This window comes from candidate division TA06 bacterium (assembly GCA_016235665.1).
GTDB lineage: Bacteria > Edwardsbacteria > AC1 > AC1 > EtOH8 > UBA5202.
On record JACRJI010000013.1, the window covers coordinates 1 to 208,797 of the forward strand.

At 53.9% G+C, this 208,797-nt stretch carries 175 protein-coding genes and 3 tRNA genes; 164 read left to right on the forward strand and 14 right to left on the reverse strand.

Annotation, left to right across the window (positions count from 1 at the left end):
• The 27 genes from HZA73_08035 to HZA73_08165 form a co-directional block, all read left to right on the forward strand.
• On the forward strand, window positions 1-2,816 hold a 2,816-nt coding region (locus tag HZA73_08035; protein MBI5805980.1), incomplete at its 5' end, for a T9SS type A sorting domain-containing protein.
• Window positions 2,817-3,126: 310 nt separating this feature from the next.
• On the forward strand, window positions 3,127-5,700 hold the full coding sequence (locus HZA73_08040) for a T9SS type A sorting domain-containing protein (protein MBI5805981.1): 2,574 nt from the start codon (window positions 3,127-3,129) through the stop codon (window positions 5,698-5,700).
• Window positions 5,701-5,874: 174 nt separating this feature from the next.
• Window positions 5,875-8,595, forward strand: a complete 2,721-nt coding sequence (locus HZA73_08045) for a T9SS type A sorting domain-containing protein (GenBank protein MBI5805982.1) — start codon at window positions 5,875-5,877, stop codon at window positions 8,593-8,595.
• A gap of 16 nt (window positions 8,596-8,611) precedes the next feature.
• Window positions 8,612-11,005, forward strand: a complete 2,394-nt coding sequence (locus HZA73_08050; GenBank protein MBI5805983.1) for a T9SS type A sorting domain-containing protein — start codon at window positions 8,612-8,614, stop codon at window positions 11,003-11,005.
• 350 nt (window positions 11,006-11,355) lie between these two features.
• Window positions 11,356-16,464 (forward strand): S8 family serine peptidase, encoded by a 5,109-nt coding sequence (locus tag HZA73_08055; protein ID MBI5805984.1) that lies wholly within the window; start codon window positions 11,356-11,358, stop codon window positions 16,462-16,464.
• Window positions 16,465-16,668: 204 nt separating this feature from the next.
• Window positions 16,669-21,108, forward strand: coding sequence for a carboxypeptidase regulatory-like domain-containing protein (locus HZA73_08060; protein MBI5805985.1), 4,440 nt, complete (start codon window positions 16,669-16,671; stop codon window positions 21,106-21,108).
• A gap of 294 nt (window positions 21,109-21,402) precedes the next feature.
• Window positions 21,403-22,923, forward strand: coding sequence for a hypothetical protein (locus tag HZA73_08065; protein MBI5805986.1), 1,521 nt, complete (start codon window positions 21,403-21,405; stop codon window positions 22,921-22,923).
• Between the two features lie 2 nt (window positions 22,924-22,925).
• A complete protein-coding gene (locus HZA73_08070; protein ID MBI5805987.1) occupies window positions 22,926-27,797 on the forward strand; it encodes a hypothetical protein in 4,872 nt (1,623 codons plus the stop codon).
• An 11-nt stretch (window positions 27,798-27,808) separates the two neighbouring features.
• Window positions 27,809-28,798 (forward strand): hypothetical protein, encoded by a 990-nt coding sequence (locus HZA73_08075; GenBank protein MBI5805988.1) that lies wholly within the window; start codon window positions 27,809-27,811, stop codon window positions 28,796-28,798.
• Between the two features lie 162 nt (window positions 28,799-28,960).
• Window positions 28,961-30,160, forward strand: a complete 1,200-nt coding sequence (locus HZA73_08080; GenBank protein MBI5805989.1) for a tyrosine--tRNA ligase — start codon at window positions 28,961-28,963, stop codon at window positions 30,158-30,160.
• Window positions 30,157-30,759, forward strand: coding sequence for an HAD family hydrolase (locus HZA73_08085; protein MBI5805990.1), 603 nt, complete (start codon window positions 30,157-30,159; stop codon window positions 30,757-30,759). The genes HZA73_08080 and HZA73_08085 overlap by 4 nt, the downstream gene beginning before the upstream one ends.
• Window positions 30,760-30,936: 177 nt before the next feature.
• Window positions 30,937-31,731 (forward strand): glycosyltransferase family 2 protein, encoded by a 795-nt coding sequence (locus HZA73_08090; protein ID MBI5805991.1) that lies wholly within the window; start codon window positions 30,937-30,939, stop codon window positions 31,729-31,731.
• Window positions 31,715-32,749 carry a glycosyltransferase family 9 protein gene (locus tag HZA73_08095; GenBank protein ID MBI5805992.1) on the forward strand — a complete coding sequence of 345 codons (1,035 nt, stop codon included), beginning with the start codon at window positions 31,715-31,717 and terminating at the stop codon, window positions 32,747-32,749. The genes HZA73_08090 and HZA73_08095 overlap by 17 nt, the downstream gene beginning before the upstream one ends.
• Complete coding sequence (locus tag HZA73_08100; GenBank protein ID MBI5805993.1) at window positions 32,736-33,434, forward strand: endonuclease III; 699 nt, start codon at window positions 32,736-32,738, stop codon at window positions 33,432-33,434. The genes HZA73_08095 and HZA73_08100 overlap by 14 nt, the downstream gene beginning before the upstream one ends.
• Window positions 33,431-34,213 carry a hypothetical protein gene (locus HZA73_08105; protein MBI5805994.1) on the forward strand — a complete coding sequence of 261 codons (783 nt, stop codon included), beginning with the start codon at window positions 33,431-33,433 and terminating at the stop codon, window positions 34,211-34,213. Before HZA73_08100 ends, HZA73_08105 begins: the two co-directional genes overlap by 4 nt.
• A 16-nt stretch (window positions 34,214-34,229) precedes the next feature.
• Window positions 34,230-35,408 carry a DNA polymerase IV gene (dinB, locus tag HZA73_08110; protein ID MBI5805995.1) on the forward strand — a complete coding sequence of 393 codons (1,179 nt, stop codon included), beginning with the start codon at window positions 34,230-34,232 and terminating at the stop codon, window positions 35,406-35,408.
• A 120-nt stretch (window positions 35,409-35,528) separates the two neighbouring features.
• On the forward strand, window positions 35,529-36,707 hold the full coding sequence (locus tag HZA73_08115; protein MBI5805996.1) for a glycosyltransferase family 4 protein: 1,179 nt from the start codon (window positions 35,529-35,531) through the stop codon (window positions 36,705-36,707).
• Window positions 36,708-36,731: 24 nt separating this feature from the next.
• The gene (locus HZA73_08120; protein MBI5805997.1) at window positions 36,732-37,283 is read left to right on the forward strand and encodes a hypothetical protein; all 552 of its coding nucleotides are present in this window, start codon (window positions 36,732-36,734) and stop codon (window positions 37,281-37,283) included.
• Window positions 37,284-37,327: 44 nt separating this feature from the next.
• Window positions 37,328-37,825: a hypothetical protein gene (locus HZA73_08125; protein MBI5805998.1), complete on the forward strand. Its 498-nt coding sequence runs from the start codon at window positions 37,328-37,330 to the stop codon at window positions 37,823-37,825.
• Window positions 37,826-37,876: 51 nt separating this feature from the next.
• The gene (locus HZA73_08130; GenBank protein ID MBI5805999.1) at window positions 37,877-38,638 is read left to right on the forward strand and encodes a hypothetical protein; all 762 of its coding nucleotides are present in this window, start codon (window positions 37,877-37,879) and stop codon (window positions 38,636-38,638) included.
• Window positions 38,639-38,933: 295 nt separating this feature from the next.
• Window positions 38,934-39,398 carry a transcriptional repressor NrdR gene (gene nrdR, locus HZA73_08135; protein ID MBI5806000.1) on the forward strand — a complete coding sequence of 155 codons (465 nt, stop codon included), beginning with the start codon at window positions 38,934-38,936 and terminating at the stop codon, window positions 39,396-39,398.
• A 144-nt stretch (window positions 39,399-39,542) separates the two neighbouring features.
• Window positions 39,543-41,981, forward strand: coding sequence for an anaerobic ribonucleoside-triphosphate reductase (nrdD, locus tag HZA73_08140; GenBank protein ID MBI5806001.1), 2,439 nt, complete (start codon window positions 39,543-39,545; stop codon window positions 41,979-41,981).
• 191 nt (window positions 41,982-42,172) lie between these two features.
• A complete protein-coding gene (locus tag HZA73_08145; protein MBI5806002.1) occupies window positions 42,173-42,388 on the forward strand; it encodes a hypothetical protein in 216 nt (71 codons plus the stop codon).
• A 216-nt stretch (window positions 42,389-42,604) separates the two neighbouring features.
• Window positions 42,605-43,663: a hypothetical protein gene (locus HZA73_08150; GenBank protein MBI5806003.1), complete on the forward strand. Its 1,059-nt coding sequence runs from the start codon at window positions 42,605-42,607 to the stop codon at window positions 43,661-43,663.
• A gap of 10 nt (window positions 43,664-43,673) precedes the next feature.
• Window positions 43,674-43,961: a hypothetical protein gene (locus HZA73_08155; GenBank protein ID MBI5806004.1), complete on the forward strand. Its 288-nt coding sequence runs from the start codon at window positions 43,674-43,676 to the stop codon at window positions 43,959-43,961.
• 43 nt (window positions 43,962-44,004) lie between these two features.
• Complete coding sequence (locus tag HZA73_08160) at window positions 44,005-44,337, forward strand: glutaredoxin family protein (protein MBI5806005.1); 333 nt, start codon at window positions 44,005-44,007, stop codon at window positions 44,335-44,337.
• Between the two features lie 138 nt (window positions 44,338-44,475).
• A complete protein-coding gene (locus HZA73_08165) occupies window positions 44,476-45,198 on the forward strand; it encodes an anaerobic ribonucleoside-triphosphate reductase activating protein (protein ID MBI5806006.1) in 723 nt (240 codons plus the stop codon).
• A gap of 254 nt (window positions 45,199-45,452) precedes the next feature.
• Here HZA73_08165 and HZA73_08170 read toward each other — a convergent pair whose 3' ends face one another.
• From HZA73_08170 to HZA73_08180, 3 genes are read right to left on the reverse strand one after another with little or no spacing between them, the layout of a single operon-like run.
• Window positions 45,453-48,812, reverse strand: a complete 3,360-nt coding sequence (locus HZA73_08170; protein MBI5806007.1) for a homocysteine S-methyltransferase family protein — start codon at window positions 48,810-48,812, stop codon at window positions 45,453-45,455.
• Window positions 48,812-49,774: a methylenetetrahydrofolate reductase gene (locus HZA73_08175; protein ID MBI5806008.1), complete on the reverse strand. Its 963-nt coding sequence runs from the start codon at window positions 49,772-49,774 to the stop codon at window positions 48,812-48,814. Before HZA73_08175 ends, HZA73_08170 begins: the two co-directional genes overlap by 1 nt.
• 54 nt (window positions 49,775-49,828) lie before the next feature.
• Window positions 49,829-50,257: a hypothetical protein gene (locus HZA73_08180; GenBank protein MBI5806009.1), complete on the reverse strand. Its 429-nt coding sequence runs from the start codon at window positions 50,255-50,257 to the stop codon at window positions 49,829-49,831.
• Window positions 50,258-50,672: 415 nt separating this feature from the next.
• On the opposite strand from HZA73_08180, the gene tnpA reads away from it, so the two are divergent.
• The 40 genes from tnpA to HZA73_08380 all read left to right on the forward strand — a co-directional run bounded on the left by tnpA (window position 50,673) and on the right by HZA73_08380 (window position 86,103).
• Window positions 50,673-51,119 (forward strand): IS200/IS605 family transposase, encoded by a 447-nt coding sequence (gene tnpA, locus HZA73_08185; protein ID MBI5806010.1) that lies wholly within the window; start codon window positions 50,673-50,675, stop codon window positions 51,117-51,119.
• A gap of 457 nt (window positions 51,120-51,576) precedes the next feature.
• Window positions 51,577-52,905 (forward strand): GTPase, encoded by a 1,329-nt coding sequence (locus tag HZA73_08190; protein MBI5806011.1) that lies wholly within the window; start codon window positions 51,577-51,579, stop codon window positions 52,903-52,905.
• 64 nt (window positions 52,906-52,969) lie between these two features.
• Window positions 52,970-53,911, forward strand: coding sequence for a carbamate kinase (gene arcC, locus HZA73_08195; GenBank protein MBI5806012.1), 942 nt, complete (start codon window positions 52,970-52,972; stop codon window positions 53,909-53,911).
• A 218-nt stretch (window positions 53,912-54,129) separates the two neighbouring features.
• Window positions 54,130-54,402, forward strand: a complete 273-nt coding sequence (locus HZA73_08200) for an RNA-binding protein (GenBank protein ID MBI5806013.1) — start codon at window positions 54,130-54,132, stop codon at window positions 54,400-54,402.
• A 155-nt stretch (window positions 54,403-54,557) separates the two neighbouring features.
• On the forward strand, window positions 54,558-54,821 hold the full coding sequence (locus tag HZA73_08205; protein ID MBI5806014.1) for a 4Fe-4S dicluster domain-containing protein: 264 nt from the start codon (window positions 54,558-54,560) through the stop codon (window positions 54,819-54,821).
• A complete protein-coding gene (locus HZA73_08210; GenBank protein MBI5806015.1) occupies window positions 54,818-55,954 on the forward strand; it encodes a 2-oxoacid:acceptor oxidoreductase subunit alpha in 1,137 nt (378 codons plus the stop codon). The genes HZA73_08205 and HZA73_08210 overlap by 4 nt, the downstream gene beginning before the upstream one ends.
• Window positions 55,954-56,775, forward strand: coding sequence for a 2-oxoacid:ferredoxin oxidoreductase subunit beta (locus HZA73_08215; protein ID MBI5806016.1), 822 nt, complete (start codon window positions 55,954-55,956; stop codon window positions 56,773-56,775). Before HZA73_08210 ends, HZA73_08215 begins: the two co-directional genes overlap by 1 nt.
• Window positions 56,776-56,873: 98 nt before the next feature.
• Window positions 56,874-57,416, forward strand: coding sequence for a 2-oxoacid:acceptor oxidoreductase family protein (locus HZA73_08220; protein MBI5806017.1), 543 nt, complete (start codon window positions 56,874-56,876; stop codon window positions 57,414-57,416).
• Window positions 57,413-57,904, forward strand: a complete 492-nt coding sequence (gene ndk, locus HZA73_08225; GenBank protein ID MBI5806018.1) for a nucleoside-diphosphate kinase — start codon at window positions 57,413-57,415, stop codon at window positions 57,902-57,904. The genes HZA73_08220 and ndk overlap by 4 nt, the downstream gene beginning before the upstream one ends.
• 128 nt (window positions 57,905-58,032) lie before the next feature.
• Window positions 58,033-59,343 carry an acetate kinase gene (locus HZA73_08230; GenBank protein ID MBI5806019.1) on the forward strand — a complete coding sequence of 437 codons (1,311 nt, stop codon included), beginning with the start codon at window positions 58,033-58,035 and terminating at the stop codon, window positions 59,341-59,343.
• A gap of 167 nt (window positions 59,344-59,510) precedes the next feature.
• Entirely contained in the window at window positions 59,511-60,023 is a 513-nt protein-coding gene (locus HZA73_08235; protein MBI5806020.1) for a DUF177 domain-containing protein, read from the forward strand.
• Between the two features lies 1 nt (window position 60,024).
• Window positions 60,025-61,014, forward strand: coding sequence for an AmmeMemoRadiSam system radical SAM enzyme (gene amrS, locus HZA73_08240; GenBank protein ID MBI5806021.1), 990 nt, complete (start codon window positions 60,025-60,027; stop codon window positions 61,012-61,014).
• Between the two features lie 190 nt (window positions 61,015-61,204).
• Complete coding sequence (locus tag HZA73_08245) at window positions 61,205-61,474, forward strand: DUF4321 domain-containing protein (GenBank protein ID MBI5806022.1); 270 nt, start codon at window positions 61,205-61,207, stop codon at window positions 61,472-61,474.
• Window positions 61,475-61,589: 115 nt separating this feature from the next.
• Window positions 61,590-62,234, forward strand: a complete 645-nt coding sequence (fsa, locus tag HZA73_08250; GenBank protein ID MBI5806023.1) for a fructose-6-phosphate aldolase — start codon at window positions 61,590-61,592, stop codon at window positions 62,232-62,234.
• A 19-nt stretch (window positions 62,235-62,253) separates the two neighbouring features.
• Window positions 62,254-62,616 (forward strand): hypothetical protein, encoded by a 363-nt coding sequence (locus HZA73_08255; GenBank protein ID MBI5806024.1) that lies wholly within the window; start codon window positions 62,254-62,256, stop codon window positions 62,614-62,616.
• A 13-nt stretch (window positions 62,617-62,629) separates the two neighbouring features.
• Window positions 62,630-63,445 carry a transketolase gene (locus HZA73_08260; protein ID MBI5806025.1) on the forward strand — a complete coding sequence of 272 codons (816 nt, stop codon included), beginning with the start codon at window positions 62,630-62,632 and terminating at the stop codon, window positions 63,443-63,445.
• A 114-nt stretch (window positions 63,446-63,559) separates the two neighbouring features.
• A complete protein-coding gene (locus HZA73_08265) occupies window positions 63,560-64,693 on the forward strand; it encodes an aldo/keto reductase (protein ID MBI5806026.1) in 1,134 nt (377 codons plus the stop codon).
• On the forward strand, window positions 64,690-65,283 hold the full coding sequence (locus HZA73_08270) for a hypothetical protein (protein ID MBI5806027.1): 594 nt from the start codon (window positions 64,690-64,692) through the stop codon (window positions 65,281-65,283). Before HZA73_08265 ends, HZA73_08270 begins: the two co-directional genes overlap by 4 nt.
• A gap of 64 nt (window positions 65,284-65,347) precedes the next feature.
• The gene (locus HZA73_08275) at window positions 65,348-66,340 is read left to right on the forward strand and encodes a transketolase family protein (protein ID MBI5806028.1); all 993 of its coding nucleotides are present in this window, start codon (window positions 65,348-65,350) and stop codon (window positions 66,338-66,340) included.
• Window positions 66,341-66,363: 23 nt separating this feature from the next.
• Window positions 66,364-66,651 carry a hypothetical protein gene (locus HZA73_08280; GenBank protein ID MBI5806029.1) on the forward strand — a complete coding sequence of 96 codons (288 nt, stop codon included), beginning with the start codon at window positions 66,364-66,366 and terminating at the stop codon, window positions 66,649-66,651.
• 25 nt (window positions 66,652-66,676) lie between these two features.
• Window positions 66,677-66,949 (forward strand): TMEM165/GDT1 family protein, encoded by a 273-nt coding sequence (locus HZA73_08285; GenBank protein ID MBI5806030.1) that lies wholly within the window; start codon window positions 66,677-66,679, stop codon window positions 66,947-66,949.
• A gap of 59 nt (window positions 66,950-67,008) precedes the next feature.
• Window positions 67,009-67,611: a hypothetical protein gene (locus HZA73_08290; protein ID MBI5806031.1), complete on the forward strand. Its 603-nt coding sequence runs from the start codon at window positions 67,009-67,011 to the stop codon at window positions 67,609-67,611.
• Window positions 67,612-67,677: 66 nt separating this feature from the next.
• On the forward strand, window positions 67,678-68,844 hold the full coding sequence (locus HZA73_08295; GenBank protein ID MBI5806032.1) for a pyridoxal phosphate-dependent aminotransferase: 1,167 nt from the start codon (window positions 67,678-67,680) through the stop codon (window positions 68,842-68,844).
• A gap of 76 nt (window positions 68,845-68,920) precedes the next feature.
• Window positions 68,921-70,039, forward strand: a complete 1,119-nt coding sequence (locus tag HZA73_08300) for a pyridoxal phosphate-dependent aminotransferase (GenBank protein MBI5806033.1) — start codon at window positions 68,921-68,923, stop codon at window positions 70,037-70,039.
• 218 nt (window positions 70,040-70,257) lie between these two features.
• Window positions 70,258-70,333: transfer RNA gene (locus HZA73_08305), tRNA-Ala, on the forward strand.
• Window positions 70,334-70,420: 87 nt separating this feature from the next.
• Window positions 70,421-71,509 (forward strand): 3-phosphoserine/phosphohydroxythreonine transaminase, encoded by a 1,089-nt coding sequence (serC, locus tag HZA73_08310; protein MBI5806034.1) that lies wholly within the window; start codon window positions 70,421-70,423, stop codon window positions 71,507-71,509.
• 151 nt (window positions 71,510-71,660) lie between these two features.
• Entirely contained in the window at window positions 71,661-72,929 is a 1,269-nt protein-coding gene (locus HZA73_08315) for a hypothetical protein (protein MBI5806035.1), read from the forward strand.
• Between the two features lie 41 nt (window positions 72,930-72,970).
• Entirely contained in the window at window positions 72,971-73,897 is a 927-nt protein-coding gene (locus HZA73_08320) for a 3-phosphoglycerate dehydrogenase (protein MBI5806036.1), read from the forward strand.
• Between the two features lie 230 nt (window positions 73,898-74,127).
• Window positions 74,128-75,363: a DUF1015 domain-containing protein gene (locus HZA73_08325; GenBank protein ID MBI5806037.1), complete on the forward strand. Its 1,236-nt coding sequence runs from the start codon at window positions 74,128-74,130 to the stop codon at window positions 75,361-75,363.
• A 162-nt stretch (window positions 75,364-75,525) separates the two neighbouring features.
• The gene (locus tag HZA73_08330) at window positions 75,526-76,401 is read left to right on the forward strand and encodes a YicC family protein (GenBank protein ID MBI5806038.1); all 876 of its coding nucleotides are present in this window, start codon (window positions 75,526-75,528) and stop codon (window positions 76,399-76,401) included.
• A 145-nt stretch (window positions 76,402-76,546) separates the two neighbouring features.
• The gene (locus HZA73_08335; protein MBI5806039.1) at window positions 76,547-78,583 is read left to right on the forward strand and encodes a hypothetical protein; all 2,037 of its coding nucleotides are present in this window, start codon (window positions 76,547-76,549) and stop codon (window positions 78,581-78,583) included.
• 147 nt (window positions 78,584-78,730) lie between these two features.
• Window positions 78,731-79,348, forward strand: a complete 618-nt coding sequence (gmk, locus tag HZA73_08340) for a guanylate kinase (protein MBI5806040.1) — start codon at window positions 78,731-78,733, stop codon at window positions 79,346-79,348.
• Window positions 79,349-79,420: 72 nt separating this feature from the next.
• A complete protein-coding gene (gene rpoZ / locus HZA73_08345) occupies window positions 79,421-79,612 on the forward strand; it encodes a DNA-directed RNA polymerase subunit omega (protein MBI5806041.1) in 192 nt (63 codons plus the stop codon).
• A complete protein-coding gene (gene coaBC, locus HZA73_08350; protein MBI5806042.1) occupies window positions 79,609-80,820 on the forward strand; it encodes a bifunctional phosphopantothenoylcysteine decarboxylase/phosphopantothenate--cysteine ligase CoaBC in 1,212 nt (403 codons plus the stop codon). Before rpoZ ends, coaBC begins: the two co-directional genes overlap by 4 nt.
• Window positions 80,810-81,511 (forward strand): uracil-DNA glycosylase, encoded by a 702-nt coding sequence (locus HZA73_08355; protein MBI5806043.1) that lies wholly within the window; start codon window positions 80,810-80,812, stop codon window positions 81,509-81,511. The genes coaBC and HZA73_08355 overlap by 11 nt, the downstream gene beginning before the upstream one ends.
• Window positions 81,512-81,563: 52 nt before the next feature.
• Window positions 81,564-82,934, forward strand: coding sequence for a replicative DNA helicase (gene dnaB / locus HZA73_08360; protein MBI5806044.1), 1,371 nt, complete (start codon window positions 81,564-81,566; stop codon window positions 82,932-82,934).
• 100 nt (window positions 82,935-83,034) lie between these two features.
• Complete coding sequence (locus tag HZA73_08365) at window positions 83,035-83,835, forward strand: ABC transporter permease (protein ID MBI5806045.1); 801 nt, start codon at window positions 83,035-83,037, stop codon at window positions 83,833-83,835.
• The gene (locus HZA73_08370) at window positions 83,835-84,611 is read left to right on the forward strand and encodes a GNAT family N-acetyltransferase (GenBank protein MBI5806046.1); all 777 of its coding nucleotides are present in this window, start codon (window positions 83,835-83,837) and stop codon (window positions 84,609-84,611) included. Before HZA73_08365 ends, HZA73_08370 begins: the two co-directional genes overlap by 1 nt.
• A gap of 79 nt (window positions 84,612-84,690) precedes the next feature.
• A complete protein-coding gene (locus tag HZA73_08375) occupies window positions 84,691-85,305 on the forward strand; it encodes a hypothetical protein (GenBank protein MBI5806047.1) in 615 nt (204 codons plus the stop codon).
• Window positions 85,306-85,374: 69 nt separating this feature from the next.
• A complete protein-coding gene (locus HZA73_08380) occupies window positions 85,375-86,103 on the forward strand; it encodes an ABC transporter ATP-binding protein (protein ID MBI5806048.1) in 729 nt (242 codons plus the stop codon).
• 36 nt (window positions 86,104-86,139) lie between these two features.
• Here HZA73_08380 and HZA73_08385 read toward each other — a convergent pair.
• Window positions 86,140-86,215 (reverse strand) — tRNA-Phe (locus HZA73_08385).
• Between the two features lie 49 nt (window positions 86,216-86,264).
• Window positions 86,265-86,343: transfer RNA gene (locus tag HZA73_08390), tRNA-Asp, on the reverse strand.
• Between the two features lie 195 nt (window positions 86,344-86,538).
• Here HZA73_08390 and HZA73_08395 point away from each other — a divergent pair.
• From HZA73_08395 to HZA73_08825, 87 genes are all read left to right on the forward strand, one after another.
• On the forward strand, window positions 86,539-87,849 hold the full coding sequence (locus tag HZA73_08395; protein ID MBI5806049.1) for a hypothetical protein: 1,311 nt from the start codon (window positions 86,539-86,541) through the stop codon (window positions 87,847-87,849).
• A 175-nt stretch (window positions 87,850-88,024) separates the two neighbouring features.
• Window positions 88,025-88,762, forward strand: a complete 738-nt coding sequence (locus tag HZA73_08400) for a ComF family protein (protein ID MBI5806050.1) — start codon at window positions 88,025-88,027, stop codon at window positions 88,760-88,762.
• Window positions 88,763-88,989: 227 nt separating this feature from the next.
• On the forward strand, window positions 88,990-91,071 hold the full coding sequence (locus HZA73_08405) for a diphosphate--fructose-6-phosphate 1-phosphotransferase (protein MBI5806051.1): 2,082 nt from the start codon (window positions 88,990-88,992) through the stop codon (window positions 91,069-91,071).
• A gap of 82 nt (window positions 91,072-91,153) precedes the next feature.
• Window positions 91,154-92,539 (forward strand): hypothetical protein, encoded by a 1,386-nt coding sequence (locus HZA73_08410; protein ID MBI5806052.1) that lies wholly within the window; start codon window positions 91,154-91,156, stop codon window positions 92,537-92,539.
• Window positions 92,540-92,549: 10 nt separating this feature from the next.
• Complete coding sequence (locus HZA73_08415; protein ID MBI5806053.1) at window positions 92,550-93,866, forward strand: T9SS type A sorting domain-containing protein; 1,317 nt, start codon at window positions 92,550-92,552, stop codon at window positions 93,864-93,866.
• Between the two features lie 41 nt (window positions 93,867-93,907).
• Window positions 93,908-94,831: a class II fructose-1,6-bisphosphate aldolase gene (gene fba, locus HZA73_08420; protein ID MBI5806054.1), complete on the forward strand. Its 924-nt coding sequence runs from the start codon at window positions 93,908-93,910 to the stop codon at window positions 94,829-94,831.
• 83 nt (window positions 94,832-94,914) lie between these two features.
• Window positions 94,915-95,571, forward strand: coding sequence for a cytidylate kinase-like family protein (locus HZA73_08425; protein MBI5806055.1), 657 nt, complete (start codon window positions 94,915-94,917; stop codon window positions 95,569-95,571).
• Window positions 95,572-95,775: 204 nt separating this feature from the next.
• Complete coding sequence (gene gap, locus HZA73_08430) at window positions 95,776-96,840, forward strand: type I glyceraldehyde-3-phosphate dehydrogenase (protein MBI5806056.1); 1,065 nt, start codon at window positions 95,776-95,778, stop codon at window positions 96,838-96,840.
• An 82-nt stretch (window positions 96,841-96,922) separates the two neighbouring features.
• Window positions 96,923-99,286: a hypothetical protein gene (locus tag HZA73_08435; GenBank protein ID MBI5806057.1), complete on the forward strand. Its 2,364-nt coding sequence runs from the start codon at window positions 96,923-96,925 to the stop codon at window positions 99,284-99,286.
• Window positions 99,287-99,425: 139 nt separating this feature from the next.
• Window positions 99,426-99,806, forward strand: a complete 381-nt coding sequence (locus HZA73_08440) for a hypothetical protein (protein MBI5806058.1) — start codon at window positions 99,426-99,428, stop codon at window positions 99,804-99,806.
• Between the two features lie 40 nt (window positions 99,807-99,846).
• Window positions 99,847-100,227 (forward strand): DUF559 domain-containing protein, encoded by a 381-nt coding sequence (locus HZA73_08445; GenBank protein MBI5806059.1) that lies wholly within the window; start codon window positions 99,847-99,849, stop codon window positions 100,225-100,227.
• Between the two features lie 175 nt (window positions 100,228-100,402).
• On the forward strand, window positions 100,403-101,236 hold the full coding sequence (kdsA, locus tag HZA73_08450; protein MBI5806060.1) for a 3-deoxy-8-phosphooctulonate synthase: 834 nt from the start codon (window positions 100,403-100,405) through the stop codon (window positions 101,234-101,236).
• 74 nt (window positions 101,237-101,310) lie between these two features.
• Entirely contained in the window at window positions 101,311-102,999 is a 1,689-nt protein-coding gene (locus HZA73_08455; protein ID MBI5806061.1) for a mucoidy inhibitor MuiA family protein, read from the forward strand.
• 139 nt (window positions 103,000-103,138) lie between these two features.
• Window positions 103,139-104,107 carry a KpsF/GutQ family sugar-phosphate isomerase gene (locus HZA73_08460; GenBank protein ID MBI5806062.1) on the forward strand — a complete coding sequence of 323 codons (969 nt, stop codon included), beginning with the start codon at window positions 103,139-103,141 and terminating at the stop codon, window positions 104,105-104,107.
• A gap of 66 nt (window positions 104,108-104,173) precedes the next feature.
• The gene (locus HZA73_08465) at window positions 104,174-104,512 is read left to right on the forward strand and encodes a hypothetical protein (protein MBI5806063.1); all 339 of its coding nucleotides are present in this window, start codon (window positions 104,174-104,176) and stop codon (window positions 104,510-104,512) included.
• On the forward strand, window positions 104,512-104,844 hold the full coding sequence (locus tag HZA73_08470) for a hypothetical protein (protein ID MBI5806064.1): 333 nt from the start codon (window positions 104,512-104,514) through the stop codon (window positions 104,842-104,844). Before HZA73_08465 ends, HZA73_08470 begins: the two co-directional genes overlap by 1 nt.
• A gap of 15 nt (window positions 104,845-104,859) precedes the next feature.
• A complete protein-coding gene (locus tag HZA73_08475; GenBank protein ID MBI5806065.1) occupies window positions 104,860-105,546 on the forward strand; it encodes a hypothetical protein in 687 nt (228 codons plus the stop codon).
• Window positions 105,547-105,741: 195 nt separating this feature from the next.
• The gene (locus HZA73_08480; GenBank protein ID MBI5806066.1) at window positions 105,742-106,626 is read left to right on the forward strand and encodes a hypothetical protein; all 885 of its coding nucleotides are present in this window, start codon (window positions 105,742-105,744) and stop codon (window positions 106,624-106,626) included.
• Window positions 106,627-106,738: 112 nt separating this feature from the next.
• Complete coding sequence (lptC, locus tag HZA73_08485; protein ID MBI5806067.1) at window positions 106,739-107,290, forward strand: LPS export ABC transporter periplasmic protein LptC; 552 nt, start codon at window positions 106,739-106,741, stop codon at window positions 107,288-107,290.
• Complete coding sequence (locus HZA73_08490) at window positions 107,287-108,354, forward strand: hypothetical protein (GenBank protein ID MBI5806068.1); 1,068 nt, start codon at window positions 107,287-107,289, stop codon at window positions 108,352-108,354. Before lptC ends, HZA73_08490 begins: the two co-directional genes overlap by 4 nt.
• Entirely contained in the window at window positions 108,351-109,781 is a 1,431-nt protein-coding gene (gene rpoN, locus HZA73_08495) for an RNA polymerase factor sigma-54 (protein MBI5806069.1), read from the forward strand. Before HZA73_08490 ends, rpoN begins: the two co-directional genes overlap by 4 nt.
• Window positions 109,782-109,930: 149 nt before the next feature.
• The gene (lipA, locus tag HZA73_08500) at window positions 109,931-110,824 is read left to right on the forward strand and encodes a lipoyl synthase (protein MBI5806070.1); all 894 of its coding nucleotides are present in this window, start codon (window positions 109,931-109,933) and stop codon (window positions 110,822-110,824) included.
• Window positions 110,821-111,135, forward strand: coding sequence for a ribosome-associated translation inhibitor RaiA (gene raiA / locus HZA73_08505; protein MBI5806071.1), 315 nt, complete (start codon window positions 110,821-110,823; stop codon window positions 111,133-111,135). Before lipA ends, raiA begins: the two co-directional genes overlap by 4 nt.
• A 57-nt stretch (window positions 111,136-111,192) precedes the next feature.
• On the forward strand, window positions 111,193-112,161 hold the full coding sequence (locus HZA73_08510; GenBank protein ID MBI5806072.1) for an HPr kinase/phosphorylase: 969 nt from the start codon (window positions 111,193-111,195) through the stop codon (window positions 112,159-112,161).
• A gap of 105 nt (window positions 112,162-112,266) precedes the next feature.
• On the forward strand, window positions 112,267-112,908 hold the full coding sequence (locus tag HZA73_08515; protein MBI5806073.1) for a hypothetical protein: 642 nt from the start codon (window positions 112,267-112,269) through the stop codon (window positions 112,906-112,908).
• 203 nt (window positions 112,909-113,111) lie between these two features.
• On the forward strand, window positions 113,112-113,315 hold the full coding sequence (locus HZA73_08520; protein MBI5806074.1) for a nucleotidyltransferase domain-containing protein: 204 nt from the start codon (window positions 113,112-113,114) through the stop codon (window positions 113,313-113,315).
• 273 nt (window positions 113,316-113,588) lie between these two features.
• Window positions 113,589-115,670 carry a DUF1926 domain-containing protein gene (locus tag HZA73_08525; protein ID MBI5806075.1) on the forward strand — a complete coding sequence of 694 codons (2,082 nt, stop codon included), beginning with the start codon at window positions 113,589-113,591 and terminating at the stop codon, window positions 115,668-115,670.
• Window positions 115,670-115,936 (forward strand): HPr family phosphocarrier protein, encoded by a 267-nt coding sequence (locus tag HZA73_08530; GenBank protein MBI5806076.1) that lies wholly within the window; start codon window positions 115,670-115,672, stop codon window positions 115,934-115,936. The genes HZA73_08525 and HZA73_08530 overlap by 1 nt, the downstream gene beginning before the upstream one ends.
• Window positions 115,937-115,940: 4 nt before the next feature.
• A complete protein-coding gene (gene ptsP / locus HZA73_08535) occupies window positions 115,941-117,716 on the forward strand; it encodes a phosphoenolpyruvate--protein phosphotransferase (protein MBI5806077.1) in 1,776 nt (591 codons plus the stop codon).
• 157 nt (window positions 117,717-117,873) lie between these two features.
• On the forward strand, window positions 117,874-118,878 hold the full coding sequence (locus tag HZA73_08540) for a PD-(D/E)XK nuclease family protein (protein ID MBI5806078.1): 1,005 nt from the start codon (window positions 117,874-117,876) through the stop codon (window positions 118,876-118,878).
• A gap of 31 nt (window positions 118,879-118,909) precedes the next feature.
• A complete protein-coding gene (locus tag HZA73_08545; GenBank protein MBI5806079.1) occupies window positions 118,910-120,010 on the forward strand; it encodes a DegT/DnrJ/EryC1/StrS family aminotransferase in 1,101 nt (366 codons plus the stop codon).
• Window positions 120,011-120,200: 190 nt separating this feature from the next.
• Window positions 120,201-121,517: a replication-associated recombination protein A gene (locus HZA73_08550; protein ID MBI5806080.1), complete on the forward strand. Its 1,317-nt coding sequence runs from the start codon at window positions 120,201-120,203 to the stop codon at window positions 121,515-121,517.
• A gap of 106 nt (window positions 121,518-121,623) precedes the next feature.
• Complete coding sequence (locus HZA73_08555) at window positions 121,624-123,447, forward strand: M6 family metalloprotease domain-containing protein (GenBank protein MBI5806081.1); 1,824 nt, start codon at window positions 121,624-121,626, stop codon at window positions 123,445-123,447.
• A 361-nt stretch (window positions 123,448-123,808) separates the two neighbouring features.
• Window positions 123,809-124,237, forward strand: coding sequence for a 50S ribosomal protein L13 (rplM, locus tag HZA73_08560; GenBank protein MBI5806082.1), 429 nt, complete (start codon window positions 123,809-123,811; stop codon window positions 124,235-124,237).
• Between the two features lie 48 nt (window positions 124,238-124,285).
• The gene (rpsI, locus tag HZA73_08565) at window positions 124,286-124,678 is read left to right on the forward strand and encodes a 30S ribosomal protein S9 (GenBank protein ID MBI5806083.1); all 393 of its coding nucleotides are present in this window, start codon (window positions 124,286-124,288) and stop codon (window positions 124,676-124,678) included.
• Window positions 124,679-124,838: 160 nt separating this feature from the next.
• Window positions 124,839-125,795, forward strand: a complete 957-nt coding sequence (gene rpsB / locus HZA73_08570) for a 30S ribosomal protein S2 (GenBank protein ID MBI5806084.1) — start codon at window positions 124,839-124,841, stop codon at window positions 125,793-125,795.
• Window positions 125,796-125,993: 198 nt separating this feature from the next.
• Window positions 125,994-126,833 carry an elongation factor Ts gene (locus HZA73_08575; GenBank protein MBI5806085.1) on the forward strand — a complete coding sequence of 280 codons (840 nt, stop codon included), beginning with the start codon at window positions 125,994-125,996 and terminating at the stop codon, window positions 126,831-126,833.
• 147 nt (window positions 126,834-126,980) lie between these two features.
• Window positions 126,981-127,700 carry a UMP kinase gene (locus HZA73_08580; protein ID MBI5806086.1) on the forward strand — a complete coding sequence of 240 codons (720 nt, stop codon included), beginning with the start codon at window positions 126,981-126,983 and terminating at the stop codon, window positions 127,698-127,700.
• A gap of 4 nt (window positions 127,701-127,704) precedes the next feature.
• The gene (gene frr / locus HZA73_08585) at window positions 127,705-128,262 is read left to right on the forward strand and encodes a ribosome recycling factor (GenBank protein MBI5806087.1); all 558 of its coding nucleotides are present in this window, start codon (window positions 127,705-127,707) and stop codon (window positions 128,260-128,262) included.
• A gap of 28 nt (window positions 128,263-128,290) precedes the next feature.
• Entirely contained in the window at window positions 128,291-128,458 is a 168-nt protein-coding gene (locus tag HZA73_08590) for a 4Fe-4S binding protein (GenBank protein MBI5806088.1), read from the forward strand.
• Window positions 128,459-128,733: 275 nt separating this feature from the next.
• The gene (locus HZA73_08595) at window positions 128,734-129,468 is read left to right on the forward strand and encodes an isoprenyl transferase (GenBank protein MBI5806089.1); all 735 of its coding nucleotides are present in this window, start codon (window positions 128,734-128,736) and stop codon (window positions 129,466-129,468) included.
• A gap of 165 nt (window positions 129,469-129,633) precedes the next feature.
• Window positions 129,634-131,205 carry a hypothetical protein gene (locus HZA73_08600; GenBank protein ID MBI5806090.1) on the forward strand — a complete coding sequence of 524 codons (1,572 nt, stop codon included), beginning with the start codon at window positions 129,634-129,636 and terminating at the stop codon, window positions 131,203-131,205.
• A 105-nt stretch (window positions 131,206-131,310) separates the two neighbouring features.
• Window positions 131,311-132,147, forward strand: coding sequence for a geranylgeranylglycerol-phosphate geranylgeranyltransferase (locus HZA73_08605; protein MBI5806091.1), 837 nt, complete (start codon window positions 131,311-131,313; stop codon window positions 132,145-132,147).
• A 62-nt stretch (window positions 132,148-132,209) separates the two neighbouring features.
• On the forward strand, window positions 132,210-133,025 hold the full coding sequence (locus HZA73_08610) for an undecaprenyl-diphosphate phosphatase (GenBank protein MBI5806092.1): 816 nt from the start codon (window positions 132,210-132,212) through the stop codon (window positions 133,023-133,025).
• Between the two features lie 396 nt (window positions 133,026-133,421).
• Window positions 133,422-135,458 (forward strand): diguanylate cyclase, encoded by a 2,037-nt coding sequence (locus tag HZA73_08615; GenBank protein MBI5806093.1) that lies wholly within the window; start codon window positions 133,422-133,424, stop codon window positions 135,456-135,458.
• Between the two features lie 60 nt (window positions 135,459-135,518).
• Window positions 135,519-137,573, forward strand: coding sequence for a hypothetical protein (locus HZA73_08620; GenBank protein MBI5806094.1), 2,055 nt, complete (start codon window positions 135,519-135,521; stop codon window positions 137,571-137,573).
• A complete protein-coding gene (locus tag HZA73_08625) occupies window positions 137,574-137,954 on the forward strand; it encodes a RidA family protein (GenBank protein MBI5806095.1) in 381 nt (126 codons plus the stop codon). It begins immediately after the preceding gene.
• A 102-nt stretch (window positions 137,955-138,056) separates the two neighbouring features.
• Complete coding sequence (locus tag HZA73_08630; protein MBI5806096.1) at window positions 138,057-138,419, forward strand: four helix bundle protein; 363 nt, start codon at window positions 138,057-138,059, stop codon at window positions 138,417-138,419.
• Window positions 138,420-138,486: 67 nt separating this feature from the next.
• Entirely contained in the window at window positions 138,487-139,425 is a 939-nt protein-coding gene (locus HZA73_08635; GenBank protein MBI5806097.1) for a diacylglycerol kinase family lipid kinase, read from the forward strand.
• Between the two features lie 288 nt (window positions 139,426-139,713).
• Window positions 139,714-141,819, forward strand: coding sequence for a S9 family peptidase (locus HZA73_08640; GenBank protein ID MBI5806098.1), 2,106 nt, complete (start codon window positions 139,714-139,716; stop codon window positions 141,817-141,819).
• A 36-nt stretch (window positions 141,820-141,855) separates the two neighbouring features.
• Entirely contained in the window at window positions 141,856-142,830 is a 975-nt protein-coding gene (locus tag HZA73_08645; protein MBI5806099.1) for a tRNA 4-thiouridine(8) synthase ThiI, read from the forward strand.
• A complete protein-coding gene (locus HZA73_08650; protein MBI5806100.1) occupies window positions 142,827-143,258 on the forward strand; it encodes a hypothetical protein in 432 nt (143 codons plus the stop codon). The genes HZA73_08645 and HZA73_08650 overlap by 4 nt, the downstream gene beginning before the upstream one ends.
• A 101-nt stretch (window positions 143,259-143,359) precedes the next feature.
• The gene (locus tag HZA73_08655; protein ID MBI5806101.1) at window positions 143,360-144,868 is read left to right on the forward strand and encodes a mechanosensitive ion channel; all 1,509 of its coding nucleotides are present in this window, start codon (window positions 143,360-143,362) and stop codon (window positions 144,866-144,868) included.
• Between the two features lie 174 nt (window positions 144,869-145,042).
• Entirely contained in the window at window positions 145,043-146,167 is a 1,125-nt protein-coding gene (gene tgt / locus HZA73_08660; protein ID MBI5806102.1) for a tRNA guanosine(34) transglycosylase Tgt, read from the forward strand.
• A 23-nt stretch (window positions 146,168-146,190) separates the two neighbouring features.
• Window positions 146,191-146,871 (forward strand): hypothetical protein, encoded by a 681-nt coding sequence (locus HZA73_08665; GenBank protein MBI5806103.1) that lies wholly within the window; start codon window positions 146,191-146,193, stop codon window positions 146,869-146,871.
• A gap of 65 nt (window positions 146,872-146,936) precedes the next feature.
• Window positions 146,937-147,869: a hypothetical protein gene (locus HZA73_08670; GenBank protein ID MBI5806104.1), complete on the forward strand. Its 933-nt coding sequence runs from the start codon at window positions 146,937-146,939 to the stop codon at window positions 147,867-147,869.
• Window positions 147,859-148,551: a dTMP kinase gene (gene tmk, locus HZA73_08675; protein ID MBI5806105.1), complete on the forward strand. Its 693-nt coding sequence runs from the start codon at window positions 147,859-147,861 to the stop codon at window positions 148,549-148,551. Before HZA73_08670 ends, tmk begins: the two co-directional genes overlap by 11 nt.
• Complete coding sequence (locus tag HZA73_08680; protein ID MBI5806106.1) at window positions 148,533-149,261, forward strand: thymidylate kinase; 729 nt, start codon at window positions 148,533-148,535, stop codon at window positions 149,259-149,261. The genes tmk and HZA73_08680 overlap by 19 nt, the downstream gene beginning before the upstream one ends.
• A 200-nt stretch (window positions 149,262-149,461) precedes the next feature.
• On the forward strand, window positions 149,462-149,971 hold the full coding sequence (gene sixA, locus HZA73_08685; protein ID MBI5806107.1) for a phosphohistidine phosphatase SixA: 510 nt from the start codon (window positions 149,462-149,464) through the stop codon (window positions 149,969-149,971).
• A gap of 255 nt (window positions 149,972-150,226) precedes the next feature.
• A complete protein-coding gene (locus HZA73_08690; protein MBI5806108.1) occupies window positions 150,227-153,733 on the forward strand; it encodes a T9SS type A sorting domain-containing protein in 3,507 nt (1,168 codons plus the stop codon).
• A gap of 72 nt (window positions 153,734-153,805) precedes the next feature.
• Window positions 153,806-156,436, forward strand: a complete 2,631-nt coding sequence (locus HZA73_08695) for a T9SS type A sorting domain-containing protein (protein MBI5806109.1) — start codon at window positions 153,806-153,808, stop codon at window positions 156,434-156,436.
• Between the two features lie 28 nt (window positions 156,437-156,464).
• Window positions 156,465-158,108 carry a DUF2817 domain-containing protein gene (locus tag HZA73_08700; protein MBI5806110.1) on the forward strand — a complete coding sequence of 548 codons (1,644 nt, stop codon included), beginning with the start codon at window positions 156,465-156,467 and terminating at the stop codon, window positions 158,106-158,108.
• 56 nt (window positions 158,109-158,164) lie between these two features.
• On the forward strand, window positions 158,165-161,089 hold the full coding sequence (locus tag HZA73_08705; protein MBI5806111.1) for a M28 family peptidase: 2,925 nt from the start codon (window positions 158,165-158,167) through the stop codon (window positions 161,087-161,089).
• A gap of 119 nt (window positions 161,090-161,208) precedes the next feature.
• The gene (locus tag HZA73_08710) at window positions 161,209-162,288 is read left to right on the forward strand and encodes a LamG domain-containing protein (GenBank protein MBI5806112.1); all 1,080 of its coding nucleotides are present in this window, start codon (window positions 161,209-161,211) and stop codon (window positions 162,286-162,288) included.
• A gap of 207 nt (window positions 162,289-162,495) precedes the next feature.
• A complete protein-coding gene (locus HZA73_08715) occupies window positions 162,496-163,674 on the forward strand; it encodes an NAD(P)/FAD-dependent oxidoreductase (GenBank protein MBI5806113.1) in 1,179 nt (392 codons plus the stop codon).
• Between the two features lie 17 nt (window positions 163,675-163,691).
• Window positions 163,692-165,323, forward strand: a complete 1,632-nt coding sequence (locus HZA73_08720) for a sensor domain-containing diguanylate cyclase (protein MBI5806114.1) — start codon at window positions 163,692-163,694, stop codon at window positions 165,321-165,323.
• A gap of 28 nt (window positions 165,324-165,351) precedes the next feature.
• Entirely contained in the window at window positions 165,352-166,635 is a 1,284-nt protein-coding gene (locus HZA73_08725; GenBank protein ID MBI5806115.1) for a UDP-glucose/GDP-mannose dehydrogenase family protein, read from the forward strand.
• A complete protein-coding gene (locus HZA73_08730) occupies window positions 166,632-167,588 on the forward strand; it encodes an SDR family oxidoreductase (protein ID MBI5806116.1) in 957 nt (318 codons plus the stop codon). Before HZA73_08725 ends, HZA73_08730 begins: the two co-directional genes overlap by 4 nt.
• A complete protein-coding gene (locus HZA73_08735; protein ID MBI5806117.1) occupies window positions 167,575-169,155 on the forward strand; it encodes a glycosyltransferase family 39 protein in 1,581 nt (526 codons plus the stop codon). The genes HZA73_08730 and HZA73_08735 overlap by 14 nt, the downstream gene beginning before the upstream one ends.
• Window positions 169,155-169,835 carry a glycosyltransferase family 2 protein gene (locus HZA73_08740; protein ID MBI5806118.1) on the forward strand — a complete coding sequence of 227 codons (681 nt, stop codon included), beginning with the start codon at window positions 169,155-169,157 and terminating at the stop codon, window positions 169,833-169,835. The genes HZA73_08735 and HZA73_08740 overlap by 1 nt, the downstream gene beginning before the upstream one ends.
• Window positions 169,836-169,852: 17 nt before the next feature.
• Window positions 169,853-170,773: a class I SAM-dependent methyltransferase gene (locus HZA73_08745; protein MBI5806119.1), complete on the forward strand. Its 921-nt coding sequence runs from the start codon at window positions 169,853-169,855 to the stop codon at window positions 170,771-170,773.
• Window positions 170,774-170,776: 3 nt separating this feature from the next.
• Complete coding sequence (locus HZA73_08750; GenBank protein MBI5806120.1) at window positions 170,777-172,432, forward strand: hypothetical protein; 1,656 nt, start codon at window positions 170,777-170,779, stop codon at window positions 172,430-172,432.
• A complete protein-coding gene (locus tag HZA73_08755) occupies window positions 172,422-173,381 on the forward strand; it encodes a glycosyltransferase family 2 protein (GenBank protein ID MBI5806121.1) in 960 nt (319 codons plus the stop codon). Before HZA73_08750 ends, HZA73_08755 begins: the two co-directional genes overlap by 11 nt.
• Window positions 173,382-173,432: 51 nt before the next feature.
• On the forward strand, window positions 173,433-174,740 hold the full coding sequence (locus HZA73_08760; protein ID MBI5806122.1) for a hypothetical protein: 1,308 nt from the start codon (window positions 173,433-173,435) through the stop codon (window positions 174,738-174,740).
• Window positions 174,741-174,747: 7 nt separating this feature from the next.
• Window positions 174,748-175,920 carry a 1-deoxy-D-xylulose-5-phosphate reductoisomerase gene (locus HZA73_08765; GenBank protein MBI5806123.1) on the forward strand — a complete coding sequence of 391 codons (1,173 nt, stop codon included), beginning with the start codon at window positions 174,748-174,750 and terminating at the stop codon, window positions 175,918-175,920.
• A gap of 105 nt (window positions 175,921-176,025) precedes the next feature.
• Complete coding sequence (locus HZA73_08770; GenBank protein MBI5806124.1) at window positions 176,026-176,709, forward strand: site-2 protease family protein; 684 nt, start codon at window positions 176,026-176,028, stop codon at window positions 176,707-176,709.
• 29 nt (window positions 176,710-176,738) lie between these two features.
• Window positions 176,739-178,454, forward strand: a complete 1,716-nt coding sequence (locus HZA73_08775) for an AMP-binding protein (GenBank protein ID MBI5806125.1) — start codon at window positions 176,739-176,741, stop codon at window positions 178,452-178,454.
• Window positions 178,455-178,563: 109 nt separating this feature from the next.
• Complete coding sequence (locus HZA73_08780; GenBank protein MBI5806126.1) at window positions 178,564-181,383, forward strand: hypothetical protein; 2,820 nt, start codon at window positions 178,564-178,566, stop codon at window positions 181,381-181,383.
• A 9-nt stretch (window positions 181,384-181,392) separates the two neighbouring features.
• Window positions 181,393-182,280, forward strand: a complete 888-nt coding sequence (xerD, locus tag HZA73_08785; GenBank protein ID MBI5806127.1) for a site-specific tyrosine recombinase XerD — start codon at window positions 181,393-181,395, stop codon at window positions 182,278-182,280.
• A gap of 187 nt (window positions 182,281-182,467) precedes the next feature.
• Window positions 182,468-183,088, forward strand: coding sequence for a hypothetical protein (locus HZA73_08790; protein ID MBI5806128.1), 621 nt, complete (start codon window positions 182,468-182,470; stop codon window positions 183,086-183,088).
• Window positions 183,089-183,218: 130 nt separating this feature from the next.
• A complete protein-coding gene (locus tag HZA73_08795; protein ID MBI5806129.1) occupies window positions 183,219-183,791 on the forward strand; it encodes a hypothetical protein in 573 nt (190 codons plus the stop codon).
• Between the two features lie 64 nt (window positions 183,792-183,855).
• Window positions 183,856-184,131 (forward strand): glutaredoxin family protein, encoded by a 276-nt coding sequence (locus tag HZA73_08800; GenBank protein MBI5806130.1) that lies wholly within the window; start codon window positions 183,856-183,858, stop codon window positions 184,129-184,131.
• Window positions 184,128-184,628 (forward strand): ferredoxin:glutaredoxin reductase, encoded by a 501-nt coding sequence (locus HZA73_08805; protein ID MBI5806131.1) that lies wholly within the window; start codon window positions 184,128-184,130, stop codon window positions 184,626-184,628. The genes HZA73_08800 and HZA73_08805 overlap by 4 nt, the downstream gene beginning before the upstream one ends.
• A 386-nt stretch (window positions 184,629-185,014) precedes the next feature.
• Window positions 185,015-185,344 carry a hypothetical protein gene (locus HZA73_08810; protein MBI5806132.1) on the forward strand — a complete coding sequence of 110 codons (330 nt, stop codon included), beginning with the start codon at window positions 185,015-185,017 and terminating at the stop codon, window positions 185,342-185,344.
• A 182-nt stretch (window positions 185,345-185,526) separates the two neighbouring features.
• Window positions 185,527-185,874 carry a hypothetical protein gene (locus tag HZA73_08815; GenBank protein MBI5806133.1) on the forward strand — a complete coding sequence of 116 codons (348 nt, stop codon included), beginning with the start codon at window positions 185,527-185,529 and terminating at the stop codon, window positions 185,872-185,874.
• Between the two features lie 202 nt (window positions 185,875-186,076).
• A complete protein-coding gene (locus HZA73_08820; GenBank protein MBI5806134.1) occupies window positions 186,077-186,415 on the forward strand; it encodes a DUF4148 domain-containing protein in 339 nt (112 codons plus the stop codon).
• A 159-nt stretch (window positions 186,416-186,574) separates the two neighbouring features.
• Window positions 186,575-186,907 carry a hypothetical protein gene (locus HZA73_08825; GenBank protein MBI5806135.1) on the forward strand — a complete coding sequence of 111 codons (333 nt, stop codon included), beginning with the start codon at window positions 186,575-186,577 and terminating at the stop codon, window positions 186,905-186,907.
• Between the two features lie 87 nt (window positions 186,908-186,994).
• Here HZA73_08825 and HZA73_08830 read toward each other — a convergent pair whose 3' ends face one another.
• The 6 genes from HZA73_08830 to HZA73_08855 all read right to left on the reverse strand — a co-directional run bounded on the left by HZA73_08830 (window position 186,995) and on the right by HZA73_08855 (window position 192,704).
• A complete protein-coding gene (locus tag HZA73_08830; protein ID MBI5806136.1) occupies window positions 186,995-187,498 on the reverse strand; it encodes a ferritin family protein in 504 nt (167 codons plus the stop codon).
• 35 nt (window positions 187,499-187,533) lie between these two features.
• Window positions 187,534-188,088, reverse strand: a complete 555-nt coding sequence (locus HZA73_08835; protein ID MBI5806137.1) for a ferritin family protein — start codon at window positions 188,086-188,088, stop codon at window positions 187,534-187,536.
• A 128-nt stretch (window positions 188,089-188,216) separates the two neighbouring features.
• Window positions 188,217-189,899, reverse strand: coding sequence for a glutamine--tRNA ligase/YqeY domain fusion protein (locus HZA73_08840; GenBank protein MBI5806138.1), 1,683 nt, complete (start codon window positions 189,897-189,899; stop codon window positions 188,217-188,219).
• A 112-nt stretch (window positions 189,900-190,011) separates the two neighbouring features.
• A complete protein-coding gene (locus tag HZA73_08845) occupies window positions 190,012-190,515 on the reverse strand; it encodes a hypothetical protein (protein ID MBI5806139.1) in 504 nt (167 codons plus the stop codon).
• Window positions 190,502-191,218 carry a DUF3800 domain-containing protein gene (locus HZA73_08850; GenBank protein ID MBI5806140.1) on the reverse strand — a complete coding sequence of 239 codons (717 nt, stop codon included), beginning with the start codon at window positions 191,216-191,218 and terminating at the stop codon, window positions 190,502-190,504. The genes HZA73_08845 and HZA73_08850 overlap by 14 nt, the downstream gene beginning before the upstream one ends.
• A gap of 25 nt (window positions 191,219-191,243) precedes the next feature.
• Window positions 191,244-192,704 carry a glutamate--tRNA ligase gene (locus HZA73_08855; protein MBI5806141.1) on the reverse strand — a complete coding sequence of 487 codons (1,461 nt, stop codon included), beginning with the start codon at window positions 192,702-192,704 and terminating at the stop codon, window positions 191,244-191,246.
• Window positions 192,705-193,037: 333 nt separating this feature from the next.
• Here HZA73_08855 and HZA73_08860 point away from each other — a divergent pair, with 333 nt between their 5' ends.
• From HZA73_08860 to HZA73_08900, 9 genes are all read left to right on the forward strand, one after another.
• Complete coding sequence (locus HZA73_08860; protein ID MBI5806142.1) at window positions 193,038-194,129, forward strand: histidinol-phosphate transaminase; 1,092 nt, start codon at window positions 193,038-193,040, stop codon at window positions 194,127-194,129.
• A 155-nt stretch (window positions 194,130-194,284) separates the two neighbouring features.
• The gene (locus tag HZA73_08865) at window positions 194,285-194,968 is read left to right on the forward strand and encodes a (d)CMP kinase (GenBank protein MBI5806143.1); all 684 of its coding nucleotides are present in this window, start codon (window positions 194,285-194,287) and stop codon (window positions 194,966-194,968) included.
• Window positions 194,965-195,603, forward strand: coding sequence for a 1-acyl-sn-glycerol-3-phosphate acyltransferase (locus tag HZA73_08870; GenBank protein MBI5806144.1), 639 nt, complete (start codon window positions 194,965-194,967; stop codon window positions 195,601-195,603). The genes HZA73_08865 and HZA73_08870 overlap by 4 nt, the downstream gene beginning before the upstream one ends.
• Window positions 195,600-196,430: a 4-hydroxy-3-methylbut-2-enyl diphosphate reductase gene (ispH, locus tag HZA73_08875; GenBank protein ID MBI5806145.1), complete on the forward strand. Its 831-nt coding sequence runs from the start codon at window positions 195,600-195,602 to the stop codon at window positions 196,428-196,430. Before HZA73_08870 ends, ispH begins: the two co-directional genes overlap by 4 nt.
• Before the next feature lie 102 nt (window positions 196,431-196,532).
• The gene (gene rpsA / locus HZA73_08880) at window positions 196,533-198,245 is read left to right on the forward strand and encodes a 30S ribosomal protein S1 (GenBank protein MBI5806146.1); all 1,713 of its coding nucleotides are present in this window, start codon (window positions 196,533-196,535) and stop codon (window positions 198,243-198,245) included.
• A 253-nt stretch (window positions 198,246-198,498) separates the two neighbouring features.
• Window positions 198,499-199,128, forward strand: coding sequence for an outer membrane beta-barrel protein (locus HZA73_08885; GenBank protein ID MBI5806147.1), 630 nt, complete (start codon window positions 198,499-198,501; stop codon window positions 199,126-199,128).
• 277 nt (window positions 199,129-199,405) lie between these two features.
• Window positions 199,406-200,269, forward strand: a complete 864-nt coding sequence (locus HZA73_08890; GenBank protein ID MBI5806148.1) for a phosphatidate cytidylyltransferase — start codon at window positions 199,406-199,408, stop codon at window positions 200,267-200,269.
• 113 nt (window positions 200,270-200,382) lie between these two features.
• Window positions 200,383-201,963, forward strand: a complete 1,581-nt coding sequence (nadB, locus tag HZA73_08895) for an L-aspartate oxidase (protein MBI5806149.1) — start codon at window positions 200,383-200,385, stop codon at window positions 201,961-201,963.
• Window positions 201,964-202,063: 100 nt separating this feature from the next.
• The gene (locus HZA73_08900) at window positions 202,064-202,942 is read left to right on the forward strand and encodes an EamA family transporter (protein MBI5806150.1); all 879 of its coding nucleotides are present in this window, start codon (window positions 202,064-202,066) and stop codon (window positions 202,940-202,942) included.
• Between the two features lie 69 nt (window positions 202,943-203,011).
• Here the strand turns inward: HZA73_08900 and HZA73_08905 are convergent, their stop codons facing one another.
• The 3 genes from HZA73_08905 to HZA73_08915 form a co-directional block, all read right to left on the reverse strand.
• Complete coding sequence (locus tag HZA73_08905; GenBank protein ID MBI5806151.1) at window positions 203,012-203,767, reverse strand: YjbH domain-containing protein; 756 nt, start codon at window positions 203,765-203,767, stop codon at window positions 203,012-203,014.
• Between the two features lie 314 nt (window positions 203,768-204,081).
• On the reverse strand, window positions 204,082-207,588 hold the full coding sequence (locus tag HZA73_08910) for a DNA polymerase III subunit alpha (GenBank protein MBI5806152.1): 3,507 nt from the start codon (window positions 207,586-207,588) through the stop codon (window positions 204,082-204,084).
• Between the two features lie 122 nt (window positions 207,589-207,710).
• Window positions 207,711-208,019, reverse strand: a complete 309-nt coding sequence (locus HZA73_08915) for a hypothetical protein (protein ID MBI5806153.1) — start codon at window positions 208,017-208,019, stop codon at window positions 207,711-207,713.
• A 196-nt stretch (window positions 208,020-208,215) separates the two neighbouring features.
• On the opposite strand from HZA73_08915, the gene HZA73_08920 reads away from it, so the two are divergent.
• Window positions 208,216-208,746 (forward strand): YncE family protein, encoded by a 531-nt coding sequence (locus HZA73_08920; protein ID MBI5806154.1) that lies wholly within the window; start codon window positions 208,216-208,218, stop codon window positions 208,744-208,746.
• Window positions 208,747-208,797 lie beyond the last annotated feature (51 nt).

Sequence of the window (208,797 nt, forward strand, 5' to 3'; positions counted from 1 at the left end):
TGGCGGCCTACGGAACGGCAGGGGAGGGCTACATAGCCAATACGGTTCCGGCCGGCATGGTCTGGAACACCGGCACGGCGGCCGGGGTGGTGACGGCCGTCAACAACGGCACCTTCATGATCATGCACCGCGACCACGGCATGTACACCGGATGGGGCGAGCCGGCCTTTACCAGCACCAACATTCCCAGCCTGACCAATAATCTGTATCCCTTTGTATTCTCCATGAACTGCCAGACCGGGGCATACCAATACAGCGGCGAGGCGTTTTCCGAAGCGTTTTACCGCAGCAAGTACGGGGCTTTGGGCGTGATGTGCGCCACCGAAGTATCGTATTCCTTCGTCAACGACGCCCTGATCATGGGGATCAGCGACGGGATGTGGCCCAATTTCAATTCCACCAACAACTGGGACGTGCCCAATGCCGGCACCGGCCAGACCTACGAGCGTTACACCGAGGACCTGAGGCCGGCCTTTGCCATGGCCTCCGGCAAGTGGCATTTAATGACCCAGACCTACACCGATCCCGCCATCCCGGCCGACTACAAGGAATTCACCTGCCAGCTGTTCCACGTTTTCGGCGATCCCTTTATGACGTTCTGTTCCCAGATCCCGGACACCTTTACTCTGACCTTCAATTCAACCATCCCCACCGGCACCCAGACCTTTAATGTCAACGTCAAGAACAAGGCCGGAGCCAACGTGCTGGGAGCTTTGGTGGGCGTGTACATGCCCAGCAACTCGCCGGAGATCGTGACCTCGGCCCTGACAGACGCCAACGGCAACGTTTCCATCACCATCAATCCGCTGCTGGACGGGACGCTCTACGTCACCGCCACCAAGTCCAACTTCGTGCGCAAGGAGACCTTCACCACGGTCAATGCCGGCACCCCCACCAAACCGGCGATCACCAAGCTGCTGGACGGGGCCAAGCTGCCGGATCTGCGGCCCTACCTGACCTTTGTCTCCACCGATCCCCAGGGCAATACCATAGACTACCGGGTGATCTGGGACACCACCTCGGCCTTCACTTCGGCGGTACGCGACAGCTCCACCACCACCACTTATGCCAGCGGCGCCACGGTGAACTTCCAGTTCCCGTCCAACCTTACCGCCGGGAGGACCTACTGGTGGAAGGTGAAGGGCCGCGACCCGGCCGGCACCAATCTGTTCGGCCAGTCCAGTGATCCCCGGTCCTTTACCATCAGCACTGACATCCCGGCCGGCACGGTCTGCTGGATGCACACCAAGGGCGGCCAGTTCACCTGCGACACCTACACCGGGGCCACCACGGCCCAGGGCGACAGCCTGATCCTGGCGGCGCCAAGCTCGGGTGCGGCCACCTTAATGACGGAAAATTTCGAAGGCGGCTCCCTCCCGGCAGGCTGGGATACCTCCGGTTCCTATCCGGCAAACTACGGTTGGTTGATCCGCACCAGCGGCGGCACACAGCCGCCCAGCTATGGCACTACTTACGAAGGGTGCCAGTTCCCGTCAACCATGGTAACGCCTGCGGCCTCGGAGGAGATCATCACCACGCCCCAGTACCTCATGAATTCAGGGGCCCAAACTTGTTCTTTAAGCTACGGCTACGGAATGGATCCCGGCGTAGCTGCGGATAGTCTGGTATTAGAGGCTAGTTTCCTTTCCGGCGGTTCATGGGGGACCTGGATTCAAGTTGACGGTCTGAACAACGGTACCACTACTATTTCCGGAACCAGAAGCATTGGGCTGAATACCTTTATGCCCAAGGATGGGATACAACTGCGCTGGCGGTTCAGCCAGGGCGGGGGGCGAAACGGCCAGGACGCGGCCATAGACAACATAACCCTTAAGTACACATATTTGATCACTAATACCAACGGCACTATGACCTCGGGCCCGATATACTACAAGGACATCACCAAGGCCGAGACCATTTCCCGCTCCTCTTACAGATGGGGCAAGGTCCTCTGGCGCAAGAAGGCCGCCACGGATTCCATCGGGGTTCAGGTGGAATACTGCAACAACAATGTCTGGGCGCTGGTGCCGGACGCGGCCCTGGCCAACAACTCCAAGGGCTTCTTCAACCAGGCCTCGGCCAACGACAGCGTCACCCTGGTCACTTTGGATACCCTGACCTACGATAGCTTAAGGGTGATAGCCAAGCTTTACCGTCCGGCCTCCAAGGCCACCGCCAACCCGGTGCTTTACGACATCGAGTTCGCCCGGCCGGGCTACATGGCCCCGGATGCGGTCATGCTTTCCTTCTTTGCCGCCTTCGTCCAGAACAACAGGGCCGTGGTCCAGTGGCGCACCGAAAGCGAACAGGATTGCTACCAGTGGGTGGTGGAGAGGTCCGCTTCGCCCGACGGCCAGTTCACAGAACTGGGCCGGCTTGACGGAAACGGCACCAGCAGCCAGCCCAACGAATACAGCTACAGCGACGCTGCGGTGCTGACCCCCGGAGTCTATTATTACCGTATTACCGAGATCGGCAAAAGCGGAGAGAAGACGGTATTCGGACCGGTCAGCGCCAGCATCGGCCTGGGCGCTCCGGCGGAATACGCCCTGCAGCCGGCCTACCCCAACCCCAGCCAGGGAGGGGCCACCATAAAGTATTCGCTTAAACAGCCGGGCCAGACCCTGCTTAAGGTTTACAACGTGCTGGGCGAAGAGATCAAGACCCTGGTCAATAGCCGGCAAAGCGCCGACTATTACCAGGTGAACTGGGACGGCCGGGACAAAAAGGGGAGGCTGGTTTCCAACGGTGTGTATTTCTACAAACTGGTCTCCGGAGACTATTCGTCAACCAAGAAGCTGACAGTCCTCCGTTAAGATCATTAGAGGTTTTAACAAAAGCGGCGTTTCATCGGTTTGAAGCGCCGCTTTTGGCTGGTTCTTTAACGCCGTAAAACTTTCCCGGGGCCGGGAGAGGTTCTCAATTTTTGTCTTGACCTGACCGCGGCCAACGTGCAGGAAAAATCTGTTTTCCAAAGCCTGCCGGGTTGTTTTAAGTCCTATAATGTAATATAATATCAGCTCACTCCGGACCCAAGCTTAACCCTGATCAAAATATTTTAAAAATAAATAACAGGTGGTCATTTTGACAAGCAGACATTTTTTTCGCTTAGTACTGATCGCATCAATGCTATTGGGCTCCTCTTTTGCCCGGGGGCAGGAGGACATGGAACCAAGGATGCTGATCCGGGTGGACATCTCCAACCCCGCGGTCCTGCTGGCGGTCTCAAAACTGCCCCAGGGAATTGACGTGGCGGCCTGCCGTCCGGGCGAGTACATGGACATAGTGACCAAGCCGTCACAGCTAAGCCTTTTTACCGGGGCCGGGATATCTTACCGGGAGCTGAAAGGTTTTGCCGGTGACATGTCCAAAGCATCATCTTCCAAGGCGGCCTACCATTCCTACGACGGCATCAGGGCCGAGCTGAAGCAGATAGCGCTGGATCATCCCACCATTACCAAGCTTGACACAGTGGCCGTGGCGGCCCAGGGGGGCAAGGTCTGGTGCCTTAAGGTTTCCAGCAACCCCACGGTGGACGACAATTCCCGCCAGGGCATCCTGGTCATGGGCAACCATCACGCCCGGGAGTGGATGACTCCGGAGATCTGCCTGTATATCGCCAATTACCTGACCAACAATTATAACCCGGCGGGCACGGATTCAATATCCACCATGGTCAAGACCAAGGAGATATACATCGTAACATCCGTCAATCCCGATGGTTTCATCTATGACCACGGCGGCACAAATGTGGTGCCGGCCTCCCCGACCCTTTTGTGGCGCAAGAACCGCCGGGTGAACAGCCCCACCGTGTTCGGGGTGGACCTTAACCGGGGCTACGACGGCTCGGTGGACGGAGACATCCTGGGGGAATGGGGAGGATCCATCAACAGCTACACCAGCCCCGATTCCAGCAACGATGTTTTCTACGGCTTTTCACCCAGCGGCGAGCCGGAGCAGCAGGCCATGATGAAGATCGTTAAGGACCACAACATCGTATTGTCCATTTCATACCATACATACAGCGAACTGGTGCTGTGGCCGCTGGGCTACGTGGACTCCACCGTCAAGCGGGCGCCGGACAGCCTGCAGCTGAGGTACTTTGGCCAGCAGTCGGCCATCCGTACCAAAAGATACCGCAGCACGTTGGGCTACACCCCCCAGCAGTCCTCGGCCCTGTATCCCACCACCGGTGATTCCGACGGCTGGATCTACGGCTACGGCCTGACCCAGCTGGGGCGGGTGATATTCTCATACTGCGTGGAGGCGGACACCGCCTTTTACACCCCCGTTGCCCACATCGACTCGGTCTGCCCCCAGACCCTAAAAGGCTTTATGTACCTGGCCATGCGCACCGACAGCATCGTCACCACTACTTCGCCGCCGCCTGTGCTGCCGCCTCCGGTCACCGGTGTAACTTTTCCCACAGCCAGCACCGATTACCGGTTAAGCTGGAGCCTGCCCAACCCGGCCTCCAATCCCACTGCCTACGAACTGCAGGAACTATCTGGATTCCAGTCCACCACCGACACGGTGGGGGCGGCCGCCAACCCCAACATCGCCCTGGACAGGTTCGTTTCCAACACGGTCCGGATGTACTCCGGCAGCCGCAGTTACCGCAGCGGAGTGGGCAACCAGTACAATATCGCCAGCATCACCACCACCAAGCCGTATCCGGTAACTTCGGCTAAGGATTCCTTCAGTTTTTACAGCTATCAGGGCATGACCACCTTTGACCGGATGTGGGTGGAGATCTCTCTCGACGGCCGGCAGTGGAATCTGCTGGGCAAGCTTTACCAGAACGCCTTGTCCTGGACCAAGCGGGCCTTTGCCATCGATTCCTCCGCCTATTTCGGCAAGTCGGTGTTCTTCCGCATCCGGCTGGTGGGCGACGGGGTGGCCGCCTCGGACAGCGTGTACATAGACGACATCAAACCGGTGGCGGCATTCACTTCAACCACCACGGTATCCAATACCATCACAGCCAGCAACTACCTGATCACCGGCAAGACAGCCGGTTCCACCTATTATTATAGGGTGCGGGGGTTTAACGCCAAGCGGGGCTGGGGAGATTGGGACCAGCTTTACAAGGTCAATGTCATTATGGGGCCAATGGCGGTGGAACTCTCGGCCTTTACCGCCCAGGCCGCCCCCGGCGGGATAAACCTTACCTGGCTGACCCAAAGCGAGAACGACTGCTACCAGTGGGTCATAGAACGATCTGACCAGCCGGAGGCCGGATACATTGAGATAGCCCGGCAAAGCGGACAGGGGACCACCGCCAGTTCCTGCCAATATAAATATTTTGACGCCAACCCGCCGGCCTTGGGCCAGCTTTATTACCGGCTGTTGGAACTGGATACCAAAGGCAACCAGACGGTCTACGGCCCGGTCAGCGTGTTATCGGCAGGGGATCGATCATTCAGCTTTGGACTCGGCTCCGCCAGCCCCAATCCGTTCAAACAAACAACCACGATCAATTATCAATTGTCAAAACCGGGAATGGCCGGCCTTAAGATTTACAACATCACCGGGCAGTTGATAAGGACATTGGATGAGGGTTACCGGATTTCGGGAGAGCATAGCATCAGTTGGGACGGCCGGGATGACAATGACCGCATGGTCAGAAACGGTGTCTATCTTTACCGTCTAAGTTCAGGGGACTTTTCCTCCTGCAAAAGATTGATCTTGCTGAGGTAGTCCGGGAACCAAAAGACCCTGAAAGTAATCTAACATAGCTTGCTTCCGCCGGGGCGGGAAATAAATGATAAAAATGGCAAAAAAAACTTGACAAATTGGGGCTAATCCGTTACAATAAAAGTTCATATCCCTTAAAAAAAACAAACAATTTAATAATCTATGGAGGTTTAGGTCATGAACCGAAAATTGTTCACAATTTTGGGTCTGGCGCTGTTACTGTTCTGCTCGGTTGCAGTTCAGGCCAAGCCCAGGGAAAAGGGCAGGGCAAAGGAAAAGGCAATGCCCATAAAGATGCCGGCCACGGCCAAACTTGTGGTCGATACAGTTTTCATGGATAATTTTGAATCTGATACCATTGTATGGACCACCGAAGATTTCTTTGTTCAGGATTATTCATACTGGCACATTTCCTCCCGCAACCCGTATGGCGGTTCGGGAAATTCCTGGTGGTGCGGCACAGATTCTGCAACCGGCAACTGGGTAAACCCCGCAGGAGGTTATGCTTCCAGCTGGGTGCAATTCCTGTATTCTCCCGTGTTTGATCTTACTGCCATAACAGCGGACACAGTTCTGCTGAATTTCATGCACTATTACAGCGTGGAAGGTCCAAGCGGCGGAATTGACTGGGATTGCGTAAATTTATGGGGTTCCACCGACGGCGGCAGCAACTGGTTCGTGATGTTTCCGGATACGGCCCGTTGCGGAGCGGATAAAGCTTATAATTTAACAGCAGCCTCGGCTTATTCTTATTTGGGTGTGACCCCGTTTTCTACCAAGGTCCCGGGCTGGGGAGGAGCCGATAAGACCTGGAAACCGGTCAGCTATGACCTGACCCCGTATAAGGGTGACAGCTTGAAATTGCGTTTTTCCATGCTCAGCGACGGTGCAGAGGATGATTCATCGGCTGGTGGCAGCTACAGCGGGGCTTGGTTTATTGATAATATCAGCGTGGATACATTAAGTGCGGGAGGTTCGTCTGCTGCCATATTTTACGATGATTGCGAGGGCGGCAATCTTGGCTGGACCACCGGGGTGAAAGAGCCCAGGATCAACTGGTGCTTAAACGGGAACCGCACCAACAGCGGTGCCCGGGCCTGGTACAACGGCGACACCACTACATATATTCAGGCTGACGGCAATTCCGACGCTCTGACATCACCATTCATCAACCTGACCGAAGTGAAGAACACCCAACCGTGCATAGCCACCTTTAAGGCTTGGGTGGATATGCCCAAGGTAAGCGGTGGGTACACCCGCGACTATGATTATTTTGAAGTTTTTATTTCGGACGACAGCGGAGCCACCTGGGATTATGTGAACGTTTATGCCGGGCCGACCTCCCCTCAGATGTCATGGAATCCGATTGTAAGCAATTTGTTTTATGGGGAAATCTTACTAACCGCCTATGTCGGTAAGATCATTCAGATCAGGCTTGAGATGAACACCAGTGCAGACGCCTTGCCCCACGGAGAAGGACTTTACCTGGATGATTTCATGGTCACCGGAAAAGGCCGCGATGCTTTGCCCGCCCCCAGCACAGTGTGCCTGGTGGACAACGATGGAAACGCCGCGGATATTTCGGATAACTCCTGGACCAAATATATGGAAGCATCACTGGCTAGTCTGGGCTATAAATATTCAGTGGTTACCATAGGTTCAAATAAAACGATGATTCCCGGTTATCTGGAGCAATATCCCCTGGTGATCTGGAACCTGGGATCAAATTTCAATTACCGGGCCGGAGTCAACTACCTGGCTCTGACCTCGACGGATCAGGAATGCATCCTTTCTTACTTGAACAACGGCGGTAACCTGTGGATGTCCGGGCAATATTTCTTCTTCGCCAACGGCACCCAGCTGGACACTACCGTTCACCCAAATATCTGGATGGACTACCTGCACCTGGCCCCGGAGAACGGCTGGGCTCCCACAACAACCTACCAGGGATATGGAGTGGGGGGCGATCCGATCGGCGACGGATTGTCCGATTCGCTTTTGTATGACAGGCTTAACGGCGGCTACCCCTGGACCGGACCGACCAAGGCCTATTCTCTTAACCCTGACAGCGCCAACTATCCGGTGGTTGGTTTTATAAAGAACGACGATAGCACCTTCAACGGTCTGAGATATCAGGATGCCGGTCTGGGCTATAAACTAATTTATACTTCATTCCCCTACGAGGCTGTTTCGGCCCCGGAAAAAAGGGACACTTTAATGGCCCGGGTTATCAATTGGCTTAGGCCCGGGTTGAACGCGGATTACATGCCTCCGGCGATTCCCCAGGGCCTGACCTTGACCCAGAGTTACGACACGGTCAAGTGCGTCTGGCTGGCCAATTCCGAGGTGGACATTAAAGGTTACAATGTCTACCGCTCTCTGCAAAGCGGGATCCCGACCTGGAGCAAATTAGGCACAGTGCTGGCCCCGGACACGACTTTTGCCGATACCACAGTTCAGGCCGGCTTGACCTATAATTACGCTTTAACGGCCTATGACACTTTGGTTCCGGCCAACGAAAGCCTGAAATCCCTGTGGTCCCGGATTACGGTAACGGCCTGGAAACTGGGAATTGAAGGACAGCCGGTAAGCGTGATTCCGGCCCGGTTCAGCCTGGAACAGAACAAGCCCAATCCCTTCAAGGGCAATACCGAGATCAAATTTGCCCTGCCCAACGCCTCTCAGGTGGAGCTTGGTGTTTACAACGTGGCCGGACAAAAGGTGTCCGCGCTGGCCTCCGGTCATTATTCCGCCGGATACCACAGCATCCGCTGGAACGGCAAGGACGGACAGGGCCGGATGCTATCCAATGGCGTCTATTTCTACCGGCTGGAGGCCCGGGGACAGAGCGGCCAGGAGCGCTTGAGCCAGACCAAACGACTGATAATTGTGAAGTAGGAAGGAGATATATACAATGAAAAAAATCGCATTTATAATCGCATTGATATTATGCGCCTCGGTAAGTTTTGCCGCTGCACCGACATTTTCCCTGACCACCGTCCTGCCGGACACCACCTTCATCGGACCCTACGTCGTACGAAGCGTCATCCAGTGCGCCGACGGCCTGACCAACATTTACCTGGGGTACCAGTTGAACAACGCTTATGGCACAGACCCATGGTCCTGGGCGGACTGGCCGACGCCAGATTCCACTCATGCCGACACATTTTATTTTACTATTCCGTCCATCCCGGTCGGAGTGGCGACACCGCCCCAGATAGACTACATAATCTATGCCGAGAACAGCTCTACTGGGGAGTACGCCTCTGATCCGGAATACCCGGGCTTTTACTCCTTTTTGAATCTGCTGTATAGTCCTCAGTATTCCAACGTCAGCACCTTAAGGGATACCTTTTTCACCGGACCGTATGTGGTCAAAACCAATATCAGCACCGCCTTTGGAAATGTTCCCAACAGCGATGACATCTACAGCGATATTGCCGGGGGAGCTTCATATCCCCGGGATAGCATAGGCGCAGACGGATTCTATTACTACACCATTCCCCGGTATGCCAATAATGCCATGACCCCTGTCAATATCAATTGGTTCCTGACCGCTTATGACGAAATGGGCAATTGGGCGAATTACCCCACCAAGATTGACAGTTTCAATCACTTCAACTTAATCGATCCTATGCCATCCAACACCAGAGCCTTGTCCAACACAGAACAGACAGGGCCATTCGTGGTCTGGACAACCTATAAGGCAGAAGGAAATGTGATCAATGATTCCCTGTGGGTCTACAATAGTAGTGCTGCAGCCTGGGAACCGTTCGGGCGGGACAGCCTGATCGGAGACGTTTATTACTACACCATTCCCCAGCAGCAGGCGGCTGTGATCAGCCCGGTGTTGGTGCAGTGGTATTTAAAAGCCAGCGACGACCTGACCGGTAACTACACCTATGTACCGGCCAGCGCCAACCCGGGCTTTGGGGTTCCCTATTCCTTTAGGATACTGGACCTGACCGCCCCGTTGATTACCAATGTTACCCAGGTAGACAACACCTCCTTTACCGGGCCGTTCGAGGTCAAGGCAAATTGCCGCGATACCTCGGGCATAGCCCAGGTGCGGGTGTATTTCCGGACCAAACCCGCATTGGGTGACACCTCCTGGAACTACCTGCCCATGGCCGCCACAGGCAACCCAGATGAGTACAAGGCCAGCCTGCCGGTTCAGACCCCGGGAATGCTGGTACAATACTATGTTAGTGCATATGACGGAGCATTGACCGCCGGCGGTACCGCTCAAAAAAATACCGCCGATTTTCCGGCCGGCGGGCAGATAACTCCCAATCATTTCTACACAGGCAGTCCCCAATACAAACTATTGCTGGTAAATGATGGGTTGGCCGCCACAAACTACGATTCTTATTACACCTCCTGCCTGGACAGCAACGGTGTCACCTATGGCTACTGGGACAATCGCCGGGCAAATGTGCTGTCCCAGCTTCATAACGTCAATACCCTGATCTGGTTCACCGGGGACGACAGCGTCAACACCCTGAACCAAGCCGACCGGGACAGCCTGACCGCTTTCCTGGAGAGGGGCGGAAACCTGCTGCTCTCTTCAAAGAACCTGGGGCAGAACTGGGGCGGGAAGATCAACAGCGACACGGTGGACTTCTACCATAATTATTTAAAGGCCCGTTTTGATTCCACTCTTGTTCTATCCACGTCTTTATCCTTCCAGGGAAGGGTGGCTTTGCCGATCAGCAAGGGTGCAGTTGATAGTTTGTTTGTCGGCACGGTAGGGACCGCCGGCAACTACAAATCCATAGACAGGGTCGCGCCTCTGCCGGGAGCAGACTCGGTATTCAATGTCAAGAATCTACCGGGGTGCGCGGTCATCCGCTGTTCCACCGGAGTTTATAAAACAGTGTATGCCAGCCTGCCCATAGAGGCATTGGCAAAGAATACGGCCGGAAAATTATCCCGGACCCAGTTCATCGGCCGGTGCCTTAACTGGTTCGGCATCCAGACCTTCTACAAGGTGGCGGGCGAGGCGGTAGCCGAGGCCGGGCTGGTCAACGATGAAGCCCTGCTCTATCAGGCCTTCCCCAATCCTTTTAACGGCAACACCACCATCAGCTTCAGCCTGCCGTCGGCAGGAAGCGTTTCCCTGAAAGTGTACAATATTGCGGGACAGGTGGTGAAAACGATCTGCGACGAACACCGTAAGGCTGGGGTGTATAAGATCACTTGGAATGGCAATGACGAATCAGGCAACAAGGTTTCCAATGGCATTTACCTTTACCGGTTGGTGACCAAGGATCAAAGCCAGGCCAAGAAGGTAATCGTACTTCGATAGAGAGATTGGCACAACTCCGGCTGAAATTTTGATAAAACGGATGCAAAAAGGGTGGGGACGAAGTTTCCACCCTTTTTGCATTGCAAGAGAAAAAAATGCACAACCCTAATATATTGGTAAATTAACTGTTTACAAGATAAATCAATTATATAAATGCAAATAAGTGATAGTGGTATGGAATATCATAAAAATATTAAAATTGTAAGGATTTTTAATAATATGATTATCAACGACTTACAATTGATATTTTTGTTAATGAAGATACAAACATGGCACAGATATTGCATTTTAAATCCTTATCGTATATAATAATAAACAGTTAATTCATAACAAACTTTAGGAGGTTTTTTATGGCACGGAAAACCAGTCTGCTGACCACGGCAATAATTGCTTTGGCCGGCTTGGCTCTATTGGTGGCTTTTGGCCTGAACGAAGTGACCGCTTACAAGGCGGACATCAAAGGACAGCCCCAGCAGGCAACTGTCATCAGCGCGGTTACTAATGCACCGGCGGTAAAAAAGGCAGCTAATATTCCAGACCAGGCCGTCTGGGCCGGGCAAGCCAAGATCAGCGTGCCGGTGGAAGCGAAGGTTTCCCCCAAGATATCATTTTCCAACGGTTACCAAATTGACGCCATAGCCGGCGAGCCCAAACTGCCGGAAGATCTGAAATACGGCCAGCCCAAGGCCGATGAAACCACCTATTATATAGTACAGTTCAACGGACCCATCCAGGAATCCTGGCGCAAGGATCTGGAAGCCGAAGGCGCCGAGATCATGTTCTATCTGCCGGATTACGCCTTTGTGGTGCGGATGAAAGAATCCACCAGGGCCAAGCTGGTCAACACCAAGGGCAATATCAGCTATACCGGGCTATTCCAGCCGGCCTACAAGATCTCCGACCGGGCCCAGGCCCGCGCTTCTAACGCCAAGGGCGGGACCTTCAGGGCCACCATACTGGTGTTCAGCCCCGAAGATATTGACGTCACGGTAAGCCAGGTGGAAGCCATTGTGGGCCACAAGATATTCATGAAATCTTCTGTGGAATGGGCTCCCGGCAAATGGAACAAGAAGATCTTCGTTGACGTTACCAAAGACCAGATGACCTCTTTGGCCAACGCCAAGGGCATATATTGGATAGAGCCCATGAACAAGTTCAAGACCCAGAATTACAACAGCCAACCGTGCATGCAATCGGGCGTAATCCCCGGAGCATACCGTGGCATTTGGGCCAGGGGAATACTGGGCCAGGGCCAGATAGTACAGGACCTGGACACCGGCATCCGCGAGAGCCAGAACTTTTTTGACGATAACGCCAGGCATTACACCACTTGGTATTGGGACACCAACCACCGCAAAGTGGTGGGCAACCGGCCCGGAGCCTGGGCATATGAAACCGGAGGGGACTGGTACCACGGTTCCATGTCCAAGTTCGGCGACGAAGCGCTCAATAGCTATCACGGCAGCCATACCGCCGGCAGTATTGCCGGAGACGACTCCTCCGAGGGCGGCACTTACGGTATGGACGGTATCGCCCGGATGGCCAGACTGCTGTTCATTGACGGCGGCGGCGACTCCGGATCGGTCTACGGCACCGCCGATTGCAACATAGTCGGCTCCTGGGGCTGGGACAGCACCGTGGCCAACGGCGTTCCCCGGGCCTACATCTCCTCCAACTCCTGGGGCGATTCCTCGGTCAACGGGGCATACGACGGCAGCGCCATGGAGTGCGACATGTTCACCTGGAGCCACCAGGACTTCCTGTTCATCATCTCCGATGGCAATGACGGCGGTGTGGCCGCCCCCGGATACAAGTGCGGATCGCCGGCCACCAACAAGAACGGCATGGCCATAGCCGCTTTGGCAGCCGCCGGTGCCAATGGAGTAGGCGGTGCCAACACCAAGGCCTCGTTCTCGTCCTGGGGCAGCCATACGGACGGACGGATCAACCCGTTCGTCTCGGCTCCCGGTACGGCCATTCTCTCAGCTGACGGCGCAGTGGACAACGGGACTCTTTCCATGCAGGGGACATCAATGGCCTGCCCCATCACGGCCGGAACCACTGCTTTGGTGCGACAGTACTTTACCGAGGGCTGGTATCCAACTGGTACCAAGGTGGCGGCCGATGCCTTCATCCCCTCAGGAGCATTAATGAAAGCCGTAGTAGCCATCAGCGCTGACTCCACCACGGCTTCGCACGGAAGCTTTACCCTGGACTCGCTGTTCGGCTGGGGCCGTCCCAACTTAGATACCGCTTTGTTCTTCTCCGGTGACCAGGTCAAGATGCTGCTTCAGGATAACCGGGTAGGCGTCAGCACCGGAGAGGCCATGGAATACCAGGTGGCCATTCCGGCCGGCGCCACCAATTTGAAGATCTCTTTGGCCTGGTCCGATTATCCCGGTTCCACTACGGCCACTTATGCCATAGTGAATAATCTTGACCTGGATGCCTACGAACCAACTGGGGCTACTACCCCACGACGATTTAGGGGCAACCGTTTCCAGACCTATGCTACGGCGGCCAAGCAGTCCGATTCCCTGGCCACAACAAACGACTTCGTGAACGTGATGGAAGGCATCAAGGTCAAGGCCCCCAAGACCGGCACCTGGAAGATCAGGGTCACCGGGACCAACGTAGTGATGGGACCGCAGCCTTTTGCTATAGTGGTCACATACCGCACCCCGTTGGCGGCAGCCACAGGCAAAGTGTATCTGAACAAGCCGGTCTATGTCATTCCGTCAGCGGCCGGTTCCATAGATACCCTGAAGATAGAGGTGGACGATTTTGACAAAACCGGAAACTGTACGGTATTCGTCTGGTCAAAACGTTCCGAGCCCAAACAGGGGACGTCATATCCAGAAACCCTGATCTGCGCCCTGGTGGGAACAGGTCTTTACCGGACCACTGTCCCTCTGGTCAACGGCAATATGACTCTGAACAATGATCAGCTCACCTGTGACCAGAACGATACCATCTATGTGGTGTATAACGATGTCACCCCCACTCCCGATTATCCCGACACGGCCAAGGCGGTGACGGATGCCGACATGATGACCATCACCAATGTCAGCGCTACGGACATGGTCCCGCCGGTGGGCACCCAGAAGAAAATTCTTTGGACCACTTCGCGCAACGCCACTAATAAGGTTTATTACGGCCTGACCACGGCCTTGGGCTCGGTAGCCAGCGCCGACACTCCTTTGGTGGTCGACCACCAGTTCCCGATCACCGGGCTGGTACAGAACCAGGTATACTATTACGACGTGGAATCCAAGGATGCCCGGGGGGTCACCGTCCGCGACGACAACGGCGGCCGCCACTATGCCTTCAGCACCGGCTCGGGCAGCGGCCAGAGCGATGTGCTGGTGATAGTCTGGGACGACGATGGTTATGCCAACTCCTTTGTCCACGGCCCGTACCTGACCGACGCATTGAACAAGGGCGGATGGACTTACGACTGGTGGTCCACTCAATTGCAGGGCATAGTCACCACCACCCAGCTTAAAAAATACAAGGCTGTTTACATCCAGGTGGCCCAGGACGGACCGACCGGCGGAAATTACCCCGCTTTCAGGTCCCCGCAGCGCGACACCCTGATCCTCTATCATAACGCCGGAGCCAGGTTCGCCGTGGTCGGCAACGACCTGGGTTGGGATACCTACGCCAACGCCACCACTGTAAAATTAGCCGCTGAACGGCAGGCCGATACCATTTTCTGCCGCAACTATCTGCACTTTACTTACAAGGGCGATATAGCCTCGGCCAATACCCTTCTTACCGATCAGGTTTTCGGCATGACAGGCGATCCGATTTCCGGCAGTTACACCGCCGGCGTCAGCCACAGCAGCTGGCGCACCGGAGCAGCCGGCGACAGCATTGTGACCTCGGTTGGGCTTCCTGGTTATACCGGGGCCGCCGGAACCGGGAGCGCAGTCTGGCATTTTGAGAGCGCCTACGATTCGGCCGCCACCAAGTGGGAATCAGCCGCCACCATGGGCACCCTGGGCAACGGGGTCTGGGGCGGGCGCACCACTAGGACCATCATGAACGCATTCGAGATCACCCAGCTGGATACTGTCAATCCCGCCAGCGCCACCCGGGTTGACATCCTGAATAAGATGTTCATCTGGCTGATCGGACACGACCACCCATACGACACTATTCAGACACCGGTGGCTGGAACCACCTATACAACCAGCCCCATCAGCATCGCCTGGCGTTCCTACGCCAAGGGCGGCGCCACAATCGACACCACCTGGGTGGAATATTCCAGCAATGGCGGGGCCAGTTGGAATACACTGGTCAAAGGCACCAGCGTAACTTCGCCCTATAGCTGGGACATCACAACCCGCGAGAACGGAGTCCAGTACCAGGTTCGGGTCCGGGTTCAGGATACCGGGATTTACCCGGCCATGTCCGGTTCCGATACCGTGGGCAACTTTACCCTCAGCCGGGTGGGCGGAGACTTCACCGGGCCCATCATCAAACCGGGTACCATCCGCTTTAGTCGCAATCCGGTGGGCAACACCTCAGGTTGGGTGCTTAACGTAGCGGCCATGGCCAGCGATTCCACTACCGGCCTTTCCAACATTCAAGCGGTGCGGTGTTCGGTGGTTGCAAGCGGTGTTACCTATGCCAATGTTCTGATGAGCGCCACAGACGGTTCGTTCAACGCCATCCAGGAAGCCGTCAATACCAATATTTCCACTTTGGGATGGCCGGCTGGAACCTACACGGTTTATGTCCGGGCCCAGGATGCATCTCCTTCCAAATCCAAGTCGGCCAACAACTGGGGAGTATTGTCTTCAGCTACTGTCCTTCAGGTTGTTGATCTGCTTCCGCCTGACGGGGGGGCTGTCACCCTTTCCATGTTCACTGCTTCAACCGGCAAGCCCGGTGTGGTGTTGTACTGGCAGACTGCTTCCGAGGATAATTCATACAAATGGATTATCGAACGCTGCCCGACCCCGGACGGAAATTATGAGGTGGTAGCGGACAATATTGAAGCGGCCGGAAACTCAAATCAAGCCAAGGAATACACCTATACTGACCTGAGCGCTCAGCCCAATCAGGGTTATTACTATATGCTGGTTCAGGTTGATAACGATGGTTCCACCACAAAATATGGACCAATGTCTGCCAAAGCCGGAGGATTACCTGCACCCGAGTTCTTTGCGCTGCAGGAAGCCAGGCCCAATCCATTCGGCGGCAAGGTGGCCTTAAGTTACCAGGTTCCGGAGAGATCCCAGGTTTCTCTCAAGATATACAACATCGCCGGACAGGTGGTCCGCACCTTAACCGAAGGCGTAAAGGAGGCTGGTTATTATCAGATATCCTGGAACGGCACCGGAGATAACAGCAAAGCCCTTTCAAATGGCATTTACATCTACCGGCTGACAGCCACCACGGCTTCCGGCCAGCAGCATCAGATGGCCAGGAAGGTCACCCTGCTGAAATAGGTTCATCGGGTCATCAAGATTTAGGGGTCATTCCTTGGGGAATGGCCCCTAAACTTTGGTACTTGAGGTTTCATTTATCAATGAACAAAATATAGTGGCAACATCCCCATGTTCCTTAAACTTGTTATTGACAAAAAGCGGCATAAATACTATAATATTTGAAAGTATTGGGGCAAGAGAACAAAATTTAAAGGAGTTTTTGTCATGCGGAAAATCCTGTTAGCCATCTCTATTCTGGTCGTAATTTCTACAGCGTTCATTCCGGCTCATGCCGGGGAACGGGCGGCCATCAATGCCGGTGCCATAAAAACAGAGCTTTGGCATAACGGTCTGATGGGGGACACCACCGCCAGCCTTCTATTCCCGGCCGGGCTTTACCAGGGGGCATCCCTGCTACGGCTTGGTAGTTTGTGGTTCGGGGGATCGGTGGATGGAAAACAGAATTTTGGTGTCAGTTGCGGGGATATTACAACCTCGGGGCAGGCCGTTAGCGAATGGACTCCGGACAGCCTGGGGGTTCAGGTTTTCGTGCCAGGTTCCAGGGCTCCATTGGAGCTTAAGCTGAACCTGACCGATGACGATCCGGCGGCAAATAAGGGCATCAACCTAGGGATAACCGCCTCGGTAAAGGCCCATCAGTGGAGCTATCTGCCGGTTGATAAGCTCTACCTGCTGGAATACTCATTCAGGAATGATGGTGCTGCTCAGATAGACAGCGCCTATGCCGGATTGTGGCATCTGGGCAATGTTTTTAAAACCCAGGCTATCAATACTGAGAACATTGACTATACCGGTTATGATGTTAACGTGGACCCGCTTAATGGAACCGTCCGCAATATGCTTTATGTGGCAGCCGATTCGGTGCAGTGTCAGAATACATTTGGAGTAAGCTCTCCTTATATTGGTTTCCGGTTATTGCATGCAGTTAATCCGAACGGCAGTCCTGCGGTTTTAAGCGGTGCCTGCTCCTGGCGAGGCGCTTCGAACTCTCCCCAGAGCGATGCCTCATTGCTGGATTACCGTAGCCGCTATTTCTACCTTTCCCGGGGAAAATTTGATGCCGAGTTGATTCCCCGGTTCAATGTCCCCAAACTTACAATAGATAACACTCACCTTAGAATTGACGGCAAGGTGTTGACTGAAGTGGACGGAGTTTGGGATGTAAATGACACATCGCACATAGGTCAAAATTACTATATTGGAGGAATCTTTAACGCTTCCAGTGGCATCATTACCCTGGGCACTCCCAAAGCCGACAAACTGAAATTAGTGGCTAAGGAACAGGACTCGGAACTTGATACTTTGACTGTTCAAACTCAGAACCTGCCACTGGCTCAGGTAACCGGGGTTTACGACAATGCCACGGGTACAGGTACCAATTACTACAGCGGGGGAAGTTTTGTTTCGGCTACCGGAGTCATCACCTTGGGGACGCCGTATGTAAAACTGAATACGGTAAGCCACGAGGAGGATTGGGCCTCCGATGATTACACACTCTATGCCCAGATAACACCGTTGTACCAAGTGATCAGCGTTTACGACAACCCTGCCGACACCGGAACGGAATATTATGCCGGGGGGACTTTTAACGAATCCTCAGGGCAGATCACCCTGGGCACGGCTTACGCCAATTATGGCAGCGCCCCGCTATATGTAAACTACAAATGGCGGGAAGCCTCGCCATTCCTTTATGTTGACTACAGCTATAAACTGAATAATGTGGTCACTAGCTACAAATACTACCATACCAAGACCGGGGTGGTGCCCACCGATTATACCAATCTGACCATTTCCGATCCCACCGGCCTAGAGGAAGTGGCCGGGGTTTACCGCCAGAGCGATACATTAATGTCAGGTACCGATTACTACATAGGCGGCAGTTTTGACAAGGGAACCGGCCAGATAATGCTGGCAACGCCGCTCCCGGATGACACCGCCGATTATTACCTGCGGGAAAATTATATGCTGGATATGGTCGGCACTCCCAACGACAGTTTCATCTGGCTGGGGATAGGGATCTGGCCGGACTACGACAAGGTGGTGGAGATAGTTGGGATCTATGATAACAGCTCCGGAACCGGCACCGATTACTTCGCTGGGGGCAGCTATGATCCGGTAACCGACCTGATCACACTAGGCACACCCTTTGACGGTGGAGACATGATGTCACCGGTCTTCATAACTTACCGTTACCTGAAACTGACCAACGCCCTGGTTAAGTATCATAGCAATGACCTGGGTTCCCAGAACGTGATGCTATCGGTGGGGCCGTGGAACATGAGTCCAGGAGATTCCGCTAAAGCGGTATTTGCGGTGGTGGCTGGTAACAGCCTGGCCGAGCTCCAGGCAACCTCTGACTCGGCCCTGTATATATGGAACAACCCGGGTGCGGCGGTAACCACTACCAAAGGCTCGGTTTCCGGGCAGGTGGCCCGCACTTTGGGCCGGGGTATGGTGGAAAATGCTGTGGTCACAGCCTATCAGGGTCCGACCCCGATTGATTCCGGTATCACCGATGGTACCGGGCGCTATTTTGTAGCCAACCTGGAGGCTGGTGCATATGATTCCCTAGTAGCAACTTCAACGGGATATTTACAGAGTGCAATTTTATTCAATGCCGACATCACTGCCGGGCAGGATACTACCGGCTTGGATTTTGTACTGACTTCAGTCAATGCTGGTCTCAGCGGCTACGTTTTCAGGTCCGACAGTTCTACTGCTGTGGCCGGAGCGTTGGTATTCCTGCAGGGAGTGAACTATGATAGCACTTTTACCGATATTGGCGGATATTATTCGTTCAAGTCCGTACTGACATCAACCACCGACAGTCTGCTGTTCTCTGCTCCCGGATGCGTGGCAGAGGTCATCGCCAACCTGAACCTTCAGGCAGACTCCGCCATGGCAGTAAACAAGGTACTGCATTCTGCCGGAGGCTGGCTAGACGGGCGGATCACCAAGTCCGACAGCTTGACCCCGGTGGCCAATGCCATAGTGAGCGTAACCGGACCGGTATCGGCCTCCGATACCACCGATGCTTCAGGTAATTATAGTTTTACCGGACTGGCGGCCGGAACCTATGATATCAGTATTACCGCCTCAGGATATGCCATGCAGAATATCTCGGGAATGGCCGTCCGGTCAGATTCCACTACTTGGGCGGATGCCAGCCTGTATCAGGAGTTCTCTTCCTCAGGCTTGGTCTGGGCGGTTAAAACCAAAATGCCGAACTGGCTTTTTGGATCTGCCTCCTGTCAGTTGGGGGGCAAAGTATATGTGTTCGGAGGCCGCGATTACGGTCTGGTCAAAAGGGCCGCATACCGATATGATCCTTCCGCCGATACTCTGGGGGGGACTCCCTGGGCGGCCTTGGCGGATATGCCCACCGCCCGTTACGGGCTGGGGTGCGCCGCCGTTGGGGACAGCATCATCTATGTCATCGGAGGGTATACTCAGGACAGTATAGCTTTGTCAACAATAGAGGCATACATACCTAACGACAATAGTTGGGTGACAGGACTGACAGGGATGCCCACACCCCGAGCGTTTATGGGTGTGACCAGTATCAAAGATTCGGTTTATGCAGTGGGAGGAGAAAACAATCTCATCGCCGGGCTGGATACCGTGGAGATTTATCTGTCTTCCAGCAATGTCTGGGTTACCAAAAAAGCCCTATTTGGCGGACCAGCCTTTGGGCGAAGCGGGGCTGTGGTTACAGCTTTGGACAGCCTGGGAGTAAAGCGGATTTACGCAACGGGTGGGAAAAAATTGGACGGTACCTTTTTAGCTGTTAATCAAAAATACAATCCTGTCACCAATACCTGGGGCACAAGGACTGCTTTAAGCTCTTCCGTAAGTTATGGAGCAGGAGCAGCGGTAAACGATTCCCTTTACCTAGTAGGAGGCAAAAACGGGTCCGGTTACCTTTCAGGAGCATACAGCTATAGCCCGTTCAGCAATACTTGGCTGGTTAATAATGCTTATCACACCGGCATCGCTCAGGCCTCGATCAGTTCACAGGATTCAATGGGATTCTGGGTTCTGGGCGGAATGACCAACGACGGTTTCATCAGCGACTCCATATATTTTGGCTACAAGCCGGGAGCCATAGAAGGCAATGTTACAATCTTTGGCACGCCGGTTACCGGAGTTACTGTCACTGCTTTAAAAGGATCTCAAGCAAAGAACAGTGAGCAAACTAAGGCTGATGGCAGCTACACCTTAGCAGGCTTGGAGCCGGGGAATTACGATGTCCACTTTTTCAAGACAGGTTCGGTGGATAGCACCATCAAGAACATTCAGGTAAAATGGGGACGGATAACCGGAGGAGTTAATGGTGTTGAAGGCAAACCTATCGTATTGGAACAGTACGGATTTAAACTGGGCCTGGCCTATCCCAATCCAGTCAATAACCAGACAACCATTAGTTATCAGTTGCCGGCCAAGTCAAACGTAGAGTTGTCGGTTTACAACGTACTGGGACAGAAGATCAAGGTGCTGGCTCAAGGTACCCAGAATCCAGGATGGCATTCGGTGATCTGGAACGGCAGGGACAATGGCGGACGGAAAGTGTCTAGCGGCATCTATCTTTACCGCTTGTCCTCAGGTTCAGGAAGCGCGGTTAAAAAACTGGTGGTGATAAGATAGCCCCCAAAGGACAAATGACGGCACGGCTAGAATCTTTTATTTTAGCCGTGCCAGATATTTATTTATTTCTCTTGACAAAACGTTGTTTGTATATTATCATTCATTAATTAAAAAGGAGAGTTAATTTAACGTCCGGTAAATGTAAGTAAAACAGTGCAGGTTGCTTGTACCTTTCAATATGAAAGGGGCTGTTTTATTTAACAATGATGCCGGCCGTATGTTGATAGAATCACGGTCAATTGGGCTGGTATCATTTATCAAATGATGCCAGTTTTTTATTTAAGGAGTTTTGTCATGGGAAGAGTTATTTTATTAGCCATGGTTTTAACCGTGCAAAGCTGGGCCCAGCAATGGTCGCCCGCCGTCAATCTAATGCTATCTGATCCCGGATCATCCTGGACCGCCTCTAACCAGGCCCGCAGCCTGGCGGTCCAGGGGGACACCGTGCATTTGGTGTGGTTCAACTCTACGGAAGTGTTGGCCAATATGGGACACCAGATTTATTACAAAAAATATAACGGAGCTTTATGGGACACCAGCAATACTCTGATAGGTTATATGGGAAATTACCGGAGGCACAGTTGGTATCCGTCCTGCGCCATGGGGCCCGGGGGTGACCTGCATGTGGTTTGGGAGACCAATGACTTTGTCCAGACCAGCGACGGGGCTTCCATATACGACATTGCCTATCGCCAACTCAGCCACGGCATATGGACTCCAAGTCTAAGTGAAAACCCGATCAAGGTTACAGGGAATGTTTCTCAAGGCTATTCATGGCGGCCGGTGATCGCTTGTGGCTTGGATAACATTGCCCACATAGCCTGGCAAGATAACCGGCAGGGTACATTTAAAATATTCTACAGATCATTGACGAACGGTAGCGCTTGGAGCGATTATTTATGCCTTAGTCCTCAGGGAGTTTATGCTGGGTTTCCCAGCATAGCATTGTCTGGCACCCAACCTGCAGTGGTCTGGCAGGATTTTAGAAATGGAAGTAACCAGATATACTTTGCCCAAAAAACGATGTCAGGCTGGGGCCAGGACAGCTCTATCAGCCAGAGCAATTTCGGGGCCTTTGCCCCGTGCCTGGCCGGGGATCAAGCCGGGAACTTGCATGTTGCATGGGAGGATTTGCGCGACGGCAACTTCGAGATATATTATCGCCGTTTCAATGCCCAGACCCAGCTATGGGGGAATGTTCTTAGGCTGACAAAAGATCCCTTTTATTCCCGCCAGCCGTTCTTGCTTTGTCAGGACGACAGCACGGTAAGTCTGTTCTGGTCCGACGATCGTAACGGAAGTTATGAGATCTATCACCGACAGTCGGTTAATAACATTTGGCAGCCCGAAACCACCATTACCACCTTTAATGGTTCAGCATCTCTCAATCCCTCGGCCGCCATGGATCATCTGGGCAATCTGCACCTGGTCTGGTCTGATTTCGGCGTACCCTATTTGGCCCCGGATATTTTTTATATGACGGGAGTTTATGCTAAAATAGCAACATCTGAAAATCAGCCTCCTGTCCCAGGATCAGCCGTCCTGGCAATGCTTCCGGCCCGCCCAAATCCCTTGCGTGACAGGACCAAAATATCTATGACAACGGCACAGAGCGGGTGGGCCCGGGTAAGTGTTTACAATATCGCCGGACAGCTGGTGAAGGAGATTTACCGCGGTCAATTGGCCGGGGGACAACATGAGTTTGAATGGGATGCCAGGGACGGCAAAGGGGACAGGGTCAGTAACGGCCTTTATCTTACCCGGGCGGAATCGTCCGGGGCCGCAGTTACCGGTAAAATAATGGTGGTGAGGTGAATATGAGATTTAGAACACTTATACCGCTTTTAGGACTGCTGGTTATGGTCCTGAATTCTGCCTGGGCCGGCGTCAATGTATCGGAATCCACCGATCAGGGAATTGTAGTGGAACTCTCCTGTCCCCAGCCGCAATTTGAGCAGGTTCTGATAAATGGGATGGAATATTTCAGGGTCTCAGCCGTAGGCTGCCCCGGTCTGACCGACCCCGGCCGTCCGTTTCTGCCGGTAGTAGGAACGATGATATTTGTGCCACCCAACACTATTCCTGTGATAGCATCCACCGAGCTGGCAGAGGCAATAAAATATAAAAAGATCCCGGCACCGGCTTACGAAATCCAAATGAACAAGGAAACAATCCCCGATCCGGCTGTGTACCAGGGTGAACAGGTTTATCCGGCCGATATAGTAACCATCTCCCCGCCGGTCAGGGCGGGCCTTCACAAGATGGCTTTTATTTCCTTCAATCCGGTGCGGTTTAACCCGGCCAGCGGCAGCCTGCTCTATGTTAAAAGCATCAAGATCCGGATCAAATTCCGTACGTCCGGTCTAGGCGACCAAGCATTGGCAGCGGGGAAGGCGGGCCAGCTGGGCGCCGGTATCGGCCGGATCGCCGCAAAAAGTTCTGCAAATCCAAATATGATGGCAGGATGGGCCTCCCGTCCCGCTACCTCTAATAAAGTTAAATCAGACACATGGGCCGATACTCTTCCCTATAAAATATTGATAGAGGAAGAAGGCATTTATAAGATCGGTTATTTTGATCTGTTGCAGGCCGGACTCAATCCCGGCTGGTTCGATCCCCGCAGCTATAAATTGTTCAATCAGGGGAGGGAAGTTCCCATCTATTTCAAGGGTCAGGCAGACGGCGTGTTTGATCAGGAAGATTATTTTGAGTTCTACGGACAGCGGTTAGAAGGTGACAGCAGTTACTACCACCCCTATTCCCGCGATAATGTTTACTGGCTGGGAGCCGGAGGCAGTTTCGGTTCCAGGATGATAGAGGAGGATGGAAGCCCGGTAAACCAAAATTATATCCTAGCGGATTTCTATCGGGATGAGATCCATTTGGAAAAGGACAGCCTTTTTTGCCGGCTGAACAGCGAATACAGCGACCAGACCGACCGCTGGTTCTGGCGGAGGATAGACGAAGGCGACAGTATGGTTTACAACTTCTTCCTTCCCGGTCTTGAATTCAGTGCGATTGACAGCGTTAACCTGACTTTGAGTCTGCATGGTTACACCTCCCTGCTGCCGGATACTTTTAACGACCATTGGGCTATTGCCATAGTTAACGGAACATCACTAAATAATTACATCAGATGGGATGGCCAGTCCCCGAATGTATTTAGGACGAAGATGGACCCTGCCTATCTGGTCAACGGGCAAAACAAGTTAGTGTTAAAGCACGGTCCGTTGAATAATATTGACAGTTATTTTTTTAACTGGATGGAAGTGGAATATACCCGGAGCTATGGGGCCGAAGAGGGACACGTGAAGTTCAAAGCCCCGCCCTATCGTTCAGACAGTCTGTTACGTTATAAAATTAACGGATTTGAGAGCCAGAGCATAGATCTATATAAGTTGGGTGTTAGTAAGATTATCGGGACCGTGGTGGAACGTGATATTGACGGAGTGAGCTACAATTTGACCTTTGATGATAAGGCCTCCGCCCAGACCGTCTATTTTGCTGTGCAAAACGATGATCAGCACAAGCTGAAACCAAAGGCCATCGTAGCTAATCATGTCCCGGCCCAGGCCTTGACGGATCCATCCCAAACCGCTCAATGCCTGATAATAACCACCGAAGAATTTATGGCCTCGGCGGAAAGACTGGCCGCCATCCGGAGGACCCAATATGAAGGAGCCAAGGTTGTGCTGGCATCCGATATCTACGATGTATTTAATTATGGGATCCCAACAGACCGTTCGATCAAAGATTATTTGCGTCAGGCTTTTATGACCTGGCAGGTTCCGCCGGACTATGTATTGCTGTTGGGCGGAGGGAGTTGGGACCCCCGCAACCTGCTGGGTCAATCTTCTGCCGATAAAATTCCGGTACATTTGACCAGGACCTCTGATTTTGGTCCGACTGCAGACGACAACTATTATGCCGATATCCTTGAAGATGATCAATTCTCCTCTTTGCCGGACATCGCGGTGGGCCGGATCCCTGTTTACACTGCCAACGATTGCCAGATCTGGGAAACCAAACAAATGTCCTACGAACAGCAACCTTTGCTGGACCAATGGCAGCGTAAATTTATGCTGATAGCCGGGAGGAACATGAATATCGGCGACCAGTTCAACCTGGAAAGCGACCAGCTGGCGGCTACACTGGATACCAGATATACGGTTTCAAAGGTCTACCACAACAATCCTGCTACTACTCAGGATCTGATAGATCAGTTCAACCAGGGAGCTGTGCTGGCCGGGTTCAACGGGCATGGGGGCGGCCAGGTATGGTCCCATGACAGTTTTTTCCGGATAGACGAGGTGGCCAGGCTTAACAACTGGGGACGCTGGCCGTTAGTGGGTTCATTTACCTGTTACAGCGGAGCCTTTGATATTCCCGATACTGTTTCCCTGTCCCAGGCCATGCTGTTAAAGACATACAGCGGCGCGGTAGGTGTTTTTGCCAGTTCCGGGCCATCATGGGAGAATGTCATAGAACAGGTATTCTTTGGGGCGGTTGATGACTACGGTCTCACTAGGTTCGGTGATATTATCCTGAGTTCCAAGATTGAAATGGCTGCCAGATACGGCACGGTTTCCGGCCCGCCGGGGGAGATGATAACCAGTTATAATCTGCTAGGGGATCCCGGCATGCGCCTGGCAGTTTCCCACCGGGGCATTGAAATGGCGTTGCTTCCGGCTTCGCTTTTACCCGGAGATTCACTTACAGTCACCATCAACGGCGGGTTCAAAACCGGTAGTATTGCCTTGCTTTCCATATGTGACTCCATCGGTAGTCCCGCTGCTAGCTATTCGCTGTTTTCCAATACTCCCGGCATCGTTAATGCCAGGGTGCAGGTCCCGGTTGGCATGGGTACCGGAAAGGCTTTAGTGAAGGCATTTGTAAAAGACGCAGACAGCAGCTGGGCCATTTGCGGGGAAATGGGGATCAACCAGCCTGCATTTTATGGCATGGTTGCCACTCCCTCCCGACCGGTCAATCTTGTAGATAGCGTTGATATAGTCAGCGGAGCTTCCAGCCTGGGGGGAATAGACAGTGTATGGTGCGAATGGCGTACAGCAGAAGATAGAGCTGACACTTTCCCGCTCCAGATCACTATGATGGACAGTTCATATCCTGGTTTTTTCAAGCTAAGAGCCAAGATCATCAACGCCGGGCATGCTGACACGTTTCTCAACTACCGGATCTGCCTTTCCGGTCCTGGGGTAGCTAAAGCAGTAAGCAAATGGAGTTCTCACCATCTTTTGAACCGTTCCGATCTGGCTCTGAAAAAAAATACCAACGATGTTGATAATGCCTATTTTGGTGGGAAAAGGAGGCTGACTCTCTATATTGATGTTTATAATAAAGGGGATATCAGAGCTGACAGCATTCCCCTTCATTTTTACCGCTATAACAACGAGCTTCCCCCGGTCGATTCCGTTACAGTGATACTGGATTCGATCCTGCCAGGCACCAAGACCGTAGTAGCTGTTCCCTGGAGCCTTGCTCCAGGGAGGGAGAGAGACTCGATTAAACTATCCATAGACCCCTCCGCTAAAATCATGCCGCCGGAACAGGATACCAGCAACAATCATTTTGCTTCGAACTATTATGACTTGCCCAGATACCCGGACACGAAAGTTTACCGCCAATTGGGCCTGTTGGGAAGCGGAGATACGGTGACATTGCTGCAAGCGGACCCTCAGATCAGATATTACCTGCCCGATTCCAGTCTGAACGACAGCGCCGTTTCGATAGTGGGAGCCTTCCCCTTTGATCAATATTCCCCGTTGAACCCGGCCCGCCAGCCTGGATTGAAAATGATCGGGGACGAGTTCCGGGATGCTTATTTTGTGAATCTTACCGACTCAACCCGGGGACTGTCCAATGGAAAGAAATTATGGGTCAGCCTGGGCTGGCCCCAGCTGGGTGAGGTCGAAGATCTGAGCCTGGTAAACATATACCGCTTTAATCCCCGTCAAAGTTTATGGCAAAAGGTCCCTGGCGGGGCTGACACGCTCAGCGTCTGGGGCCTTTCCGATTCTTTCGGCACCTTCATGCCCTTGATCGGAACCGACACTACTGCTCCCTTGATCACCGCCAGGCTGGATCAACAGTCCACCGGCTGGGGGAACGAAGTAAGGGTTTCCCGGCCCCAGTATTCGGTGTTGATAGAGGATCCCAACGGCATCAATCTGGATTCGGTTTGGGTAAAAAAGGACGGGGCGCTTGTTTCCCGAAATGAGTATAATTTACCAACCCAGCCCCAGGATCACAGCAGTGTACCCCTGGCTTATGCCCCGTATCTGGCCGATGGACAGCACAATTTGGAATTCGGAGCCTGCGACAACCTGGGCAATAGATCGTCGGTCTCGGTGCAGCTTACGGTGGCGGCAACCTTTGGGCTTTACGAGATGGCCTGCTATCCTACTCCAGTCGACGGGAACTACGCCACTTTTTACTTTTTTGTGGGCGATCATACCGATAAGTACGAGCTGAAAATATTTACCGTGGCCGGAAGGCTGATCAAGACGTTCAATGGTGGATATGCCTCAGGTGTCAAGACGTTGCGCTGGGATGTTGATGATAACTCGGGGCAAAGGGTGGCTAATGGAGTATATTTTTATACTTTGGAAATTTGGTCGGGATCAGGGGCAAAACAGAAAAAAACCGAAAAACTGGCGGTATTACGATGAGGAGAAGGAATATGAAAAATATATTTATCACATTTGTACTGTTGATAATGGCCACCGTGGTCAGTGCAGAGAATTACGGAGGGGAGTTTTTGAATCTGGGTGTCGGCGCTAGAGCCCAGGGTCTGGGTGGAGCTTACGGCCCGCTGGCCGAAGATGCCAGTGCCATTTACTGGAATCCGGCCGGGCTTTCCGGCATGATCCGTCCGGAAGTAATGTTCTGCCATACCCAGCTCTTTGGCGGGCTGGCCAACCATGATTTCCTGGGCCTGGCCTGGCCCTTAAGCAAGCGGCTGAGCTTGGGGCTGGGCTGGATCCGGCTGGGGGTGGATCATATACCACGTTTTTCGTACGATGTGGGGACCGTTTCAAACGGCAGTTTTGGCGACAATGAGAATGCCGTCTACCTATCGGCTTCGTTTCAAAGGGAAACCGCTTCTTTGGGCAAACCGTTAAAACTATCGGCCGGCGGCAGCGTCAAGATAATATCCAACAAGCTGGATGATCGCCAGGCTAGCGGGCTGGGGCTGGATTTCGGTCTACAGGCCAAGATTTGGCTGGCGGAGTGGCTGGCCGTCAGATCGGCTAACCAAGTGATTGTGGGGATGGAGCCAGCCATGATGGGGCGTTCCAACTGGGGAACCATAGGTTTGAGCCTGTCAGCCCAGGATATAGGTGGAACCAGCATCTCGTGGAACACTGCCAGCCAGCAAAGCGATGTCCGGCCGGCCGGATACAAGGCCGGAATAGCATATACTCAGCCGATTTTTCCCTGGCACAGCCAGGTTATAGTTTCAGCCGAAGCTTCCAGCCAAAGCTATCAAAAAGGCCGGTTAGGGATTGAAATTGACTATCGTAATTTATTGTCGGCCAGGCTGGGCCGGGCTCAAAAGGAGCTTGTTTGGGGAGGAGGGATGAAGGTATGGCGGCTGAGATTTGATTATGCCTATACGCCCCACCAGCTGGGCAGTACCCACCGGGTGGGCTGTAGTTTCAAACTTTAAAAAAGGCATACTTTCTTAATGTTTCTACTGAGGCGTTGTCTGCAGGGCAGCGCCTTTTTATGTTTTGTGCTTGCATGCAAAAAATTAGTATGATAAAATATTAGTTATGGTCAAATCAGGAAAAATACCGGAACATCATTAAACACATTGAGCAAAAAAGCCATGAATGCCAAAGAACAATTGCAGATTATAAAACGGGGAACCCTCCACCTGATGCCGGAAGAGACCCTGTTATCAAAGCTTGAAAAGGCTATAAAGGAATCCAAACCTCTTAACATAAAATACGGGGCCGATCCTTCGGCACCGGACCTGCACCTGGGGCATGCGGTCTGTTTCAAGAAACTGAAGGAATTCCAGGATCTGGGGCACCGGGTCATTTTCGTGATCGGCGATTTTACCGCTATGATCGGCGATCCTACCGGGCGTTCTGAGACCCGCAAACCGCTGACCCGGGAACAAGTCCGGGATAACGCGGCCACTTACATGGAGCAAGTGTACCTGCTGCTGGATCGGGAAAAGACAGTAGTGGCCTATAATAATGAATGGCTGTCAAAACTCAACCTAAGCGACGTCATCAATCTCAGCTCCAAGTTCACCGTGGCCCGGATGCTGGAGCGAGACGACTTCAGCAAGCGTCACAAAAACCAGGCTTCGATCGGGGTCCACGAATTCCTATATCCGGTGATGGTCTCCTATGACTCGGTTCATCTCAAGGCCGACGTGGAAGCCGGGGGCAACGACCAGCTGTTCAACTTTTTGGCCGGCCGGGAGCTGATGCAGGAACTGGGGATGGAGCCCCAGGCGGTCCTGACGGTGCCGATTCTGGTGGGGACCGACGGCATCAACAAGATGAGCAAATCGCTGGGCAATTATATCGCCATCAAGGACAGCCCCAAGGAGATGTTCGGCAAGACCATGTCCATACCGGATTCCGCCATTTTGACCTATGCCCAGCTGGCGGCCTTTTACGGCGGCGAGCAGCTGAAAAAAACAAAAAACCGACTGGAAGCCGGGGAAAATCCCCGGAACATCAAGGCCCAGGTCGCCCGGGACATCGCGGCCATCTATCACGGCGCCGCCAGGGCGGAGGCGGCCTCGGCCGAGTTCGATCAGATGTTCCGGAACGGCGGGCTGCCGGAGAACCTTACCGAACACAACCCCGGAGCCGACAAAGTGTGGATCATAAAATTGATCACCGGGGCGGGCTGCGCCAAGAACAGTTCCGAGGCCCGGCGGCTGATAGTGCAGGGCGGGGTTCATCTGGACGGAGAAAAGATCACCAGCATTGACGCGGAGGTGGACATAAAGAACGGGGCCATCCTTAAGGTCGGCAAGAGGAATTTTGTAAAGTTGAAAAGATGAAAGACGCAAAATCAAGTAAATCAAAAGGGAAGAGCCTCAGGGCTGCGGTGTTCATTGACCGGGACGGGACCATCAACTATGATACCCACTATGTCAACCATCCGGACCAGTTGAAACTATTGCCCGGGGCGGCCGAGGGGATTCAGCTGCTTAACCAGAATGATATTTTGACGGTGGTGGCCAGCAATCAGTCCGGAGTGGCCCGGGGGTATTTGACCCTCAAAACATTGGATATGATCCACCGCCGTCTGATAGCCCTCTTAAAACGCCAAGGGGCCAGCCTGGATGCCATTTATTATTGCCCCTATCATCCGGAAGAAAGGCATCCCTGCCGCAAGCCAGATATCGGCATGGCCCTGGCGGCCGGTAAAGAATTCGGAATAGATCTTTCCCGTTCCTACATGATCGGAGACAGCCAGAGCGACATGGAATTCGCCCGCAACCTGGGAGCCAAGAAAATACTGGTGCTTGGCGGCAAATCAAACGGCCGGGAGGCCTGGGTAAGAAAGATCAAAGTCGACTGCCTGGCACAAGATCTTCTAGGCGCGGCCCTGTGGATAATCAATGATCTGATATCCAAAAATCCGGCCAGGGGATAAGACTTGATGCTGGCGGAAGTAAAAAGACGCTTAAAAGGTCAAAAGCTGAAAGATCATAGCCGGCCCAAGCCAGAAACGCAGAAGTTTCTGGCTGTTGTATTAGCGCTTTAAGCCAATCCGCAAAGAACCAAGAATTTTCTGAAAATCCAAAAACAATCAATACAAGGCAGAGTATAAATGATATCAGCATTGATAATTGCCAAGGATGAAAAAAATAATATCGGGCCCTGCCTGGATAGTCTGCAGGGGTTTGCCGGCGAGATTATAGTTGTTGTTGATTCATCAAGCACCGATGAAACCGAGCAGATAAGCAGGAACAAAGGGGCCAGGGTGCTGGTTAAGGAATGGCAAGGCTTCGGTGCCACAAAAAACTGGGGATTACAGCAGGCCTCGGGAGATCTCATCCTTTGGATAGACGCCGATGAAAGGATGACCCCTGAGCTTGCCAAGGAAATAACAACAACGATTCAATCAAACCGTAATTTTTCAGCCTTAGCCTTTCCCCGGAAAGCATATTTTCTCGGGAGATGGATAAAACATTGCGGCTGGTACCCAGGTTACGTCACCCGGCTGTTTAAAAAAGAAAAAGCAAGGTTTAACGACAAGCAAGTGCATGAGATGTTAGTGGTTGACGGTAAAGTGATCAAACTTAAGGAAGCTTTGCTCCATTATACAGACCCCGACCTGGCCCATTATCTGTTGAAATTCAATAAATACACCAGGTTAGCTGCCGAACAGATGAATAAGTCGGGATCCCGTTTCAAACTCTCAGGTGTTATCCTGAAGCCTCTGATAGTATTTGTCAAAATGTATATCATCAAACTGGGATTTCTGGACGGTATGGAGGGCTTCATCTTGTCTGTGCTTTCGGCCCATTATTCCTTCGTTAAGAACATCAGGCTCTGGGAAATCAAAAGGCACCAAGGAAATATGCCAAGAGCAAATGAGACGATTGATGGAAACAAACAATAGACCCGCTCACATATTAGTCATCAAAATGCTGGGGGTGGGAGATGTAATCTGGACCACGCCCCTGCTCAGCAACCTACGGCAGGGCTTTCCCCAGGCTAAAATATCCTTCCTCTGCCGGAGCTTTTGCGCTCCGGTGCTGGCCAACAATCCCGACCTGGACGAGGTCATCGCCTTTGATCCCGGCAGCCTCGGGTATCAACTGAGTTTCATCCGGGACCTGAGAAGCCGGAAGTTTGACCTGGTGATAGATCTTTTCGGATCGCCCCGCACCGCTTTCCTGTCGCTGGCCAGCGGATCAGGAAACAGGATAGGCTTTGATTTCGGCTACCGCCGGTTGTTTTACACCATAGTGCTTTCGTCCAAAGAAGCCAACCGGGGCCACGAGGTGGAGTTCCATCTTTTTCCACTCAAAACCCTGGGGATCCCGGTCAGGTCAAAGGAACTGGTCTTTAACTTGAGGCCGGAGGAAACCGCCTTCAAGGACCGGACCTGGGGCGGGTGGGGCATCAAAGAAGAAGAGACTGTGGTGGGCCTGGTCGCCACCAGCGGCTGTTCCTGCCGGCGCTGGCCGGAGCAAAACTTTTCACAGTTGGCCCGGGAACTGTCGGCCATGAAAAACCTCCGGATTGTGATATTCTGGGGCCTGAGCGCAGAACTGGAAAGCGCCCAAAGGATAGCCAAGGGGGCGGAAGACAAGGTCCTCATTATCCCCAAGACCAGCCTTCGCCAGATGGCGGCCCTGCTGTCTGGTTGTGACCTGGTGATAGGCAATAACTGCGGGCCGGTGCAGATAGCTACCGCCTTCAAAGTTCCGGTGATAAACTTTCACGGCCCCACCCGCCCGCTGGGACAGGGACCTTGGGGAGTGCCCAACGTGATACTAAGGAATGAAAGCCTGTCCTGCCTGGAGTGCAACAAGACCAGCTGTCCGGATCCCAAGTGCATGACCGGGATCACCGTGGAACAGGTAATGGCAGCGTTCAAGACTATGATGGCCGGGGAACTTGGGAAAAGGTAGCATCACCTTAAATATCAACCGGGTCCATCAGGCATTGTTGAAATGCCATGGAATACCCGCCCCAAAAAAATATCCCCGGGTGCTGGACGCCCTGGTGGAGACCATCCTTTCCCAAAATACCAGCGATACTAACAGCCACCGGGCTTATCTTTCGCTGAAAAAACGATTTCCCAGCTGGAAAGCGGCGGCGGCAGCCAGGCCCCGGGACCTTGAGTCAGCCATCAGGACCGGCGGCCTGGCCAGGATAAAATCATTGAGGATCTCAAAACTGCTGAACCTGATAGCCCTGGAGCAGGGGCTGATCTCGCTGGAATATCTTAAGAAGCTGTCCCCGGAGCAGGCCTATCACCAATTGGTCTCTTATGACGGGGTGGGGCCCAAGACAGCCGCCTGCACTTTGCTATTCGGGGCCGGGATGCCGGTTTTTCCGGTGGACACCCACGTCTACCGGGTCTGCCAACGGCTGGGGTGGGCGGCTCCAAAAGAAAGCGTTGAAAGGTTTCAGGAACGGATCGGGCTATTCATTCCCCCCAAACAGGTATTCAACCTGCATGTGAATCTGATCACCCACGGGAGGCAGACCTGCCATCCCCGCCGTCCGGATTGCGAACGGTGCTGCCTAAAGACCCATTGCCAGAATCCCCATGACAGCAAACCAAAGAACCTAAAGGAGGAACGGTCATGAGCCGGAAACGCAAAATCCCTGTATTCCTGTTTTGTGCGGTCCTGTCCTTATGGGGTTGCCGGGCGCAGCCCCGCGAAGAATTCAAGAACAAGGCCCCAAAAACCATCAGCCTTAACGCCGACAGCGCTGAGGTCAAAGCCGACAGCGCCAGAGTGCTCCCCGTTCCGGCCGGCGTCCAGTTCGGCTTTTCGCTGGAGTTGCTGGGGGACGCCCGGCTTGATTTTTATGATGAGACCGACCGCCACACCGGGCCGGCCACCAAGGAAGAGTACCTTCCCGTCCTGGAAATGATCCTGGCCCAGCCGGAACTGCACGAAGAGGAAAAGGCCAACCTGGAGGCCCAGAAACAGCGGATATTGCAGACCGGCAGCGCCGCCGAGTTCTTCATCAACCGGGGCATACCCAACCTGCAGTTCAAATCCTCGGCCGAAAAGAAGTCGGCTTCTTTCAAGGGCGGGGATGAAATAATGATGAAGATCAGCCAGACCGCCGGCGGCAAGCTGGCCCTGACCCTCAAGGTCTGGAACCACCTCCAGGTCAAGGAAGCGCAATACGCCATTGAAGCGGGAGAGGGCCAGAACGGCGAGATCAGCATTTTCTCCACCATGGACGACTTTACCCTGGATTGGGGCGGGAACGATGAAGGCCAGCCGGAGCGGACCATCCAGCCCTTCAAACTGGACAGCATGGCAGTGGCCCCGCCGCCGGCCGCAGCGGCCAAGAACGTTTCTCAGTCAGCTCCGGCCCCGGCGACCCCGCCCGTCAAAACCGGGAAATAGCAATGGCAGTTTTCAGATGGAACGCCTGATAGCCCACGTGGACATGGACTGCTTTTACGCGGCGGTGGAGGTTTTGGACAACCCGGAGCTTAAGGGCCGGCCGGTGATCGTGGGCTCCGACCCCAAGGGAGGCAAGGGCCGGGGCGTGGTCTCGGCCTCATCCTACGAAGCCCGGAAATTCGGGGTGCATTCTGCCATGCCCATCTCCCAGGCCTTCAGACTATGCCCTAACGGAGTGTTTTTGCCGGGGCGGATGAGGCGTTATGCCGAGGTTTCGGATGTTATTATGGAGATACTCTTGAGTTTTACGCCCCAGATGCAGCAGATCTCTGTGGACGAGGCCTTCCTTGATCTGACCGGCTGCCGGAGGATCTTTGGTTCTGCCGAACAGATGGGGAAGAAGATAAAGCTGGCCATCAGGCAGAAGTGCAACCTAACCGCCTCGGTGGGGATGGGCTCCAACAAGCTGATAGCCAAGATAGCCTCCGACTTGAAGAAACCCGATGGTTTGGTTATAGTGCCTCCCGGCAGGGAGGCGGAATTTTTAAGTCCCCTGCCTTTGCGCAAATTGTGGGGCATAGGGCCCAAGACGGAGCAGAGGATCAAATCGAGCTTCAAGGCCGAGACCATCGGACAGTTGGCGGCCATTCCGGAGAGTGCCCTGGCAAAAGAACTCGGCGTAATGGGGGGGTACCTGCACCAGCGGGCCAACGGGGTGGACGACGATCCGGTCTGCGACGGGCATGAAGCAAAATCCATCGGCCGGGAGAACACCTTTGACGAGGACACTGCCGACAGGGAGGTGCTGCTTTCCACTTTGCTCTATCTCTGCGACGATGTGGCCGGCAGTTTGAGGGACAGCCAGTTTCAGGGAAGGACCATCACTCTTAAACTGCGCTACACCGGTTTCGAGACCCACACCTACGGGAAAACATATTCCAAACTGCCGGCGGCGGCGGGCGAGATCTTCCAGGCGGCCAAGAGACTTTTCCTGGACAACTGGCGGCCAAAGGATGCCATCAGGCTGATCGGAATATCGGTCTCCAACTTTGACGAAAGACCGGAGCAGATGGGGCTGTTCAGCGGGGACGGAGCCCAAGCCGCCAAAACCGAGAGCCTGGAAAAGGCGGTGGACCAGGTAAGGAAGAAGCTGGGCAAGAGGGCCATAGTCCGGGGCGGTGCGATGGAACGATGATGAAATATTTTTCCGGAACGCAGACCAACGCAGATCGAAACCGATCACGCAGATAATAATCTACAGCTGAGTGTCCGGTTAAAAGCATTGAATTATAATACACCAATAAATTTGATAAGCATGCGAGTATTGCACATAGTAACGGCCTTTCCACGGCACGAGCAGGATGTGATCACGCCCTGGCTGGTGGAGATGCTTAAAAAGCTCAAAGAGCAAGGAACTGAGGTAGAAGTATTCACTTCGTCCTACAAGGGTCTTGGGGGCCAGGTGCTGTGGGGCATTCCGGTGCACCGTTTCCGTTATTTCTTTTCCCGCTGGGAAAACCTGACCCACGAGGAAATGGCGGTGGACCGCATGACCCGCTCCCCGCTGTACAAACTGCTTCCGGGCTTCTATCTGATAGGCGGGATCCTGTGGGTGCTAAGGCTGTGCCGCAAGAACAAGTACGACGTGATCCACGTCCACTGGCCGATGCCGCACGCCGTGTTCGGCTGGGCGGCCAGGCAGGCCTGCAAGGCAAAGCTGGTGACCACCTTTTACGGCGCCGAGCTGCGCTGGGTGAAGAACTCCCTGCCGTTCATGAAATGGTTTTTGCGCTGGGCCATCAGGATCTCCGACCGGGTGGTCGCCATCTCCACTTTTACCGCTAACGAGGTCAGGAGCATCTCTGATATCCAAGTCCAGGTGATACCTTATACCATAGGATTCTCTGAAAAGTTAAACATAAAAGATAAAAAATCAAAAACGGACAGACCCGAGATACTGACTGTCGGAAGGATGGTGGAACGCAAGGGGGTCAGATACCTGATCGAGGCCATGCAGCAGCTGCCGCAGGCCAGGCTGGAGGTGGTGGGCGGCGGGCCCCTGTTGCCGGAACTTCAGGAACTGTCCAAGAAGCTTGGAGTAGCGGACCGGGTGCATTTTGCCGGGAAGGTATCCGAAGCCGAACTGATCGAACACTACAGCCGGGCCGCGGTCTATGTTCAGCCGGGGATCATAGATTCCCGGGGCGACACCGAGATGCTGGGGGTGGTCCTGCTGGAGGCCATGCACTACGGGGTGCCGGTGGTGGGCAGCGATATAGGCGGGATCACAGATATCATATTAAACGAAAAGACCGGACTGCTGGTGCCGCAGAAGGATCCGCAGGCCCTGGCAGGGGCCGTAAATAGAATATTGGAGGACGAAAAGTTAAGACAACGGTTGGTTGATGGCGCGGATGAACATTTGAAAACCAATTTCAGCTGGGATAGTATTGTTTCCAAGTGGATGGCGGTTTACCAACATAAAAAAGCATAAGAAATATTGAACTGGAGAAACAACATGTTCAAGCATCTTTTATTGGCTATCCTACTTTTTGCAAATGTTGCATATGCTTCTGAAGGCGAGATGTCAGTCGACAATAAACTTAAAGCCATAAATATGCTTTCTGTTAATGGAGTTTGGGCTGTATGCCATGATGCTCCTCGGTCTAATTTATATGGTGCGACAGGCGCCGAATATTCGTGGAATTATTTTATTTTTAAGAAATTATCAGCCGGTCTCACATATAATTTACTTGCTTTTTACTTAGGTGACCGAGTCTCCCTTACTGATAATAGTGATGGTCAAGCAAGTTTATCAATACTAGGTTTAAGAACTGGTTATTATTTTGGAAGTAGAAGGAGTTATTTTGTGCCACACCTATCAATTGAAGGAAGAATGCCGATAGGAAGCAATACATACGAAACAGGAGGGTTGTTGTGGAATTATAGCGCTGGCGCTTTGATCAAATTAAGAAAAAACATTTATTTTGATTTTGCTGGAAGCACAATGAAAAGTAAAAATTATACTTACTACTTTGTTAAACTTGGAATAAGTAGCATGATTTATTGAGTTTCTGGTTTTGTTTGATGCTCAGTAGAATAGCTAATAAATTCATGAACAAAACTATTATGGAGGGAAAAATGGAAAACCAGAACAACCCGGCGCCTTCCGTAACTCCCGCACCGCCAGGGGACTCAGGACAGATCGAGCAAAAACTGAAACTGGAGAACCAGCTCAAATCCGGGGCTGGGTGGTTCTACTGGATCGCCGGGCTGTCGCTGGTCAACACCGCCATCTTCATCTTCGGCGGCCAATGGAACTTCATCATGGGGCTGGGTATCACCCAGGTGGTGGACGCTGTGGCGGTGCCCATGGGCCAGGGCGGCAAGATAGCGGCGGTGATAATTGACTTGCTGATAGCCGGGATGTTCGCCGGGTTCGGGGTGATGGCTGCCAAGCGGAACACCTGGGCTTTCATCGCGGGCATGATCATATACGCGCTGGACAGCATAATATTCATCATGGGCGGTGATTTTCTGGGGATAGCTTTTCATGCTTTGGCGCTGTGGTTCATCTTTGGGGGTCTGAGGGCGCACCGTCAGCTGAAGTAGGATTGTTTTCAGGTGGATGGCGGTTTATAAATATTTTGTAGGAAGTCTGATATGAATAATAGTCAGCAGAACCCAAACAAAACATTGTTTAAAATATTGGCATTGGCTTTTATCTTTTTGCCGTCCACTTGTTTTGCTTACGAGCCAATTATGTCCGTAGCGGTGCTTTATTCAGGTTCTGCGATATTGGGTACATTTATTTTAAATTCGGCTATCGGTCTTATTATAGCTGTTGTGATTAAAGGCATCGTATTCTATTGGAAAAGTGACTTTAAAAGCATTAGAACAATATTATTTATAATTATTGCCTTTATATATTCAACTTTTATAGGGTGGCTATTATCAATGACATTAATAACATTTAAATTCATTGTTTTAGTATTTCCTTTATTATTAATACCCGCTAATAATATGCAAAATTATAAAATATTTAAGCGTTTTGGAATTATTCCAAATGTTGTAGTTTTGTTTTTTCTTACAGTAGGATCAGCATTTATTTTTAATGCTGCTGACAAAGTACATGAAAGTTCGCTATTAGGTTATTGGTTGCTAAAGATAATATGCAGTACTATAGCCGTATCATTAAGTTATTTTATTTCGGTTGTGTGTGAGGACGGGTTAATTTCGTATTTATATGAAAAGAAATATAAAACAAAAAAGTCATTTCTCAAGCCAGTAATATGGGCAAATGCTGCGGTATTTATTGTTGTTATGGGTATTGGCGCGGCACTAGCCCTGCCTAAAAGGTTTGCGTCACCTAATTCTCTGATTGGTGCAATAAAGTTATTAGTTAGTTACTTCAGCCTGGGGTAATAAATCGAAGCAACAGTATTTAAAACCAGTAAAATCCCCGCACAAGCGGGGATTTTTGCTTTATGGAATTAAAAATGCAACAATCATTGGCAACTATAAGCAATGCAATAAAATAGAAAAAATTTACACAAAAGTTATAAAATTATATCATATAATGCAACTAGCATACCTTGATGCCCTATAACGGCTTAAAAATCGCAATAAAAATGTTTTATCTTGTATGATTTTTCCCTTGACAAAGCCCATATATAGTGGCATAATTAGGCCCCTTCTACAAAATAGAGGATATTGCTTCATGAAATGTCCAGCATGCGGTTTTCCCAAAGACAAGGTAATAGACTCAAGGCTCTCCAAGGACGGGCAGGCCATCCGGCGCCGCCGTGAATGCCTGCAGTGCCGCCGCCGCTACACCACCTACGAGTACATCGAGTCCTCGCTGATGATCGTGAAGAAGGACGGGCGGCGCGAGCCCTTTGACCGCCAGAAGATCATGTCCGGGCTGCGCAAGGCCTGCGAGAAGCGTCCCATCGGCATCGACATATTGGAGCGCCTGGTGGACAACATCGAGAACGAGATCCAGGCCCAGGGGCACAGCGAGGTCCAGGCCCCGCTGATCGGCGAGATGGTGATGAACGCCCTGCAGAAGCTGGACGGGGTGGCCTATGTCCGGTTCGCCTCGGTCTACCGTTCGTTCCGGGAGGCTGCGGATTTTGCCGAGGCGGCCAAGAGCTTTGCCCAGAAGAACGAACCCAAGAAGTAGTTAATCCGGGGTTTTTGACAGGATTTACATGATGCTTACAACCTCGGATTTTTTATTATTATTACATGAAACCAGGTCAGTCTTTTCCATTCGGTTCCGAAATAATCAAAGAAAAAAGAAAATATATTCATTTTAAGGAGCACCATGAACCCGCCCGATGCCGAAATGATCGCCAAAGGCCAATCGTCCCAGGACTCCTCCGAAGTCCCCAGGTTCCTGATGGTGGAGAATGCCAAGGACAAGCAGATCAACGCCGACCCGTTAATGCCCTTCAACGTGGTGCAGAAGCGCAGCGGGGAGATCGTCAACTTTGACCGGCGCAAGATCGCCGAGGCCATCTTCAAGGCGGCCCAGGCGGTGGGCGGGGCCGACCATCTGCTGGCCGACGCCCTGGCCGAGCAGGTGGAACTGCTGCTTCACTCTGCCAAGGGAGGCCAGCACCTGCCCAACGTGGAGGAGATCCAGGACGCGGTGGAGAAGATCCTGATCGAGCGGGGCCACGCCAAGACCGCCAAGGCCTTCATCCTGTACCGCGACCAGCGCTCCAAGGTCCGCCGCCAGAACTTCAACATCCGCCAGGTGCAGATGGGCGAGGTGGTGCGGGACAACGACGCCACCGATCTGGCCCTGTTCATCCAGACCTCCGAGGACAACGTGGCCCAGTGGGACCGGGAGAAGATCGTCAAGGCCCTCAAAAAGGAGGCCGGGGTGGCCGAGGACATCGCCCAGAAGATAGCGGCCGAGGTGGAACAGCAGATCCTGGACGCCAAGGTCAAGCGCCTGACCTCGTCCCTGGTGCGCGAGCTGGTGGACGCCAAGCTGATAGAATACGGCCTGGAGGAGGCCCGCAAAAGGCACTCCCGGCTGGGCATGCCTCTGTACGACGTGGAGAAGGTGCTGACCGACCGCAACCGGGAGAACGCCAACATCCCCCACAACCCGGAAGCCACCAACATGACCCTGGCCGAGACCATCAACAAGCAGTTTGCGCTGGCCCGGGTCTTCTCCACCGACGTGGCCGACGCCCACAGCCGGGGCGACATCCACCTCCACGACCTGGGGTTCATCAACCGGCCCTACTGCTCGGGACAGAGCCTGGAATACGTCAAGAAATTCGGCCTGAGCCTGCCCAACGCCCTGTCTATCGCCAAGCCGGCCAAGCACCCGGACACCCTGCTGGCCCACATGGTAAAAATGTCGGCCGCCCTGCAGGGGCACTTTGCCGGGGCCATCGGCTGGGACGCGGTCAACGTCTTCTTTGCCCCCTTCCTGGTGGGCATGTCCGACCGGGAGATCTCCCAGCTGGCCCAGATGATGATCTTTGAATACAGCCAGCAGTCGGTGGCCCGGGGCGGCCAGGCAATCTTCTCCGACCTCAACATCTATTGGGAGACCCCCAAGCATTTTGAGAACGTTCCGGCCATCGGGCCGGGCGGCGAGTATACCGGCAAGAAGTACGGAGATTACCTTAAGGAGTCCCAGCGCTTTGCCTGGGCCCTGTTCGAGGTCTACAAGGGCGGCGACGGCACCGGACGGCCGTTCTTCTTCCCCAAGCCCCAGGCCCACATCACCGAAAAGTTTTTCCTCACCCCGGGGCACCAGGAATACCTGGAGCTGATCTGCTCGGTGGCCGCCGACAAGGGCAACACCTATTTCGTGTTCGACCGGGGAGAGACCGCCAAGATCTCCGAGTGCTGCCGGCTGGCCTTCAAATTAGACGACCGGGACCTGATGGACGCCAACACCCCCTGGAAGATGCGCTATTCGGCCCTGCAGAACATCACCGTCAACCTGCCCCGGATAGCCTACCTGGCCAAGGGCGACACCAACCAGCTCTACAAGAAGATCGACGAGTTCCTGCACCTGACCGTCAAAGGCCACCAGCAGAAGCGCAAGTTCATAGAAAAACTGATGAACCTGAAGGACCAGGGGCCTTTAGCCCTTTTGGCCATGGAGAAGGACGGCGAGCCGTATCTTAGAATGGGCCGGGTCACCTTCCTGATCGGGATGCTGGGGCTGAACGAAATGGTGCAGCACCACATGGGGCAGGAAATGCACGAGAGCGAGGAGGCCTACAAGTTCGGCCTGAAGATGATAGCCTACATGCACCTCAAGATCAAGGAACTGGCCAAGGAATACGGGATGAAGTTCGTGCTGGAGCAGACCCCGGCCGAGAGCACTGCCTTCCGATTTGCCAAGCTGGACATGCAGCAGTTCACCAAGGACGCCGAGAAGGTGGTCAAGGGCAGCGTCAAGGACGGCACGGTTTACTACACCAACTCCACCTATCTCAATGTCGCCTACCAGATGAATCCGATAGACCGGGTGAAACAGGAGGGCAAGTTCCACGACATGATAGAGGCCGGGGCCCTGACCCACATCTGGCTGGCGGATTCCCACCCCACCCCCAGCTCCATCGCCAATTTCGTGGTCAAGTCGTTCCGCCAGACCCGCAACGCCCAGATCGCCTTCTCACCGGAGTTCACTACCTGCAACAGTTGCGGTAAGGTGTATAGGGGATTGAAGGATGAGTGTCCCAACTGCAGCCGGAAGGCGGTAGAGGGGATAAAGAAGATCAAATAGACTTCTGACTGTAGACAGTAGTCACTATCCAGTAGCCGGTAGACTGGTAACCAGTCATTGCAAGGGCGGTTCAAGATCTGGCAGTCGAAGCAAGCGGTACTAAATAGCTGGCTATTGGTGTATGATTGATGAGTGAAAAAATTAGGCGGAAGTATAATTAATTTTCAAATATTTTGAAAAGGAAGAATGTAATGAGTCATCAAGTAAAATTTTCATTGCCAGAACGGGAACTTGGTAAAGCGGATATTGAGTTTAGTGTGAAGAAAAATGGACAACAATTAGGGACGTTAAAAGTGTCAAAAGGTTCATTAGTTTGGGTTACGAAAAACTCTCAGTATGGGCATAAGATGCGTTGGGATGACTTTGAAGAAATGATGATGAAAAATGGGGAGAAAGAGAAGGCTTAATATCCTTTCTTGTCATTGGTAATGAGAAAACAAACACCGGTGGTGGGTAAGGACACGATTCATCGTGCCCCAACGGTGGTTGCAAACAGGAAGCTGTGACATGAAAACTCTAAACCGGCAACGGTAACCCCCAATCCGGCAACGGCTAAAACCCTTTTCCCTTCCCCCGCATCTAAATTAATTGTAGTTAGATTGTAACAATATTATTGGTGAAAGATGAATAGTAAAGAAATTCAACCATGGGTGCCGTTTAGTTTCTACGATTTTTTTGGTTATTTATTCCCCGGTATTTTATTTGCCACTTCTGCGTTGATACTTTTCAAATGGTCTTTTATAAATAGTAGCGTTATAGATACAATATGGAATGTATGTGAAAATAAATCATTTGTCATTGGTTTGGTTTTAATAACTATGTCGTTGGTGTTAATATATATAGTTGGTCATATCATAGCTATTATTAGTTCGATATTCTATGGCAGTATTTTAATATCCTCAATACTTGGTTATCCATACAAACATGTTTTAAACATTAAAGAAACCGATGGTAAACAATATTCAAGATCAACCCATTTGTGTTCAATTTTCTTTTTCAATTTATGGTTAATTTCACCAATATTATTTTCCGCTTCGGTATTCAAAATAATTACATACGCGTTTCTTTTAGTAATTACCATTTTGTTTTTTATAAGATTTATTGTAACTGTATTTGATGAAATCAATAAACGTGAAGAATTTGTTAAATTTACAAATAAAAAAATTATAAAATCAATCATTAACTTTAGCCTTTATTATCCAATATATTACTTGGCATATGTATTAAGAATAGGAATATCAATGATAAGAAAATTAATAGCGATAGATGTACCTTTCCCTAAAGAATTTATTGACAATTACGAAACCTATTTTGAAGAAAAGTTTAATATAGATTATAGAAAAGCCGGTTCAGAAAATTACTGGCTCACTAATTTTCAGGTATCGAATAAATGCCCAGAAAATTCACTTTCAATACGTACTTGGTTGCACATTTATGGGTTTCTTAGGAATATTTCTTCTGCATCTTATTTTGTATGTTTTTTATTGGCAGTTTTATTTTATTTTATTGGGAATAACGATGTTGTTAAGATTGATATTTTCAAGTGGCAGCTAGGTTTAACTTATGTGATTGCTATAGTATTAGGCTTAGGTTACTGGAAAATATTTCACACGTATTATACTAAAGGTATTATCCGTTCATTCTATGTGTCAGTATCGGAAGAAAAAACAAAGAAAATATAAAGGAGAATCCATGGAACTGCAGGAACTGAAAGACAAACTGACCTCGGAAAAACAGTCCTTTGAATTCAACGAAGAGGACGGAGGGGTCTACATCCGCAACAAGCGCTACGACACCAAGATCCACGCCAGTTACGAGGCTATCGAAAAGCACGATTGGAGCACCATCAAGGCCCAGACCGTGGCCGGGCGCGACGTCAACCACATCACCCGGGTCACCGGATACTTCACCATCGTGGAAGGCTGGAACAAAGGCAAGATCGGGGAACTGCGGGACAGGTACAAGTCGCAGGTTAAGTAGACCTAACCCCCGACCCCCTTCCCCGCAAGGGAAGGGGGCAATTATGATAAAAGAAAAGAGAAACGGAGCTATGGAAATAAAAGTATTCGGGCGGCCCAGCTGCCAGGTCTGCAAGCAGGCCATTGAAAAGATAGACTATTTTCTGGACAAGTGGAAATACACCGAACAGGTGCCGGTCAACTATTTTGACATGGACACCATGGACGGCCTGGCCGAGGGGGCCTTTTACGAGGTCTCCGACATACCCACCGTGGTGCTGGAGGAGAAAAAGGAGGAGCTGGACCGCTGGGTCAAGCGGCCGCCGCTTTCCAAGGAACTAAAACCGCATCTGGACAAGTCCTTCAAAGGCGCAGCCGGCCCGGATGAGGAGGACTGAATACAGTTGTGATTCTATTTACAATTGTGATACATTGGTGAATTCATTTGGTATGCAATTGTTGGCCAAGGGTATCACCACCGTATAACCATTGTATTCACCGCTGCCGGGACATGCATTAATTCTCCGTAAGGTAAAATGGAAATAAAAGGGTTTATAGAGACATCGCTAATTGACTGGGACGGCAAGCTGGTCTCAGTCTTTTTTTTGCCCGGCTGCAATTTCCGCTGCCCCTTCTGCCACAACCACCAGCTATGGAAGGAGCCGCAGAAGGTGGAGACCGTTCCCTGGCAGAAGGTCAGCGATTTCCTTAAAGGCAAGCAGGGCTGGATAGACGGGGTGGTGATCACCGGCGGCGAGCCCACCGTGCATGATGACCTGCCCCAGTTCACCCGAACCATACGGGAGATGGGCCTGCTGGTAAAGCTGGACACCAACGGCGCCAATCCCGAGATGCTGAAGATGCTGCTGGACAAAAAACTGGTGGACTACGTGGCCATGGACCTGAAGGCCACCCTGGATCCCATTTACAGCCAGGCGGCCGGGACCAAGGTGAACCTGGACGACATCAAGCGCTCGATCGAAATACTGATGACCGGCAAGACGGACTACGAGTTCCGGACCACTTTGGTGCCGTTGTTCCACAGTTTGGAGAACGTCAAACAGATGGGCAAAAGCATCAAGGGGGCCAAAAAGTGGGTACTGCAGCAGTTCGTGCCCCAGAACTCGGAAACGGCCATGCTCAAGAACGTCTGGCCCTACGCCGAGGAGTACCTGATGAAGATGCAGCAGGAGGGAAGCAAGTGGGTGGAGATCTGCATCCTGCGGGGAATAAGCGAGATCGCCGCCGACCAGGTCTGAAGAATAGCTAATAATGGACACTAATTGACACTGAAGACAATGATGGATTATACTTTTGGCAGCATGGCTGGTGACCAATCTCAGTACAGGTTTTATAAGGAATCCATGAATACAGGAAAAATTTTCTGTCCTTTCTTGGGACTTCATCCAGCCCTCTCCTAATGCTTTAGGAGAGGGGACGGGAGAGGTCAGTACCAGATAAATGAAAAGCCGCCCCATGGCTGGGGCGGCTTTTATGTTTCCTTTTTACAGGCCTAATCCTTGCAAAAGATGATGGCGCTGGTGCTGAACTCCGGGTCCATCTGGTGCGATTCGCTCAACTTCACTTTTATCCTGACCGGCTTCAGCACGGAAAAGATCTTCTCCTGCTGGGCCAGCTTGGGCCAGACCGGATAGCCGGGGCTGAGTCTGATGCTGTTCTCCCAGCCGGCCAGTTTGTTGATCCGGGCGTTGTTCCACTTGGCCAGGGCCTCGGTCAGCTCGGCGGCCAGGCCGTGCAGCAAAAATTCCTTCTGCACTTTTCCCTCCTGGTTCAATTTGCGGCAGCGCTTGCTTACCTTTCTGCCCAGGGTCACCAGCTGCAGGGCCACCGTCAGTTCCTCCCGGGAGCCGGCGGGGATGCTGCCGCGGATCTTTTCCGAAAAGGTAAGGGTCAGCCATTCTTTCTGGGACTTGGGTTTTAAGACCACCAGCTGGTAACCCTTCCACCTGGCCCGGTAGAAACCGTAAACGGCCTTGGGCTTAAAGACATCCTTCTTGATGGCCATCTCCCACATCTCGTTGAAGGCGGTCTCGGCCGCGGCGGCCTGCTGTCCGGCCTTGGCCTGGTCGGCCTTGGCGGAGACCATCTGCCAGCGGGACTGGTACAAGGACCGGCGGTTCAAATGCTCCAGCAGGAGATAGAGGGGGATCTTTTTCTCCACCTGGCTTCCCTCGAAGGGAAGTCTTTGTTTTTTCTGTGAGGCCCGGACCTTTAAACCCTCCGGTTTGGTTTCAGGTTTAACCTTGGCCGGTGCCAAGCGGACCTTCTTTTCTTCGGAGACTTCGGAACCCCGGTCCGTGATAGCGGATATCTTGGTCACTGGTTTCTCAGGGGCGGTCAGCTGCTGCATCACTTTAAGCCCGTCCATGGCGTCCTTGGCAAAATGGACCCCCGGATAAAGCGGAAGCATGGTCTTCTCATAGTAGTCCTGGCTCAGTGCCGCGCCGCCGCAGATCACCGGCAGACTCAAGCCCTGGGCTTTGAACACCTCCAGGTATTCGGTCATGGCTTTCACCGATTCCACCAGCAGGCCGGAGAGGCCCACCGCGGTCGGCTGGTGTTCCTTGACGGCTGAAATGATCTGCTCGGCGCTCTGCTTGACCCCCAGGTTGATCACCTTGAATCCGTTGGCCTCCAGGATCATGGCCACCAGGTTCTTGCCAATGTCGTGGATGTCGCCTCGGACCGTGGCCAGCACTATGGATCCGCGGGCCTCGGCCTTCTTCTTTCCCAGCATCGGTTTTAAAATATCCGAGGCGCTGCGCATCACCTCGGCCGAGCGCAGCACGAAGGGCAGTTGCAGCTTGCCCTGGCCGAAAAGTTTTCCCACCTTGTCCATGGCCGGCAGCAGGTCCTCCCGGATGATGAACAGGGGGGTCTCCTCCTTTAACAGGGCCTTCAGGGTCTGCTCCAGGCCCTGGCTGTCGCCGGACAGCACGTGCTGTTCCAGCCGCTGGGCAGGGGCCACGAAGTTCTGGTGGGCCACGCTTTCCTCCCCGATCTTGTGATGGGAGAAGAAGGCCAGCAGGGCCTCCAGCGGCGGCTTGGAGCCGGTCTGTCTGTTGAGTATCAGGTCGTCGCACAGTTTCACCAATTGGGGCGGTACCAGGTGCAGGGGCATGATCCGCCCGGCGTGCATTATGGCCGCGTCCAAGCCCCTTTCCACCGCCCGGCGCAGGAACACCGAGTTCAACGCCTTGCGGGCCTGGGGCGCCAGGCCGTAGGAGATGTTGCTGATGCCCAAGACTGTGTGGGAATTTGGGAACAGGGATTTGATTTTTGTGATGGCGTCCAGGGTCTCCTTGCCGGCGCTCTTCAGCGACTCGTCGCCAGAACCCAGGCTGAAGGTCAGGAAGTCGAACAAAAGGTCCTGTTCGGACAAACCGCATTCCAGGGCCAAAGCCTGCAGTCTTTGGGCCACGGCGATCTTCCTGTCAGCGGTATCGGCCATGCCCAGCTCGTCAATGGTCAGACAGACCACGGCCGCGCCGTACTGCCGGCAAAGCTCGAAGGTTTCCCTGGCCCTTTTTTCACCGTCCTCCAGATTGACCGAGTTGACGATGCAGCGCCCGGCCAGGCGCTTTAACGCTTCTTCCACCACCTGGGGGCTGGTGGAGTCTATCATCACCGGCAGCTGGAGCCGGGTGTTGAGCATGGAGCAGAAGACCTGGTAATCCAGAACCTCCTGCCGCCCGGCCGCGGCCAGGGAGAGGTCGATGGCGTGGGACTGCTCGGCCTGCTGGTTCAGGGCCACCTTCATCATGCCTTCGTAGTCGTCCTTCTGCAGGCATTCCCTGAAAAGCTTGCTGCCGGTGACATTGGTCCGCTCCCCGATGATCAGCGGTTTTGGTTCGGTGCTGATGTCCTGGGACTGGTAGAGCGAGGAGATCCGGGCCGTCCTTGTTTCCAGGGGCTGGCGAGCCGGAATGTCCTTTAAGGCCGAAGCCAGCTCCCGGATGTGCTCCGGCGTCGTTCCGCAGCAGCCGCCGGCGATGTTCAAGCCCACCGCGGAGGCGAAACTTTTCATTTGCCCGGCAAAATCCTTGGGCTCCAGGTCGTAGACCGTCCGGCCGTCCGCTAATTTGGGCAGGCCGGCGTTGGGCATCAGGAACAACGGCTTTGATGAATGCCGGGCCAGGTAGTAGACAGCCTCGGTCAACCCTTTAGGTCCCAGGCTGCAGTTGAGGCCGATGGCGGCCAGCGGCAGGGGCTCCAGCGCGGCCAGCACCGCGGCGATGTCGCTGCCCAGCAGGGTGCGGCCGCTCTGGTCGATGGTAACCGAGCCGATGATGGGCCGGTATTGATCCTGTTCCTTCATGGCCCGGTCAATGGCGATGACCGCGGCCTTCAGCTGCAGCAGGTCCTGGCAGGTCTCCACTATAAAGCAGTCAACCCCGCCGGCCAGCAGGCCCTGGGCCTGGGGCAGATAGCTCTGCACCAGTTCGTCAAAAGATATCTGTCCCAGGCCGGGCAGTTTTGAGCCCGGGCCCATGGAACCGGCTGCGTATCTTGGTTCATCGGGCTGGGAGAATTGTCCGGCCGCCTGTTTGGCCAGCCGGGCCGCCTGCTGGTTGATCTCAAAACACCTGTCTGCCAGGCCGTGTTCGGCCAGGATGTGTCTGGCCCCGCCAAAGCTGTCGGTCTCTATGATCTGGGCCCCGGCCGAAAGATAATCAGTATGTATCTTCTGGATGACATCGGGCCGGGAGAGGCACAGGAACTCATGGCAGCCGGGATGGCCGCCGTAATCCCCGTCGTTCAATCCGGCCGCAAAAAGCTGGCTGCCCATGCCGCCGTCCATGATCAAGATCCTCTGGCGGGAGATGTTCAAGAAACCTTCCCGGTCGTTCATCATATTATCCCTTTTTGTTTCAGGTTTTCCAGCACCTCGGCCACGGCCTGGCCCCGGCCCATGGTGTAGAAGTGCAGGCAGGGGACCTTTTGTTCATACAGCCCGGCGCAGAGTCCGGTGGCGAAATCCACTCCGGCCTTGCGGGCCGCGGCCGGGTCCTTGGCTGAAAGTATTTGCTCCACCAAGCCCTGGGGCAGGTTGACGTGGAAGTCTCTTGGTATGGCCGTCAATTGCCGGGGGCTGGTGATGACCTTGATGCCGGGGATGATTGGAACATCGATACCCTCGGCCCGCACCCGGTCCACATAGTTCTTGAATATTTCGGCCGAGAAGACCATCTGGGTGATGATGTAGCTGGCCCCGGCGGCGATCTTTTCCTTTAAGTGCTTGATGTCCTCGTCCAGGTTGGGGGCCTCGTAGTGCTTTTCGGGATAACCGGCCACGCCCACGCAGAAATTGGTGGGATCGGCCACGTCCAGCTCCTCCAGGTATTTCCCCTTGTTCAGATTGGAAGCCTGGGCCACCAGTTCCGAGGCATAGCGGTGGCCGTCCTTCTCCGGCTCGAACTCGCCGAAGCCAGGCGGGGGATCGCCCCTCAGCGCGAACAGGTTGGTAAAGCCCAGATAGTGGAAGTCTATTAAAGCGTCCTCGGTCTCGTACTTGTTAAACCCGCCACAGATCAGGTGGGGCACGGTCTCTATCTGGTACTTGTTGGCCAGGGCCGCGCAAATGCCCACGGTGCCGGGCTTCTTGCGGCGGGGGATCTTCTTTATGACCTCGTCCACCTCCTCGTAGACGATGCTCTGCTGGTGGTAGGTGACATTGATGAACGAGGGATCGTAGGGCTTAAGCAGGTCCACCGCCTGGTAGATGCTCTGGATGCTGTGGCCTTTTTCGGGCGGGGTGATCTCCAGGGAGATCAGGGTCTTTTTGCGGTTCTGGAGGTATTCGGTGATGTGCATGGTTTTTTGATAAGCTCCCCAAAATGATTATTTAAGGTCTCAGAAATAAGATTTCTATTTCTTAGGCTCCAGTAAGTCAAACTGATCATTGAACATAATCTTTGCTAAAAACCATTCGTCGTGGGGTTTATAAAAATAAAACTCCCAAGTAGTTGCCATCATCTCAAATTTTAAAATATAAACCAACCGTACAATCGAAGTGCCAAAAGTTTCTTCACGAATAAAGTCAAAACCATTAATTTCACCATATAGTTGTGCAACCATTTCTGTTTGGCGTTTTACCACATCAATATCCTGTGGTTTTAGTTTAACTACAGGTGAGGCAATAAATAAGTAGTCATATGCTTTGCTTACGTTTTTATTTGTTACCTCTTTAAAAAAGTGTGCACAAATGTTCTTTGGAAGTCTCGCTTCAATTTGTTCGCAATATGATACTGAGCACATTGCAAAATACAAGGTTAACGATAAAAGCATTTTTTTCATGATTGGTGATCCTTTGATTTGATTTGTTTGTTTTCAGGGGTTCTAAAACAATGATATGATGATAAGGCATAATGATCTATTGTGGGGATAAGTAGATCAGTATGTAATTGTTAATGATATAATATAGCTTTCGGCTATGTCAAGCATAAAATGGGCTTTGGGGCGGGTTATATTTGAGAAAACATAAACGGTTCCGGGTTTTGGTTTCATAGCCCATACATTCCGCCTACGTTAAGTGCCTACACTAAAGCTTTGGCACTCGAGGAAGGCATATATTAAAGCGTAAGCGTAAACTACGGCGGACAAGTAATGTACGGGCTATGAATTTGTTTATTCCTGGGCGAAGCTGTTTTTGTCGTGCCAAAACTATATACTATCGTCCAACGGCAGCTAAGGATAACTCACGAGAATAAAAATGCCCCATTCGTATTCCAAAATATGGATCCACCTGGTCTGGAGCACCAAAGACCGCCTGCCCTATCTTACCAAAGAGGTAAAGAGCAAGGTGATCTTTCATATCAGGGAAAAAGCAAAAACCGAAGGGATTTATGTTGATACCATTAACGGAGCAGAAGACCATGTCCATTGCCTGATCGAGCTGGGTTTGAAGCGCAGCATAGCCGAGGCGGTAAGCCGGTTGAAAGGCGAATCGTCACATTGGGTCAATGAACAAGCGTTGATGAAATTTCATTTCAATTGGCAGATCGGGTATGGCGCGTTTTCATTAGCTGAATCGCAATTGAATACGGTCCGCCGGTATATCCTGAACCAAGAAGAACATCATAAGGCAAAAACGTTTGAGCAAGAATACAACGAATTATTAATGGTCTATAACGTTGTCAATGCGGACAAAAGGCCGTGAACGGCCTGATAGGTTTGGTTTGTGGTTATATTTAATAGCCCATACATTAATGTATGGGCTATTGATTTTTGCCCCTTTGGGGGCATATAGCACAGGGTTCCCCAAGCAGGTTTTAGCCTTGACTTTAACCCCCATAAGTGTTAAAATTATAATCTTACTTTTAAAACCAACGTAAGGCCTATGTCAATGCAATACAATTACATAGTAATCTGGTTGATAGAAGACCCCTTTGACTGAATGACACGCTTAAGGGGCCGGTCTTGCTTTATTGGGTTTAAAATTGAATTTAAGAGAAACTGAACTCATCCCCCGGCCCCTTCTCTTATTTATTTTCCAAGAGAAGGGGAGCAAGGGGTTGAGTTCCAAAGCACCCAACATTTCCCAAGAAATTGAAAAATAACGAACAAAACAGTATGGGCAATTCGTGAATTGCCCCAACGATAATAAGGAGAACAAAATGGCCAAGAAACGAGTTCTGATCATGGGAGCCGCCGGACGCGATTTCCATAATTTCAACACCTACTTCCGCAACAACAAGGATTATCAGGTCGTGGCTTTCACCGCCACCCAGATCCCGGACATAGCCGGGCGCAAGTACCCCGCGGCCCTGGCCGGCAAGATGTATCCCAAGGGCATCCCGATCTACGACGAGAAGGAACTGGTCAAGCTGATCGCCAAGTTCAAGGTGGAGACCGTGGTCTTCTCCTATTCCGACGTGCCCTATTCCTACGTGATGAGCAAGGGCGCCACGGTCAACGCCGCCGGGGCCGACTTCATGATGCTGGGCCCGGACGCCACCATGATCAAGTCCAAGAAGCCGGTGATCTCCATCTGCGCCGCCCGCACCGGCTGCGGCAAGAGCCAGACCACCCGCCGGGTGATAGAGGCCCTGATGGCCATGGGCAAGAAGGTGGTGGCGGTGCGTCATCCCATGCCCTATGGCGACCTGGTGAAGCAGAAGGTCCAGCGCTTCGCCACCATCGCCGATCTGGCCAAGCACAAATGCACCATCGAGGAGATGGAGGAGTACGAGCCGCACGTGGCCCGGGGCAACGTGATCTACGCCGGCGTGGACTACGAGGCCATTCTGCGCCAGGCCGAGAAGGAAGCCGACGTGGTGGTCTGGGACGGCGGCAACAACGATTTCCCGTTCTACAAATCCGACCTGGAGATAGTGGTGGTTGACCCCCACCGTCCGGGACACGAGATGGCCTATTACCCGGGAGAGGTCAATCTGCGCCGGGCCGACGTGATCGTCATCAACAAGGAGGACAGCGCCACCAAGGAGAACATCGCCCTGGTCAAGCGGAACATCACCGCCGCCAACCCGGAGGCTATCGTGATCGACGCCAATTCGCCGGTGACGGTGGAGCGTCCCGAGCTGATCCGCGGCAAGAAGGTCCTGGTGATCGAGGACGGCCCGACCCTGACCCACGGCGAGATGAAGTACGGGGCCGGAGTGGTGGCCGCCAAGAAGTACGGAGTGGGCCAGATGGTTGATCCCCGGCCCTACGCCGTGGGGACCATCGCCGGCACCTTCAAGAAATACCCGGGGATCGGGGTGCTGCTGCCGGCCATGGGCTACTCGGCCCAGCAGATCAAGGACCTGCAGACCACCATCGACCAGACCCCCTGCGACCTGTACATCATCGGCACGCCCATCGACCTGCGCCGGTTCATCAAGTTCAACAAGCCGGCCTTAAGGGTCAACTACGAGCTGGCCGAGATCGGCAAACCGGACCTGGCCGAGGTGATCCAGAAGAAATTCAAATTCAAAAAGAAGTAAAGACCTCTCCCCCAACCCCTCTCCAAAAGCATTTGGAGAGGGGCAGGGGTGAGGTCCAGAGTTTATGCCTCACAAAACAGCAGTCATAGCCCTGGGCGGAAACGCCATCGGGGCCACCGGCAAGGAAGACATCCACCAGCAGTTCGCCAACACCCGCCAGGCCGTGGCCGGGTTTTTGGAACTGATCAAGGAGGGATACAACCTGGCCATCACCCACGGCAACGGACCCCAGGTGGGCAACGCCCTGCTGCGGGTAGAGCGGACCTTTCCCGACGGGATACCGGCCCTGCCGCTGGGGGTGATCGTGGCCGACACCGAGGGCGGGATGGGCTACATGATAGAGCAGAGCCTGCAGAACATGCTGACCGCCCATCGGATCGACCGCCAGGTGGTGACCCTGGTCACCCAGGTGGTGGTGGACAAGGACGACCCGTCCATCCTCAATCCCTCCAAGCCCATCGGACCCTATTACAAGGCGGAGGAGGTGGAAGCCCTCAAAGCACGGGGCTGGGTGGTCAAGGACGACTCCGGGCGGGGATTCCGCCGCTTCGTGCCCTCGCCCATTCCCAGGTCCATTGTCAACAAGAAGGCCGTCAAGCAGCTGGTGAAGCAGGGGACCATCGTCATCGCCGGGGGCGGGGGCGGGGTGCCGGTCTACGTCCAGGCCGACGGCAGCTACGAGGGGGTGGACGCGGTGATAGACAAGGACCGGGCCTCGGCGGTGCTGGCCCGGGACATCGAGGCCGAGACCCTGATGATCCTGACCGCGGTGGAAAAAGTGTCATTGAACTACAAGAAGCCCGACCAAAAAGACCTGGATACTCTCACTCTGGCCGAGGCCAAGAAACACCTGGCCCAGGGGCAGTTCGCGGCGGGTTCCATGGGACCCAAGGTGGAGGCCGCCATCCAGTTCCTGGAATTCGGCGGGAAACAGGTGATCATCACCTCTCTGGAAAAGGCGGCCCAGGCCTTGAAGGGGCAGGCCGGGACCAGGATCACGGCGTAGCACCGACCTAACCCATTCGACCATGCTCAGGGCAGGCCCCCATCCCCACTTTCATCTGTTGCAATAACCTGTCTGCCTCAGTGCGGGCTTTCCCGGTGAGGGAAGGGGCGAAGGGACATGATTCATCATGTCCTGAAATTATTTGAAAAAACACACCCAAACGTAGCCAGATAAAGCATAGCTACCAACATATCAATCATTAATATATCAGGAGTAAAGTGAATTTATTTATAGGTAGCCTGGCTAAGGAAGTCACCAAGGAAGACCTGCTCCAGACCTTTGAGCCTTTCGGCAAGGTGGAGTCGGCCTCGGTGGTCTTTGACCGCACCACCAACCAGTCCCGGGGGTTCGGTTTCGTGGAGATGCCCTGCAAGGCCGAAGCCCGCAAGGCCATTGACGCCTTGAGCGGCATCTTCAACCTTAAGGGCAAGGTGATCATGATCAACGAAGCCCGGCCCAAGGAAGGCGGCGGCGCCCGGCGCAGATTCTAACATTTTTGCCACAAAGACTCAGAGACACAGAGGGGTTTTACATTTTTTAACCTAATTTCATCATCCCGGGAAGATAACCGAATCTCTGTGACTCCGTGTCTCTGTGGCAGATCTTTTCTGTAAACAATAATCCTTAATATATATTCGGAGGCTTTATGGCCAAAACAACCACGGTGGAGGAGGCCAGGCAGACCATAGAGCAGGATTTCAAAAAGGGCTACGACCTTCCGGTCTACGTTTACAAGCCCTGGTGCAAGTCCTGTGAGATCTGCGTGGCCTTTTGCCCCAAACAGGTGCTGGAGATGGGCGAGGACCGCAAACCCACGGTGGCCCGGCCCCAGGACTGCATCCTGTGCGGGCAATGCCAGCTGCGCTGCCCGGACCTGGCTATCTTTGTGTGCAAGGAGAGAAAAAAATGAGCAAGCAGATAAAACTCTGGCAGGGCAACGAAGCCTGCGCCGAGGGCGCCATCTACGCCGGCTGCGACTTTTTCGGGGGCTACCCCATCACCCCCTCCACCGAGGTGGCCGAGATCCTGGCCGCGCTGCTGCCCAAGCACGGCGGCAAGTTCATCCAGATGGAGGACGAGATCGCCGGCATTGGGGCCATCCTGGGGGCGGCCGCGGCCGGGGCCAAATCCATGACCTCCACCTCCGGGCCGGGCTTTTCGCTGATGATGGAGCTGTTGGGCTACGGCTGCATGGCCGAGATCCCCTGCGTCATTGTCAACGTCCAGCGGGCCGGGCCCTCCACCGGGCTGCCCACCAAGGGCGCCCAGGCCGACGTGATGCAGACCCGCTGGGGAACCCACGGCGATCATCCCACCATCGCGCTCTGCCCCTCGTCGATAGAGGAATCATTCAAGCTGACCGTCAAGGCCTTTAACCTGGCCGAGAAATTCCGGATGCCGGTGATCCTGCTTTTGGACGAGTTCATCGGTCACATGCGGGAGAAGATGGAAGTGCCCAAGCCCGGCGAGCTGGAAATATACAACCATCCCCGGCCCAAGGTGGATCCCAAAGAATACCAGCATTACGGCGACGGCTCCAGCGTGGGCGGCCCCTACGCCGCCATGGGCAGCGGCTACCGCTTCAACATCACCGGGTTGACCCACGACAAGCACGGTTTCCCCACCTCCCGGCTGGACGAGATCCAGTGGAAAATGGACCGGCTGCGGGACAAGATAGACCGGCACCTGGCGGAGCTGACCGAGGTGGAGGAGGAATTTTTAGACGACGCCGAGATCGTGATATTCTCCTACGGGGCGGCGGCCCGCAGTTCCCAGCAGGCGGTGCGCCAGGCCCGGGCCAAGGGGATCAAAGTTGGTCTGCTGCGGCCCACCACCATCTGGCCCTTCCCCGACCGGATAGTGACCGACGTCCTTAAAAAATGCAGGACCATGCTGGTGGCCGAGATCAGCCAGGGTCAGCTGGTATACGAAGTGGAGCGCTGCAACAAATCCAACACTAAGGTGGTGCCGGTGCTGCGCTACGACGGCGAGATGATAACCCCGGCCCAGATATTGAAGGCGGTAGAGGAGGCGCAAAAATAATGAAGATACATCCTGCTTATGAAATGCTCCGGCCCGGCAAGAAGTTCCCCAACGTCTGGTGCCCGGGCTGCGGCCACGGCATAGTCCAGGGGGCCATCATCCGGGCGGTGGAGCGGCTGGGGATCAACCGGGACGAGGTGGCCATGGTCTCCGGCATCGGCTGTTCCTCGCGGATGCCGGTCTACGTGGACTTCAACAGCCTGCATACCGCCCACGGCCGGGCCCTGCCCTTTGCCACCGGGGTCAAGCTGCACAACCCCAAGCTGCACGTGATAGTGATCACCGGCGACGGCGACGCCCTGGCCATCGGCGGCAACCACTTCATCCACGCCGCCCGCCGCAACATGGAGCTGACGGTGATCCTGATGAACAACAACATCTACGGCATGACCGGGGGCCAGTACTCGCCCACCACCCCCATCGGCAAGAAGGCCTCCACCGCCCCCTACGGCTGCGCCGAGCGCGACTTCGACGCCTGCGCCCTGGCCGTGGCGGCCGGAGCGGTGTTCGCCGCCCGGGGCACAGTGTACAACGCGGTGGAGCTGGACAAGATGATAGAGAAGGCCCTGACCAAGAAGGGCTTTGCCCTGGTGGAGGCTCTCAGCCCCTGTCCCACCCTCTACGGCCGGCTCAACAAGGAGGGCAGCGCGGTCAAGATGCTGCAGACCCAGAAGGCCAACACCATCAACCTCAAGGCCGCCGAAAAACTGACCCCCCAGGAATTGGAGGGCAAGGTGGTCACCGGCGTCTTTCACGACGGCGAGGCCCAGCCCTACACCGAGGTCTACCAGCAGATCATCAACAAGGCCCAGGGACGGTAAGGGCGCGGTAGTCGCGCCCCAAAGATAATCAGTAAGGGCGAGGTAACCTCGCCCCAACGTAAGGGCCGATATACCGGCCCCAACCGAGGATATATAAGATGAAAGAAAGATACGAGATCAGGCTTTCCGGCTCCGGCGGCCAGGGGATGATCACTGCCGGGATAATACTGGCCGAGGCGGCCGGGGTCTACGACGGCAAGAAGGTCATCCAGTCCCAAAGCTACGGCCCCGAGGCCCGGGGCGGGGCCAGCAAGGCCGAGGTCATCATCTCCAGCCAGGACATCTATTTCCCCAAGGCCACCGCCATCGACATCCTGCTGGCCATGACCCAGGAGGCCTGGGAATCATACAGCAAGGACCTGAACTCCGACGCCATCGCCATCATCGATTCCTTCTACGTCAAGGAATGTGATTTCAAGCAGGCCTACTGCCTGCCCCTGACCCAGAAGGCCCGGGAAGAGGTGGGGATCGAGATGGTGGCCAACGTCATCGCCCTGGGGGCCATCGCCGAACTGACCGGGGTGGTGACCAAGGAGTCCCTGGAGAAGTCCCTTTTATCAAGGGTCCCCAAGGGCACGGAAGAGAAGAACAAGAAAGCGCTGGAGATCGGCTACCGTCTGGCCCGGGAAGCCAAAAAATGACGGGACACAATCACCAGCACAACCTGCAGCGGACCCTGCTGATAATCAAGCCGGACGCGGTGCGCCGGGGGCTGATCGGAGAGATCCTGCACCGGGTGGAACTGGACGGCTTCGACATCATAGCCATGAAGATGACCCGCCTGACGGAACGCCAGGCCCGGGGCTTCTACGTAATGCACAAGAAAAAGCCATTCTACCAGCCGCTTTGCAAGTTCATGACCAGCGGGCGCCTGGTGCTGTGCGTGGTGGAAAGGGAGGAGGCCATCGAGTCCCTGCGCCAGCTGGTGGGCAAGACCAACCCCAAGCTGGCGGCCTTTGGCTCCATCCGCCACGATTACGCCACCGACATCCGGCAGAACTGCGTCCACGCCTCCGACACCCCGGAGAACGCGGCCCGGGAGGTGAAATATTTCTTCAAGCCCTCGGCCGTTTCCCAGATAAAGCACGGACTGAAGAAGATCTACCGCCTGCCCTTCGTTAAAAGATAGCAGTGTATTTGCTCTTTAACCCAGCCCTTAAGGGCTGGGTTAAAGTTGCCCATCCCCTGACGGGACCATCCTTTGATAACCTTAATTTTTTCATATAAACTTTTAGGAGTACCGTGGCTAAGGACACCATCATTCTTTCTTTGAACTGCGGAAGTTCCTCGGTAAAATACCAGCTCTACAACTGGACCAGCCAGGAGATAATGGCCAAGGGCCTGGTGGAACGCGTCACCTTTGAGGGTTCGGTGATTGTTCACGAAGTTCCCGGCCGCGAGCCTTTGAAGCTGCAAAAGGAATGCCCCGATCATCAGGTGGCCATACAGATGATCCTGGAAACATTGCTGCATGAAAATCACCCGGTGATCTCGGACGTCAGCCAGATAAGCGGGGTGGGCCACCGGGTGGTCCACGGCGGCGAGCATTTCGCCAAATCAACTTTGATCAACGATGATGTGATAGCCGCCTTTGAGGAGTTGTCCTCGCTGGCCCCGCTCCACAACCCGCCCAACGTGCTGGGGATCAAGGCAGCTCAGGCTATCATGCCCGACGCGCCCCATGTGGCGGTGCTGGACACGGCCTTCCACCAGACCATGCCCAGGACATCCTACATCTATCCCGTGCCCTACGAGTGGTACGAGAAATATGGGGTGCGGCGCTACGGATTCCACGGCACCTCCCACCTTTACGTGGCCCGGCGGGCCGCGGTGATGCTGAAAAAGGACCCCTTTAAGGTCAATCTGATCACCTGTCATCTGGGCAACGGGGTCAGCCTCAGCGCCATCAAGAACGGCTGTTCCTTTGATACCAGTTTAGGGCTGACCACCATGGAGGGGCTGGTGATGGGCACCCGTTCGGGCGATGTGGATCCGGGCCTGATGCCCTTCATGTGCGCCAAGGAGAACAAGACCGCCCGGGAGATAGAATCCATCTACCTGAAAAAGAGCGGAGTGCTGGGCATCTCAGGGAAATATACCGACCGCCGGGACATAGAAGACGCCATGAAAGCGGGCGACGAGCGAGCCAAGCTGGCCTTCGACATTGAGGCCTATCGCCTAAAAAAATACATCGGTTCCTACTACGCCGCCCTGGGGCACCTGGATGCCGTGGTCTTCACCGGCGGGGCCGGCGAGATGGGCCCTCTGCTTCGGGAGGCGGCCATGACCGGGATGGAGGAACTGGGAATGGTGCTGGATCCGGATCTCAACAAGAAGGCCAAGAGCCGCAACCATGAATTCGAGATCTCGGCCAAGGAATCCCGGATCAAGCTTTTCGTCATCCCCACCGACGAGGAACTGGTATTCACCGAGGACGTGGTGGCCACCATCGAAGGCCGTTACGACGTGCATACCAAATTCAAATATGGCTTTGAGGATCAAAGCTACGTCAACAAAATGAGGGACGAGTCCTACCAGCGGGAACTTGATAAAAAGAAAAAGGGCTGAGCAACAAGATAGTATCCGATCGGGACGCCGATCTACGCTGATCAGGTTGATTTAAATTTGATGACGGCCTTTGGGTTGCATTTTGGTTCGTTCCGATGAACAGCCAAGTATTCTATATTCAATATTCTGTATTCTGAATTCTTATCTTCATCGATGTGACCAGTTTTATGAAGCTTAAACTTCGCCAGCTGCAGGACGGGCGTCATCAGTACAACATCAGCTTAAGCGAGCCGGCCTCCGATCTGCTGGATTTTTCCCCGGTCCAGGGCAGCCTGACCGTGCTCAAAAGCGGCGTTACCCTCCATGTCACCGGATGCCTGGATTACACAGCCCGCCAGCACTGCAGCCTTTGCCTGAAGAGCTTTGAGGCCCGGGGCCAGGCGGAGATTGACCTGTTCTACCGTCCCCAGACCCGGGAGGACCTGGCCGGGGGCAAGGAACTGGAACTGAAGCCCGACGAGCTGGACATGGTGCTTTACCAGGGACAAGAGATAGATCTTTGGCCCGAGCTGCGGGAGGCCCTGTTGCTTTCCCTGCCGGCCAAGCCGGTCTGCCGGGAGGACTGCCGGGGACTCTGCCCCCAATGCGGAAAAAAGCTGGGCGACAAACCCTGCGGCTGCACTAAAAAAGAGGTGGACCCCCGGTGGGAAAAACTGCTGAAACTGAAAAAGGAAAAATAAGATGGAGGCCAGGCATTACCAAAAGCTGGAGAACGGCTCGGTGCAATGCCTGTTGTGCCCCCACTTCTGCCGGATAGCTCCGGGCCAGACAGGGCTGTGCCGGATCAGAAGCAACAACGGCGGTAGGCTGGAGGCGCAAAGCTACGGCCGGGCGGTGTCCCTGGTCATGGACCCGATAGAGAAGAAGCCGCTGTACCACTTTTATCCCGGCAGCCGGATACTTTCCACCGGACCCAACGGCTGCAACCTGGCCTGCAGTTTCTGCCAGAACTGGGAGATATCCCAGCAAAAGGTGCCGACCGAAGCGGTGGAGCCGCGGCAATTGGTGGAACTGGCACTCAAAGAAGGGGCCGTGGGAATAGCCTTCACCTACACCGAGCCTTTGGTCTGGTTCGAGTATCTGATGGACGCCTGCCCCCTGGCCAGGCAGGCCGGGCTTAAGACGGTACTGGTCACCAACGGCACCATCAGCCCGGAGCCGATTAAGGAACTTCTGCCCCACATCGATGCCATGAACATAGACCTGAAGTCGATGGACGAAGGCTTTTACAAAAAAGTGTGCCGGGGAGATCTGGGCACGGTGCTTAAGACCATAGAGCTTTCCCGGCCTTCCTGCCACATCGAACTTACCAACTTGGTGATCCCGGGCTTGAACGATTCTCCCCAAGACATGGAGGCCTTGGTCGGCTGGGTCTGCCGGCTGGATCCCTTGATACCACTGCATATCTCCCGGTACTTTCCCCGGTATAAAATGGATACCCGGTCCACTCCGGAAAGCACCCTGAAAAAGTATTACAACCTGGCCCAAGCAAAACTGAAATATGTATATGTTGGCAACGTTCAGATAGAGGGGACGGAGGACACCTATTGTCCCGGCTGCGGACAGGTGCTGATAAAAAGGTCGGGCTACCGGATAAGCCTGGAGGGGCTGAAGGACCAGGACTGCAAAAAATGCGGCCGCCGGGCTGACATCATAGGCCTGAACGGCTGAGAACAGATAATATTAACCATGCCACTTAATTTGAAGCATAGCACTCTAAGGGGAACGAATATTTTTATAAGGAAGCCAGGAAAGCAGGAATAAATCAGGGTTCCCATAGTTTAATATTCATGGCTTCATGGATACCTAATAAAAAATGGTACTTATTTATTGACCCCATTAATAACGAAGGAAATATAACATGGCGCTTAAAAAACGGGGAGCGGGGTTTTACCTGCTGATCATCCTGGGCGGAGCACTGCTGGGCAGCGGCCTGGGCGACCTGGTGGGATACATCCTGCCTTCGGGCGTGGTGCGTGATTTTTTCACCAATGCCATCACCCCTGGAGTCAACCCGCCGCTGACCATAAATCTGCTGGTGATGACCCTGACCCTGGGCTTCACCCTTAAGCTGAACATCATTGCCCTGCTGGGCATAGTGCTGATGGCCTATCTTCTGAAATGGTTTTAACCCCAAGGAACCGAGATGCCCACTGATTGCTGCTGATTCCTCCGGAAAAATATTGGACCGAAATATGCATGATCTGCGTAAATCCGCGTCCTAAAAAGAAAAGGAGTTTTTTCCAATGAAGCTTTTCATCGATACCGCCAACATCGCCGAGATCAAGGAAGCCGCCAGCTGGGGCATCATTGACGGCGTGACCACCAACCCCAGCCTGATCGCCAAGGAGGGACGCGACTTTGCCACGGTGGTCAAGGAGATCTGCGCCATCGTGGACGGCCCGGTCTCGGCTGAGGTGATCAGCGAAAAGTCAGAGGAGATGCTTAAGGAGGCCGAGCCGCTGATCAAGATCCACCCCAACGTGGTGATCAAGATCCCCATGACCCTGGAGGGCCTGAAGGCGGTCAAGGTCCTGTCGCAAAAGGGGGTCAAGACACACGTCACTCTTATCTTCTCGGCCAACCAGGCCCTGCTGGCCGCCAAGGCCGGGGCCACCTTCATCAGCCCCTTCGTGGGCAGGCTGGACGACGTCTCGGAATACGGGATGGACCTGATAGGGGAGATCGTCCAGATCTACGACAATTACGATTTTGCCACCCAGATCCTGGCGGCCAGCCTAAGGACCCCGCTACACGTGCTGGACTGCGCCAAGCTGGGGGCCCATATCGCCACCGTGCCCTTCAACGTGCTGAAGATGCTGGCCCAGCACCCGCTGACCGACGCCGGGATCAAGAAATTCCTGGACGACTGGGCCAAGGTCAAGAAGTAAAACCCAAGAAGGAGCTGACATGGACAGAGTGCGCTGGATAGACCATCGTGGGAAAAGGATCTTGTTCGAAGACCTGTCCAATCTGTCGCATCCCCAGGAAGCCATGGTAGTGTCCCGCATCACCACAAATATGATTACCAAGGAACAGCCGGCATCGGTGCTGCTCATATCCGACATCAGCAACTCGCACTTTAACGCCAAATTGCTCAGTGAACTGAAGGAAAATACCAAAGCCACCACACCGTATATGAAGGCTTACGCCGTAGTAGGCGTAACTGGACTGACCAAGGTGGTGTTGAAGAGCTTTATACGTTTTACAGGACAGGACATGAAGGTATGCCAAAGCATAGGCGAGGCCAAAGACTGGTTAGCATCGCAATAATTAAAGTTCGCCAATGAACATGAAGGCGGAAACAATAAATCAAATAGCCAGGCAGATCCGGCGCGACATCATCGAGATGACATACAGCGCCGGATCGGGCCATCCCGGAGGGTCGTTATCCTCAGCCGAGATAATGGCCGTTCTTTATTTTCACACCCTGCAGCACCGGCCCAAAGATCCTGGCTGGCAAGACCGGGACCGGTTCTACCTTTCCAAGGGGCACGCCTGTCCGGTGCTGTATGCCGCCCTGGCCGAAGCCGGGTATTTTGACAGATCGCTTTTAAAGACCTTCCGCCATCTGGGATCACCGCTGCAGGGCCACCCCCACCGCCTTAAAACGCCGGGGGTCGAGGCTTCCAGCGGTTCGCTGGGGCAGGGGCTTTCGCTGGCGGCTGGCACCGCCCTGGGATTAAGGATGGACGGGAAATCAAACAGGGTATACTGCCTGCTGGGCGACGGCGAGCTGCAGGAGGGGCAGGTCTGGGAGGCGGCCATGGCCGCCGGACACTTCAAGCTCAACAACCTCTGTGCCATAGTGGACCACAACAACCTGCAGATAGACGGGTCGGTGGAGCAGGTGATGGGGATCGAGCCCCTGGCCGACAAGTGGCGGGCTTTCCGCTGGCAGGTGATAGAGGTGGACGGTCACAACATCCAGCACCTGGTCCGGGCCTTTGATTTTGCCCGGGGCATAAAGGACAAGCCGGCGGTGATCCTGGCAAAAACGGTCAAGGGCAAGGGGGTCTTCTTCATGGAGAACCGGGCGGAGTGGCACGGCCGGGCCCCGAACAAGGAGGAATATGAGAAGGCGATGGCTGAGCTAAAGTGACCGGTGTAAAAATCAGACCAAGGTAAATTACAGATATTGGCAACATACTGAACTCAACCCTTTCTCCCTTCTCTTATAAAGAGAAGGGACGGGGATGAGTTCAAAAGGAACACCATGCAATACCGCCAATTTGGAAAAGACAAGTTCAACGTTTCGGTCCTGGGCTTTGGGGCCATGCGCCTGCCCATTCTGAACAACGACATGAAGCAGATCGACCAGCCCCTGGCCGCGGCCATGATCCGCAGGGGGATCGACGGCGGGATCAATTATGTGGACACCGCCTATCCCTACCACGGCGGTACCAGCGAAGCGCTGGTGGGGCAGGCTTTGAAGGGCGGTTACCGGGAAAAAGTGCGGCTGGCCGACAAGATGCCGACCTGGCTGGTCAACTCCAGGGAGGACATGGACAGTTTGCTGGCCGAACAGCTGGCCCGGCTGGACGACAAGAGGATAGATTATTACCTGCTGCATTCGCTGAACCGCGCGGTCTGGAACAAGATGAAAGAGCGGGGAGTGCTGCGCTGGGCCAAAAAGCAAATGTCTAAAGGGACCATCGGCAGCCTGGGATTCTCCTTCCACGGCCCGGCCTCTGATTTCATCAAGATCTGCGATGACCACGACTGGGATTTCTGCCAGATCCAGTACAATTACATGGACACCACCACCCAGGCCGGCCTGAAAGGCCTTAAGCACGCGGCCTCCCGGGGCATCTCCGTGATCGTGATGGAGCCCCTGAAGGGCGGGCGCCTGGCCCAGCCGCCGGAACAGGTGAAGGCCATATTGGAAAACAGAAAGGGCGGCAGCCCGATCTCCTGGGCCCTGCGCTGGGTCTGGAATGACGAGCGCGTCCCGCTGCTGCTTTCCGGGATGAGCACCATGGAGCAGGTGGAGGAGAACCTGAAACTCGCCGATCAGGCCCGGGCCGGGTCGTTCTCGCCCGAAGACCTGAAGGTCATTGACCGGGTGCGCTCCCTGTACAACCGTATGGTGGACATCGACTGCACCAACTGCAAATACTGCCTGCCCTGCCCGTCCGGGGTCAACATCCCCCGCAACTTTGAGCTTTACAATGATGGCTACCGCTACGGGAATTTCGGCAACCCGGCCTTCTTCTACTGGACATGGTTCAAACCGTCGGAACGGGCCGAGAACTGCATCAATTGCGGGATCTGCGAAAAGAAATGCCCCCAGGGGATTCAGATCCGGGCAGAGCTGAAAAAGGTGAGGGAGGCCCTGGCCAAAAAATGAGGCGCCTGGTCCCAATATCTCTTTTACTGCTGATGTCCGCCGGTCTAGGGTGCACCTATCACCCGGACCTTAAAAAAGATTTTCAGATGAGCCTGGACGGCTCCAAGTTCGTCTGGGAATCGGCCCCGGCGGTGGCCTACATCTACGGCGGACCGGAAAGCGTGCTGGAAAGACCGGCTACCATCAGGATCATTCTGCCCAACCTCGGTCCGAGCCGGCACCCCCTGCCCGGCATGGAGATCATGTTCGATGAAGATGTCTTCGCTGACAGTAACCAGGTAACGGCGTCAGGCAAATCTCATGAAATCTCGGTGGACCTCCGCCCTTCGTTCCGTCCCATGGGAAAGGGGGGGATGCTGGTGGGATATACCTCTCATGATCCCCGGGCAACAGTGACAGTTAGGATCAGCAAGCTTGACGCCAGGTCCTACGGAAGCGTGGAAGGAAAGATAATCTATGCCAAGCTTTGGGGGTACTACTATGATTTCGAGAGCGGTGAGATCACCCAACCGCCCCAGCCGATGATGCTGGAGATCTGGAACTGGCCGTTCGGGGCCAAGCTGGAGCAGAAGTATCCGGGCGACGAGTAGAACCCAACCCCCGTCCCCTTCCCCACAAGGGAAGGGGAGCAAGGGTTATGTCAAATGAGAGAATATGATTCCAACCAACAAACACCATCTGGTCACGGACCTGAATTTCAAGACCATAGAGCAGAAGCCCACCCGCTTCGGCTATGCCGAGGCTTTGCTGGAGCTGGGGCGGGTCAATCAAGATGTGGTGGTGCTGGACGCAGACCTGGCCAAGTCAACCCTCAGCGGAAAATTTCAGGAGAAATATCCCCAGCGCTTTTTTAACATCGGCATAGCCGAGCAGAACATGCTGGGCATGGCCGGGGGGCTGTCATTAGCCGGGAAGATACCCTTCGTCAATACTTATGGCGTTTTTCTGGCCGGGCGGGCCTGGGATCAGATCCGGACCTCCGTCTGCTACGGGGACCTGAACGTCAAGATAATCGGGGCGCACGGCGGCCTGTCGGTGGGCCCGGACGGCGCCACCCACCAGGCCCTGGAAGAGATAGCGCTTATGCGGGTCCTGCCCAACATGCGGGTCATCGTGCCTTGCGATTCCAATCAGGCCTACCAGGCCACGCTGGAAGCGGCCAAAATAAAAGGTCCGGTGTATATCAGATTAGGGCGCGAACCGGTGCCGGTGATCACTACTGACAAAACGCCGTTTCATTTTGGCAAAGCCCAGACCTGCCGTCAGGGCAATGACGTGACGATCTTCGCCTGCGGGCTGATGGTCTACCTTTCGCTGGTAGCAGCCGAAAAGCTTGAAAAGAAAGGCATCTCGGCCCGGGTCATTAATCTTCACCCTGTAAAACCGATTGATAAGAAGGCCATCATCAAGGCGGCCAAAGAGACCAGGTGCATAGTCACCGCCGAGGAGCACCAGCAGATGGCCGGCTTCGGTTCGGCCATAGCGGAAGTGGTGGTGCAGAACTGCCCGGTGCCGATGGAAATGGTGGGGGTGCGGGACACCTTTGGAGAGTCGGGCCAGCCCTGGGAGTTGCTGAAGAAGTATAATCTACTTGATGGAGACATTATAAAAGCCGCTACACAAGCTGTTAAAAGGAAAAGCAAATAGTTTTATAAAGGTAATATAGAAACATGAGCAGACTTAATAAACCTTCTGTTATTAACCATATTGCAGAAGCTCGGGAAGAATTACAAGCAATTGAGGGCTACTTATCCTCTAATAAGGATTATTCGGAAATTGAACTTCAAATCGGTCTTGAACATGCATACCATCACCTAAATTTTGCCTGGAATACACGACGAGCAACGGATAAAAAAATAAAAAATATGTCGGACGCAGAATGGAATCAGTATGGTAAATTCCCCAAGGACATAGAACTGCTTAAACTGCCATTGGTAAGGAAAAAGGAAAATAAATAAAACCTACGGATAAGAAGGAAAAACAATGAACTGGAAAATCTTTGGAGCCGCATTCGTCACCCTGTTCCTGGCCGAGCTGGGCGACAAGACCCAACTGGCCGTGATCACCATGACCTCGGAATCCAAGAGCTGGCTCTCGGTCTTTTTGGGCGGCAGTCTGGCCCTGGTCTGCGTAACCCTGATCGGGGCGCTGTTCGGGCAGGCCATCATCAAGGTCATCCCGCAGAACATCCTGCATTACGTCGCCGGGGGGCTGTTCATCGTGATGGGCGTGCTGGCGATATTAGGGAAGCTTTAATTTAGCCACAGAGACACAAAGGCGCAGAGGGTGATAAAAAAAGGGATAGGATAAATATCATGAAGAAAACCTTGATGGTGCTTTTCTGTCTGTCGATAGGATCAACGGTATTTGCTTTGCCGATCAGCTCCAGGACCGGGTTAAGTATCGGTAAATTCTATGATTCCCCAAGTTACAACGGCAATGCCTTTCAATTTGAATCGGGAGTGCGGGCCGGCAAATATTTATTGTTTAGTACGGGCATTTTGCTGGAATATTTCAAGTATATCAAATTACCTGCCGGTACATGGATCCCCGAAGATCGCATAGTAAGTCAGGACAAGCATCAGTATGCTTATGGCGGTTCAATAACCCTGGGGATTGGCCATAGAATGGGACCGCATCTGATATATAGATTTAAAAGAGTTCACACATATCACGAAACAGTGATCGAGGAATTTATCAACGATTCCGGCAATTATCGGACCATTACCGAAACCAGGGTAGAACCGGCATACGATGTCATTTTCGGCTTACACGGGAAGATCCCCAGAACAGATCTATATCTGGTGTGTGAGATAACCCCCTGGTCAAGGATATGGAATGTGGCAAGGAACACGATAACTTTAGGGATTGGTTACGAGATCGGTTTGGGTAATATTCACAAAGGACTGAGGAGGTAAGACGGGAAATCCTCTGTGTCTCTGTGCCTCTGTGGCAAATGAAATAAACTATTGAAAGGATATACCATGAAGTTTGCAGCCAAGATGGAGAAACTGAAGGTCGAGACAGCCTTCGAGATGATGGCCAAGGCCAAAAAACTGGAGGCCGAGGGCAAGAAGATCATCCACCTGGAGATCGGAGAGCCGGACTTCGAAACCCCCAAGAACATCAAGGAAGCCGCCAAGAAGGCCCTGGACGCCGGCAAGACCCATTACGGGCCGTCGGCCGGACTGCCCGAGCACCGCAAGGCCATCGCCGAGTACTACTCCAAGGAGATCGGCGTCCAGTACGGGCCGGAGAACGTGGTGGTGACCCCAGGCGCCAAGCCCATCATGTCTTTCGCCATCACCGCCCTGCTGGAAGAGGGCGACGAGTGCCTGGTGCCGGACCCCGGCTTTCCCATCTACCAGTCCATGGTCAAGTTCAACGGCGGGGTGCCGGTGCCGCTGCCGCTGCGGGAGGCCAACGACTTCCGTCTGGATGTCAATGAGCTTAAATCCAAGATCACCAAGAAGACCAAACTGATCATCCTGAACTCGCCCCACAACCCCACCGGCGGGATCTTGACCAGGGACGACCTGAAGGCGGTGGCCGACATAGCGGTCAACAATAACATCCCGGTGCTGTCGGACGAGATCTACGACCGGATGATCTACGAAGGCAAGTTCGAGAGCATCGCCCAGTTTGAAGGGATGAAGGACCTGACCATCATCCTCAACGGCTACTCCAAGACCTACGCCATGACCGGCTGGCGGGTGGGTTACGGCCTGATGCCCACGGCGCTAGTGGACCACATGGCCCAGTTGATGACCAACATCAACTCCTGCACCGCCACCTTCAGCCAGATCGCCTGCATCGAGGCCTTAAAAGGCCCGCAGGACGAGGTCACCGCCATGATGACCGAGTTCAAGAAGCGCCGAGACTTCATCGTGGAAAGGATCAACAGGATACCAAAACTGTCCTGCCGTAAGCCGGCCGGGGCCTTCTACGTTTTCGTCAATATCAAGCAGACCGGGATGGACTCCCGCAAGTTCACCGACTTTTTGCTTAACGACTGCGGGATCTGCGCTCTGGCTGGGGCCAACTTCGGGGCCGAGGGCGAGGGCTACGTCCGTTTCAGCTACGCCAACACCATAGAGAACCTGGCCGAGTCGGCCGATAGGATAGAGAAGGCTTTGTCAAAACTTTCCTGAACCGCTAAGCGATGTGCTGAGTTTAATCGAAGCAAAGCGAAGATCGCATAGAGTTTCAAAGAAATACTTTATCAGTATGAATACCAATTACCTTTCCTGGTTCAAGGCCATCGACATAGCCCTGCAGAACCGCGGGGACTGCCATCTGCTGCTTTCCAGCAACGTCTACGAGCCGCTGGATCTGCTGGAAAAACACGCCAAGCAGAACTGGGGAGAGCTGCGCCGGCTGCAGTCCTACAACAATGACTGGGGGCACCCGGTGCTCAAACGGCTGATAGCCTCCCGCTACGGGGTCAAGCCTTCGGAGATACTGCTGACCAACGGCTGCACCAACGCCACCTATCTTTCCATCATCTCCCATGTCAAGCCGGGCGATACCGTCATCTGCGAGACCCCGGCCTACCAGCCGATGTGGCAGATAGCCGGGCTTTCCGGCGCAAACATCAAATGGCTGGAGCGGCGGCCGCCGCACTACCGGGTCGATCCCGGCGAGCTGGCCGCCCTGGTTGACAAGAAAACAAGTCTGGTGATCCTGACCAACCTGCACAACCCCAGCGGGGCGCATCTATGCAAAAAGGAACTGGCGGAGATAGCCCGGGCGGTGCGGCGGAAGAACAAAAAGACCCGAATACTGATGGACGAGGTGTTCCGCGACTTTGAACCGGGCAAACCGGCTCCGGCCTGCACCATAGACCGGGCCTACATCTCCACCGGCAGCCTGTCCAAGGTCTACGGCCTGAGCCATCTGGAATGCGGTTGGATCCTGGCCGATAAAAAGACCATCGATCATATCGCTCCGTATTTCGTGCTTTCCGACGGCAACGGTTCGCGCTACCTGGAGGCCATATCGGTGGTGGTGTTTGAACAGCTCGACACCTACCTGTCCCGGTCGCTGGATATCGTTGCCCGCAACCGCAAGGAGCTGGTCAAGGCGGCAGGGCCGCTGATTAAAGAAGGTTTGGTCTCGGGGGACATTCCGGAACAGAGCTGCCTCTGGTTCCCCAAAGTTGCCGGTTTCAGGGATGCCGGCAAACTAGCGGACCTGCTGGCAAAAAGATATAAGGTCTATGTGGTGCCGGGAAGGTTCTTCGGGGACGCAGGCAGGATAAGGATCGGCTTCGGCAGCCAGCCGGAGGCGTTCAGGAAAAGCATTGCTGCCTTCACCGGGGCCGTCAGGGAAATAACTAAACGCTGAATGGGGTTGAAATCTAAGCGGATTTTTGTTAACATTAGGTTTGACTTATAGCTATAGGCTGTCAGCTATAAGCCATTAGAAAGAAAAAATAGAATATGGGGCTGTAGCTCCCTTCGACAGGACTCCGGCAAGCTAAGTCGAGCCGCTCAGGGCGGGTCGCAGGGAAGCACGGCACTACATGGTAGAACACTTCGGCGTTGCTCAGTGTAAATATAAATGGGGCTGTAGCTCAGTTGGTAGAGCGGTACGTTCGCATCGTACAGGCAGTGGGTTCGAATCCCATCAGCTCCACCAGACTACGTCCGCCTGCGGCGGACGTAGTCTGGCAAGCCGGACTTCAGCACAGATTTGAATCAACAATATTAATATAAGGAGTTTGAAATGGCAAAACGGGTTTTCAATTTTTCGGCCGGTCCGGGAATGCTGCCCGAGGCGGTTTTGAAAAAGGCCGCGGACGAGATGCTGGACTACCAGGGCTCCGGGATGTCCGTGATGGAAATGAGCCATCGCTCCAAGGTCTACCAGTCGATCATCGACGGGGCCGAGAAGGCCATCCGGGACCTGATGAAAATCCCGGCCAATTACAAGGTGCTTTTCCTGCAGGGCGGGGCCTCCATGCAGTTCGCCATGGTGCCGCTGAACCTGATGAAGAAATCCAACAAGGCCGACTATGTCAACACCGGGGAATGGGCCAGCAAGGCCATCGCCGAGGCCAAGCGCTACGGCGACATCAAAGTGATAGCCACCTCCGAGCCGGAAGTGTTCAACCACCTGCCAGCCCTTGATCCCAAGGAGTTCCGCCCCGACGCCGATTATTTCCACATGACCACCAACAACACCATCTTCGGAACCTCCTGGAAGAGCTTCCCCGACACCAAGGGCGTGCCGCTGGTGGTGGACATGTCCTCGGATATCCTGTCAAAAGTGGTGGACATCAACCAGTTCGCCCTGGTCTACGCCGGGGCCCAGAAGAACATGGGTCCGGCCGGCGTCACCGTGGTCATCATCCGGGACGACATGATAGACTTCTCCAAGCCCGAGACCCCCACCATGCTCAAGTACAAGACCCACGTGGAAGGCGGCTCGATGTATAACACGCCGCCCTGCTACGGCATCTACATCATCAAGCTGGTGTGCGAGCACGTGCTGGCCCTGGGCGGGGTTCCGGCCATGCAGAAGATCAATGAGCAGAAGGCCGCCCTGCTGTACGACGCCATCGACAACTCCAAGCTGTTCAAGTGCCATGTTCAGAAGAAGGAGGACCGCTCCCTGATGAACATTCCCTTCCGGACCCCGTCCGAGGACCTGGACAAGAAGTTCCTGAAAGAAGCTGCCGAAGAGGGCCTGACCACTTTAAGCGGCCACCGCAAGACCGGCGGGATGCGGGCCAGCATCTACAACGCCATGCCGCTGGAGGGGGTGCAGAAGCTGGTGGAGTTCATAAAGAAGTTCGATAAGGCCAACCAGTAGCTCATTTTTTGGCATAGTATGCCAGTCTAAACCGTCCCGCCAAAAGCGGGACGGTTTTCTGTTGACTTTTAAGGCCGGTTTTGATACCATTTTAATACTGCTTGGGTAAATGTTGTTCAATTATCGGGAATTATAAATACAGCAGGTTATTATGCCTAAAAAATGTATTTTTTACTTGCTGCTGCCTTTGCTTATAACTATTATCGGATGCAGCAAAAAGACACCATCAGAGATTGATGTCATACAACAGCTGGAACTGCAAACGCCGAATGGCGGCGAGATCATATCCATTGGTTCCCAGTATACCATCACGTGGGCGACCCAAAATATTGATAAAGTGAAGATAGAATATTCTGTGATCGCAGGCATTTGGGTGCTTATTGACACAGTGAACGCAGAGACCGCATCGTATCAATGGGCAGTACCAGTTTTGCCCTCTTCGGGCTGCAGGATAAGGGTAAGCGATAATTCCGACGGCATGCCAGCCGACAGCAGCGACCAGTCGTTCTCCATCAGCGGCCAATGGATGGACTTATCCGGGGATGGTTACTGGGCGTCCCGCATGGAACAGGCCGCCATAGTTTTTAATGATAAAGTATGGGTCATGGGCGGGAACCAAACCAATTATTTTTCAGGACCGGCCTACAATGATGTTTGGTATTCCTCCAATGGAAGCGACTGGACACAGGCTACACTTAACGCACAATGGTCCCCTCGCTTTGGGCACTCGGTGGCCGCTTTCAACGGAAAGTTGTGGTTACTTGGCGGCAACACCAACAGTCGCGACACCAATGATGTTTGGAATTCAACCGACGGCATCACCTGGCAGTTGGTGACATCTGCGGCTCAATGGTCCGGCCGGTCCAATTTTGCAGCACTTTCGTTTGATGGCAAGCTTTGGGTCTTGGGCGGACGGCAACTGCCAAGCATAGTATACAACGACGTATGGTATTCAAGTGACGGGGTGCTGTGGCAAAAGGTCCCTGATGCCATACCTTGGCCAGCCCGCTGTTACCATTCCTCCGTGGTCTATGATAACAAAATGTGGATAATGGGGGGCGGGGCAAATTCGAAGGCCACGTCCATCATGAATGACGTATGGTCCTCTGCCGATGGCGTAAATTGGCAGCAACCGTCTGAGCATGCGGCCTGGGAGGAACGATGGGGGCATAGAACAGTTGTGTACGATAACAAGATGTGGCTGGTGGGCGGCGATGACAGCACCCATTATGGCATTGACAGCACCACCAGAAAAAACGATATGTGGTATTCGACCGACGGCATTAATTGGGATCAGGCCTGTGCCACTTCACCGTGGGCGGGGCGCTGGGGGCATAGCGTCACAGTTCTCGGTCAGAAAATATATATCATGGGCGGTTTCACTGGAGTGGTAAATAAAGAAATCTGGCGCTGGCCGTAATATCAAAAATAACAAATAAATGATAGAGAGGAGTACAAATCATGGCAAAAAAAGTGCTGTTGGCCACCGAAAAACCCTTCGCCAAGGTGGCGGTTGATGGTATCTCCAAGATCTTCGCCGAGGCCGGCTATGAGCTGGTCAAGCTGGAAAAATACACCGAAAAGGCCGACCTGCTGAAGGCCGCGGCCGATGTTGACGCCATGATCATCCGCTCCGACAAGGCCGACGCCGCCGTGATCGAGGCCGGCAAGAACCTGAAGGTCATCGTCCGTGCCGGGGCCGGCTACGACAACATAGACCTGGCGGCCGCCAGCGCCAAGGGCATCTGCGCCATGAACACCCCGGGACAGAACTCCAATGCCGTGGCCGAGCTGGCCGTGGGGATGATGGTCTTTCTGGCTCGCAACAAGTTCACCGAGGGCAACGGCTCGGAGCTGAGGGGCAAAAAACTGGGCATCCACGCCTACGGCAACGTGGGGCGGCTGGTGGCCGGCATCGCCAAGGGCTTCGGGATGACTGTGTATGCCTTCGATCCCTTCGTGGACAAGACCAAGATGGAGGCCGAGGGGGTCAAGGTCTTGGAAAAGATAGAGGAACTGTATTCCCAGTGCGACTACGTCTCCCTGCACATCCCGGCCAACGACAAGACCAAGAAGTCCATCAACTACGACCTGCTCTCCAAGATGAAAAAGGGCGCGGCCCTGATCAACACCGCCCGCAAGGAAGTGATAGACGAGGAAGGCCTGAAGAAGGCCATGGCCGAGCGAGAGGACCTGAAGTACGCCACCGACATCGCTCCGGACTGCCACGCCGAGATCGTTGAGATCTTCGGCAACCGCTATCACGCCACCAAGAAGAAGATGGGGGCCGAGACCTCGGAGGCCAACATCAACGCCGGGCTGGCGGCGGCCAACCAGATCGTCAAGTTTTTGGAGAACGGCGACAGGACCTTCCAGGTGAACAAATAGCTTTTGACCGCTCCACTTCATATGTCAATCAGGTAAGCTTACTCAGTGCATCGCCTTTATCCCCCTCCCGCAAGGAGGGGGATTTTTAATCCCTTCCCCTATGGGGAAGGGGTAGGGGTTAGGTCCGTTCCCGGGCTTTTTATTTGGTTGAAATTTAAGGGGAAATGTAATAAAATTAACGTTCCGTTTGGTCAAACAATAGTTTAAAATATAATACATCAGGAGCATCCATGGCAGTCGTTCTACCATTCAAGGCAGTCCGCCCCAAAAAAGAGTTTGCCAAGGACATCGCCGCGCCGCCCTACGACGTGGTCAACAGCGAGGAGGCCCGGGAGCTGGCCAAAGGCAACGACAAGAGCTACCTGCACATCAGCCGTCCGGAGATTGACCTTGATCCCAAGACCGACGAGCACGCCGACCAGGTCTACGGCCAGGGGAAGATCAATTTCGAAAGATTCAAAACCAACGGCTGGATGTTTCAGGAGCAAAAACCCTGCTTCTACATCTACAAGCAGATCATGGGCGGCCACCAGCAGATCGGCCTGGTGGCGGTGGCCTCGGCCGAGGACTATGACCAGGATGTGATCAAAAAGCACGAACACACCAGACCCGACAAGGAGGACGACCGCACCCGGCACATCAGCACCATTGACGCCAACACCGAGCCGGTGTTCTTCACCTACCCGGCGGTCCCGGCCATAGATTCCCTGATCAACGACTGGATCAAGAAGACCCCGGAATACGATTTCACCAGCGACGACGGCGTCAAGCACACTTTGTGGGTCTGCGATGATGATAAGATCGTGGAAGCTCTGAAGAAAGAATTCTCCAAACTCAAATACATGTATGTGGCCGACGGCCACCACCGCAGTGCAGCCGCCTGGCGGTTGTGGAAGGAGCGCAAGGCCAAAAACCCCCAGCACAACGGCAGCGAGGAATACAATTTCTTCTTGACCGTGATCTTCCCCGACAATCAGATGAACATCATGGCCTACAACCGGGTGGTGAAGGACCTGAACGGCAATTCCCGGGACGAGTTCCTGAAGAAGGTGGGCCAGAAGTTCACAGTGACCGAGCAGGCTCCGGATGTGCCCGGAGCCAACCTCAAATTCTCCATGTACCTGGAGGGGAAGTGGTATCTTTTGACCGCCAAGGACGGAAGCTATGACCAGAAGGACCCGGTCAAAAGGCTGGACGCCTCGATCCTCCAGGACAACCTGCTGCAGCCGGTCTTAGGAATTGAGAATCCCAGGACCGACAAGCGGATCGGCTTCGTGGGCGGGATCCGGGGAACCAAGGAGCTGGTAAAATTAGTGGATTCCGGCAAGTATGCGGTGGCCTTCTCCCTGCATCCGGTAAACATCAAGCAGCTGATCAGCGTGGCCGATTCCGGGCAGGTGATGCCGCCCAAGAGCACCTGGTTCGAGCCGAAATTGAGAAGCGGATTGTTCGTGCACCAGTACTAAACCCAGGCCGTGGAAACGGACCAAAGTATTCATCGTTCAATTACAGATAATGGGCAAAAAAGCCGGAGCTTGGGCTCCGGCCCTTTATTTTTTTACCACTTTAAAATTGACATAACCCTTATTTGTGGTATAATCATAAGTCTAATCATAAAATAGGTTTAAATGATAAAAAGCATGACCGGTTTCGGCCGGGCCGAGGCCAGGACCAAGGACCATCAGATAGGGGTGGAGGTCCGTTCGGTCAACAACCGCTATTCCGAGATATCCTTAAGACTTCCCAGGGCCTTTAACGGTCTGGAGTCCAAAATAAAGACCCTGATCCAGCAGAACATATCGCGGGGCTCGGTCTCACTGGTGCTGAATTACAGCGGCCGCGAAGAGGCTTCCCTGCCCCAATTGGACATCAAAGCCGCCCGACATTACCACAAGATACTGTTGACCCTTAAAAAAGACCTGGGGCTGAAGGGCGAGATAGACCTCCGGTCCATCACCTCCTTTCCCGACGTGCTGGCCGTAACCCCCACCGCCTTCTCCGAACAAAAAGCCTGGCAGCTGGCGGAAGGCCCATTGTCCAAAGGGCTGGCCGAGCTGAACCGGATGCGCCAACAGGAGGGGAAACGGCTGGAGGCCGAGTTCAAAAAACGGCTGAACAACATCGGGCGGATAGCCAACCAGATAGAAAAACTGGCCGAAGACCGGGTGCCGGAATACAAAAAACAACTGCAGGCCCGGATGTCAAAGCTGCTGGCCGGGACCGGGGTGGATGAGGGCCGGCTGGCCCAGGAGGCCGCAGTCTATGCCGATCGCTGCGACATCACCGAGGAGTGCGTCCGGCTGAAGATCCACGTGAAGGCCTTTGACCAGTTCCTGAAAACCCCGGAGCCGGTGGGCCGGCGGATGGACTTTTTATTGCAGGAAATGAACCGGGAATCCAATACCATGGGGGCCAAGGCCAACCAGGCCGCCATCTCCCAGCTGACGGTTCAGCTTAAGGAAGAGATAGAAAAAATGCGGGAACAGGTCCAAAACATAGAATAATAAAGTAACTATTCATAGCCACGAAGACACTAAGTCTCAAAGGACGAACTTTATACCGTGTGTATTCTACATGAGAATTACCCAGTATCCTAGTACCTTTTTGACTTTGTGGCGGAGTAGTAACATAATAAAGGAGAAATATTTTATGAAGAAGATCTTATTTTCCGGGTTGCTGCTGGCCGTGCTAGCCGGCGGCCTGGGTGCTCAAACCATAGACAGCACCGCCACATTGAAGTTTTCCATCAAGATGAGCACTCCGGACCTGAACCTGTACTTCCTGGACCACGGATTCCTGGATATCGTCCAGGCCCACGGGGCGGTGGGGATGATGGTCAACCCGGCCGGGTTGGAGCGCACCCAGGGGCTGGATGTCTTCGTGGCCGGCAGCCTTTCCAAGGATGTCAGCAATGATTTCAAGATAAAGATCATAGACAGTTCCGAGGCTTCGCCATCCATCAAGGTGCCAACCACCCTGACCCTGACCGACATGGGCGGCCTGGATTATGTAGGTCTGGCCGGCAAGGCCGGGCCGTTCGGGCTGGGAATAGCGGTACAGCGAGGATCCGGCATGGAAATGGGCCTGGATACCAGCATAGTTGAGATATCCCAGAAAATGACCTATGATTATCCCTACCAACTTGACAGCTCCATGGTCTCCGGCCTTCCCTTCCCGGTGGTGGTCAACCTCAGGGTCTCCGGTACCGGGGTCATCACCATGGGCGGCCAGGGCAATGTCAGCATCATGAACACGCCGGTTTTCCTGGGCAGCGGCACCAAGTTCGGCCCCTTTAAGCTGGGAATGGGGATCAAGATGACCAAGCTCTCGGCCACCGGTAACTTTGCCATCAATTCCTCGGCCCGGATCCAGGACCTGAGCGGGATTGTGGGCGACACCATTAACGGAATCAAGATAGAGAACATCATAGTCCACAGCAGTTTTGACAGCTCCATCTTCAGCGATAATTTTGACTGCAAGCTGTCGGGCACCCAGACCAGCCTGGTAGTTAGCGCCAACTTTGAGATCCCGATCCTGAAGGCCGGCATGTCAATTGAAAAGGGCATGCCATACACCCTTAAAGGTGATTACTTCAACAATGCTTACATACCCTACGGCGAACCCCGGTTGGATTCGGTCAACGTGGATTCATTGAGCTACAATCCTGCGGATAGCTCCATTCACGGCCAGGCCCAGCTTTATCTGGGAGGGATCGAATTCAAACACAAATCCGGGGCCCAGGAAGGCGGCATTGACTTCCCGGGAATACTGTCGGTCAAGGCTTCGCTGGGCTTGAAGTTCTGGGGTTTCCGGCTGGGAATAAACGGCGGCACCGACATCATGAACGGCCAATGGCCGATGCTGGGCAACGCCTACACCTCGGCCGGTACCTCGCTGTCCATCAAGAAGGCCACCCTAAGCATCGGGCTGGCCGGCCGCTGGCAGTACGTGGCCCTGGATGAGAAGAAGATCTACAGCACCCCGCCCATGGTGCTGGCCGGGGTGGGCCTGCGGATGCCGGTCTATGTGGGCGAGGTGATGCTGGCCACCAGAATGAACCTGGCCAACGGCATCCTCAAGGTGCAGAACATGAGCAGCGTTTCGGAGTTCAAACCCTGGGAGACCCTGGCCCTAAGCGCAGCTATACGAGTGGATCTGGGCTTCCTTTCCAAGTCCGGCAAAAAAGCAAAACAAACCGAGACCGCCAAACCGGTTGAACAGCCAAAGCCCGGAGCCAGGCTGGGACAGGTGACCACCGAGGGCGCGCCGCTGGCTGCCGTCGGCGACACTTCTCAGATAAAATGCGCGGTCAACATCTACCAGGGGCCCAACGCTTCCTGGCAGGATGCCCTGGTCTACGCCGACTTCCTGAGGGCCGAGATGACCAAGACCGGCCGCTTCAGCATCACCCCCAAGGACCGGATGCAGGAACTGCTGGCCCGGAAGAACCTGGCCCAGACCTATTGCCTGGAGCCGGTCTGCGCCGCCCAGCTGGGGCAGGCTTTGAACGTCAGACAAATGCTGGTGGGCCAGATAGACAAAACCGAGGCCGGATATTATGTCAAGGTCATTCTGGTGGACCCGGCCACCGGCCAGCAGCTGCGGGTGGACCAGGACCAGGCGGCAGACCTTACGGCCATCTGCGCCTCGGCCGGGGCACTGGCCCAGCGCCTGCTTATGCAGTAGACCCGGGATAACTATTCTATCCGCAGATTAACGCAGATTATAATTTCTATTTTCATTCTTTGATAATCCAAATCATATATAAATCTGCGGAAATCTGTGAAATCTGCGGATAAAAAATTCACATTAACAATAAGAACACACCTTGACATGATCTATCCCGACCGAAAAGGCTTTCCCATAATCCTCTCGGCCCCATCCGGGGCCGGCAAGACCACGCTCTGCCGTGGTGTCGAGGCCCTGCATCCCGAGATATACTATTCCATCTCGGTCACCTCCCGGCCGCCCCGGGCGGGCGAGCGCGACGGCCAGGATTACCATTTCGTGCCGGTCAAGGAATTCGAGCAGATGCTGGAGGCGGGACAGCTGCTGGAATGGGCCATGGTCCACGAGAATTACTACGGCACTCCACGCAAGCAGATCGATGACAAGCTGAACGCCGGCCAGGATGTGATCATGGACATTGACACGGTGGGGGCCCGGGCCATCAAAAAGCTCTATCCCCAGGCGGTCACCATCTTCGTACTGCCTCCGACCTTCGAGGAACTGAAGACCCGATTGAAGGGCCGGGCCACCGATTCCGAGGAAGTGATCAACAAACGGCTGAACCGGGCCAAGCTGGAGATGCAGGAGATCGGGGATTTTGAATACTGGCTGATCAACGACAAGTTCGAGCAGACGGTGAAAACCGTGACCGCCATCATCGAAGCCGAGCGCTGCAAACTGATCCGCTACAACCGGGACGAAGTGGTCAATGTCATAAAGTGACGGGCACGGCTGCCTAAAATAAAAAATCAAAGATAAAATATAAAAAGTAAATTTATAAACGGAGGAGCTATCATGGGTTTCATACCGATCGACGAGATCTCCAAGGGGCTGGAGAACAAATACATCGCGGTGCTGGTGGCAGCCCGCGAAGCCAGGCGCTTGCACGAGATCCGCCGGATGTCATCCCAGGAGATGGAGATCAAGCCGATCACCATGGCCCTGGAGCGGATGCGCGACGGACAGGTGATCTTCCAGCATACATGAGCTCCGGCAAGAAAATACTTTTGGGGGTGACCGGCAGCATAGCGGCCTACAAGGCCTTGGACCTGGCCAGCCGTCTGCGTAAAAAAGGGCACCAGGTGACGGCGGTGATGACCAGGTCGGCCTGCCAGCTGGTGGGGCCGGCCTCGTTCGAGTCGCTGACCGGGAACCCGGTGGCCCTGGAACTTTTCCCCAAGCAAAAGCCCCAGCAGATAGAGCACATCTCGCTGGCCCAGTGGGCAGACCTGGTGTTGATAGCCCCGGCCACCGCCAATTTTCTGGGGAAGGCGGCCCACGGCATCGCCGACGACCTTTTGACCACCGTGGCCATGGCGGCCACTTCTCCCATCCTGATAGCTCCGGCCATGAACGTCAACATGTGGCAGGCCCAGGCTGTGCAGGAGAACCTTAAAAAACTTAAAGCTTTCGGCTGGAAGGTCATCGAGCCCGAGAGCGGCCGTTTGGCCTGCGGCGACACCGGCAAGGGCCGGCTGGCATCATTGGATACAATAGAAAAGGCCATAGAGGATGCCCTGTATCCCAACCAACAGCTGGCCGGGGTTTCGATCCTGATCACCGCCGGCCGGACCGAGGAGGACATAGACCCGGTGCGGACCATCACCAACCGTTCCTCCGGCCGGATGGGCTACGCCCTGGCCGAAGAAGCTGCCGCCCGCGGTGCCAGGGTCACCCTGATCACCGGCCCGGCGGATCTGACGCTGCCCGATGTTGAAAAGGTGGTGAAAGTGAGAACGGCGGAACAAATGTCCCAGGCGGTCAAGAAGCATCTGCCGCTTAACCAGGCGCTGATAATGACGGCGGCGGTGGCCGATTTCAGACCGTCTAAGACCAGCGCCCAGAAGATAAAACGGGGCTCCGGTTCCCTGAACCTGAAACTGGAGCCGGTATCCGACATTTTGGCCCAGGCGTCCAGGAACAACAAAAAGCACGCCCTGCTGGTGGGCTTTGCCCTGGAATCGAAAGACCTTTTGGCCAACGCCCGGAAGAAGCTGGTCTCCAAGAACCTGGACCTGATAGTGGCCAACGACCCCCAGACCATTGCCAGCGGCAATATCCGGGCCATTTTGTTGGAGCCCAACGGCCGGGCGATTAAACTGCCCCTGATGGGAAAACCGGAACTGGCCGGGGTGCTCCTGGACAAACTTGACGAGCTGTTCAAAAAGCGGAAAGCAAATCCGAATGCCCGATAAAATATCAGTGCAAAAAGCAAAGCGCTATCTTAAACAGCAGCAGGAACTGGGCGAGACCGAGCTGGTCTTAAAGCGCGCCAAGGCCAAGCCCCCGGTTCAAGAAACCACAAGATCTGCCGCGCTCAACACCTCCTTGGAAGATTTCCGCCGCCAGATCGAAGAATGCCAGAAGTGCTCCCTGGGCAAGACCCGGATCAAATTTGTCTTCGGGGACGGCGACCCCAATTCCAAGCTGGTGTTCGTGGGAGAGGCCCCAGGCAGCGATGAGGACGAACAGGGCCTGCCCTTCGTGGGCCGGGCCGGGCAGCTGCTGACCAAGATCATCGAGGCCATAAATTTCCAGCGCTCCCAGGTCTACATCTGCAACATCCTCAAGTGCCGTCCCCCCAACAACCGCAACCCCCTGCCGGTCGAGATCGAGCTCTGCGAACCCTACCTGATCAAACAATTGGAGATCATCAAGCCGGCGGTGATCTGCACCCTGGGCACCTTTGCATCGCAAACCCTTTTGAAGACGGATGTTCCCATCTCAAAACTCCGGGGAAAGATCCATTATTACCAGAACATCAAACTCGTTCCCACCTTTCACCCGGCGGCGCTGCTACGCAACCCGGCCTGGAAGCGGGATACCTGGGAGGACGTGAAACTAGTGCGTCAGATCTACGATCAGGAGGTTAAGAATGGCCGATAGCCAGCAGCCCGCCGACCGCAAGCCATTGGACCGGCAGTTGCCGGACCGGCAAATGCCGGATCGTGTGCCGCCCCAGTCCCAGGAGGCCGAGATGGCCGTGCTGGGCTCGATGCTTTTGGACAGCGAGGCGGTCAGCCGGGCGGTGGAAGTTATCGCCGACGAAAACAACTTTTACTTCGGGGCCCACCGCAAGATCTACCGGGCGGCGGTCACCCTGTACGAGCGCAGCCAGCCGGTGGACCTGGTCACTTTGGCCGAGGAGCTGCGCCGCCAGAAATGCCTGGACGAGGTGGGCGGCCCGGTCTACCTGACCAAACTGACCGACAGCGTGGCCACCTCGGCCAACATCGACTATTACGCCAGGATAGTGGTGGAGAAGGCGGTGCTGCGCCGCCTGATAAACACCGCCTCCGAGATCATCTCCTTCAGCTACCAGGCCACCGAGAATCCCGAGGAGCTTTTGGACCGCTCAGAGCAGATGATCTTTTCCATCAAGGAACAGCGCCTGCGCAAGAGCCTGATCCCCCTAAAGACTTTCATTCACGACAGCTTTGAGACGGTGGAGAAGCTGTTCCGGGAGAAGCGGCACATCACCGGGCTGGAGACCGGCTTCACCGACCTGGACCTGATGACCTCCGGCCTGCAGAAGGGCGACCTGATAATAGTGGGCGCCCGGCCCTCGGTGGGAAAGACCGCCTTTGCCCTGAACATCGCCCAGCACGTGGCGGTGCAGAACCAGATACCGGTGGCGGTGTTCAGCCTGGAGATGTCCAAGGAGCAGCTGGTGCTGCGCCTGCTGTGCGCCGAGGCCCGGGTCTCGGGCCACAAGGTCCGCAGCGGCTATCTTTCCCAGGAGGAATGGCCGGCCCTGGTCAGCGCGGCCTCGGTATTGCACCAGGCCCCAATGTACATCGACGACAGTTCAGCCATGAGCCCGCTGGAGATCCGGGCCAAGGCCCGGCGCTTAAAGGCCGAGGTGGACCTGGGACTGGTGGTGGTGGATTACCTCCAGCTGATGCGGGGCTCGTCCTCCCGCGTCGAGAACCGCCAGCAGGAGATCTCCGAGATTTCCCGTTCACTCAAGGCCCTGGCCAAGGAACTGAACGTTCCGGTGATCGCCCTGTCCCAGCTTTCCCGTTTAAGCGAACAGCGGGGCCAGGATTCCCGGCCCATCCTGTCCGACCTGCGCGAATCGGGGGCCATCGAGCAGGACGCCGACGTGGTGATGTTCCTGCACCGGGACAAGACGCCCTACAAGAGCAAGGAAGAATGGACCCCGGAATCAAGCATGGAATCCGAGGTGGCCGACCTGATAGTGGCCAAGCAGCGCAACGGCCCGGTGGGCACAAAGAAACTGACCTTTCTGCGGAGCTACACCCGGTTCGAGAATTACAGCCAGCGCCAGGACGAGGAAATGAATTGAAGAAGTTTAAAACGGTTTGAATTGGTTAAAAATCAGACTAATCAAATAGTTCGAAAAATACCGGCCACTGTGAACTTGAATTATTAGCACACAAATCACCATGCCATTTCAAGAACGAAGGCATTATCCGGCCCGGTTCTTCGCTGGAATAGGCCAGGCCACACTGGATTCTTTCCAGGAATGGGGCTCGGCCTTTTATTTATTCGGCCGGATCATCCTGGCCTTAAGGCACACATTCAGGAACTCCAGCCTGATCCTTCAGCAGATGATGGTGATGGGGGTCAATTCCCTGCCGCTGGTGCTGTTCTCGGCCGTCTTCACCGGGATGGTGGCGGCGGTCCAGGCCGCCTACCAGATGCAGGGGCTGGTGCCGCCCATCTGGCTGGGCACCGGGATCGCCCGGGCGGTGATGATAGAGCTTGGCCCTGTCCTGACCGCGCTGGTGGTGGCCGGGCGGGTGGGGGCGGGCATCGCCGCCGAGCTGGGCACCATGCGGGTGACCGAGCAGATCGACGCCCTGGAGACCATGGCCATAGACCCGGTGTCCTTCCTGGTAATGCCCCGGTTCGTGGCCGGGGCGGTGATGTCGCCGGTGCTGACCATCTTCGCCAACTTCGTGGCCCTGATCGGAGGCTGGCTGGTGGCGGTGGCCTCGGTGGGCATCTCCTCCCAGGTCTACCTGGACGGTTTGCGGTTCCACTTCCACACCAAGGACCTGATGGGTGGCATAGTGAAATCGATATTCTTCGGGATCATCATCGCCACTTCCGGGTGCTTTCACGGGTTCGCCACCGAGGGCGGGGCCGAGGGGGTGGGCCGGGCCACCACTAAGGCGGTGGTCACGGCGGCGGTGCTGATACTGATCTTCGATTACATCGTATCGGCCTGGATATTCGGGTGATGGACAATAAGCAAAATATCTCAGATCCGGATTGGGGGCAGTTGTCGGTTGATTCGGAGATAAATCTCTCAAAAGCTTACGGCGGCAACCCTGAGAAACACAACCATTACATTCACATTACTAATCCTTTTGTTCCCTGGAACGGCGATTTCAATAGAGCGATTAACGTATCCCCGGATTCTGTTAACGATTTGGATGAGATCATTAGGGAGGTCAGGGATATACACCGCAACAATAAACTGGACCCACCGAACCGTTATGATATTGGACCTGAAATCAAAATAGACAAAGCTTGGGAATCCAATTTTATTGCAAAAAACATGAAATTCAGTGAAGCTGTTTTCATGCAGGCCCAAAGTCAAGATACTTCTGACGGTGTATTATACGGGCCTTCGGCAGATGAGTATTTTAACTGGTACAGGACAAAGATGGGGGGAAGGGACTATTTCACCGATGAATATTATTCACTTCTAAAACCCCTCCAATCGGCCTTTATCAAAGTGTTTAAACCTTATTGGTTTTATGTTGCTGATGAAATAGTGGGCTCCGTATATATCGCTGACCTTGGGGGATATGCCAGGTTGTTTGAAGTTGAAATCGAAGAGAACCATCAAGGCAGGGGTTTGGGTTTAAAGATGATGGAGGCTGTCAGACATAAAGTTAAGTTACTGGGCTTAAAATATGTCCTGCTGGAAACATCGGGAAGTTTACCCAGGTTTTACGAGAAATGTGGTTTTAAAGAGTGTATCAGAAGTAAAATATTATGGCAAAAATAACCGCTGGTTATACGGATAAGCATCTGCCACAGATACACTGAAAACAGAGGGGATAGCAATCTCCAAAGGGAGGACGACAATGGATAAATTCGCCCAAAACACCGCACTGTTGGGCCTGGGGTTCGGCCTCCTGGCCCTGATCATTCTGATGTCTTCTATCGCCCTGAAGGTCAAAAAGAAGATCGGCCTGGGCTCTCTTTGGAGCGCCTTTCTGTTCTTCCTGATACTGCTCCTGGCCGGGGCCTCAATGTTCTCCTTATCCTTATTCGCCCGGACCTACAGCCTGCTGAACAACGATAAACTCATCTGCACGGTCACTGCGCTAAAGACCGAAAGCGGCCTGCAGATGAGCTATACCGACGAATCCACCGGGGCCAAGCATGTCTTTCCCCTGGCCGGCGACCAGTGGATGATCCAGGGCTACATCCTGCGCTGGAAGCCGTTCTTACGATTCCTTGGCGCCAGGCCCTATTACCGGGTCACCCGTTTTTCCGGGCGCTGGGAATCAGCCGATTCCACCACTGTCTGCAATTACCAGCTGGTCAAGGAACCGGGCTACTGGGGAACTCTGCTGCGCTATGGGCAAAAATATCCCCTGATCGATGCGGTCCAGGGCATAGCCGCATTCCAATATCCCGATCCCAATGCTTACATGGTGTACATCACCGATGCCGGGTTTGTTTTGAAGAAATAAGACCCCTCCCAACCCTCCCCGCATCGGGGAGGGAAAGGGAGAGGTCCGAAGCAAGAAGCTAACAAGCAAATGATAACTATCCGCGATCTGCATAAATCCTACGGGCACAAAAAGGTCCTGGACGGGGTGGAACTGGAGATCCAGACCGGCGAGACCATGGTGATCATGGGGCGCTCCGGCTGCGGCAAGAGCGTGCTGCTGCGCCATATCATCGGCCTGGCCCGGCCCGACCAGGGCTCGGTCACCATCGACGGCACCGGCATCACCGCCATAAAAAAGCATGAGCTGTATGCCTTGCGTCGGAGGTTCGGGATGCTGTTCCAGGGGGCGGCCCTGTTCGACTCCATGACCGTGGCCCAGAACGTGGGACTGGGGCTTAAAGAGCACAGCCCGCTGTCTGACGGCGAGATCGCCGGGAAGGTGGCCGAAAAGCTGGCCCTGGTGGGCATGTCTGGCACCGAGCAACTGATGCCATCGGAACTTTCCGGGGGAATGAAGAAAAGGGTGGGGCTGGCCCGGGCTTTGGCCATGGACCCGGCCTACATCCTGTACGACGAGCCCACCACCGGCCTGGACCCCATCACCGCCGACAAGATCAACGACCTGATGATGTCGCTGTCCCAAAAACTTTCCCTGACCTCCATCGCGGTCACCCATGACATGGTCAGCGCCAACAAGATAGCCGACCGGATCGCCATGCTGCACCAGGGCCGGATCATCTTCTGCGGCACCCCGGAACAGATAAAAAAATCGCCCGATCAAAACATCCAGCAGTTCATCCGGGGCGAAGCGGACTGATAATGAAAAAACCAGGCTTTCGCCTGGTTTTTAAAATGGTGGCACGGGACAGAGTTGAACTGCCGACGCAGGGATTTTCAGTCCCTCGCTCTACCACCTGAGCTACCGTGCCCCAGATCCAGATATAAATACAAAAGCCCTGTATTACAGAGCTTTGTTTATGGCGGGATCGACGGGGTTCGAACCCGCGACCTCCTACGTGACAGGCAGGCGTTCTAAACCAAGCTGAACTACGACCCCACCATAAACAACGAATTATAGCATAATCTAAAAAGCCTGTCAACTATCTAAAAGGGTCGGTAAATAAATTCTAAATCCCGGGCCGGAATATCCCGGATAAAACGTCTGTTTGGAGTTGACAGACAAAAGCTATAATAGTATAATAAACGCAAGTATTTGCTAAATAACAACCACCAATATTATCAGGAGCCCGACATGAAAAAGATACTGATCTTAGCTCTCTTCCTGGCCGCCTTTTTTAGCGCCGGTTTTGCCCAGACCATGCCCGGAGCGCCAGCCGACAGCGGTTCCAGCTTCACCGGGGGCATGGGATTGACCATGATAGACGGAAAGGCATATTTCCTGCTGCAGCTGACCCCGGAGCTGCGGTTCTCCAAGCTGGGCCTGGGCCTGGACGTCTCCCTGCTGGTGAACAACGACGGCATCCGCAAGGAAGAATGGAAGCCGGCCAGCAAGATGATGCGGCTGGTCCGCTATGTAAGCTGGGGCGACCGGACCGACAAGTTCTACACCCGGGTGGGAGCCCTGGACGCCACCACTTTGGGCAACGGGTTTTTGATGAGCAACTACAGCAACCGGGCCGACGACCTGAACCGCAAGATAGGTATGGAGCTTAACCTGAAATTCCCCTGGGGCGAGGCTCCGACCATGTTCGGCATCCAGTCCATGGTCTCCAACTTCGACCGGGCCGAGATCTACGGCCTGCGGGGCTTTGTCTGCCCCCTGTCCGGTACCGGCATCCCGATCATCAAGGGATTTGAAGTGGGCGGTACGGTGGTCACCGATGTCGATCCCGACCAGAACAGCGCCACCAAGGACGCTGTGACCGCCTTCGGCGCCGACCTGGGCTTGCCCATAATCAACACCAGCATCCTGGGAAGCAGGATATATTATGATTTCGGCCAGATCAAGGATTACGGCAAAGGCAATGCGGTGGGGATCTCGGCCCTGATATCCTTCCCCGGCAATCTCGTCACACTGGGAGCCAAACTGGAACAGCGCTTTTTGGGCAAGAACTTCATTCCCCAGTATTTTGACAGGTTCTATGAGATCGACCGTTACCAATTGTACTCCATGACCTCGGGCAGCGTCACCACCACTTTCGGGGTGCCCAAAAAACTGGTGCTGACCGACGTGACCGAGGCCAGGAACGGCACCTACGGCGAGATCTCCGGCAATGTGCTGGGCAAGGTCAGGGTGATGGGCAGCGGCTACAAGACTCGGGGAGCCGACAGCACCGGGATATTTCATGCCGAGGCCAGTGCGCCGGATCTGATCCCCAAGGGGGACGTCCGGGCCTACTTCGACCAGAAGAGGATCCAGAGCTTGTCCGACCTGTTCACCAAAAAAGAGAACATGCTGCTGACCGCCGATGTCGGCTACCAGGCTTACTGGAAGATCTGGATGTATCTGACCTACCAGATCACTTATGAGAAGCAGGAGGATCTTAGCTTCCTGACCAGGAAGAAGTTCTCCACCAGGCTGGCTTTGAAGTTCAACTTTTAATTCAGGCTGAAAACAGAGAAAAGGGAAGGCGAGAATTATTCTTGCTTTCCCTTTGTTTTTAACCTGAATTCACTTTTAAAAATGAAACTAACTCAACCCCTTTTATTCCCCTTCTCTTGAAAGAGAAGGGGCTAGGGGATGAGTTCAAACAGTCCAGCGCAGTTTTGATTGCCATATGCTTAAAACACTCCTACACAGCCTGCTGAATTTTATCTTTCCGCCGTTCTGCGCCTCCTGCCATAAAAAGATTCTGGAGCCGAAGGGCGGCCTGATCTGCGAGGCCTGCTGGGGTACCCTGGAAAGATGGGAAGCCCAAAGCTGCCAGCGCTGCGGGTCTATATTGCCAGAGCAGTCCTGGCCAGCCATGCCGCTGCTTTGTCCCAAATGCCGGATTCCGGACTGGGCCTGCGCCGATGTCAGGGCCATCGGGCCGTTCAAACAGCCGCTCTCTGATGCCATCCACCTGCTGAAATACTCGGACAGGCGCTCGGTGGTCAAAAGGCTGTCTCTTTACCTGGAGCAGTCCCTGGCCGGAGTCGGGCAGTACCAGGCCGCCGATCTGATCCTGGCGGTGCCGCTGCACCCGGCCCGGAAACGGGAGCGGGGCTACAACCAGGCACAGCTTCTGGCCCAGGTTCTGGGAAAACTTTTAAACAAGCCCTGTCCCGAAAACATCGTCTCCCGGGCCAGACACACCCAGACCCAGACCAAACTGAACAAGCAGCAGCGGCTGGAGAACGTGAAGGACATTTTCACCGTAAAAAAACCGGAACTGGTCAAAGGCAAGAGCGTGATCCTGATAGACGATGTGCTGACCACCGGGGCCACCATCGGCTCCTGCGCCGGAAAACTGCTGGAGGCCGGGGCCTCCAAAGTACTGGCCCTGACCGCGGCGGCCGCTCCGTTAGATTAAGAGCCTTTTATCCACAGATTAACGCAGATTATAACAATTACTTTCCGCCTAATTGTTTGTTTCAACATGAGAAAATCTGTGATAATCTGTGAAAATCTGCGGATTATAATTTCCCGGGGAGTCATATAAATTCACTGCCGATTTTTATTGACATAAGCCCTTGGTAGTGTTAAACTAAAAGGCTGTTAAAATCGTCATTAATTCCATGAAAACACTTAGGAGAATACATGTCTGATATCTCCGTTCTGCAGAAACACCGGGCCGGTTACCGGCCCAAACTGCCATCAATCTTCATCAAGAACGGCCCCCGGTTAAGGGCTGTTGAAACAGGCGAGCCGGGGCCCAAACACGAGATCATTGACGGCGCTTTTCCCAAAACATCAGCCTTCAAGGCTGTGGTGTTCGAGCCGGACCAAAAGCGCCAATACAAGCCCCTGAACGTGGGGGTGATCTTCTCCGGGGGCCAGGCCCCGGGCGGGCATAATGTGCTGGCCGGGCTGTTCGATTGTTTGACCGCCATCAACCCCCAAAGCCGGCTTTACGGATTCCTGGGCGGCAGCAGCGGCCTGGTGGACAACAAATACCAGCTGCTGACCTCCGATCTGATCGACGAATACCGCAACACCGGGGGCTTTGATCTGATCCTCACCGGGCGCACCAAGCTGGACAAGGAGGAGCAGTTCGTAAAGGTGGCCCAAAACTGCAGGGAACTGGGGATCACCGGGCTGGTGATAGTGGGCGGCGACGACTCCAACACCAACGCTTGCATGCTGGCCGAATATTTTCTGCAGAACGAGGCCGAGATCAGCGTGGCCGGCTGTCCCAAGACCATAGACGGCGACCTGAAGAACGAACAGATAGAGATATCCTTCGGCTTCGACACCGCCACCAAGGTCTACACCGAACTGCTGGGGAACATCCTGCGGGACTGCAACTCGGCCCAAAAGTACTGGCACTTCGTGCGGGTGATGGGCCGCTCGGCCTCGCACATCGCGCTGGAATGCGCCCTGCAGTGCCATCCCAACCTGACCATCATCTCCGAGGAAGTGGCGGCCAAAGCCTACAGCCTGAAGCAGATAGTGGAGCAGATCGCCAGCCTGATCAAGGCCCGGTCCGAAGAGAAGATGAATTTCGGGGTGGTGGTGGTGCCGGAAGGGCTGATCGAATTCATCCCCGAGATCAAAATTCTGATCACCGAGCTTAACGAGATACTTTCGGGGCATCAAGACTACTTCAATTCCCTGCCCAGCACCAAGGACAAACAGCAGTTCCTGAACAGCAAGCTGTCGCCGGCTTCGGCCCAGGCCTACGGCCAGCTGCCGGATGAACTGCAGTGGGAGCTGTTGGTGGACCGGGATCCCCACGGCAACGTCCAGGTCTCCAAGATCGAGACCGAGAAACTGCTGATAGACATGGTGGGCGACCTGTTAAGGGAATGGAAGGCCGAAGAGAAGTACAACGGCAGATACGCGGCCCAGAACCATTTCTTCGGCTACGAGGGCCGCTGCGCCGCGCCGTCCAACTTTGACGCCGACTATGCCTACAGCCTGGGCTACACCGCCGGGGCGCTGCTGGCCGCGGAGAAGACCGGATACATCGCCACGGTCAGGAACCTGATGAAACCTTCCTCCGAATGGGTTCCGGGCGGCCAACCCCTGGCCGGAATGATGACGGTGGAGCGGCGCCAGGGCAGGGATGTGCCGGTGATCAAAAAGGCTCTGGTGGAGCTGGAGGGCAAGCCGTTCAAGGTCTTCGCCCAGCAGCGCGACAAATGGATGATGTCAACCGACTATCTGTACCCCGGACCGATCCAGTATTTCGGCCCGGAGGAGGTCTGCGACCGGACCACTTTGACCCTGGTGCTGGAGCAGGGACAGGACATCCTGGACGCCCTGTCCACGGTGGGCGCCTTAAAGACCAGCGATTTCTTCAGCCGGCTGTCCCCGGATTCGCTGACCCGGCTGCTGGGAATGGTCCAGCATCTGGAGGTGAGGCCCGGGCAGGTGGTGATCCGCCGGGGCGAGATCGGGCAGTGTTTTTACGTGGTGATGGAGGGCGAGCTGGAAGTGCTGGGCGGAGATGATTCGTCAATTGTGGCCACGCTTAAGAAAGGCGACCCCTTCGGGGAGATCGCCCTGCTGGCCGACGTGCCCCGCACCGCCACGGTGGCGGCCAAGACCGAGGGGGATCTGATATTCATCAACAATTATGATTTCAAGGAATTTCTGGCCGAGCACAAGGAGCTGGAGCAGCAGCTGTCAGCGCTGAGCCAGGCCAGGCTGGCGGAGCTGAAGGAGAAGGGGAACTAGGTTAAACCCAACTCAACCCCTACACCCCTTCTCTTGTTAAGAGAAGGGGACGGGGGATGAGTTCGGTCCAAAGGAGAAGGTTATGGCCAAATTACCAAAATGGCGGGGCCGGACCCTTAAAGTGATCGGGTGGATGTGCCTGATCCCTATCTGCCTGGTGGTGCTGGCTTTCCTGATAGGATGGGTCGGGGATCTGACAGCTACAGCAAAATGGGAGGCCGGGCGCCAGCGAGCTTTGGAAAGGGTCCAAAAAGCCAAGACTGCCGAGTTCCAGAGTGGTTATGATTTTGCGGTCATCAAGGCCAACGCCTGGGATTATTATCTTAATGCATCCGGATCGCTGGACAGCCTGGACAACCGGAAATTGGACAGCCTGGTCTTCAAAACCTTGGACATCAAGGAAGCAAACCGGCTTTTATCAAAATACAAAAGGGAAATTACCCTCTGGGATTCCGGGGCCTGCAGCCGCTATTGCCGCACCAACGTGGAATACGAAAAGGGCTACAACGCTCCCATTCCAAATTACATAGCCCTTCAGAAAATGCTTAAATTGGCACTGCTCAAGGGCAGACTTGAAGTGGCTTCGGGCCAGACTCGGCAGGGGGCGCTCACTTATTCCAAAGCCCTTAAGACGGCCATGGACTTTTCGGGGGGCAGTATGCTGACAATAAGCAGAATGGTGGGAATAGTAGCAGGCAGGCATGCCAATAGGATGATCGCCGGAGACATTGGTCGGTTTGATTCAAAATCATTGCTACTTATGCAAGAAACGCTGGAGAATACGGAAAAGTCATGGCCGCCTATCCATCCGACCATTGACATGGAAGCTATTAGCATTTATTTTGCAGCAGACGGACAGGATGCAGTGGCCTTCATAGAAGGCGGTGCCGATGGTAAAGTGAACGCAAATCCTATAGTAAGGATCGTGCGCCGGGCAGGTTACGCAATGCTTTGCTGGAAGCAATATTTTTCAGTCAAACGCAACCTGATGAACTTTTCCGGCATACTGCAGCAGGTGGCTGATGAAACGAGCAGGTCCCGGAGTGGACTATGGTCAACCCTGGAGCCGCTCCTTAAGCGGAATCAGGAGGGCATCAGTAAAAAAGCCAAGGGTGATGTATTTTTATCCATAGCCATGCCTAACCATACTATTTTCTTTTCACGTGAATTTGAACTGAGGATGGGTCTCAGGGTGTTAAAGGATGCTTTGATATTAAGGGAATACAGTCTGAAAAATGGCAAATATCCAGCCGATCTGTACCAAGCGGTCAAAGACAGCCCAGAGTACAACGACATTGCCAACGGCCTTCCACTAAGGTATGTTATCAATCAAGACAAGTCAGTTTTGCTTTACAGCGTAGGCCTTAATTTGAAGAATGACGAAGGGAAAAACTTTGTACTTTCGGAGGGCATAACCAGGAGCACGGATAATGAAGATAGGGATGATATCGGAATAAAGTTAGAGTAAGGAGGATTCCATGGTCAAAAAGGTCATAATCCCGGCGCTTTTACTGCTGGCGCTGGCCGGCGCCGCCGCCGCCCAGCAGATCATAGCCGACCATAACGCCGTCGCCGCCTATGCCGGCATTCCCCAGCAGTACATCGACAGCGTCAAGACCTGGTGGGTGACCGTGCCCGGCGAGTCGCACTCGTCCGGCTACCGCATCGGGCTGGCCCTGCTGGAGGCCGCCGAGCCGCGCTACGCGGTCAACATCCGGGAGAGCGGCACCCCGGACAGCCTGCCCGCCGGGGAACTGCGGTTCAGCCGGGCCAGCTGGGGGGACCTGGGATCATCCAGCGGATGGCGCTACGGCTACGGCGAGGAGGACTGGTACACCAGCCAGACCGCGGTCGCCCGCACTGCGGCCGGTATCCGCTACTGCAACACCAACGGCAGGCCCTTGCACGCCACGGGATTCGGCTGGTGCTGGGACATGACATGGATAAACGCGCCGGGCGGCACGGAGGATCCAGTTTATCAGGTGCGCTGGGCGGGTTCATCCGAGGGCGGGCCGCAAGGCAGCCTGCGTTGGGGGCTTGATGCCGGCGATTCAGCTCTCACCGGAAACAGCATCTGCATGGACACATACCTGGCGGCGACACAGCTTTACATCGATTCCTGTCATGTCAACGGCTGGCCCACCACGGTATTCTACACCACCGGGCCGGTAGACGGCAACGACAACAATGAGAACGGTTACCAGCGCGAGATAAAGCATCAATATCTGAGGGACTACGTGCAACAGGACTCCACCCGGGTGCTGTTCGACTATGCCGACATTCTGTGCTGGGGGAACGACAGCAGCCAGCACATCGCCACCTGGAACGATAGCGGTACGCCCAGGAACTACCCCCAGATCCACGCCGACAACATGCTGGACACCAACGGCTCCTACACCGAGGACGGGGACCACATCGGGCAGAGGGGTTCCATCCGGCTGGCCAAGGCCATGTGGTGGATGCTGGCACGGCTGGCTGGCTGGGACGGAACGCCGTCGGGCGTCACGGCAAATATCAATGTTCTTAATGACGACCCCGGACTGCGGTTGTCGGTTCAGCCCAACCCGTTCCGGGGACAGACCGTCATCAGTTACATCCTTCCCCGGGCTGGCGAGGTCGAGCTGGCAATCTACAACAGCCTGGGGCAGAGGGTCCGTACTCTGGTGAGTTCACGGCAGGAACAGGGGACGCATACCGTAACACTCGGATACAACGACAATCCCGCCGGCGTTTATTTCTGCCGGCTGCGCGGCGGCGGAGCCGTCAAGACCAGCAGAATGGTGCTAATGAAATAACCAATACCGGTCTGTTCAATAAATACTAAGAGGAGATCACAATGCCGCTAGTCGGAACCCGCGAGATGTTCAACAAGGCCTATGAAGGGGGCTATGCCATCGGGGCCTTCAACGTCAACAACATGGAACTGCTCCAGGCCATCGCCGACGCCGGGCACGAGGAAAGATCCCCGCTGATACTGCAGGTGTCCTCCGGGGCACGCAAGTACGCCCGGCGGGAGTATCTGACCCACCTGGTGAAAGCCGCGGTGGAGACCTACCCCGACTTGCCCATTGCTTTGCACCTGGACCACGGCGACAGCTTTGAGCTGTGCAAGGCCTGCGTGGACGACGGCTTTTCCTCGGTGATGATCGACGCCTCGCATTTCGGCTTCGAGGAGAATGTCCACATCACCAAGCAGGTGGTGGAATACGCCCACGCCCGCAACGTGCCGGTGGAGGCCGAGCTGGGCAAGCTGACCTCGACCTCGGACGAGCCCGGCGCCAAGGAATCCGTTTACACCGACCCCGACGAGGCCAAGCGGTTCGTGGAACTGACCGGATGCGATTCCCTGGCCATCTCCATCGGAACCTCGCACGGAGCCTACAAGTTCAAGGGCGAGCCGACCCTGGATTTCGAACGTTTGGAAAAGATCCAGAAACTGCTGCCGGGATTTCCCATCGTGCTGCACGGGGCCTCCTCGGTCCCCAAGGACTTGGTGGAGACCTGCAACAAGTACGGCGGACAGCTGCCGGGAACCCGGGGCGTGCCGGAGGAGTTTTTGGCCCGGGCAGCCAAGATGGCGGTCTGCAAGATCAACGTGGACACCGACCTCCGCATAACACTGACCGGAGCCATCAGAAAAGTCTTCGCCGAGAGCCCGGGTGAGTTCGATCCCCGCAAGTACCTGGGCCCGGCCCGGGACGCGGTAAAAGAAGTGGTCAAGGGCAAGGTGAAGCTTTTCGGCTGCGCGGGCAAGGCCTAACCTACTGGCATCAATCCTTAGCCCAGCCCTTAAGGACTGGGCTAAAGATGAGTCATACGGTAAATTGAACAAGGAGGTGTATCATGGCTGTGATCACGATCTCCAAACAGCATGGGGCCGGGGGCAAGGAGATCGCCCTGGCCCTGGCCCGGAGCTTAAGCTGCGAAGTGGTGGACAAGTCGCTGATCATCAAAGTGGCCCAGCAGGCCCGGGTGGGAACCGACCGGGTGGAGAACTTTGACCAGGAGCATTACAGTTCCATCGACAAATATTTGAGCGGGATATTCCTGGCCAACCCGGCCTTGTTCGGTCCTGGCAGTTTTGATTTCCCCGTCACCAGTTCCGCCGGGCTGATGGCCGACCAGGAATTCTTCAACGCCCAAAAATACCTGACACTGACCCAGGCTTTGATCAAAGAGCTTTACCAGAAGGGCAACGTGGTCTTGGTGGGGCGGGGCGGGCAGGTGCTGCTGGCCGATAAGCCGGACTGCCTTCACCTCAGGCTGTGTGCCCCGCTGGAATACCGGATCAAGCGGGTGATGGAGAAGGCCGGGGTCAGTGAGAAGGAGGCCGGGGAGAAGATCCACTCCCGCGACAGATCCCGGGCCTCTTACATCAGGGATTATTACCAGAAGGACTGGAACGACCCGGGGCTGTATCATCTGACTATCAACACCCAGTTGGTCCCGGTCGAGACCATCATCACGCTGGTTAGGCAAATGATAAACAACAAACTTTAATAGTTATCTTACTTAGGAGCTTTTATCCGCAGATTAACGCAGATCATAGCGAATCATTTTGTGCTTATAATAATATCCCTATTTAGAAATATCTGTGTAAATCTGTGAAATCTTTGGATAGAAAAGGTTTTGGTGTGTATTCCTGAAATAGTTAGATTGACAACAAATCTAAATAATAAAATATAACTAAAGGAGCGACCTGTCATGAGTGTAAAAATCGGAATCAACGGGTTCGGCCGGATCGGCCGCCTGGTCATCAGCGCCATGGCGGAGCAGAAGATACTGGGCAATCCCCTGGACATTGTGGCGGTGGTTGACGTTTCCACCGACGCCAGGTATTTTGCCTACCAGCTGAAATACGACTCGGTCCACGGAAAATTCCCCGGGCAGGTGAGCACCGAGAAGAGCGAGCCATCCTTGGCCGAGGACGATGTGCTGGTGGTCAACGGCCACAAGATCAAATGCATCATGGCCACCAAGGACCCCGCCCAGCTGCCCTGGAAGGCTTTGGGGGTGGAGCTGGTGATAGAGGCCACCGGTCTGTTCACCCATTCCGACAAGGCGGCAGGCCACCTGACGGCCGGCGCGAAGAAAGTGCTGATCACCGCCCCCGGCAAGGGCGAGGTCAAGACCATAGTGCTGGGCGTCAACCAGCAGGAGTACGACCCGGCCAAGCACCACATCGTCTCCAACGCCTCCTGCACCACCAACTGCCTGGCTCCGGTGGTCCATGTGCTGCTCAAAGAGGGGATCGGCATCGAGACCGGCCTGATGACCACCATCCATTCCTACACCGCCACCCAGAAGACGGTGGTCGGGCCGTCCAAGAAGGACTGGCGGGGCGGCCGGGCCGCGGCCATCAACATCATACCCAGCACCACCGGGGCGGCCAAGGCGGTGGGCGAAGTATTGCTGGCCACCAAGGGCAAGCTGACCGGGATGTCCTTCCGTGTGCCGACTGCCGATGTCTCGGTGGTGGACCTGACCTTCCGTTCCGAGAAGGAGACCTCCATTGAAACCATTGACGCCCTGCTGAAGAAGGCCTCCGAGACCTATCTTAAGGGTTACCTGGGATACGCCAACGAGGAGATGGTCTCCACCGATTTCATCCACGACCAGAGGTCATCCATCTACGATTCCCTGGCCACTTTGGAGAACAACCTGAAGGGCGAAAAGCGGTTCTTCAAGATAGTCAGCTGGTACGACAATGAATGGGGCTATTCGCACCGGATAGCCGAGCTGACCAAACTGATGGCGGAGAAGATGTAGTCCGTCACGTTCATAGCCCAGCCCTTAAGGGCTGGGCTATGAATAACATTTCCTACTGGTGATTTTCAATGTCAGAAAATTGATGAAAAAACTCCTCACAATAGTTCTATTTTTTGCGATAGCCTTTAACCTGGCACATGCCCAGAAACTGCTGGTGGTCCAGACCAACGCCACCAACGGCTATCTCTATCCCTGCCACTGCCCCAAGGAACCCAAGGGCGGGCTGGCCAGGCGTTTCACCCTGATCAAAAAGCTGGCCCAGGGCCAGCCCCAATTCCTGCTGCTGGACTCCGGCGACCTGCTGGGGATAGATTCCGATTACAAGGGCGATTCCCTGATGTTCGCGGCCTACCGGGCCATGAAATACGACGCCCTGGCGCCTGGGGACCAGGAATTTGCCCGGGGTATCAACAATTTCCTTAAACTGCAAAAGGAATTCGACCTGCCGTTCGTGGCGGCCAATCTTTTTTACCAGGGAAGTCTTTTAACTGCGCCCTATAGTACCGTTGAACTGAGATCGCTGAAAATGAAGGCGGCCCTGATCGGACTGATATCGCCCGATGCCTTCAGATACTATCCCCAGGACAGCCTGCAGGGGCTGGAGATCAAGGCCCCGGATGCCATCCTGCAATCAATATTGGACAGCCTGAAGGGCCGGGCCGATATATTCATCCTGGTCTCGCACCTGGGGTATGAACAGGAGATCGAGATCGCCAGAAAATTCCCCCAATTGACCCTGATCGTGGGCGGCCACACCCAGACCGAGCTGAAGACGGCCGACCTTTCGGCCGGGGTGCCGATCATAGAGGCCGGTGCCTCGGCCAAGAGCCTCAGCTATGCCTGGCTCCAAAAGCAGGGCGGCCAATGGAAGCACCAAAGTTCCCGGATGGAGGGCATCGTCTCGGATCTGGCAGACGACCCAAAGATCGTTTCCGTGGTGGGCGCCGGGCCGCAATCAAAGCCGGTCAATGCCAACCCCATTCCCGGCGACACCAGATTGCAGGTGCAGCTCTTTGTGGCCCGGGACTGCCCGGACTGCGCCCAGCTTAAGAAAGGCCTGTTCTTAAAACTATCACAGGATCATCAGGGCCAAATGGCCATGGTCTATCACGAGGTGGACAACCCGGCCGAATACCAGGCCCTGCTGAATTACGAGAAACAGCTGAACGACCGGAACAACCAGATCCCGGCGGCAGTGATAGGGAACAGGATACTGGGCGGGGTGGAGGAGATAGAGAAGGATCTGGAACGGCTGATCAAGGAAGCGCTGGCTAACAAGGCGATAGAGAAGCCGAAATCCAATAACCCGGCAACGCTTGATAAGCAAGGCAAGCGGGCCGAAAAGACGATTGAAACGGAGGCTGTTGATAGTATATATCTGGCCTTCGTGTCCAATGCCCGGTGCCAGAAGTGCAGCCGGGCCGAGTACATGCTGAAGGCGCTGAAAGAGCAGTACCCGAATCTGAAGGTGGAAAAGATAGACGTGGCCTCTGATTCGTCCAAACTTCTGGTCGAAGCTCTGGGGATAATGTACGGCCTGCCGGACAATAAGCGGATGATAGCCCCCTCGGCCTTTGTGGGCCGGGATTTTTTAATAGGTGACGAGATCAACGACCAAAGTCTTTTCGAGTTGCTGGTCAAATACAAGTCCGGCAGCGGCCGGGTTCCCTGGATAGAGGCTAAGGAATATCTGCCCCAGGCCAAGCAATCGGTGGTCAGCCGCTTTGCTTCCTTTGGCCTTTGGGGCGTGGCCGGGGCCGGCCTGCTGGATGGCATCAACCCCTGTTCCCTGGCGGTGCTGGTGTTCTTCATCTCCTACCTGGCCTTTGTGGGCCGAAAACGCTGGGAGATCCTGGCGGTGGGCCTGGCCTATACTTTTGCCGATTTCCTGGTCTACTTCCTGATCGGTGTGGGCAGTCTGTCGTTTCTGATGACATTGAAAGCCCTGCCGCTTTTCAGCAGGATATTTTACTGGCTGGCTGTCATCGCCGGGCTGGTGCTGGCCTTCTACAATCTGAAGGATTATTTCAAGGCCAGGAAGGGCGACCTTTCCGGGATGGACCTGCAGCTTTCCACCGCCGCCAAACAACGGATCCACAAGGTCATCCGGGAAAAGATGGGTGCCGGGAGCCTGATCGGCGGGGCCTTTATGGTGGGGCTGGTCACATCCGTCCTGGAATTCGCCTGCACCGGCCAGGTTTACCTGCCCACCATAGCCTTTGTTTCCCAGATTGCCACACACAGATACCAGGCCTACGGGTATCTTCTGCTATACAACCTGATGTTCGAAGTGCCGATGATCATCACCTTCGTCATCGCCTTCTGGGGTGTGTCATCCAAGCGGATCGCCGGATGGGCCCAGTCCTCGGTGGCCGGGGTGAAGCTGTTGACGGCGCTGTTGTTTCTGGGGATGAGCGCGGCGCTGTTGTACATACTGGTAAAGTAGACCTCTCCCTTAATCCCTCTCCTGGCAGGAGAGGGTCAATAAATGGTAACTATTAACCGATAATGTCATTCTGAGCAGAGCTGCCCGCCGTACAAATCGAAGAATCCTTCAATTTGTTGGGCAAGGTGGCATTCTCAGGATGACAGAAAAAAGCATCATGAACATCAAAGCACATTTTCAAAAAGATTGGATCTACTACCTGGCCCTGGGAATGGCAATTATCTCCGTGGCCATAGACCTGTACCGCCCGAACATGGCGCCGATGCTGGCTGCGGTGCTGGTGTTCTCGGCAATACTGGGCTGGCTGAATGTCATCGCCCCCAACAAGGCGGCGGCGGCCCTGGGATTCTGGATCCTGGCGGTCTATGTGGCCCTGGCCCTGCTGGAGATGATCCCGGCGACGAAGCAGAACATCTTTTCCTCGGCGCTTTCGTTTGTTCCGGCGTATCTGGGGGCGTACGGAGGGTGGTGGATAGGGACCAAGTTCAAACGAACTCAACCCCCGGCCCCTTCTCTTTAAAAGAGAAGGGGAGCAAGGGGATGAGTTCTGGAAGTAATGTATGAGCCTTAACATCAAAACAAAACTGGTGCCGCTGGCCAAAGCCCGTTGCCGTGAATTGCGCAAAAGGCAAACCAAGGCCGAAGAAATATTTTGGAATAAAGTAAGAAACAAACAATTTAAGGGGCTAAAGTTTTACCGGCAATATCCTTTGTTCTCGGATCTTCTTGGCAAGGAGACATTTTATATAGCGGATTATTACTGCCATACTAATCGTCTGGTGGTTGAATTAGATGGCAGAATTCACGAAAGGCAGAGGGAAAAGGATAGACTGCGGGATGAAGTAATTAACGACCTGGGATTAAAGGTTGTGAGAATAAAGAACAAAGATGTATTGGAAAACATCGAAGAAGTCATGAAATGCATTAGCTCTGTTTTGTGAAGCCGGTCCGAACTCAACCCCCAACCCCTTCTCTTGGAAAATAAATAAGAGAAGGGGGGCAGGCGGATAGATTGAGATGCTATTGTGCAAAGAACTAACCCAACCCCCGGCCCCTTCTCTTTAAAAGAGAAGGGGTGCAAGGGGATGAGTTCAAAATACGTAAATAGGAATTCTAATGACCAAACAGCTCAACATCGGTAAAGTAAGGATCGGCGGGGGCGCGCCGCTGGCACTGATCGCCGGGCCCTGCGTGATGGAGGACGAATCCGTGGTGTTGTCCACGGCCGAGGCAATAAAAAAGATCGCAGACAAGCTGAAGATAGGCCTGATCTTCAAGTCCTCCTACAAAAAAGACAACCGTTCCTCGGCCAAAAGCTACCAGGGCCCTGGGCTGGAGGCCGGATTGAAACTGCTGGAAAAGGTCAAGAAACAGTTCGACGTTCCGGTGCTCTCCGACGTTCACTATCCCGAGGAGGTGGGCCCGTCCGCCCAGGTGCTGGACGTGATCCAGATCCCGGCCTATCTCTGCATGCAGACCGAGCTGACATTAAAGGTCGCAAAAACTGGAAAGGTGGTAAATGTCAAGAAAGGCCAGTTCCTGGCCCCGGAGGACGTGGGGCACATTGTCAAGAAAATAGAGGAGACAGGGAACACCAACATTCTGCTGACCGAGCGCGGCAGCAGTTTTGGTTACCACAACCTGGTGGTGGATTACAAGGCCCTGCCCATTATGCGCTCTTTGGGCTATCCGGTGGTGTTCGACGTGACCCACACCATCCGCAAATACGGCAAGCCCTCCAGCGATCCCAAGGGCGGCAGTCCGGAGTTCATAGAACCCCTGGCCCGGGCCGGGGTGGCCTGCGGCTGCGACGCCATATTCATCGAGACCCATCCCAGGCCCTGCGAGGCCAAGTGCGACGCGGCCAGCATGCTGGAGCTGTCCAAGCTGGAGCAGCTGGTGGAGAGCTTGATGGAACTGGATGCAGTTACCAGAAAATATTCCGATTAGATCAATTCCTTAGCCCAGCCCTTAAGGACTGGGCTAAGGAAACGGAGCCAGAAAACCAGATAAAGGAGACCGCCATGAGAAAAGCTCTTATAACTCTCTGCGTATTGGTTACGGTATCATCTGCCTTTGCCCTGCAGGTCATCGAGCACAAGGCTTCCATCACCCAGGCCGTGGTCTACAACGACCGGGTGGAGGTCATCCGCAGTTACAAGAACACCTACCAACCCGGCGAATACCAGGTGAAACTGCTGGACCTGCCTTCGGCGCTGGACGACAACTCGGTGCGGGCCTCGGGGCAGGGCACGGCCGGGGTCAAGATCAACGCGGTAAAAATTGAATCCGTTTTTCTGGACACCACCACCAATCTGAAATACAAAGTGCTGGAGGATTCGGTGGACCAGCTTAAGGAACAGCTTAAGGTCTATGACGACAGGTTTTCCTTGTTGCAGAAAGAAGCCGATTACCTGGAAAAGATCAAGAACGCCAGCACTGCGGTCAGCGCCGGGCGCGAGGCCGAGAAACCCAAGACCCCCAGCGTGGCCGAGTGGATGAACCTTTATACTTTCTACGATGCCCGCTACGAGGCCATCAACAAGGAGATGCGGGGGATAGAAAAGAGCAAAAAATCCCTGCAGGCAAAACTGGACGCCCTGCAGAAAAGGCTGAACAAGATCGCCGGTACGGCCAATCTGACCAAGAAGAATGTCACCATCAATTTTCGGGTGCTGGAGCCAGGAACTCTTAACTTGAATCTGAGTTATATGATGATGGGCGCTTCCTGGCATCCCCAGTACGACATTAGGGTTTCGCCGGAAGACAAGAAGGTGGAGTTCACTTATTACGGAGTGATCTACCAGAACACCGGAGAAGATTGGAAGGACGTCAGGGTCACATTGTCCACCGCCCAGCCATCGGTCTCGGGCTCCATGCCGGCGCTTTTGCCCTGGTATGTGGATGTTTACCAGCGGTATTACCAGAAGGGAGCCGCCGCCAAGAAGGCGCAGATGAACGTCAGTTACGGAGCGCAGATGAACCAAGCTCCCGCTCCGGCAATGGAGCAGGAGGCGTTCAAAGATGACTACGGAGCAGCGATGTCGGGGGTGATCAATGCTTCGGTGACGACATCTGAAGTCGAGTTCTCCGGCACCTCCTACGTCTTCGTGACCCCCGGCGAGAACAACATCCCCTCGGACGGCGAGCCCCACAAGATCCCCATTGCCTTCGAGACCCTGGACGCCGAGTTCGAGTACTCGGCCGCCCCGCGGCTCAAGCAGTACGCCTATCTCAAGGGCAAGGTCAAGAACACCACCGAGTATCCCTTCATTGCCGGGGACATCAACGTTTTCTTCGGCAACAATTTCGTGGGCACCTCGTCCATCAACTCCATCATCCCCTCGGAGAAATTCGACGTCTCGCTGGGCATAGACGAAGGTCTAAAAGTAACCCGGCAGAAGGTGAAGGACCTGACCGAGGGAACCAAGAAGATCAAGCGGACCTACGGTTACAAGATAACGGTGAAGAATCTGAAGAAGGACAAGAACATCATCACCGTCAACGAGCAGTACCCGGTCTCCAAGAACGACAAGATCAAGGTGAAATTAGTGTCGCCCAAGTTCGATTCCCCCGAGTCCGAGTTCGGGGTCAAGGAAAAGGCCAACGGGATGATCGAGTGGAAGTTCCAGATAGAGCCCCAGGGCAAGCAGGAGCTGGAACTGGAGTACATCATAGAATATTCCTCGGACACCGGCATACAGGGGCTTTAAACTATTGACCATCAAGACGGCAAGCCATATTTATAAAATAGGAAATGGGAAATAGGAAATCGCAGGTTGGGTCTTTGTGTCACTTCGACAAGCTCAGTGCCACGCTTTGTGATAAAAAATTCAACATGACGTGAGAGAAATGAACGCTAAAAAGTTAATTGCACTGGGCCGGAAGGCCGTCAAAGCCGAGGCCCTGGCCCTAAGCGAGATGGCGGGCCGGATGGGCCCCGAGTTCCCGCAGGCGGTGGAACTGCTGCTGGCGGCCAAGGGCAAGGTCATCATCACCGGGGTTGGCAAGTCGGGGCTGATCGGCCAGAAGATAGCGGCCACTCTGACCTCCACCGGCACGCCGTCCTTCTTCCTGCATCCCACCGACGCCCTGCACGGCGACCTGGGACTGGTCTCCAAGGGGGACGTGGCAGTGATCATCAGCAAGAGCGGCGGCACTGATGAGCTGTGCGAACTGCTGACCGTGCTGAAAAGGGTGGGGATCAAGATCATCGCGCTTTTGGGCAAGACCGACACGGCCCTGGCCGCTCAGTCCGACGTGGTGCTGGACGTCTCGGTAAAAGAAGAGGCCTGCCCCCACGACCTGGTGCCCACCAGCAGCACCACCGCCGCCCTGGCCATGGGCGACGCTTTGGCCGTGGCCTTATTGGATCAGCGAAACTTCACCCCCGAGGACTTTGCCTGCTTTCATCCCGGCGGGGGGCTGGGCAAGAAACTTCTGCTGCGAGTCTCCGACCTGATGCAGTCCGGCAAGGACGTTCCCATAGTCGTGCAAAGCGCCACCATGAAGGATGTGATCCTGGAGATGACCGCCAAACGGGGCGTGACTTCGGTGGTGGACGAGAAGGGAAGCATCATCGGCATCCTGACCGACGGCGACCTGAAAAGACTGCTGACCAAGTCCCAGGATATCTTCTCGCTTAAGGTGGACGAGGTGATGAACAGGAACCCCAAGACCGTGGACCAGGGCCAGCTGGCGGTAAAGGCCGCCAAGATGATGGAGGATTTTAGGGTGACCTCGCTGTTGGTGGCCGACAAGGAGAAAAAGCCGGTGGGGATAATACATCTGCATGACATCATGCAGGCGGGAGTGCTGTAACAGGGAACAGATTATTGGGACTTGATAACTGGGAATAGATAATTGGGGGGAATTCGGGGAAAGATGATAAAAATAGTTGAAAATGCAATTACCAAAGCTGAACTAACGGAGATGGGTAAAATAATGTTCGGCAACATGGTCAAAGCAGTGGTCGATGTGGAACTAGGAATCATGGCCGTTGGCGGCGAGCTTCATTCCGACGAAGAGGGAGTGTTGTTGCAAAACGGCTCTGTTCAAAGGAATCTTTGGGGCATAAACATATTCCCCGAAGTGGATGGTCCTGATTGGATAGAGTTCGATTCTATGATCAACTTAAGGCCAACCCATAACAATCTCAGCCGCGGGGTTGATGACAAGGAAACTCAGGGGAAAATAATAAAAATCGTTTCAGGCTTGGTGCAATAATGGAATACCAGCACAAAGAACTGGCGGCCGGAAGGTGGTTCACCCTAAGCTTCATGGAACAGATGGCTAATATAGGCAGCGAGGTGGAACGGGCCATAAAGTGGAAGAATAAGAATAATCCAGAATACAGCAAGGCCGCCATCAATCGCGGTTTGGAACTATTGGAGTTGACCAAGACCGATACCCGTAATGTGAACCGGTTGAAGGAACTGGCCCGGCTTTACGAGGTGCTGGTGGATTATTTTTATTTCAGCAATCAGTATTCTTCTTCTGACGAATTGTGGCACAAGTATTTTTATGCCTTTAACTATGCGGCCCGGGTGAATAAGTAATAAGGATTAATAAATATGAACTACTTACCATTAATATTCACAATCATAGTCCTTGTTAGTTACGAAAGTAACCCTATCAAGGGCAGAGGAAAGATAATAATAAGCGAAACCAAATGTGCTAAGATTAATAAAACGAAAAAAATTGAAACAACAAGTCAATATAAAGTAGAGACAATATATGGGGGACCAAATGAAACAGAAATGCAAGCGCACTTGTTTTTACTAATAGATTCAGCAGGTGCCCTTGTAGACAGTATTGAGTTGACGCATTGTTATATTCATGATGGTAAAAAACCAATCTATATGTTTTATTGTACAGAATATTTAATATTTGAAGATTGTCAAAAATACCCAAGTAAAATAAAAATTCTTAACCTGAAAAGCTTGAAAATCATTTATGAGCAAAGTGGTTTTCTGCAAAACATAAAAAAAGGAAAAAGTACTTTAAACCCAATTGATAAAAGTGATGACTTATTATTGTTCTTTTCAACAAAAGCGAAAACATATGATACTTTTTATGTGAATAAGCTTGAATTAAAAACGTTTAATTGTTCTATTATAGATACTATTATAACATCTGGGGACCCATTATCTGGAGTACCATATATTACAGAGATGGATACAGTGGAGAATATGATAAGAATTGAATATCGATCAAAAAATCGAGAAGGCAGTAAACTATTAATTTTAAAATATAATTAACCCAAATTTATGCATATAAAGTAAATATTTTGGTATATTTTTTGCATAGTATGCTTGACAACAAAAACAAATGCTCATAAGCCAAGTAAAATCAACATAATACCAACAAGGCGCAATTCGCAAAAATGCCCCCCGCCAAAGGCGGGGGGCATTTTTAGTCTTGCAAAGAACGGTTTATTGTGGTAAATTATTAAAGTGAATAAAACAATCCGCCGGCAGTTCAAATACCTGCTGGTCAGACTTTTATTAAAGACCTTTTTGGTCCTGCCCCGGTCCTTTTGCCTGTGGCTGGCCAGATCTTTGGCGCCTGCGGCCTGGTATTTTTTGCCCAAGGAACGAGGCAAGGTGCTGTTCAACCTAAGGCTGATCTTTCCGGAACACAAAGACCACAAAGCCCTGGGCCTGGAGATCTACCGGAACCTGGCGCTGAATGCGGTGGACACCGTTAAAGTATCCGGGCTTCCGCTGGAGGAACTGGACCGGCTGGTAAAGGTCCACGGTCTGGAGCATTTCGACGCCGCCTACAAGACCGGCCGGGGGCTGGTGGCCATCACCGGGCATATCGGCTGCTGGGAACTGATGCCGGTCTGGTTCTCCCGGCATGGTTACAAGATCAGCGTCATCGGCAAGCGGATGTACGACCCCCGGATGGACGACATAGTGCTGAAAATGAGGAGCGGGCAGGGGATCAAGGTGATAGACCGGGACACCGGGGCCAAGGAGGCGCTTAGGGCCCTGCATTCCGGCCATGCCCTGGGGATATTGATAGACCAGGACACCCGGGTCTCCAGCGTCAACGCGGAGTTCTTCGGCCATCTGGCCAAGACGCCCACCGGGGCGGCGGCCCTGGCGGCCCGGGCCGCCGCGGCTGTGATCCCGATGGCCATCCAACGCGACAAAGAGGGGATACATCATCTGTACGTCAGGCCGCCGCTGCCTCAATCACAATTAACCGACAAGGAAGCCCGGCTGAAAGAGGACGTGCAGCGGCAGACCTCGGCCTTGGAAGATCTGATCAAGCAGGACATAACCCAGTGGGTGTGGATGCACCTGCGCTGGCTGGAGAAGCCAAAAGCTTGAAGAAAAATTAACCACAGAAAGCACAAAAACACAAATCAACCACGTTTAACGTTATTACGTAGTAACGTTATAACGATTTATGTGCCTTTTTGTGGCAAAGGTTAAAAAAGAAATGAAAAAAAAATACATATATACTGCCCTTGTCCTTGTACTTTTAACCGGGTGCAAGAAGGAACAGGCTTCCCAGCCGGCGGTGGAGCCTGCTTTTTCCCCGTCCCAGACCATCCAGGGTTTCAAACTGACCGAGACCCAGGCTGGCCTGAGGGTTTGGGTGCTGGTGGCCGACCAGGCCAACACCTTCAACGAACAGCATCTGGTGGAGATGTTCAAACTGAAGATCGATTTTTACCGCAAGGCCGGGGATTCCATCAGCGCCAACCTGACCGCCGATTCCGGCAAGATCAACACGGACAGCCGCAACATGGAGACCCGCCGGAACGTGGTGCTGACCACCAAGGACGGGATGAAACTTTTGACCGATTATCTGGACTGGAGCAACCAGGACCGGCGCTTTACCACCGAGTCCAAGGTCCGGCTGGAGAAGGACGGAGACTGGCTGGAAGGCGAGGGCATGAGCGCCAGCCCCGACCTTAAGGAGATCGAGCTCAAGCGCAATGTCCGGGGCAAGAAGGAACTGCTGACCGGGCTGGAGGGGATCCAGTGATCTTCCCAGTCCTGCTGCTTTTGGCCGGACTGGGAGCGGCTCCCCAGCCGCTGGCCGACACCACCCAGCCCTACGTGCTTTCGGCCGGCAACATGAAGATCCAGCAACTGGGCCAGGACAAGATCACCTGGCTTTACGGCCAGGTGGAGATCATCCACGGCTCCACGATACTGAAGGGCGACACCGCCCGCATCTCCACCCTTACCGAAAAAGCCTCGGTCTGGGGCAGGGTCACCATCTACGACAAGACGGTGAAGATCACCGGACGCCGGGCCGACTACCTGAAACCCACCGGCCGGGCCAGCGTCTTTGGGCGGCCCCGCCTCAACGACGCCGGCTGGGACCTGACGGCCGACTCCCTGGCATATTCCCGGCCCCAGGCCAAAAGTTATGCCTACGGGCAGGTGGAGATGATTGACTCCTCACAGCACAACAAGCTTTACGGCGATTACGGCGAATACTGGCATGACCAGGGCTATGGGTTCGTCAGCGGCCGGGCCAGGATGGAATCCTACGACAAAAAGAACCGTGATAAGAAAAGCATGATCACATCCGGCAAAATGGAGGTCTTCCAGGCCAGCGGCCTGGCGGTGGCCGCCGACAGCGTCAGGTTCGCACAGGACAGCCTGTGGGCCGCCTGCGGCAAGATGACCTATTTCAAGACCGCCGGGCGGATGATGCTGGAGCAGGAGCCCTCGGTCTGGCGCCGGGACGCCCTGATCAGCGGCCGGCTGATGGAGCTGGACCTGAAGGGCGACACCCTGCGCCATGCCTGGGTGCGTGACTCGGCCGTGGTCCGCCAGTTCAACGAAGCCAGCCCCGACACCGACATCATCACCTGCGACAGCCTTAAGGCCGACTTTGACCAGGGCCAGATGTCCTACGTCCATGCCTGGGGCCGGGTGTGGTGCCAGTACCACCGGAGGCAGAAGGAAAACAGCAGCGGCCGGAACCTGGCCCAGGGACAGGAGATGGAATTCTTCATGAGCCAGGGGAAGACCCAGAGGATACTGATGAACAAAAAAGCCAAAGGCGCATATCACTCCAAGGAGGATGTAAAATGAGCGCCATGGGTCCGGGACTGAGGCAGGAACTGCGCCAGATGCTGGCGCCGGAGATGCTGCAGCTGTTGAAACTGCTGCAGCTGCCGACGCTGGAGCTTCAGCAATTGGTGCGCCAGGAGCTGGAGATCAACCCCCTGCTGGACGAGGTGATTGAGGAGACCCAGGAGGAGATCCAGGAAACTGAAGGCCTGAACTCGCTGGATTCCTTCCAGAAGACATCCAATGAGGAAGAACCGGAAACGCCGGACCGTCCCGACCAGTTGGATTGGGAAAACTATCTGCAGGAGGGCCTGGACAGCGGATACTATCCCGCCAACAAGGACAAATCCGAGGAGGACTCCCAGCCCTACGTGGTCACCCAGCAGAGCTTTCAGGATTATATCCTGTCCCAGCTTCGGATCTCCTTTGACAATCCCCGGGACCTGGAGATCGGAAATTACCTGATCGGGAACCTCAACGACGACGGTTACCTGACCATGGAGACGGCCGAGGTGGCCGCCGCTCTCCACTATTCTCTTGACGAGGTGGAAAGGGTGCTGGGACTGGTCCAGAACTTCGACCCGCCCGGCGTGGCCGCCCGGAACCTGAAGGAATGTTTGCTTATCCAGCTGAATCACCTGGGATACAAGGACAGTTTGGCCTGGAAGATGGTGGACCAGCACCTGGACGACATGGAGCGCCGCCGTTATCCGGCCATAGCCAAGACCCTGAAAGTGACAGAGGAGGAGGTGGCGGAGGCCCGGGATATCATCTCGGCCCTTTCTCCCAAACCCGGGGCCGGGCTGGGAAGCGATGAGACCCGTTACATCTTCCCCGACATCCTGATAGAAAAGCACGAAGGCGAATATGTGATCATCATCAATGACCGGGTGGTGCCCCGGGTGCGGGTGACCCCGGATTACAAAAAGATCCTGCAGCGTTCCAAGACAGCCAGGCCCGAGGAGCGGGACTACGTGGTCAAGCGGCTGGAGGCCGCCCGGTTCATAGTCCGGATGATAGAACAGCGCCGCCGCACCGTCCAAAAGATAATGCTGGCTATAGTGGACCGCCAGCGGGACTTTTTGGACCACGGCCTCCGGCACTTCAAGCCCTTGACCATGAAACAAGTGGCCGATGACATCGGAATGCACGAATCCACGGTCAGCCGGGCGGTCCACAACAAGTACGCCCTGACCCCCCACGGCATGTTCGCGGTAAGATACTTTTTCGGTGGAGGGATGAGCACCACCCAGGGCCAGGATTCGGTCAAGGCCATCAAGGACAAGGTGCTGGAGATGATCAAGAACGAAGACCCCAGATCGCCGTTGACCGACCAGGACATCACCGACGCATTGGCCAAGCAGGGCCTGAAGATCGCCCGGAGGACCATTGCCAAATACCGCCAGGAGGGGAACATCCAGCCGGCCAGCATCCGGAAGAACCCTTAGCCTCAGAAGTCAAGTTTCCTTTTACCAGCCGCAGATTACGCAGATGTTCGCAGATTTATTTTTAACGAATTAAAATTATGTTGTATGAAAAATTGTTAAATCTGTGTTAATTTGCGGAAATAAATGCTCCAAGAAGATTAAACAACATCATGCCGGATAACCAAAACTTAAAAAGACTGCCCCGGGCCTTCAAGCAAAGCCTGGTGCGGAACCCCGCCCAGGCCCTGGTCAACCAGGTGCTGTCTGAATGCAGGCTGGAGACGGTCTGCCGCGAGGCCCGCTGCCCCAACCGCAACCAGTGCTTTGCTTCTGGCACCGCCACCTTTCTGATCATGGGCGGGAGCTGCACCCGGGGCTGCCGCTTTTGCGCGGTGGGCAAGGGAGGCGCTATGCCACTGGACCAGGGGGAGCCCCAAAGGCTGGCCGAGGCGGTGAAAAAACTGGGGCTGAAATATGCGGTGATCACCTCGGTCACCCGGGACGATCTGGAGGACGGCGGGGCCGGGCATTTTGCCGAAACCGTCAAAGCCCTGCGCCGGGAGAACCCCGGGGTTCTGACCGAGATCCTGACCTCCGATTTCAACGGCCGGGAAGATTCCTGGAGGCAGGCGGCGGCCATCCGGCCCGAGGTCTTTAACCACAACCTGGAGACAGTACCCCGGCTCTACCCCATAGCCCGCCCCCAGGCCGATTACCGGCGGTCGCTGGACCTGATCAGCTACGCTGCCCGGGCCGGGCTGGTGGCAAAGTCCGGCCTGATGGTGGGGCTGGGCGAGGAAATGGCAGAGATCAAACAGGTGATGGCCGATCTTAAGCAAGCCGGCTGCCGGATTCTGACCGTGGGCCAGTACCTGGCCCCATCCCAGGAACATCTTCCGGTGGCAAGATTCTGGGAGGAATCCGAGTATCAGATGCTCAAATCATACGGCGAACAAATACTGGGGCTGGATGCGGTCGTGGCCGGGCCCGCCGTGCGCAGTTCCTATCTGGCATATCAAACTTATCAGACCATAACCAACATTAAACAGGAGGCACCGGCATGAAGATCAACATCACCGCCCGTCATTTTGAAGGCCTGACCGAAGGCCTGAAAAAAGAGGTCCAGTCCCGTCTTGAGCATCTGGAGCATTTCTTCCCCAGGATACTGGAGGCCCGGGCCATTCTGACCGAAGAAAAAAAGAGGATGACCGCCGAGGTCACCATCCATCTGCCGGCCGGCAAGCGTCTGATTGCCAAGGAGCAGGGTATGGACATGCGCCAGGCTTTGGATTTGGCGGTGAAGAAGATAGAGACCCAGGTCAAGAAAGTTAAGGAGCGCAAGGAGCACAAGGGCCGGGGGCTTAAAGGGCAGTAGGGCCCTTCCGGGCAGCCAGTATTCAGTAATCAGTATTCAGTAATTGCGAGGGTGACCATGAAGGAGATATCGGTACAGGAGGTGCTGAACGACCGGCAGGAATTCCTGCATCTTGAACTTTTGACCGGCCCGGCCGGGCTGGATCGCAAGATCATAATTGCCGACACCAATCGTCCGGGGCTGGCCCTTTCCGGCTACATGGGGTATTTCCTGTGGGAGCGGGTCCAGATAATCGGGATCACCGAGACCGGGTACCTGGAGACCCTGAAGCCGGACAAGCGCATCGAGGCTATCAAGCGGATTACCTCCTTTGAGCTGCCCTGTATCATCATCACCAAGGGGCTGGCCGCCCATCCCGAACTGCTGGCCACCTGCCTGGAACGCAAGATTCCCCTGCTACGCACCGGGCTGGACACCACAGACTTCATCCATAAGCTTTCCTCCTACATCGACAACAAGCTGGCCCCCACCACCACGGTCCACGGTACTTTGGTGGATGTCTACGGCCTGGGCCTGCTGTACACCGGCGACTCAGGCATCGGCAAGAGCGAATGCGCCCTGGACCTGGTGGAGCGGGGGCACCGGCTGGTGGCCGACGACGTGGTGGAGATCAAAAAGCGCGGCCAAAGCGTGCTGGTGGGCTACGGCAACAAGCTGCTGAGGCACAACATGGAGATCCGGGGCATCGGGATAATAGACCTGGCCACTATCTTCGGCATCCGGGCGGTGCGGATGCGCAAGCGGATAGAAGTGGAGATACGGCTGAAGCGCTGGAGCGACGACGAGGATTATGAGCGGGTGGGCCTGGACGAACAGCCCACCACCATCCTGGGGGTGGAGATCCCGCTGGTGACGGTGCCGGTGGTGCCGGGCAAGAACATCAGCGTCATCTCCGAAGTGATAGCCATGAACCAGCTTTTAAAGGCCTGCGGCTACCGGACACCGGAGGAGTTCAACAACCGTCTGCTGGAGTCCATGCAGAAGAAGTTCGAGGCCGCCAAGTTCGAGGAGGACGACCTGGAGTGAGACCTCACCCTCATTCCCTCTCCTAATGCTTTAGGAGAGGGAGGTAAGGGATAGGTCAATAACCATGCTGATACCGTGATCCCATAACCTGTAAACGGAGATATGATGAAGAGAAGTTCACTTGCCGCTGTCATCGGCCTATTCTTGACGTTGATTCTGACCGGCTGCGCAGTAAAGTCGGCAGGCCCAACCACCGGCTCGCTGTTAAGCGGGTCGAAGGCCACCCCGGCCACCCAGACCCAACCCGTCTATTCTTCGGTCCCGGCGCCCCAGGGCCCAAAACTTACCATCTCGGTGATGGACCTGAACGTCACCTCTGGCCTGTCGCCGCAGGAGGTGTCGATGCTGACCGACAAGCTGCTGAACGAGTTCGTGAACACCAAGTACTACAAGGTGGTGGAGCGCTCCAAGCGCGACGAGATCCTGAAGGAACAAGGGTTCCAGCAGAGCGGGGCCTGCGACCAGGGGGCCTGCCTGGTGGAGGCCGGACAGCTTTTAGGCGTGCAGAAAATGGTGGGCGGCACCATTGGCAAGCTGGGCGTGATGTACGTGGTGGAACTGCGGATCATGGACGTCAAGACCGGGGAGATAGACCAGGCCTTTTCCCGCAAGTACTCAGGGGACGTGTCCAATCTTTTGGACGCCATGCGCGAGGCGGCCGTGGTGTTCTCGGGCGGCACGGCGGTCCCGGCTTCTCAGACCGTTACCCCCAGCCAGACCGGCCAACCGCAGAAGAGAAGAAAATAGCTTAAGGAATGAACTCAACCCCCAACTCCTTCTCTTTGCTTCGATAAACACTTAGGCATAACTCAGTGCATCGCTCAGCACAAGTTCCAGAGAAGGGGAGTAAGGGGATGAGTTCCCAAATATATCAATCATCTATGTCCAAACTAAAATTCATATTAGGGGTTCACAACCACCAGTAGTTGAAAACACGAAGCAGGATAAACATGGAGAAAAACAATAAAAACGGCGCGGATTTTAAGAACACCATTGATCTCATTGTAAAAAAGATCCGGCCCCAAAAAATAATCCTTTTCGGCTCCAGGGCTGACCGCAAGAACAAGGAATGGAGCGATTATGACATTTGCCTGCTTAAAGCCGGAGTTGTCAATAAGCGGAAAATGGCCCAAGATATATACAAAATGCTATGAGGCTGTAATATCGCCATGGATATAATTGTGGAAACTCCCGAGAATTATTTGAAGCTCAAAAACAACCGTTTTATGATCTACAGCGAGATCGCGAAAAACGGGAAAGTGGTTTATGAAAAATAGCGACCTGGCCAAAGAATGGCTTAAAAGAGCTCAAAGCAATCTGGCGAAAGCCGGTGTGTTAGAAATGACAGATTAACTCAACCCCCAACCCCTTCTCTTTAAAAGAGAAGGGGAGTAAGGGGATGAGTTCCCAAATAAAATCAATAATCTATGCCCAAACTAAAATTCATATTCGGGGTTCACAACCACCAGCCGGTGGGCAATTTCGACTTTGTGTTTGAGGATGCCTACCAGAAGGCCTACAAGCCTTTCCTGGATGTCGTGGCCGGCTATCCCTGGTTCAGGTTCACCCTGCACAACAGCGGCTGCCTGTGGGAGTGGCTGGAACAGCATCACCCGGAATACCTGGAACAGGTCAACACCATGGTCCGGACCGGGCAGGTCGAGCTTTTGGGTGGGGGATTTTACGAGCCCATCATGCCGGCCATCCCCGACCGCGACAAGCAGGGCCAGCTGAAGATGATGTCGGAGTTCCTGAATAACAAATTCGGCAAAACCCCGTCCGGGGTCTGGCTGGCCGAGCGGGTGTGGGAGCCGGGGCTGGCCTCGGTCCTGGCCGGCGCCGGGATAAAGTACACGGTGCTGGACGACTATCATTTCAAATGCTCCGGCAAGAACGACCAGGATCTTGACGGCCACTATATCACCGAGGACCAGGGCCAGCCGCTGGCCGTCTTTCCCATCAGCCAGCAGCTCCGCTATCTGATCCCCTTCCACAATGTGGACGAGGTCATCGCCCATCTTAAAACCCTGTACCAGCCGGATCGGGAGACTTTGGCCGTACTGGCCGACGACGGGGAAAAGTTCGGGGTCTGGCCTGGCACCCACGAACTGGCCTATGAAAAGGGCTGGCTGAAAAATTTCCTGGACGCGCTGGAAGCGAACAAGGAGTGGCTGGAACTCTCTACTTTCAGCCAGGCGCTGGAAGCGCTTCCGGCCAGGGGCCGGATCTACCTGCCCACCGCCTCCTACGCCGAGATGGGGGAATGGGCGCTGGATCCGAAAGCCGAGGCGGTCTATTCGGAGCTGACCCAAAGGCTGAAGGGCGAGGGCAGCTATCCCCGTTACAGCCCGTTCGTCAAGGGCGGCACCTGGCGGGATTTTTTGACTAAATACCCCGAATCCAACAACATCTACCGCAAGATGCTCTCGGTCTCGGCCAAGGTTTCTGGCCAGGGTCCCGAGGTCCTGCGGGAACTGTACCGGGGGCAGTGTAACTGCGGATACTGGCACGGAGTGTTCGGCGGCCTGTATCTGCCGCACCTGCGCGAGGCGCTGTACCGGCATCTGATCCGGGCCGAGAATCTGATGGGATCAAACCCTGAAACCTCTGCGCCCTCTCTGGAGGCCAGGGAATTCGATTTTGACGGCGACGGCCAAAACGAAGTGGAACTGTCCAACCGTCATAGCAGGCTTTACCTGTCCCCGGCCGCCGGCGGCAGTCTGGTGGAGTGGGATGCCCGGGAAAAGGAGATAAACCTGTTCGATACCCTGGCCCGCCGACCCGAAAGCTACCACCGGAATATTCCGAAGCCGGGCGATCAAAGCGCATCCCAGGGCAAGAGCATCCACGAGATGGTGGTCTCCAAGGAAGAGGGCCTGCAGAACATCCTGTTCTACGACTCCTTCCGCCGGGTAGGCCTGGTGGACCACCTGCTGGGGCCGGAGACGGACCTGGAATCATTTTACCGCAACTGCCACCGGGAGCAGGAGCCGGGCTTAAACGGTGCATGGGTTCATGAGACAAACAGGGAAGCGGAACGGGCCACGGTGGAACTCACAAAAATAATAAACGATCTGACCGTCGTCAAGAAGATCGTCTTCGGGACCGGGCCGTCATTCAGGATAGAATACAGCTGGATGAACTGCGGTCTTAAGGAAATGGAGATCTGGCCGGGGATAGAGTTCAACTTCGGCCTGCTGTCTTCGGGTTTCGGGCGGCACTGCCGGAGCGCCAGCCAGATACTGTCCACCGAAGCCCTCAATGTCCGGGCCCAGGATCAGGATATTTCCCAGCTCTCGGTGATTGACGGATACCGCAACCTTTCCGTCGACTTTGACCTGGACCAGGCCTGGGATCTCTGGCGTTTTCCGGTGGAGACCGTCTCCCAGTCGGAATCTGGGCTGGAGCGGAACTACCAGTGCTCGTGTTTTTTATGGAATAAAAGGATAAAACTTTTGCCGGACCGGCCGCAAACATTAATTTTCACACTGGAACATAAGGCAATTTGATGCAGGAAAGATCTTTCACCATCGTCAACCGTTTGGGAATGCACGCCCGGCCCTCGGCCCTGTTCGTCAAGACAGCCGGGAAATTCAAATCCAAGGTCTGGGCCCGCAAGGACGAGACCGAGGTCAACGGCAAGAGCATCATGGGGGTGATGATGCTGGCGGCCGAGCCCGGTTCCACCCTTACCGTCCGGGCCGAGGGCGAGGACGAAGCCCTGGTGCTGGAGGCTCTGGGCAAGCTGATAGCCGATAAATTCAACGAGGATTAAAAAAGTGAACGCCGAATTCAGGATCAGCGGCCTGCCGGCCTCTCCGGGCATAGCCATCGGCCGGGCCTTCGTCTACCGCAAGGCGGCCGTCACGGCCGTCAAATACCGGGTCAGCGACACCGGGCGGGAGCTGGAGAAATTCAAGGCCGGACTGATCCGGGCCAAGGCCGAATTCTCCGAACTGAAACAGCAGATCGTGCTGCGGATGGGGGAGGAGGCGGCCGCCATCTGGGACGCCCAGCTTTTAATGCTGGACGATCCCGAGACCTTCGAAGGCACGGCCCGCCGGATCAAGGAACAGCGGCAGGACGCCGCCTCGTCGTTCAAGGAAGTGATGGAGGAGGTGGCCCAGGGCATGCAGAACTCCAGCAACGCTTACCTCAAGGAAAGGTCGGCCGACATCCGGGACATGATCTGGCGGGTGATCAAACACATCGAGGCCCAAAGCACCCTGCCGATGCAGGAGCTGCCGAAGGACGCCATAGTGCTGGCCCACGAGCTTTCTCCGGCCGACACCGCTTTGATGACCCATAAAAAAATACTGGGCTTCATCACCGAGTCCGGGGGAAAGACCTCCCATACCGCCATCGTGGCCCGCAGCCTGGAGATCCCGGCGGTGGTGGGCGCTCCGGACCTGATGCTGAAGGCCGCATCCGGCCTGCCGGTGATACTGGACGGAGCACGGGGGTTGGCCATATTCAATCCCGGCCCCCAAACCCTGGAACTTTACCGCGAGGAACAGAAGGTTTTCTTAAAGCACCTGGCCAACCTCAAGCGCCTGCGCCGCCAGAAGGCGGTGACCAAGGACGGCCACCAGGTGGAGCTTTCGGCCAACATCGAGATGCCGGAGGAGACCGCCTCGGTGCTTTCCCACGGAGCCAAGGGAGTGGGCCTTTACCGCACCGAATTCCTGTTCCTGACCTCGGACCATCTGCCCACCGAGGAGGAGCAGTACCAGGTCTACCGCCGGGTGGCGGAAAAACTCAGTCCCGATCCCGTGATCTTCCGGACCTTTGACCTGGGCGGCGACAAGCTGGACAACAAGACCGGACCATTAAGCGAGGCCAATCCCTTCATGGGATGGCGGGCCATCAGGTTCTGCCTGGACCGGCCCGAGATATTCAAGCCCCAGCTTAGGGCCATCCTCCGGGCCTCGGCCCACGGCCAGGTCAAGATCATGCTGCCCATGATCTGCTGCCTGTCCGAGGTCATCAGCGCCAAGCAGATGATCGCCGAGGTCAAGGACGAGCTGAAGGCTCAGGGGCACAAGTTCGATCCCGGCTGCCAGCTGGGGATAATGGTGGAGACACCCTCGGCCGCGTTGACCTCGCGCCAGCTGGCCAGGGAGGTGGATTTCTTCAGCATCGGTTCCAACGATCTGACCCAGTACACCCTGGCGGTGGACCGCAGCAACCAGAAAGTGGCCGGGCTGTACGATCCCTTCAACCCGGCGGTGCTGCGCCTGATCCGGGAGGTCTCGGAACAGGGCCACCGGGCCGGGATCTGGGTGGGGATGTGCGGAGAGATGTGCGCCGATCCGCTGGCCATGCCGCTGCTTTTGGGCCTGGGACTGGACGAGTTCAGCATGAACCCGGCCTCGGTGCCGGAGATAAAAAGGATGATCATGAATTTGAGCGTGGACGAATGCCGCAAGGTGGCGGCCAGGGTGATGGAGGAGCCGGATCCCATGGTCATCCGCCGGCTGTTGTTTGATTTTGTGGTCAATATCCTGCCGGACCTGAAACTGGCCGGGCAGATATGCTCGCTGGAGAGAAACTGAGCGACTAAGAACCAACCGGAACGCTGATAAACGCTGATTATCGTCGATGTACGCTGATATACCAACAACTTTTTATCTGATAACAATGCCAAAACAATATGCAATAGCCACGCAAACCAGTAGTTAGTGGTAAATCTATAATCAGAAACAAAAGATAATGGCAGAACTTTACATATTTAACGACAAGGTTGACAGTGTTTTTCAACTTCTTGGGCAAAAGGAAAACGACATTTCATATAGTGTTGGCTTTACCTTTGCTAATTGCAACCAGTTTTTGCAAAAGTTTCTTCAACGCATAAACATCAAGGCACCCTTCCAGCCTAACAAAATAAAAATACGACTTCAGGCCCACGAAAAAGAAAAAGGCTTTACTGATTTTGAAATAATCCAAGAAAAAGAATTTCATATAATTATAGAAGCAAAGCGTGGTTGGACTTTTCCGACAGAAGGACAACTCGATAAATATGCTTCAAGACCTTCATTTAAATACTCATCTGCGGAAGACAAGCGTATTATTGTTATTAATGAAAGCATCCCTGCATTTACAAAGACGCATTTCATAACAACAAATATTCAATCAATTTCAGTTGAAGTAGTTTCTTGGAAAGACATTCAGCAATTAGCATCTGCGTCAAAATCAATCGGGCGTGATGCTGAAAATAGAATTTTAAAAGAACTAAATACTTACCTTAACAAAATAAGCAGTATGCAAAAAATAGATAGTAATTGGGTTTATGTTGTTTCCCTTGGTAGTGGTATGCCAGAGAGGGGGAACATTTTATGGCAGGATATAGTTAATAAGGATTTAAAATACTTTCATCCTGTTGGCGGAGGAAGAGGCGGTTGGCCAGCGGAACCCCCCAACTACATTGCCTTTCGATACGGCGGCATACTTCAATCAATTCATCACATTGACAAATATGAAGTATTTACGGACCCTTCATTGCATTTTAAAACAATTGCAAAACAAACTTGGGATAAACCTCATTATTTATACCATTTAGGACCTGCAATCAAACCCACACACGAAGTAAAAGCAGGAAAGAAAATGGTTAGGAGTATAAGAGTTTGGGCAATGTTAGATCTACTGCTGACAAGTCAAACAATACAAGAAGCAAGGGACAAGTCGAAAGATAGAGCCCCAGCTACTATACTTCCTTGAATAACAAAACACTCAACATACACAACACAAAATGACAAAAGTTGAATTCCTGGACCTGCCCGCCCAGTACCAAAGCATCAAGCCCGAGATAGACGCCGCCATGGCCGCCGTGGTCTCTACCGGCGGCTTTGTGCTGGGCAAGACCGTGGCCGACCTCGAGCAGTCGGTGGCTAAATTTGCGGGCGCCAAATACGGCATCGGGGTGAACTCCGGCACCGACGCCCTGTACCTTTTGCTAAAAGCCGCCGGGGTCAAGGCCGGGGATGAGGTCATCACCACGCCCTTCACCTTCATCGCCACCGCCGAGGTGGTCTGCTGGCTTGACGCCAAACCGGTGTTCGCCGACATCCGCCCGGACACGTTGAACATCGACCCCAAAAAGATAGAGGCCGCCATCACCCCGCGCACCAAGGCCGTCATCCCGGTCCACCTGTACGGCCAGGCGGCGGAGATGGACCAGATCAAGGCCCTGGCCCAAAAGCACAACCTGAAGATCATCGAGGACTGCGCTCAGAGCCTGGGGGCATCTTACCGCGGCAGGCAGACCGGATCCCTGGGCCACCTGGCCGCCTTCAGTTTTTACCCCACCAAGAACCTGGGCGCCTACGGCGACGGCGGCCTGGTGCTGACCGATGACGAGGCGCTGTATAATGAAGTGAAAATGCTGCGCCAGCACGGCCAGGACAAGAAGTATCACCACGCCAAGCTGGGGATGAACTCCCGGCTGGATGCATTGCAGGCCGCGGTTCTTTTGGTCAAACTGAAACACCTGGACAAATGGAACCAGAGGCGCCGGGAGCTGGCCGCCCGTTATACGTCCGCTTTCACCGGTATCGCCGGCATCACGCCGCCGGTTTCCCTGGACCACAACGTTCACATCTATCACCAGTACACCATCAGGGCCAAGGACCGGGGAGCATTGGAGGAGCGCCTTACCAAGCAGGGCATCCCTTACGCCATTCACTATCCCATCGCGCTGCACCTGCAGCCGGCCTTTGAGTTCCTGGGCCTTAAGGAAGGTTCTCTGCCGGAGGCCGAGTTGGCGGCTAAAGAAGTGCTGTCCCTGCCCATCTATCCCGAGATGAAGGAAGAACAGCAGGATGCGGTGATCGCAGCAGTGAAGGGGCATTAAGTATAAAGGGGAACTAATCAACCACAAAAGGCACAAAGGACACAAAAATGGAAATAAACATTTTGGTCCTGCTGTACGATAGCCTATTTTAATCTTTATATTATTTTTATGGACAGGAAACTTGGAATAAATGTGCATAATTATAGAAATATATTTTGTGTTTTATGTGCTTTCTGTGGCTAATTAAAAAATGAACAAAAAACAAACCGACATATTCCCCCAGGCTGACGTTCCCCAGGCCAACGTCCCCCTGGCCGACCGGATGCGGCCCCGCACCTTGGACGAGGTGGTGGGCCAGGAGCACCTGATCGGGCCGGGCAAGGTGCTTAGGAATCTTATAGAGTCCGGGCAGATCCCCTCGCTTATCTTCTGGGGGCCGCCAGGCTCGGGCAAGACCACTTTGGCCCGGGTGCTGGCCAACACCGTCCAGGCCAACTTCGTGGAGTTCTCGGCGGTGACCTCGGGCATCAAGGAGATCAAGGAGGTCATCAAGGAGGCCGAGCAGAAGCGGGCGGTGCGGGGCGCGCGCACCATCCTCTTCGTGGACGAGATCCACCGCTTCAATAAGGCCCAGCAGGACGCCTTTCTGCCCCACGTGGAAAAGGGCACGGTGGTGCTTATCGGGGCCACCACCGAGAACCCCTCGTTCGAGGTGATCTCGGCCTTGCTGTCCCGTTCCAAAGTGCTGATACTGAAGGGGCTGGAGGCTGCCCACATACTTTCGATATTGCAGAGAGCGATCAACAGCGAACTCGGCCTCAAACCCCTTCAAGTGACCGCTGAGTCCGATGCTCTGGAGTTCATCTCCCAGGCCTGCCAGGGCGACGCCCGCACCGCGCTCAATGCATTGGAGATCGCTGTCTCCATGGCCAAGCCCGATGCTTCCGGGAGGCTGACAGTGACACTGCACCTGGCCGAGGAGGCCATGCAAAAGAAATCCCTGCTCTACGACAAGGCCGGGGAGGAGCACTACAACCTGATCTCGGCCCTGCACAAGTCCCTGCGCGACTCCGACCCCGACGGATCGCTGTACTGGCTGGCCCGGATGCTGGCCTCGGGCGAAGATCCGCTTTACGTGGCCCGGCGGATGATCCGCTTTGCCGCCGAGGACATCGGCCTGGCCGACCCCAATGCCCTGCTGATAGCCAACCAGGCCAAGGACACTTATCACTTCCTGGGCTCCCCCGAGGGCGAGCTGGCTTTGGCCCAGGCCTGCCTTTATTTAGCCCTGGCTCCCAAGAGCAACTCGGTCTACAAGGCCTACGGCGCGGTGCAGCGGGAGATCGAACAAAGCGGGGCCATGCCGGTGCCGCTGGTGATCCGCAACGCGGTCACCAAGCTGATGAAGGAGGTGGGTTACGGGGCCGGTTACCGTTACGCCCACGACGAACCGGACGCCAAGGTGGACCAGCAGCACCTGCCGGACGAGATCAAAAATAAGAAATTCTATTCCCCCTCCGACCGGGGCTGGGAGGGCCGGAAGAAAAAAGAGCGGGAAGGGAATTGAACGATCCCCGATTTTTCCCAAAAACACTTGACTTTGGTGTTTTCTGTTATTATAATGAAGTGTTGAAATTTATCCGAAATCATAAACTTTTGGAGGACTTGATAGAATGAAACTGAAGAATATTCTTATGGCGCTGTGTCTGCTGGCTGTGGCCGCGGTCTCCTTCGCCATGCCGCCGTTTCAGGGCATTCAGGAACCCGAAGCCTTGAAGGTTATGCGTCTGCAGGGAATGGACAGCCCCCTGCGCGGACATGAAAGGGAACTGAGCCTCAAATCCAAATCGGCCAAGATCTCCGGCAGCCGCAGCTACCCAGTGGTGATGGGCTACTTCACCGACCTGGCGGCTACCAACACCCAGGCCGACTTTCAGAACCTGCTGTTCAACACCGGGACTCAGGTCAAATCCGTCAACAACTACTACCGCGACATGTCTTACAACGCCATGAGCTGTTCGGGTGCTGTTGATATCTGGCGCACCAGCAACAATACGGTTTCTTATTATGGCGGCGGGAATTACGGGATGAACGGTGGAACTACCGCCAACACATACGAGTTCATTAAAAAAGTGCTGGCCCATGCCGACTCTTTCGTGGATTTTTCCACCGGTTATGACCAGAACGACGACGGTTATGTGGATGTCCTGTGGGTGGTCCATGCCGGCAAGGGTGCGGAGGAGACAGGCAGCGTCAACAATATTTGGTCACATAGTTTTTACTTGTCAGGTTATGGCAGTGGTGCCACCTATTATACCACCAACGATCCATGGCCGGGTCACGCCGGGCAGTATATGAAGATTGACGATTACATCATCATGCCGGAGCGCACCAATTATGCCGACGGGAATGCAGGTAATACCGAGCAAATAGGCTGCGGAGTATTCTGCCATGAGTTCGGCCATGCCATTGGACTGCCGGATCTCTATGATACCGATGCCTATGGTTATGGTTCCGGCTCCGGCCTGGGCAACTGGTCTTTGATGGCCGGCGGTTCCTGGGGCGGAAACGGCATCACCAACGCTCGGCCGGCGGCGTTGGATGTCTGGGCCCGGCGCTTTCTGGGCTGGGCTAGTCCCGCTCTGGTGACCAACGACAACCTTTACACTGTAAACGGAATCATGGCCACGGCCACGGGCAGCAGCTACAAGCTGGCCAGGCTAGGGTCCGACACTACTAAACAATTCTGGCTGATTGAGAACCGCTACGAACTGGGGATGGGTCCGGTCAGCAGCGTCCGCTGGGATTCCCTGCTTCTGTCCACTTCTCCGGGCGGCCTGGCCATCTACCACATAGACAGCACCTATACCACCACCACCTACCTTTCCAACAACACCGTCAACAATAAGTATACCAGCGGCGGCGTGGCCCGGCCCTATGGCGTGGCCATGGAGGAGACCGACATGACCACTGCCGGGTATTCTTCGGAACTGTGGAACGGCAGCAGCAGCGACGCTGCAGATATTTGGATGTCATCCACCCAGGCCAGCTTCGACAGCAACGGCACTGCCTATCCGGTCACCTACCTCAACGGTACTTCATCGACCACCGGAGGGTCCCACACCATGACCGCTATCCGGGCCATCCCGGCCGGCTCGGCCGCCATGGCTTGCAGCATGTTCGTAGCCGTTCCCACCGGGGTGGAGGGCCAGCCCCAGGCCGGACCGATGCCGGAGGCCTTCGTTCTCGGCAACTCATATCCCAACCCGGCCAAAGGCCAGATTACTTTCAGTTATCAATTACCCAAAGCCGGACGGGCCAGTTTGGAAATATACAATATGCTGGGACAAACTGTACAGAAGTTCGACCTGGGATTTAAGCCCGCCGGAACACACAGCCTGAATTGGAATACATCGCAACAGGTCCAGGGTGTATATTTCTACCGCCTTCAGTCTGGTGATTACAGCAGTACCAAGAAATTGGTGGTGGTGAAATAATTCCCGGGGAGCAATTACCGGACGCAGGCTTCGACAAAGGCTCAATCGAACGATTCCAGCAGATTTTACTGATCGTAAAAAACATTTGAAATTCATTCTTCAACAGATCGTCATCAATAGGCAATATACCAGAAAATAATTTTTTTAAGGGACGCCGGGACAAAATCCCGGCGTCTTTTTATTCTTAAGCCCTAACCTGATGTCATTAAAGCAATAGGGGCGACGGGCAAAGTTGATTTTAACACTTGACAAATATATATTTTTTAGATATACTTACTATCTTTACTGGAAAACCAGCCCTTGAATATATAACAGCTTTGGGGGCTTATAATTAGCTAATTCAGGAGGACCAAAGATATCTATGAAGACCTATGTAGCCAAAAAGGGCGAACTGGATCAAAAATGGTTTCTGGTCGATGCCAGCGGGATCCCGCTGGGGCGGCTGGCATCCAAGGTGGCCCATGTGCTGCGGGGCAAGGGCAAGCCGCAATATACCCCCAATCTGGACTGCGGCGATCACGTGGTGATCGTCAACGCGGCCAAGGTGCGGCTGACCGGCAGCAAACTGCAGAACAAGACGCTTAAGCGCCACAGCGGTTTTCAGGGCGGCCTGCGGACCGACAAGTACCAGGACCTGATGGTTCAGCGGCCGGAGAAGGTGATAGAACTGGCGGTCAAGGGTATGCTGCCCAAGACCACCCTGGCCCGCTCCAATTTCAGCAAACTGCATGTCTACGCCGGGGACGAGCATCCCCACGCCGCCCAGGGCCCCAAGGCAGTGACCCTGTAATCTTTTTACAGTAAAATTCCTCTACCCCATAAAATATTAGGAGGTTCAATGGACCAGGCTGTTTTCAAAGCAACCGGAAGACGCAAACGTTCGGTGGCCCAGGTTAAAATGGTTCCCGGCCAGGGGAAGATCATCATCAACGAGAGGACCTGCGAGGATTACCTTTGCCGGCCCACCTTGGTGATGCAGGTCAAGCGGCCCTTTGAGCTGACCGCTACCGTAGGCAAGTACGACATCACTGCCAAGGTGGACGGCGGAGGCATAGCCGGCCAGGCCGGAGCCCTTACTTTGGGCATCTCCCGGGCCCTGCTGTTGGCCTCCCAGGAAATGCGGCCACCGCTTAAATCCAACGGCCTGCTGACCCGCGATCCCCGGGAAAAAGAGCGCAAGAAATACGGACAGAAAAAGGCCCGCAAGCGCTTCCAGTTCTCCAAGCGTTAATATCAACGAGCTTACAGCTTTAAGCCTAAGGCTGTAAGCTTTATCACACACGTCCGATCAAATCCCCGGGCGGGGGTGTCACCGGCGGCCAAAGGCCTCAGGTGATCCTGTCCGGTTTCGGGCGGAGGAACAACCAACAAAAAATCAGGAGGATCTTTACTTGGCCAATTACACCATCAAAGACCTGCTGGAGGCCGGAGTCCATTTCGGCCACCAGGCTCCCCGCTGGAACCCCAAGATGAAGAAGTTCATCTTTGATGAGCGCGACGGCATCCACATCATCGACCTGCAGAAGACCATGAAATGCCTGGAGACCTCGCTCAATACCATCAGCAAGCTGGCCGAGCAGGGCGAAGAGTTCATGTTCGTGGGCACCAAGAAACAGGCGGCCGACGTCATCAGGGAAGAGGCTATGCGCTGCCAGATGCACTATGTGGCGGAACGCTGGCTGGGCGGACTGCTGACCAACTTCGCCACCATCCAGAAAAGCATCCGCCGGTTAAAAGATTTGGACAAACTGTCGGAAGCCAATTTTGCCGGATATACCAAAAAGGAGATCCTGGGCCTGGAACGGGAGCAGAAGAAACTGGAGACCGTGCTCTGCGGCGTCAAGGAAATGCACCGGCTGCCGGGTGTGGTTTTCGTGGTGGACTGCAAAAAGGAGAAGCTGGCCATAGCCGAGGCCACCAGGCTGGAAGTGCCAGTGGTGGCCATGGTGGACACCAACGTTGATCCCGACGGTATCACCTATCCCATTCCGGCCAACGACGACGCCCTGCGCTCCATCAAGCTGATCACCGCCCTGGTGGCCGACGCCATCATCGACGGGCGGGCCAGGTTCCAGAAGGAGCAGGAAGCCCATCACCAGTCGGCAGCCGAGGGCAAGGAAGCTCCGGGCGGAGCCGCCGCCCCCAAACGGCATCTTTCGGACCGCCGTCCCCCCAGGCCCCAGACCGGCCGGAGCAATGACGGCCGGGGCGGAGATAACCGGGGCTCGGGCCCCCGCCGTGACGGACAATCCTCCCCCGGCCGCGGGGGAAGCGGACCCAGGACCGGAGGGGCTCATTCACCCAAGCCGGTGGCCCATGCCTCCCACAAGGCCGAAGAGAAGAAATAAGCCCATTTGATCATCAAATCATTCGGGGATGCCCAGCAGGCAATAAAACTAAGATACCGTTGACAGGATTTACAGGATTTTAATTTTAGTTTGTGATCAATCCCGTGAAATCATGTTCATCCTGTCTATCCCCGGGAATACCTAATAGTAATATAATTTCAACAACTCCAATTCAATAATTTCAAATCTGGATATAAAATGTCCTTTACTGCCGAAGACGTAAAAAAGCTCCGGGAAAAGACCGGGGTCGGGATGATGGTCTGCAAGGAGGCCCTCACTTCTTCAAACGGGAACGTAGAAGAGGCCGTGGAATACCTGCGTAAAAAGGGCCTGGCCATGGCCGAAAAGAAAGCCGGCCGGGCCACCGCCGACGGTTTGATCGGGATCGAGATCGCCTCCGACGGTAAGACCGCCGTGATGATAGAAGTCAATTGCGAGACAGATTTCGTGGCCAAGACCGAACAGTTCAAGGGTCTGGTCAAAAGCCTTGCTCAGTGGGCCCTGGGACAGAACAAGGAAACCCTGACCGCCGCCGATCTAGCCCCGGAGCAGCTGGAACAGGTGAAACTGACGGTCGCCAAGGTGGGCGAGAACTGCCAGTTCAAGCGGGGCGAGAAGATCCACAGCCAAACGGGTCTGGTGGAAGGCTACCTGCATCTGGGCAGCAAGCTGGGGGTGCTGGTGGAACTGGACGGAGGCAACTCGCCGGAGGTCAAGGCCCTGGCCCGGGATCTGGCCATGCAGGTGGCGGCCTCTTCTCCCCAGTGGCTTTCCCGCAAGCAGGTTCCGGCCGAGGTGCTGGAAAAGGAAAAGGCCATCTACCAGGAGCAGGTGCGGGGCGCCGGCAAGCCGGAGAACGTGGTTGAAAAGATCGTGAACGGCAAGATAGAAAAATTCTACTCCGAGGTCTGCCTGGTGGAACAGGCTTACGTCAAGGATCCCCAGAAGAGCGTGGAGGCCACGGTCAAGGAAACAGCCGCCAAGGCCGGGGCGGCCCTGGAAGTCAAGCGCTTCATCCGTTTCCGCCTGGGGGAATAACTGCCAAAGACCAGACAGGATTTACATGATTAACCGGATTTTTTACGAAAAAAACACTAATCCGGTCGAAGCCTGAAACAAATTACTCCCCTGGCGTGTTTCCTGCCCCATTTGATGTTCTACCACCCATAACAAGGGGGACCAAAGTTGGAAAAGGCTCTTAAATATCAAAGGATTTTACTGAAGCTTTCCGGAGAGACCCTGGGCGGCGCGGCCGGCCAGGGTCTGGACATTCCCTCGGTGGAACGGATAGCCGGGGAGGTCCTTTCGGTAAAGGAGCTGGGGATATCGGTGGGCGTGGTTATAGGGGGCGGCAACCTGATGCGGGGCGGATGTCTGAAGAACGACAGCATCCCCCGGGTGACCGCCGATAACATCGGGATGCTGGGAACCGTCATCAATTCGCTGGCCCTGCAGAGCATGCTGGAGCATCTGGGATGCCAGACCAGGGTGATGACCGCCGTGGACATGCCCAAATTCGCCGAGCCCTTCATACGGCGGCGGGCCTTGCGCCATCTGGACAAGGGCCGGGTGGTGATAATGGCGGCCGGCACCGGTAACCCATACTTTTCCACCGACACCGCCGCCGCCCTTAGGGCGGTGGAGATCGGAGCCCAGGCAATATTCAAGGGCACCAAGGTGGACGGGGTCTACGACTGCGATCCCTTGAAGAACAATAAGGCCGTGCGATACGATTCACTGAGCTACGAAAAGGTGCTGGCTGACCAGTTGAAGGTGATGGACGCCACCGCGGTTTCGTTATGCCGGGAAAATTCCATGCCCATCATAGTATTCAATCTTAACCACCCCGGGACCCTAAAAAAGATTTTACTGGGGGAAAACCTGGGAACAACAGTTAAGGAGTGACGACATGCTGCAGAAAGTTTATCAGGACCTGGGACACAAAATGGACAAGGCGGCCGAAGTACTAAAGAACGAATTCGCCGGGATCCGCACCGGGCGGGCCAATCCGGCCCTGCTGGACGGGATCAAAGTGCTCTGCTACGGCGCCCTGACCCCCTTGAATCAGGTGGCCGGCATCTCAGTGCCCGAGTCCAGGCTGCTTCTGATCCAGCCCTGGGACAAGAGTGTGCTGGGCGAGATAGAAAAGGCCATCCTCAAGTCGGATCTGGGACTGACACCGGCCAACGACGGCAAGGTGATCCGGCTGCCCATCCCCACCCTGACCGAGGAACGGCGCCACGATCTGGTGAAGGTGGTCAAAAAGATGGCCGAGGAGAGCCGGGTGGCGGTTCGTAACATCCGCCGGGAGTCAAATGAAGAGGTCAAGAAGCTGGAGAAGGACAAGAAGATCTCCGAGGACGAAAGCAAGACCGCCCATGACAAGATCCAGGAGATGACCGACAAGCACATAGCCCAGCTGGAGGAGCTGCTCAAGAAAAAAGAAAAAGAGATAATGGAAGTATAAGACAGCCCAAACAAGGAGAACAAGCAAAATGCCATTTGTCATCAGCGATGATTGCGTAGCCTGCGGCAGCTGCGTAGATTCCTGTCCCAACGGAGCCATAGTGGAAGGTGAGGATAAGTTCGAGATAACCGAGGACTGCGTGGACTGCGGAGCCTGCGTGGATTCCTGCCCGGTCAACGCCATCAAGGAAGCTTGATTCATTTAAGCTCTCCGGCCTTTGTTTTTTAAGGCGCTTCCCCTGGGGATACAGGCTTTACCCTGTCAGTTGAAAAGCCCGCTCCCTTTTAAAGCGGAGGCGCCTTGATGCATCAACTCGAGAGGAATTACCTGACACTGAATCCACTGACGGTATACTGATTTTGTCCGGCACCGGTCTCACATTCTGTAAAAACCCTATGATTTATGGAGTCCAGCAGTGTCCTGCAGTGTCTAAAAATACTGCAGAGCATCCAATTTACCATTTGATTTGTCATGAAGATTTCCATCGCAGGGGAAACCCACCAACTAAAGCGCCTGCCGGTCCATGTGGCGGTGATCATGGACGGCAACGGGCGCTGGGCCAAAAAGCGCGGCCTGCCCCGGCTGGCCGGGCACCGGGCCGGTATGAGGTCGGTGAAGACCATCGTCAACGCCAGCGGCCAGATCGGCGTCAAATACCTGACGCTCTACGCCTTCTCGGTGGAGAACTGGCTGCGCCCCAGGGCCGAGGTTTCCGGCCTGATGAAGATCCTGCGGGAATACCTGGTCAAAGAAGTGGACGAGCTGGACACCAAGAGGGTGAAGATAATCACCACCGGCCGCACCGCCGACCTGGAGGACAATGCCCGCAGGATACTGGAGGACTCCATCGCCCGCACCAGGCACAACAAGGGGCTGGTGCTGAACCTGGCGCTTTCCTACGGCGGCCGGGCCGAATTGGTGGACGCCTTCAAAAAGATGTCGCATGACCTCTTTGCCCATAAGGTGCAGGCCGGGAAGATAGATGAGCAGTTGATCCAAAGATACCTGTACCACCCGGAGGTGCCGGACCCGGACCTGATCATCAGGACCTCGGGCGAGAGCCGGCTTTCCAACTTTCTGATCTGGCAGGCGGCCTATGCCGAGTATTATTTCACCGAAGTTCTGTGGCCGGATTTCGGGGAAGAGGACTTGTACCGGGCACTGGTGGAGTACCAGCAGAGGGAGAGAAGGTTCGGAAAGGTGTAGCTGAATTAATTTCTTAACGTCTAAAGGCTAAAAATTGGATATTTACCGTTAATAAATCGGGCTGATTTAGATGCAGTCCGATTTTTTCTTTTTTCTCAATAAATCTCTTGCAAACAAGGGGTTATATGTGGTATTTTTAAATGTTAAACTACTTAAAGGGATATAATGAAAAAAGCCATTTTTGCTCTATTCTTGCTATTGTCATTTGGTTCGCTTTGGGCCGAAGATTCCAAAGACTTGGACCTTAAACACTGGGCTTATCCGGTACTGCAGAGGTTCGAAGCCAGGGGCTGGCTGGTGCTTCCGGCCACACGGCCCTATAACTACGGCCAGGTCGCCGCTGTATTGGGTAAAATGAAGGAGGTCGTTTCCTCTAACCAGGTGACCCTTTCAACGGCCGACCAATACAACTGGGACAGGCTTTCCCAGGAGTTCCTGGCCGAACCCGCGAAACCCCGGCTGGTGGAAAAGGACCTGTTGTCCGTGGGCGACGAGAACCTGACATTCAATGCCGACGGGGCGCTTTGGCCCAGGGACGAGATCAGTAATTTAGGCGCTCCCCGCTATTCGCTGACCGGACAGGTGGATTTCGGCGGCAGTATCAAGGGGACAATGATCTTTGACCAGAGGCTGTCGTTCCTGGTGGAAAAGGAGAACGCCAAGGTGGAGAAGACCTCGGCCACCCAGACCGCCTGGCGGGGAGGAAAGTTAGTGATAGACTGGTCGTATTTCCGGGTCAAGCTGCCCTGGCTCTATGTCACATTGGGCCGGCAGCAGCACTGGTGGGGGCCGGGCCGGGTGGGCACCCTGCTGGTCTCGGACAACGCACCAGCTTTTGACGCCTTGAACCTCAAAGTTGATTACAAACGTGTCGGCCTGGAATCCTTCGCCGGGATACTGGGCACCGAGCAGCAGCGCTTCTTTTCCGGGCATCGGGCCACCTTCAGACTGTTCAAGAGCCTGGATCTGGGGGTTTCCGAAGTGGTGATCTACAAGGCCAAGAACATAGACCCGGTATACATCAATCCCCTGCTCCCGTTCTACGGTACCCAGTGGAACGAGCGGGAGGACGACAACGTGGTGTGGGCGGCCGATGCCGCCTGGAACGCCTTTAACGGCTGCAAGGTCTACGGCGAACTGCTGATGGATGATGTCCAGTACGAGCAGGACCCTCCGGCCCCTCAGAAACTGGGTTTTCTGGCCGGGTTCCACCTGGCCGACCCGCTGGGCCTGCCCGACACCGATGTCAAGATGGAATACGCCGGGAACCAGAAATGGGTCTACGGCCACCGCAGGTTCGCCAACCGCTATGCCGGCGGCGACAGCCTGAGCATCATCGGCCACTTTATCGGCACCGATGCCGACCTGTTTGACCTGAAGCTGGAACACAGATTACATCCCCGGTTCAACCTGGGTCTGGAGTACACGCTGGAACGGCACGGCCAGGGAAGCATCTCTGACAGCCTGATCTACGGGAACCAGATCATTTACGTTGACGGCGACCCGTATACCACCGGCGGGGTATTGGGAACAGACACGGTGGCCCTGAGCACTGGCTTTTTGACCGGAACCATCCAGCGGCGGGACCTTGGGGCTCTGTACTTCAGCTGGCAGCCCTGGCACTGGGTGGTCTTTGACGCCAAATTCTGGCTGGCTTATACCAAAGATCCCGGCAACCTGGCGGGACTGGGGTTCAATGACCGGGGAGCGGAGATAAGTTTAAAGCTGGATTACTGACCCCTCCCTTTGTCCCTCCCCGCTTCGGAGAGGGAAGGATTGAGTTTAGTGTTATTTTGTCGCCGGTGTAAATAAAAAATCATGTAAATCCTGTCAAAAAGAAACGTGCTAAATAAGATAACCGCTGCCATAAAACTATCCCGTCCCGGGAACGTGGCCATCACCGGACTTTCGGTGCTGGTGGGAACTTCAGGCTATGGGCTCAAAGCGCATGCCTCGGGTATCGTCATGGCGGTGGTCTCGGCCATGCTGATAGCCTCCGGGGGCAACAGCCTCAACGATTATTACGATCTTGAGATCGACAAGATCAACCGGCCCCAAAGACCATTGCCATCTGGTTTGCTCCAATATAGAACAGCAGTTTATCTGGGATCAGCTGAAATCATTTTGGGACTGGCCCTGGCTTATTTCATCGGCATCAAACCGTTGCTGCTGGCGCTGACAGTCTCAGTCCTGTTGTGGCTCTACGCCGCCCGGGGCAAAAGGATGGGGCTGTCCGGAAATCTGGCTGTGGCGCTGGTCTGCGGGCTGGCCTTTGTCTACGGCGGGCTGACAGTGGAGAATGTGGGGATCTCACTTTTCCCGGCCGGGTTCGCCTTTCTGATGCACCTGTCACGGGAGATCATCAAGGACGTTCAGGACCGGAGCGGGGACCTGTCGCAGGGCGCCAGGACCCTGCCCATAACCTGGGGGGCGGAGAGGTCACTTAAGCTGGCGGCGGCGGTGCTGATGGTCCTGATAACCCTGACCCCGGTCCCTTATCTGCTGGGCATTTACAACATCCGTTACCTGCTGGCCGTGATCCTGGGAGTGGACCTGATGCTGGCCATGATGATCATGAAACTTTTGACCGTCCCCCGGGACGAGGACCTGGCCCGGATAAGCTTTTTCATGAAGATAGTGATGCTGGTGGGGATCATGGCCATCAGCCTGGGACTTTAACCGAATGCAAATAGCAAATATAAAAAATCAAAAATTAAATACTTTAAGATTGAACTGATATTATGTCTATATTCCAAGCGCTGATACTGGGGCTGATCCAGGGGCTGACCGAATTCCTGCCGGTGTCCAGTTCCGGGCATCTGGCCCTGGCCGAAAGACTGTTCGGATTGTCCGGCGATAATTTGAGGTTCGAGGTCTTCGTGCACCTGGGGACGCTGCTGGCGGTGGTGATCTTCTTTCGCCTCAAGATATGGAAACTGATCAAGTCGGTCTTCACGGGGCGGATGTATTACCAGGAAGGCTGGCACTTCACCGACGACAACCTGCGGCTTTCCCTGCTGCTGATCCTGGCCACCATCCCGGCGGCCTTCATCGGCTACAAGTTTGACGACGTCATCGAGCAGGCCTTTGCCAGCCCCATAGCGGTCTCGGCCTTTCTGCTGGTCACCGGGACCATCCTGTTTTTGACCCGCTTTGTAAAAAGCCAAGAAGGGAAGATCAACTGGTGGCGGGCCCTGGTCATCGGCCTGGCCCAGGCGGTGGCCATACTGCCGGGAGTGTCGCGCTCGGGCAGCACCATTGCCGCCGGGATCTTCACCAGGATGAAACAGGAGAAGGCGGCCGAGTTCTCGTTCCTTTTGTCCATTCCCATCATCCTGGGGGCCGGGGTGGTCAAACTGAAGGACATGCTGGAGACCGGCCTGCCGTCCTCTGAGCTGTTAATGATCACAGTGGGGGCCATTGCCGCAGCATTGTCAGGTTACTGGGCCATCAAGGTAATGCTGCATCTTGTCAAAAAAGGCCGGCTGGAATATTTTGCCTATTACTGCTGGGCGGTGGGCTTGGCCGGCTTGGTTTGGTTTGCGTTAGTCAAGTAGTAGCGATCACTTATGTTCTTTTCTTTTTGTACCGCCAAAAAGCAAAGAACCAAAAGAAAAAGCTCGTCGCTTAAAACTCTCCGGGCCACGCTTACGCCCTGTCTACGCATAGCTTCTGCTGGCAAGCAGGGCTTCAGCGGGCCAGCGTTGCGCTTCTCGTTGCCGGCGGGCTTGTCTGAACTCGGGCTTTGGCCAAGCCCTCAAACAGACCAGACAAGCTTTTTCCGTCATCAACTGCGGTGCTCACTGATCGTTTTAATGCGACATACCAGGTGTGATGCCTGTTTATTAGCCGATATCCGTAACTAAAATTAATGCAATCTGCGTGTGTCATTCGGTTGACGCTCATGACGACGTCTGCGAAATCTGCGGATTGAAAAATGAAATAAATAATAAATGAAAAAACAAAAAACAAATCCGCTGAAGATAGGGCTTCTGATAATAGCCGGCGCCCTGATCGCCGTGGCCATCACCGGGGCTTTTTACCGGACCAACGACCCCGAACCGGCGGCATGGCCGACCACTCCCGGGATCCTTTGGGCACTGATCCTATCAGCGGTTTACGCGACCCTGATCTGGCGGACCGTCAGCCGGGAGAGCCGCCAGCGCTGGCAGCTGTGGACCCTGCTGCTGCTGACCGCCGTCACCGTCATGGCCGTGCAGCAGACAGGGGGCTTGAACTCACCCTGGCTGTTCACCTATCTCCTTCTGACCCTGCTGGCGCTTTACCGGGCTGAGGAGAAATGGCAGCTCCTGGCCCCGGCCATCCTGCTGCTGACCGAGGGCGGATCCGCCTGGTTCCATCAGATGATCCCGGGACCGGCCCTGTACCGGCTGGGCGGGCTGCTGCTGTTCCTGGTCTCGGCTTTTACAGTGGGCAGGCTTTTGCTGAAGCGCAGTTTCTCGCCGGCCCAAAACCAGGAGGATGAACCGGAGCGGGAGGCCCTTGTCCCGTCATCAGAACTGAAGAACGACCTGCAGTCCCTGGCCTCGCTGATGCACGCCAGCCTGGGCGCCAAGACGGCCGCCTTTTTCCGGCTGGACCCTTCGGCCAATTACCTTAAACTAGCGGCCTGCCGCAGCTACAGCGCCGAGATCATCAAGGAAGCGGCTCTGGACGCCCAGAAGGGGATTTTGGGCTGGGTGGTCAAGGAAAAACAGGCCCTGCTCTATCCGGTCTTTTCCAAGGATTCCAAGGACCTGGGATATTACGCCAGGTCCGAGCCGCTCAGATCCCTTCTGGCCGTGCCCATCATCATGGAGAACCGGGTGGAGGGGATCGCAGTGGCCGACAGCGAGGATGAGAACCATTTCAACGAAGGTTCCAAGGCCCTGCTGGCCGGCTTCGCCGAGGAGGCGGCCCGGCTGATGATCCTCCACCAGAGCCATTCGGCCCTGGGGCTGGAGGGGGAGCGGCTTAAGGAATGGAACCGCTACCTGGAGCAGATGGCCAACCGGCTGAGGGTGGACGAGGTGATAGAGATCATGGGAAAGCTGATCCCCGAGCTGGTTCCCTGCGACCACCTGGTACTGCTGCAGGTGCCGGAGTCCGGCGATATCTGCCGGGTGCTGCTGGCCGAGCCGGCCGCCGCCGGGTTCCCGGCCCCGGGGACGGAACTGGACATCTCCGGCACCTTATGCGAACAGACTGTGCGCATCCTGGAATGGCGCAAGGTGGACGATTTTTACCGCCGCTCGCTGGGCCTGTTCCGGTTCAGCCGGGAGGAGAGGCAGGACCACGGGTTCCGCTCGGTGCTGGCCGCGCCGTTGACATACGAAGGTGTCTGCCATTACATCCTGGTGCTGGAAAGCCGCAAACCATACGCCTTTGAGGCCGAGGCCGAGACCCTGCATATTCTTTTAAGCCAGTTCTCGCTGGCCCTGCGCAGCGCGGCCCTCTACCAGGAGAAGGAGCAGATGGCCATCCGCGACGGCCTGACGGGGCTGGCCAACCACCGCCGTTTCCAGGATTACCTGGCCGAGACCCTGGCCAAGTCAGACGGCAAGCCGGTGGGGGTGGCGCTTTTCGATATCGACTTCTTTAAAAAGCTTAACGACAATTACGGGCACCCCATCGGCGACGCGGTGCTTAAGGAAGTGGCGGCCCGGCTGAAGGCCAACATTTCCAAGTATGACTTCGTGGCCCGCTACGGCGGGGAGGAGTTCATAGCGGTGTGGCCGGGCAGGACCGACAAGGAGGCCGAGGTCCTGGCCGAAGGGTTGAGGCAGGCCATCGGGAACGAAAAATTCTCCACCACCGCCGGGGAACTGCCGGTGACGGTAAGCCTGGGAGTGGCCTCGTATCCCCAGGATTCCAACAACAAGCCGGATCTGATCAAGGCCGCCGACGAGGCGCTGTATGCAGCCAAGAAGGCGGGGAGGAACCGGGTGGTGAGATACGTGAACATTACAAAAGAAACCAGTAAACAATAGCAAATAATTGTTGTGTCATTATGATAAAGCATATGCTGATAGTTTATTTTAGAGGATAGAATGAAGAAAATAAAATATTTCATATTTAAACATATGCATGCAATTGCATTACTTATATGTAGCTTCACCCTTTTATGGTTAATACAACAGAAACCTTTAAAGTATTATGGTTTATGGATTTTGTGGCTGATTCAAGTTATTGTTTTGTTTCGCAATATAAATACATTTGGTAAAAAACGTAAGGGTGTGTTTGCTGATTATGACGATAAAACAAACAGGCCAATAAAAGTAAGGGCTTACGATGAGTACAATGTTGCTAATCTAATAGATTTAATAAAGGCAAGAATAAAGCTTATTAACCATTGTAAAACCTCCTATATCTTAGGTATCAATGGGGCTTGGGGCATTGGTAAAACAAGCATTATAAATATTGTTGAAACTGAATTAAGTAAAATATCGAAAGATTATATATTCATACACTTCAACCCATGGCATTGGAGCGGAGCTACACCAGAAACTTTAGTTAAAGCCTTAAAAGAGGCATTCGCCGAAGGGAATTATGCCAATGCAGATATAAGTGAATATTTTGATAAAATAATTGAAATATATGAGAAGGAAACAATATATACAAAGTTATTAAGTTTACTTAAAAAACGCGATACATTTGAAAATATCAAGGAAAATATAAAAACAAATATTAAAAATAAATATATTATTATTGTTGACGATCTTGACCGTTGCACTGATGAAGAATTAAGCTGTGTATTTAATTTATTAAGAGAATTTCTAAATTGGCCAAATATAATAGTTGTGCTTTGCTACGATAAAACCAGGATACAAGCAAGCAATATCGAGCTGGAAAAATTAATTGACAATGAAGTTACAATACATATTGAAAAAAGCGAAATAAGGGAGACTTTTATAAAAAAATTATCGGAAATTAATCCATTAACAGAGGTTGAACAAAGTGAACTATTAAAATGTACAACATGGGTTGATACGCCAAGAAAGATAAAGTCAGTATTAATCGATGTTCAAGCATTATGGGATGGTTTAAAAGATAAATTATATTTCCCTCATTTTGTGTCAATAACTGTATTAAATAAGGAAAATAAATACATTTACGAAATATTTGCAAATAATTTGGAAATATTTAATGATATACCCTTTAGCAAAAAAGAACAATTTAATAATATATTAGTTCGGACGGACGATGACATAAACACAGTTATTAAATATTTTAAATATTTAACAGCAAATACTTTAATATATAAAGATGGTACATGGGAAATATCAACAAGCAATAGAGAAAATAATTTCATATCACGCTTTTTACAAGAGCCTGATGTAAAGGGTATTTGGAATAACCATGTTACGGAAAGCTATTTTATTTATCGGTATGCCAAAAATATATTTAATGATTATGAGTTGGAAGATTTAAAAAATATAATTACATCAAAGGTTGGTAACAGTGAAAGTAAAATCCATAGAATAATTGATAATGTATATACTGAGGGAAAAATAAATTCGTTTATTGATCAGATTAGATACGGTATTCCTAAAGGGGGTAATGATATAAATACATTAATAATTGCAATTTGCTCATACGGCAATAATATTAGTACAATAGATTTATATCGGCACTTATTTTATATTATTAATGAAAATATAGATAATATTGATTTAGGCATTGAATGCATCAAGAGGACAAATCATATTTATCTTACAAAGGACATCTATAATTTATTAATACTTAAAAATAAACGTGTTTTCCTTGGTGGTGATTTAAATAAAGAAAAAGAAATAAAAGAAGCATTTCAAAAAAGACTGACAAATTTGTTAATTGAAGGTGATAAAACGTTTTATTCTTACGGCATAAAATTAAATGAGAGTATAGAATACTTCACTTATTTAGAATCCAGTGAGAAAATTATTGAATATATGAATAAATTGTTAACAGTTGGTAGTGATTATGAGATAGAGCATCAATATGATATACTAATTAAACGTACTGATACTGATTTTATTAAAGATGCAATACCGTTGTTAATAGTTGAAAATTATGTCGATAAAATAAATGACCAAAGGAAGCAAACAAAACTGAAGGAGATATAAATGCGTCAGATCATCAAAACAGAAAAAGCCCCGGGCGCCATCGGGCCCTATTCCCAGGGAATCGAATTTGACAACAAGCTGGTCTTCACCTCCGGCCAGATCCCGCTGGACCCCAAGACCGGCCAGTTGGTCGAGGGCGACATCAAGGCCCAGACCAAACAGGTGATGGAGAACCTGAAGGCGGTGCTGGAGGCCGGCGGCTCAAATATGAAGAAGGTCATCAAGTGCACGGTCTTTATGGCCGACATGAACGACTTTGCCGCCATGAATGAGGTCTACGGCGAATACTTCCAGCAAGCGCCCCCGGCCCGCTCGGCCTTCCAGGTGGCCCGGCTGCCCAAGGATGCGAAGATCGAGATCGAAGCGATAGCGGAAATCTGACCACAGAATACTGTCAGCCAAAGCGGGTATACTCCTTTCCTAATCACTACTCACTATTCAATAGTCAGTAGACACTAAATGGTCAAAGTGAAAGGATGGAGTATGGGAGCAAAATGTTTTAACCAGGTATTGGTCTGGCAAAAAGCGCATCAATTGACGCTAAATGTTTACCGCTATACGGAGGGGTTCCCTCGAAGGGAAATATACTGTTTGATTTCCCAAATGAGACGGGCAATGATCTCTGTTCCGGCCAATATTGCCGAGGGTTTTAAGAAAAAGGGCAAGGCCGACAAACTGCGATACATGAACATCACCCAGGGGTCATTGGAAGAATCAAGATATTACCTGATCCTGGCCGGTGATCTGGGGTACGGCAATTCAGAAAACCTGCTGTTTTCTCTGGAAGAGGTCAGCAGGCTGCTGGAAGGCTATATTCAAGGCATCATCAAGAACATGGGGACATAGTTGTTAACAGAATAATTATCATTACTGGATAGTGTCTACTGTATAGTGGATACTCCTGGGAGTTGTAGTGCAAAGACACAAGATCATCCTGAACCCCAAGGCCCACGGCGGAGAGGCGGCCGGGCATGCCGAGCAGGTCAAGTCGCTGTTCACGGCCTACGGGTTGAACTTTGAGCTGGCCCTGACCGACCACGAGGGCGACGGGGCCAGGCTGGCCAAGGAGGCCATTGAACGCGGTTTTCAGATCATCGTTGCCGCCGGCGGCGACGGGCTGGCCGGCGAAGTGGCCGGGGCTTTGGTGGGCAGCCAGGCGGTGTTCGGCATGATACCCCTGGGCTCGGGCGACGATTTTGCCAAGTCGCTTAAGATCGGCCGTTCCATACCACAGGCGGTGGAGGCCATCAGGGACCGGCAGACCATGATGGTGGATGCCGGAACGGTCAGCTCGCCGCTGCCCGGAGGGCAGAAGCTGGAACGCTACTTTTTCAACTGCGTGGGCATAGGCCTGGACGGCGAGGTGATAATAGAGAAGCTGAAGATCAAGGGCCTGCGGGACCTGAAGCTGTATCTTTGGGCCACCGTCAAGGCCCTGCTGCGTTACAAGGGCCAGAAGATGTCCTTTGACTTCGGACAGGGCAAGGTCTGGCACCAGACGCTGGTGGCCGAGATCACCAACGGCAAGAGCGTGGGCGGCGGGTATTACCTGAACCCCGGGGCCAAGGTGGACGACGGCCTGCTGGACCTCTGCCTGATCCATAAACTTACCTGGCCGGAGTTCTTTATGCATGTTCCAAAGACATTCAAGGGAAGGCATACCGACATCCGCCAGGTGACCATGGGCAAATTGACCAGGGTCACGGTGGAGTCGGAAACCCCGATGTCGGCCCAGGTGGACGGAGAGCTGTGGCCTTATGTCAACCGGTTCGATATCTCCATCGTCCCCAGGGCCCTCCAGTGCATAGCGGGTAAGGATGATGTGGGGGATAAGTTAAAAAGTTTTTCCTGAGATCCTTGAGACTTGACGGATGGTGTTTTAGCTAAAGGTAGCGATAGCCTAAAGGCTATCGCTGGTTTCCATCAAGGCTTGTGCTGAGCGGTGCCGAAGTACCTCGGTGGAGGCCTACAGTATTAGTCTCAACGAGACTTGATGATATCCAGCGATGTCATTCATGGCATCGCGATGTTGATAAAAGATCAAAGACTATCAATAAACATTCCTGTTTAAATTGACGAATCCGGAAAAGGCCGGGGTGGTCGCAAAATGCGACCACCTAAAATATCGTGTAGAATAATAATGAATAAACGTTTATACATAATCAGCATTCTCCTTTTTCAGGTTCTCCTGGCCGGCTTAGTCCTGGCCCAGCCCAAGCCGCCCATGGCGCCGGTGGTGGCCTGGAGCGACAGCATCAACGGTTTCGTCCGTTCCGACGATTATCACTGGCTTAAAGAGCGGTCCGATCCCCGGGTCAAAAGATATCTGGAAGCCGAGAACGCCTACACCGATTCGGTGATGGCCCCCACCAGGGGCTTGCAGAAAAAACTGTACCGGGAGTTTCTGAACCGGATCAAGCAGACCGATCTATCGGTCCCGGTGAAGCGCGACAGTTTCTATTACTACTCCCGCACCGTCAAGGGCCAGGACTATTATATCTACTGCCGGAAGAAAGGGTCTCTCAAAGCCTCTGAAGAAATATTACTGGACGAGAACAAACTGGCTCGTGGACACTCCTACTATTCTATCGACATTACCGAGGTCAGCCCCGATCACTCCATCCTGGCCTATGCGGTGGACACCAGTGGAGCCTTTGTCTACGATGTGCATTTCAAGGATATGAAGGCCCGGAAGAACATTCCCGGCACCATTTCCGGCGTCAGGAACATCGTCTGGGCCAACGACAGCCGGACCGTTTACTACGAAGCCGTGGACAGCACCCAGCGCTCCGACCGGGTGTTCCGCCGCCGGCTGGGGGAGGGCCGGGACAGCCTGATCTACCATGAGACAGACCCCCGGTTCTGGGTAAGCATCAGCAAGACGTTTTCCCAGCAATACCTGTTCATCACCTCCGCCAGCAAGGAAGAGTCCGAGCTGCGCTATCTTAACGCCGGCCGGACGGAGGACAGCTTCAAGCTTTTCCGGCCCCGGCGCCAGAAGGTCGAATACTGGCTGGAACACCACGGCCCGGACTTCTACATCTTCACCAATGACAGCGCCCAGAACTACCGGCTGCTGAGGGCCCCAATCTCCGATCCCGCCGCCAAGAACTGGGTGGAAGTGATCCCGCACCGGCCCGATGTCCTGCTGGAAAACGTGCTGATGTTCCGGGATTTCATGGCTATTCAGGAACGGACGAACGGCTTAAGCGGGCTGAAGGTCATTAAATGGGGCGATACCACGGCGGCTGCGGTCCTGAAATTCCCGGAGCCGGCCTATTCCATCTACCCCTGGCAAAAATACGATTATAATTCCTCCAAGCTCCGCTATACCTACAATTCGCTGGTGACGCCGCCTTCGGTCTACGAATACGAGATGGACAACGGCACCTATCACCTGCTGAAAAGACAGGCAGTGCTGGGCGGATACGACCCCCGGCGCTATGTTTCGGAGAGGATATACGCCGCCGCTCCGGACGGGTCCCGCATCCCAATTTCGCTGGTCCGCCGCCGGGGATTGAAACTGGACGGCAGCAATCCCTGCTACCTTACCGGCTATGGCGCTTACGGAGATAATAATGATCCCTACTTCAGCTCCAGCCGGTTGAGCCTGCTGGACCGGGGCTTCGTCTATGCCGTGGCCCAGGTGCGGGGCGGCCAGGAGATGGGACGGGGCTGGTATCTGGACGGAAAACTCCTTAACAAAAAGAACTCATTCACCGATTTCATCGCCTGCGCGGAGCATCTGGTAAAACAGGGATTCACCTCTTCCAATAAATTGGTGATCAGCGGAGGCAGCGCCGGAGGACTGCTGATGGGGGCGGTGGTCAACAGCCGGCCCGATCTGTTCCGGGCCGCGGTGCTGGACGTGCCGTTCCTGGACGTCATCAACACAATGCTGGACCCCACCATTCCCCTGACCACCGCCGAATACCAGGAATGGGGCGATCCCCGGGATCCCCAGTATTACCGGTACATGCTTTCCTATTCGCCTTACGACAACATCCGGGCCCAGGACTATCCGGCCATGCTGGTAAGCACCGGCTGGAACGACGCCAACGTGGCCTATTGGGAGCCGGCCAAGTGGGTGGCCAAACTTCGGACCGCCAAAACAGACAGCAACCGCCTGGTGCTGAAGACCGATATGAAAAGCGGACACCACGGGCCTTCCGGCAGATACGGATATCTTAAGGACCTGGCCTTTGAATATGCATTCATATTGGATGTGCTGGGGATCAGGAAATAAACGAGAAATGATGCATAAGACAAAAGAACATAAAGGATGAAAGCACTATCGCTTCTCTCCGGAGGCCTGGACAGCATCCTGGCCGCCAGGACCGTTATGGAACAGGGCATTGAGGTCATCGGCCTCTGCTTTGTCACCCCGTTCTTCGGGCCGGAGCCGGCCCGCAAAGCCGCCGGCCAGCTGGGCATCAAATTGATCGAACACGATTTCACCGATGAATACTTCGAGATGATGAAGAACCCCCGCTACGGATTCGGCGGGAACATGAACCCCTGCATAGACTGTCACGGGATGATGTTAAGGACCGCCCACGGCCTGCTGGAGGAGCATGGGGCCTCGTTCCTGATAACCGGAGAGGTGATGGGGGAACGGCCCATGTCCCAGACCAAGGGAGGCTTGAATGCAGTGCTGAAACTTTCCGCCGACCGGGACCTGATCCTGCGCCCCCTGTCGGCCAAACTTCTGGCGCCCTCCAAACCGGAGCGGGAAGGCTGGGTGGACCGGGAAAGACTCCACGACTTTTCAGGACGGGGCCGCAAGCGGCAGGAGGAACTGGCCAAAAGTTTCGGGATAAAGGATTATCCCCAGCCGGCCGGCGGCTGCCTGCTGACCGAGCCCAACTATTCCACCCGGCTTAAAGAACTGCTTAAGCACGAAGGCCTGGTGAGGAGGGATGTGGAACTGCTGGCCGCCGGGCGGCATTTCAGGATCGCCCCCAACGTAAAGCTGGCGGTGGGGCGCAACAAGGCGGAGAACGAAGTTCTGCTGAAAATGGCCGGGGAGGATGTCATGATCATTCGCCCCGATCACACCATCAAAGGCCCGGTGAGTCTGCTGCGGGGAAGACCGGATGAGGCCGGGCTGGCCCTGGCCCTGCAGATAGTGGCCCGGTACTGCGATGTTAAGATCGATGAAAAGCTAAGCCTTAACATTTATTCAGGCAAGGATCAGATGAAAACCATGGAAACGGTAAAACCTGCCGAGCAGGAAGTGAACGGTTACATGATATGAAAAAAATAATTCTGATAATTTCCCTATGGTTGCTGCTCCTCACACCTGCCCTGGCCCAGCAGGACACTACATTCAAGAAACCTCACCGCTCGGCCTTTCTGGCGGTTTCATTTTCTGCCGTGATCCCGGGAGGCGGGCAGTTGTATACCCAGAATTACCTGAAAGCGGCCGGGTTTGCCGGGGCACTTGGCTATGTGGGATATAATTGGTATAAATATGACCAAGATTACATGAATTCCAGCTGGGCCGAAGAGGACTATTATTACCAGAAACGCCGCAAGTACATGTTGTGGACCATTGGTGTCTGGCTGGGTTCGCTGGCTGACGCCTATGTCAGCGCCCACCTGTACAAATTCAACCAGAACTCCGAACCGCGGATAACTTTTGTGATCGACCGGAATAAGCTGGCTCTGGCGGGACGGTTTTGACCCAACCCTTTCACCCCTTCCCGCATCGGGAAGGGGCCGGGGGTTAGGTCGGAAAAACCATACTTACAAATGCATCCCATCTTGAATACAAGGAGAACCTAATGCCGATAACAACCAACTTAATTCTTCTGGGCTTCGGGCTGTTCCTGGCCTTCGCAGTCTTATGGCTGTTCCTGAGGGGCTTAAGCCGCTGGAAGTTCTTCCAAAGCCTGGGCCTGGTGCTGAACATCAGCGGGCTGTACGTGGCTTTCCGGCTCTTTTTGCATTGGGGTCATATTCCCTTGAAAACGCAGACCCATACCCTGGTTCTTTCCATCGGGGTGTTTTTGGGATTCTATCTGGCCATCAAGATCTTCGAATACCTGGGATTTGACCTGTTGCTTTCCCACAGCAGAAAGGCCCAGGTACCGCTGCTGTTGCGGGACATCATGCGCTGGATGCTGGCTATACTGGTGTTCTTCATCATCCTCAAGGTGAACCTGGGGGTCAACCTGGGGCCGCTGTTTGCCACCTCGGCCGCTTTGACCTTCATCCTGGGCATCGCCATGCAGGACGTGCTGGGCAATCTGTTCGCCGGGATCGCCCTGAACCTGGAACGGCCCTTTGCCATCGGCGACTGGGTGATGATCAACAACCAGGAGGGGCAGGTGGAGAACATGACCTGGCGGGCCACCCGGCTTAAGACCTTCACCGACGACTACGTGATCATTCCCAACGCCTCCATCGCCAAGAACGAGATCATCAACTACAGCCATCCCACCCCCATCCACGCCCGGGAACTGGTGATCGGCGTTCCCTACACCGCCGCGCCCAGCCTGATCAAGCAGGTGATCTCCGGGGCCATGACCGAAGCCCACGGGGTGATCAAGGATCCCCAGCCCCGGGTCTGGCTGAAGGAGTACGACGACTATACCATCAACTACCGGGTCAAATTCTGGATCGACGATTTCGGAGACCTGTATGAGATCGAGGACGACGTGATGAGCCGGATCTGGTACCATTTCAAGCGCCACGGCATTGAATTCCCCTATCCCATCAGCGACGTCCGGGTGACCCCGGCCAAGGTCCGGGAACCGGAGGAACTGCGCCGGGCGGAAGAACAGCAGGCCGGCCTGTATCTCAAACAGGTGCCGCTCTTCGCCGCCATTCCCGAAAAGGACCTGAAAAGGCTGGCCGCCAGCCTGCAGGCCAAGACCTTTGCGGCCGGCGAGCATCTGGTGCGGCAGGGCGATGAGGGCGGGTCGTTTTACATCATCAAGCAGGGAAAGGTGGAGGTGCTGGTGGCCGATCCCGAAGGCCGCCAGACCAGGGTGGCCGAACTGGAAACGGGCAAGTTCTTCGGCGAGATGTCCCTGCTGACCGGGGAGAAGCGCAGCGCCTCGATCCGGGCCGTCGGGGACGTGGAGGTGCTGGCGGTGGAGAAGAAGGACATCAGCCCGATACTGACGGCCAACCCCAAGATAGCCGAATCGCTTTCCAAGATGATCGAGCAAAGGCAGAAGGAGAACCTGGAGCGGATCGCCAAGTCCCGGGCCATCTCCGAGGAGGAGCGGCGGGCCGCCAGCTCGGCCAGCATTCTGAAGAAGATCCGAAATTTCTTCGCGATGTAAAACGAGAGGATTGCTTTTACCACGATTGCGCCCCGCCACACTTCGACTGCGGCTTAAGCATGCTCTGTCCGGCGGCTCAGTGTCCGGCGGGGCTATAGCGCGCAGTAACTGAAACACGGAATTCAGAAAAGTTTTTTCCTGCATTCATGGATTCCTAATAAAAGGTCCAAGGATATCGAATTCAAATTACAAAATAAGTCAGGCGAGGCCCGGCGGGGCACAGTTACCACCGCCCACGGCCAGATTCAGACCCCGGCCTTCATGCCGGTGGGCACCCAGGGCACAGTCAAGTCCCTGACCCCCCGGCATCTGAAGGACATCGGATCCCAGATCATTCTGGGCAACGCCTACCACTTATATCTGCGGCCGGGCCAGGAACTGGTGAAGAAGGCCGGCGGACTTCATAAGTTCATGGGCTGGGACCGTCCCATCCTCACCGACTCCGGAGGCTTTCAGGTGTTCAGCCTGGCCGAGCTCCGCAACATCAGGGAGGAGGGGGTCAGCTTCCAGTCGCACATAGACGGCTCTTCCCACCTGTTCACCCCGGAAAGCGTGATGCGGCTGGAGGCCGATCTGGGGGCGGACATCATCATGTGCTTTGACGAATGCATTCCCTATCCCGCCACTTTGGAATATGCCGAGCGCTCCACCGGCCGCACCATCCGCTGGGCCCGGCGCTGCCGTGACGAGTTCCTGGCGCTCAATTCCGGCCAGGCTTTGTTCGGCATCGTCCAGGGCGGGACCTACCCGGAGCTGCGCCAGCGGAGCGCGGAAGAACTGGTGGAGATCGGCTTTGAGGGATACGCCATCGGCGGGCTGGCCATCGGCGAACCCAAGGAGCAGACCTGGGAGGCCATTACCACCGCGAACTCCGTGCTGCCGGAGGAAAAACCCCGTTACATGATGGGGGTGGGCTTTCCCGAGGACATCATCCAGGGGGTCTCTTTGGGAGTGGACATGTTCGACTGCGTGATGCCCACCCGCAACGCCCGCAACGGCTCGCTGTTCACTTCTTCCGGCCGGCTGGCCATGCGCAACGCCAAACATTTTGACGACTTTGCCCCGGTGGACCCGGAATGCGACTGCTATCTCTGCCAGAACTTTTCCCGGGCCTATCTCCGGCACCTGTACATGTCAGACGAGATCCTGGCCTCAACCTTAGGGACGATGCATAACCTCAGGTTTTATCTAAGAATGATGGAGGATATGCGCCTGGCCATTGAAGAACAAAGATTTGATGAGTGGCGTAAAGAATTCATGGGCAAATATTATAACAATGATGGGGCCACCAGTCTTTAAAAAATCAATAGGGAGGAAAAATCATGAACCGGATAACATTTACCGGCATCATTTTCTGCCTGCTGGCTTTGACTTCCAACCTGTTTCCCAAGAGTCTGGTCCATGCCTCGCCCGGAAGCGGCAACATAACCATCGAGACCAGGAACATAGATAACGCCCAGAAGGAACTGCAAAAAGCGGCCACTGAGCTGAAGGTCGTTTTCAAAAGCTACAGCGACTACAAGAACAGCTCCAATAACAAGCGGGCCATCAGCGCCAACTGCCTGGTGGATAAAACCCAGGCGGTGGCGTTCATCAATCTGGTGGCTGGCTGGGGCTCGGTTCAGTCCCAGTCGTATTACGAGAACCAGGACGAGCTGGATCTGCCGGCCAAGGAGAAAAAACTTAAGGCCTTTCAAAGATACCTGGCCAAAATACTCACTTCGGCCAGCCCCGACCCCGACGTGGTGGCGTTGATCAGCCAGCAGGTGCAGAGCCTGGAATACGAGGTTAACCGGATCAAGGGGGAGGGCCAGGGCAAGTCGGCCAATATCTCCATCCAGATCCAGGAAAAAGGCTACAACCAGCAGCCTTTTGAATTCCTGGGGCCAAAGTCCTTCATCAAGACCGTGGCCATGGCCCTGGCGCTTCTTTGTCTGATGATGGGGGTGGTGCTGGGCTGGCTGATGGCCAAGTACAAATTCAAAAACAAAAAGACGGCCTGATCCAACGTGGGTTGACAGGATTTACATGATTAACTGACCATTTAAAACAACTCGCCGATAGTGACATGCCCAAGATCGCGGCCATAGACATAGGCTCCAACGCCATCAGGATGGCGGTGGCGGAGGTCTCCGCCGCCGGACTTCCGCAAAACCTTAAGCACTACCGGGAACCAGTGCGGCTGGGAACGGATGTCTTCACTGCGGGCCGGGTCGGCCGGGAAACCATCGAAGCAGCGCTGGCGGCCCTTAAAAAATACCAAGTGATCATAAACTCCATGGCAGCCCAGCCCGTCAGGGCCGTGGCCACCGAAGCCCTGCGCCGGGCCGGCAATTGCTCCGAGGTCCTTCAAACCATCGAACTTGAGACCGGCCTGAAAGTGGAGATAATATCTCCGCAGACCGAGGCTGAATTGGTGCTGAACGCTCTCTCCCAAAAAATAGATCTGACGGGAAGGAACGTTCTTCACCTGGAGTTGGGCGGGGGCAGCCTGGAACTGAGCACGGTACTAAACGGCACCCTGGCCGCTTCCCAAAGCTTTGAACTCGGAGCTATAAGGCTTTTGCAAAACATCAGAGCAACGAACAAGGACCAGGCGCTGTCCGACATCAAAAAACTGGCCGGACCTGCACTTGTTTGGCTGGATGAAGCCCAGAAACAGCATCAAATGGATGTTCTGGTCGGCACCGGGGGAAGCCTGGAGCTTTTGGCTGATCTGGCGGTCCAGGTGACGGGCTCTGGCAAAAAGAACCACCTGCATCGTGGCAGCCTGGAAAGGATCGTGGACTCTCTGATTCCATTGGACCTGAAACAGAGAATGGACCGGTTCAACCTGAAACCAGACCGGGCGGACGTGGCCCTGCCGGCGGCGCTGCTGATCTTGGTCCTGCTGGGAAACACCAGACTGGACGAGATCCAAGTCCCCCGGGTGGGATTGAAAGACGGTTTGCTCATGGCAATAGCACAATCTCTAAATACAGGAAACAGCAATGACGGCTAAATTCGTCGAAGGGCAGGAACTGCCGGGCAAGCTGATAGCGGTGGAAGGGCTGGACGGCTCGGGCAAGTCCACCCAGATCCACCTGGTCAAGCGCTGGCTGGAACTGGAGGGCTACAAGGTCTTCTTCACCGAGTGGAACTCCTCGCCCCTGGTCCGGCAGTCGGTGAAGAACGGGAAGCGGGAGCAGCTCTTGACCCCCACCACCTTTGCCCTGATCCACTGCACCGATTTCGCGGACCGCTACGAGCGCCAGATCCTGCCGCTGCTCCACGCCGGGTACATCGTGCTGGCCGACCGCTACATCTACACCGCCTTCGCCCGGGACGCGGTGCGGGGCTGCGACCGGGACTGGGTGAAAAGCCTGTACAGCTATGCGGTCCACCCCCACGTCACCTTCTTCTTCGACGTGCCGCTGGAGATGGCGCTGTCCCGGATCATGTCGGGGCGGGCCAAGCTGAAGCACTACGAGGCCGGCATGGACATGGGTTATTCTCCCGACATCCTCCAGAGCTTCAAGACCTTTCAGGGGAAGATGCGGGAGGAATACCTGCGGATGACCGAGGAGTTCGGGTTCATCAAGATAGACGTGGGCCGCCCGCCCGACCAGCTGCAGAAAGAGGTGCGGGGCCACATTCAGGAACGGATAGAGCTGGAGAGGTACAAATGGAAAACATCGCGCTGACCCCCAAGAAATTCTACGGCCAGGGGCTTCCCAACGTCGACCCGGGAACACTCAACGGCAAGCTGATCGTGATAGAAGGGGCCGACGGCTCCGGGCGCACCACCCAGATCAACCTCCTCAGCGACTGGCTGGAGCGGCTGGGCTACGCCACCACCCGGGTGGGCCTTAAAAGATCGAAGCTGGTGGGGGCCGAGCTGGAGGAGGCCATGCAGGGCAACACTCTCAGCCCCATCACCCTGTCGCTGTTCTACGCCACCGACTTTGCCGACCAGCTGGAGAAGACCATCATCCCGGCCCTGAAGTCGGATTTCATCGTGCTGGCCGACCGCTACATCTACACCCTGATGGCCCGGGACATCGCCCGGGGGGTGGACCCGGCCTGGGTGCGCGAGGTCTACGGCATAGCCCTGGTCCCGGACGCGGTCTTTTACCTGAAGGCCGGCCCGGAGCTTCTGGCCGAGCGGAATTTCAAGAACAAGGGCGGACTGGACTACTGGGAATCCGGCATGGACATTCAGCGCAGCGGCGACCGCTACGAGTGCTTTATAAAATACCACCGCAAGATCCAAAACATCTTCGGGGAAATGCAGGAGCATTACGGGTTCGAGTCCGTCAATGCCGGAAGGGCGCCCAACACCATTTCCCAGGACCTGATCTCCAAGGTCAGGTTCATATTAAGCCCGCTGGAGTTGAACAGCCGGGAAGAATAGGGATTTTTACTTTACCGGGGCAGACAGGATTAACATGATTCCACGGATTTGATTTTATTCAAATAAATATCCATGGAGAACCTTGTATAGTCAATAATATTCGTGCCGTTTTGCCGCTGCAGCGGCACCCCGCCCACAGGCGGTGGCGTTTGTTTCGTGGGTTGGAATAAAAAATCATGTAAATCCTGTCAAAAATATTCATGGAACTATACATACTAAGACACGGGCTGGCCGGGGAGTTCGGGGATCCCCGCTACTCCGACGACAGCCAGAGACCGCTGACCGCCGAGGGCAAGCGCAAGATGCTCCAGGCGGCGCTGGGCATGAAGGCCATGGGTCTGTCCTTTGACTTGGCCTTTGCCAGCCCGTACCTGCGGGCCCGGCAGACCGCCGAGATCGTATGCCGGCTGCTGGACTGCCTTGATATCCTGCAGATCACCGAAAACCTGGAGCCCGGCCGGGATCCCAGAAAACTGATAGCCGAGATAAACGAGAATGCTCCGAAGAACAAAAGCGTGCTGATAGCAGGGCACGAGCCATTTTTAAGCGGGCTGATAGCATATTTGATCTCCGGCAGCCACAGTCCCCAGGTAGAATTCAAGAAAGGGGCCTTGTGCAAGCTGGAGGCAGGAGAGTTGAAATACGGGCGCTGCGCCGCGCTTCACTGGCTGTTGACCAGCAAACAAATGGGGATGATGGTTGGCAAATAAAGATATATCGTTCGGCTCTTGACAAAGCCCCTAAATTGAGTTACACTAATTAATTAGAGATAAATAATTGCATATTGTGTAAAATATGCATCATTTCCCGGAAACCGAAATAGTTATAGAGTTATCTAACTTATAATCCCCTTTACAGTCCATTGAATTTAAAGACCTTGCAGCTTTTGGTAAAACAGTCAAAGCGAAGAGATCCGGCACTATTCTTGCAGTAATATTCTTCAATATATAAAACATGGAGAAAACATGAAACACCATGGCATAAAAATGGCTGTCATCGGCCTGATGATATTAGCCGTATCAGGGTCAGCCCAGGCCCAGTGGCTGTCCCTTACCCAGGCCGGACCGGCCCAAAAGCCGGTCAGCCTGTTGCAAAGCGGCAACAGCCAGATCGTTTTTGAGATCAATGTTCCCGGTTTCGAAAAAAGCACAGCCAGCACCAAGGGCGGGGACTTTGGCCTGCTGACCATTCCCGGGCAGGGCTACAATACCGCCGTCGGCCAGCCTAAGCTTCCGGTGATATCCGAATGGCTGGAGATACCCCAGGGCGCAACGGCCACGGCTGAATTTCAGATACTGGAAAGCCGGGAAGTAAGCCTGAAGGAACTGGGAATAGAGCAAAAGATCGTCCCGGTGCAGTACCCGGTGCCCAAGATCGAAGGCGCCGCCGAAAAGATACCGTTTGCCATGGACGATAACATTTATTCCAAGGACAAATTCTTCGGGCAGGCCAAAGTAACCCTTTCCCGTCCGGTAAGCATGCGTGCCAAGCGGGCGGTGCTGGCCAGTTTTAATCCCATATCCTATAACCCGGTAAGCGGAAGGCTGAAAATAGCCACCAGGGTCAAAGTGACTGTAAATCTTTCCGGATCGGACCAGGCCCGCACCAACAGCATTTACCAGAAATATTCCTCCAAACTATACGACAAACATGTGACGGGCATCACCATCAATGAGTTGGCCGTAAGCAAGGCAGGGAAAGCCGTTCTTCCGGCCCCGGTCAATCAGTTGATCATAGTGGTGGATTCATTCTACACCGGCATCCAACCGCTGGTGGACTGGGACACCCGCAAGGGATATCATGTGACCGTGACCAGAACTTCGGAGATCCCCGGCGGGGCAGATACCACTCACATCCGGCAGTACATTCAGTCGGTCTATGACGGAGCCAACCCGCCGGATCTGGTCCTACTGGTGGGCGATGTTAACGGCATACCGGCCCATCGCAGCACCGAGGAGGATCTGCCCTATACCGACCTGTACTATTCCACCATGGCCGGAAGCGACATCGTCCCCGATCTTTATCTCAGCCGGATCTCGGTGGCCAACACCCCCCAGCTGGGGTATTATCTTACCAAGTATCTAAACTACCAGCAGGGCAGTTGGGGGGCAAGCCAGGACTGGATGTCCAAGGCCTATTTTACCTCCACCAATGATCCTATGCATGTGCTGACCGACCTGACCGATAACTATTGCATGGCCCTGTCCCGGAGCCACGGCATCACCTGTGATTCGCTTTACGCTTATTACGGCACCGGCACCCCTATAGCCACGGCCTTCAACGACGGCAGGACGGTGATGGCCTATACCGGACATGGTTCCACAACCAGCTGGTCCGGCCCCAGTTTCACCCAGGCTGACATCAACGCCTTGACCAATGCCTATATGTCAACCTTCGTCACCAGCTTTGCCTGCCAGACAGGCGATTTCAGCTTGGGCGAGTGCTTTGGGGAGACCTGGATCAGGACTGCCAACAAAGGCGCCATCGCATTTTGGGGCTCCTCGGTCTATTCCTACTGGGACGAGGACGATATTCTTCAGCGCCGGATGTTCGACGCCTTTCTGGACAGCGGTTATACTCTGATCGGCGGGATGACGGTCAAGGCCAAGCTGGACCTGGGCCGCTTTTACGGCTGGGATCAGGCGGTCAGCGTTACCGTGAACCGTTATTTTGAGCAATATAACATTTTTGGCAACGCCGGGGTGGACCTGTACACCCAACAGCCGGCCGCCCTGACGGTAACCCACCCCGACAGCATTTCAGCCTGGCCCAGCCAGCTAACTGTCAATGTCGATGCCGGAGGTCCGGTACAGGACGCATTGGTGGCCGTTTACCGTCCCAGTACCAAAACCCTGCTGATCTCGGGTTATACTGATGCTGCCGGCAACATAACTTTCAACATAAACCCCGGGGGAGCGGTTGACAGTCTGGCGGTGACGGTCACCGCCCACAATTGCGCCCCGTATCAGGGCAAGATACAGACCTATTCCGGCGGGGCCTATGTGGCTCACCTGAAAAACACCGTTGACGATGCCACAGGGAACGGCGACGGTGTTTTGAACCCCAATGAGACTGCTGGGATACTTCTCTGGCTTAAGAATTTCGGGACCGACACCGCCAAGGCGGTCGGTGCCAAAATCAGAACCGGAGATGCCTACGTTTCCTTCATCGATTCTGTTGAAATTTACGGGGATATAGCTCCGGGAGATTCCATCGGCATTTTAGGATTTTCGCTGAATGTAGCAACTTCCGCCCCCGACAGCCACACCACCCTGTTCACTGTGGAATGCCGTGACAGCCGGGACACGGTCTGGCAGTCTGGCTTCATCCTGGTGATTAGGGCTCCTGAACTGGCTTATAAGTCCCACCTGGTGCTCGATCCGGCTGCCGGCGGTAACAACAACAGCATTCTGGAACCGGGAGAGAGCGACAGCATCCAGGTGACTATCAGCAACAGCGGAGGACAGACCGCCACCGGGACCACAGCACTGCTCAGCACTTCGGACCCGTACCTGACCATAACCGGGAACAGCGCTTCCTACGGGGACATTTCGTCCACCGGAGGCGCGGTCTCCGCCCCGGCCTATGCTGTGACGGTGGGCGCACCTCCGGCCTCTCCTTATTTCGCCTGGGTAAGGCTCAACATCAGCGCCTTAAGCGGAGGCTATGCCAGGACCGACAGTTTCCGGTTGGTGATAGGCGGAGCCGGGTTCTTTGATAATGTTGAGGATGCCGGCCTCACCGCAAAATATTCTGTACAATCGCAGTGGCACATAACCGGGCAAAGTTCTTACAGCCCGGGGCAAAGCTGGTGGTGCGGCGACAGCGCTTCCGGCCAATACAGCAGCCTGCTCGACGCCTCGCTGACAACGCCCGAGATCATACTGGGTCCCAAAAGCGAACTCAGTTTCTGGCATAAGTATGATACTGAGGCCACCTATGATTTCTGCAATGTGGAATACAGCACCAACAGCGGCAGCAGTTGGAACAATCTGGGTGCTTTTGACGGTTACCAGCCGGCTTGGGTTAAGCAAACATACGATCTATCGTCGATAACATCGGGGACGGTCATCAAAGTGAGATTCCATTTCACCTCCGACGGGTCGGTCACCGGCACCGGCTGGTATGTGGATGACATAAGGATACAGGAGACCACCGGCGTTGCCGGCACCCAGACCGACCCCGGCCTGCCATCAGTAATAGTGCTGGGACTGGCCTATCCCAATCCCAGCTCAGGTGGGGCGCTGATCAAGTATCAGCTCCCGCAAAAAATAAACACCGAACTAAGGGTCTACAATATTGCCGGCCAGATGGTCAGGACCATCCAAATGGGGATCCAGAACCCAGGCAATCAAAGCGTTTTTTGGAACGGCAGGGATCAAAATGATAAAAAAGTGGCAGCCGGAATTTATTTTTACCAGCTTAATGCCGGCGGTTTTTCGGCCACCAAAAAATTAGTGGTGATAAAATAAATCAACCTGCATGGAATACGGGCGTTTTCTGATCAAGAGAAAACGCCCGTTGACTTTAAGCGAAAGGCAGATATGAATAAAATTGTATTTTGGGGATTGCTGGCGCTGGTAATCACCGGTCCGGCCGGTGCGGTCAAACAGCTGGCGGTGGTAAGGTACTCCAAGAAAGAAGAACTGAAAGACATCTTATCCTATGGCCGGCTGGACGTGTTGAAAATAAAACCCGGCTACGGTGTGGAATGCCTGGCGGATGATTCCGAACTGGCCGTCTTAAAGGACAGGGGATGTGCCGTTGATGTGATCATTGACGACGTCATTGCCTACTACCGGAAGATCAAGTCCGGTTACAAGTCCGACTCCTTCGGCCCCTATTACAGCTACGCCGAGGCGGTGGCCGAGATGAACAGCCTGCATGCCCAGTACCCGTCACTGGTGTCCGCGCCGGAATCGCTGGGGGCCGGGTGGGAAGGCAGGCCGGTGTGGGCTTTTAAAGTATCCAACAGCCCCGCCTCGGACAACGGAAAACCGGGAGTGCTTTATACCGGCGTGCACCATGCCCGGGAGCCGATCACGGTGACCATAACCCTGGGATTTGCCAGATACCTCTGCCAGAATTACAGCACCGATCCCGGCATAAAAACGCTGGTGGATAACCGGCAGATATGGTTCATACCGGTGGTCAATCCCGACGGCTATGTGTTCAACCAGACATATTCAGATTCCCTATGGCGCAAGAACCGCCGCAACAACGGGGACGGCAGCTACGGGGTGGACGTGAACCGGAATTATCCCTATATGTGGGGATATGACAATAGCGGCTCCAGCCCCACGCCGTCTTACGAGACTTACCGTGGCCCCTCGGCCGGTTCCGAGCCGGAAGTTCAGGCGGTGATGGGACTGATGATCAGGGAGGGATATTTTAAAACAGCGCTTAATTACCACAGTTACAGCAACCTGTGGATATATCCCTGGGGCTATGCCAGCATCCAAGCCCCTGATTCATCGATCTTCCGCGATATCTCTATGGAGATTGCTGCCTACAACGGTTATGCCTACGGTACTTCTTGGGAACTTTTATATAACACCAACGGGGATTCAGATGACTGGATGTATGGGGAGGAACTGGATAAACCAAGGTGCTTCGCCTTTACCCCGGAGGTGGGGGAGGATTTCTGGCAGGCTGATACCGCCGGCATCGTCGAGCAGTTCAACGAAAACCTGATACCCAACATAATGACGGCCCAGGCCGCCGGTGCCTATCCTGTCCCCACCGGAAAGACATCAATAGCCGGCGGAGACGGCGACACCCTGGCCGAGTCCGGGGAACTTTTGGACCTTTCGCTGGAGGTAAAGAACCGGGCCCTGGATGCAGAAGCCAACGGCATCACCGGAACCCTGGGAAGCAACGACCCCTACATGGAGATCAAGCAGGCTGCCGGGGCTTTTGGGGATATTTCGGCGCTTGCCACAAAGTATAACACAGTTCCTTTCACCATCAGCATAGATACTGTTTGCCCGGCCGGACACGCGGCTGATTTCGAGGTCAAACTTAAGGACACCGAAGGCTCCATTTATCCAGGGCAGGTCCGCCTTTCCATGACCGGCGGCATTGATACCATATTTCATAACGAGGTAGAGGCAGGGATCGGGGATTGGACCCACAGCGGATCAGGTGATCTGTGGCATATCACCACCCATTCCAGCCACACCCCAAGCCACAGCTGGTACTGCGGCAATGAAGGCAGCTGGGTCTACAGTGACGACATGAACTGCCGGCTGGTGTCCGGGCCCATCACCGCCAAGAGGTATTACACTTTGAGTTTCTGGCACCGCTACGGGTTGGAACTGGACTGGGATTATGGTTACGTGGAAGTATCCACAGACAACGGCGCCACCTGGATCCTGGCCGGACCTAGGTTCAACGGGACCTCCGGCTGGACCAAGCACACCATCGATCTCAGCGCTTACTCGGAAACGATCAGGCTGGGCTTCAGGCTTAATTCCGACAGCTACGTGACCGACGAAGGCTGGTACCTCGACGACATCGTGGTCACCGGAGACACCTCCAGCAACCGGCCTCCGGGAAAACCCCTGGCTGTTTCTCCCTCCGGAGGCGCCATAGTGCCCGACTCCCTGCCGTATTTGACCGTAAGCAATGCCAGCGATACCAATGGAGATCTTTTGTCCTATGGTTTCAACATTTACTCCGATTCTCTGCTGACCAGCATCTACGCCCAGGGAAAAAATGTGGCCTCAGGTTCCGGCAGCACGTCCTGGCAGTTGACCAAAGCTCTGGTCCCGGGTCATTACTGGTGGCGGGCTTATGCCGAAGACGGCAAGGAGAGAGGCTTGTTCTGCGACAAGGCCCATTTCTCCTATGATCCCGACGGAATTCAGGGGGATCCGGATTCCCGGTTGATCCCGAAAACATTTTTCCTGGAACAAGGTTATCCCAATCCCAGCCGCGGCAGAGTGGAAATAACATACCAGTTGCCCCGGTCAGGAGCGGTTCAAACTAAAATCTACAATGTTTCCGGCCAGTTGGTAAGGGTTTTGGAAGCAGGCCCCAAGCCGGCCGGCTATCATGCGGTCCGCTGGGACGGGCGGGATGATCAGGGGCAGAACCTCGGTTCGGGGATATATTTCTGCAAACTGCAGACCGAAGGATTAAGCGCCACCCAAAGACTAACAGTCATCAGGTAAAATAAATATACTTCAAAGTAAGGGAGCCATGAAAATAAAATTATTATTGATCCCGGTTATGCTGTTGCTGCTGGTCCCGGCTGGTCTACAGGCCCAGTCCGGCAGTTTGATCCCGGTGAAGATCTACATCTCCTCCCACGATGATGTCTACAAGTTTCAGAAGCTGGGGGTGGGAATAGAGGAACTTAGGGACGGTTATATAGAAGCCCGTATTGCTAAATCCAAGTATGATGAGTTGATCTCTTTGGGCTGGAAAGTGGAGGGAAGATTGGTGAAAAAAATTGATCCCAAAATCGCTCTCCAATATCACAATTATATCCAAATGACCAATTTCCTCGATTCGATCCACGCCCTTTATCCGGCTATCACGAAGAAGGTGTCAATCGGACAATCGGTCCAGGGCCGGGAACTGTGGGCGTTTCTGGTCACCGACAACCCGGACAGCGCGGAAAACGAAGCCGAGGTGCGGCTGGCCGCCAATATCCATGGCGATGAAACCGTTGGGCGGGAACTGTGCCTGGCGATGATAGATTCTCTAACGAAAGTGTATGGAGGCGTTTCCCCAATTACAGATATGGTGAACACCCGGGAAATTTGGTTCATGCCATCGTTAAATCCCGATGGTTATGAATTAGACCAGCGATATAACGCCAACGGCGTTGATCTTAACCGTAATTACCCTGTGCCAGATGGTTCGATCGGTGAGGATGGCACATATGTCAATGAAGTTGAAACACAATTGTTCATGGATTTTTGGTCAAGCAAACGGGCGGTGTTGTCCTTAAATTATCACGGTGGGGCTTTGGTCGCCAACTATCCCTGGGATTATACCGTCATCCGTTGCCCGGATGACCTGCTGGCGAAAGAAGTCTCTTTGGGTTATTCACGGCTGAATCCGCCGATGTACGCCAGTGCCGTTTTTGACAGCGGCGTGACCAACGGTTGGGATTGGTACTATGTTTATGGGTCACTGCAGGACTGGTCGTATCATGGTACGTCTTGTTTGGATGTCACGATGGAAATAGGGACCAAATGGCCGGAGGCAAGTACTCTCCCGGCTTATTGGAGTGACAACCGCGGCGGCATGCTTTTCTTCATCCGCCAGGCTGGATTGGGACTTCAGGGCCTGGTCACAGATTCCGCCACCGGCCTGCCCCTGGACTTTGCCCAGGTTGAGGTGGCGGGGATTGACAAGCCGGTCTACTGCGATTCCATAGGGGACTATCACCGGATGCTGCTTTCGGGCGCTTACGATCTCACTTTTTCCAAGGACGGATATTTCCCAAAGACCATCAGCGGTGTCCGGGTGAATTATGACAGCCTGACCAGCCTGGACGTGGCCCTGGTCAAGGATCCGGGGGGAGTAGAGGGCAATCCCTGCGAGATCGTGGCCCAGCGGATAAAACTGCTTAAGACCTATCCCAACCCCCTGCATAATTCAGTTACCGTTGCCTTCCAGTTATTTCAACGGTCAAGCTGCGATCTTAGAATATACAATGTTGCCGGCCAGCAGGTACGGAAAATACTTGACCGCACCATGGATCCCGGTATTTATGATATTAACTGGAATGGAATTGATGACGCCGGGCGGAAAACTGCCGACGGTGTTTATTGTTTTTGCTTGGATGCCGGGGGACAAAAAATTATGGGGAAAATGGTTAAGATCGATTGAGTAAATTCGCCGTTTTTTAAAGAGCGTTTTTCATTCTTGATTGGAAGGACCGAACCATGAAATTAAAAGCACTATCGTTTTTACTGATGGCGTTAGTTTCGGCAGTTGCCGGGACTGCCAACGAGCAGTTGATATCCGTTTCCCTTAAGGATCGGAATGATATTATCCGGTGGAGAGAAGAGAGAATACCCACGCGGCTGTTTTTGTCGGGACAAGCCCTGTCGGTTGCCGATATCCAAACAGTAATCTATTTGAAAACCAGGGGCTATCAGGTTGAGGTTATCGGCCCATGGAACAATCAAGGCGCATACTGGGTCGCCAGGAACGGTATTCCGATAGGGAAAGGGGAGCCCGAAAAGGTGCTTTGGCAAAAGGGGAAATCAGTGATAGGATACAACTCTTCCGGTAAGGAACTATCGTTGCCAGATCCTCACAGGTATCAGCCCTTTCCGGTAAAAGCGTTGCCAGCCAGATACTGGGATCAGATATTATTAGTCCGGTCGGCCCCGGCCAGGCTGAAGTCCGATCCGGAAATACAGGTCCTGGTGGACCAGGTAAATTCCGATACTCTGACCGCGACCATCCAGAGACTTCAGGATTTTAAGACCAGACTGGCCCTTTCCGACAGCTGTTATGCCGCGGAGGAATGGTTGCTTCAAAAATTCAATTCCTACGGATACAGCGCCGAATATGACAGTTTCTACCACGCCCGAAGCCTTTATTTTGCCGAGCCCTGGCCCGGGGCAGGATACGACCGTAATGTATTGGCCAAGGCCCCCGGTTCTTCCAGGCCATTACAGGAGTTTGTTATCTGCGGCCACCTGGATGCCACCACCCTGGGCGGTTATTCCCACCCCATCGATACCAGTCTCTGCCGCACCGACGCTCCCGGGGCCGATGACAATGCCACGGGCAGCGCCGCCACTTTGGAAATTGCCCGGATCTGCCGGGGAACGTCATTCAACCCATCCCTAACTTATGCGTTATGGGCGGCGGAGGAAAGCTATCTGCTGGGAAGTGACCACTATGCCGCCAGTACCCAAAACCTGGGCACCGATCTCCGGGGAGTGGTGAACATGGATATGGTGGGGTGGATGAATAGTACAGCTATTGATATAGATGTTGGAAGCAGCGACCCATTTTCTCAGTGGCTCAATGATTTGTATTCGGAGGCGGCGCTGATCTACGCCCCGGAGCTGACCGTTTATCAAGGCATGGGGAACGGTTCCGATGATATGTCATTCGCCGACCGGGGTTACCCCGCGCTGATGCTGATCGCCGATTATTATGCCGGCTTCAATCCCTATTATCATACCACAGAAGAGACGATAGACAAGATCAACCCCTTGCTATACACCGCAGTGACCAAAGCCTCGCTAGCGGTGACCGCCATATTGGGGCTTTATCCCGGTCCGGTGGATTCTGTCAAATGCCGCGACCTGGGGGATGGCAGCAGACTGGTGGTCAGCTGGCAGCCCAGCCCGGAAGGTGATGTTACCGGATATAGGATATACCGGGGAAGAAGCAGCGGGAATTATGGCGATACAACTTGGGTGCCGGGACAGACGTCAAATATTGACACTATTGACGGATTGTATTCGGATTCAGCTTATTATTTCGCGGTGACGGCCATGGGATATAATAGCCGCGAAAGTTATGATGCCATGGAAGTCAGCGGAACCCCCAAGCTTCAACCCCAGGCTCCAGCCGGCCTGGCCGTAGTTCCGGTAGACTCCGGAAGCGCTTTGTTATGGGAGAACAATTTTGAACTCGATCTGGAGGGATACAATGTCTACCGCAGGATAGATAATGGAACTTTTGACAGCCTGGCTTATACCACAGATACTTTTTTACTTGACAAGCCACTGTCCGGGGCCAGCCGTTATTACTACAAGATAAAAGCCAGGGACACGGACGGCAACTGCAGCCAGTTTTCCGACTCGGTCTACTGCCGCCCAATTACGCTGGACCAGGGGATTCTTCTGGTTGACGAGACCAATAACTGGTCGACTGGGAGCTTTCCGAGGGACGTCCAGCAGGACAGCTTTTATAATTACATTATGTCAGGATATAAATACGAACAGTACGAGTATGGAACCTCCCTGCAGAAGCCAATATTAGCGGACTTCGGAACGTACTCCACAGTGGCTTGGCTGGCCGATGATTACGCCGGGATGCTAGCTACTGGGGCGGTCAATGATCTGAGGAGCTACCTTGATAACGGTGGCAAACTGTGGTTGGCTGGTTGGAAACCTTCGGGGAATCTGCATAACAGCATAACCTATCCGGCGAACTATGTTGCCGGTGACTTGTCCTACGACTGTTTCAAGATTACGCATGCAGAGTTGTCGGGAACGGCGGACTCCTTTAAAACGGCCTTAGGCTTATATGGTTACCCTGATATAACAATAGATACCCTGAAATATCCCTCCACCATCTGGGGAAAGACCTTGCGGAGCATAGAGGCCCTGACCCCGCTGGCCGGAGCGGACACCATATATGTGATGGACATGAAGAACAATGGCAGTACTTTTGAGGGCCGGGCCTGCGCGGTGCGGGACTCGGGCAAGACGGTGTTCTTTGGCTTCCCGCTGTACTTCATGGACCGGGAACAGGTAAAAGCAGCGGCCCAGAAGGTGATGGCGGAGTTCGGGGAGGAGCCGCTTGGGGCGGCGGGCAAGCCGGAGAACTTGGAGCGGATAACTGATTTCAGATTGTTCCAGAACTCACCCAACCCGTTCAAGAACCAGACGGCAATAAGTTATCAGCTTCCCCAAACGGGCCGGGTCAAACTGAACATCTATAACATCGCGGGCCAATTGGTGAAAACCCTGGTGAATGCAGAGCAAACAGCAGGCTGTTATTCAATTGCCTGGAATGGCAGCAATGACAACGGAATGAATGTATCCAATGGTGTATATATATACCGGTTTCAGGCAGGAGATATGAGCCAAACCAGAAAAATGATAGTTTTAAAATAATAAACAAATAACTTTACACTTAAAAAAGGTAGTTATTTAACCTTTCAATATTGTTATTGACAAAGTAACACTTTAGTGCTAACATTAAATAAAATTCTACATAAAAAGGAGGAATTAGCATGAAACGTATTATTTCAATATTGATTTTTTTAACAGCCGTATCGTTTACAGGGTGTACCATAAATAATTATACCATTTTACCGACTCAACCTGATAACAATACTACTGGCACTGAATCATTTTCGATGGCCATGTCTTTAAAGCCTGCAATCGACAGTGGGTACACTATAACCAGGATAGGGGTTAAGATTGCCAATGGTACTTTTACCGACTCTATGGATTTAACGATCTCGGGAGATTCGGCAAAGGGGACATTTACCGAGCTTGTTCCTGGCACATATACCATTACGGTCAAGGCTTACCAAAACACAATGCTTGTGGCTCAGGGAACCGGTTCCGGCGTAGTAGTGGCGGGTGAGATGAATCAGGCCTATATTCATCTTCAGTTCGTAACCACTACTGGTGATCTTGAGATCCTAGTGGATTGGGGTACCGTGGACGAACCATTATCGGGGTTGGTAGCCTCTTATCCGTTTACCGGGAATGCCAATGATGTCAGTGGCAACGGCCATAACGGGGTGGTGGTCGGAGCTACACTAACCTCGGACCGCTTTGGCAACACAAATTCCGCTTATTTGTTCAACGGCACCAGCAATATCATTACTCTTTGCCCAGCAAACCAGTTGAGCCTTTATGACCAGGATTTTACAGTATCTGCTTGGTTCAACGGAAGTTCATTCGTAAACCGTGATGCGACAATATTGGGCAACGATTATGGGACAACGAGTTCTCAATTGGCATTGATGGTCCGTTATAATAAACCGTTGATGGCATTCATTTGGAATGATACTTACGGCAAAAGCGCTATTCAGATTAATACTTGGTACCACATTGTCTTCCGCTATAAGAAAAGCATCGGGGAACAGGGAATATTTGTAAATGGAATTCAAGATACCCTGAGTTTAGGGCACAGCGCATTCATTGGCACCGATACAGTCAGGGTCGGACGCTGGAACAGAGGAAGTTCTGCTGTCGGCTCAACTTATTTTATGGGCATCCTTGATGATATCCAAATTTACAACCGGGCAATAAGTGATATTGAGATACAAACCCTATACCATGTGAACGGTTGGCAATAAAGATGCAAATCAAAAGAGACCCCGTCAATATTTGACGGGGTCTCTTTTTTTTATGTGATAATATTTTTAACAAACATATTGCAAGGACAGGTTAAATTTGGTATCATATAATGTTTAAAACTATTTGCCGCAATTGCAGTTAGGTAAACCAAAATTCCTAAAGCACTGACTAAAAATATTGTTGTGATCGGAGGAGGTCCGGCCGGAATGATGGCCGCAGCCTCTGCCGCTAAAAATGGCGCAAATGTTGTGTTGCTGGAAAAAATGCCGGCTTTGGGCCGCAAATTGCTGCTTACCGGGCAGGGGCGCTGTAATGTCACAAATAACCTTGAACCCAAACAGTTCATTTACGACTGCGGTTCCGGCGCCCGCTTTTTGCATGGAGCCTTGAACCGTTTTTCCGGCCAGGATGCGTTGGATTTCTTTGAACAGCTGGGAGTGAAACTGGTGCTGGAGCGGGGAGGAAGGTATTTCCCGGAATCACAAAGGTCCATGGAAATACTGCTGGCCCTGCAAAAAGCCCTGAAGCAGGCCAGGGTGGATGTTGTTTGCTGTGCCAGGGTTTTGAATATTTCCAAACAGCCTGGCGGTTTTAAAATATCCACACCCGATAAGAAATATACTGCGGATTCTTTGATAATAGCCACCGGTGGGAAGTCATATCCGGCCACCGGCTCCACCGGTGACGGTTATGGTTTTGCCCAAGAACTAGGGCACACTATCGTTCCCACCCGGCCCAGCGATGTGCCTCTGACGGTGAAGGAGGATTTTATCAAACAGCTTCAGGGGTTAAGCCTGAAGAATGTTGAACTGAAATTATGGCAGGGCCAGAAAAGGATTTCGTTATTCGGGGAGATGCTGTTCACCCATTACGGCATTTCCGGTCCGATGGCGCTGGATGCCAGCCGGGTGGCCGGCGGGTGGCTTAAAGACGGGCCGGTGCAATGTTCGCTGGACCTTAAGCCCGCCCTGTCAAACGAAGTGTTGGACCAGCGGCTGCTGCGCGACATGGATTCCCAGGGCAGGAAGACCTACAAAAATCTTTTAAAAGGGCTGCTGCCGTCAAGCCTGATCCCGGTATTCTGCTTACTTTCCCGGATAAACCAGAACATCCTGGTCAACCAATTGAACAAAGAACAGCGGGGCGTGGTCAGAAAACTGATGAAGGGGATTCATTTCACCATCACCGGTTTAAGGGGCTATGACGAAGCAGTGGTCACCGCTGGCGGAGTGGATCTCTCGGAGGTCAATCCCAAAACAATGGAATCCAAGAAAACGCCCGGCCTGTATTTTTGCGGGGAAGTATTGGACCTGGACGGTCCTTGCGGGGGATACAACCTGCAGATAGCCTGGTCCACCGGGTTTGCGGCCGGGAACAGTGTCTAAAACCCAACTTGTTTTTGATGTCCCAACAAAGGCATGACATAAACAAGGATCAGCGGCACCTGGAGGTGATGTCGGCTTGGGTGCGCTGGGCGGTGCTGTTCCTGGCGGCGCTGCTGACGGCGGTGCATCCCGAACAATTGGATTACAGAGGGCTGGGACTGATAATCGTTCTTGCTCTGGCGGCGGTTTACAACCTGCTGATAATCCTGGCCGGGGCCAAGGTCTTTGATATCTTAAGGCGCCAGCCCATCACCCTGATATTTGATCTGGTATTTGCCACACTGCTGATAGCATTTACCGGGGGCAGTCTAAGCCGGTTCTTCTATCTTTATTACCTGGCAGTGATCTGGGCGGCCCTGCTGGGGAACCGCCAGGGGGCCCTAAAAACTGCCGGCGCTTCTATCATATTATATATTTCAGTGGTGGCCTGGCGCCGGGAATTGTCTTGGGACCAATTGTTTTTGTACGACCTGTTCTTTAAGATAGGGTTGCTGTCCCTGACCGCCTTTTGGGCTGGGTTTCTTTCCGATCAGCAAAAACTCTGGCGCCGCCGTCATCAGGAGCTAAGTCAGGCGGCAGATGAGCTGACCCGCACCGCCTCCAACATCCAGTCGGTGGCCATGTTCGGCATTGGGGCGCTGATCTCTTCATCCAAGAACATTGAGGAAACCCTGGGTCTGACCCTGGATGCCATAGAGGACATTGTAAAATCTGACCGCTGTTCCATCCTGTTGCTGGAATTCGGCACCAGGGAACTGGTACTGCGGGCAGCCCGGGGGATGAGGGCCGGGATGGTGGGCAAACTAAGACTGAAAGCCGATCAAGGTATAGCCGGAGAAGTTTTGAAGACGGGAATTCCCAAGAACGTTCCCGACACCGATCTGGAGCCGATGTTCGTGCCATCGCCCAAGGGATACGACAAGATCCGCTCCATGCTGGTGGTCCCTCTGATGGTCCGGGAAAAAAGGCTGGGAGTGATCAATATATCCGAGGTCAAGGGCAAAAGGGAGTTCACCTCCGGCGAGCTGGAGGCCATAAAGCTGATAGCCGATTACGCGGCCCTGGCCCTGGAGAACGCGGGCATCATGGAAGAGAAGGAGCGTGAGGCCACCACCGACGGTTTGACGGGGCTTTATAACTACCGCTATTTTTGGGAAGAACTTTTGGATTTAATGAAAGATGAACAGCAGCATCCCCTGTCCCTGATCTGGATGGACCTGGATCATTTCAAGGAATACAACGACGTCTTTGGCCACCTTAAAGGCAGCGAGATACTGAAGAGGATGGGCGATATGATCGGGACGGCCCTGGCCGGACAGTCTTCAGTGGTCTGCCGCTATGGCGGCGATGAATTTGCGGTTATTCTTAAAAACTCAGACCGGGGCCAGGCCTGCAGGGCAGCTGAGGCCATAAGGCTTTCCATCTACAGGACAGAATTCTCCCAAACCCGGCCAGGCGGGAAAAAACTTTCAGCCAGCTTGGGGGTGGCCGTTTTCCCGGGCGACGCCAAGGAAGGAAGAGAACTGATAGAAAAGGCCGATCAGGCCATGTATTTTGCCAAAGAACAGGGCAAGAACAGAGTGGCTTACTGGGATCGGGAAAAAATAAGTCTGACAAATGGATCAAAACATAAAAAGCAAATAAAATAATCATTCAATATAAAATTCGGAGAAGATCATGAAATTAGCAGTAGTGGGGACCGGATATGTGGGCCTGGTCTCCGGAGTTTGTTTCGCGGAATGGGGGCATCAGGTGATCTGCGTAGACAACGACGCGTCAAAGATCGAAATGCTTAAAAATGGACAGATACCGATATACGAACCGGGGCTGAAGGAACTGATGGATAAGAACCTGGCCCGCCTGTCCTTTACCACTTCCATTGAAGAAGCCACCGACCAATCCGATATCATCTTCATTGCCGTGGGTACGCCGCCCCGGCCCAACGGGGAGGCCGATCTTTCCGCAGTGGAGTCAGTGGCCGCAACCGTGGCCCGCCGGATGAAAAGCTACAAGCTGGTGGTGGAAAAATCAACCGTGCCGGTGCAGACCGGCGACCAGGTCAAAAGAACCATGGCCCAGAACAATGTGAACAAAGTGGAATTTGACGTGGCCTCCAACCCGGAATTCCTGAGGGAGGGCACGGCCATAGAGGATTCCTTAAAGCCAGACCGGGTGGTGTTCGGCACCGACTCCGAGAGGGCCCAAAAAATGCTGATGGAACTGTACAGCCCCTTGGGCTGCCCCATTGTGGCCACCGACATCCAGAGCTCGGAGCTGATCAAACACGCCTCCAATTCATTCCTGGCCATGAAGATCTCGTTCATTAATGCGGTCTCGGTGGTTTGCGAAAAATCGGGAGCCAACGTAGAGGAGGTAGCCTATGGCATGGGCTTGGACAAAAGGATCGGCAGAAGCTTTCTGAACGCCGGCATCGGCTTCGGAGGTTTCTGCTTCCCCAAGGACCTTCAGGCTTTCATCCGGATCTCGGAAAAGCTGGGCTACGATTTCAAACTGCTGAAGGAGGTCGAGGGGATCAACGACCAGCAGAAGATGAATTTCGTCAAAAAAATTGAAGAGACGGTATGGAATATTTCGGGCAAGACCATCGGCATCCTGGGGCTGGCCTTTAAGCCCAATACCGACGACATGCGGTTCGCCCCGTCCATCGAGATTATCGAAGCCCTGCAAAGGGACGGAGCCAAGATCAAGGCCTACGATCCGGTGTCCATGGACCGGGCCAAGCAGGTGTTGAAGGACGTTCAATACTGCGACAATCCCTACGATGTCGCCAGTGATGCCGACTGCCTGGCCATAGTCACCGAATGGGATGAATTTAAAAAACTTGATTTGGCCAAGATCAGAACAATGCTGAAGGTTCCGGCCATAGTGGACGGGCGTAATATCTTCGATCCTTTCAAAATGAAGGAAATGGGCTTCACTTACAAGGGGATCGGCAGATGAGGATCATTGTGGCCGGAGGGGCCGGCTTTTTGGGCTCCCACCTTTGCGACCGGCTGCTGGCTGATGGGCACCAAGTGATAGCGCTGGACAACCTGGTCACCGGGAGTCTGGAGAACATCAGCCACCTGCAGGGCCGGAGCGATTTCAGTTTCATCAAACAGGATGTGACCAAGCTATTCCGGATCGAAGAGCCGGTGGATTTCGTCTTTGATCTGGCTTCGCCCGCCAGCCCCATTGATTTTGTGAAAATTCCAATTGAGATTCTGCTGGTGGGATCATACGGCGTGCATAATCTGCTGGAGCTGGCCCGGGAGAAGAGGGCCGGGTTCCTTTTAACATCTACCTCCGAGGTTTATGGCGATCCCATGGTGCATCCCCAGGGTGAGGATTACTGGGGCAACGTCAATCCTATCGGTCCGCGCAGCGTCTATGACGAGTCCAAACGCTATGCCGAGGCCATGACTATGGCTTATCAACGGTTCCATCAGGTCGACACCAGGATCGTCAGAATATTCAACACCTACGGGCCGCGGATGCGGTTGGACGACGGGAGAGTGGTGCCTGCGCTGATAGACCAGGCCCGGCATAACCGCCCGCTGACGGTATTCGGCGATGGCAGCCAAACCCGCAGTTTTTGTTATGTCTCGGACCTGATCGAGGGTATCTATTTGACAATGAAATCGGCGGAGCACCAGCCGATAAACCTGGGCAACCCCCACGAGATGTCCATACTGGAATTCGCCCGGGACATTCAAAAATACACCGGCACCAAAGCCCCGATCGAGCATAAGCCCCTGCCGGCCGATGATCCCAAGGTTCGAAGACCGGATATCGGCAGGGCCAGGAAGATCCTGAACTGGGAGCCGGCGGTCGGCTTTGAAGAAGGGATAAAAAAGACAATAGAGTGGTTCGCCAATAAAAACAACAATAACAAAACAGATGTTTCCGGTTAAAAAAGCCACCGGGTATCTGATCTTGGGTCTGATACTGTTGATCGGTCTGGTGTTGAGGATGGATGGCTTAAAATGGGGGATCCCGAAGGCGCCGTACTGGAGGTCTTACCATCCTGATGAAAGGGTAGCCTTTTATACTCTGCTGGAGATGACTACTTCCAACGGATCCCTCAATCCCCATTATTTTATCAACCCCACCTTTCATTATTACCTGATAGGATCGGTCTGGTGGGCGGCAAAAATCATTAAATTAGTGCCTTCAGCTAAGGATATTGTAAACGAATCTCCTTCGGTAACCCTGGATGATGTAACCAATATCTGGCTGTTGGCCCGTTCCATCAGCGTAGTGCTGGGAGTTCTGACGATTTGGCTGACCTTTCTTTTGGGCCGGGAGTTCTTTGAAAATGATACTTATGCTCTGGCCGGAGCCTGGATGACAGCTGTTATGCCTACCATGGTGGTGCAGTCACATTATTTGACGGTCGACGGGCCAGTGGGATTCTGGTTTGTGGCGGCATTGTTGTTGATGATCAGGGCTTTCAGAAACGGGAGAATGTGGGGGTGGGCTGCCGCCGGTCTGGTAGCAGGAATCTCGATGGCCACCAAGTACAACGCCCTGGCTGGCATCATACCGGTATTTACAGCTCTTTTGATCCGGCAGATAATGAACCGTGATGAGAAGGTCGAGAAGATGCCTATCAGGGCTCTGATTTTTGCATCCTGCCTGATAACAGGTTTTTTACTAGGGTGTCCATATGCGGTGCTTTCCTTCAGCGAGTGGAAAGAGGGGATCAATGGTTTGATGTATTACAACGTTTTGCCCACCCAATGGCTTTATCCCTGGTTTGTCACCAGCCGCCTTTCCCTGGGCTGGCCGTGTTGGGTAATGTTACTGGTCTCCCTGACAGCAATTTTCATAAAACCTGATAAAACGGGGATTGTTCTTGCAGCCGGTGTATTTCCATTATTTCTGATCTACGGCTACAAGGCTTCGCCTTTTATGCGGCACATGGTACTGTTAGTACCCCTGATGATATTACTGATAATATATGCTTTCAAGAAAGGCGGCGAATATTTCAGAAATCGTAGTTTTAAAATAATGGCTGGAGGGTTAATCTTTTTGACATCACTTTATGCCTTGGCTAACAGCCTGGCCTGGGTAAAGGTGATGTCCGGACAGGATACCAGGGAGGAAGCGGCAGAATACCTCATTCAAAGCGTACCTATAGGTTCGAATATTGGTTTGGCCGGGAGGTCCTGGTTCTATACTCCGCCCTTGGAGGAGGACCAATATAATCTTGTCCGTTTGGAATACAATCCGGACAAGCTTGGCTATTTATCTCCACAGCTGGTTGTGATAAGTGAATACGAATCAAAACAATACGCCTTTTGCCGGGTGGCTCCCGAGGTACGGGAGAGCTTTTTCAAAATGTTCAATGAACGTTACCATGTAAAAAAGACATTTAGAAGAATTCCTCAGTACTGTGGAATAAAATTCGATGACTATCCTCTGGCCGACTGGAATTATTTTTATCCCGAGATAACAATTTACGAAAGGACCTATTAATGAGGCTTTCAGTGATCATGCCGGTTTATAATGAAAAGGCCACCATCGAAAAAATAATATCCCGGGTCCAGGACGTTCCAGTTGAGAAGGAACTGGTGATTGTGGACGACTATTCCAACGACGGCACACGGGAGATTCTTAAAAATTATGAAGGGAAGCCGGGCATCAAGATATGCTGGCATCCCCACAACCTGGGCAAAGGGGCCGGCGTTCGCACCGGTATTCGGGAATGCACCGGAGATTACATCATCATTCAGGATGCCGATCTGGAATATGACCCAAATGATGTTTTACACATGGTTCAGATTGCCCAGTTAAAAAATGCCGATGTTGTTTTTGGCAACAGATTTATGGGCCTTCACACAGGACTTTATTTTTGGAATGCCCTGGCCAACAAGTTTTTAACTTTCATGACCAATCTGGTCTATAATGCCTGGATTGAGGATATGGAAACCTGTTATAAGCTGGTGCGCCGGGAAAAATTGCAACGATTGACGTTGAAAAGCAAAGGGTTTGACATAGAACCCGAGATAACCGGCAAACTGCTCAAACAGAAATTGAAGATATATGAAGTCCCCATCTCATACGATGGGCGGACCTATGAGGAAGGAAAGAAGATACGTGCCCGTGACGGAATCATCGCCCTGTATACTTTACTAAAATATCGTTTCATAGATTAACATTATAAAAAGGTCGTATGCTTAATAAAGTCACTACCATCAGGCAGGAAAAGGAAAAAGAATTTGTTGTCTGCAACAACTGTGGATCAAATCAACCGGTAAAATGCTTCGTCATTCAGGGGTTTCAAATAGTGGACTGCACCAAATGCGGTTTGCGTTATGTGAACCCCCGATTGACCTCTGAAGCCATTAAGGTTCTCTACACTATTGATTATTTTAAAAGTGACGACTCAGTAGTGTATGGGTATGATGATTACATCGCTGAACATGATACCATAATAAAAACATTCCAAAAACGCTGGAATAAATTGTCCGGTTATCTCCCCAAAACCGGTTCAATGCTTGATATTGGTGCCGCCTGTGGTTTTCTGATGGAAGTGGCCAAATATAACGGCTGGCAGTCCCGGGGGCTTGAAGTATCAGCCGATATGGCGAAGTTGGGCCATGATCAATACGGGCATGATATTATGGTAGGGGCTCTCACGCACCCCGAACTTCAGCCCTCCAGTTATGATCTGATCACTATGTGGGATACCATAGAACACTCCCCGGATCCGGTTGGCGACTTGAAAAGAATTGGGAGATTGCTGAAACCCGGCGGTGTTTTGTCACTGATCACTCCAGATAGCGGAAGCCTGCATGCTAGAATATTCGGATCAAAATGGGTTGAATATCAGCGGCCACAGGAACATATCTATTTTTTCTCTCATCAATTGCTTGAAAAAATATTAAAACAGAATGGATTTGAAATCGCATGGTCCGGTACTGCCGGTAAATATGTAAGTTGGAAGTTTGCCCTGAACAGATTGCGCTGTTATTGGCCGGGTCTTATAAAAGTAGCAGAGTGGATCATGAAAAAAACAGGTATATATGAAACATTTACGTATATTGATCCCAAAGATAAGATGTCCATAGTGGCCAGAAAGAAAAAGGGGTAGCAGATGGGCCGGAAATCAAAACAGAATAAAACAGCTGCACCCCTTGCAGCACCCAAAGGCAAATTGCACCGATTAACGGGCTTTATTGAAAACCATCGTCTATTAGTGTTGTTCGCATGTTTAGTCATCGTGCTGTTGGCGGCTCTGATATCTTTTGATCCTAAACAATCCACTGGTGGTGATAACGGCACCTATATTTCCCTGACCCGGTCTTTGCTGGATGGAAAGGGTTATCGTGATCTGTATATGCCGGGCGAACCGTACCATCACCAATACCCTTTTGGATATCCCTTATTGTTGGCAGCGATCGGCGCTTTTTTTAACCAATCATTTTTGATGTATAATATATTTTCGGTAATCTGCCTGATCGCAGGTTGTTGGGTAGTGTATGGATTAATGCACCGTTTATCCGGGAGCGAGGGTGATTGGCGGTCAGTATTACCGGTGACGATTGTGTTGCTGACAGGGCTAAATCCTTCTCTGCTTGAATTCTCACACTTGGCCCTGACAGAGATCCCGTATTGTTTTTTTAGTTTGACTGGTTTGTTGCTGATCCTGCGGTCTGAACGCGAGCAGGGACTGTCCTATGTGTTATTGATCTTGGGACTAATTGTTTCGGCCTACAGCTATTATATTCGCCCCAACGGCATAACCTTACTTGGAGCGATAGTGATATATTTTATGTTTCGACGCAATTGGAAGGCGGTGATAATTACCGCAATCGGAGCGTTGATTTTGTTGCTGCCTTGGACCGTTTACAACCACCAAACCGGTAGCGGTATGGGACAATCGGTAAGCATATTTTTCACCAAGGATGTTTATAATCTTGACGCTGGAAGATTGGGATTTTTTGATATGTTGGGGCGGATGGTGGAAAATTGGCAAATATATTTCGGGTCTGTTTTACCGGCCATGTTTTTGCCGGTGGCTGGGACAGCGATCTCCGGTTTAGCCGGAGGCGGTAGAATTGCCGTTGCTGTGATCTGCTTCGGAATACTTATGACCGGCATAGTGACACAATGGCGCCGGCAAGGGGTGCTTATTGGTTTGTATCTGACTGGGTATATACTTTTGACTTTAGTTTGGCATCCCACGGTCAGCAGCGACCGCTATCTTGTCCCGGTATATCCGTTGTTGTTATATTTTAGTTTATTTGGAGTAATTTGGCTGACGAACCAAATTGATGTTGTTTTAACCAAAGCAGTCATACCAGTACTGACGATGATACTGCTGATAGCCGCAGCGGCCATTATTCTTCCCGAGGTAGCCAGCAATATGGAGATGCAGTCCGCCTACCGTAAGGGAGACCATCTGGCCGGATACGATCCGGCCTGGCGCAGTTTCTTCACCGCCGCGGAGTGGGTCAAAGCCAGCACCACGGAAAACAGCATCGTGGTTTCCCGCAAACCATCATTGTTCTTCCTTTCAGCTCAGAGGAAAACATTCTGCTATCCTTTCACCGCCAACCGGGATTCGGTTTTGAAAGTGATAGACCGGGCCGATTACGTGATGGTGGAACCGGTCAGCGGCACCGGGCAAAAATACCTGATCCCGGCCATCCAGCCGCTGCTGGACAAGAAATATAAAATCATATATGCCCAGGGCGAACCGCCCACCTATGTACTGCAGATAATAAAGGAGAATCCCAATGCCAGATAAGATCAATCTCTCGGTGGTGATTCCGGTCTACAACGAGGAAGAGAACATAGCCGAACTTTCATCGCGGCTAACCAAGGTTTGTCAGTCCCTGGGAAAAAGCTACGAAATACTGTATGTGGACGATGGAAGCAGGGACGGGACGCTTGAAGCCATTAAAAAAGCAAAGTTGAAGGATAATAATATTTATGCAATCAGCCTGGCTAAAAACTTTGGCAAGTCGGGTGCCTATGCCGCCGGCTTCCATGAAGCCAAAGGGGACGTGATAATCACCATGGACGGTGACCTTCAGGACCGGCCAGAACAGATCCCGGATTTTCTTAAAAAGATCGAAGAGGGATACGACCTGGTCACCGGCTGGAAGTATACCGGGAAGGGGAAAAGGGCTTTGTCTTCAATCCTTTTCAACGGTCTGGTGCAAAGGCTCACTAAACTCAGAAGTATTCATGATACAAATTGTCCCTTTAAGGCCTACAAAGCCGAGATCGTAAGCAGCCGGGAAGAGAACAAGAACGCGGGATTGTGGATCTATGGCAATCTATACCGCTTCATTCCAGCCATGGCCTTTTGGAAGGGTTACCGGGTGACCGAGATCAAAGTTGAGAATGATCCCCGCCGATACGGGCATACAAAATACGGGCCAACTAGATTTGTCGGAGGATTTTTAGATCTCTTAACTATTGTATTTATCACCCAATACATAAAAAGACCTTTATATTTTTTTGCAATGATTGGTTTGTCCCTTCTATGCACCGGATTTTTATTTGACTTAGGCATAGTCCTATATGGCATTGTTTATGAAGGCAGGGTTGGCCATTTTGCAATGTTGATTTTGGGTCTTATTTGCATAGTGATTGGCATCCAGTTCATTTTTACGGGACTGCTGGCGGAAATGATAGTCCGCCTGCATCAGGAACAGCGAAGAGATATTCCTGTTTACAGGAAACAATAATCTTTCGCAATATATTTGTTATTGGTGAAGAAAATATTTAAAAATCATTTTTTGCTGTTAGTTTTAACTGCGGCAAGCTTTTTTGCTTACAATGGACAGGACCTTCCTGATTACGACGATGCGGCCATAACTTACCGCTATGCCGAAAACCTCGCGTCAGGCAATGGGTTTGTATATAACGTTGGGGAAAGGGTGCTGGGAACGACCACGCCGCTGTTCACTTTGTTGTTGGCGCTGGGAATAAAGCTGGGGACAAAGGTTCACTTGGTGTCTGCAATATTTTCTTTTCTATCCCTGGCTGCATCGGTATTGCTGTTATACCGCAAAAGCAATCTTCCCGGGAAGTTCTTTGTATTGTTTCTGCTTAATGTCCAGATAATGATAGGCGCGACCTGCGGAATGGAATGCGGGTTGTATTTTTTAATAGCATTGGCTGTTTTTTTGCTTTGGCAGGGCAAACACTATCTTTGGTCCGGTTTGGCAGGGGGGCTGGCTATGCTGACAAGGCCTGACGGTATATTGGTGATTATTGCGCTCTTGGCTGCCTCTTTTTGGTCAGTTAAAAAGGGGATATCAGGGAAGCCTCTTTTACTGCTGTTGCTGGGTTTTTCGATTGTGGCCGCTCCATGGCTGGTGTTCAGCTGGAGGTATTTTGGCGATATCCTGCCGATGAGTTTTTATGCCAAGGTCCACGGAGGGGTGAATGTTGATATCCTATGGAGTCTTATTTACAAAAGCTTTTATCTGGTGCCATTTTTCATCATGGGGTTTTATTCCATGATGAAAAAGGCAAAGCAGGGGTGCTATGAGATCAGATTTTACCTGGCTGTCTGGTTCGTTCTTTATGCCCTGGCCTTCATCTTGATGAATCTGACCGAGAGAATGGTGTGGTATGTTTACCCGTTGGAAATGATATATGTGTTGTTCTCATTGGACGGCTTGCAAATGGCTGGGCGTGCGATTGGTCACAGAAAAATACGCCCGGTCTGGCTGTTCGTTCCCTTTATCGCTGTTGCATTGTCATTTTACGGGTACGGACTCTACACCTATCACCGCTGGTTGAACGGGAAGGAAACAGCCAAGATTGAAGCCGGAGTCTGGTTATCTCAGAATACCCCCCAAAACGCCGTGGTGGCATGCCATACATCTCTGGGACAGGTGGGGTATTATTCCCGGAGAAAGATGGTGGACAATGCCGGATTGATAAATCCAAAATACGATTTTGAAACATTGATAAAAACATACCAGCCGGATTATATAAAAAGCCAGAAAGTGCTCAGCTTTTCCGGTTACATATTGGTTTATTGCCAGCCCATCAAAGGATTTGATGATTATATGATGATATATCAACGTATTTGAAGGATTCATGAGAAAAAAGAATATAATAATCCTGGGCTCCACAGGGTCAATCGGAACTCAGACCATGGAGGTCATCACTAAATATCCGCAGCTTTTCAAAGTGGTGGGCCTGGCGGCCAATTCACGTTTTGATCTTTTGGCCCTGCAGATAAAACAATTCAAACCCCGGATGGTCTGCATCGGCGATACGGCTACCGGCCTGGCGGAGATAGACGGCCCGGGCTCAAAGTTCAAATTGGTCAAAGGTCCGCAGGGCTTAAAACAACTGGCTGCTCTCTCCGGAGCCGATATGGTAGTGAACGCCCTGGTGGGCTCGGCCGGACTGGAGCCGACTCTGGCCGCAATCCGGGCCGGGCACGACGTGGCCCTGGCCAATAAGGAAACCCTGGTGGCCGGGGGGTCATTGGTGATGCGGGCGGTTAAAAAGCACCAGATCCGGCTGTTGCCCATAGACAGTGAGCACGTGGCCCTGCACCAGTGCCTGGACGGCCGGGATGCCAAGATGGTCAAGAACCTGATACTGACGGCCTCGGGCGGGCCCTTCCGCAGCCACAGCCCCAGGCAGTTGAGCCGGGTTAAATCCCGGCATGCCCTGAACCACCCCACCTGGTCCATGGGACGGAAAGTGACCGTTGACTCCGCCACCCTGATGAACAAGGGGTTGGAGATGATAGAGGCCCATTACCTTTTCGGCATCCCGCCGGAACGGATCAAAATAGTCATCCACCCCGAATCCATAATCCACTCCATGGTGGAGTTCAAAGACGGCTCCATCATGGCCCAGTTGTCCACTCCCGACATGCGGCTGCCGATCCAATATGCCCTGACCCATCCCCAAAGGCTGCCCTCGCTGGTGAAGGACTGCCGGCTGGATGAACTTGGCAAGCTCACTTTTCATAAACCGGACCGGATGACCTTCAAATGCCTGGACCTGGCCTATCTGGCTTTGAAACGGGGGGGAGTGATCCCGGCGGTGATGAATGCCGCCAACGAAATAGCAGTACAGGCCTTTTTGGAAGGCAGGATAAGTTTTCTGCAGATCCCGGAATTGATCTCCGGAGTGATGGAAAAACACCAGGCCGCCGTGGTCAGGTCAGTTTCGGATGTCGTTTCCGCCGACCATTCAGCCCGGCTGATGGCGCAGGAGGATCTAACCAGTTTCAGACCAAATAAACATTGACAATCCGGCACCGGGTCTGTTATTCTTAAATGTTACAGGTGGCCTGAACCCTGCCTGGCAGAAGAGACCGATGCTCAACTAATCAACCAATAACTACCGACCGACATGGATTCAAAAATATTAGAATATATCCTGATAATCCCCCCGGTGCTGTTCGCCATCACCATTCACGAAGTGGCCCATGGGTTCATCGCTTTTAAAAGAGGCGATTCCACCGCTTTCCTGATGGGCAGGCTGAACCTGAATCCCCTGAAGCACCTGGACCTTTTCGGCAGTTTCATTTTCCCGGCCATGCTGATATTTTTCAAGGCTCCTTTTGTGTTCGGCTGGGCCAAGCCGGTGCCGGTGAACTTTTTCGCCCTGAAAAACCCCAAGCGGGACATGATCTGGGTCTCGGCGGCCGGGCCGGGCAGCAACCTGCTGGTGGCAGCAGCGGCCGGGCTTTTCTTCCGCCTGCTTTATCCCTTTTACGGGGGGCCGGAGACGATGCTGCACCCGGTGCTGGTGATCCTGTTCTATTTTGTACTAATAGACACCGCCCTGGCTGTGTTCAACCTGATCCCCATCCCGCCGCTGGACGGTTCCAAGATCCTGGCCGGGCTGCTGCCCGGGCCGCTTTCGGTCAAGTATTTGAGCTTGGAAAAATACGGGATGTTCATCTTTATGGCGCTGATAATCATCATCCAGTTGACGAAGATCAATTTCCTTTCCTACGTGCTGGCCCTGCCGGTGGTCCTGATCTCGCAGTTCTTCGGGGGGCCGGAACTGTTTCAGTTCATGCCCCGGTAGAAAAACAGAAACCATATATCAACGGTAATATGCACAATTACAGCAACAAGCATTATCCGGTCCGTGAGGGCCTGGGACTGATCACTATCAAAGGGATGCTGGCCCGCTCGGCAGGATTGTATCCCTACAAAACAGCCCTCCAGATCAAACGGGGGAACGATTTTTACAAGGTTACCTACCGGGATCTTAAGGAGAGAGCGGAACAACTGGCCGCCGGTCTGGCCAGCAAGGGGATAAAATTCGGCGATCGGGTGGCTTTGATCGGCGAGAATTGTCCGGAATGGGTGGAGGGCTACATGGCCCTGGCCAGCCTGGGGGCGGTGATAGTCCCATTAGACACCCAGCTCAAGGCCCAGGAGATCAGGCACATTCTGACCGATTCCGAGGCGGCGGCCATAATCGCCACCAATAGTTTCAAGGAAGCGGTGGACGAGGCAACCAGCAAACTTTCCAGCCTGAAGCATCTGTTCTCATTGAACAATCTTCCGGCGCTGTACGAAACGCCGGAACCAAAGGGGCTCAAGCGCCAGGTCCAGCTGGACGACCTGGCGGCCATCATCTACACCTCCGGCACCACCGGGCAGTCCAAAGGGGTGATGCTCAGCCACAAGAACATCATGTCCGACGTGGACGGAAGCTACCAGATCTTCCACTACGACCATCATGACAACTTCATCTCGGTGCTGCCGCTGCACCATACCTTTGAGGCCACGGCCGGGATGCTGGTGCCCCTTTACGTGGGGGCCACCATTACCTACGCCCAATCGCTGAAATCGCGGGACATCATCAACGACATCCGGGACAGCCAGGCCACCATGATGGTGGGGGTTCCGCTGCTGTTCGAGAAGATGTACCAGGGCATCACCCGGGCGGTCAAGGAAAAGCCGCTGTTGACCAGGATGGCCTTCTCCACCTCCAACGGACTGGTCCGGTCCATCAAGTCTGTCACCGGCAAAAGGGCCGGGGGAAAGGTCTTCCAGTCTTTGCGGGAAAAGGCCGGGCTGTCCAGCCTAAGACTTTTCGTTTCGGGCGGAGCGGCACTGAATGTGGAGGTGGGAAAAGGATTTGAGACCCTGGGTTTTGAGATCGTCCAGGGTTACGGCCTGACCGAATCCTCACCGGTGCTGACCATCAACACCGTCAAGAATCCGGATCACGCCTCGGTGGGGGCTCCCATCTCCTGCGTGGAACTGAAGATCATAGATCCCGACGGCAACGGGATCGGCGAGATCGCGGCAAAGGGGCCCAACGTGATGCTGGGCTATTATAAGAACCCCAAGGCCACCGAGGCGGTGATGAAGGACGGATGGCTGCTGACCGGGGACCTGGGGTACATCGACAAGCGGGGCTGTTTGTACATCACCGGCCGGGCCAAGAACCTGATCGTCTCCGCCGCAGGCAAGAACATCTACCCCGAAGAGGTGGAGGCCCAGCTGCTGAACAGCCCGTTCGTGGCCGAAGTTCTGGTGATCGGCGAAAAGAACCCCCAGACCGAGCGGGAAGAGGTCCACGCCATCATCTATCCCAATTACGAGGCCCTGGACGAATATGCGGCCAAGCACAAAGTTACCCTGGATACGGCCCAGATAGAAAAGATATTAAAGGAAGAGGTCAGGCACCAGTGCAGCCACCTGGCCGATTACAAGCGGGTCAAGCATTTCTCCCTTAGAGAGGAGGAGTTCCCCAAGACCACCACCAGAAAGATCAAGAGGTATCTGTTCGTCGGGAAAAAAGTACAGGTGTAGGACTACGAAACTGTCCGCAACCATTCTCCGGCACTGTGTAAACGTTTTATAGACCGGGAATCCATAAAGCAGGCAATCTCCCAATCAAAAACAACGGAGACCTTCAGCCATGTTGTTTTCCAAGAAAAAAGAAGAAAAGGCGCCCCTCAGTCCCATGGAAAATCTCAAGAAGGAGGAGGAAGCCCTGATCACCCAGGTGGAGCAGGGCCGCCGCAGCTACACCTCGCTGGACCAGCTTTTGGCCGACCGCAAGGCCATGCTGGAAGATGTCAATCACCGGCTGGCAGAGTCTTTGGGCGAAGAGATGTCCATGACCCAGAGGATGGAGGAAGCGCAGGGCAAGCTGGACGACATCAACCGCAAGCTGGACGACCGCACCAAGGAGGATTCCAACCTGGCCACCAAGATATGGGAGAAACGGGCCGAGCTTCTGAAGATAAACCAGCAGATGGGGGAGGACAATAAAAAACTGGCGGCCATAGAGGAAAAGAGCCAGGGCCTGCAGGCCGATCTGATGCTGCTGGAGCAGTCCCATTCCGAACAGCAGAGCCAGGCCGACAGCTGGAAGGCCGAACTGGCCAAGCTGCAGCAGGCCATTAAAGAGCGCCAGGCCGAGCAGGTTGAGGTCGATTCCAAGTTCAAGGAGCATGAAGCCAGGCTGGCCGAAGTGGACGGGACCCTGAAGTCCTGGCAGGACCAGGCGGCCGAGGCCGAAGGCCGGGTCGGCAAATTCAAGGCGGAGGAGGAAGCCTTAAAACAAAAGATCGAGGAGATCAGCAACCAGCAGGCGGCCATCCTGTCCGACCTGACCATGGCCGAGCAGGAAAAGAACGACATGCTGGCCGAAGCCCAAAAGAGCCGGGAGGAAGCCGAAGCCGTGAGGGCGGAGATCAAAATTTTGGTTTTGCAGAAGGACGAACTGGTCAAAGGCATCGAAGAGGTCAAGCACTCTGAATCACAGGTACTGGAGCGGCATCAGACCCTTAAGCAGGAAGAGGACCAGATCCGGCAGAGGATCGCCGGACTTCAGGCCCAGGAATCGTCGGTCACTACCAAGGTGGAAGCCTTGAACGGGGCCCTGGCCGACTCGGAATCCAAGCTTCAGGCCCTGGCACAGGACCATCACAATCACCGCCAGCAAATAGAGAGCATGACGGCAGGGCTGTCTTCCAAGGAAAAGGAATTGTCCGAAAAACAGCAGCAGCATGAAGGCCTGATTAAGGCGATGGAACAGATGGAAACGGAGAAGACCCAGGCCGCCGCCATGCTGGAGGAGATACAGACCAATGTCTTTAAGGCGGAAACCAGGCAGGCCGAGCTGGAACAGCGCAATGCCGAACTGGTTCAGATAGTAGAGGCCGATACGGCCAAGGCCGCCGGACTGGAAAAGGAGATCGCCCAGCGCCAGCACGAGGTGGCGGCGGTGCGGGAACTGGAAAGCTACCTGGCCGACATTCGCGGCCAGATAGAAGAAGCAAAACAGCACCTGCAGAAGATCGGAGAGGACCGGGTCCAGGGCGAGCAGCAGATGGAACAACTGTCTTTGCAAAAACAGGAATTGGAGTCACAGGTAAAACAGCAGATGGAAGAACTGGACTCCAAAAAACAGGAAGCTGAGTCCCAAGCCGGCCAGTGGGAATCCAGACTGAACGAGCACAATCAAAAAATGGCGGAGCTTGAACCGCAGCGAATCCAGATGGAAGAGGCGGTCACAGCCTTGTTCCGGCAAAAAGAGGAACTGGAGCAGGGCATAGCCGGGCTGAAGAACGAGACCCAGTTGCTGGAAGAGGCCAATCAGGAGCTCAACCAACTGAAAGCCGAGCGCAAGGAGCTTCAGGCCGAGGTCAAGAAGATAAAACAGCAGAAACAGGAATTTGCCCAGTCGGCCGAGGAAAGCCAGGCCAAACTGGATAAGTCGGAAGCCCGGCTGGAAAAGGTGAAAACCGAGGAAGCCCAGTTGAAGGAAAGTCTGGCCGCCGCCAAAAAGGAAGTGGCTGATATCGGTAAGGAACGGGCCGAGCTGGAGAAATACCTGCACCAGAAGCAGGACCTGCTGGCCGAACAAAAAGGATTGAAATCCAGCGTGGACGCCCTGAAGGCCGAGCTGGCTGCTTCCCAGGAGCAGCTGGATGTGCTTAAGGAAGAGGAGAAGGGCTGGAGCCTGAGGCTGGAGGATAACAAGAAACAGGCCCAACAGATGGAAAATCTGCTGGAAACATTAAGGACTGACGAGGAAAAGGTTAAGCACCGTCTGGAAGAGGCCGGACAGGCTGCCGAAAAGATCGCGGTCATTGAGCAGGAGATTTCAGGCAAAAAGAACGAGATAGATGAATTGAATGCCCAGGCCGATGAGGCCCGCAGCCGGATGGAGGCCTTGAAGAAGGAACAGGCCGAAATGGAGCAGGAGAAGGCCCGCCGCCGCGAAGAGGAGATGTCGGCTTTGACCAAGCTGAAATCCAAGGTAAGGCCCCAGGGGCTTGGGGCCGGGACGACCCCATCCCCGGCACCCGCCACCCCAGCCATTGCTCCGATCCCGGAACAGCCATTGGCGGCGGAGCGCCCGGCCCTGGCCGCCCGGCCATTGTCGCCGTTTGCCGGAAAGCCGCCGGAACCGGCCAAGCCGCTGGGCCTGCCCAAGGCTGCCCCGGCCCTGTTGAAACCGGCCTCGCCGCTGTCCGCTCCCCATCAGGCGGTACTGCCGATCAAAGAGCACACGTCCCCGCTAAAGCCAGTTTCCCCCTTCTCCAACCCGCAGGCCCGGCCGGGACTTGCGCCCAAAGTGGCGGTCAATCCCCTGGGCAGGATGCCATTGCCGGTAAAACCCCAGACCGGTCTACGGCCGCCCGTGCCCCCGGTGGCCCACCGGCCCGCGCCGCTGAGCCCGCCCAGACCTTTGGAAAAACCCAAGGGGGATGTCTCCTTCAGCTGATAGGATCATATGGACGAAGCGTTGCAGCAATATCTGACCCACCTGGCGGTGGAAAGGGGGCTGTCTGGGAATAGTCTTGGTTCTTATGCCAGCGACCTAAAACGTTATCTGTCTTTTTTGAAAACCAAGAATATTGGTGATCTCCAAACGGTGGAGAGGAAAATGGTCTCCGAATTCCTGTCAATGCTGATGGGCTACGGGCTTTCCCCGGTCTCTCTTTCCCGGAATATCTCCGCCCTGAGGGGGTTCCATCGTTTCCTGGCCTCGGAGGGGATCGCCAGAACCGATCCCACCGAGAACATAGAGACCCCGCGGCTGGACAAAAAACTTCCCGAAGTTTTGGATCTGAGCGAAGTTGAAATACTGCTGGCCCAGCCGGACCCTGCGTCCCTGCTGGGCCTGCGCGATAAGGCCATGCTGGAGCTTTTGTACGCCTGCGGCCTTAGGGTCACGGAGCTGTTGACCCTTAAAACCTCGGACCTGTTCTTCGACCAGGATTTCATCCGCTGTATCGGCAAGGGATCCAAGGAAAGGATAGTGCCGGTGGGCCGGTCGGCCCGCAGCTGGACGGAGAAGTACCGCCAGAATACCCGTCCAGCTTTATTAAGGAAATTCAGCACCGAAGTTCTGTTCCTTAACAACCGGGGCCGCCTCATGTCCCGGATGGGTTTTTGGAAACTGCTGAAAAACTATGCCCAAAAGGCCGGGATCAAGAAGCGGGTGCATCCCCACATCTTGCGCCATTCCTTTGCCACGCATTTGCTGGAGGGCGGGGCCGACCTGCGCTCGGTGCAGGAGATGCTGGGCCACGCCGACATCTCTACCACCCAGATATACACCCATGTGGACCGGGAGTATTTGAAAGAAGTGCACCGGCAGTTCCATCCCAGGGGTTGAAACAAATATATTTACCGGGACGCTGGCTTCGGCACAAGCTCAGCCGAGCGATTTTTGCAGACATTGTAGTAAACCCTTCGGCACTGGCTTCGGCAATTGCTCAGCCCGGCGGCTCATGGCAGGTTCTGCCGAACTATATTATGGATCTTTTTGTCTCAAAACCAACAATATATACAAGGAGTCAACCATGAAGAAAATATTACTGGCATCAGTGCTGGTTCTTCTTGCCGTTTCCGCTTTTGCCCAGAAGCCCCACGGCATCGTCAACCTTAAAACCGTTGACGTGATAATTGACGGCAAGGTAACCGAGGGCGAGTATCCCACCCACTATACGGATTCCTACACCGGCATCGGTGTCAGCTGGGTTTCGGACGGAAAATTGCTTTATGTGGCATTGGAAAGCCCGCATAAGGGCTGGGCGGCCATCTCATTTGGCGAGCATAAGATCCGGGGAAGCGCCATGATCATCGCCTATCATGACCCTTCGGGCCGCCGGGTGGACGAGCACATGGGCAGCTGGGTCTCCACCCACAAGGCCATAGAAAAGCCGAAATTAGTGGACTTCAAGACCGCCAAGACCAATTCCGGGATGATAGTTGAATTCTCCATGCCCCTGGCCCTTTCCAACGGGCAGGCCATAGTTCCGGGACAGCCGATGCCATTCGTTCTGGCCTATCACAAGAGCAAGACCTCGTTCAAAGGCCGGCCCAGCCGCAAGTCTTCCGGGATGCTGGTCCTGGGCAGGGCTGAGCAGGAAGGACAGGGAGAACCTGAGACGGCGGCCCCGGCTGATACCACGAAAAAGTAAATGATATATACGGGCTTTCGGACAAATGTCTGAAGGCCCGATTTTCTTGCCAGGGATAGACAGGATTTACAAGATTTCAACGGAGCATTAAATAAAAACAGCTACTCCAAAATACTTTTAGGAGAAGATGATGAAGAACATCAAAGCATTATTGCTGTTGCTGCTGTTGCCGGGACTGCTGTTTGCCGTCAAAAAGGACATCCAGAAGATCCCGGTGATAGTCCGCTCAGAGGCGAAGGTTGACGGAGTGATCGCCAAGGGAGAATATCAGTCCTCTTTCACCGATACCAAGACCGGCATCACCGTGCACTGGCAGGCCGACAGCGCCAACCTGTACTGCGCCATGCAAAGCCCGGGACAGGGCTGGCTGTCGATCGGCTTCGGCTCTGGCGGGATGAAAGGCGCTGTTATGATCATAGCCTATCAGACAGCAGAAGGGAAATGGGCGGCTGAAGAACATCTGGGCAAAGCCTTTTTCCGGCATGCCCGGGCCGAAAACACGAGACTTATCGCGGCCAGGGCCGGGATCATTGACGGACATACCGTAATGGAATTCTGCCTGCCGCTGTCCCTTTCCAACGGAAAGACCATCAACAGCGCCGGGGAGCTGCCGTACATCCTGGCCTATCACCAGGACAAGCCACAGCTTTCCAAACACAGCAAAAAATCATCGGGCCTGCTGGTCTTGACTTCGGGTAAATAGCGGCTATAATTGGAAAGAGACCGAATTCCCAACCGCAATCCAAAGAAGAGGCGTTATGGCTAAAATGACCGAGGTTCCGGGGAACAACAGGAAGCACCAGGTGGTGCTTTATGCCCTGTCCACCTGCATCTGGTGCAAGAAGACCAAGAAGCTGCTGGACGACCTGGACATTCATTACCGCTATGTATTTGTGGACCTGCTGACCGGCAGGGAAGAACAGGAGATCATGGACCAGGTCAGGGAATTCAATCCAGGCTGCACTTTTCCCACCATGGTGATAGACAACGAAAAAGTGATAGTGGGCCTGAAAGAGCCGGAGATAAAGAAGGTTTTGGAATGAGGACGGCAGGGGAGATCGAGGCGGAGATCCTGGAGCTGGCCCAAAAAGAGGGCTACACCCTGAACCCGGACCGGGAGATCAGGGAAGGGATCATAGAGGGCATCGCAGTCAATGAAGAGCGGCTGGGATACTGGAACTGCCCCTGCCGCAGGGCTTCGGGCGACCGCAACACCGATCTGGACATAGTGTGCCCCTGCCAGTACCGGGACGCCGATCTGAAAGAACACGGCCGGTGTTACTGCGCGCTGTATGTCAACCAAGAGTATCTTGGCCGGGGATCGCCGCCGGAGCCGATACCGGAGAGAAGGCCTATTTCCAAGGTTCAAAAGGTTGTAAAGGCGGAAAATGTTCAAGAGGTTCCGCCGGGGAAGGAAGAAGACATAAAGGTTTGGAGATGCACGGTCTGCGGGTATCTCTGCGCCAGAAGCGAGGCCCCGCCCATCTGTCCCATCTGCCGGGCCAAGAAGGAGAGGTTCGAGGAATTTAGCCTTGTATAAATGTTATTTTAAGTATTTTATGAAAAATCCCCCAAAAAATATTTTTGGGGGATTTTTCATTAGTTGTTTTATCTTAAATATTTGACAAAAATGGTTAAAATTACAAGCAATCCTGACATAAATGTCAAAAGGCATGACAAATAGGTCATGGTAACATAACAATATAAAATGCAATGTGTTGAAAAGTAAAAAAATCTTAATAACGCGTCGAACAGGACATTTATGTCAGGTTTTTAATAAAAAAGTATTAATTATTAAAAACAATCAAATTAATAACTATATGAACAACAAATGATTAGATTACGTATAAAATTATGGCACAGTAATTGCTATTATAATAGAATGAATAAACTTAGAAAATACTAACTTTAAACAAAGGGTTTAAAATGAAAAAAGCAATTTTCGGGGTTCTGTTTGTTGCGATAATTGCTTCACTTGCTTTTGCCGGGATATTTCTTTGTTATGGCTATGCAAGTGTTGGCGAAGGCTGGACAATTTCATGTCCAAGTATAAGCAACACGGGAACAGATATAACAGATTCAGATGGGTATTTTTCAATTACTAGAGGTGATGTACCAGCTGGCACCGAGTATTATTTGAAAGCCACTAAAACGGGGTATATAGCAATGTATAGTGCAATTTATACCTTCGGTGGTTCGACATATGGTGATAATTTAGGAAATGTTGCATTTCATAAGGGACTGCCAGTGGAATAAGGAAATAACATTACCGAATGTATTCTAAATTTATTCACAAATCCTCCTGGCTTAGTTTACAAAGTCAAAAGGGACTCACAGCATTAGAGAGAAATGGTATCAATAAAGCAGTGCGGCACCTTTGGAATTACATTCTGCTTAAAGTGTAATAACTTAGAGGGAACTTTAGAAAGGATTTATTAATGAAGAAGATTTTACTTGGTGTAATTCTTGTAGCAAGCATTGCTTCAGTTGCTTTTGCTTTGCCTTGGATGGTAACAGCTACTTCAACCAATGTTAAAGGATGGACGATTTCTGTACCCGGCGCACCGACCTCAATTCCAAATGTTGCAAATCAAGGCGACTCAGGGTCAGGTTTTTATATACAATGGTCAGGCACTGCTCCAGCAACTGGCGGCTATTATTGCAAAGCAGATTCAACCGGAAAAGCCTCAAGATATTATGGTTGGTGGTGGTATGATGTTACTTATGGGGATACACAACTTGGAGCAATTACATTCGGGACCAGGCTGCCAGCTAATCCATATTAATCAATAGTAATAAAGTTAACAATCAATAAAAATCCCTCTAAGTTATTTCTCTTTTCACATAGGATAAACTGTCTGTTTTATTATAAGTAACATTTAAATACTATGGAAAATGAAACAATCTGGCATAACGGTAAAAGTTATAACAAATAACAATAACAAAAACTAAAAAAGTGAGTGGTAAAACTCAAGAAAGGACCGGTAAATGAAAAAAGCGATCATCATCCTATCACTTCTCGTACTATGTGCCAGTTCAATAGCACTAGCAGTACCTGCCTGGTGCAATGGGAAGGCAAAATTGGGGATAAAATATTTAAATGGCTGGACAATACAAGTAAGTAACGGGACTTATGGTTGGGCGATAGCGCAGCCAGACTCAGGGTATTTTGGCATGTCATACTCTACGCATCCGCCTGCCGGTTATTTTTCTTTTACAGCAGATTCCTCTGGCCAATCACGGCTATTTTCAAATGAATACTATTATGACGGATCTTCCTATGGGGTGCAGTACGGTACGGTACCATTTTATACTTCGCCCAGATAAACGATAAACGTACATTCACGTTTAGTTTTTCAATGAACTGAAACTTACTGCCAGTTCAATAATAAATATACATCATGCGAAAATTATGGTATGGTAATTGCGTTAATAATGTATTGAATAAACTTAAAAAACACTAACTTAAAAAACAAAGGACTTCAAATGAAAAAAGCAATTTTCGGGATTCTGTTTATCTCAATATTTGTAGCAGGGGCATTTGCTGCATTGTTTCTATGCGATGGAAAAGCAAGTTTAGGAACTGGTTGGACAATATCATGTCCTTCAATTGCTGGCACTGGAACATGGACAACCACCTCAGATAGTTTATTTGCAATAGTTAGAACTACGACACCACAGACAGGAACCTACTACTATTTAAAAGCAGAAAGCGGATCAACAACGCGTTATTCTGATTGGTACCAATATGGAGGTGGCATGGATCACCTAGGCTTAGTGAACTTTAATTTAACTAGACCTCCTCTAATGGAACAATAAATTAAAATATTTTAAGTTTATTCATAAAACCCCGGACTTTGTTCCCAAAGTCCGGGGTTTTATCTTGGCGCAGAGCGGCCGGCTGGTTTAAAACGGCGCGAAGCGGTTGGCCTCCCAGTAGGAGGCTTGTAAAAACTGCTGCTGCTTGATCAGTGCCTCCAAATGCAGCTCTTCCCAGCGGATCAGGGCGTTGAACAGCCGCTTGATCTTGAGCTCCTTGGCCTGGCGGCGGTAATTCTTGTAGCCCTCGATGGAATTCTGCTCCAGCAGTATCCCGATGGACAGGGCCGACATCTCGTAGTGCTTGTCGCCCACCCGTTGCTTGAACTCGGGGCTGAAGATGGGGCTTTCCTGGGCCGGGTCCACCTTGGACTTGATCCGGGGAGGCTTTAACTTCATACTTCCCTGCTTTTGATGATCGGAGAACATCAGCTCCAGGGTCTTGTGATGCGACAGCTCGTCCTCGGCCAGCTGGCCGAACATCTGTTTGGCCTTGGGATCCTCGGTGCGCTGGGCCGCAGTAGTGTAGTGATGATAGCCGTCGTTCTCAAACTGCATGGCCTCCACCAGGGAGCGGGAAAAATCATCCATGACAATTTCTCCTTTTGTATCTTGGGTTTTGTTTGTTATTCGTTGGTTTCCAAAGTGAATTCCTGGATCCCAAACCAAAAGCCCACGTCCTTGATGTGGTCCAGCTCGGCCTGGATCAGGTTGTAGTGGGCCTCTTCCATTTCGGCCAGCCGGGCGTACATGGCCTGGGCGTTCTTGTCCTCGGCCTTCTGGCCTTCGCGCTTGTAGAAGCTGGCGGCCTTTTTCTCCATCTCCAAAGCCAGGTTCAAGGCGGAAAGATCATCGGAGCTTCCCTGTCCTGCCGGAGCCAGTTCTTTGGGCGAAGACAGATGGGGGAGGATCTCCTCGATGTCCGAAGGCTGGAATTTGGCCTTGACCCATTTCTGCCCGGCCATCAAGGTGTCCAGCTCTTTTTCCAGAATGTTCAGATGCCCCAACTCGTCCTGGCAGAGACGCAGGAACATGTCCTTGCCGGAAACGTTCTTGGTCTGGCGGGCGAATTTGAGGTATGTCTCCAGGGCGCTCTTTTCCGACTGGATGGCCTTTTGCAGGGCGTCCCGGCCGGCCCCGGTGGTTTTGACGGGCTTGGACGGCTTGGTTTGCTTTTTCATGGAATGTCCTTTGCTATTTTGGAACGATTGACTCAATGAGCCATTCTAATACAAATACGGACGATTTGCAAGGCAGGTTGCTATCTTTTCATTGCCACGACCTTAAGGTCGTGGCAATATTATCCGGTTTACTTCTTCTGTTCCTTTGACCAGCTGTCCTTCAAGCCCACCGTGCGGTTGAAGACAGGCTTGTCCTTGGTGGAATTCTTTGAATCCACGCAGAAATATCCCTGGCGCAGGAACTGGAACTTTTCGCCCGGTTTGGCGTTCCGTAATCCCGGCTCCAGCTTGCAGTCCTTCAGCACGGTCAAAGAATTCGGGTTGACCGGACTTTCGGTGGAGGGAGTGGGATCGGTGAAGAGCTGCTCGTACAAACGCACCTCGCCGGAAACCGCGTCCGCGGCGCTGACCCAGTGCAGGGTGCTTTTCACCTTGCGGCCGTCGGGGGAGTCGCCGCCTTTGGTGGCCGGGTCATATTCGCATCTTAGTTCTGTGATATTGCCTTTATCATCCTTTACCGCCTCTATGCATTTTATGTAATAGGCGTGCTTAAACCGCACCTCCTTGCCGGGGGAGAGACGGAAAAAGCCCTTGGGCGGGGTTTCCATGAAATCCTCCTGCTCGATATACAGCTCGCGGCCGAATGGCACCCGGCGCTTGCCGGCCGAGGCGTCCTCGGGGTTGTTGTCGCATTCGATCATCTCGCTTTGGCCCGCCGGATAGTTTTCGATCACAACCTTCAACGGCCGCAGCACGGCCATCACCCGGGGGGCGGTCTTGTTCAGTTCCTCGCGGATGTAGTGCTCCAGCAGGGCGATGTCCACCAGGCTGTCGCGTTTGGCCACCCCTATCCGGTCGCAGAAATTTTTGATCGAAGCTGAAGTGTAGCCCCGGCGCCTTAATCCCGCCAAAGTGGGCAGACGGGGGTCGTCAAAGCCCTCCACCACGCCGTCCCTGACCAGTTCGATGAACTTGCGCTTGCTCATCACGGTGTAGTTCATGTTAAGCCGGGCAAATTCTATCTGCCGGGGATGATAGATGCCCAGCTGGTCCAAAAACCAGTCGTAGAGCGGCCGGTGGTCCTCGTACTCCAGCGAGCAGAGGGAATGGGTGATGCCCTCAATTGAATCCTCCAGGCCGTGGGCCCAGTCGTACATGGGGTAGATCTTCCATTTGGCGCCCTGGCGGTGGTGTTCCTGATGCAGGATGCGGTACATCACCGGGTCACGCATGTTCAGATTGGGGTGGGCCATGTCAATCTTGGCCCGTAGGGTCTTGGCCCCGTCGGGGAATTCCCCGGCCTTCATGCGGCTGAACAGGTCCAGATTCTCCTCGACCGTGCGGTCGCGGTTGGGGCTGTTCTGGCCCGGCTCGGAAAGGTTTCCCCGGGTCTTGCTAACTTCTTCGGCGCTCAGGTCGCAGACGTAGGCCTTGTTCTTCTTGATCAGCTCCACCGCCCAGTCATACATCTTTTCAAAGTAATCCGAGCCGAAGAACAGCCGGTCGCCGAACTCGGCCCCGATCCATTTGACGTCCTCGATGATGGCGTCAACGAACTCCTGCTCCTCCTTGGCCGGGTTGGTGTCGTCGAAGCGGAGGTTGAACAGCCCGCCGAACTCCTTGGCGATGCCGTAGTCTATCCAGATGGCCTTGGCGTGGCCGATGTGGAGGTAGGCGTTGGGCTCCGGGGGGAAGCGGGTGTGAACCTTGGCAAAGCGGCCGCTCTTAAGGTCCTCGGCCACGGCCTCGCGGATGAAGTTGGTAGCGGCCGCGCCTTCGATGGGGGTCTTGATGTTTTCGGTGTTGCTCATTTTTTTAATTTTATGCTTGACTTTTAGTATATTTTGCAGTATATTACTAGAGTCATCTACCAATGGAGGTAGAAGGACATCGGGAGCCGCTCGCAAGGGCGGCTGCTGTCATTTATACCCTTTTTTCGTAATGTTTTGTTAATGTCTTATTGTATTCTTCATCTACATGGAATGCAGTAACCCAGTAATACTTTGTTTTTTTATGTTGTAAAATCAAACAATAATTGTATTCTCTTAGCCAAATATTTCTACGTACCCCTTTATTTTGGGGACCTTCCTTATAATCAAAAATTGTAATTTCGGGTCTTGTTCCGCTAGTCATAATAACTTTAGCCCATGGTAATCTTTCGGCACGCCGGTAATCTGGAAGCCTTTCTTTAATTCCGCCTTCAGACAATTGATCTTTACTAACAACATGCCAAAATCCCTCTTCTTTGCCCTGTCCATCTTCATTTATCGTTCTATTATAATCGACACGTAGGTTATTGTGAAAGGTTGAATTCCATTTAAAATCGGTGACAAAAATTTTATAAAGTTCATCTACGATAGTACTCCATTCACCAGCCATTGGTAATAAGGGTGGCAAAAAACTGCCATTGTCGTTACTTTGTGGCATTATTTTTCTCTCTCGGCAAAAAAGTAAAAATATTAAACTTATCTTCCCATGGTGCTGTTGTTTCTGTTAAAGTAAGTTTAACTTTTGCTTTTATCAACTCTATTAGTGAAAGTTTAGCTGTACTTTCTATTAAACCTCTATTTACATAAGAGAGTGCACCAATAAAGAAATCTGCAATTTGTAATATTTCACTTTCTTTTGATCTAATTTGTTGCATTATATTAATTATCTCATGCGAATTGGTTGGATAACTATTCTTTAAAATATCTTTTAATGTGTTTATTTTTATTTGACTTTGGGTGTCCTTAATATCCATAAAAATATTATATACGGACTCGCATGTAATCATATTGCGCAGTAAGTAATAATACATTTTATAATAAAATGAGTCATGGCTACCTTGATTATAATATTGATGATCAAGGTTTTTTTTATTTTTTACGACAACACATCTAAAACCTAAATCGTTTTGGGAGAAAAAATATTCAATTATATCTCTATAATAATCTAATCGTGAGTTTGATACTTTTTGCCATTTTAATTCCCCACGACAGCTATGCTTTTCTTTTAATTGACGTAACTCTTCTGTTATATGTCGAACTTTTTCTATAGGACATTTTACAGCCCCTAATAGCATGACTTCTTGCTTGTCATGCTCCAGATGACAGCTTTCATCACAATAAATATTAATAATAGAAGCCATGCTCGATTCTCTTAAGGTTGTTAATTTATCCAACATTAACCGTTAGCATTTCTATACTCTTTTGAACTCTTTTCAATGTCTCCTCTTTCCCTAGTATCTCCGCCAGTTCCGTGGCCCCGCCGGGGGTGACCTCGCGGCCGGAGAGGGCTATGCGCAGAGGCGTAAGGAAGGTGTTGGCCTTTACCCCCAGCGTCTCTACCACCACATACAGCGCCTGCTTGATGGTCTCATGGTCCCAGCTTCCCAGTTTCTCCAGTTCCGCCCGGCAGGTCTTAAGGTATTCCAGGGAATTCATCAGGTCGGTCTTGGCCTTTTTGTTGACGAACATTTCCTTTGCATATTCCGGCAGGGCATCGATGAAATCCACCCGGGCCGGGATGTCCGACAGCACCACGGTGCGCTGTTGCATCAGACCGGACAGCTTGCGCAGGTCAATTCCCGGGCTTTTGACGGCCTGCTGCAGCCAAGGCAGGGCTGCTTCGTAAAAGATCTCGGGCGTCATTTTGCGGATATACTCGCCGTTCATCCATTTCAACTTCTCCACGTCGAAGATGGCCGGGGAATTGTTCAGCCCGGCCACGGAGAAGACCTTCTTCAACTCATCCAATGAAAATATCTCCCGTTCATCCTTGGGGTTCCATCCCAGCAGGGCGATGTAATTGACGATAGCCTCCTTGAGATACCCCTGATTATAGAAATCTTCGAAGGAGGCGTCGCCCTCGCGCTTGGAAAGCTTCTTTCCTGCTGCCTTCATGATCAAGGGCAGGTGGATGTAGGCCGGGATCTCCCATTCCAGGGCCTGATAGATCAGGTTGTACTTGGGGGCCGAGGACAGGTATTCGCTGCCGCGGATGACGTGCGATATCTGCATCAGGTGGTCGTCCACCACGTTGGCGAAGTTGTAGGTGGGCAGGCCGTCTGACTTCAACAGGATCCCGTCCTCCAAGGTGGAGTTCTCCACCGTCACTGTGCCGTAGACCAGGTCGTCAAAGCTGGTGGAGCCCCCGCGGGGGATCTTCTGGCGAATCACTGAAGGCTCGCCCGAGGCCGCCCGTTTCTTGGCCTCTTCCGGACCGATGTCCCGGCAGGGGTCCTGGAATTTGACGGCAGTATTGTTCCCGCCGGCTTCCTGGCGCAGGGACTCCAGCTTCTCCTTGCTGCAGAAACAGTAATAGCCGCCGTCCCTGGCGATAAGCTTTTCGGCCCATTCCTTATAGATGCTTTTCCGCTGGCTCTGGACATAGGGGCCGAAGGGGCCGCCGATATCCGGGCCCTCGTCATGTTCCAGACCCACCAGTTTCATTGTATTATAGATCACCTCGACCGAGCCCTCCACCAGCCGTTCCTGGTCGGTGTCCTCGATCCGCAGGATGAACTTACCGTTCATGGTGCGGGCGATCAGGTAGGCATAGAGGGCGGTGCGAAGATTGCCGATGTGCATGTAGCCGGTGGGGCTGGGGGCGAAGCGGGTGCGGACAGTAGGCATTGTTGTGATATGGGATTTGATGTTTGGAATTTTGGGGGCGCTTTTCATCCTGAGACTTGTCCTTAGCCGGGCTGCTTGCATTGCTGACGCGTGCTTGACCAACCGAAGGATGCTCTTTCATCCCTCATCCAGCCAAGCGGGAAGGTGTCTCGGGATGACAGCGGATAAGTTAAATAATGATACCAAATATGCCGGGCAAAGTCAAAGGTAAATGGCACTAATTCAAAGGGTTTATTGATATTTTATTAACTTGATTTTAGTAAATAAATATGATATAATAAACATTTGCATTAAAGTCATATTTGTAACCCATTAAACTGCATTAGGTTATATATGAAGCCTCAAGCCAGGCCCAACATCCAGGGTATCAGCCCATACATCCCGGGCAAGCCCATCGAAGAAGTGCGCCGGGAGCTGGGCATAAGGGGTCAGATCATCAAGCTGGCCTCCAACGAAAACCCGCTGGGGCCTTCGCCCAAGGCGGTCAAAGCCCTGCGCAAATCGCTTAAGGAGATCAACCTTTATCCCGATGACGGGTGCTTTGCCTTGAGCAAGAGGCTGGCCTCCCATCTGGGAGTCAACGAGGACCAGCTGATCTTCGGCAACGGCTCGGTGGATGTGATAGAGTTCATCACCAAGACCTTCGTGGCTCCCGGCGACCATGTGGTCATCGCCGAGGGGGCTTTCATCATGTACAAGATAGCGGCCAAGATGGCCGACGCCAGGCCCTCGCTGATACCCCTGAAAAATTACCTCCACGACCTGGACGCCATGGCGGCGGCCGTCACCCCCCAGACCAAGGTGGTCTACATCGCCAACCCCAACAATCCCACCGGCACCATGCTGACCGAAGCCCAGGTCAAGGCCTTCATGAAGAAGATCCCGGAGAGCTGCGTGGTGGTGTTCGACGAAGCCTATTCCGAATACATCGACCGGCCAGATTTTCCCGATACCATCAAACTGCTCAAGGACTGGCCCAACGCCATAGTGCTCCACACCTTTTCCAAGATCTACGGCCTGGCCGGATTGAGGGTGGGCTACGGGGTGGGAAGCCCCGAGCTGATCGCCCAGATCCGCAAGGTGCGCCTGCCTTTCAACATCAGCCTAAGCGGGCAGGTGGCCTGCCTGGCGGCTTTGGACGATGCCAAACATCTGGCCAAAAGCAAGAAGCTCAACACCGAGGGCAAAGAATATCTGTACAAACAATTACAGGTCTTAGGGGTTTCCTATGTTCCGTCAGAAGGGAACTTCATCCTGATAGACCCCAAGACGGACTCCATGCCGGTCTTTACCGCCCTGCAGAAACTGGGGGTCATCGTCCGGCCGGTCAAGAACTACGGATACCAGACCGAACTGCGGGTGACCATCGGCACCGCCCGGCAGAACCGGAAGCTGATAGGGGCGTTGAAGAAGGTGCTGAAATAGGGTCTTTTCAATCAACCGGCGACAATCAGAAGTGTTCCATTGGCGGTACCCAGTATCCACTAGTCAGTAATCTATAACCGGTGAATACTGGATAGTGAATAGTGGATAGTGTATAGTCAAAACGACTTTATAATCTGTAACAAGCAATTCAGTTGATGTCTCGCAAACCGGTGATAGCCATAGACGGCCCGGAGGCCACCGGCAAAAGTAAAACCGACAGGATGGTTGCCCAGAAGCTGGGGTACCTGTACATCGACACCGGGGCCATGTACAGGGCAGCCGGTTTAAAGGCCCTGCGTCTGGGGATCTCATTCAGCGACCGGGAAGCCATAGCCAAAATGATGGAACAGACGGACATCAGCCAGGAGGTCACTTCCAACGGCCCGGCCACTTTTCTGGACGGGGTTGATGTCAGCGGGCTGATCCGCAGCCCGGAGGTCTCCCAGGCCGCCTCGGACATATCGGCCATCACTTCGGTCCGCCAAAGGCTGGTGGCGCTGCAGCAGCGGATGGGCCGGGCGGGCGGGGTGGTGATGGAGGGCCGGGACATAACCACGGTGGTCTTTCCCACGGCCGAGGTCAAGGTCTTCATGAAGGCCTCCATCCAACAGCGGGCCTGCAGGCGCAAAGCCGAACTGGAGGCCAACGGCATGACCATGGACCTGAAAGAACTGGAGAAGCAGATAGAGAACCGCGACCGGCAGGACAGCCAGAGGGACGACAGCCCCCTGACCTGCACCCGGGATTCATTGGTAATAGATACTTCAACCCTGACCATAGACCAGCAGGTGGAGATGGTGATGGCCCGGGCGGAAAAGATACAAAAGGAGCAGGCATGATCTGGGAAAGCCGGGCCTTCAATTCCCGGGCATACCGGCTGACCTGGCACTGCCTGAACATCATTTTCAGCGCGCTTTTCCGGTGGAAGGTGGAGGGCCGGGAGAACATCCCCCGGCAGGGACCCCTGATCATCGCTTCCAACCACATCGCCCTGATCGACCCGCCGTACGTGGGGGCCTGTGTGCCCAGGGAGATCGCCTTCATGGCCAAGAAGGAGCTGTTCGTCTTTCCCCCATTAAGGGCGTTGATCACCAGCCATAACGCCTTTCCCATCAGGCGGGGCGGCTGGGATTCCCAGGTATTCAGGCTGCTGAAGGAAAAACTTGATCAGGGCCTGGCGGTGCTGGTCTTTCCCGAAGGCACCCGCAGTCGGACCGATGAATTTTTGGAACCAAAACCGGGCATAGGGCTTCTGGTCAGGCAGCAGCTGGTCCCGGTGGTTCCCTGTTTCATCCGGGGTACCAACCTGGGATGGAGGGACCTGCTTTCCGGAAAACATCAGCTGACGACCAAATTCGGCCGTCCGATAACCCCGGCCGAGATAGAAGCGTTCCCCTCCGACAAGGAAGGGTACATCGGCCTGAGCTGCCTGATCATGCAGAGGATAGCCGAGCTGAAGGAAAGTTCCCGATGAAGATAAAAGTGGCCCAAAGCGCCGGGTTCTGCTTCGGGGTGAAACGGGCGGTGAACCTGGCTTTTGAGATAGCCAAGAAATCTAAAACGCCGGTATATACCCTGGGACCCATCATTCACAATCCCCAGGTGGTGGCCCAGCTGGAGGCCTGCGGGGTCAAGGCGGTCAGCAGCCCATCCAGAATCAAAAAGGGCACGGTCATCATCCGCTCCCACGGGGTGCACCCCAAGGTCATGGCCGGCCTCAGGAAAAAAGGGATCAGGATCGTGGACGCCACCTGCCCCTTTGTGACCAAGGCCCAGAAAGCCGCGGCCCTGCTTAAATCCGAAGGACGCCAGGTGGTGATAGTGGGAGAGGCCGAGCATCCCGAGGTGGTGGCCTTAAAGGGGTATGCCGGCCCCAACTCGGTGGTCTACAACCACAACGATTTCAAGGTCCAGAAGAAACTGGGGGTGCTGGCCCAGACCACGCTTTCGGCCGGGGATTTTATAGAGGCCCTGATATCTTTCGGGAGGAAGGCCGAAGACATCCACATCGTCAACACCATCTGTCAGGCTACCAAAGTGCGGCAGCAGGATACCATGAGGCTGGCCAAGGATTCCGACGTGATGATCGTGGTGGGCGGACGCAACTCGGCCAACACTTCGCGCCTGCTGGAACTCTGCCGTAAAGTGGGCCGTCCGGCTTATCATGTGGAAACAGAACGGGAGCTGAAGGCCAAATGGTTCCAAAACTGCTCCAAGGCCGGGGTCACGGCCGGGGCGTCCACTCCGGACAGCATGGTCAAAAAAGTTGTGGACCGGATCAAGGAACTTAAATCTAAATAAGGTACAGCGTAAAGCTCACAGCTTAGAGCGGTTTTACAGAAAAAATGGCAAGGCTGGCATTAGTCGGCCTATTTTATACCGAAAGGAGTTTTAATAAAACTCATGGCAAAAACCAAACAACCAAGCGAGGAGCTTCTGTCACAGGACCACCTGCTGGAGCAGGATGATCAGGAGGGTTCGGGCGAGTTCCGGAAACTGCTGGAGGAATTCACCAGCAACAGGAAATTCGAGGAGGGCGAGATCGTCACCGGCACCGTCCTGCGGATCTCCGGGGAATCGGTGATCGTGGACGTCGGGTTCAAATCCGAGGGGATCGTCCCGGTGGTGGAATTTTTGGACCGGACCGCCATCGAGATCGGAAAAAAGGTAGACCTGCTGTTGGAGCAGGTGGAGGACCAGGACGGGCAGATCGTGCTGTCCAAGATCAAGGCCGACTTCATCAAGGTCTGGGACAAGGTCCAGAAATCCCTGGACAGCGAGGTGGTGGTGGACGGCAAAGTGCTGCGCAAGGTCAAGGGCGGATTGATCATCGACCTGATGGGCGTGGACGCCTTCCTGCCGGGCTCCCAGATCGGCCTCCGGCCGCTGGAGACCATCGACAGCCTGCTGGGGCAGACCATTCCCTTGAAGATCATCAAGATCAACAAAAAGAAGCGCAACATAGTGGTCTCGCGCCGGGTGGTGCTGGACGCCGACCGCGACAAGCAGCGGGCGGTGATCCTGGCCGAGATAGACAAGGGACAGGTGCGCGAGGGCATCGCCAAGAACATCACCGATTTCGGGGTGTTCGTGGACCTGGGCGGCCTGGACGGCCTGCTCCATATCACCGACATGTCGTGGGGCCGGATCAGCCATCCTTCGGAACTGGTCCAGATCGGCCAAAAGGTCAAGGTCAAGATCCTGGAATACGACCGCGAAAGGTCCCGGGTCTCTCTGGGCTTGAAGCAGCTGACCACCCATCCCTGGGAGAGCATCGAGTCCAAGTTCCCGGTGGGCACCAAGATCTTCGGCAAGATCGTATCCATCACCGATTACGGCGCCTTCATAGAGCTGGAGAAGGGGGTGGAGGGACTGATCCACATCTCCGAGATGTCCTGGACCCGCCAGGTGAAGCATCCTTCCAAGATAGTCTCCATCGGGGACTCGGTGGAAGCGATGGTGCTGAAGATAGACAAGGCCGAGCAGAAGATATCGCTGGGCCTGCGCCAGCTGGGGCCGGATCCCTGGACCAGCATCGAGGCCAAGTATCCAATAGGGGCCAAGGCGGTGGGCAAGGTCCGCAACATCACCAACTTCGGCATCTTTGTGGAGCTGGAGGACGGGATCGACGGCCTGATCCACATCTCCGACATCTCCTGGACCAAGCGCATCAAGCACCCCGGCGATGTGGTCAAGAAGGGCGATGACGTCAACGTGGTGGTCACCAACATCGACAAGGAGAACCACCGGATATCGCTGGGCATCAAGCAGATGGAGGAGGACCCCTGGAACACGGTCGGCCAGAGCTTTACCCTGGGCCAGACGGTGCACTGCAAGGTGAACCGGCCGCTGGAGCGGGGCTTGCTGGTGGACATGGACAAGGGTTTTGAGGGCTTCGTGCCGGTCTCGGAACTGGACAAGGTAGACGAGACCAAGCTGGAAGAGACCTTCAAGGGCGGCGAGGAGATGGACCTCAAGATCATCGAGATCGACGTCAACAACCGCCGGATAGCCCTTTCCCAGAAGGCTTTGATATCGGGCCAGGAGGCCGAGGACATCAAGCCGTATCTGAAGGAAGCGCCCAAGGAAGCCCCGGGGGCCGCACAGGTTCAGTAGTTTTTAAGGACTTGGATCAAGGCACGGGTCTTTGATCATAAAGCGGGCCGGATGAAAATCCGGCCCGCTGTTGTTTATAAAGCGGTGTAGTGATCTCTACCTTGTCTCTTCCCATTGAGGAAAGAGGTATTTGTTTTTGGTTGAATTGGCAAGTGACTACTTTATTGTTGACTTATGTTTCCATTTAGTTGTATCATTTATGATCAATCACCAAACTTAATAATTGTCAGAATCCCAATAAAGGAATAACCTGATGACCAGATCTGTTATAATGTTTACATTGTTACTTGGTATCTATAGTATATCGAATGGAGATACGCTGGACGTTAAAACGCCCGGAAAATTTAATGGAAGGTATCATATATCGTTTGGTCTTGTTAATTATTACACTGCCAATGTATTTACATTTCCAAACAACCTGGATAGTACAAGAAACGATAGTTTTAACAGCTTTGATTGTAAAGGATTGTCAGTTTGCCTTAGATATACACTCAACAAAAATGTTGATTTTACTGCCGAATACTGGAGGTGGACTGGAATGTCCGGGAAACCTTATGCAAGAGATTTAATATATCCTAAAGTGGATGGGTTTGGTTTGGGGATACAACATAATATTAATGAATTCTGTGACCTATTTGATCCCATTATCAAAGCCAATATCAATTATTATCGCGAAACAATTGATCAATATACAGATAGTACGGGTTCTATGAATCTGTTTTCAGAGTATACTTTTGGTTTTTGTGCAGTCATTGGTAGTGATTGGAAAATATCAAAACACTTCTCAATACCAGGTACTATAGGATATCACTTTATAAAAGGGAATAAAGATTTTTCTGGATTGGATTTTAATTTTGGAGTAAGCTATAACTTTGGGAAATAACCAATAAATTCAAAGTAGTTTTTGTGAAAAAAGCTAAAGAAGAAACAACGGAGATAGTTTTTGTGATGGCGAGGGAATTGGTTTCATAAAAAGCAAACAGGCCCCGATGACTATTTATCGGGGCTTTTCATTAATTTGCTTGACAAGCAGGCTCAGACATAATATCATTTAACAGTACTAACCATTCAACAACAAAAGGCACAAAGCATGCCCTGAGCCAGCCGAAGGGAACACAAAATATTTAGTGCCGATCAACGACAAATATTCAGGCATTGCAATGGAACAAACAAATAAACAAGAGTTCAGACCCAAGGATCGAAGCGCAAAAAATATATTCTCCGGTCTGGGATTAAGGTCACTGGTGGCGGTGCTGGGCATTCCGGCCCTGCTGGCCACGGTCTACTACGGAGGCTGGTGGCTGGGAGCGGCGGTGCTGGCCCTGTCCCTGCTGGGGCTTTGGGAGTTTTACGGACTGGCCCGGGCTAAGGGAATTATACCTCTCACTGCCTGGGGCCTGGCAGGAGGGGCCCTCTTATGGCACTGTTTTATCAATCCAACTTTCATTGCCGCCGGAGCATTGACGCTTTGGCTGCTTCTTTTATTCAGCTGGATGGTGGTCAAGGGCGGGGTGGACGGATCGCTGGTCCGGGCCGGAGCGACTGTCTTTGGGGTGGTCTACGTTGCCGGACTTTTGGGACACCTGCTGTTGCTTCGCAATCTGGATGACGTCCTGGGCTTTAAGCTGGCGGTGCTGACCATGGCCCTGATCTGGATCGGGGACACCGGGGCCTATTTCACCGGGATGGCCTTTGGCAAAAGGCCGCTGGCTTCAAAGATCAGCCCCAAGAAATCAATGGAAGGACTGGCTGGCGGAGCGTTGTTTACTTTGGCCGCGGCTTTTCTGATCGCAAGGTTTTGGATATGGGAACTGTCCGCCTGGCAGGCCCTGGTGATCGGGCTGGGGGTGGTCATCTTCGGCACTTTGGGGGATCTGTTCGAATCACTGCTCAAACGCGATGCCGGGGTCAAGGATTCCGGTAACCTGCTGCCGGGCCACGGCGGGGTGCTGGACCGCTTTGACAGCATGATGTTCGCTCTGCCGTTTGTTTACTGGTTCTGCAGGATATTTGTCCTGGGATGAAGCGGGGATACAATGCCACAGAGGTACGGAGACACAGAGGCTTTATAAAACGGACATTTGAATATTTTGTATCGTTTAGAATTTTGAAATTAGTAATTAGATTTTGATAAAAAATGCCCTCAACAGATTTCCTGATAATCGGTTCCGGCATAGCCGGGCTGACCTTCGCTCTAAAAGTCGCCGATCACGGCCGGGTGGTGATCGTCACCAAAAAGGACGACACCGAGTCCAACACCAACTATGCCCAGGGCGGCATAGCCGCTGTGTTCGGCCAGGATGACAGCTCCTCCAGCCATGTCAAGGATACCCTTGAGGCCGGGGCCGGGCTTTCCCACCCGGAAGCGGTTCAGGCCATGGTCTCCGAGGGTCCGGCCCTGGTGGAAAAGCTTTCCCGGCTGGGGGTGGCCTTCACTAAAGGACAGGCCGGAGATCTGGACCTGGGGCGCGAGGGGGGACACTCCAAACGCCGGATCGTCCACGCCAAGGACTATACCGGACAGGAGGTGGAACGGGCCCTGGTGCACCAGATCCGCAGCCATCCCCACATCACCATCCTGGAGCACCATCTGGCCATAGATCTGATCATGTCCCAAAGCGGCGGGGAAGAGGCCTGCCGCGGTGCCTACGTGCTTGAGCCAAAGACCGGAAAGATCCTGGAGTATGCAGCGGGCGTCACCCTGCTGGCGGCCGGAGGCTGCGGGCAGGCCTTTCTGCACACCACCAACCCGGCCATCGCCACCGGGGACGGCATAGCCATGGCTTACCGGGCCGGGGCCGCCGTGGCCAACATGGAGTTCATGCAGTTTCATCCCACCACCCTGTATCAGGATTCGCTGGACGAGAACGAGAGATCGTTCTTGATCTCCGAAGCGGTGCGGGGCGAGGGCGCGGTATTGCGCGACCTGAAGGGCCGGGCCTTCATGCCGGAATATCACAAGCTGGCCGACCTGGCTCCCCGCGATGTGGTGGCCCGGGCCATAGACAGCGAGCTGAAGGCCTCCGGAGATTTCCACGTCAACCTGGACATTGCCCCGATAGGGCTGGAGAAGTTCCATGACCGGTTCCCCAATATCAGCCAGGGCTGCGCCCAGCGGGGCATTGATCTTTTAAAAAACCTGATCCCGGTGGTGCCGGCGGCCCACTACATGTGCGGCGGAGTGAAGACCGGCCTGGACGGACGGACCAGCATCAAAGGTTTGTATGCCGCCGGGGAGACTGCCTGCACCGGCGTCCACGGGGCCAACCGGCTGGCCTCGAACTCCCTGCTGGAGGCGCTGGTTTTTGCCGACCGGGCGGCCACGGCCGCCGTCAGGGAAAAACCGGAAGCGTCTGCTGTTCCGGCCTGGGATTACGTCGGTTCTGTTCCCAGCCGGGAGAAGGTGGTGATCCGGCAGAACCGGCTTTCCATCCGCTGGCTGCTGTGGAATTACGCCGGGATCGTGCGGAACGACAAAAGGCTGTGGTGGGCCAAAAACCGCCTGCAATCCATTATGGACGAGATCCACGATTATTACTGGAAGTACCATGTCAGCCCCGACCTGGTGGAACTGCGCAACATTGCGGCCGTGGCTAAAATGATCATAGACTGCGCCATCCAGCGCAAGGAGTCGCGGGGCCTGCATTACAACCAGGATCATACAGAACGGGATGATGTGAATTACGGGAAGGACACAGTGATAAGGATGGCGGAATGAACGCTTATGACCACAATATAACTATCTGGGCAATTCATCCAACTACGTATGCCTTAGGCTACTTCGTCGGACGCGTGAATTGCCCCAATGAGTACCACCAATGACACAAAAACCCTCATATTTCTGGCCGGTGATGGCCCTGGGTGTGATAGGGATATCCTTCGGCTCCATCCTGATCAAGCTGTCCACCGCCCAGCCGCTGGCCATAGCCTTTTACAGGCTGTTGTTCTCCGGACTGCTGATGCTGCCGTTCTATTTCCACCAACCGGGGCCGAAAAGAATATCCCCGGGCGATCTGGGCTGGATCGCCCTGTCCGCCTTGTTCCTGAGCCTGCACTTCGTGACCTGGGTCTATTCCCTCAGCTTTACCTCGGTCACCAGTTCGGTGGTGCTGGTGACCATAAATCCCCTGTTCGTCAGCATCCTGGGCTGGGTCTTAATGAGGGAGAAGACCGGACCCCGGATACTGGCCGCCATCGCGGTGGTGGTGGCCGGCGGGGCCATCATCGGGGGAAGGGCGCTGGCGGCGGGCGGGATGGGAAACCTGGGCAACCTGCTGGCCCTGGCCGGGGCGCTGATGGCCTCGGGCTATCTGCTGACCGGGCGGCACCTGCGGAAGAGGCTGAGCCTGGTGACCTATACCACCATTTGTTATTCCATGACGGCAGTAATACTATTGATGGCTTCCCTGGTTGCCAAGACGCCGCTGGGCGGTTTCTCCAGGATAAATTATCTTTACTTTGCGCTGATGGCCATCGGCCCGCAGCTGTTGGGACACAGCATTTTCAACTGGGGGCTTAAGTATCTGCCCACCCCGCGGATCGCCATGCTGATCATAGCCGAACCGGTGGGCGCGACCATTCTGGCTTTTCTGGTGCTTAAGCAGATGCCGTCAATCTTTGAGATGATAGGTGCGGTGTTCATCATGGCGGGGGTGTATATCTCGGCGCAGGAAGGTAAAGGGTCCGCAGTCGCATAAAGTATAAGGAGTAACAAAAAAGCCCTGACGATCTCTCGTCAGGGCTTTTAACTTGGGTCTTGGATCTATCTAAAACGAATCGTAATACGCCAGTTTCACCGTTCTGCCGATCCTGCCGGCATCGGTGTCTTGCTCTCCGTTTCTCAGGACATTCTTCAGGTCGGCCTCCAGCATCAGGCGGTTGCTGAACAGCCAGCGCAATCCCACGTTCAGGTAGCCATAGCCTTCACCGTACTGGTCGTCGTTGAGATTGTCGTTAAATGCGCCGTCATATTCGGCCACCATCCAAAGCTCTGGGTTCAGGGATTTTTCCAAGCCAACGTAAAAATCAACTTCGTTGTCTTCGCTGTGGCGCTCTTCCAGGCTGTAGCTGGCCCCGCCGTGAAAGGCCAGGGTGCCCAGGAATTTGTAGTTCTTGCTGGCTGCGGCATAGAATCCGCGGGATTTGATGAAATAGCGGCTTCCGGCCCAGTAGCCGAATCCCTGGTTGTCAAACCCTACCGCAATGGCCGGCATGGCGTAGCTCTCGTCAAAGATGCGGTACTTGACCTGGAATCCCGGTTGGGGGTTCCAATTGATGTTGCCGTAGCCGATGATATTGTCCCCGCCGTAGGAGAAACCAAGATTAAGGCGGTCAAAAAGCCCAAAGCTCAGGCCGAACAGCAGACCGCCCACCGGCTGCATTCGCAGATTGACCGAGTATTGGGCCCGGTTCAAAGTGCCGGCGGTGGGCATGTCCACCAACTGCTCAAACTGCAGGGCCAGACAGGGCAAAGCCGCCAGCAACAGCAGGGAAGATACAAGCAATATCCGCAATGTTTTCATATTCCCTCTTATAAATTGTGTGTATGCTTTAGGACTATACAATATATAGTGATTATATAACAAAAATAGCCGAAAAATCAAGCAAAATCGGAAGAAAACTGGGAAACCTTTTCCCACGCTTGCACGCCAAAGCGCTTCAGCGCGCAGGCACGAGATAAACGAAAAAACACGAAAAAATACCATATACTTTTTATAGTGTATGGTAAAAGAAAATGAATCCGCGTTTATCTGCGTAAATAGTTCGACTAAGGCTTCGGCAGGGCTCAGCCGCACCGCTCACTACGGCGTCCGCGTCCTATTAAAGGTGCCCTGGTTCAGTCGTTCTGGCCGTTGCGCTGGTAGTTGTTTCTCTTGCGGGGCGGGGCCGGGTTCCATTTGCCGCCCAGTTTAAAGTGCGGGCCCTGGAGCAGTTCGGTCAACCCGGTGAACAACTGGTGTTCTACTTTCACTTTTATGTTCTTGGGCTTGATCTTCACCGGCAGGCCGTTCTCCCCCTTAACCGAGAATACCACCGGGCAGTTCCCGGGGTGCCCGTCCAACAGTTTGGTCAGGGCCTGGTTGAATTTCTGGTCCAATTGGTCTTCTTCCAGGGAGATCTCCAAGAACTCCACCAGTTTTCCGCTGACCTGCTCCAGCGGGAACAGGTCGGCCACCACTAATTTGGGGTATTCATTTTCCTTGGTGGAAACGCTGCCGGCCACCAGCACCAGGGTGTCCTCTTTTATGAACTCCCGCTTGCTTTCGAACAGGTCGGCAAAGACCACTATTTCGCAGAAGCCGGTCAGATCCTCCAGGCTGACGAAGCCCATGGGCTTTGAACCTTTGGGAGTGTAGATCTTGAAGCTGGAGATCAGCCCGCCCACTATCACCTGGTCGTTGTCGTCAAGCTCGGCCAGCTGGCTGATGGTGTGGGTGGCCAGGCTTTTCAGCTCGGCGGTGTGCTTCTCCAAAGGATGCCCTGAAAGATAGAATCCCAGCGCTTCCTTCTCGTAGACCAGAAAAGCCTTGCGGTCGATGGGATGGGGGGCTTTGGCCGGAGCCGCCTGGGCCTTGGCGGCGGCCGGAGGGACTGACACGCCGGCGTCGAACATCAGGGTCTGGCCCTTCATCTGATCCTCCCGGGCCTGGGCCGCCCGGATCATCAGGTCGTCCAGCCTTTCCAGCAGGGCGGTGCGGTCGGGATCCAGGCTGTCGAAACAGCCGGCCTTGATCAGGCTCTCCAAGGCCTTGCGGTTGACCAGACGGGCGTCGGCCCGCTCCAATACCTGTTCTATGGAAACGAAATCGCCGCCGGCCTGGCGGGCCTTGATGACCGACTCCACCGCCGAGGAACCAACGTTCTTGACCACTCCCATGCCCAGCCGGATCGATCCTTCTTCCGGGGAATAGGCGTAGAGGCTTTTGTTGATGTCCGGGGGCAGGAGGGTCAGCTTGGACTCGCGGCAGTTGGCCATGAAGGCCATGGTCTTGGCGGTGTCGCCCATCACGCTGGTCAGCAGAGCGGCCATGTATTCCAAGGGATGGTGGGCTTTGAGATAGGCGGTCTGGTAGGCCAGCACCGCGTATCCGGCGGCGTGTGACTTGTTGAAGCCGTAGCCGGCAAACTTGGCCAGGGTGTCGAATATCTTTTCGGCCTTTTCCTTGGGTATCTTGTTCACAGTATGGCAGCCCTTGATAAAGGCCGGGCGGTGCTTCTCCAGGTCCTCCTGCTTCTTCTTGCTGATGGCCTTGAGCATCAGGTAGCCGGCCCCCAGGCTGTAGCCGGCCAGGGCCTGCACCGCCTGCATCACCTGTTCCTGGTAGATCATCACTCCGTAGGTGTCCCTGCAGATGGGCTCCAGCAGGGGATGCTCGAACTCGATCCTCTCCTGGCCGTTCTTGCGCTTAAGGAAATCCTCGATCAGGTCCATGGGGCCGGGACGGAACAGGGAGATGATGGCGATCAGGTCCTCGATGGAGGCGGTTTTGAATCTGACTGTCAGGTCCCGCATCCCCGCCGATTCCAGCTGGAACAGGCCGATGGTGTCGCCCCGCCGCAGCAGTTCAAAGGTAAGGGCGTCGTCGTAGGGGATTTTTTCAATATCGATCTTAACGTCCTTGGCGGCCAGCATCTCCAGGGTCTGCTCGATCACGGTCAGGTTGCGGAGGCCCAGAAAATCCATCTTCAGCAGGCCACACTTCTCCAGCCAGCCCATGTCGAACTGGGTGGAGATGTCTCCGGTCTTGGGGCTTTTGAACAGAGGCAGGTAGTCGGTCAGCCGGCCGGGGGTGATCACCACCCCGGCGGCGTGGGTGGAGGCGTTGCGGATCCGGCCCTCCACCGCCTGGGCCACCTCTATCACTTCCACGAACCGGGGATCGGATTTTATCAATTTCACCAGGTCGGGGGTGGTCTTCAGCGACTCGGAGATGGTCTTGCCGAAGGGGATCAGCTTGGCCAGCCGGTCGGCCTCGCTGTAGGCCAGCTTGTAGGCCCGGGCCACGTCCCGGATGGCCGCCTTGGCCTGCATGGTGCCGAAGGTGATGATCTGGCAGACGCTGTCCTTGCCGTATTTCTCGATCACGTAGTCTATCATCCGGTCCCGCTTGTTGTCGCCGAAGTCGATGTCGATGTCGGGCATGCTGATCCGCTCTGGGTTCAAAAAACGCTCGAATAGAAGGTGGTATTGCAGGGGATCGACGTCCGTTATCCCCAGGCTGTAAAGCACCAGGCTGCCCACCGCCGAGCCGCGGCCCGGGCCCACCGGGATCTGGCTCTTTTTGGCGTAATCCACGAAATCCTTGACCACCAGAAAGTATCCGGCAAAGTTCATCTTTTCGATGATCTCCAGCTCCCGCAACAACCGCTCCCGCTGGCCGGGGGTGGGCTGGCCGAACCTTTTGCTGAGTCCGGTCTCGGCCAGGTGCTTAAGATAAGCGTTCTGGCTGGGAAATTCCGCCGGGACATTGAAGTGGGGCAGATGCAGCTTGCCGCAGGTCAGCTGGTCCAGGGTCAGGTTGCAGCGCTCGGCTATGGCCACGGTGTTTTCCAGGGCTCCGGGAATATGTCCGAAAAGTTTGACCATCTCCTCGGGCGAGCGGAAATAAAAACTCTGGTTGGAGAACTTCAGCCGCTTCTCGTCGTCCAGGGTGGTGCCGGTCTGGATGCAGAGCAGCACATCGTGGACCTTGGCGTCCTTGGCTTCAAGATAATGGACGTCGTTGGTGGCCACCAGGCCGATCCCCAGCTCCTGGCTCAGGGCGATCAACCCGGGGTTGATCACCTTTTCATCCTCCATCCCGTGGTCCTGGATCTCCAGGTAAAAATCCGGCCCGAATAGGTCCTTGTAAAACAGGGCTGCGGCTCTGGCCTTTTCCTTGTCCCCCTTGAGCAGGGCCTGGGGGATCTCGCCCTTGGTGCAGGCCGACATGGCCACCAGGCCTTCGGCGTGCTGCGACAAAAGCTCCTTGTCTATCCGGGGCTTGCGGTAAAAGCCCTCCAGGTAGGCCAGTGAGGAGAGCACCAGCAGGTTCTTATAGCCTTTTTCGTTCCGGGCCAAAAGCAGCAGATGGTAGGAGGTGTCATCGGTCTCGGCCAGGGCATGGTCAGTGCGTCCCTTGGGGGCCACATAGGTCTCGATCCCGATGATGGGCTTGATGCCGGCGCTGCGGGCCTGGGTGTAAAAGTCCAGCGCCCCGAACATGTTGCCGTGGTCGGTGATGGCCAGGGCCGGCAGCTTGTACTGCACTGCTTTGGCGATCAGGTCCTTGACCGGGATCAGTCCGTCCAGGATGCTGTACTCGGTGTGAACGTGAAGGTGGGCGAAGCGGGTGTGGGGCATCTTATAGCTTGGGATTTGTGGTTTGGGATTTGATGTTTGGGATTGGGCAACAATATCCAGTAGTCAGTATTCAGTAGCCAGTAAAAGCTAAACTGTAAACTTTTGAACAGTAAACTGTTTTATCAGTCTTCCAGGTCCGAGACATTCTGGGGAACCTGGTTTTTATCCAGCGGCAGGTTAAGGGGATTGGCGCAGTATTTTTCCTTGCAGCGGGGGCAGAGCCAGAAAAGGAACTCCCGGTGGACCTCGCCCTCCAGCAAATGCTCCGGCACCCCGGCGGTCTGGTCGTCGATCTTCTTGAGAAGCGAGGCCAGGTCGGTGCCGTGGGCCAGCTTGATCACCCCGTCAAAACCCTGCTGCAGCATCACCTTCAGATGGTAAAAGCTGCTGCCGGGCGGCAGGGGCCGCTGGCATTTATTGCAGCGTCTCATATGTTTGAATAGTTTCTGTTCATACTGGTTTAGGATATCACTTAATGTTTGGCTTGTCAATATCAAACTAATTTTAAATCGGGATTCTGCGTTAAGGATCTGCATTGCATGGGCAGTTATTTTTATTGACTTTTATCCGGCGTATGGTATTATTATGATACTACTAACCTGTTAATCATAATTGTTGAGGATATCAATGAAACGTTCAGTTCTGTTGGCCGCATTGCCGGTAATGTTACTGCTGACCCTAACCGCCCCGGCACGGGCCGACTGGGTGACCGCCACCGTTACCACGGGAAACTTTCCCCAGGCCGTGGCCGTAAACCCGGTAACAAACAAGATCTACGTGGCGAATTACTGGAGCAACAACGTGACGGTGATCGACGGGGCGACCAATGGCACAACCACCGTGGCCGCGGGCACAAATCCCTGTGCCGTGGCGGTGAACCCGGTGACCAACAAGATATACGTGGCCAATGAAGGCACCAATACCGTGACGGTGATCGACGGGGCGACCAACGACACCACCACCGTGGCCGCGGGCACAAATCCCTGTGCCGTGGCAGTGAGCCCGGCGACCAACAAGATCTATGTGGCGAATTACTGGAGCAACAACGTGACGGTGATCGACGGGGCCACCAACGGCACCACCGCCGTGGCCGCAGGAACAAATCCCCGTGCCGTGGCGGTGAACCCGGAGACCAACAATATCTACGTGGCGAATTAATGGAGAAAAAACATTAAAGATATCAACAGCGAAAAAAAAGCAAACACAAAA

Excerpts from the sequence above, each read along its gene's own strand:
- HZA73_08530 (MBI5806076.1), top strand. The coding sequence starts at position 115,670 with ATGCAGGAAAGATCTTTCACCATCGTCAACCGTTTGGGAATGCACGCC.
- frr (MBI5806087.1), top strand. The coding sequence starts at position 127,705 with ATGCTGCAGAAAGTTTATCAGGACCTGGGACACAAAATGGACAAGGCG.
- HZA73_08355 (MBI5806043.1), top strand. The coding sequence starts at position 80,810 with ATGCCCGATAAAATATCAGTGCAAAAAGCAAAGCGCTATCTTAAACAG.
- HZA73_08755 (MBI5806121.1), top strand. The coding sequence starts at position 172,422 with ATGCCAGATAAGATCAATCTCTCGGTGGTGATTCCGGTCTACAACGAG.
- HZA73_08715 (MBI5806113.1), top strand. The coding sequence starts at position 162,496 with ATGATGGCCGCAGCCTCTGCCGCTAAAAATGGCGCAAATGTTGTGTTG.
- HZA73_08840 (MBI5806138.1), bottom strand. The coding sequence starts at position 189,899 with ATGAGCAACACCGAAAACATCAAGACCCCCATCGAAGGCGCGGCCGCT.
- HZA73_08335 (MBI5806039.1), top strand. The coding sequence starts at position 76,547 with ATGAAGAAGATCTTATTTTCCGGGTTGCTGCTGGCCGTGCTAGCCGGC.
- kdsA (MBI5806060.1), top strand. The coding sequence starts at position 100,403 with ATGACCAAACAGCTCAACATCGGTAAAGTAAGGATCGGCGGGGGCGCG.
- HZA73_08730 (MBI5806116.1), top strand. The coding sequence starts at position 166,632 with ATGAGGATCATTGTGGCCGGAGGGGCCGGCTTTTTGGGCTCCCACCTT.
- HZA73_08065 (MBI5805986.1), top strand. The coding sequence starts at position 21,403 with ATGGGAAGAGTTATTTTATTAGCCATGGTTTTAACCGTGCAAAGCTGG.
- HZA73_08330 (MBI5806038.1), top strand. The coding sequence starts at position 75,526 with ATGATAAAAAGCATGACCGGTTTCGGCCGGGCCGAGGCCAGGACCAAG.
- HZA73_08365 (MBI5806045.1), top strand. The coding sequence starts at position 83,035 with ATGCCATTTCAAGAACGAAGGCATTATCCGGCCCGGTTCTTCGCTGGA.
- HZA73_08510 (MBI5806072.1), top strand. The coding sequence starts at position 111,193 with ATGAAGGAGATATCGGTACAGGAGGTGCTGAACGACCGGCAGGAATTC.
- HZA73_08040 (MBI5805981.1), top strand. The coding sequence starts at position 3,127 with ATGCTATTGGGCTCCTCTTTTGCCCGGGGGCAGGAGGACATGGAACCA.
- HZA73_08575 (MBI5806085.1), top strand. The coding sequence starts at position 125,994 with ATGTCCTTTACTGCCGAAGACGTAAAAAAGCTCCGGGAAAAGACCGGG.
- HZA73_08770 (MBI5806124.1), top strand. The coding sequence starts at position 176,026 with ATGGATTCAAAAATATTAGAATATATCCTGATAATCCCCCCGGTGCTG.
- HZA73_08860 (MBI5806142.1), top strand. The coding sequence starts at position 193,038 with ATGAAGCCTCAAGCCAGGCCCAACATCCAGGGTATCAGCCCATACATC.
- HZA73_08245 (MBI5806022.1), top strand. The coding sequence starts at position 61,205 with ATGGCGCTTAAAAAACGGGGAGCGGGGTTTTACCTGCTGATCATCCTG.
- HZA73_08835 (MBI5806137.1), bottom strand. The coding sequence starts at position 188,088 with ATGAAAAAGCAAACCAAGCCGTCCAAGCCCGTCAAAACCACCGGGGCC.
- HZA73_08190 (MBI5806011.1), top strand. The coding sequence starts at position 51,577 with ATGGCCAAGAAACGAGTTCTGATCATGGGAGCCGCCGGACGCGATTTC.
- HZA73_08790 (MBI5806128.1), top strand. The coding sequence starts at position 182,468 with ATGAAGAAAATATTACTGGCATCAGTGCTGGTTCTTCTTGCCGTTTCC.
- HZA73_08090 (MBI5805991.1), top strand. The coding sequence starts at position 30,937 with ATGATATCAGCATTGATAATTGCCAAGGATGAAAAAAATAATATCGGG.
- HZA73_08625 (MBI5806095.1), top strand. The coding sequence starts at position 137,574 with ATGCGTCAGATCATCAAAACAGAAAAAGCCCCGGGCGCCATCGGGCCC.
- rpoN (MBI5806069.1), top strand. The coding sequence starts at position 108,351 with ATGAGCGCCATGGGTCCGGGACTGAGGCAGGAACTGCGCCAGATGCTG.
- HZA73_08370 (MBI5806046.1), top strand. The coding sequence starts at position 83,835 with ATGGACAATAAGCAAAATATCTCAGATCCGGATTGGGGGCAGTTGTCG.
- HZA73_08105 (MBI5805994.1), top strand. The coding sequence starts at position 33,431 with ATGAGCCGGAAACGCAAAATCCCTGTATTCCTGTTTTGTGCGGTCCTG.
- HZA73_08270 (MBI5806027.1), top strand. The coding sequence starts at position 64,690 with ATGAGGCGCCTGGTCCCAATATCTCTTTTACTGCTGATGTCCGCCGGT.
- lipA (MBI5806070.1), top strand. The coding sequence starts at position 109,931 with ATGCCGGATAACCAAAACTTAAAAAGACTGCCCCGGGCCTTCAAGCAA.
- rpsA (MBI5806146.1), top strand. The coding sequence starts at position 196,533 with ATGGCAAAAACCAAACAACCAAGCGAGGAGCTTCTGTCACAGGACCAC.
- HZA73_08300 (MBI5806033.1), top strand. The coding sequence starts at position 68,921 with ATGAATACCAATTACCTTTCCTGGTTCAAGGCCATCGACATAGCCCTG.
- HZA73_08520 (MBI5806074.1), top strand. The coding sequence starts at position 113,112 with ATGGAGAAAAACAATAAAAACGGCGCGGATTTTAAGAACACCATTGAT.
- HZA73_08780 (MBI5806126.1), top strand. The coding sequence starts at position 178,564 with ATGTTGTTTTCCAAGAAAAAAGAAGAAAAGGCGCCCCTCAGTCCCATG.
- HZA73_08205 (MBI5806014.1), top strand. The coding sequence starts at position 54,558 with ATGGCCAAAACAACCACGGTGGAGGAGGCCAGGCAGACCATAGAGCAG.
- HZA73_08180 (MBI5806009.1), bottom strand. The coding sequence starts at position 50,257 with ATGAAAAAAATGCTTTTATCGTTAACCTTGTATTTTGCAATGTGCTCA.
- fsa (MBI5806023.1), top strand. The coding sequence starts at position 61,590 with ATGAAGCTTTTCATCGATACCGCCAACATCGCCGAGATCAAGGAAGCC.
- nrdR (MBI5806000.1), top strand. The coding sequence starts at position 38,934 with ATGAAATGTCCAGCATGCGGTTTTCCCAAAGACAAGGTAATAGACTCA.
- HZA73_08320 (MBI5806036.1), top strand. The coding sequence starts at position 72,971 with ATGGCAAAAAAAGTGCTGTTGGCCACCGAAAAACCCTTCGCCAAGGTG.
- HZA73_08870 (MBI5806144.1), top strand. The coding sequence starts at position 194,965 with ATGATCTGGGAAAGCCGGGCCTTCAATTCCCGGGCATACCGGCTGACC.
- HZA73_08915 (MBI5806153.1), bottom strand. The coding sequence starts at position 208,019 with ATGAGACGCTGCAATAAATGCCAGCGGCCCCTGCCGCCCGGCAGCAGC.
- HZA73_08765 (MBI5806123.1), top strand. The coding sequence starts at position 174,748 with ATGAGAAAAAAGAATATAATAATCCTGGGCTCCACAGGGTCAATCGGA.
- HZA73_08645 (MBI5806099.1), top strand. The coding sequence starts at position 141,856 with ATGAAAGCACTATCGCTTCTCTCCGGAGGCCTGGACAGCATCCTGGCC.
- HZA73_08745 (MBI5806119.1), top strand. The coding sequence starts at position 169,853 with ATGCTTAATAAAGTCACTACCATCAGGCAGGAAAAGGAAAAAGAATTT.
- HZA73_08720 (MBI5806114.1), top strand. The coding sequence starts at position 163,692 with ATGTCCCAACAAAGGCATGACATAAACAAGGATCAGCGGCACCTGGAG.
- HZA73_08630 (MBI5806096.1), top strand. The coding sequence starts at position 138,057 with ATGGGAGCAAAATGTTTTAACCAGGTATTGGTCTGGCAAAAAGCGCAT.
- HZA73_08050 (MBI5805983.1), top strand. The coding sequence starts at position 8,612 with ATGAAAAAAATCGCATTTATAATCGCATTGATATTATGCGCCTCGGTA.
- HZA73_08555 (MBI5806081.1), top strand. The coding sequence starts at position 121,624 with ATGAAACTGAAGAATATTCTTATGGCGCTGTGTCTGCTGGCTGTGGCC.
- HZA73_08900 (MBI5806150.1), top strand. The coding sequence starts at position 202,064 with ATGACACAAAAACCCTCATATTTCTGGCCGGTGATGGCCCTGGGTGTG.
- tnpA (MBI5806010.1), top strand. The coding sequence starts at position 50,673 with ATGCCCCATTCGTATTCCAAAATATGGATCCACCTGGTCTGGAGCACC.
- HZA73_08460 (MBI5806062.1), top strand. The coding sequence starts at position 103,139 with ATGAACGCTAAAAAGTTAATTGCACTGGGCCGGAAGGCCGTCAAAGCC.
- HZA73_08125 (MBI5805998.1), top strand. The coding sequence starts at position 37,328 with ATGAACAAAACTATTATGGAGGGAAAAATGGAAAACCAGAACAACCCG.
- HZA73_08620 (MBI5806094.1), top strand. The coding sequence starts at position 135,519 with ATGAAGAAAATAAAATATTTCATATTTAAACATATGCATGCAATTGCA.
- HZA73_08145 (MBI5806002.1), top strand. The coding sequence starts at position 42,173 with ATGAGTCATCAAGTAAAATTTTCATTGCCAGAACGGGAACTTGGTAAA.
- HZA73_08265 (MBI5806026.1), top strand. The coding sequence starts at position 63,560 with ATGCAATACCGCCAATTTGGAAAAGACAAGTTCAACGTTTCGGTCCTG.
- HZA73_08455 (MBI5806061.1), top strand. The coding sequence starts at position 101,311 with ATGAGAAAAGCTCTTATAACTCTCTGCGTATTGGTTACGGTATCATCT.
- HZA73_08810 (MBI5806132.1), top strand. The coding sequence starts at position 185,015 with ATGAAAAAAGCAATTTTCGGGGTTCTGTTTGTTGCGATAATTGCTTCA.
- HZA73_08120 (MBI5805997.1), top strand. The coding sequence starts at position 36,732 with ATGTTCAAGCATCTTTTATTGGCTATCCTACTTTTTGCAAATGTTGCA.
- rplM (MBI5806082.1), top strand. The coding sequence starts at position 123,809 with ATGAAGACCTATGTAGCCAAAAAGGGCGAACTGGATCAAAAATGGTTT.
- HZA73_08060 (MBI5805985.1), top strand. The coding sequence starts at position 16,669 with ATGCGGAAAATCCTGTTAGCCATCTCTATTCTGGTCGTAATTTCTACA.
- HZA73_08650 (MBI5806100.1), top strand. The coding sequence starts at position 142,827 with ATGAAAAAAATAATTCTGATAATTTCCCTATGGTTGCTGCTCCTCACA.
- HZA73_08255 (MBI5806024.1), top strand. The coding sequence starts at position 62,254 with ATGGACAGAGTGCGCTGGATAGACCATCGTGGGAAAAGGATCTTGTTC.
- HZA73_08235 (MBI5806020.1), top strand. The coding sequence starts at position 59,511 with ATGAAGCTTAAACTTCGCCAGCTGCAGGACGGGCGTCATCAGTACAAC.
- sixA (MBI5806107.1), top strand. The coding sequence starts at position 149,462 with ATGGAACTATACATACTAAGACACGGGCTGGCCGGGGAGTTCGGGGAT.
- HZA73_08260 (MBI5806025.1), top strand. The coding sequence starts at position 62,630 with ATGAACATGAAGGCGGAAACAATAAATCAAATAGCCAGGCAGATCCGG.
- HZA73_08380 (MBI5806048.1), top strand. The coding sequence starts at position 85,375 with ATGATAACTATCCGCGATCTGCATAAATCCTACGGGCACAAAAAGGTC.
- HZA73_08215 (MBI5806016.1), top strand. The coding sequence starts at position 55,954 with ATGAAGATACATCCTGCTTATGAAATGCTCCGGCCCGGCAAGAAGTTC.
- HZA73_08725 (MBI5806115.1), top strand. The coding sequence starts at position 165,352 with ATGAAATTAGCAGTAGTGGGGACCGGATATGTGGGCCTGGTCTCCGGA.
- serC (MBI5806034.1), top strand. The coding sequence starts at position 70,421 with ATGGCAAAACGGGTTTTCAATTTTTCGGCCGGTCCGGGAATGCTGCCC.
- HZA73_08515 (MBI5806073.1), top strand. The coding sequence starts at position 112,267 with ATGAAGAGAAGTTCACTTGCCGCTGTCATCGGCCTATTCTTGACGTTG.
- HZA73_08680 (MBI5806106.1), top strand. The coding sequence starts at position 148,533 with ATGGAAAACATCGCGCTGACCCCCAAGAAATTCTACGGCCAGGGGCTT.
- HZA73_08070 (MBI5805987.1), top strand. The coding sequence starts at position 22,926 with ATGAGATTTAGAACACTTATACCGCTTTTAGGACTGCTGGTTATGGTC.
- HZA73_08395 (MBI5806049.1), top strand. The coding sequence starts at position 86,539 with ATGAAAAAGATACTGATCTTAGCTCTCTTCCTGGCCGCCTTTTTTAGC.
- lptC (MBI5806067.1), top strand. The coding sequence starts at position 106,739 with ATGAAAAAAAAATACATATATACTGCCCTTGTCCTTGTACTTTTAACC.
- HZA73_08700 (MBI5806110.1), top strand. The coding sequence starts at position 156,465 with ATGAAAATAAAATTATTATTGATCCCGGTTATGCTGTTGCTGCTGGTC.
- HZA73_08775 (MBI5806125.1), top strand. The coding sequence starts at position 176,739 with ATGCACAATTACAGCAACAAGCATTATCCGGTCCGTGAGGGCCTGGGA.
- HZA73_08890 (MBI5806148.1), top strand. The coding sequence starts at position 199,406 with ATGGAACAAACAAATAAACAAGAGTTCAGACCCAAGGATCGAAGCGCA.
- HZA73_08665 (MBI5806103.1), top strand. The coding sequence starts at position 146,191 with ATGAACCGGATAACATTTACCGGCATCATTTTCTGCCTGCTGGCTTTG.
- fba (MBI5806054.1), top strand. The coding sequence starts at position 93,908 with ATGCCGCTAGTCGGAACCCGCGAGATGTTCAACAAGGCCTATGAAGGG.
- rpsI (MBI5806083.1), top strand. The coding sequence starts at position 124,286 with ATGGACCAGGCTGTTTTCAAAGCAACCGGAAGACGCAAACGTTCGGTG.
- HZA73_08055 (MBI5805984.1), top strand. The coding sequence starts at position 11,356 with ATGGCACGGAAAACCAGTCTGCTGACCACGGCAATAATTGCTTTGGCC.
- gmk (MBI5806040.1), top strand. The coding sequence starts at position 78,731 with ATGATCTATCCCGACCGAAAAGGCTTTCCCATAATCCTCTCGGCCCCA.
- HZA73_08470 (MBI5806064.1), top strand. The coding sequence starts at position 104,512 with ATGGAATACCAGCACAAAGAACTGGCGGCCGGAAGGTGGTTCACCCTA.
- HZA73_08115 (MBI5805996.1), top strand. The coding sequence starts at position 35,529 with ATGCGAGTATTGCACATAGTAACGGCCTTTCCACGGCACGAGCAGGAT.
- HZA73_08325 (MBI5806037.1), top strand. The coding sequence starts at position 74,128 with ATGGCAGTCGTTCTACCATTCAAGGCAGTCCGCCCCAAAAAAGAGTTT.
- HZA73_08740 (MBI5806118.1), top strand. The coding sequence starts at position 169,155 with ATGAGGCTTTCAGTGATCATGCCGGTTTATAATGAAAAGGCCACCATC.
- HZA73_08710 (MBI5806112.1), top strand. The coding sequence starts at position 161,209 with ATGAAACGTATTATTTCAATATTGATTTTTTTAACAGCCGTATCGTTT.
- HZA73_08905 (MBI5806151.1), bottom strand. The coding sequence starts at position 203,767 with ATGAAAACATTGCGGATATTGCTTGTATCTTCCCTGCTGTTGCTGGCG.
- HZA73_08375 (MBI5806047.1), top strand. The coding sequence starts at position 84,691 with ATGGATAAATTCGCCCAAAACACCGCACTGTTGGGCCTGGGGTTCGGC.
- HZA73_08280 (MBI5806029.1), top strand. The coding sequence starts at position 66,364 with ATGAGCAGACTTAATAAACCTTCTGTTATTAACCATATTGCAGAAGCT.
- HZA73_08815 (MBI5806133.1), top strand. The coding sequence starts at position 185,527 with ATGAAGAAGATTTTACTTGGTGTAATTCTTGTAGCAAGCATTGCTTCA.
- HZA73_08290 (MBI5806031.1), top strand. The coding sequence starts at position 67,009 with ATGAAGAAAACCTTGATGGTGCTTTTCTGTCTGTCGATAGGATCAACG.
- ndk (MBI5806018.1), top strand. The coding sequence starts at position 57,413 with ATGACGGGACACAATCACCAGCACAACCTGCAGCGGACCCTGCTGATA.
- HZA73_08910 (MBI5806152.1), bottom strand. The coding sequence starts at position 207,588 with ATGCCCCACACCCGCTTCGCCCACCTTCACGTTCACACCGAGTACAGC.
- HZA73_08045 (MBI5805982.1), top strand. The coding sequence starts at position 5,875 with ATGAACCGAAAATTGTTCACAATTTTGGGTCTGGCGCTGTTACTGTTC.
- rpoZ (MBI5806041.1), top strand. The coding sequence starts at position 79,421 with ATGGGTTTCATACCGATCGACGAGATCTCCAAGGGGCTGGAGAACAAA.
- coaBC (MBI5806042.1), top strand. The coding sequence starts at position 79,609 with ATGAGCTCCGGCAAGAAAATACTTTTGGGGGTGACCGGCAGCATAGCG.
- HZA73_08150 (MBI5806003.1), top strand. The coding sequence starts at position 42,605 with ATGAATAGTAAAGAAATTCAACCATGGGTGCCGTTTAGTTTCTACGAT.
- HZA73_08525 (MBI5806075.1), top strand. The coding sequence starts at position 113,589 with ATGCCCAAACTAAAATTCATATTCGGGGTTCACAACCACCAGCCGGTG.
- HZA73_08210 (MBI5806015.1), top strand. The coding sequence starts at position 54,818 with ATGAGCAAGCAGATAAAACTCTGGCAGGGCAACGAAGCCTGCGCCGAG.
- HZA73_08855 (MBI5806141.1), bottom strand. The coding sequence starts at position 192,704 with ATGCCTACTGTCCGCACCCGCTTCGCCCCCAGCCCCACCGGCTACATG.
- HZA73_08435 (MBI5806057.1), top strand. The coding sequence starts at position 96,923 with ATGAAAAAACTCCTCACAATAGTTCTATTTTTTGCGATAGCCTTTAAC.
- HZA73_08595 (MBI5806089.1), top strand. The coding sequence starts at position 128,734 with ATGAAGATTTCCATCGCAGGGGAAACCCACCAACTAAAGCGCCTGCCG.
- ispH (MBI5806145.1), top strand. The coding sequence starts at position 195,600 with ATGAAGATAAAAGTGGCCCAAAGCGCCGGGTTCTGCTTCGGGGTGAAA.
- HZA73_08315 (MBI5806035.1), top strand. The coding sequence starts at position 71,661 with ATGCCTAAAAAATGTATTTTTTACTTGCTGCTGCCTTTGCTTATAACT.
- HZA73_08750 (MBI5806120.1), top strand. The coding sequence starts at position 170,777 with ATGGGCCGGAAATCAAAACAGAATAAAACAGCTGCACCCCTTGCAGCA.
- amrS (MBI5806021.1), top strand. The coding sequence starts at position 60,025 with ATGGAGGCCAGGCATTACCAAAAGCTGGAGAACGGCTCGGTGCAATGC.
- HZA73_08820 (MBI5806134.1), top strand. The coding sequence starts at position 186,077 with ATGAAAAAAGCGATCATCATCCTATCACTTCTCGTACTATGTGCCAGT.
- HZA73_08295 (MBI5806032.1), top strand. The coding sequence starts at position 67,678 with ATGAAGTTTGCAGCCAAGATGGAGAAACTGAAGGTCGAGACAGCCTTC.
- HZA73_08085 (MBI5805990.1), top strand. The coding sequence starts at position 30,157 with ATGAAAGACGCAAAATCAAGTAAATCAAAAGGGAAGAGCCTCAGGGCT.
- HZA73_08590 (MBI5806088.1), top strand. The coding sequence starts at position 128,291 with ATGCCATTTGTCATCAGCGATGATTGCGTAGCCTGCGGCAGCTGCGTA.
- HZA73_08155 (MBI5806004.1), top strand. The coding sequence starts at position 43,674 with ATGGAACTGCAGGAACTGAAAGACAAACTGACCTCGGAAAAACAGTCC.
- HZA73_08640 (MBI5806098.1), top strand. The coding sequence starts at position 139,714 with ATGAATAAACGTTTATACATAATCAGCATTCTCCTTTTTCAGGTTCTC.
- HZA73_08545 (MBI5806079.1), top strand. The coding sequence starts at position 118,910 with ATGACAAAAGTTGAATTCCTGGACCTGCCCGCCCAGTACCAAAGCATC.
- HZA73_08415 (MBI5806053.1), top strand. The coding sequence starts at position 92,550 with ATGGTCAAAAAGGTCATAATCCCGGCGCTTTTACTGCTGGCGCTGGCC.
- HZA73_08275 (MBI5806028.1), top strand. The coding sequence starts at position 65,348 with ATGATTCCAACCAACAAACACCATCTGGTCACGGACCTGAATTTCAAG.
- HZA73_08440 (MBI5806058.1), top strand. The coding sequence starts at position 99,426 with ATGACAGAAAAAAGCATCATGAACATCAAAGCACATTTTCAAAAAGAT.
- HZA73_08550 (MBI5806080.1), top strand. The coding sequence starts at position 120,201 with ATGAACAAAAAACAAACCGACATATTCCCCCAGGCTGACGTTCCCCAG.
- HZA73_08800 (MBI5806130.1), top strand. The coding sequence starts at position 183,856 with ATGACCGAGGTTCCGGGGAACAACAGGAAGCACCAGGTGGTGCTTTAT.
- HZA73_08400 (MBI5806050.1), top strand. The coding sequence starts at position 88,025 with ATGCTTAAAACACTCCTACACAGCCTGCTGAATTTTATCTTTCCGCCG.
- HZA73_08410 (MBI5806052.1), top strand. The coding sequence starts at position 91,154 with ATGGCCAAATTACCAAAATGGCGGGGCCGGACCCTTAAAGTGATCGGG.
- HZA73_08175 (MBI5806008.1), bottom strand. The coding sequence starts at position 49,774 with ATGCACATCACCGAATACCTCCAGAACCGCAAAAAGACCCTGATCTCC.
- tmk (MBI5806105.1), top strand. The coding sequence starts at position 147,859 with ATGACGGCTAAATTCGTCGAAGGGCAGGAACTGCCGGGCAAGCTGATA.
- HZA73_08705 (MBI5806111.1), top strand. The coding sequence starts at position 158,165 with ATGAAATTAAAAGCACTATCGTTTTTACTGATGGCGTTAGTTTCGGCA.
- HZA73_08670 (MBI5806104.1), top strand. The coding sequence starts at position 146,937 with ATGCCCAAGATCGCGGCCATAGACATAGGCTCCAACGCCATCAGGATG.
- HZA73_08445 (MBI5806059.1), top strand. The coding sequence starts at position 99,847 with ATGAGCCTTAACATCAAAACAAAACTGGTGCCGCTGGCCAAAGCCCGT.
- HZA73_08080 (MBI5805989.1), top strand. The coding sequence starts at position 28,961 with ATGAATGCCAAAGAACAATTGCAGATTATAAAACGGGGAACCCTCCAC.
- HZA73_08615 (MBI5806093.1), top strand. The coding sequence starts at position 133,422 with ATGAAAAAACAAAAAACAAATCCGCTGAAGATAGGGCTTCTGATAATA.
- HZA73_08075 (MBI5805988.1), top strand. The coding sequence starts at position 27,809 with ATGAAAAATATATTTATCACATTTGTACTGTTGATAATGGCCACCGTG.
- HZA73_08845 (MBI5806139.1), bottom strand. The coding sequence starts at position 190,515 with ATGCCACAAAGTAACGACAATGGCAGTTTTTTGCCACCCTTATTACCA.
- HZA73_08165 (MBI5806006.1), top strand. The coding sequence starts at position 44,476 with ATGGAAATAAAAGGGTTTATAGAGACATCGCTAATTGACTGGGACGGC.
- HZA73_08805 (MBI5806131.1), top strand. The coding sequence starts at position 184,128 with ATGAGGACGGCAGGGGAGATCGAGGCGGAGATCCTGGAGCTGGCCCAA.
- dnaB (MBI5806044.1), top strand. The coding sequence starts at position 81,564 with ATGCCGGATCGTGTGCCGCCCCAGTCCCAGGAGGCCGAGATGGCCGTG.
- HZA73_08795 (MBI5806129.1), top strand. The coding sequence starts at position 183,219 with ATGAAGAACATCAAAGCATTATTGCTGTTGCTGCTGTTGCCGGGACTG.
- HZA73_08850 (MBI5806140.1), bottom strand. The coding sequence starts at position 191,218 with ATGGCTTCTATTATTAATATTTATTGTGATGAAAGCTGTCATCTGGAG.
- HZA73_08475 (MBI5806065.1), top strand. The coding sequence starts at position 104,860 with ATGAACTACTTACCATTAATATTCACAATCATAGTCCTTGTTAGTTAC.
- HZA73_08695 (MBI5806109.1), top strand. The coding sequence starts at position 153,806 with ATGAATAAAATTGTATTTTGGGGATTGCTGGCGCTGGTAATCACCGGT.
- HZA73_08160 (MBI5806005.1), top strand. The coding sequence starts at position 44,005 with ATGATAAAAGAAAAGAGAAACGGAGCTATGGAAATAAAAGTATTCGGG.
- xerD (MBI5806127.1), top strand. The coding sequence starts at position 181,393 with ATGGACGAAGCGTTGCAGCAATATCTGACCCACCTGGCGGTGGAAAGG.
- HZA73_08600 (MBI5806090.1), top strand. The coding sequence starts at position 129,634 with ATGAAAAAAGCCATTTTTGCTCTATTCTTGCTATTGTCATTTGGTTCG.
- arcC (MBI5806012.1), top strand. The coding sequence starts at position 52,970 with ATGCCTCACAAAACAGCAGTCATAGCCCTGGGCGGAAACGCCATCGGG.
- HZA73_08170 (MBI5806007.1), bottom strand. The coding sequence starts at position 48,812 with ATGAACGACCGGGAAGGTTTCTTGAACATCTCCCGCCAGAGGATCTTG.
- HZA73_08830 (MBI5806136.1), bottom strand. The coding sequence starts at position 187,498 with ATGGATGATTTTTCCCGCTCCCTGGTGGAGGCCATGCAGTTTGAGAAC.
- HZA73_08610 (MBI5806092.1), top strand. The coding sequence starts at position 132,210 with ATGTCTATATTCCAAGCGCTGATACTGGGGCTGATCCAGGGGCTGACC.
- gap (MBI5806056.1), top strand. The coding sequence starts at position 95,776 with ATGAGTGTAAAAATCGGAATCAACGGGTTCGGCCGGATCGGCCGCCTG.
- HZA73_08920 (MBI5806154.1), top strand. The coding sequence starts at position 208,216 with ATGAAACGTTCAGTTCTGTTGGCCGCATTGCCGGTAATGTTACTGCTG.
- HZA73_08690 (MBI5806108.1), top strand. The coding sequence starts at position 150,227 with ATGAAACACCATGGCATAAAAATGGCTGTCATCGGCCTGATGATATTA.
- dinB (MBI5805995.1), top strand. The coding sequence starts at position 34,230 with ATGGAACGCCTGATAGCCCACGTGGACATGGACTGCTTTTACGCGGCG.
- HZA73_08825 (MBI5806135.1), top strand. The coding sequence starts at position 186,575 with ATGAAAAAAGCAATTTTCGGGATTCTGTTTATCTCAATATTTGTAGCA.
- HZA73_08285 (MBI5806030.1), top strand. The coding sequence starts at position 66,677 with ATGAACTGGAAAATCTTTGGAGCCGCATTCGTCACCCTGTTCCTGGCC.
- nadB (MBI5806149.1), top strand. The coding sequence starts at position 200,383 with ATGCCCTCAACAGATTTCCTGATAATCGGTTCCGGCATAGCCGGGCTG.
- HZA73_08865 (MBI5806143.1), top strand. The coding sequence starts at position 194,285 with ATGTCTCGCAAACCGGTGATAGCCATAGACGGCCCGGAGGCCACCGGC.
- HZA73_08405 (MBI5806051.1), top strand. The coding sequence starts at position 88,990 with ATGTCTGATATCTCCGTTCTGCAGAAACACCGGGCCGGTTACCGGCCC.
- HZA73_08655 (MBI5806101.1), top strand. The coding sequence starts at position 143,360 with ATGCCGATAACAACCAACTTAATTCTTCTGGGCTTCGGGCTGTTCCTG.
- HZA73_08735 (MBI5806117.1), top strand. The coding sequence starts at position 167,575 with ATGTTTCCGGTTAAAAAAGCCACCGGGTATCTGATCTTGGGTCTGATA.
- HZA73_08130 (MBI5805999.1), top strand. The coding sequence starts at position 37,877 with ATGAATAATAGTCAGCAGAACCCAAACAAAACATTGTTTAAAATATTG.
- raiA (MBI5806071.1), top strand. The coding sequence starts at position 110,821 with ATGAAGATCAACATCACCGCCCGTCATTTTGAAGGCCTGACCGAAGGC.
- HZA73_08540 (MBI5806078.1), top strand. The coding sequence starts at position 117,874 with ATGGCAGAACTTTACATATTTAACGACAAGGTTGACAGTGTTTTTCAA.
- HZA73_08095 (MBI5805992.1), top strand. The coding sequence starts at position 31,715 with ATGGAAACAAACAATAGACCCGCTCACATATTAGTCATCAAAATGCTG.
- nrdD (MBI5806001.1), top strand. The coding sequence starts at position 39,543 with ATGAACCCGCCCGATGCCGAAATGATCGCCAAAGGCCAATCGTCCCAG.
- HZA73_08220 (MBI5806017.1), top strand. The coding sequence starts at position 56,874 with ATGAAAGAAAGATACGAGATCAGGCTTTCCGGCTCCGGCGGCCAGGGG.
- HZA73_08425 (MBI5806055.1), top strand. The coding sequence starts at position 94,915 with ATGGCTGTGATCACGATCTCCAAACAGCATGGGGCCGGGGGCAAGGAG.
- HZA73_08885 (MBI5806147.1), top strand. The coding sequence starts at position 198,499 with ATGACCAGATCTGTTATAATGTTTACATTGTTACTTGGTATCTATAGT.